The 227,471-nt window shown below is 69.6% G+C and carries 212 protein-coding genes and 3 pseudogenes (2 of these 215 cut by a window edge); 127 read left to right on the top strand and 88 right to left on the bottom strand.

Features of this window, described 5'->3' with window-relative positions:
• Nucleotides 1–741 carry the 3' portion of a succinyl-diaminopimelate desuccinylase gene (dapE, locus tag ACWDUM_RS01610; protein WP_450113043.1) on the top strand. Its footprint begins 345 nt before the window's first position, so the window shows 741 of its 1,086 coding nt (coding positions 346–1,086); the start codon falls outside the window, past its left edge; it ends in the stop codon at nucleotides 739–741.
• Here the strand turns inward: dapE and ACWDUM_RS01605 are convergent.
• The 8 genes from ACWDUM_RS01605 to ACWDUM_RS01570 all read right to left on the bottom strand — a co-directional run bounded on the left by ACWDUM_RS01605 (nucleotide 718) and on the right by ACWDUM_RS01570 (nucleotide 10,633).
• Complete coding sequence (locus tag ACWDUM_RS01605) at nucleotides 718–1,536, bottom strand: sugar phosphate isomerase/epimerase family protein (RefSeq protein ID WP_450132625.1); 819 nt, start codon at nucleotides 1,534–1,536, stop codon at nucleotides 718–720. The genes dapE and ACWDUM_RS01605 overlap by 24 nt on opposite strands.
• Nucleotides 1,533–3,260: an FAD-dependent oxidoreductase gene (locus ACWDUM_RS01600; RefSeq protein WP_450132624.1), complete on the bottom strand. Its 1,728-nt coding sequence runs from the start codon at nucleotides 3,258–3,260 to the stop codon at nucleotides 1,533–1,535. Before ACWDUM_RS01600 ends, ACWDUM_RS01605 begins: the two co-directional genes overlap by 4 nt.
• On the bottom strand, nucleotides 3,257–4,357 hold the full coding sequence (locus ACWDUM_RS01595) for a Gfo/Idh/MocA family protein (protein ID WP_450132623.1): 1,101 nt from the start codon (nucleotides 4,355–4,357) through the stop codon (nucleotides 3,257–3,259). Before ACWDUM_RS01595 ends, ACWDUM_RS01600 begins: the two co-directional genes overlap by 4 nt.
• Nucleotides 4,357–5,175, bottom strand: coding sequence for an aldo/keto reductase (locus ACWDUM_RS01590; protein WP_450132622.1), 819 nt, complete (start codon nucleotides 5,173–5,175; stop codon nucleotides 4,357–4,359). The genes ACWDUM_RS01595 and ACWDUM_RS01590 overlap by 1 nt, the downstream gene beginning before the upstream one ends.
• On the bottom strand, nucleotides 5,172–7,127 hold the full coding sequence (locus tag ACWDUM_RS01585; protein ID WP_450132621.1) for an oxidoreductase: 1,956 nt from the start codon (nucleotides 7,125–7,127) through the stop codon (nucleotides 5,172–5,174). Before ACWDUM_RS01585 ends, ACWDUM_RS01590 begins: the two co-directional genes overlap by 4 nt.
• Nucleotides 7,128–7,307: 180 nt before the next feature.
• Nucleotides 7,308–8,198: a shikimate dehydrogenase gene (locus ACWDUM_RS01580; RefSeq protein ID WP_450132620.1), complete on the bottom strand. Its 891-nt coding sequence runs from the start codon at nucleotides 8,196–8,198 to the stop codon at nucleotides 7,308–7,310.
• The gene (locus ACWDUM_RS01575; protein ID WP_450132619.1) at nucleotides 8,198–9,571 is read right to left on the bottom strand and encodes an MFS transporter; all 1,374 of its coding nucleotides are present in this window, start codon (nucleotides 9,569–9,571) and stop codon (nucleotides 8,198–8,200) included. The genes ACWDUM_RS01580 and ACWDUM_RS01575 overlap by 1 nt, the downstream gene beginning before the upstream one ends.
• 162 nt (nucleotides 9,572–9,733) lie before the next feature.
• Nucleotides 9,734–10,633, bottom strand: coding sequence for a LysR family transcriptional regulator (locus ACWDUM_RS01570; protein WP_450132618.1), 900 nt, complete (start codon nucleotides 10,631–10,633; stop codon nucleotides 9,734–9,736).
• A gap of 144 nt (nucleotides 10,634–10,777) precedes the next feature.
• Here ACWDUM_RS01570 and ACWDUM_RS01565 point away from each other — a divergent pair, with 144 nt between their 5' ends.
• The 9 genes from ACWDUM_RS01565 to ACWDUM_RS01525 all read left to right on the top strand — a co-directional run bounded on the left by ACWDUM_RS01565 (nucleotide 10,778) and on the right by ACWDUM_RS01525 (nucleotide 16,957).
• Nucleotides 10,778–11,473 carry an SDR family NAD(P)-dependent oxidoreductase gene (locus ACWDUM_RS01565; RefSeq protein ID WP_450132617.1) on the top strand — a complete coding sequence of 232 codons (696 nt, stop codon included), beginning with the start codon at nucleotides 10,778–10,780 and terminating at the stop codon, nucleotides 11,471–11,473.
• A 64-nt stretch (nucleotides 11,474–11,537) separates the two neighbouring features.
• Nucleotides 11,538–12,362 (top strand): LOG family protein, encoded by an 825-nt coding sequence (locus ACWDUM_RS01560; protein WP_450113001.1) that lies wholly within the window; start codon nucleotides 11,538–11,540, stop codon nucleotides 12,360–12,362.
• Nucleotides 12,359–12,907: an LOG family protein gene (locus ACWDUM_RS01555; protein ID WP_450113002.1), complete on the top strand. Its 549-nt coding sequence runs from the start codon at nucleotides 12,359–12,361 to the stop codon at nucleotides 12,905–12,907. Before ACWDUM_RS01560 ends, ACWDUM_RS01555 begins: the two co-directional genes overlap by 4 nt.
• Nucleotides 12,908–12,911: 4 nt before the next feature.
• A complete protein-coding gene (gene folP / locus ACWDUM_RS01550) occupies nucleotides 12,912–13,826 on the top strand; it encodes a dihydropteroate synthase (protein WP_450132616.1) in 915 nt (304 codons plus the stop codon).
• Complete coding sequence (locus ACWDUM_RS01545) at nucleotides 13,823–14,773, top strand: glucosyl-3-phosphoglycerate synthase (RefSeq protein WP_450113004.1); 951 nt, start codon at nucleotides 13,823–13,825, stop codon at nucleotides 14,771–14,773. Before folP ends, ACWDUM_RS01545 begins: the two co-directional genes overlap by 4 nt.
• Before the next feature lie 54 nt (nucleotides 14,774–14,827).
• Entirely contained in the window at nucleotides 14,828–15,148 is a 321-nt protein-coding gene (locus ACWDUM_RS01540; protein ID WP_450113005.1) for a DivIVA domain-containing protein, read from the top strand.
• Nucleotides 15,141–15,707 (top strand): DNA-3-methyladenine glycosylase I, encoded by a 567-nt coding sequence (locus tag ACWDUM_RS01535; protein ID WP_450132615.1) that lies wholly within the window; start codon nucleotides 15,141–15,143, stop codon nucleotides 15,705–15,707. The genes ACWDUM_RS01540 and ACWDUM_RS01535 overlap by 8 nt, the downstream gene beginning before the upstream one ends.
• Nucleotides 15,708–15,842: 135 nt before the next feature.
• Nucleotides 15,843–16,010, top strand: a complete 168-nt coding sequence (locus ACWDUM_RS01530; RefSeq protein WP_003931055.1) for a DUF3117 domain-containing protein — start codon at nucleotides 15,843–15,845, stop codon at nucleotides 16,008–16,010.
• A 113-nt stretch (nucleotides 16,011–16,123) separates the two neighbouring features.
• Nucleotides 16,124–16,957, top strand: coding sequence for a putative RNA methyltransferase (locus tag ACWDUM_RS01525; RefSeq protein ID WP_450132614.1), 834 nt, complete (start codon nucleotides 16,124–16,126; stop codon nucleotides 16,955–16,957).
• A gap of 15 nt (nucleotides 16,958–16,972) precedes the next feature.
• On the opposite strand, the gene glgA is transcribed toward ACWDUM_RS01525, so the two are convergent.
• Entirely contained in the window at nucleotides 16,973–18,151 is a 1,179-nt protein-coding gene (gene glgA / locus ACWDUM_RS01520) for a glycogen synthase (RefSeq protein ID WP_450132613.1), read from the bottom strand.
• Nucleotides 18,152–18,282: 131 nt separating this feature from the next.
• On the opposite strand from glgA, the gene glgC reads away from it, so the two are divergent.
• From glgC to ACWDUM_RS01505, 3 genes are all read left to right on the top strand, one after another.
• A complete protein-coding gene (gene glgC / locus ACWDUM_RS01515; RefSeq protein WP_450113008.1) occupies nucleotides 18,283–19,497 on the top strand; it encodes a glucose-1-phosphate adenylyltransferase in 1,215 nt (404 codons plus the stop codon).
• 278 nt (nucleotides 19,498–19,775) lie between these two features.
• The gene (locus ACWDUM_RS01510) at nucleotides 19,776–20,963 is read left to right on the top strand and encodes a hypothetical protein (protein ID WP_450132612.1); all 1,188 of its coding nucleotides are present in this window, start codon (nucleotides 19,776–19,778) and stop codon (nucleotides 20,961–20,963) included.
• 8 nt (nucleotides 20,964–20,971) lie between these two features.
• Nucleotides 20,972–23,803, top strand: a complete 2,832-nt coding sequence (locus ACWDUM_RS01505; protein ID WP_450133307.1) for an FtsW/RodA/SpoVE family cell cycle protein — start codon at nucleotides 20,972–20,974, stop codon at nucleotides 23,801–23,803.
• A gap of 46 nt (nucleotides 23,804–23,849) precedes the next feature.
• Here the strand turns inward: ACWDUM_RS01505 and ACWDUM_RS01500 are convergent, their stop codons facing one another.
• The 5 genes from ACWDUM_RS01500 to ACWDUM_RS01480 form a co-directional block, all read right to left on the bottom strand.
• Entirely contained in the window at nucleotides 23,850–24,833 is a 984-nt protein-coding gene (locus ACWDUM_RS01500) for a rod shape-determining protein (protein ID WP_450113010.1), read from the bottom strand.
• A gap of 143 nt (nucleotides 24,834–24,976) precedes the next feature.
• Nucleotides 24,977–26,620: an ABC transporter permease gene (locus tag ACWDUM_RS01495; protein WP_450132611.1), complete on the bottom strand. Its 1,644-nt coding sequence runs from the start codon at nucleotides 26,618–26,620 to the stop codon at nucleotides 24,977–24,979.
• Nucleotides 26,617–27,534, bottom strand: a complete 918-nt coding sequence (locus ACWDUM_RS01490) for an ATP-binding cassette domain-containing protein (RefSeq protein ID WP_450113012.1) — start codon at nucleotides 27,532–27,534, stop codon at nucleotides 26,617–26,619. The genes ACWDUM_RS01495 and ACWDUM_RS01490 overlap by 4 nt, the downstream gene beginning before the upstream one ends.
• Entirely contained in the window at nucleotides 27,531–28,235 is a 705-nt protein-coding gene (locus tag ACWDUM_RS01485) for a TetR family transcriptional regulator (RefSeq protein WP_450113013.1), read from the bottom strand. The genes ACWDUM_RS01490 and ACWDUM_RS01485 overlap by 4 nt, the downstream gene beginning before the upstream one ends.
• 157 nt (nucleotides 28,236–28,392) lie before the next feature.
• Nucleotides 28,393–29,004 carry an O-methyltransferase gene (locus ACWDUM_RS01480; protein ID WP_450113046.1) on the bottom strand — a complete coding sequence of 204 codons (612 nt, stop codon included), beginning with the start codon at nucleotides 29,002–29,004 and terminating at the stop codon, nucleotides 28,393–28,395.
• Nucleotides 29,005–29,329: 325 nt separating this feature from the next.
• On the opposite strand from ACWDUM_RS01480, the gene sigE reads away from it, so the two are divergent.
• The 14 genes and pseudogenes from sigE to ACWDUM_RS01410 all read left to right on the top strand — a co-directional run bounded on the left by sigE (nucleotide 29,330) and on the right by ACWDUM_RS01410 (nucleotide 42,624).
• On the top strand, nucleotides 29,330–29,971 hold the full coding sequence (gene sigE / locus ACWDUM_RS01475) for an RNA polymerase sigma factor SigE (RefSeq protein ID WP_450132610.1): 642 nt from the start codon (nucleotides 29,330–29,332) through the stop codon (nucleotides 29,969–29,971).
• 17 nt (nucleotides 29,972–29,988) lie between these two features.
• The gene (locus ACWDUM_RS01470; RefSeq protein ID WP_450113047.1) at nucleotides 29,989–30,351 is read left to right on the top strand and encodes an RNA polymerase subunit sigma-70; all 363 of its coding nucleotides are present in this window, start codon (nucleotides 29,989–29,991) and stop codon (nucleotides 30,349–30,351) included.
• Nucleotides 30,352–30,415: 64 nt separating this feature from the next.
• Nucleotides 30,416–31,882 carry a S1C family serine protease gene (locus ACWDUM_RS01465; protein WP_450133306.1) on the top strand — a complete coding sequence of 489 codons (1,467 nt, stop codon included), beginning with the start codon at nucleotides 30,416–30,418 and terminating at the stop codon, nucleotides 31,880–31,882.
• A 93-nt stretch (nucleotides 31,883–31,975) separates the two neighbouring features.
• Nucleotides 31,976–32,365 carry a Sec-independent protein translocase protein TatB gene (gene tatB / locus ACWDUM_RS01460; RefSeq protein WP_450113015.1) on the top strand — a complete coding sequence of 130 codons (390 nt, stop codon included), beginning with the start codon at nucleotides 31,976–31,978 and terminating at the stop codon, nucleotides 32,363–32,365.
• A gap of 43 nt (nucleotides 32,366–32,408) precedes the next feature.
• Nucleotides 32,409–33,122 carry a DsbA family oxidoreductase gene (locus ACWDUM_RS01455; protein ID WP_450132609.1) on the top strand — a complete coding sequence of 238 codons (714 nt, stop codon included), beginning with the start codon at nucleotides 32,409–32,411 and terminating at the stop codon, nucleotides 33,120–33,122.
• 2 nt (nucleotides 33,123–33,124) lie between these two features.
• A complete protein-coding gene (locus ACWDUM_RS01450; protein WP_450132608.1) occupies nucleotides 33,125–34,270 on the top strand; it encodes an XdhC family protein in 1,146 nt (381 codons plus the stop codon).
• Between the two features lie 74 nt (nucleotides 34,271–34,344).
• The gene (locus ACWDUM_RS01445) at nucleotides 34,345–35,211 is read left to right on the top strand and encodes an FAD binding domain-containing protein (protein ID WP_450132607.1); all 867 of its coding nucleotides are present in this window, start codon (nucleotides 34,345–34,347) and stop codon (nucleotides 35,209–35,211) included.
• Nucleotides 35,212–35,251: 40 nt separating this feature from the next.
• The gene (locus ACWDUM_RS01440; protein ID WP_450113019.1) at nucleotides 35,252–35,830 is read left to right on the top strand and encodes a (2Fe-2S)-binding protein; all 579 of its coding nucleotides are present in this window, start codon (nucleotides 35,252–35,254) and stop codon (nucleotides 35,828–35,830) included.
• On the top strand, nucleotides 35,827–38,232 hold the full coding sequence (locus ACWDUM_RS01435) for an aerobic carbon-monoxide dehydrogenase large subunit (RefSeq protein ID WP_450132606.1): 2,406 nt from the start codon (nucleotides 35,827–35,829) through the stop codon (nucleotides 38,230–38,232). Before ACWDUM_RS01440 ends, ACWDUM_RS01435 begins: the two co-directional genes overlap by 4 nt.
• A gap of 49 nt (nucleotides 38,233–38,281) precedes the next feature.
• Nucleotides 38,282–39,157, top strand: a complete 876-nt coding sequence (locus ACWDUM_RS01430) for an XdhC family protein (RefSeq protein WP_450132605.1) — start codon at nucleotides 38,282–38,284, stop codon at nucleotides 39,155–39,157.
• Nucleotides 39,040–39,624: pseudogene (locus ACWDUM_RS01425) on the top strand (nucleotidyltransferase family protein); the annotation flags it as partial. The gene ACWDUM_RS01430 and the pseudogene ACWDUM_RS01425, both read left to right, overlap by 118 nt.
• Nucleotides 39,625–39,714: 90 nt before the next feature.
• A complete protein-coding gene (locus ACWDUM_RS01420; RefSeq protein WP_450133305.1) occupies nucleotides 39,715–40,716 on the top strand; it encodes an AAA family ATPase in 1,002 nt (333 codons plus the stop codon).
• A 36-nt stretch (nucleotides 40,717–40,752) separates the two neighbouring features.
• Entirely contained in the window at nucleotides 40,753–41,415 is a 663-nt protein-coding gene (locus ACWDUM_RS01415) for an SRPBCC family protein (RefSeq protein ID WP_450113022.1), read from the top strand.
• Nucleotides 41,416–41,496: 81 nt separating this feature from the next.
• A complete protein-coding gene (locus tag ACWDUM_RS01410) occupies nucleotides 41,497–42,624 on the top strand; it encodes a vWA domain-containing protein (RefSeq protein ID WP_450132604.1) in 1,128 nt (375 codons plus the stop codon).
• On the opposite strand, the gene ACWDUM_RS01405 is transcribed toward ACWDUM_RS01410, so the two are convergent.
• From ACWDUM_RS01405 to ACWDUM_RS01385, 5 genes are all read right to left on the bottom strand, one after another.
• Complete coding sequence (locus ACWDUM_RS01405; RefSeq protein WP_450113024.1) at nucleotides 42,615–43,751, bottom strand: Mrp/NBP35 family ATP-binding protein; 1,137 nt, start codon at nucleotides 43,749–43,751, stop codon at nucleotides 42,615–42,617. The two genes, ACWDUM_RS01410 and ACWDUM_RS01405, sit on opposite strands and share 10 nt — an antisense overlap.
• Nucleotides 43,752–43,807: 56 nt before the next feature.
• Entirely contained in the window at nucleotides 43,808–44,665 is an 858-nt protein-coding gene (locus tag ACWDUM_RS01400; protein WP_450113025.1) for a lytic transglycosylase domain-containing protein, read from the bottom strand.
• Nucleotides 44,666–44,859: 194 nt separating this feature from the next.
• A complete protein-coding gene (locus tag ACWDUM_RS01395) occupies nucleotides 44,860–45,927 on the bottom strand; it encodes a lytic transglycosylase domain-containing protein (RefSeq protein ID WP_450132603.1) in 1,068 nt (355 codons plus the stop codon).
• A 95-nt stretch (nucleotides 45,928–46,022) separates the two neighbouring features.
• The gene (locus ACWDUM_RS01390) at nucleotides 46,023–46,535 is read right to left on the bottom strand and encodes a DUF1003 domain-containing protein (protein ID WP_450132602.1); all 513 of its coding nucleotides are present in this window, start codon (nucleotides 46,533–46,535) and stop codon (nucleotides 46,023–46,025) included.
• Nucleotides 46,528–47,799 carry a magnesium transporter MgtE N-terminal domain-containing protein gene (locus tag ACWDUM_RS01385; RefSeq protein WP_450113028.1) on the bottom strand — a complete coding sequence of 424 codons (1,272 nt, stop codon included), beginning with the start codon at nucleotides 47,797–47,799 and terminating at the stop codon, nucleotides 46,528–46,530. The genes ACWDUM_RS01390 and ACWDUM_RS01385 overlap by 8 nt, the downstream gene beginning before the upstream one ends.
• 76 nt (nucleotides 47,800–47,875) lie before the next feature.
• Between ACWDUM_RS01385 and ACWDUM_RS01380 the strand changes: the two genes are divergently transcribed.
• The 4 genes from ACWDUM_RS01380 to ACWDUM_RS01365 all read left to right on the top strand — a co-directional run bounded on the left by ACWDUM_RS01380 (nucleotide 47,876) and on the right by ACWDUM_RS01365 (nucleotide 51,426).
• Entirely contained in the window at nucleotides 47,876–48,832 is a 957-nt protein-coding gene (locus ACWDUM_RS01380) for an HpcH/HpaI aldolase/citrate lyase family protein (RefSeq protein ID WP_450133304.1), read from the top strand.
• Between the two features lie 76 nt (nucleotides 48,833–48,908).
• On the top strand, nucleotides 48,909–49,400 hold the full coding sequence (locus tag ACWDUM_RS01375; RefSeq protein ID WP_450113029.1) for a general stress protein: 492 nt from the start codon (nucleotides 48,909–48,911) through the stop codon (nucleotides 49,398–49,400).
• Nucleotides 49,401–49,632: 232 nt separating this feature from the next.
• Nucleotides 49,633–50,739, top strand: a complete 1,107-nt coding sequence (locus ACWDUM_RS01370; RefSeq protein WP_450132601.1) for a winged helix DNA-binding domain-containing protein — start codon at nucleotides 49,633–49,635, stop codon at nucleotides 50,737–50,739.
• A 96-nt stretch (nucleotides 50,740–50,835) separates the two neighbouring features.
• Nucleotides 50,836–51,426 (top strand): suppressor of fused domain protein, encoded by a 591-nt coding sequence (locus ACWDUM_RS01365; RefSeq protein WP_450113031.1) that lies wholly within the window; start codon nucleotides 50,836–50,838, stop codon nucleotides 51,424–51,426.
• Here ACWDUM_RS01365 and ACWDUM_RS01360 read toward each other — a convergent pair.
• Complete coding sequence (locus ACWDUM_RS01360) at nucleotides 51,423–52,484, bottom strand: magnesium and cobalt transport protein CorA (protein ID WP_450133303.1); 1,062 nt, start codon at nucleotides 52,482–52,484, stop codon at nucleotides 51,423–51,425. The genes ACWDUM_RS01365 and ACWDUM_RS01360 overlap by 4 nt on opposite strands.
• Nucleotides 52,485–52,652: 168 nt before the next feature.
• On the opposite strand from ACWDUM_RS01360, the gene ACWDUM_RS01355 reads away from it, so the two are divergent.
• From ACWDUM_RS01355 to ACWDUM_RS01340, 4 genes are all read left to right on the top strand, one after another.
• Complete coding sequence (locus ACWDUM_RS01355) at nucleotides 52,653–53,507, top strand: PHP domain-containing protein (protein WP_450113052.1); 855 nt, start codon at nucleotides 52,653–52,655, stop codon at nucleotides 53,505–53,507.
• A complete protein-coding gene (locus ACWDUM_RS01350) occupies nucleotides 53,504–53,884 on the top strand; it encodes a hypothetical protein (RefSeq protein WP_450113032.1) in 381 nt (126 codons plus the stop codon). The genes ACWDUM_RS01355 and ACWDUM_RS01350 overlap by 4 nt, the downstream gene beginning before the upstream one ends.
• Nucleotides 53,885–54,218: 334 nt before the next feature.
• Entirely contained in the window at nucleotides 54,219–55,409 is a 1,191-nt protein-coding gene (locus tag ACWDUM_RS01345; protein ID WP_450113033.1) for an NAD(P)-dependent malic enzyme, read from the top strand.
• Between the two features lie 92 nt (nucleotides 55,410–55,501).
• Nucleotides 55,502–56,377 (top strand): alpha/beta fold hydrolase, encoded by an 876-nt coding sequence (locus ACWDUM_RS01340; RefSeq protein WP_450132600.1) that lies wholly within the window; start codon nucleotides 55,502–55,504, stop codon nucleotides 56,375–56,377.
• On the opposite strand, the gene ACWDUM_RS01335 is transcribed toward ACWDUM_RS01340, so the two are convergent.
• Genes ACWDUM_RS01335 through ACWDUM_RS01320 form a run of 4 tightly spaced genes read right to left on the bottom strand, consistent with a single transcriptional unit; the run spans nucleotide 56,364 to nucleotide 59,814 of the window.
• Nucleotides 56,364–57,053, bottom strand: coding sequence for an ABC transporter permease (locus ACWDUM_RS01335; protein ID WP_450132599.1), 690 nt, complete (start codon nucleotides 57,051–57,053; stop codon nucleotides 56,364–56,366). The genes ACWDUM_RS01340 and ACWDUM_RS01335 overlap by 14 nt on opposite strands.
• Nucleotides 57,050–57,757: an ABC transporter permease gene (locus tag ACWDUM_RS01330; protein ID WP_450132598.1), complete on the bottom strand. Its 708-nt coding sequence runs from the start codon at nucleotides 57,755–57,757 to the stop codon at nucleotides 57,050–57,052. Before ACWDUM_RS01330 ends, ACWDUM_RS01335 begins: the two co-directional genes overlap by 4 nt.
• Complete coding sequence (locus ACWDUM_RS01325; protein WP_450132597.1) at nucleotides 57,757–58,860, bottom strand: ABC transporter ATP-binding protein; 1,104 nt, start codon at nucleotides 58,858–58,860, stop codon at nucleotides 57,757–57,759. Before ACWDUM_RS01325 ends, ACWDUM_RS01330 begins: the two co-directional genes overlap by 1 nt.
• Before the next feature lie 9 nt (nucleotides 58,861–58,869).
• The gene (locus ACWDUM_RS01320; protein ID WP_450132596.1) at nucleotides 58,870–59,814 is read right to left on the bottom strand and encodes an ABC transporter substrate-binding protein; all 945 of its coding nucleotides are present in this window, start codon (nucleotides 59,812–59,814) and stop codon (nucleotides 58,870–58,872) included.
• 113 nt (nucleotides 59,815–59,927) lie between these two features.
• Between ACWDUM_RS01320 and ACWDUM_RS01315 the strand changes: the two genes are divergently transcribed.
• The 5 genes from ACWDUM_RS01315 to ACWDUM_RS01295 all read left to right on the top strand — a co-directional run bounded on the left by ACWDUM_RS01315 (nucleotide 59,928) and on the right by ACWDUM_RS01295 (nucleotide 65,725).
• Entirely contained in the window at nucleotides 59,928–60,545 is a 618-nt protein-coding gene (locus tag ACWDUM_RS01315; RefSeq protein ID WP_450132595.1) for a glycine betaine ABC transporter substrate-binding protein, read from the top strand.
• A gap of 116 nt (nucleotides 60,546–60,661) precedes the next feature.
• The gene (locus ACWDUM_RS01310) at nucleotides 60,662–61,600 is read left to right on the top strand and encodes a CPBP family intramembrane glutamic endopeptidase (protein ID WP_450132594.1); all 939 of its coding nucleotides are present in this window, start codon (nucleotides 60,662–60,664) and stop codon (nucleotides 61,598–61,600) included.
• A 104-nt stretch (nucleotides 61,601–61,704) separates the two neighbouring features.
• Nucleotides 61,705–62,343 (top strand): hypothetical protein, encoded by a 639-nt coding sequence (locus ACWDUM_RS01305; protein WP_450132593.1) that lies wholly within the window; start codon nucleotides 61,705–61,707, stop codon nucleotides 62,341–62,343.
• Nucleotides 62,340–63,527 carry a PrsW family intramembrane metalloprotease gene (locus tag ACWDUM_RS01300; protein WP_450132592.1) on the top strand — a complete coding sequence of 396 codons (1,188 nt, stop codon included), beginning with the start codon at nucleotides 62,340–62,342 and terminating at the stop codon, nucleotides 63,525–63,527. The genes ACWDUM_RS01305 and ACWDUM_RS01300 overlap by 4 nt, the downstream gene beginning before the upstream one ends.
• A 248-nt stretch (nucleotides 63,528–63,775) precedes the next feature.
• Nucleotides 63,776–65,725, top strand: a complete 1,950-nt coding sequence (locus ACWDUM_RS01295; RefSeq protein ID WP_450132591.1) for a vWA domain-containing protein — start codon at nucleotides 63,776–63,778, stop codon at nucleotides 65,723–65,725.
• 66 nt (nucleotides 65,726–65,791) lie between these two features.
• Here the strand turns inward: ACWDUM_RS01295 and ACWDUM_RS01290 are convergent, their stop codons facing one another.
• Genes ACWDUM_RS01290 through ACWDUM_RS01280 form a run of 3 tightly spaced genes read right to left on the bottom strand, consistent with a single transcriptional unit; the run spans nucleotide 65,792 to nucleotide 69,119 of the window.
• Nucleotides 65,792–66,697 carry an alpha/beta hydrolase gene (locus ACWDUM_RS01290; RefSeq protein WP_450133302.1) on the bottom strand — a complete coding sequence of 302 codons (906 nt, stop codon included), beginning with the start codon at nucleotides 66,695–66,697 and terminating at the stop codon, nucleotides 65,792–65,794.
• Entirely contained in the window at nucleotides 66,694–67,530 is an 837-nt protein-coding gene (locus ACWDUM_RS01285) for an SDR family NAD(P)-dependent oxidoreductase (protein ID WP_450132590.1), read from the bottom strand. Before ACWDUM_RS01285 ends, ACWDUM_RS01290 begins: the two co-directional genes overlap by 4 nt.
• Nucleotides 67,527–69,119, bottom strand: a complete 1,593-nt coding sequence (locus tag ACWDUM_RS01280; protein WP_450132589.1) for a flavin-containing monooxygenase — start codon at nucleotides 69,117–69,119, stop codon at nucleotides 67,527–67,529. Before ACWDUM_RS01280 ends, ACWDUM_RS01285 begins: the two co-directional genes overlap by 4 nt.
• A 72-nt stretch (nucleotides 69,120–69,191) precedes the next feature.
• On the opposite strand from ACWDUM_RS01280, the gene ACWDUM_RS01275 reads away from it, so the two are divergent.
• Entirely contained in the window at nucleotides 69,192–69,800 is a 609-nt protein-coding gene (locus ACWDUM_RS01275) for a TetR/AcrR family transcriptional regulator (RefSeq protein WP_450132588.1), read from the top strand.
• 18 nt (nucleotides 69,801–69,818) lie between these two features.
• Here the strand turns inward: ACWDUM_RS01275 and ACWDUM_RS01270 are convergent, their stop codons facing one another.
• A complete protein-coding gene (locus tag ACWDUM_RS01270; RefSeq protein ID WP_450132587.1) occupies nucleotides 69,819–71,225 on the bottom strand; it encodes a selenium-binding protein SBP56-related protein in 1,407 nt (468 codons plus the stop codon).
• A gap of 218 nt (nucleotides 71,226–71,443) precedes the next feature.
• Between ACWDUM_RS01270 and ACWDUM_RS01265 the strand changes: the two genes are divergently transcribed.
• Nucleotides 71,444–72,583, top strand: coding sequence for an LLM class flavin-dependent oxidoreductase (locus ACWDUM_RS01265; protein WP_450132586.1), 1,140 nt, complete (start codon nucleotides 71,444–71,446; stop codon nucleotides 72,581–72,583).
• Nucleotides 72,584–72,607: 24 nt separating this feature from the next.
• On the opposite strand, the gene ACWDUM_RS01260 is transcribed toward ACWDUM_RS01265, so the two are convergent.
• The 6 genes from ACWDUM_RS01260 to ACWDUM_RS01235 all read right to left on the bottom strand — a co-directional run bounded on the left by ACWDUM_RS01260 (nucleotide 72,608) and on the right by ACWDUM_RS01235 (nucleotide 83,841).
• Nucleotides 72,608–73,309, bottom strand: a complete 702-nt coding sequence (locus ACWDUM_RS01260) for an AAA family ATPase (RefSeq protein ID WP_450133301.1) — start codon at nucleotides 73,307–73,309, stop codon at nucleotides 72,608–72,610.
• Nucleotides 73,310–73,338: 29 nt separating this feature from the next.
• A complete protein-coding gene (locus ACWDUM_RS01255) occupies nucleotides 73,339–77,112 on the bottom strand; it encodes a multifunctional oxoglutarate decarboxylase/oxoglutarate dehydrogenase thiamine pyrophosphate-binding subunit/dihydrolipoyllysine-residue succinyltransferase subunit (RefSeq protein ID WP_450132585.1) in 3,774 nt (1,257 codons plus the stop codon).
• 133 nt (nucleotides 77,113–77,245) lie between these two features.
• Nucleotides 77,246–81,061, bottom strand: a complete 3,816-nt coding sequence (locus tag ACWDUM_RS01250) for an ABC transporter ATP-binding protein (RefSeq protein WP_450132584.1) — start codon at nucleotides 81,059–81,061, stop codon at nucleotides 77,246–77,248.
• A gap of 96 nt (nucleotides 81,062–81,157) precedes the next feature.
• The gene (locus ACWDUM_RS01245; RefSeq protein ID WP_450132583.1) at nucleotides 81,158–81,919 is read right to left on the bottom strand and encodes an ABC transporter permease; all 762 of its coding nucleotides are present in this window, start codon (nucleotides 81,917–81,919) and stop codon (nucleotides 81,158–81,160) included.
• Entirely contained in the window at nucleotides 81,916–82,947 is a 1,032-nt protein-coding gene (locus tag ACWDUM_RS01240; RefSeq protein WP_450132582.1) for an ABC transporter ATP-binding protein, read from the bottom strand. The genes ACWDUM_RS01245 and ACWDUM_RS01240 overlap by 4 nt, the downstream gene beginning before the upstream one ends.
• A gap of 42 nt (nucleotides 82,948–82,989) precedes the next feature.
• The gene (locus ACWDUM_RS01235) at nucleotides 82,990–83,841 is read right to left on the bottom strand and encodes an LLM class F420-dependent oxidoreductase (protein ID WP_450132581.1); all 852 of its coding nucleotides are present in this window, start codon (nucleotides 83,839–83,841) and stop codon (nucleotides 82,990–82,992) included.
• Nucleotides 83,842–83,899: 58 nt separating this feature from the next.
• Between ACWDUM_RS01235 and ACWDUM_RS01230 the strand changes: the two genes are divergently transcribed.
• The 4 genes from ACWDUM_RS01230 to ACWDUM_RS01215 all read left to right on the top strand — a co-directional run bounded on the left by ACWDUM_RS01230 (nucleotide 83,900) and on the right by ACWDUM_RS01215 (nucleotide 89,370).
• On the top strand, nucleotides 83,900–85,045 hold the full coding sequence (locus ACWDUM_RS01230) for a YbfB/YjiJ family MFS transporter (protein WP_450132580.1): 1,146 nt from the start codon (nucleotides 83,900–83,902) through the stop codon (nucleotides 85,043–85,045).
• Between the two features lie 118 nt (nucleotides 85,046–85,163).
• Nucleotides 85,164–86,150 carry an AurF N-oxygenase family protein gene (locus ACWDUM_RS01225; RefSeq protein ID WP_450116261.1) on the top strand — a complete coding sequence of 329 codons (987 nt, stop codon included), beginning with the start codon at nucleotides 85,164–85,166 and terminating at the stop codon, nucleotides 86,148–86,150.
• Between the two features lie 21 nt (nucleotides 86,151–86,171).
• Nucleotides 86,172–87,932 carry an FAD-dependent oxidoreductase gene (locus tag ACWDUM_RS01220; protein WP_450132579.1) on the top strand — a complete coding sequence of 587 codons (1,761 nt, stop codon included), beginning with the start codon at nucleotides 86,172–86,174 and terminating at the stop codon, nucleotides 87,930–87,932.
• Nucleotides 87,933–88,035: 103 nt separating this feature from the next.
• Nucleotides 88,036–89,370 carry a diacylglycerol/lipid kinase family protein gene (locus ACWDUM_RS01215; RefSeq protein ID WP_450132578.1) on the top strand — a complete coding sequence of 445 codons (1,335 nt, stop codon included), beginning with the start codon at nucleotides 88,036–88,038 and terminating at the stop codon, nucleotides 89,368–89,370.
• 7 nt (nucleotides 89,371–89,377) lie between these two features.
• On the opposite strand, the gene ACWDUM_RS01210 is transcribed toward ACWDUM_RS01215, so the two are convergent.
• The 3 genes from ACWDUM_RS01210 to ACWDUM_RS01200 form a co-directional block, all read right to left on the bottom strand.
• Nucleotides 89,378–90,040 carry a DUF305 domain-containing protein gene (locus tag ACWDUM_RS01210; RefSeq protein WP_450132577.1) on the bottom strand — a complete coding sequence of 221 codons (663 nt, stop codon included), beginning with the start codon at nucleotides 90,038–90,040 and terminating at the stop codon, nucleotides 89,378–89,380.
• 65 nt (nucleotides 90,041–90,105) lie between these two features.
• Complete coding sequence (locus ACWDUM_RS01205) at nucleotides 90,106–90,522, bottom strand: DUF6153 family protein (protein ID WP_450132576.1); 417 nt, start codon at nucleotides 90,520–90,522, stop codon at nucleotides 90,106–90,108.
• 7 nt (nucleotides 90,523–90,529) lie between these two features.
• Nucleotides 90,530–91,219: a hypothetical protein gene (locus ACWDUM_RS01200; protein ID WP_450132575.1), complete on the bottom strand. Its 690-nt coding sequence runs from the start codon at nucleotides 91,217–91,219 to the stop codon at nucleotides 90,530–90,532.
• Nucleotides 91,220–91,376: 157 nt separating this feature from the next.
• On the opposite strand from ACWDUM_RS01200, the gene ACWDUM_RS01195 reads away from it, so the two are divergent.
• Nucleotides 91,377–92,222 carry a helix-turn-helix domain-containing protein gene (locus ACWDUM_RS01195; RefSeq protein WP_450132574.1) on the top strand — a complete coding sequence of 282 codons (846 nt, stop codon included), beginning with the start codon at nucleotides 91,377–91,379 and terminating at the stop codon, nucleotides 92,220–92,222.
• Entirely contained in the window at nucleotides 92,219–92,626 is a 408-nt protein-coding gene (locus tag ACWDUM_RS01190; protein WP_450132573.1) for a VOC family protein, read from the top strand. The genes ACWDUM_RS01195 and ACWDUM_RS01190 overlap by 4 nt, the downstream gene beginning before the upstream one ends.
• A 6-nt stretch (nucleotides 92,627–92,632) precedes the next feature.
• On the opposite strand, the gene ACWDUM_RS01185 is transcribed toward ACWDUM_RS01190, so the two are convergent.
• The 7 genes from ACWDUM_RS01185 to ACWDUM_RS01155 form a co-directional block, all read right to left on the bottom strand.
• On the bottom strand, nucleotides 92,633–93,286 hold the full coding sequence (locus ACWDUM_RS01185) for a TetR/AcrR family transcriptional regulator (protein WP_450132572.1): 654 nt from the start codon (nucleotides 93,284–93,286) through the stop codon (nucleotides 92,633–92,635).
• Complete coding sequence (locus ACWDUM_RS01180; RefSeq protein WP_450132571.1) at nucleotides 93,283–94,047, bottom strand: tyrosine-protein phosphatase; 765 nt, start codon at nucleotides 94,045–94,047, stop codon at nucleotides 93,283–93,285. The genes ACWDUM_RS01185 and ACWDUM_RS01180 overlap by 4 nt, the downstream gene beginning before the upstream one ends.
• Nucleotides 94,044–94,901 (bottom strand): phosphonate ABC transporter, permease protein PhnE, encoded by an 858-nt coding sequence (gene phnE / locus ACWDUM_RS01175; protein WP_450132570.1) that lies wholly within the window; start codon nucleotides 94,899–94,901, stop codon nucleotides 94,044–94,046. The genes ACWDUM_RS01180 and phnE overlap by 4 nt, the downstream gene beginning before the upstream one ends.
• The gene (locus tag ACWDUM_RS01170) at nucleotides 94,882–95,697 is read right to left on the bottom strand and encodes a phosphonate ABC transporter ATP-binding protein (RefSeq protein ID WP_450132569.1); all 816 of its coding nucleotides are present in this window, start codon (nucleotides 95,695–95,697) and stop codon (nucleotides 94,882–94,884) included. The genes phnE and ACWDUM_RS01170 overlap by 20 nt, the downstream gene beginning before the upstream one ends.
• Nucleotides 95,694–96,599, bottom strand: coding sequence for a phosphate/phosphite/phosphonate ABC transporter substrate-binding protein (gene phnD, locus ACWDUM_RS01165; protein ID WP_450132568.1), 906 nt, complete (start codon nucleotides 96,597–96,599; stop codon nucleotides 95,694–95,696). The genes ACWDUM_RS01170 and phnD overlap by 4 nt, the downstream gene beginning before the upstream one ends.
• 154 nt (nucleotides 96,600–96,753) lie before the next feature.
• On the bottom strand, nucleotides 96,754–97,779 hold the full coding sequence (locus ACWDUM_RS01160; protein ID WP_450132567.1) for a glutathione S-transferase family protein: 1,026 nt from the start codon (nucleotides 97,777–97,779) through the stop codon (nucleotides 96,754–96,756).
• A gap of 37 nt (nucleotides 97,780–97,816) precedes the next feature.
• Complete coding sequence (locus ACWDUM_RS01155; RefSeq protein WP_450132566.1) at nucleotides 97,817–98,506, bottom strand: GNAT family N-acetyltransferase; 690 nt, start codon at nucleotides 98,504–98,506, stop codon at nucleotides 97,817–97,819.
• A 105-nt stretch (nucleotides 98,507–98,611) separates the two neighbouring features.
• On the opposite strand from ACWDUM_RS01155, the gene ACWDUM_RS01150 reads away from it, so the two are divergent.
• The 6 genes from ACWDUM_RS01150 to ACWDUM_RS01125 are packed head-to-tail and all read left to right on the top strand — an operon-like array spanning nucleotide 98,612 to nucleotide 104,719.
• Complete coding sequence (locus tag ACWDUM_RS01150; protein ID WP_450133300.1) at nucleotides 98,612–99,211, top strand: PadR family transcriptional regulator; 600 nt, start codon at nucleotides 98,612–98,614, stop codon at nucleotides 99,209–99,211.
• The gene (locus ACWDUM_RS01145) at nucleotides 99,151–100,704 is read left to right on the top strand and encodes an MFS transporter (RefSeq protein WP_450116276.1); all 1,554 of its coding nucleotides are present in this window, start codon (nucleotides 99,151–99,153) and stop codon (nucleotides 100,702–100,704) included. The genes ACWDUM_RS01150 and ACWDUM_RS01145 overlap by 61 nt, the downstream gene beginning before the upstream one ends.
• A 4-nt stretch (nucleotides 100,705–100,708) precedes the next feature.
• Nucleotides 100,709–101,506 carry an enoyl-CoA hydratase/isomerase family protein gene (locus ACWDUM_RS01140; protein ID WP_450132565.1) on the top strand — a complete coding sequence of 266 codons (798 nt, stop codon included), beginning with the start codon at nucleotides 100,709–100,711 and terminating at the stop codon, nucleotides 101,504–101,506.
• Nucleotides 101,507–101,561: 55 nt separating this feature from the next.
• Nucleotides 101,562–102,323: a crotonase/enoyl-CoA hydratase family protein gene (locus ACWDUM_RS01135; RefSeq protein WP_450132564.1), complete on the top strand. Its 762-nt coding sequence runs from the start codon at nucleotides 101,562–101,564 to the stop codon at nucleotides 102,321–102,323.
• 3 nt (nucleotides 102,324–102,326) lie between these two features.
• A complete protein-coding gene (locus ACWDUM_RS01130) occupies nucleotides 102,327–103,694 on the top strand; it encodes a DUF1254 domain-containing protein (RefSeq protein WP_450132563.1) in 1,368 nt (455 codons plus the stop codon).
• A gap of 59 nt (nucleotides 103,695–103,753) precedes the next feature.
• Nucleotides 103,754–104,719, top strand: a complete 966-nt coding sequence (locus ACWDUM_RS01125) for an adenosine deaminase (RefSeq protein WP_450132562.1) — start codon at nucleotides 103,754–103,756, stop codon at nucleotides 104,717–104,719.
• Here the strand turns inward: ACWDUM_RS01125 and ACWDUM_RS01120 are convergent.
• Together ACWDUM_RS01120 and ACWDUM_RS01115 are read right to left on the bottom strand one after the other, a co-directional pair.
• Nucleotides 104,709–106,028 (bottom strand): amidase family protein, encoded by a 1,320-nt coding sequence (locus ACWDUM_RS01120; protein WP_450132561.1) that lies wholly within the window; start codon nucleotides 106,026–106,028, stop codon nucleotides 104,709–104,711. The genes ACWDUM_RS01125 and ACWDUM_RS01120 overlap by 11 nt on opposite strands.
• Nucleotides 106,029–106,055: 27 nt before the next feature.
• Nucleotides 106,056–107,369 carry a D-arabinono-1,4-lactone oxidase gene (locus ACWDUM_RS01115; protein WP_450132560.1) on the bottom strand — a complete coding sequence of 438 codons (1,314 nt, stop codon included), beginning with the start codon at nucleotides 107,367–107,369 and terminating at the stop codon, nucleotides 106,056–106,058.
• A gap of 76 nt (nucleotides 107,370–107,445) precedes the next feature.
• On the opposite strand from ACWDUM_RS01115, the gene ACWDUM_RS01110 reads away from it, so the two are divergent.
• Both ACWDUM_RS01110 and ACWDUM_RS01105 read left to right on the top strand, forming a co-directional pair.
• On the top strand, nucleotides 107,446–108,087 hold the full coding sequence (locus ACWDUM_RS01110; RefSeq protein WP_450116283.1) for a TetR/AcrR family transcriptional regulator: 642 nt from the start codon (nucleotides 107,446–107,448) through the stop codon (nucleotides 108,085–108,087).
• An 89-nt stretch (nucleotides 108,088–108,176) separates the two neighbouring features.
• Nucleotides 108,177–109,364 (top strand): amino acid deaminase/aldolase, encoded by a 1,188-nt coding sequence (locus ACWDUM_RS01105; protein WP_450116289.1) that lies wholly within the window; start codon nucleotides 108,177–108,179, stop codon nucleotides 109,362–109,364.
• A gap of 66 nt (nucleotides 109,365–109,430) precedes the next feature.
• On the opposite strand, the gene ACWDUM_RS01100 is transcribed toward ACWDUM_RS01105, so the two are convergent.
• Complete coding sequence (locus ACWDUM_RS01100; RefSeq protein ID WP_450132559.1) at nucleotides 109,431–112,913, bottom strand: TM0106 family RecB-like putative nuclease; 3,483 nt, start codon at nucleotides 112,911–112,913, stop codon at nucleotides 109,431–109,433.
• 101 nt (nucleotides 112,914–113,014) lie between these two features.
• Between ACWDUM_RS01100 and ACWDUM_RS01095 the strand changes: the two genes are divergently transcribed.
• Both ACWDUM_RS01095 and ACWDUM_RS01090 read left to right on the top strand, forming a co-directional pair.
• A complete protein-coding gene (locus tag ACWDUM_RS01095; protein ID WP_450116285.1) occupies nucleotides 113,015–113,635 on the top strand; it encodes an alpha/beta hydrolase in 621 nt (206 codons plus the stop codon).
• A complete protein-coding gene (locus tag ACWDUM_RS01090) occupies nucleotides 113,632–114,381 on the top strand; it encodes a maleylpyruvate isomerase N-terminal domain-containing protein (RefSeq protein ID WP_450116286.1) in 750 nt (249 codons plus the stop codon). Before ACWDUM_RS01095 ends, ACWDUM_RS01090 begins: the two co-directional genes overlap by 4 nt.
• On the opposite strand, the gene ACWDUM_RS01085 is transcribed toward ACWDUM_RS01090, so the two are convergent.
• The 5 genes from ACWDUM_RS01085 to ACWDUM_RS01065 all read right to left on the bottom strand — a co-directional run bounded on the left by ACWDUM_RS01085 (nucleotide 114,378) and on the right by ACWDUM_RS01065 (nucleotide 119,925).
• Nucleotides 114,378–114,854: a hypothetical protein gene (locus ACWDUM_RS01085; RefSeq protein WP_450132558.1), complete on the bottom strand. Its 477-nt coding sequence runs from the start codon at nucleotides 114,852–114,854 to the stop codon at nucleotides 114,378–114,380. The two genes, ACWDUM_RS01090 and ACWDUM_RS01085, sit on opposite strands and share 4 nt — an antisense overlap.
• A 285-nt stretch (nucleotides 114,855–115,139) precedes the next feature.
• Nucleotides 115,140–116,927 (bottom strand): AMP-dependent synthetase/ligase, encoded by a 1,788-nt coding sequence (locus tag ACWDUM_RS01080; protein WP_450117200.1) that lies wholly within the window; start codon nucleotides 116,925–116,927, stop codon nucleotides 115,140–115,142.
• 181 nt (nucleotides 116,928–117,108) lie between these two features.
• Entirely contained in the window at nucleotides 117,109–117,735 is a 627-nt protein-coding gene (locus ACWDUM_RS01075; RefSeq protein WP_450117199.1) for a phosphoribosyltransferase, read from the bottom strand.
• Between the two features lie 36 nt (nucleotides 117,736–117,771).
• Nucleotides 117,772–118,569 (bottom strand): carbon-nitrogen hydrolase family protein, encoded by a 798-nt coding sequence (locus tag ACWDUM_RS01070; protein ID WP_450132557.1) that lies wholly within the window; start codon nucleotides 118,567–118,569, stop codon nucleotides 117,772–117,774.
• A 60-nt stretch (nucleotides 118,570–118,629) separates the two neighbouring features.
• Nucleotides 118,630–119,925 (bottom strand): TrpB-like pyridoxal phosphate-dependent enzyme, encoded by a 1,296-nt coding sequence (locus ACWDUM_RS01065; protein ID WP_450117197.1) that lies wholly within the window; start codon nucleotides 119,923–119,925, stop codon nucleotides 118,630–118,632.
• A gap of 125 nt (nucleotides 119,926–120,050) precedes the next feature.
• On the opposite strand from ACWDUM_RS01065, the gene ACWDUM_RS01060 reads away from it, so the two are divergent.
• A complete protein-coding gene (locus tag ACWDUM_RS01060; RefSeq protein ID WP_450132556.1) occupies nucleotides 120,051–121,835 on the top strand; it encodes a DEAD/DEAH box helicase in 1,785 nt (594 codons plus the stop codon).
• A 23-nt stretch (nucleotides 121,836–121,858) separates the two neighbouring features.
• Here the strand turns inward: ACWDUM_RS01060 and ACWDUM_RS01055 are convergent, their stop codons facing one another.
• Nucleotides 121,859–124,720: an AfsR/SARP family transcriptional regulator gene (locus ACWDUM_RS01055; RefSeq protein ID WP_450132555.1), complete on the bottom strand. Its 2,862-nt coding sequence runs from the start codon at nucleotides 124,718–124,720 to the stop codon at nucleotides 121,859–121,861.
• 148 nt (nucleotides 124,721–124,868) lie between these two features.
• Between ACWDUM_RS01055 and ACWDUM_RS01050 the strand changes: the two genes are divergently transcribed.
• The 4 genes from ACWDUM_RS01050 (at nucleotide 124,869) to ACWDUM_RS01035 (ending at nucleotide 129,313) form a co-directional block, all read left to right on the top strand.
• Nucleotides 124,869–125,024 carry a putative ATP-grasp target RiPP gene (locus ACWDUM_RS01050; protein WP_345344306.1) on the top strand — a complete coding sequence of 52 codons (156 nt, stop codon included), beginning with the start codon at nucleotides 124,869–124,871 and terminating at the stop codon, nucleotides 125,022–125,024.
• 79 nt (nucleotides 125,025–125,103) lie between these two features.
• Entirely contained in the window at nucleotides 125,104–126,123 is a 1,020-nt protein-coding gene (locus ACWDUM_RS01045) for an MvdC/MvdD family ATP grasp protein (RefSeq protein ID WP_450132554.1), read from the top strand.
• Nucleotides 126,120–127,169 (top strand): TIGR04500 family putative peptide maturation system protein, encoded by a 1,050-nt coding sequence (locus ACWDUM_RS01040; protein ID WP_450132553.1) that lies wholly within the window; start codon nucleotides 126,120–126,122, stop codon nucleotides 127,167–127,169. The genes ACWDUM_RS01045 and ACWDUM_RS01040 overlap by 4 nt, the downstream gene beginning before the upstream one ends.
• The gene (locus ACWDUM_RS01035) at nucleotides 127,166–129,313 is read left to right on the top strand and encodes a peptidase domain-containing ABC transporter (protein ID WP_450132552.1); all 2,148 of its coding nucleotides are present in this window, start codon (nucleotides 127,166–127,168) and stop codon (nucleotides 129,311–129,313) included. The genes ACWDUM_RS01040 and ACWDUM_RS01035 overlap by 4 nt, the downstream gene beginning before the upstream one ends.
• Before the next feature lie 114 nt (nucleotides 129,314–129,427).
• On the opposite strand, the gene ACWDUM_RS01030 is transcribed toward ACWDUM_RS01035, so the two are convergent.
• From ACWDUM_RS01030 to ACWDUM_RS00995, 8 genes are all read right to left on the bottom strand, one after another.
• Nucleotides 129,428–129,919 carry a hypothetical protein gene (locus ACWDUM_RS01030; RefSeq protein WP_450117172.1) on the bottom strand — a complete coding sequence of 164 codons (492 nt, stop codon included), beginning with the start codon at nucleotides 129,917–129,919 and terminating at the stop codon, nucleotides 129,428–129,430.
• A 31-nt stretch (nucleotides 129,920–129,950) separates the two neighbouring features.
• Nucleotides 129,951–130,562, bottom strand: a complete 612-nt coding sequence (locus tag ACWDUM_RS01025; RefSeq protein ID WP_450132551.1) for a hypothetical protein — start codon at nucleotides 130,560–130,562, stop codon at nucleotides 129,951–129,953.
• A complete protein-coding gene (locus ACWDUM_RS01020; protein WP_450132550.1) occupies nucleotides 130,559–131,176 on the bottom strand; it encodes a hypothetical protein in 618 nt (205 codons plus the stop codon). The genes ACWDUM_RS01025 and ACWDUM_RS01020 overlap by 4 nt, the downstream gene beginning before the upstream one ends.
• On the bottom strand, nucleotides 131,173–131,928 hold the full coding sequence (locus tag ACWDUM_RS01015) for an ABC transporter ATP-binding protein (RefSeq protein ID WP_450117169.1): 756 nt from the start codon (nucleotides 131,926–131,928) through the stop codon (nucleotides 131,173–131,175). Before ACWDUM_RS01015 ends, ACWDUM_RS01020 begins: the two co-directional genes overlap by 4 nt.
• Nucleotides 131,921–132,997, bottom strand: a complete 1,077-nt coding sequence (locus ACWDUM_RS01010) for a FecCD family ABC transporter permease (RefSeq protein WP_450132549.1) — start codon at nucleotides 132,995–132,997, stop codon at nucleotides 131,921–131,923. The genes ACWDUM_RS01015 and ACWDUM_RS01010 overlap by 8 nt, the downstream gene beginning before the upstream one ends.
• Nucleotides 132,978–134,123 (bottom strand): ABC transporter substrate-binding protein, encoded by a 1,146-nt coding sequence (locus tag ACWDUM_RS01005; protein WP_450132548.1) that lies wholly within the window; start codon nucleotides 134,121–134,123, stop codon nucleotides 132,978–132,980. Before ACWDUM_RS01005 ends, ACWDUM_RS01010 begins: the two co-directional genes overlap by 20 nt.
• Before the next feature lie 103 nt (nucleotides 134,124–134,226).
• Complete coding sequence (locus tag ACWDUM_RS01000; RefSeq protein WP_450132547.1) at nucleotides 134,227–134,979, bottom strand: IclR family transcriptional regulator; 753 nt, start codon at nucleotides 134,977–134,979, stop codon at nucleotides 134,227–134,229.
• Entirely contained in the window at nucleotides 134,976–136,499 is a 1,524-nt protein-coding gene (locus tag ACWDUM_RS00995) for an APC family permease (RefSeq protein WP_450132546.1), read from the bottom strand. The genes ACWDUM_RS01000 and ACWDUM_RS00995 overlap by 4 nt, the downstream gene beginning before the upstream one ends.
• 266 nt (nucleotides 136,500–136,765) lie before the next feature.
• On the opposite strand from ACWDUM_RS00995, the gene ACWDUM_RS00990 reads away from it, so the two are divergent.
• Genes ACWDUM_RS00990 through tatA form a run of 3 tightly spaced genes read left to right on the top strand, consistent with a single transcriptional unit; the run spans nucleotide 136,766 to nucleotide 139,293 of the window.
• Nucleotides 136,766–138,349 carry a flavin monoamine oxidase family protein gene (locus tag ACWDUM_RS00990; protein ID WP_450132545.1) on the top strand — a complete coding sequence of 528 codons (1,584 nt, stop codon included), beginning with the start codon at nucleotides 136,766–136,768 and terminating at the stop codon, nucleotides 138,347–138,349.
• Between the two features lie 30 nt (nucleotides 138,350–138,379).
• The gene (locus tag ACWDUM_RS00985; RefSeq protein WP_450132544.1) at nucleotides 138,380–139,048 is read left to right on the top strand and encodes a Rid family hydrolase; all 669 of its coding nucleotides are present in this window, start codon (nucleotides 138,380–138,382) and stop codon (nucleotides 139,046–139,048) included.
• Nucleotides 139,048–139,293 carry a Sec-independent protein translocase subunit TatA gene (gene tatA / locus ACWDUM_RS00980; RefSeq protein WP_450132543.1) on the top strand — a complete coding sequence of 82 codons (246 nt, stop codon included), beginning with the start codon at nucleotides 139,048–139,050 and terminating at the stop codon, nucleotides 139,291–139,293. Before ACWDUM_RS00985 ends, tatA begins: the two co-directional genes overlap by 1 nt.
• A gap of 23 nt (nucleotides 139,294–139,316) precedes the next feature.
• Here the strand turns inward: tatA and ACWDUM_RS00975 are convergent, their stop codons facing one another.
• The gene (locus ACWDUM_RS00975; protein ID WP_450117161.1) at nucleotides 139,317–139,832 is read right to left on the bottom strand and encodes a hypothetical protein; all 516 of its coding nucleotides are present in this window, start codon (nucleotides 139,830–139,832) and stop codon (nucleotides 139,317–139,319) included.
• Nucleotides 139,833–139,979: 147 nt separating this feature from the next.
• Between ACWDUM_RS00975 and ACWDUM_RS00970 the strand changes: the two genes are divergently transcribed.
• Both ACWDUM_RS00970 and ACWDUM_RS00965 read left to right on the top strand, forming a co-directional pair.
• Nucleotides 139,980–140,453, top strand: coding sequence for an SRPBCC domain-containing protein (locus tag ACWDUM_RS00970; protein WP_450132542.1), 474 nt, complete (start codon nucleotides 139,980–139,982; stop codon nucleotides 140,451–140,453).
• On the top strand, nucleotides 140,450–140,770 hold the full coding sequence (locus ACWDUM_RS00965; RefSeq protein WP_450117159.1) for an ArsR/SmtB family transcription factor: 321 nt from the start codon (nucleotides 140,450–140,452) through the stop codon (nucleotides 140,768–140,770). Before ACWDUM_RS00970 ends, ACWDUM_RS00965 begins: the two co-directional genes overlap by 4 nt.
• A 68-nt stretch (nucleotides 140,771–140,838) precedes the next feature.
• On the opposite strand, the gene ACWDUM_RS00960 is transcribed toward ACWDUM_RS00965, so the two are convergent.
• Entirely contained in the window at nucleotides 140,839–141,606 is a 768-nt protein-coding gene (locus ACWDUM_RS00960; RefSeq protein WP_450132541.1) for a deoxyribonuclease IV, read from the bottom strand.
• 161 nt (nucleotides 141,607–141,767) lie between these two features.
• Between ACWDUM_RS00960 and ACWDUM_RS00955 the strand changes: the two genes are divergently transcribed.
• A complete protein-coding gene (locus ACWDUM_RS00955; protein ID WP_450132540.1) occupies nucleotides 141,768–142,571 on the top strand; it encodes an ABC transporter ATP-binding protein in 804 nt (267 codons plus the stop codon).
• A gap of 26 nt (nucleotides 142,572–142,597) precedes the next feature.
• Nucleotides 142,598–145,108 carry an ABC transporter permease gene (locus ACWDUM_RS00950; RefSeq protein WP_450132539.1) on the top strand — a complete coding sequence of 837 codons (2,511 nt, stop codon included), beginning with the start codon at nucleotides 142,598–142,600 and terminating at the stop codon, nucleotides 145,106–145,108.
• 130 nt (nucleotides 145,109–145,238) lie between these two features.
• Here the strand turns inward: ACWDUM_RS00950 and ACWDUM_RS00945 are convergent, their stop codons facing one another.
• The 6 genes from ACWDUM_RS00945 to ACWDUM_RS00920 form a co-directional block, all read right to left on the bottom strand.
• Nucleotides 145,239–145,988: an SDR family NAD(P)-dependent oxidoreductase gene (locus tag ACWDUM_RS00945; protein WP_450132538.1), complete on the bottom strand. Its 750-nt coding sequence runs from the start codon at nucleotides 145,986–145,988 to the stop codon at nucleotides 145,239–145,241.
• A complete protein-coding gene (locus tag ACWDUM_RS00940; RefSeq protein WP_450132537.1) occupies nucleotides 145,985–146,521 on the bottom strand; it encodes an SRPBCC domain-containing protein in 537 nt (178 codons plus the stop codon). The genes ACWDUM_RS00945 and ACWDUM_RS00940 overlap by 4 nt, the downstream gene beginning before the upstream one ends.
• Nucleotides 146,522–146,612: 91 nt before the next feature.
• The gene (locus tag ACWDUM_RS00935; RefSeq protein WP_450132536.1) at nucleotides 146,613–146,819 is read right to left on the bottom strand and encodes an SDR family oxidoreductase; all 207 of its coding nucleotides are present in this window, start codon (nucleotides 146,817–146,819) and stop codon (nucleotides 146,613–146,615) included.
• A gap of 18 nt (nucleotides 146,820–146,837) precedes the next feature.
• Nucleotides 146,838–147,941 (bottom strand): alkene reductase, encoded by a 1,104-nt coding sequence (locus ACWDUM_RS00930; protein ID WP_450132535.1) that lies wholly within the window; start codon nucleotides 147,939–147,941, stop codon nucleotides 146,838–146,840.
• A 249-nt stretch (nucleotides 147,942–148,190) separates the two neighbouring features.
• Nucleotides 148,191–149,009 carry an SDR family NAD(P)-dependent oxidoreductase gene (locus ACWDUM_RS00925; protein WP_450132534.1) on the bottom strand — a complete coding sequence of 273 codons (819 nt, stop codon included), beginning with the start codon at nucleotides 149,007–149,009 and terminating at the stop codon, nucleotides 148,191–148,193.
• 82 nt (nucleotides 149,010–149,091) lie between these two features.
• Nucleotides 149,092–150,630 carry an MFS transporter gene (locus ACWDUM_RS00920; protein WP_450132533.1) on the bottom strand — a complete coding sequence of 513 codons (1,539 nt, stop codon included), beginning with the start codon at nucleotides 150,628–150,630 and terminating at the stop codon, nucleotides 149,092–149,094.
• Nucleotides 150,631–150,854: 224 nt separating this feature from the next.
• On the opposite strand from ACWDUM_RS00920, the gene ACWDUM_RS00915 reads away from it, so the two are divergent.
• Nucleotides 150,855–151,883 carry a TetR/AcrR family transcriptional regulator gene (locus ACWDUM_RS00915; RefSeq protein WP_450132532.1) on the top strand — a complete coding sequence of 343 codons (1,029 nt, stop codon included), beginning with the start codon at nucleotides 150,855–150,857 and terminating at the stop codon, nucleotides 151,881–151,883.
• 86 nt (nucleotides 151,884–151,969) lie between these two features.
• On the opposite strand, the gene ACWDUM_RS00910 is transcribed toward ACWDUM_RS00915, so the two are convergent.
• Nucleotides 151,970–153,040 carry a Zn-dependent alcohol dehydrogenase gene (locus ACWDUM_RS00910; protein WP_450132531.1) on the bottom strand — a complete coding sequence of 357 codons (1,071 nt, stop codon included), beginning with the start codon at nucleotides 153,038–153,040 and terminating at the stop codon, nucleotides 151,970–151,972.
• 521 nt (nucleotides 153,041–153,561) lie between these two features.
• Here ACWDUM_RS00910 and ACWDUM_RS00905 point away from each other — a divergent pair.
• From ACWDUM_RS00905 to ACWDUM_RS00880, 6 genes are read left to right on the top strand one after another with little or no spacing between them, the layout of a single operon-like run.
• Complete coding sequence (locus ACWDUM_RS00905) at nucleotides 153,562–154,584, top strand: Rieske 2Fe-2S domain-containing protein (RefSeq protein ID WP_450132530.1); 1,023 nt, start codon at nucleotides 153,562–153,564, stop codon at nucleotides 154,582–154,584.
• A complete protein-coding gene (locus ACWDUM_RS00900) occupies nucleotides 154,584–155,741 on the top strand; it encodes an acyl-CoA dehydrogenase family protein (protein ID WP_450132529.1) in 1,158 nt (385 codons plus the stop codon). Before ACWDUM_RS00905 ends, ACWDUM_RS00900 begins: the two co-directional genes overlap by 1 nt.
• 6 nt (nucleotides 155,742–155,747) lie before the next feature.
• A complete protein-coding gene (locus ACWDUM_RS00895; RefSeq protein ID WP_450132528.1) occupies nucleotides 155,748–156,827 on the top strand; it encodes an acyl-CoA dehydrogenase family protein in 1,080 nt (359 codons plus the stop codon).
• Nucleotides 156,828–156,829: 2 nt separating this feature from the next.
• Nucleotides 156,830–157,639 (top strand): enoyl-CoA hydratase, encoded by an 810-nt coding sequence (locus ACWDUM_RS00890; protein ID WP_450132527.1) that lies wholly within the window; start codon nucleotides 156,830–156,832, stop codon nucleotides 157,637–157,639.
• Nucleotides 157,636–159,210 (top strand): class I adenylate-forming enzyme family protein, encoded by a 1,575-nt coding sequence (locus tag ACWDUM_RS00885; RefSeq protein WP_450132526.1) that lies wholly within the window; start codon nucleotides 157,636–157,638, stop codon nucleotides 159,208–159,210. Before ACWDUM_RS00890 ends, ACWDUM_RS00885 begins: the two co-directional genes overlap by 4 nt.
• Before the next feature lie 45 nt (nucleotides 159,211–159,255).
• Nucleotides 159,256–161,169, top strand: a complete 1,914-nt coding sequence (locus tag ACWDUM_RS00880; protein WP_450132525.1) for a flavin-containing monooxygenase — start codon at nucleotides 159,256–159,258, stop codon at nucleotides 161,167–161,169.
• Between the two features lie 158 nt (nucleotides 161,170–161,327).
• On the opposite strand, the pseudogene ACWDUM_RS00875 reads toward ACWDUM_RS00880, so the two are convergent.
• Nucleotides 161,328–161,420 (bottom strand): annotated as a pseudogene (locus ACWDUM_RS00875) (transposase); the annotation flags it as partial.
• Nucleotides 161,421–161,527: 107 nt separating this feature from the next.
• On the opposite strand from ACWDUM_RS00875, the pseudogene ACWDUM_RS00870 reads away from it, so the two are divergent.
• From ACWDUM_RS00870 to ACWDUM_RS00835, 8 genes and pseudogenes are all read left to right on the top strand, one after another.
• Nucleotides 161,528–161,788 (top strand): annotated as a pseudogene (locus tag ACWDUM_RS00870) (RNA-guided endonuclease InsQ/TnpB family protein); the annotation flags it as partial.
• Between the two features lie 214 nt (nucleotides 161,789–162,002).
• Entirely contained in the window at nucleotides 162,003–162,923 is a 921-nt protein-coding gene (locus tag ACWDUM_RS00865) for a TIGR03619 family F420-dependent LLM class oxidoreductase (RefSeq protein WP_450132524.1), read from the top strand.
• Nucleotides 162,924–163,258: 335 nt separating this feature from the next.
• A complete protein-coding gene (locus ACWDUM_RS00860) occupies nucleotides 163,259–164,152 on the top strand; it encodes a cyclase family protein (protein ID WP_450132523.1) in 894 nt (297 codons plus the stop codon).
• 31 nt (nucleotides 164,153–164,183) lie between these two features.
• Nucleotides 164,184–164,651: a VOC family protein gene (locus ACWDUM_RS00855; RefSeq protein WP_450132522.1), complete on the top strand. Its 468-nt coding sequence runs from the start codon at nucleotides 164,184–164,186 to the stop codon at nucleotides 164,649–164,651.
• Between the two features lie 126 nt (nucleotides 164,652–164,777).
• Nucleotides 164,778–166,622, top strand: coding sequence for a flavin-containing monooxygenase (locus ACWDUM_RS00850; protein WP_450132521.1), 1,845 nt, complete (start codon nucleotides 164,778–164,780; stop codon nucleotides 166,620–166,622).
• A gap of 97 nt (nucleotides 166,623–166,719) precedes the next feature.
• Nucleotides 166,720–167,514 (top strand): hypothetical protein, encoded by a 795-nt coding sequence (locus ACWDUM_RS00845; protein WP_450132520.1) that lies wholly within the window; start codon nucleotides 166,720–166,722, stop codon nucleotides 167,512–167,514.
• Between the two features lie 3 nt (nucleotides 167,515–167,517).
• A complete protein-coding gene (locus ACWDUM_RS00840; protein WP_450132519.1) occupies nucleotides 167,518–168,450 on the top strand; it encodes an NAD-dependent epimerase/dehydratase family protein in 933 nt (310 codons plus the stop codon).
• 33 nt (nucleotides 168,451–168,483) lie between these two features.
• The gene (locus tag ACWDUM_RS00835) at nucleotides 168,484–169,374 is read left to right on the top strand and encodes an alpha/beta hydrolase fold domain-containing protein (protein WP_450132518.1); all 891 of its coding nucleotides are present in this window, start codon (nucleotides 168,484–168,486) and stop codon (nucleotides 169,372–169,374) included.
• 105 nt (nucleotides 169,375–169,479) lie between these two features.
• Here ACWDUM_RS00835 and ACWDUM_RS00830 read toward each other — a convergent pair whose 3' ends face one another.
• The 3 genes from ACWDUM_RS00830 to ACWDUM_RS00820 form a co-directional block, all read right to left on the bottom strand.
• On the bottom strand, nucleotides 169,480–170,094 hold the full coding sequence (locus tag ACWDUM_RS00830) for an AMIN-like domain-containing (lipo)protein (RefSeq protein ID WP_450132517.1): 615 nt from the start codon (nucleotides 170,092–170,094) through the stop codon (nucleotides 169,480–169,482).
• Nucleotides 170,095–170,203: 109 nt separating this feature from the next.
• Nucleotides 170,204–171,805 (bottom strand): hypothetical protein, encoded by a 1,602-nt coding sequence (locus tag ACWDUM_RS00825; protein WP_450133299.1) that lies wholly within the window; start codon nucleotides 171,803–171,805, stop codon nucleotides 170,204–170,206.
• 20 nt (nucleotides 171,806–171,825) lie between these two features.
• A complete protein-coding gene (locus tag ACWDUM_RS00820; protein WP_450113393.1) occupies nucleotides 171,826–172,419 on the bottom strand; it encodes a histidine phosphatase family protein in 594 nt (197 codons plus the stop codon).
• 79 nt (nucleotides 172,420–172,498) lie between these two features.
• Here ACWDUM_RS00820 and ACWDUM_RS00815 point away from each other — a divergent pair, with 79 nt between their 5' ends.
• The gene (locus ACWDUM_RS00815; protein ID WP_450132516.1) at nucleotides 172,499–172,783 is read left to right on the top strand and encodes a helix-turn-helix transcriptional regulator; all 285 of its coding nucleotides are present in this window, start codon (nucleotides 172,499–172,501) and stop codon (nucleotides 172,781–172,783) included.
• Nucleotides 172,784–172,801: 18 nt separating this feature from the next.
• On the opposite strand, the gene ACWDUM_RS00810 is transcribed toward ACWDUM_RS00815, so the two are convergent.
• Nucleotides 172,802–173,185, bottom strand: a complete 384-nt coding sequence (locus tag ACWDUM_RS00810; RefSeq protein ID WP_450132515.1) for an excalibur calcium-binding domain-containing protein — start codon at nucleotides 173,183–173,185, stop codon at nucleotides 172,802–172,804.
• A gap of 291 nt (nucleotides 173,186–173,476) precedes the next feature.
• Here ACWDUM_RS00810 and ACWDUM_RS00805 point away from each other — a divergent pair, with 291 nt between their 5' ends.
• Together ACWDUM_RS00805 and ACWDUM_RS00800 are read left to right on the top strand one after the other, a co-directional pair.
• Nucleotides 173,477–175,126 (top strand): NERD domain-containing protein, encoded by a 1,650-nt coding sequence (locus ACWDUM_RS00805; protein ID WP_450113396.1) that lies wholly within the window; start codon nucleotides 173,477–173,479, stop codon nucleotides 175,124–175,126.
• 70 nt (nucleotides 175,127–175,196) lie between these two features.
• The gene (locus tag ACWDUM_RS00800) at nucleotides 175,197–176,348 is read left to right on the top strand and encodes a hypothetical protein (protein WP_450132514.1); all 1,152 of its coding nucleotides are present in this window, start codon (nucleotides 175,197–175,199) and stop codon (nucleotides 176,346–176,348) included.
• Between the two features lie 3 nt (nucleotides 176,349–176,351).
• On the opposite strand, the gene ACWDUM_RS00795 is transcribed toward ACWDUM_RS00800, so the two are convergent.
• Entirely contained in the window at nucleotides 176,352–176,984 is a 633-nt protein-coding gene (locus ACWDUM_RS00795) for a TetR family transcriptional regulator (protein WP_450132513.1), read from the bottom strand.
• Between the two features lie 176 nt (nucleotides 176,985–177,160).
• Here ACWDUM_RS00795 and ACWDUM_RS00790 point away from each other — a divergent pair, with 176 nt between their 5' ends.
• From ACWDUM_RS00790 to ACWDUM_RS00730, 13 genes are all read left to right on the top strand, one after another.
• Nucleotides 177,161–178,339 carry an acyl-CoA dehydrogenase family protein gene (locus tag ACWDUM_RS00790; RefSeq protein ID WP_450132512.1) on the top strand — a complete coding sequence of 393 codons (1,179 nt, stop codon included), beginning with the start codon at nucleotides 177,161–177,163 and terminating at the stop codon, nucleotides 178,337–178,339.
• Nucleotides 178,340–178,348: 9 nt separating this feature from the next.
• Entirely contained in the window at nucleotides 178,349–179,482 is a 1,134-nt protein-coding gene (locus tag ACWDUM_RS00785) for an acyl-CoA dehydrogenase family protein (protein WP_450132511.1), read from the top strand.
• Nucleotides 179,483–179,584: 102 nt separating this feature from the next.
• A complete protein-coding gene (locus ACWDUM_RS00780; protein ID WP_450132510.1) occupies nucleotides 179,585–180,142 on the top strand; it encodes a TetR/AcrR family transcriptional regulator in 558 nt (185 codons plus the stop codon).
• A 107-nt stretch (nucleotides 180,143–180,249) separates the two neighbouring features.
• The gene (locus ACWDUM_RS00775; protein ID WP_450113402.1) at nucleotides 180,250–181,854 is read left to right on the top strand and encodes a GMC oxidoreductase; all 1,605 of its coding nucleotides are present in this window, start codon (nucleotides 180,250–180,252) and stop codon (nucleotides 181,852–181,854) included.
• An 86-nt stretch (nucleotides 181,855–181,940) separates the two neighbouring features.
• Complete coding sequence (locus ACWDUM_RS00770) at nucleotides 181,941–183,572, top strand: LVIVD repeat-containing protein (RefSeq protein ID WP_450132509.1); 1,632 nt, start codon at nucleotides 181,941–181,943, stop codon at nucleotides 183,570–183,572.
• Nucleotides 183,569–184,201, top strand: coding sequence for a DUF305 domain-containing protein (locus ACWDUM_RS00765; RefSeq protein WP_450132508.1), 633 nt, complete (start codon nucleotides 183,569–183,571; stop codon nucleotides 184,199–184,201). The genes ACWDUM_RS00770 and ACWDUM_RS00765 overlap by 4 nt, the downstream gene beginning before the upstream one ends.
• A gap of 126 nt (nucleotides 184,202–184,327) precedes the next feature.
• Entirely contained in the window at nucleotides 184,328–184,528 is a 201-nt protein-coding gene (locus ACWDUM_RS00760; RefSeq protein WP_450113405.1) for a hypothetical protein, read from the top strand.
• 196 nt (nucleotides 184,529–184,724) lie between these two features.
• Complete coding sequence (gene rplM, locus ACWDUM_RS00755) at nucleotides 184,725–185,168, top strand: 50S ribosomal protein L13 (RefSeq protein ID WP_450113406.1); 444 nt, start codon at nucleotides 184,725–184,727, stop codon at nucleotides 185,166–185,168.
• On the top strand, nucleotides 185,165–185,683 hold the full coding sequence (rpsI, locus tag ACWDUM_RS00750) for a 30S ribosomal protein S9 (protein ID WP_450132507.1): 519 nt from the start codon (nucleotides 185,165–185,167) through the stop codon (nucleotides 185,681–185,683). Before rplM ends, rpsI begins: the two co-directional genes overlap by 4 nt.
• Nucleotides 185,684–185,838: 155 nt before the next feature.
• Nucleotides 185,839–187,179, top strand: coding sequence for a phosphoglucosamine mutase (gene glmM / locus ACWDUM_RS00745; RefSeq protein WP_450132506.1), 1,341 nt, complete (start codon nucleotides 185,839–185,841; stop codon nucleotides 187,177–187,179).
• Between the two features lie 157 nt (nucleotides 187,180–187,336).
• Entirely contained in the window at nucleotides 187,337–187,597 is a 261-nt protein-coding gene (locus ACWDUM_RS00740) for a hypothetical protein (RefSeq protein ID WP_450132505.1), read from the top strand.
• Nucleotides 187,594–188,475: a hypothetical protein gene (locus tag ACWDUM_RS00735; protein WP_450132504.1), complete on the top strand. Its 882-nt coding sequence runs from the start codon at nucleotides 187,594–187,596 to the stop codon at nucleotides 188,473–188,475. Before ACWDUM_RS00740 ends, ACWDUM_RS00735 begins: the two co-directional genes overlap by 4 nt.
• Nucleotides 188,472–188,657, top strand: coding sequence for a hypothetical protein (locus tag ACWDUM_RS00730; RefSeq protein ID WP_450113411.1), 186 nt, complete (start codon nucleotides 188,472–188,474; stop codon nucleotides 188,655–188,657). Before ACWDUM_RS00735 ends, ACWDUM_RS00730 begins: the two co-directional genes overlap by 4 nt.
• On the opposite strand, the gene ACWDUM_RS00725 is transcribed toward ACWDUM_RS00730, so the two are convergent.
• Complete coding sequence (locus ACWDUM_RS00725) at nucleotides 188,630–189,460, bottom strand: hypothetical protein (protein WP_450132503.1); 831 nt, start codon at nucleotides 189,458–189,460, stop codon at nucleotides 188,630–188,632. The genes ACWDUM_RS00730 and ACWDUM_RS00725 overlap by 28 nt on opposite strands.
• 91 nt (nucleotides 189,461–189,551) lie before the next feature.
• Here ACWDUM_RS00725 and ACWDUM_RS00720 point away from each other — a divergent pair, with 91 nt between their 5' ends.
• From ACWDUM_RS00720 to glmS, 3 genes are all read left to right on the top strand, one after another.
• Nucleotides 189,552–190,616 carry an alpha/beta fold hydrolase gene (locus tag ACWDUM_RS00720; protein WP_450132502.1) on the top strand — a complete coding sequence of 355 codons (1,065 nt, stop codon included), beginning with the start codon at nucleotides 189,552–189,554 and terminating at the stop codon, nucleotides 190,614–190,616.
• A gap of 95 nt (nucleotides 190,617–190,711) precedes the next feature.
• A complete protein-coding gene (locus ACWDUM_RS00715; RefSeq protein ID WP_450113414.1) occupies nucleotides 190,712–191,869 on the top strand; it encodes a sialidase family protein in 1,158 nt (385 codons plus the stop codon).
• A gap of 33 nt (nucleotides 191,870–191,902) precedes the next feature.
• Nucleotides 191,903–193,765, top strand: coding sequence for a glutamine--fructose-6-phosphate transaminase (isomerizing) (gene glmS / locus ACWDUM_RS00710; RefSeq protein ID WP_450113415.1), 1,863 nt, complete (start codon nucleotides 191,903–191,905; stop codon nucleotides 193,763–193,765).
• 73 nt (nucleotides 193,766–193,838) lie between these two features.
• Here glmS and ACWDUM_RS00705 read toward each other — a convergent pair whose 3' ends face one another.
• Nucleotides 193,839–194,201, bottom strand: a complete 363-nt coding sequence (locus tag ACWDUM_RS00705) for a cupredoxin domain-containing protein (RefSeq protein WP_450113416.1) — start codon at nucleotides 194,199–194,201, stop codon at nucleotides 193,839–193,841.
• 56 nt (nucleotides 194,202–194,257) lie between these two features.
• Nucleotides 194,258–194,644: a cupredoxin domain-containing protein gene (locus tag ACWDUM_RS00700; RefSeq protein ID WP_450132501.1), complete on the bottom strand. Its 387-nt coding sequence runs from the start codon at nucleotides 194,642–194,644 to the stop codon at nucleotides 194,258–194,260.
• Nucleotides 194,645–194,708: 64 nt separating this feature from the next.
• Here ACWDUM_RS00700 and ACWDUM_RS00695 point away from each other — a divergent pair, with 64 nt between their 5' ends.
• The 8 genes from ACWDUM_RS00695 to ACWDUM_RS00660 are packed head-to-tail and all read left to right on the top strand — an operon-like array spanning nucleotide 194,709 to nucleotide 201,766.
• The gene (locus ACWDUM_RS00695) at nucleotides 194,709–196,148 is read left to right on the top strand and encodes an NAD(P)H-hydrate dehydratase (RefSeq protein ID WP_450132500.1); all 1,440 of its coding nucleotides are present in this window, start codon (nucleotides 194,709–194,711) and stop codon (nucleotides 196,146–196,148) included.
• 59 nt (nucleotides 196,149–196,207) lie between these two features.
• Nucleotides 196,208–197,413, top strand: a complete 1,206-nt coding sequence (gene alr, locus ACWDUM_RS00690; protein ID WP_450132499.1) for an alanine racemase — start codon at nucleotides 196,208–196,210, stop codon at nucleotides 197,411–197,413.
• Nucleotides 197,413–198,486 carry an alpha/beta fold hydrolase gene (locus ACWDUM_RS00685; protein WP_450113420.1) on the top strand — a complete coding sequence of 358 codons (1,074 nt, stop codon included), beginning with the start codon at nucleotides 197,413–197,415 and terminating at the stop codon, nucleotides 198,484–198,486. The genes alr and ACWDUM_RS00685 overlap by 1 nt, the downstream gene beginning before the upstream one ends.
• Nucleotides 198,479–198,958: a tRNA (adenosine(37)-N6)-threonylcarbamoyltransferase complex ATPase subunit type 1 TsaE gene (gene tsaE, locus ACWDUM_RS00680; protein ID WP_450113421.1), complete on the top strand. Its 480-nt coding sequence runs from the start codon at nucleotides 198,479–198,481 to the stop codon at nucleotides 198,956–198,958. Before ACWDUM_RS00685 ends, tsaE begins: the two co-directional genes overlap by 8 nt.
• Before the next feature lie 49 nt (nucleotides 198,959–199,007).
• The gene (tsaB, locus tag ACWDUM_RS00675; protein WP_450132498.1) at nucleotides 199,008–199,658 is read left to right on the top strand and encodes a tRNA (adenosine(37)-N6)-threonylcarbamoyltransferase complex dimerization subunit type 1 TsaB; all 651 of its coding nucleotides are present in this window, start codon (nucleotides 199,008–199,010) and stop codon (nucleotides 199,656–199,658) included.
• A complete protein-coding gene (gene rimI, locus ACWDUM_RS00670) occupies nucleotides 199,655–200,143 on the top strand; it encodes a ribosomal protein S18-alanine N-acetyltransferase (protein ID WP_450132497.1) in 489 nt (162 codons plus the stop codon). The genes tsaB and rimI overlap by 4 nt, the downstream gene beginning before the upstream one ends.
• On the top strand, nucleotides 200,140–201,192 hold the full coding sequence (gene tsaD / locus ACWDUM_RS00665; protein ID WP_450113424.1) for a tRNA (adenosine(37)-N6)-threonylcarbamoyltransferase complex transferase subunit TsaD: 1,053 nt from the start codon (nucleotides 200,140–200,142) through the stop codon (nucleotides 201,190–201,192). The genes rimI and tsaD overlap by 4 nt, the downstream gene beginning before the upstream one ends.
• Nucleotides 201,182–201,766, top strand: coding sequence for a potassium channel family protein (locus ACWDUM_RS00660; protein WP_450132496.1), 585 nt, complete (start codon nucleotides 201,182–201,184; stop codon nucleotides 201,764–201,766). The genes tsaD and ACWDUM_RS00660 overlap by 11 nt, the downstream gene beginning before the upstream one ends.
• Nucleotides 201,767–201,926: 160 nt before the next feature.
• Here ACWDUM_RS00660 and ACWDUM_RS00655 read toward each other — a convergent pair whose 3' ends face one another.
• Both ACWDUM_RS00655 and ACWDUM_RS00650 read right to left on the bottom strand, forming a co-directional pair.
• The gene (locus ACWDUM_RS00655) at nucleotides 201,927–202,370 is read right to left on the bottom strand and encodes an RrF2 family transcriptional regulator (protein ID WP_450132495.1); all 444 of its coding nucleotides are present in this window, start codon (nucleotides 202,368–202,370) and stop codon (nucleotides 201,927–201,929) included.
• Between the two features lie 71 nt (nucleotides 202,371–202,441).
• Nucleotides 202,442–204,160 carry a TIGR03767 family metallophosphoesterase gene (locus ACWDUM_RS00650; RefSeq protein ID WP_450132494.1) on the bottom strand — a complete coding sequence of 573 codons (1,719 nt, stop codon included), beginning with the start codon at nucleotides 204,158–204,160 and terminating at the stop codon, nucleotides 202,442–202,444.
• A 242-nt stretch (nucleotides 204,161–204,402) separates the two neighbouring features.
• Between ACWDUM_RS00650 and groES the strand changes: the two genes are divergently transcribed.
• Both groES and groL read left to right on the top strand, forming a co-directional pair.
• The gene (gene groES / locus ACWDUM_RS00645; RefSeq protein WP_007535256.1) at nucleotides 204,403–204,705 is read left to right on the top strand and encodes a co-chaperone GroES; all 303 of its coding nucleotides are present in this window, start codon (nucleotides 204,403–204,405) and stop codon (nucleotides 204,703–204,705) included.
• Between the two features lie 108 nt (nucleotides 204,706–204,813).
• A complete protein-coding gene (gene groL, locus ACWDUM_RS00640) occupies nucleotides 204,814–206,430 on the top strand; it encodes a chaperonin GroEL (RefSeq protein WP_450132493.1) in 1,617 nt (538 codons plus the stop codon).
• Nucleotides 206,431–206,502: 72 nt separating this feature from the next.
• Here groL and ACWDUM_RS00635 read toward each other — a convergent pair whose 3' ends face one another.
• Nucleotides 206,503–206,796, bottom strand: a complete 294-nt coding sequence (locus tag ACWDUM_RS00635) for a WhiB family transcriptional regulator (protein ID WP_450113429.1) — start codon at nucleotides 206,794–206,796, stop codon at nucleotides 206,503–206,505.
• 550 nt (nucleotides 206,797–207,346) lie between these two features.
• On the opposite strand from ACWDUM_RS00635, the gene ACWDUM_RS00630 reads away from it, so the two are divergent.
• From ACWDUM_RS00630 to ACWDUM_RS00620, 3 genes are all read left to right on the top strand, one after another.
• Nucleotides 207,347–208,165: a hypothetical protein gene (locus tag ACWDUM_RS00630; RefSeq protein WP_450132492.1), complete on the top strand. Its 819-nt coding sequence runs from the start codon at nucleotides 207,347–207,349 to the stop codon at nucleotides 208,163–208,165.
• 90 nt (nucleotides 208,166–208,255) lie between these two features.
• Nucleotides 208,256–208,834, top strand: a complete 579-nt coding sequence (locus ACWDUM_RS00625) for a sigma-70 family RNA polymerase sigma factor (protein WP_450113431.1) — start codon at nucleotides 208,256–208,258, stop codon at nucleotides 208,832–208,834.
• Nucleotides 208,827–209,867, top strand: a complete 1,041-nt coding sequence (locus tag ACWDUM_RS00620; RefSeq protein WP_450132491.1) for an anti-sigma-D factor RsdA — start codon at nucleotides 208,827–208,829, stop codon at nucleotides 209,865–209,867. Before ACWDUM_RS00625 ends, ACWDUM_RS00620 begins: the two co-directional genes overlap by 8 nt.
• Before the next feature lie 128 nt (nucleotides 209,868–209,995).
• Here ACWDUM_RS00620 and ACWDUM_RS00615 read toward each other — a convergent pair whose 3' ends face one another.
• Nucleotides 209,996–210,400: a DUF5319 domain-containing protein gene (locus tag ACWDUM_RS00615; RefSeq protein ID WP_450113433.1), complete on the bottom strand. Its 405-nt coding sequence runs from the start codon at nucleotides 210,398–210,400 to the stop codon at nucleotides 209,996–209,998.
• A 254-nt stretch (nucleotides 210,401–210,654) separates the two neighbouring features.
• Here ACWDUM_RS00615 and guaB point away from each other — a divergent pair, with 254 nt between their 5' ends.
• The 6 genes from guaB to ACWDUM_RS00585 all read left to right on the top strand — a co-directional run bounded on the left by guaB (nucleotide 210,655) and on the right by ACWDUM_RS00585 (nucleotide 218,217).
• A complete protein-coding gene (gene guaB, locus ACWDUM_RS00610; protein ID WP_450113434.1) occupies nucleotides 210,655–212,178 on the top strand; it encodes an IMP dehydrogenase in 1,524 nt (507 codons plus the stop codon).
• Between the two features lie 53 nt (nucleotides 212,179–212,231).
• Nucleotides 212,232–213,368, top strand: coding sequence for a GuaB3 family IMP dehydrogenase-related protein (locus ACWDUM_RS00605; protein WP_450132490.1), 1,137 nt, complete (start codon nucleotides 212,232–212,234; stop codon nucleotides 213,366–213,368).
• Nucleotides 213,369–213,545: 177 nt separating this feature from the next.
• The gene (locus tag ACWDUM_RS00600; protein ID WP_450132489.1) at nucleotides 213,546–215,294 is read left to right on the top strand and encodes an FAD-dependent oxidoreductase; all 1,749 of its coding nucleotides are present in this window, start codon (nucleotides 213,546–213,548) and stop codon (nucleotides 215,292–215,294) included.
• Between the two features lie 102 nt (nucleotides 215,295–215,396).
• Nucleotides 215,397–216,983, top strand: coding sequence for a glutamine-hydrolyzing GMP synthase (gene guaA / locus ACWDUM_RS00595; RefSeq protein ID WP_450132488.1), 1,587 nt, complete (start codon nucleotides 215,397–215,399; stop codon nucleotides 216,981–216,983).
• A gap of 225 nt (nucleotides 216,984–217,208) precedes the next feature.
• The gene (locus ACWDUM_RS00590; protein ID WP_450132487.1) at nucleotides 217,209–217,718 is read left to right on the top strand and encodes a sigma factor-like helix-turn-helix DNA-binding protein; all 510 of its coding nucleotides are present in this window, start codon (nucleotides 217,209–217,211) and stop codon (nucleotides 217,716–217,718) included.
• Nucleotides 217,719–217,818: 100 nt separating this feature from the next.
• A complete protein-coding gene (locus ACWDUM_RS00585; RefSeq protein WP_450132486.1) occupies nucleotides 217,819–218,217 on the top strand; it encodes a hypothetical protein in 399 nt (132 codons plus the stop codon).
• 62 nt (nucleotides 218,218–218,279) lie between these two features.
• Here ACWDUM_RS00585 and ACWDUM_RS00580 read toward each other — a convergent pair whose 3' ends face one another.
• Together ACWDUM_RS00580 and ACWDUM_RS00575 are read right to left on the bottom strand one after the other, a co-directional pair.
• On the bottom strand, nucleotides 218,280–218,498 hold the full coding sequence (locus ACWDUM_RS00580) for a hypothetical protein (RefSeq protein ID WP_450132485.1): 219 nt from the start codon (nucleotides 218,496–218,498) through the stop codon (nucleotides 218,280–218,282).
• The gene (locus tag ACWDUM_RS00575) at nucleotides 218,491–219,870 is read right to left on the bottom strand and encodes a PspC domain-containing protein (RefSeq protein WP_450132484.1); all 1,380 of its coding nucleotides are present in this window, start codon (nucleotides 219,868–219,870) and stop codon (nucleotides 218,491–218,493) included. The genes ACWDUM_RS00580 and ACWDUM_RS00575 overlap by 8 nt, the downstream gene beginning before the upstream one ends.
• 130 nt (nucleotides 219,871–220,000) lie before the next feature.
• Between ACWDUM_RS00575 and ACWDUM_RS00570 the strand changes: the two genes are divergently transcribed.
• Both ACWDUM_RS00570 and ACWDUM_RS00565 read left to right on the top strand, forming a co-directional pair.
• Nucleotides 220,001–221,350, top strand: coding sequence for an ATP-binding protein (locus ACWDUM_RS00570; protein WP_450132483.1), 1,350 nt, complete (start codon nucleotides 220,001–220,003; stop codon nucleotides 221,348–221,350).
• A 20-nt stretch (nucleotides 221,351–221,370) separates the two neighbouring features.
• Entirely contained in the window at nucleotides 221,371–222,027 is a 657-nt protein-coding gene (locus ACWDUM_RS00565) for a response regulator (RefSeq protein WP_450113444.1), read from the top strand.
• A gap of 84 nt (nucleotides 222,028–222,111) precedes the next feature.
• On the opposite strand, the gene ACWDUM_RS00560 is transcribed toward ACWDUM_RS00565, so the two are convergent.
• The 3 genes from ACWDUM_RS00560 to ACWDUM_RS00550 all read right to left on the bottom strand — a co-directional run bounded on the left by ACWDUM_RS00560 (nucleotide 222,112) and on the right by ACWDUM_RS00550 (nucleotide 225,448).
• Nucleotides 222,112–222,336, bottom strand: a complete 225-nt coding sequence (locus ACWDUM_RS00560) for a hypothetical protein (RefSeq protein WP_450132482.1) — start codon at nucleotides 222,334–222,336, stop codon at nucleotides 222,112–222,114.
• Nucleotides 222,333–224,054 (bottom strand): aa3-type cytochrome oxidase subunit I, encoded by a 1,722-nt coding sequence (gene ctaD, locus ACWDUM_RS00555; RefSeq protein WP_450133298.1) that lies wholly within the window; start codon nucleotides 224,052–224,054, stop codon nucleotides 222,333–222,335. The genes ACWDUM_RS00560 and ctaD overlap by 4 nt, the downstream gene beginning before the upstream one ends.
• A gap of 224 nt (nucleotides 224,055–224,278) precedes the next feature.
• Complete coding sequence (locus tag ACWDUM_RS00550) at nucleotides 224,279–225,448, bottom strand: serine/threonine-protein kinase (protein ID WP_450132481.1); 1,170 nt, start codon at nucleotides 225,446–225,448, stop codon at nucleotides 224,279–224,281.
• A 244-nt stretch (nucleotides 225,449–225,692) separates the two neighbouring features.
• Here ACWDUM_RS00550 and ACWDUM_RS00545 point away from each other — a divergent pair, with 244 nt between their 5' ends.
• Both ACWDUM_RS00545 and ACWDUM_RS00540 read left to right on the top strand, forming a co-directional pair.
• Complete coding sequence (locus ACWDUM_RS00545) at nucleotides 225,693–226,484, top strand: hypothetical protein (protein ID WP_450113446.1); 792 nt, start codon at nucleotides 225,693–225,695, stop codon at nucleotides 226,482–226,484.
• Nucleotides 226,481–227,471, top strand: the 5' portion of a protein-coding gene (locus tag ACWDUM_RS00540; RefSeq protein WP_450132480.1) for a DNA polymerase Y family protein. The gene runs 602 nt beyond the window's last position; 991 of the gene's 1,593 nt are visible here — the first part of the coding sequence; its start codon is at nucleotides 226,481–226,483; the stop codon falls past the right edge of the window. Before ACWDUM_RS00545 ends, ACWDUM_RS00540 begins: the two co-directional genes overlap by 4 nt.

The following is a 227,471-nucleotide window of genomic DNA, read 5'->3' as shown; positions in this document are numbered from 1 at the left end:
ACCATCGAGGACCTCGCGCACGACCTGACCCTGGTCTTCTACGACTGCGAGGAGATCGCCGCCACGTACAACGGCCTCGGCCGGATCGAACGGGAGCTGCCGGACTGGCTGCAGGCCGACGTGGCGGTGCTCGGTGAGCCGTCCGGCGGCTTCATCGAGGCCGGCTGCCAGGGCACGCTGCGGGTGCGGCTGACCACCTCCGGGGTGCGCGCACATTCGGCCCGATCGTGGCTGGGCGACAACGCGATCCACAAGTTCGCCCCGCTGCTGCAGCGGCTGTCCGACTACCAGCCGCGGTCGGTGGACATCGACGGCTGCGTCTACCGCGAGGGACTGTCCGCTGTCCGCATCGCCGGTGGAGTGGCAGGCAACGTGGTGCCCGATGCCGCCGAGATGGACGTGAACTTCCGCTTCGCGCCCGACCGCAGCGTCGCGCAGGCCGTCGACCACGTGCGAGAGGTGGTCGACGGGCTGGGGCTCGGGTTCGAGGTGACGGACAGTTCGGCGGGGGCGCTGCCGGGACTGTCGGCGCCTGCCGCTGCCGAGCTGATCACCGCGGCGGGGGGCCGGTTCCGGGCCAAGTACGGCTGGACCGACGTGTCCCGCTTCGCGGCGCTCGGCATCCCGGCGGTGAACTACGGCCCCGGCGACCCGAACCTCGCGCACAAGCGGGACGAGCGGGTGCCGGTGAAGCAGATCACCGACGTGACCGCGGTACTACGGGGTTACCTGAGCAACTAGCACCTCGTGGGTCGCGGCGACGAGACGGTCCAACCAGGGGCCGGTGCCCGCCGCGCGGCGCAGCGGCTCGTTCGGCAACTCGATGCTGATCGGCAGATCGGCAGGCAGCGTCGCCCAGATGTCCGCGAGCGCGATGCCACCGGTGCCGGGGACGAGGCGTTCCTCGCGGGCGTGCCGGATCAGTTCCGCGTCGTCGGTGGGCGACGGCACGGAGCCGTCGCACATCTGCGCGTAGTGCAGCCACTCGCGCGGAATGGCTGCCAAATCGTCGAGGGTGGTTGCCGACCGGGCGACGTGCAGCGCGTCGACGAGCACGCTGCGTCCCGGTCCGTCGGCCTGCGAGACGATCTCCACGGCCGCCCTCGCGTTCGGCACCGCCGTCCACGGCATGAACTCGAGGCTCGCGACGATCCCGTACCGCCCGCACAGCTCGGCGAGCAGGGCGTACGAGTCGGTCAGCCGTGCGCGGTCGGGGTCGTCGCCGCCGACCAGGACGGCCTTCGCGCCGAGTCGGGCGCCGGCCTCCAGCAGGGGGACGTGGTGCGCGGGGTCGAAATCCGCACCGATCCGGATGATTTCGAGATCGAACACGTCGACCGGTGAGTCGGCCAGTCGGCGGAGCAGGGCGTCGAGCGCGGTCGGGTCCTCGTGCAGTGGGTACGCCGTGGTGCCGGGTGCGGCCGGCAGCAGCCGGATGCCGATGGTGTCGAAGCCGTGCCGCTCGGCGAGGTCCACCTGCTCGAGTGGTGCCGTGTCGAGGACGGTCAGGGCGGCCAGACCCAGTTTGGCGGTCATTTGTTGTCTCCTGTGGTGGTGGCGAGCGCCCGGCCGGTGAGAAAGCCGAAGGTCATCGCGGGGCCGAGGTTGATGCCGCCGGACGGGTAGTGACCGCCCATCACCGACGACTGGTCGACACCGACCGCGTACAGGCCGCTGATTGGCTGGTCGGCCCGGTCGAGGACGCGGGACCGCGCGTCGGTGACGAGTCCGGCGAAGGTCCCGAAGCTGCCGGGCAGCACCTTGACCGCGTAATACGGTCCCTTCTCCAGCGGCGCGAGCGACGGGTTCGGCCACGGGTTGTCGTAGTCGCCGGACCCCTTCGTGAACGGTGTTGTGCCGCGCTCGAACTCGGGGTCGACGCCAAGGCGGGCGCCCTCATTGAACGCGGTCACGGTCTTCTCCAGTCCGTCCGCGTCGACGCCGATCTTCTCCGCCAGCTCGCGGAGCGACTCTCCGCGGGTGAGATAGCCGGACTGCACGTACGGGAACAGTGGGATCGGGAGCGGCTTGGCGAAGCCGAGCGGGAGATAGCGCATGTACCGGGAGTCGGCGATCAGCCAGGAGCACACCTCCTGGCCCTCCGGCACCCCCTGGATCATCGCGAGCGTGTAGTCGTGGTAGCCGAGAGCCTCGTTGACGAAGCGGCGACCGTCCGCGAGAACACCGATCGCGCCCGGCTTGCCGCGGTCGAGGATGTGCGGAAAGACGCCCTGCTTTCCGTTGCGGTACTTCACGATCGACACTGGACAGTAGGCGACCGGGGAGGCGACGCCGTCGTCGAGGCGCCCACCGACCGACTCGCCGAGGGAGATGCCGTCGCCGGTGGTGGTGGACGGGGTGAGTGTCCAGTGCTCGCGGCCGGTGGGGGTGCGCGGGAACAGCTCACGAACCCGATCGATGTCGTGCGTGAAGCCACCGGTCGCGAGCACCACACCCCGGTGGGCCGAGACGGCGTAGGCGCCGTCCGGGCCGTCGAGCCGGATCCCGGTCACTGCCCCGGAGGCGTCGGTGGTCAATGCTGTGGCTGCGGTGTTCACCCTGATCTCGACACCCGTGTCGAGGGCCGAGCGCAGCAGCCGACCGACCAGGGCGGTGCCGTTGACGAGCTGCTGTCCGCGCCGCTTGGTGGCCAGGTCGATCATGTGCCGGGTCACGCGGACACCGCAGTGCACGAAGGCCTTCGCAGACCGGGTGGAGTGCAGGAACGCCTGCAGGTCCGGTCCGGCCATGATGCCCATGCCGAGGAACGAGGTCTCGTACAACTGGCGGCGCAGCAGCTTCGCCACGTCCGGGCCCAACTTGCGCAGGCTCGCCGGTTTCGGGCCGACCGAGCGGTGACCGGTGCCTGCGCCGGGAGTGTCGCCGTGGATGTCGGCGATCTTCACGCCCGGTGTGAACTGCAGCGCGGTCTTCCTCTCGAAGAACTCCACCATCTCCGGGGCGCCGTCGAGCAGGGCGTCGACCTTCGCGGGGTCGAAGTTGTCGCCGAGTCGGTTCTCCAGGTAGGTGCGGGGCAGGGAGCGGTCCTCGTGGACTCCGTCGGCATGGGCGAACATGTTGCGCGGGGTCCACATCCAGCCACCGGACCACGCGGTCGCGCCGCCGCACACGTCGGCTTTCTCGACCACCAGGACCGAGGCGCCGCCGTGGGCTGCCGCGATCGCGGTGGACAGGCCGCCCGCGCCGGAACCTACGACGACGACGTCGTAGGTGGGGGTGGTGGGTGCGTCGGGGTTCATCGGTTCACTTTCGTTGTGACTGGTATGGATGCCGCCTGAAGGTCCACGACTCGTCCGGTGTGGGAGGACTCGTAGATGCCCGCGACGATCGCGAGGGATGCGCGGGCGTCGCGTCCTGTGACAGCGGGTTCGCGTCCGGCGAGGACGGCGTCGGCGAAGTCCTGCACCTGGAGCGTGTGGAAGTCGGTCAGGCCCGTGTTGACGTCCGCGACGTCGAGGTTCGCGTGGATGTCGGGGGAGTACGGCGAGCCGAGGGCGAGTTCGCCCGGGGCGGTCCAGATCTCGTTGACACCCTCGCGGCCCTCAGGAAACTCGAGGACGCTGGCGATCGCTCCGGAGGCGCCTACGACGGTGACACGGTTGCCGAGGTTGTGGTTCGCGCCGGTGGTGGCGGTGATCGTGGCGGTCGCGCCGGAGGCGAACGCCACGACTGCCGAGGCGCTGTCCTCGGTTTCGATGTGCTCGCTGTGGGTGTGGGTGCGGATGAACCCGCTGACCTGGGTGGCCGCGCCGAGGAACCACTGCAGCATGTCGATCTGGTGCACGGCCTGGGTCATCAGCACGCCGCCGCCGTCGGTGTCCCAGCGACCGCGCCACGCGTCGGCCGAGTAGTACTCCGACGAGCGGTGCAGGATCACCGACACCTCGCCGAGGGTCGGTGTGCCGAGGCTGCCGTCATCGATCGCCGCCTTGATCCGGCGGGCGGCCGGCCAGAATCGGCGCTGGAACAGCACCCCGAACGTGATGCCGGCACGGTCGGCGGCCTCGATCATTCGGTCGGCCGCCGCGACGTCCACCGCGATCGGCTTCTCGCACAGCACATGTACGCGGGCCGCGGCCACGGCAAGCACGACCTCCTCGTGCACCGGATGCGGTGTGCAGACGGTGCAGGCGTCGAGTCCGAGTGCGATCAGGTCGTCGACGGTGCGTACCGCGTTCGCGATTCCGTACTCGGCGGCGAAGGCGCGGGCCCGGTCGAGGTCGAGGTCCGAGCAGCCGACCACGTCGACGCCGGGTACCTGCTCCAGGGCGCGTGCGTGGTTGCCTGCGATCTTGCCGCAGCCGACGATGCCGACCCGAAGTGTGGTGACGCCCATCAGAAGTGCTCCTCCGTCTCGACGTCCCGGACCGCGGACTCTCCGCGGTCCAGTCCGTTCAGCGCGGCCAGGTCGGAGGCGCTGAGAGTGGCGCGATGCGCCGCCAGGTTCTCGGCCTGCCGAGCGGGATTCGCGGACCGGACAACCGGAACCACACCCTGTGCGAGGTGCCAGGCGAGCACCACCTGGGCCGGCGTTGCGCCGATGCGTTCCGCGATGTCGACCACGACGGGGGAACCGAGCACGTCGCCGCGACCGAGTGGACTCCACGACTGGGTGAACACCCCGAGCGCCTCGTTCGCTTTCCGGACCGGGATCCGGGCGAGCGACGGGTCCATCTGGATCTGGTTGACGGCCGGTGCTTCCCCGGTGTCGGCGACCACTCGTTCGAGGTGGTGGCCGAGGAAGTTGGAGACGCCGACGTACCGGACCAGGCCCGCGTCCCGGCACGCCAGCATCGCCTCGAAGGTCGCGGAGTAGCGGTCGATCCGCGGTAGCGGCCAGTGGATCAGGTACAGGTCGAGCCGGTCGAGTTTCAGGTTCTCCAGGCTCCGCTCCAGCGCGCCGCGGACGTCGCCCGACACCTGGTCGTTGCCCCGGATCTTCGTGGTGACGAACAGATCGTCGCGCGGCAGGCCGGACTCGGCGAGCGCGACGCCGACGGCGTCCTCGTTTCCGTAGATCGATGCGGTGTCGATCAGCCGGTAGCCGGCCTCGATGCCGCTGAGCACCGACCGGGTGGCGTCGGCGCCGGTGAGCGGCCAGGTGCCGAGACCGATCGGGGGCAGGGCCTGCCGCATCCCGGACTCGCGGATCATGCGTGGGCTTCCTCTCGGGATGCCGCCGCTGCGGCGGTGATCGCCTTCGCGGCGGCGGCCGCGGTGACGACCGCCGCGTGGATGGAGCCGCCGTCGCCGCTGGCGTCACCGACGGTGTGGACGCCGAGTCGCGGTGCGAGCGAACGCAGGTCGGCGAGCAGGTCCACACGCGGCTCGACGCCCTGTGAGACGAGCAGTTCGCCCGGCGCGGGCACCTCCCGTTCGACGCCGTTGGTGGAGATCACCAGGGTGTCCGCCGTGATCTGCTTGACGATCGACGACAGGTGGGTGGTCAGGTTCTCGCTGGCCGCGAGCCGGGGGAGCAGCACGATCTTGCCGCGGCGGCCGACGTCGTGAGCGATGGTTTCCTGCGGCCCGACCATGACGACCTTCGTGCCGAGTTGCAGCAGGTCGTCGGCGACTGCAGCGGCCTCGCGGTCCGCGCCGAAGAACGTGATCGCCTCCGGCGCAGGGTCACCCGACCGCAGGAACTCGCGGACGTCACGGATCCGGCGGCTGTCGGACCCCGGGGCGTCGAGGGCGGGGCCACGGCCGCCGGTCGCCAGCACGATCGCGTCGAAGTCGCTGTCGGCCAAGGTTGCGGCCTGGACGCGGATTCCGGTGTGCGTGGTCACGCCAAGGTCGGTGAGCTCGTCGAGGTACCAGTCGACGATCCGGCCGTACTCGGGGTACTCGTGCAGTCTCGATGCCAGCGCGAAATCACCACCGAGGCTTGCTCTTTCGTCGTACAGATCGACCCGGTGCCCGACCGCGGAGAGCTCGCGCGCAGTAGCCATCCCGGACGGGCCGCCGCCGACGACCGCGACGCGGACCGGCACCTCGGCCGGGGCGGTCGGCTGCTGCGTCTCGCGTCCGACCCAAGGGTTGACCGAGCACGGGATCTCGCCTCCCGCGAGGCTGTCGATGCAGTAGTTGCAGGCGATGCAGGGGCGGTATCGGCCGCCGTCGATCGCGCGGTTCGGGAAGTCAGGGTCCGCGTGCAGCGTTCGCGCCATGGACACGAAGTCCGCCTGACCCGACGCGATGATCCGGGCCGCGACGTCCGGCGAGCTGATCCGTCCGGCGACGCCGATCGGCAGGTCGAGGTCCCGCTTGTACGGCTCCGAGTAGGGCGCCAGCAGTCCGCGCTCCCATTCACCTGGTTGGATGATCCACTGCCCGGATTCGTAGTTGCCCGCCGAGACGTCGAGGAAGTCGAGCCGGTCGGTGTGGATCGCGTCGATGCGCGCCCGGGTGGTCTCCGGATCGAGGCCCCCCTCGACGGCCTCGAACGCCGAGAACCGCAGTCCCAGAACGATGTCCGGCGCATGTTCTTTCACCGAGGCGATCACCCGGTTCACGAACAGGGTCGGGTCGGCCCACTCGTCCTCACGCTTGTTGTAGGCGGGGGAGAGGAACTGGTGAATCAGGTAGCCGTGGCCGCCGTGCAGCGAGATCACGTCGACGCCCGCCTGCCTGCAGCGGGCCGCGGCCTCGCCGAAGCACTCGATGATGTGCTCGATGTCGTCGGGCTCGAGCTGTTCGGGCATCTCGCCGCCGACGACGTGACACGGGATCGGAGTCGGGGCGACCGGCACGAATCCGCTGACCGCGCCTTGTGCGGTGCGGCCGCCGTGGTTGAGCTCGACGCCGACCAGGGCGCCGTGGGCGTGCACCGCCTGTGCCATCCGTGCGATCCCGGGGATGCGTTCGTCGACGTCGACGCCCATCTGCCGGATACGGCCCTTGCCGTCCGCGCGGACGTAGCTCGCCTCGGTGAAGACGAGGGCCGCGCCACCGGCGGCGCGGCGCGCGAGGTAGTCGATGTACCGGTCCGTCATGGTGCCGTCGAACTCGCAGTAGTTGCGTTCCATCGGCGCCGACACGAAGCGGTTGCGCATCCGCAAACCACCCAGGTCGAGTGGCTCCGCGAAGGGCGGTGTGGAGGTCATCGTCGTCACTCCTGACAATCACGAAATCAAGAAGAGGCTGTGGTCGCGTCACGTCCGTCGACTGGAGCGACGGGGGCCACACGATCCACTTTGCATGGGCTTGGCGACAGAATCAACGCAAGATTATGCGTATTTCAGTCTTGGTTAATGCGTGCGTCGATCCTGCCGCCGGGCCGGCGGTCAGAGGCCGGCCGCCGCCTGCTGGTCGGTGAGCAGGTCCGCCAGGTGGGCGCGCATGCGCGTCCGGTCGGCCGACTGCCCGGTGAGCAGATCGAACGTGTCCGCCGCCTGCGCGACGAGCATCTGCCCGCCGTCGAGGACTGCGCATCCGGCCCGCTCCGCGGCGGCCAGCAGCTCGGTCCTGATCGGCCGGTACACCACATCCGCGACCCACAATCCGGCGTGCAGCGCGGCGGGATCCACCGGGGTGCCCGGGTGGCCGACCATCCCGATCGGGGTCGCGTTGACCAGACCGGTGCACCGGTCGAGGCCCGCAGCGATCTCGCCGAGCGAGACCGTGACCGCGACGGTGCCGGGGAACGAACTCGACACCCGGTTGCAGACGTCCGCCGCGCGAGCAGGATCCACGTCGGCGATCCGTAGTTCCGACACCCCCGCCGTCGCGAGCGCGTAGGCGACGGCCGACCCGGCGCCCCCGGCGCCGACCAGCTGTACCGTGCCCAGGTCCGCGCCCGCCAGTCCCCTGCGAAGTCCCGCGAGGAACCCACTGTGGTCGGTGTTGTGGCCGATCAGCCGGCCTCCGGAGACGACGACCGTGTTCACGGCGCCGAGCAGTCCGGCGTTGTCGGAGAGGTCGTCGAGTGCGCCGATCACCTCCTGCTTGCACGGGTGGGTGACGTTGAACCCCGTCCAGCCCTCTGCGGCGAGCCGGTGCAGGAGCGCGCCCGTCTCCCCGACGGGAACAGCGTGGTCGTCGAGGTCGATCAGCTCGTACCGGTAGTCGGCGAGACCGAGTTCGGACGCCTCCCGTGTGTGCAGGCGCGGCGACAGGGATGTCGCGATACCTGCTCCGACGAGTCCGATCCGGTGGGTGCGGCCGTTGACTGTCATCAGACGTCGCTCCCGACGAGCTCGCGGGAATCGGCGGTCGCGCGCTTCTGTGCCTCGCGTCCCGCCGGCTCGCCGAGCAGTTCGGTGGGGGTGCGGTGCGTCTCGGGGCCGCACATCGCCGCGGCCGCGGCAACGACCGCGAAGCCGAGGCACATCCATGCCACCGGTGTCCAGTTGCTGGTGTCGCCCGCGGAGATCGCCTGCGCGATCGCCGGAGTGAAACCGGCCGCGAGCAGACCGATCATGAGGCTGACCGCCATGCCGGTGTAGCGCACCTTGGCGGGGAACTGCTCCGGGAAGTAGGCGGGGTAGATACCGTTCGGCATCGAATAGAAGAAGCCGATCAGCACGATGCCGGACGCGAACACCAGCGGGACGCTGGCGGTGCCGATGGCGTGGAAGAACACGAACACCATGGCGCCGGAGCCGATGGCGCCGAACACGAACAACGGCTTGCGGCCGATCCGGTCGGCGAGCATGCCGAACAACGGCTGGGACAGGACGGAGACGAAGTTCGCCGTCGCGATCGCCCAGAGCATCGTCTGCCGCTCCATGCCGGCGACGTTGACCGCGTAGGCGAGTGCGAACACGTTGACGATCGTGTTGATCATGGCGAACGTCGAGCTCACGGCGACCCGCAGGACGGTCATCCCGTGCGATCGGAAGATCTCGACGACGGGAATGGCGACGACATCGTCGTTCTCCTTGATGTCCTCGAAGACCTCGGGCTCCTCGAGCTGACGACGTAGCCACAGCGCGACGACGGTGACGACGATGCTGGCCCAGAACGGGACCCGCCAGCCCCACGAATAGAGGTCCTCGTCCGGAAGTGAGGCGACCGGAATGAACACCAGGCTCGAGATCACGATGCCGAACATGATGCCGCTCATGGTGAATGAGGTGAAGAACGCGCGGCGGTCGGCGGGGGCGTGCTCGAGGGTGAGCGAGGACGACCCGGGTGACTCCCCGCCGGCGGACAGGCCCTGGAGCAGCCGCAACAGCACCAGGATGATGGGCGCGGCGATGCCGATAGTCTGGTAGGTCGGCAGGCAGCCGATGACGAACGTCGAGACGCCCATCATCAGAAGGCACGCGAGCAGTGCGTTCTTGCGTCCGAACCGGTCGCCGAGGTGACCCCACATCACCGCGCCGAGCGGGCGGGCGATGTAGGCGACGCCGAGGGTTCCGATCGACAGGAGGGTCGCGGTCGTGCCGTCGCCGGGGAAGAAGATCTTGCCGAACACGAGTGCGGCAGCGGATCCGTAGATGAAGAAGTCGTAGTACTCGAGCGTGCTGCCGAGAAAACCCGAGATCGCGGCGCGACGGGCATTCGGATTCGAGCGTCCGCCGGTGGGCTCGGACGTGCGTGGCATGGGTGGTCCTTTCGTCCCCAGGAAACCGGCGGTGCAGGCGCGAATCGCGCCACGTCACTCGATCGTGATCCGTCTCACAACTGCCGGCAGGGGGAGAGCCTGTCACGCCCTACTATGGCGAGTCCAACACCAAATAAGTCTGAAATAAAGATCGATCACATCTCAATCTTCAACCGGGGTCGGTAGGATCTCCAGCGAGGTCTCGAGAGTCACGCGCAGTGCGTCCGACATGCCCTTCGTGGACCAAGCGATGCCGTGGTTCATGTAGAAGGGTTCCCCGCTCAGTGGCACGAAAACTGTTCCCGGGGGAAGGATTTCGTTGAGCCCGGAGGTCATGAGTGCGATGCCGACCCCGGAGGCCACGAGCATGAGGATCATGAACGGATCGGTGATCTCCTGCACGATGCGCGGGCGGAACCCGGCGTCGAGGCAGGCTCGCATCGCGGTCTCCTGCAGGCTCGATCCGACGGACAGTGGCGTCGTGACGAAGCCTTCGTCGGCCAGGTCGTGCAGCTCGATCTCGGATGCGCCGGCCAGTCGGTGGTCCGCTGGGAGGACAACGCCGAACGGTTCGCGACGGATCAGTCGGGTGTGCACCGCGGCGGACTGTACGGGTAGGCCGACGAAGGCGAGGTCGAGGGCGCCGCTCTCGAGCTGGACGACCGCGTCGCGGGTCATGATCCGGCCCACCAGGGACAGCTCGATGTTCGGGTAGCGCTGCCGCAGGGCGCGGGTCAGTGGTGGCAGTGCTCGGTGGTTGAGGACGCCGGTGAAGCCGATTCGGACGTGCCCGTACACGCCTCCGGTCGATGCCCGAGCGGCCTGTCGTGCGGTGTCCACATTCTCGAGCAGCTGGTAGGCGTGCGGCAGGAACGCGTGACCGGCCGCGGTGAGCGCGACGTTGCGGGTGCTGCGCTCGAACAGTGGGACGTCGAGGTCCTTCTCGAGTTTGCGGATCGTCTGGCTCAGTGGCGACTGGGCCATCTGGAGCCGGGCGGCGGCGCGACCGAAGTGCAGCTCCTCGGCCACCGCGACGAAGGCGTGGACCCAGCGGATCTCCATGGCGGCTTCTCTTTTCGTCGCTCGGTGTGGCTTGACGTGTGTGCGCCAAGCTATATATGCATTAAGTGCACACAGTTAAAGTCCGATTATGTGCAATATCAACATAAATGGTGCGACTTCCGCACACAATGGGCAGGAGCGAACATGGCAGCGACGTATCCCGAGGGTGTGACCGCGCTGGTCACCGGTGGCGCGAGCGGGATCGGGGCGGCCTGCGCGACGCTGCTCGCAGAGGCCGGGGTGCGAGTGATCACCGCGGATGTCGCCGGCGGCGCCGACATCCACCTGGACGTCACCGACCCGGCGGCGGTCGAGCGGGTCCGCGCCGACCTCGGGCGGGTCGACATCCTCGTCAACAGTGCCGGAGTGGTGGGGCCGTCCGCCCCGCTCGTCGAGGTCGACCTCGAGCAGTGGCGGCGCACCTTCGCGATCAACGTCGACGGCACATTCCTGATGTGCCGCACCTTCGTGCCCGGGATGGTGGCCGCCGGCTGGGGTCGGATCGTGAACCTGTCGAGCATCGCCGCCAAGGACGGCAACCCGACCCAGAGTGCGTACTCGGCGTCGAAGGCGGCCGTGATCGCATTGACCAAGTCGCTCGGCAAGGAACTCGCCACCACGGGTGTGCTGGCCAACGTCGTCGCCCCGGCCGCAGTGCAGAGCCCGATGAACGCCGATACCGACCCCGCGATCCTCGCTCGCTCCCAGTCGCTGACTCCGATGGGGCGGATGGGACGCCCGGAGGAGATCGCCGAACTCGTCGGCTGGTTGTGCTCGGACGCCGTCAGCTTCTCCACCGGGGCGGTGTACGACGCCAGCGGAGGACGTGCCGGCTACTGACCCCGAGCACCCGTCTCCACCGGCCCGGGCGAGCGGCCCGTCGGGCAGCGATAGCCTGGGCCGCATGGCACCGGACAAGACCCCAGGACGACCCGCGAAGCGCAGCACCGGAAAGCGGGCCAGCGCATCGGCCCAGCAGCGCGGACCGGTGCAGCTGCGCCGCGACCGCAAGACGGGTCCAAGCACCGCAGATCAGCGACTTCTCGACCGGCGCGGGCCGGTGGACTGGGTGCACACCGATCCGTGGCGGGCGCTGCGCATCCAGAGCGAGTTCGTCGAGGGGTTCGACGCCCTGGCGGAGGTGCCGCGCGCGGTCGCCGTGTTCGGTTCGGCTCGCACCGCCGAGGAGCACACCGACTACGAACTCGGCCGGGCGCTCGGTGCCGCGCTGGCCGAGGCCGGCTACGCGGTGATCACCGGTGGCGGCCCCGGCGTGATGGAGTCCGCCAACCGCGGCGCGTGCGAGGTCGGCGGGTATTCCATCGGCCTCGGTATCGAGCTGCCGTTCGAGCAGTCCCTGAACGACTGGGTGGACCTCGGCATCAACTTCCGCTACTTCTTCGCCCGCAAGACGATGTTCGTCAAGTATTCGCAGGCGTTCATCTGCCTGCCCGGCGGCTTCGGCACCCTCGACGAACTGTTCGAGGCACTCACGCTCGTACAGACCAACAAGATCACCCGGTTCCCGATCGTGCTGATGGGAACCGCCTTCTGGGGTGGGCTCGTCGACTGGATTCGCACCACCCTGGTGGCCGAGGGCAAGATCGCGGCTGCCGACGTCAAGCTCATCCACGTCACCGACAGCGTCGAGGAAGCCGTCCGCATCGTGATGGAGTCCCAGCTCGGGGAGGTCGTGGTCGAACCGCGCGAGGAGGTCGACGAGTGGTGACCGCCCGCCCGATCGCGGTCTGCGTGTACTGCGCGTCCGGTCCCGTCGACGTGTCGTTTCTCGCGCTCGCGTCCCGTCTCGGTGCGGAGATCGGGCGCCGGGGTATGCACCTGGTGTCCGGCGGCGGCAACGTGTCGATGATGGGCGCGGTCGCCGAGTCGGCCCGCAGGCACGGGGCCAAGACGATCGGGGTGATCCCGAAGGCGCTGGTGCACAGGGAGGTTGCCGACGTCGACGCCGACGAGCTGATCGTCACCGACACAATGCGTCAGCGCAAGCAGGTCATGGAGGACCGGGCCGACGCGTTCATCGCGCTGCCCGGCGGGATCGGGACCCTCGAGGAACTGTTCGAGACGTGGACCGCCGGGTACCTCGGCATGCACGACAAACCGATGGTGCTGCTCGATCCGGTCGGGCACTACACCGGGCTGCTGACGTGGCTCGACGGGCTGCGCGCAGGGGGCTTCGTCCAGCAGCGTGCCCTCGACGCCCTGCTGGTGACCGAGGACGTCGATCGGGCGCTCGACGCGTGCATGCCACTATGAAGCCATGACCGACATCACCCGAGCGGAGCCCGCGCAGCGGCGCGATTCGCCGTCGCCCTCGCCGACCCTCTGTGGCCGACCCGTGGCGACCGATCGGGCCCTGGTGATGGCGATCGTCAACCGGACCCCGGACTCGTTCTACGACCGCGGCGCCACCTTCAGCGACGAGGCGGCGATGGCGGCGGTACAGCGTGCCGTCGACGAGGGTGCCGATCTCGTCGACATCGGTGGAGTCAAGGCCGGGCCGGGCGACGAGGTCGACGCCGCGGAGGAGATCCGCCGCGTGGTGCCGTTCGTCGAAGCGATCCGGGGCCGGTACCCGGACCTGATCATCTCGGTGGACACCTGGCGCGCCGAGGTCGCGAGGCTGGCGTGCGCGGCCGGCGCCGACCTGATCAACGACACCTGGGCGGGCGCCGACCCGGACCTGGTGGCGGTGGCCGCGGAGCTCCGGGCGGGCTACGTCTGCTCGCATACCGGCGGTGCGGTGCCGCGGACCCGGCCGCACAGGGTCCACTACGCCGACGTCGTCACCGACGTCCTCGACGAGGTGGTGCCCGCCGCGGAACGAGCCCTTGCGTTGGGGGTGCCGAGGGACTCGATCCTGATCGATCCGACCCACGATTTCGGCAAGAACACCTTCCACGGGCTCGAGTTGTTGCGACGAATGGACGATCTCGTTAAAACCGGGTGGCCAGTCCTGATGGCGCTGAGCAACAAGGACTTTGTCGGGGAGACTTTGGGAGTGGAACTCGCCGAACGGTTGGAGGGCACCTTGGCAGCGACAGCATGGGCCGCCGCGCGGGGCGCGCGGGTCTTCCGAGTGCACGAGGTCGCTTCCACTCGCCGGGTCGTGGACATGATCGCCGCGATCGTCGGCACCAGGGCCCCGGTGCGCACGGTGCGGGGGCTGGCATGAGCGCCCCTGCGCCGGCGGCGCGATCCCGGTCCGACGCGGCCGTGCGGGTGTGGTCGGAGGCGAACAGCTGGGACCACCCCGACTGGACCGTCGCCGAACTGGAAGCGGCGAAGGCCGGGCGCACCGTCTCGGTGGTATTGCCCGCGTTGAACGAGGAGAAGACCGTCGCGGCGGTGGTGGACACGATCCATCCTCTGCTCGGCGGTCTGGTCGACGAGCTGATCGTGCTGGATTCCGGGTCGACCGACGAGACCGCGGACCGCGCCGCGGCCGCCGGCGCCACCGTGGTCAGCCGCGAGCAGGCCGTCCCCGAACTGCCTCCCGTTCCGGGAAAGGGCGAGGTGCTGTGGCGTTCGCTGGCCGCGTCCACCGGTGACGTGATCGCGTTCGTCGACTCCGACCTGATCAATCCCGACCCGGCCTTCGTTCCGAAGCTGCTCGGGCCGCTGCTCACGGTCGACGGCATCCACCTGGTCAAGGGCTACTACCGGCGGCCGCTGCGGGTCGGTGGGACCGAGGACGCGAGCGGCGGCGGCCGGGTCACCGAACTGGTCGCGCGGCCACTGCTGGCGGCGCTCCGGCCCGAGCTGACCTCGGTGCTGCAGCCCCTCGGCGGCGAGTACGCCGGCACCCGGGAACTGCTGTCCGCGGTCCCGTTCGCGCCGGGCTACGGTGTCGAGATCGGGCTGCTGCTCGACACCTACGACCGGCTCGGACTCAGCGCGATCGGCCAGGTCAACCTGGGTGTGCGCAAGCACCGCAACCGGCCGCTGGTCGAGCTCGGCGTGATGAGCAGGCAGATCATCGGGACCATGCTGCGCCGGTGCGGAGTGGAGGACTCCGCGGCCGGTCTGACGCAGTTCCTCGCCGACGGCGACTCGTTCCTGCCGGTGACCACCGACGTCTCCCTCGTCGACCGGCCCCCGATGAACACCCTGCGGCCGTAACGACGCCCGGCCGTCGTGAGCCGTGCTGTCGGTGAGTCGTGACAGTATCGGGGCATGTTCACGGTCCTGCTCTACCTGCTCGTCATGGCCCTGGTCGGTGGGGTGCTGTTCCTGGTGGCGTCCGCTGTGTTCGGCCGCGGTGAGGAGATGGCGCCGCTGCCGCCCGCGACCACCGTCACCGCGCTGCCGGTGCGGGACGTGACCGGAACCGACGTGCAGGACTTGCGGTTCCAGCAGGTGCTGCGCGGATACAAGGCCAGCGAGGTGGACTGGGCGCTGGACCGGCTCGGGGCCGAGATCGACTCGCTGCGTGCCCAACTCGCCGATGCCCGGGCCGCGGCCGCCACCCACGAGGGCGGGACGCGCGGTGAGTGACGATCGGGTCCGGTGTCCGTGGGCGGTCGACGCGCCCGGGTCCACGCTGTACCGCGACTATCACGACCAGGAGTGGGGCACACCGCTGCACGGCCGGGACGCGCTGTTCGAACGGATCTGCCTCGAGGCGTTCCAGTCGGGCCTGTCGTGGATCACCGTTCTGCGCAAGCGGGAGGCGTTCCGCACCGCATTCGCCGGGTTCGACGTCGAAGCGGTCGCGGCGTTCGGACCGTCGGACGTCGAGCGGCTGCTCGGCGACGCAGGCATCGTCCGTAACCGGGCCAAGATCGATGCGGCGATCGGCAACGCCCGGGCGGTGCTCGCGCTGACCGACACCGATCTCGACTCGCTGCTGTGGTCGTTCGCGCCGCCGCCACGCCCGAACCGGGTGACGACGGTGGACGAGGTTCCCGCGGTCACTGCGGAGTCCACCGCGCTGGCCCGCGAGCTGAAACGCCGCGGATTCCGTTTCGTGGGCCCTACCACGGCATATGCTCTGATGCAGGCGACCGGAATGGTGGACGATCACATCGCGGACTGCTGGGTTCCGCGGCGCTGAGGGTGCGGCCTCGGGCGTGCATCGGAGGGCGCGAAACGTGACTCAGCTTTCCGGCATTTGTTGCGATAGGGAAGAATGGATGCGTGCGCCCGGCAAAAGTCCGGGCGACGAGGTACAGATCTGGAGGGAGCAGGAATGGCGGCCATGAAGCCCCGGACCGGGGACGGTCCCCTCGAAGCAACCAAAGAAGGACGGGGCATTGTCATGCGCGTCCCGCTCGAGGGCGGAGGTCGGCTCGTCGTAGAACTGACCCCGGAGGAAGCCGCCGCGCTCGGCGACGAACTCAAGGGCGTCACCAGCTAAATCCCTCGTGCAGTAACCGAAGCACCCGGGCCCCGCGTCGCCACCCGGCGGGCGGGGCCCCGCGCTGGGTGTGGTCGGGAACCGCCGGAGACGTAGGAAGGAGGGCGGCGCGGATGCTGAACGACGCGCTTGCCCTGCTGTGCTGCCCGCACTGCGGCGGCGACCTCGACGAGTCCGACCGGACGTTGCTGTGCGATCGAGGGCACAGCTTCGACATCGCCCGGCAGGGGTACGTGAGCCTGCTGTCGGGGGCCTCGAAGATCACCGGCGACAGCGCCGAGATGATCGCGGCGCGGGCCGAGTTCCTCGACGGCGGCCATTTCGATCGGCTCCGTACCGCGGTCGCGGACGCGACCGTCGCGGCCGGGGTCGACGATCCCGCGGTCCTCGAGGTCGGGGCGGGCACCGGGCACTACCTGGCGACCGTGCTCGACGCGCTGCCCGGCGCGCCGGGTCTCGGGGTGGATGTGTCCAAGGCCGCGGCGCGCAGGCTGGCTCGCAGCCACCCCCGGGTGGCGGCGGTCGTCGCCGACATCTGGACACAACTGCCGGTGCGGGATCACGTGGTCAGCCACGCCCTGTCGATCTTCGCGCCCCGCAACGCCGCCGAGCTGCGGCGGGTCCTGCGCGCGGACGGCGAACTGGTGGTGCTGACCCCGACGGAGCGGCATCTGCGTGAGTTGGTGGACCTGCTGTCGATGGTGCGGGTCGACGAGAACAAGACCGAGCGCCTCGGCGCGGCCATGGCCGGGCACTTCGACCGGGTGTCCCGCGTCGCGGTCGAGTATCCGATGTCGTTGACGCACGCCGCGGCCGAGCAGCTGGTTGCGATGGGCCCCTCGGCGCGACACCTGGCCGAGAGCACCCGGGCGGCGGCGATCGGGGCGCTGCCCGAGCCTCTGACGGTCACGGCGTCGGTGACGGTCAGCCGCTACCGGCCCCTGTAGGTCTGTCGGGCAGTTCTATCGAGCGCGGTAGCCGTCGATTGCCGCCTGGTAGACGTCCAGGGTCTGCCGGGCGATCTCGGTCCAGGAGAACTCGGCGATCGCGCGTTGGCGGCCCGCCCGGCCCATCGCGACGGCACCCTCCCGATCCGCGCACACCTCGTTCACCGCGACGGCCAGTGCCGCTTCGAATGCCTCCGGCTCGTAGGTGTTGTGGTGCACCAGTCGGCCCGTCACCCCGTCGTCGACCACCTCGGGGATGCCGCCGACGTCGGAGGCCACCACGGCGGTCTCGGTGGCCATTGCCTCGAGGTTGACGATTCCCAGCGGCTCGTAAACCGATGGGCACACGAATACCGTTGCGGCGGAGAGGATCTTCCGCAGTTCTGCGGTGGGCAGCATTTCTCGGACCCAGTGCACGTCCCGGCGGACCGACGACAGCTCGGCGACGGCGCGAGCGGTGGACTCGGCGATCTCCGGGGTGTCCGGCGCGCCCGCGCACAGCACCAACTGGATGTCGGGGTCGAACCGGTGCGCCGCCGCTATCAGGTGTCCGACGCCCTTCTGCCGGGTGATCCGGCCGACGAAAACCGCCAGCGGTCGCGCCGGGTCGACCCCGAGCTCACGCAGCACCGGCGATGTCCATGGATCGTCGTCCGGATACCACACGTCGGTGTCGATTCCGTTGCGCACCACGTGCACTCGGCCCGGGTCGACGAACGGGTACGCGTCCAGCAGATCGGCGCGCATCCCGGCGCTGACCGCGATGATCGCGTCCGCGTGCTGCACCGCGTTGTGCTCGGACCACGACGAGACCCGGTAGCCGCTGCCCAGTTGTTCCGCCTTCCACGGCCGCCGGGGTTCGAGCGAGTGCGCGGTGAGCACGTGGGGCACCGCGTGCAGCGCGCCGGCCAGGTGCCCGGCCAGTCCCGTGTACCAGGTGTGCGAGTGCACGACGTCGACGCCGGTCGCGGCCGCCGCCATCCGCAGCTCCGCCGACAGGACCCCCAGCGCGGGATTCGCCGCCGCCAGCGCCGGATCGGGCTGGTGCACCTGTGCGCCCTCGCGGGCGGCGCCCATGCAGTGCACGTCCACCGCGCACAACCGGGCGAGCTGCGCGACGAGCTCGGTGACGTGGACACCTGCTCCGCCGTAGATCTCCGGTGGGTACTCCCTGGTCATCATCGCCACGCGCACCGGCTAAACGTAACCGTCGGGCCGGGATCGGGCCACCGCACGGCGCAGCCCCGGGCATGGTCTCCATCACGGGCCCGGTCTCGGGCGTGGTCTGGCTGGCGAGGGCACACGGTGGCCGATAAGTTGGCAGGGTGAGGAGCCAGCCGCATGTGCTTGGAATCGTGCTCGCCGGCGGCGAGGGGAAGCGTCTCTACCCCCTGACCGCCGACCGGGCCAAGCCCGCCGTCCCGTTCGGTGGTGCCTACCGGCTCATCGACTTCGTGCTCAGCAATCTCGTCAACGCCGGCTATCTCCGGATCTGTGTGCTCACCCAGTACAAGTCGCACTCGCTGGACCGGCACATCTCCCAGACGTGGCGGCTGTCCGGGTTCGCGGGGGAGTACATCACCCCCGTGCCGGCGCAGCAGCGGCTCGGACCGCGCTGGTACACGGGCAGCGCTGACGCGATCCTGCAGTCGCTCAACCTCGTCTACGACGAGGACCCCGAGTACATCGTCGTGTTCGGTGCCGACCACGTGTACCGGATGGATCCGGAGCAGATGGTCCAGCATCACATCGAGTCCGGTGCGGGGGTGACCGTGGCGGGGATCCGGGTGCCGCGCAGCGAGGCGTTCGCGTTCGGCTGCATCGACTCCGACGAGTCGGGCCGGATCACCCAGTTCCTGGAGAAGCCCGCGCACCCACCCGGCACGCCGGACGACCCGAATGTGACGTTCGCGTCGATGGGCAATTACGTGTTCACCACGAAGGTGCTCGTCGACGCGATCCGCGCCGACTCGGAGGACTCGAACTCCGACCACGACATGGGTGGGGACATCATTCCCAAGCTCGTGCGCGAGGGGGCCGCGCACGTCTACGACTTCGCGGACAACGTGGTGCCCGGCGCCACCGACCGCGACCGTGGTTACTGGCGGGATGTCGGGACCATCGACGCCTTCTACGACGCGCACATGGACCTGGTGTCGGTGCACCCGGTGTTCAACCTCTACAACCGGCGCTGGCCGATCCGGGGCGCCGCCGAGAACCTGGCACCGGCGAAGTTCGTCCAGGGCGGGCTGGCGCAGGAGTCGATCGTCGGGTCGGGCTGCATCCTGTCCGCGGCCACGGTCCGCAATTCGGTGCTCAGCTCCAACGTGATGGTCGACGACGGCGCCACGGTGGAGGGCAGCGTGCTGATGCCCGGTGTCCGGATCGGCAAGGGTGCCGTGGTCCGGCGGGCGATTCTCGACAAGAACGTCGTCGTCGGTGAAGGTGAGATCATCGGTGTGGACATCGAGCGGGATCGGCAGCGGTTCGCGGTCAGCAGCGGTGGCGTGGTCACCGTCGGCAAGGGTGTGTGGATCTGATACCGATCCCGCGCCTGGGTCGTCTCGGATGAGTAACGGCCGTTCCGCGTTTGCATCGGTCTTGGTTTAATTGGAATGCTCAGAGGCGTAAAGGGTTTCAGGGGTCAAGGTTCAAGAATGGGTAAGCCCTAGTCGAGGGTCTACGGGCCACGGGTTCCGGTCCGCTCGCACACCCGCGTAGGGGCCGCAGAGTGCCGGGGTGCCCGATGATCGAAGCAGTGCCAGAGCTTTCGTCGAGGAATGAGTTGCCGCGGGCCGGGTCGCCGAGAAACGCGTCGGTGCCGCCGGGACCCGAACCCCCCGAACCGCCCGACGAGCCCGCCGGTGGCGGTGACGTCGACGTTCGCACTCTGCTCGCGGTGGCGCTGTTGACGCCGGCGCAGGCAGCGTTGCTCATCGGCGATGTGACCCGCCAACTCGCTGGGGGGCGCGGACGGATTCTCGGTGATCATTCGGTGACGGTGTCGTGCGAAGGGCAGCTCACCATCGCCGACGCCGACGCCGACGCCGACGGTGCCGGGCCGGAGGCGACCTCGGCGGCGGCGCGGGTGCTGAGGGCGATTGCCGCCGCATGTCACGACGAGGAGTTCGCCCAGCGGGTGGACGAATCGATCGCTGGAGCAACGGAGCTGCCCGACCTGTTACGTCGCGTGTCCGGCGCGGTCGGCCTCGACCCGTCCGCCGCCGTCGACCTCGACCCGTCCAGCACGGATCGGACGCGCCACCAGATCGCCAAACTCGTCGCGGCGGCGCGCGGATCTCTCGGCGAGGGTGGGGCCGACCCGGTCCCGCGCGCGCCGGTGCCGGCCCCGGCGGGCGAGGCGTCCGGGGCGTCCCTCGCACCGGCCGGCTGGCTTCCCCCGGTCGAGAATCCGTGGCATCGCCGGAAGTGGCGGCTCTCGAAGCGGCAGGGCGTCGTCGCGGTCATCGCGATCGGGTTGCTCGCCGTTGCGGTGTGGAAGGCACCCGGAGCGTGGACGCAGATGCGGCTGGGGTGGGACACCCTCCTCTCGTCCGAGAGTGAGCAGGCGCAGGATCAGATCCGGCCGGTTTCTCCGCCGGTACCGGACACCCCGGCGCCGGCGGCGGGATCCGCGGCGGCTCCCGTCGACACCGGCCTTCCGGGCAGCGCGGGTCCGATCACGGGTGTCACCGCCACCTTCGCCAATGGGAATTGCGCTGTGGGACAACAGTGTGTCCTGCGCGTCGACGTCCGCGTCGATCCCCGGGCGAACGTCCCGGCGGTGACCTGGAAGCTGGCCGTGTACGACCGCTGCTCGGGTGCGGTCCACCCCGGCGCCGACGTCACGATGCCCGTGCCGAGTGGCGAGCAGGAGGTGTACGGCATCGGCAGCGTCGCAGTTCCGGCCGACACGGCCGTCGCCATCGCCGCGCTCACCAGCACCCCGGCCGTCGCCGCATCGGATCCGGTGTACGTTCCCGCCGAGAACGCGACCTGCCCGTGAGAGCCTCCGTGCAGGCCGGTAGGCGCGAGTTCGATCCCTGGCTGGTCGCGGCGGCGGTCGTCCTGGTGGTGCTCGGCCTGCTCAACCTGCTGTCGACGGGCATGACGTCCTACGCGCTGCGGCATGCCGCCTTCGCGGTGGTCGGCCTCGGCGCGATGTGGGTGACGTCCCGGATGCGGGTGGACCGGCTTCGCCGATTCGGGTGGATCCTCTACGCCGCCACAGTCCTCCTGCTCGTGGCGGTACCGCTGGTCGGTGTCGCGACCAAGGGCGCGCAGCGGTGGCTGGACCTGGGCGTGTTCACCGTGCAGCCGTCCGAACTGGCCAAACTGGCCCTGATTCTGGTGCCCGCCGCCATCCTCGCCGGGGGCTACACCCTCGGCCGATTCGCCGGTGTCCTCATCACGGCGAGTGTTCCCATCGGCCTCGTCGCCCTCCAACCGGACCTGTCCACCGCCGTCGTGCTCGTCGCGATCGTGATGCTCATGCTGATCCTCGCGCGGGTGCCGTTGCTGCCGCTGGCGCCGCTGTTCGCGCTTGGGGTCGCGTCGATCCCGCTGGCCGTGCTGTTCCTGCGCCCGTACCAGCTGGAGCGGATCCACGTGTTCCTGTCGAACAGCGCCGATCCCCAGGGGTCGGGATGGGCGGCGTGGCAGGCCGACATCGCGATCGGCAGCGGCGGACTGTGGGGACTGTGGCGGCAACCGCAGTATGCGCTCCGGGCCGAGTACCTTCCGGAATCGGAGCACGACCTCGCCTTTGCGAGCCTCGTGTACGGGTGGGGGCTGGTCGCAGGGCTGGCGGTGGTGATCGCCTCGTCGATCATCGTGTGGCGTGCCACGGTCGCCGCGCGGACCGCGCGGACCCGGGAGGCCGCACTCGTCGCCGCGGGCGTCGGCGGGTTGTTCGGTGTGCATGCCGTCGTCTCGATCGCGCAGAGCCTGTCGCTGCTGCCCCACACCGGCATGCCGATTCCACTGTTCAGTTACGGCGGTACGGCAGCGGTCATCGGCTTCGTCGAGATCGGTCTGGTCCTCGCGGTGCGCCGCGACGGCGTCGCACGGCCGCTGTGGGCCTCCCAGCCCCGTCGCAGGCGGCTGCCGCGCGGCGTGTCGGTCGGTGCCGTGACCGTCATCGCGTCGCTCGTCGCGATGACGGGGGTCGCCTGGCACCTGCAGAGCGATCGGGGTGCGGAGTTCCGGCAGATGAGTGACGGGCAGCTGATGCGGTGCATCCGCCTGCCTGCCGAGCGTGGTCAGATCCTCGACCGGAACGGGGTCCCGCTCGCGGTCAACGTCCCGGAGTACACCGTCTCCGTCGTTGCCCGCATGTTCGACGACAACAAGGCCGAGGTACGTGGCGAACTCGCCGCGCTGCTCGGGATCACCCCGGACCAACTCGCGGACACCCTCCGCGCCGCGGGCGGCGAGGTGGAGGCGGTGCTGGCGAGGGTCGGGCCCGAGCGGGCCCAAGCCATCGTGGACGCCCATGTGCCGTGGGTACTGGTCTATCCGACCGGACGCAGGCAGTACCCACAGGCAGCGACCCTGGCAACCGTCCTCGGATACGTCGGGGTCGCCGACGCCGAGGACATGCAGACCTGGCCACAGCTTGCGCTCGGATCACGAGTAGGCAAGGCCGGGCTCGAGAAGCAGTACGACGCACTGCTCCGCGGCATCGACGGCAGCCAGTGCGTGTACGTCGACCCGTCGGGCCAGCCGGTGGCCACCGCCGCTCGGGTGGATCCGGTGCGCGGGCACGACCTGCGCCTGCATCTCGACAGTGCGATGCAGCAGGTCGCAACCGATGCCCTTGCCGCCGCGGTCCGTTCCAGTGGCGGCGACCTCGGCGCGGCGATCGTGATGGACGCCCGCACCGGGGCGGTGCTGACGATGGCGAGCGTGCCCGGATACGACAACAACGTCTACGGTCCACCGGTCGACGCGGCCGCGCTGGCAGCGCAAACCCAGATGCCGGGCCCAGGACGCATGCTCAACCACGCGTTCCAGTCGGTGGCGCCACCCGGCTCGACCTTCAAGATCGTTGTTGCCTCGGCGAACGCCAAGTACGACGTGGTGCCGCCGGACCAGAAGCTCGCGGGCGGCGCCTCGTACACCTATGGTGGCCACACGTTCGCGAACTGGCAGCCGATGGGTCCGAACAGCCTGATCGGGGCGATCCAGTGGTCGGACAACGTGTACTTCTACCAGCTTGGTGAACGACTCGGCCCCGAGCGGATGGCCGCGACCGCCGACGAGTTGGGGGTGGGCCGCCCGTCGGGGCTGGACATGCCGGGTGAGGCCGAAGGTTTCCTGGGCACACCGGAATCGGTCGCCGCCATCGGCGGAACCTGGTATCCGGGGTCGACGCTGCTGATGGGCATCGGTCAGGGCACCGTCACCGCGTCGCCGGTACAGGTGGCGCGCTGGACGGCCGGTATCACCACCGGCGCGACGGTCACCCCCCAGCTCGCGGCGTCGTACGGGGAGGGCGAGGGCTGGCCCATTCCCACCGCGGAGCCGCATCGGCTGTCCTTCGCGGACAAACTTGGACCCGTGCGTGCGGGGATGCGGGCATCGGCCGCCGCCGGTACCGCCGGCCAGCTGGCGAGCCTGCCGGTGCCCGCCGCCGCAAAGACCGGCACGGCGGAGGATCCGTCGGCGCCCGGCGAGGGTCTGAACGCCTGGTTCTCCGCGGTGCTGCCCGCTGACGCGCCGGAGGTCGTCGTGTCGGTCCTGGTGCGTGGTGGCGGATTCGGTTCGGCAACAGCAGGTCCCGTGGTCAAGAAGCTCCTCGAGCTCTACCTCGCGCAGACCCGCGGGACCGCGCCGGGCCGCTGACGAGGAGCTGCAGGATCGAGTCCCGGAGGTCTCGGGTGATGGAGGCTCAGGCGCTGTAGGCGGCGACCACCTCGGGGTGGTCGAGGCAGGCGGTCGCGCCCTCGGCGACGCAGGTGAGCGGGTTCTCTGCCACCTTCACACCGACGCCGAAATGCTCTTCGAGCAGTTGCGGGAGACCGCGCAGCATCGATCCGCCGCCGATGGCCAGGAGCCCCTCCGACATCACGTCCCCGATCGCCTGGGCGGGAAGGTCGTCGAGGCAGGTGGCCAGGGTCTGCACGATCTCGGTGATCGCCGGCCGCAGCGCATCCTCGATCTCCTTGCTGTCGAGGGTGACCAGGCGCGCGTGCCCCGTCACGGGGTCGATGCCCTCGACGACGAGCGCCTGGCCCTCGTCGGGAACGCCGATCTTGGCGTGTTCGGCGGTGAGGTCGCCGACGATGATCTTGTGCTCGGTCCGCAGGTACTGCCGCAGCACGTCGGTCAGGTGATCGCCCGCGAGGCGGCAACTGCGATTCGAGAGGATGCCACCGAAGCAGAACGCGGTGATTTCCGAAGTGCCGCCGCCTATGTCGACGACGAGGTGGGCGCGTGGTTCCATCGGGTTGATCCCGCATCCGAGCGCGCCCGCGACCGGTTCCGGTATCAGGCCGACCTTGCGCAGACCGGACTCGTGCCCGACCTCGAGAAGTGCGCGGCGCTCGAGTGGTGTGGCGCCGGCGGGCACCGCCATCACTCCCTTCGCGCGCGGGCTGTACCGCCGGTGCGGGGCGGCCTGGTTGAGAACGGCGGAGACGAACGTTCGCGCCGATTCGAGGTCCGCGACCACTCCGTCGCGTACGGGGCGCACCGACGAGACCCCGACGGGCGTGCGGCCCAGCAGGTTCCGTGCGTCCGCACCGATCGCGAGGGCGTGATCTAGATCCTTCGCTTTCACCAGCATGAACGATGGCTCGTTCAGGACGACGCCGTCATCGGGTGTGCCGACGACAGTGTTTGCGGTTCCGAGATCGATCCCTAGTCCACGCACGTCAGCCTCCGAAAGGGAGTGGAGTGAGACGCATCACATCGTACGCAGTACCACCGGCATTCGGTCGACTTTGCGGTGAGCGGTCGCAGCCCTTCGGGCCCGTCGAGGGGCGCCTTCGGGCTCACCAAGGGCCGCCTCCGGCCTCACCGCAGGTCGCGACGGCGGAAGGCTGCGAGTCCCACCGCGATCAGCGCGACGTCGATCAGCAACATCCATCCGAGCGGGATGAACGAGAACGCGGTGCCGGGAACCCGCTGTGCGTGTGCGAACGGTTCGAGGTCCAGCAGCCACTGCGGGAACCCGGAGATCGAACCGAGCAGGAACAGTGCCACGAAGCCGACCAGGACTCCCCAGGCGACCGTGGCGTAGCGAGGCGCCAGTCCGAACAGTGCGACGGTCACTCCGGCGAGCATCCAGATCGCCGGAAACTGCATCAGCGCCGCGGCCATGACGCCGGGCAGTTTCCCGGTGACGTCGCCGGCGGCAGCGCCGTAGGTCAGGCCGGCGACCAGGCCCGCCGCCACCATGGCGACCGCAGGCCCGACGACCGCGAGCAGGAGATGACTTGCCACCCAACGGGTGCGACCGACGGCTCCGGCCAGGACGGTCTCGGCGTGCTGGGCCTCCTCCTCGCTGTGGAGGCGCAGTGCCGACGAGATTGCCAGCGCGGCGGCACCGACTGCGAGCATGGTGAAGGCGATCGCGATGAACGAGTCCTCCAGCGCCTGTGTTCCGCCCATCCGGCTGACGATTTCCCGCACGGTCTCGTTGTCGCCGATCTCGTCTCCGATCCCGTGCACGACACTGCCGATCAGCAACGCGTACAGGCAGATTCCGATGGTCCAGGCGACCAGCGAACCGCGCTGGAGCCGCCAGGACAGGCCGAACGGCCCGGCGAGCGCGGGTGCCGCGGTCGGTGGGCCGGTTCGCTCGGCGATCAGGCCGGCGCCGACATCCCGCCGGCGCAGCAACGCGTACGCCGCCACGGTGAGCACGATCGCGGCCGTCAGGTGCAGCAGCAGCACCCACCAGCGGTCGCCCGCGTACGGGCGCACCTGCAGCGACCAGCCCAGTGGTGAGAGCCACGACAGTACGCCGGAGCCGGCGTCGCCGACGGCGCGCAGCGCGAACGCGGCGCCGAGTGCTCCGAATGCGATCCCACGCGCGGTGCGGGCACTGGGACTGAGCTGGGCTGCCACCGCGGCGACCGCCGCGAAGACGATGCCCGACGCGGTGAGCGCGATGCCGAACGCCAGCGAGCCGGACCGCGGGACATCGGTGCCGAACAGTCCGGCGGTGCCGATCAGTCCGGTTGCGATGGATGCGCCGAAGGCGACGATCAACGCGGCCGTCAGTCCCGCGTAGCGGCCGACCACGGTGGAGTCGAGCAGTTCGGCGCGACCCGACTCCTCCTCCATCCGGGTGTGCCGGATCACGGTGAGGATCACCGCGACCGCGATCAGGGTGTGGAAGATGCCTGCCTTCCAGATGCCGACCGCCCCGAGGCTGTCGTTGTAGATCTCGCCGTACATCGCCCGCTGCGCGGGGCTGCCCATGATCGAGGCCGTGAACGCGGCGCGCTGCGCCTTGTCGGGGTAGATGCTCGCGATGGAGCCCACGTACACCGTGGACAGCGGGATCGACAGCAGCAGCACCCACAGCGGCAACACGATCCGGTCGCGGCGCAGGTACAGCCGCAGCAGCCCGAGGGTGCCCGTGAAGTTCGACGTCGCGGTCCGGGGCGGCCCGGCTCCGCGGCGGCCTCCGGTGAGGGTTGCGGTGCTCATGCCCTCACCTTCTCCCCGGTGGGTTCGGGTCCGTCGATCTCGTAGTGGCGCAGGAACAGCTCCTCGAGGGTCGGCGGCTTGCTGACCAGGCTGCGCACGCCGGCGTCGCCGAGTACGCGGATCAGTTCGCCGAGGTGTTCGCTGTCCACCTGGCAGTGCAGGGTGTGGTCCTCGACGGTGACGTCCGCGAGACCCGCGATGCGGCTCAGATCTCCCGGATCGCCCAGCAACTCGGCACTGATCGAGGTCCGGCTGAGGTGTCGCATGTCGGCCAGGGTGCCGCTCTCGACTGTCCTGCCTGCCCGGATGATGGTCACTTTCTGGCACAGCGCCTCGACCTCGGAGAGGATGTGGCTGGACAGGAGAACGGTGACACCGCGGGCGGACGCCTCGGTCACGCACTCGCGGAACACCTGTTCCATCAGCGGGTCCAGGCCCGAGGTCGGCTCGTCGAGGAGCAGCAGCCGCGCGTTCGACGACAGTGCCGACACCAGTGACACCTTCTGCCGGTTGCCCTTCGAATAGGTGCGGGCCTTCTTCCGCGGATCGAGGTCGAACCGGTCGACGAGTTCGGCGCGCCTCTGCTCGTCGATGCCGCCGCGCATCCGGGCGAGCAGGTCGATGGTCTCGCCGCCGGACAGCGACGGCCACAGCGTGACATCCCCTGGGACGTAGGCGATGTCACGGTGCAGCGCGACCGAGTCCGTCCACGGGTCGCGGCCGAGTACCCGGGCGTGTCCGGATGTCGCCTGCAGGATGCCGAGCAGGATGCGAATGGTGGTGGATTTTCCCGAGCCGTTCGGGCCGAGGAACCCGTGGACCTCGCCCTCACCGACCGTGAGGTTCAGGCCGTCGAGTGCGTGGGTGCGCCCGAAGTGCTTGTGCAGGTCGCGGACTTCGATGATTCCGGTCATCGATTCTCCCGGTGGTGTGTGTTGTCGACGGGTGGGTCCTCGGCGCGCTGGTCGACCATCGCGTCCAGGAAGGTGGTGTCGGTGAACAGGCCCTCGGTGTAGAGCTCGAGGGCGGGGAACATGATCTCGTCGGTGAGCTCGCGAATGGCGCGACCCCAGTCGACGGGTCCGTCCTGGTCTTCCCGCATCTGCAGGAAGAGCACGGTGCTGCCCAGCGACTGCATGGCCAGGTAGCGGGCGCGAGCGGCCGGATCCCGGCTCGGTCGGAGGGTGCCTGCGGCCACGCCGTCGGCGAGATACTGCTCGGTGGTGGCGACGATGTGATCGAACATGGACCGTGCCAGCTCCCCGCCGGACTGATAGCTGCGGACGAGATACGCGACCAGGGGCGCGTACTCCTCGACGTCGGCGAGCTGTTGCAGCAGACCGGCCGCGCTCGGCCGGGTCAGCGATTCGGTCTTGGCAGCCCGGATGGCCGCGAGGACGTACTCGTCGCACGCCTCGCGAAGCCCGTTCTTGGAACCGAAGTGGTGGTTGACCAGGCCGGGGGACACGCCGGCGGCCGCCGCGACCTCCCGCACGCCGGTGCGGAAGCCCCGGTCGCCGAACACGACGATCGCCGCGTCCCTGATCCTGGCCCGGGTGGTCAGATCCCGGTCCGGGATGCCGATGGTGGCGAATCCGTCCATGGCTGAACGCATGGTCAATACGCTAAACGCGTGTTCAACCCGGAGGCAAGGGTTGTGCGCGTCAAGGAGTCGTCAAGAGTGCGGAGTCGTCAAAAGCGCGGAGTCGTCAAGAGCGCGCCGCGTCCGTGCCGCGTCCGCGCGGTGTCGGACGTGGCCGGCGAAACCGCGGTCAGCTGCGAGATGCGCAGAGCAGTCCGTCGCCGACGGGAAGCAGCACCTTCGTCAGCCGGTCGTCCTCGGCGATGGCCCGGGCGGCCGCGCGCACGGCGAGCGTCGTGGTGTCCCGTGCGGCAGGGTCGGCGACCCGGCCGCCGAGCAGGGCGTTGTGGAACACGATCACTCCACCGGGACGGAGCAGGCGCACACCCTGCTCGACGTAGTGCGGATGGTCGGCAGGCGCGGTGTCGACGAACACCAGGTCGTACGAGCTGTCCGCGAGCCGCGGCAGCACGTCCAGGCCCCAGCCGTTGATCAGGCGGGTCCGCCCCGGTGCGATCGCCGCGGACCGGAACGCCTCCTTCGCGGCCCGCTGGTGCTCGGGCTCGGGATCGATGGTGGTGAGTACTCCGTCCGGGCGCATTCCGTCGAGCAGCCACAGGCCGCTCACACCGGCGCCGGTGCCGATCTCGACGACGGTCCGGGCGCCGAGCATCTGCGTGAACAGGCTCAGCAGCGCGCCGACCGACGGCGGAACCGGGTCGGCGCCGAGATCCTCGGCCCGCTCACGTGCGGAAACGAGGATGTCGTCCTCGACGACGGAGTCCTCGGTGTGGGCCAGCATCTGGTCGCCGTTGGTGTACACGACCACGAGGTTATCGTTGTCGTGACCCGGGCGTGTCGAGGCGCGCAGTCCCGGTCCCGGTGGGCGCCGTCGTGACCATGACATTCCCCCCGTCGCAGCGCACGGATTCTCAGGCGCCACTCAGGTTGCTCACACGTCGTGCACACCCGGATCGGTGAAGGTGAACCTGTCACGAGATCAGCCGACCGCACCGGAATCGGACCGTCGGGAACAATCCGGACACCCCGGGAGTTGTTCCAGTACGCAGCGCGACGCCCGCGCATCCGCTTCCAGCTGTCCCGAGCAGGAGGTTTCCATCATCTCGATGGTCAACGCCCCGTCCGATCACGACACCGAGGTCGCCGAGTCGGCCGTCGGCGGCCCCGCAGTCAGTGGCACCGCCGCGTTCGACGCCAGCGGAGACCAGTCCACCATGCCGTCCTGGGACGAACTCGTCCGCGAGCACGGCGACCGCGTCTACCGGCTGGCCTACCGGCTGTCCGGCAACGCGCAGGACGCCGAGGACCTCACGCAGGACACCTTCATCCGGGTGTTCCGCTCCCTGTCCAGCTACCAGGCAGGCACGTTCGAGGGTTGGCTGCACCGCATCACCACCAACCTGTTCCTCGACATGGTTCGGCGCCGCAACCGGATCAAGATGGAGGCTCTGCCCGAGGACTACGAGCGGGTGCCGTCGCAGAACCCCAACCCCGAGCAGGTCTACCACGACGCGAGGCTGGATCCCGATCTGCAGGCCGCGTTGGACTCCCTCGCGCCCGAGTTCCGTGCCGCGGTCGTACTGTGTGACGTCGAAGGTCTGTCCTACGAGGAGATCGGTGCGACACTGGGCGTCAAGCTCGGAACCGTGCGCAGCCGCATCCACCGCGGACGCCAGGCGTTGCGGGATCACCTGTCTGTGGCGCAGGCCGCGCGGGACCTCGAAACCGGGAAGACGACAGTCGCGTGAGTGTGCAGGAGGAGCGGATGACGCAGGGCCGCGGTCCTCGCCAGTTCGGTTCGACGGAACATCTGGCCAGCGAGGCGGTTGCCGCGTACGTGGACGGCGAATTGCAGATGAACGCGTACCTGCGGGCCGCGGACCACGTCTCGCAGTGCCTTGAGTGCGCCGCCGCGGTGGATGCCCAGCAGCACGCGCGGATCGCGCTGCGACAGTCCGGTGAGATCAGCATGCCGAGCTCGCTGCTCGGTGCCCTCAGCCGGATCCCCACCTGCCTGCCGGTCGACGATTCCGCGGTGGACGACGGTCCTTCGAGCGGGCGCCGTCGCATGATCTTCTCCTCGAAGACCACCTCCTACTCGTTGACGACGTGGCGCCGGCGCCGCTGACACCGTGGTGCCCGACCCCGATGCCGACGTGGCGTCGGACCCCGGTGCCGCGCCGTCGGTGATACTGGGTCCCGTGACTGACGCCAACGAGGGTGACGCGTCCCCGCCGCGACTGACGCCGCGACCCCTGTACAGGCCGGACATCGATCCGGCGTCGGCTGCCGCGTTCGCGCGCCCCGACGGCGTCACCGACTCGTTCGCCGCCACTCGCACCGCGACCGAACCCGAATTGACGTTGCGCCCGCCCGATCCGGTGCTGGCCGAGGCGTTCGGGCGTCCCGACGGCGAGACCGAGACCATTCAGCGCGGACCCGACGACCTCGACGAGCGCGCACCCGACGCGGACGCGCCCGCCGACCCCTGGCGCGACCCGGACTCCGCGGTGCGGCTCGGCGCGGCGGCCGTCGACACCCCACTGCCCGCGGCACTGCCCCCGGCCGACAAGCTCGGTGTGAGGGAGGTGCTGTTCGGGGACCGGGTCGCGCCGCGTGCGTTGGCCGCGCTCGCCGCGGTGGCCCTGGCGGTCGGCCTCGTCGGCGGGGTGGTCGGTCGGCTGACCGCGGAGAGCGTGAGTTCGCTGACCAGCCAGAAGGTCGAGTTGACGCAGTCCGGGGGCGAGGACCGCGAGGCCGGGCAGGTCGCGAAGGTCGCCGAGGCGGTGTTGCCGTCCGTGGTGTCGATCCAGGTCGCGCTCGGAGAGCAGTCCGGCACCGGGTCCGGCGTCGTCATCGACGGGGCCGGCTACATCGTGACCAACAACCACGTGATCTCGATGGCCGCGACGGACCCCGACAACGCCACCCTGCGAGTGGTGTTCTCCGACGGCACGCGGGTGCCGGCCCGGATCGTCGGCCGCGACATCAAGACCGACCTGGCGGTGCTCAAGGTCGACGTCGGGAACCTCACCGTCGCCCAGCTCGGGAAGTCGGCCGACGTGCAGGTCGGTGACGACGTCGTCGCGGTCGGTTCACCGCTCGGCCTGAGCAAGACCGTCACCAGTGGCATCGTCAGCGCCCTGCATCGTCCGGTCCGGCTGGGTGGTGAGGGCACCGACACCGATGCGGTGATCGACGCCGTCCAGACCGACGCCGCGATCAACCCCGGCAACTCCGGCGGCCCCCTGGTTGACGCCGAGGGCCGCGTCATCGGCATCAACTCGGCGATCCGCAGCGAGAGCGGCGGGTCGGTCGGCCTCGGCTTCGCGATCGGTGTCGACGACGTGACCCGGGTCGCCCAGGAGCTGATCCGGAGCGGCTCGATGCACCACGCCGAGATCGGCGTCAACGCGCGTTCGGTGACCAACGAGCAGACCACCGGGGCCCAGGTCGCCAACGTGCAGGCCGGCAGTCCCGCGGAGCAGGCGGGGATCGTCGAGGGCGACGTCATCGTCCGGGTCGGCGACCGCGACGTCGGCAACGCCGACGAACTCGTGGTCGCCGTGCACGGCACCGAGGCCGGGCAGTCGGTGCCGGTGAAGCTGATCCGGTCGGGCCGCGAGGTCGAGGTCCAGGTCACCCCGGTGTCGGATTGACGGGTGCCGGCCACCCGGGTGCCAGTCTGTGACGTTCCGGTGAATTTGCCACCGGCGGTCCCACGAGTGGGCACCGGCACGTAGTCTGGTCAGGTGTTTGGCAACATCGGCTGGGGCGAGTTCATGATCCTTCTCGTCGCGGCGCTCGTGATCCTGGGACCCGAGCGCCTACCCGGTGCTGTCTCCTGGGTGGCCAAGAGCCTGCGTCAGGTCAAGGACTACGCCGGTGGCGCCACCCAGCAACTCAAGGACGAGCTGGGACCCGAGTTCGAGGACCTGCGCAAACCGCTGTCCGACCTGAACGATCTTCGGGGGATGACGCCGCGCGCGGCGATCACCAAACACCTCCTCGACGGCGACGACTCGATCTTCACAGGGAACTTCGACGACAAGAAGCCGTCGGCGCCCGGCGGCACTTCGCGGCCCGCGCCGGCCCCCCTCTCCGACGGCGAGAAGCCGCCGATCGACCTCGACGCGACCTAGCAGCGCGCTGCCCTGACCGGCGCGGCGGCGTACCGTCCGAAGAGTGACCACCCGCGACGAGGCGGGGCCAGTCTCCGTCGACTTCCACTTCGATCCGATGTGCCCGTTCGCGTACCAGACCTCGGTGTGGATCCGTGAGGTCCGCGACCTGACCGGCCTGACGGTCGACTGGCGCTTCTTCAGCCTCGAGGAGATCAACCGCGCCCCGGGCAAGAAGCATCCGTGGGAGCGGGACTGGTCCTACGGCTGGTCGCTGATGCGGATCGGGGCGACCCTGCGCCGGACGGACATGTCGCTGCTCGACGCCTGGTACGAGCGGATCGGACGTGGCCTGCACGTCCAGGGGGAGAAGCCGCACGAGCCAGGGACCGCGCGTCGGATGCTCGCCGAGATCGGCGTCGATCCCGGTGTCCTCGACGAATCGCTGGCGGATGCCACCACCCACGACGACGTGCGGGCCGATCACCTGAGGGTGGTCGACGCCGGGGGATTCGGGGTGCCGACCCTGTTCTTCCCGGACGGCCAGGCACTGTTCGGCCCGGTGCTCGTCCGGCCGCCCACCGGTGTGGCCGCGGTGCGGCTGTGGGAGTTCGTCACCGGCCTGCTCGAGTTCCCGAACGTCTACGAGATCCAGCGACCGAAGACCGCGGACGACTCACAACTGATCCTCGAGAGCCTCGGTCCGTACCTCGGTGCGCGGGACTGGGTGAGCATCGACCGCGGTCGCGTCGTCGACCTGCCGACGCCCCGGGACTGACCGTGCAGGACGTGCTTTCCGAGCTGCTGGCGGTCTGGCGCGACGGCGGGACCGCCGGTGTCGGCACCGTGGTGCAGACGTTCCGGTCCGCGCCGCGGCCGCCGGGCGCCGCGATGGTCGTCGCGCCCGACGGCACCGTGACGGGGTCGGTGTCGGGTGGCTGTGTGGAGGGCGCCGTGTACGAGTTGGCCCGAGAGGTCGTCGCGAGCGGGACACCGGTGCTCGAACGCTACGGGGTCAGCGACGACGACGCGTTCGCGGTGGGGCTGACCTGCGGCGGGATCATCGACGTCTACGTCGAGCCGGTGTCGGTGGCGACGTTCCCGGAACTCGCCGAGGTGGCGGCGGACATCGACGCGCGCCGTCCGGTCGCCGTCGCCACCGTCGTCGAACACCCGGATCCGGCCCGGCTCGGCAACCGGATGGTCGTGCGCCCGGACGCTCTCTCGGGCAGCGTCGGGTCGGCGCGGGCCGATGCCGCCGTCGCGGACGATGCCCGCGGACTGCTCGCCGCCGGGCGCACCGGCGTGCTCGGCTACGGCCCGGACGGTCAGCGCCGCGGCGAGGGGATGCGCGTGTTCGTGGCATCGCACGCACCGAGTCCCCGGATGCTGGTGTTCGGGGCCATCGACTTCGCCGCGGCCGTGGCGCGGCAGGGCGCCATCCTCGGCTACCGGGTCACGGTGTGCGACGCGCGACCGGTGTTCGCGACCTCGGCCCGGTTCCCGACCGCGGACGAGGTCGTCGTCGACTGGCCGCACCGGTACCTGCGGAAGCTGGCCGAGGTCGGCGAGATCGACCACAACACCGTCATCTGCGTGCTCACCCATGACCCGAAGTTCGACGTGCCGCTGCTGGAGGTCGCCCTGCGGCTGCCCGAAGTGGGGTACGTCGGGGCGATGGGTTCGCAGCGCACCCACCACGACCGGCTCGCACGACTGCGGGAGGCGGGCGTGACCGAGGGCGAACTCGCGCGGCTGTCGAGCCCGATCGGCCTGGACATCGGCGCCCGCACTCCCGAGGAAACCGCGGTCTCCATCGTCGCGGAGATCATCGAGCTGCGCTGGGGTGGGGACGGCCGGCGATTGAGCGACGTGACCGGCCGGATCCACCACGACGACCTGCGCCGAGGCGGCCGGGGCCGCTGATCGGGCCGACTGTTGACACCTCCGGCGGACGGGCAGACGCTGAATGGGGACGGCAGTCGAGCGAGGTGGATCCGATGCAGGTGCCAGGGCCCTTCGAATACGAGCGAGCGTCGAGCGTCGAGGACGCGATCGGTTTACTCGACCGGCACGGTGACCGGGCCCGCCTGGTGGCCGGCGGTCACAGCCTGTTGCCGATGATGAAGCTGCGCCTGGCCGACCCGGAGTGGCTGATCGACATCAACCCGCTCCACGAGGAGCTGGGCCGGATCAGCGTCGACCCGGGCGGCGCGCGGATCGGTGCGATGGTCCGGCACCGGCAGCTGCTCGAGTCCCCCGAGCTCGCGGCGCTGTGGCCGATCTTCCGGGACGCCGAGCGGGTGATCGCCGATCCGGCGGTCCGCAACCGGGGCACCATCGGCGGCTCGCTGTGCCAGGCGGACCCGGCCGAGGACCTCACCACCGTGTGTCTGGTCCTCGACGCGACGTGCGTGCTGCGCGGCCCGGCCGGCGAGCGCACCGTGCCGATGTCGGGGTTCCTCGTCGGACCGTACGAGACCGCCGCCGCACCCAACGAGATCCTCACCGAGATCCGGATCCCGTTCCGCGACCACGGATCCAACGCGTACGCGAAAGTCGAACGGCGGGTGGGAGACTGGGCGATCGTCGGGGCCGGGTCGGCGCTGTGGCTGGACGGTCCGGTGGTGGTCCGGGCCCGCGTCGGCCTGACCGCGGTGAACGCGGACCCGGAAGGATTCGACGAGGTGTACGAGTTCCTGGTCGGCAAACCGTGCACCGAGGAGGTCGCGCTGTACGCCGGAGACCTCGCGTCGCGGCACTGCGAACCGGTCAGCGACCAGCGCGGCACCGCCGAGTACAAGCGGCACCTGGCCAAGGAACTGACCCGGCGCACCCTGCTGACCGCCGCCGGACGGGTGCATTGACACCGACGTCGGCCCTCGACGCACGGAAGGACGAGATGACATGCAGGTGACGATGACCGTCAACGGTGAGGAGGTCACCGCGGATGTCGAACCCCGGCTGCTGCTCGTGCATTTCCTTCGGGACGTGTTGCGGCTGACCGGCACCCACTGGGGCTGCGACACCAGCAACTGCGGGACGTGCGTGGTACTGGTGGACGGCGACCCGGTGAAGTCGTGCACCATGCTCGCCGTGATGGCCGACGGGCACGCCGTGCGCACCGTCGAGGGCCTCGAACGTGACGGAGTCCTGGACCCCGTGCAGCAGGGGTTCATGGAGTGCCACGGACTGCAGTGCGGGTTCTGCACCCCCGGCATGATGATGACGTCGCGGGCGCTGCTCGACCGCACCCCGCACCCGGACGAGCAGGCGATCCGGGAAGCGATCTCCGGGCAGATCTGCCGCTGCACCGGATACACGACCATCGTGCGGTCCGTGCTGTGGGCGGCCGCGCACGAGGAGGGGGCCGAGCGGGCGCCCGAGCCCGAGCAGCACACCGGTCCGACTGCGGCGCAGCCGGACTCGACGCCGCCTCCCGCAGCGGAGCCGCGCACCAGTGAGCACATAGGAAGTGGATCATGACCACCGTCGACCGCCCGGTCCCGGACCAGCCCGATGCGGACCACGTCGACAACGACACCAAGCCGGTCGGCTATGGGCGCATGCTGCGCAAGGAGGATCCGCGGTTCATCCGCGGTCGCGGACACTACGTCGACGACATCGTCCTGCCGGGCATGCTGCACATGGCGATCCTGCGTTCGCCGGTCGCGCATGCGCGCCTGGTCAAGGTGGACACCACTGCGGCGCAGCAGCATCCGAAGGTGAAGGCGGTAATCACCGGAGCCGATCTGGCGGAGCAGGGCCTGGCGTGGATGCCGACCCTGTCGAACGACGTGCAGGCGGTCCTGGCCACCGACAAGGTGCGGTTCCAGGGCCAGGAGGTGGCCTGCGTGGTCGCCGAGGACCGGTACTCGGCGCGGGACGCACTGGCGTTGATCGATGTCGAGTACGACATTCTCGACCCGGTGATCGACGCCCGGCACGCGCTCGACCCGGATGCACCGGTGATCCGCACCGACCTCGAGGGGAAGACCGACAACCACGTCTTCGACTGGGAGGCCGGCGACGCCGACGCCACCGAGGCCGTGTTCGCCCGGGCGGACGTCGTCAGCAGACAGGAGATCGTCTATCCGCGTGTGCATCCCGCGCCGATGGAGACGTGCGGTGCGGTCGCGGACTACGACGCGGTGGAGGGGAAGCTGACGCTCTGGTGCACCTCGCAGGCCCCGCACGCGCACCGCACCCTGTACGCGCTCGTCGCCGGGCTGCCCGAGCACAAGATCCGGGTGGTGTCCCCGGACATCGGCGGCGGCTTCGGCAACAAGGTGCCGATCTACCCCGGGTACGTGTGCGCGATCGTCGCGTCCCTGGTGACCGGGCATCCGATCAAGTGGATGGAGGACCGCAACGAGAACCTGACCAGCACCGGGTTCGCACGGGACTACATCATGGACGGGGAGATCGCCGCCACCCGCGACGGCAAGATCCTCGCGATCCGCACGCGCGTGATCGCCGACCACGGCGCCTTCAACGGCACCGCGGCACCGGTGAAGTACCCGGCCGGGTTCTTCGGCGTGTTCACCGGCAGCTACGACCTCGAGGCCGCCCACTGCTCGATGACCGCGGTGTACACGAACAAGGCGCCGGGTGGGGTCGCGTACGCGTGCTCGTTCCGGATCACCGAGGCGGTGTACCTGGTCGAGCGGCTGGTGGACTGCCTGGCGTACGACCTGAAGATGGATCCCGCCGAGCTGCGGCTGCGAAACCTGCTGCGGCCCGAGCAGTTCCCGTACACGTCCAAGACCGGCTGGGTGTACGACTCCGGCGACTACGAGACCACGATGCGCAAGGCGATGGACATGATCGGCTACGCCGACCTGCGCCGCGAGCAGGCCGAGCGGCGCGAGCGTGGCGAGCTCATGGGCATCGGGATGTCGTTCTTCACCGAGGCCGTCGGCGCGGGGCCGCGCAAGGACATGGACATTCTCGGCCTCGGCATGGCCGACGGGTGCGAGCTGCGGGTGCATCCGACCGGGAAGGCGGTGCTGCGGCTGTCCGTGCAGACGCAGGGGCAGGGCCACGAGACCACGTTCGCGCAGATCGTCGCCGAGGAACTCGGCATCGCGCCCGACGACATCGAGGTGCTGCACGGCGACACCGACAACACCCCCTTCGGCCTGGGCACCTACGGCAGCCGATCGACGCCGGTGTCCGGAGCGGCCGCGGCCCTCGTCGCGCGCAAGGTCCGGGACAAGGCCCGGATCATCGCGTCCGGCATGTTGGAGGTGTCCGTCGCGGACCTGGAGTGGACCAAGGGCAGCTTCCACGTCGTCGGCGACCCGACCGCGGCGGTGACGATCCAGGACATTGCGCTGCGCTCGTACGGTGCGGGCGATCTGCCGGAGGGGATCGAGGGCGGCCTCGAGGCCCAGATCTGTTACAACCCGGAGAATCTCACCTACCCGTACGGCGCCTACTTCTGTGTCGTCGACATCGACCCCGGCACCGCGGAGGTCAAGGTGCGCAGGTTCCTCGCCGTCGACGACTGCGGCACACGGATCAATCCGATGATCATCGAGGGGCAGGTGCACGGCGGTCTCACCGACGGCATCGGAATGGCGTTGATGGAGATCATGTCCTTCGACGAGGACGGCAACTGCCTCGGCGGATCCTTCATGGACTACCTGATCCCGACCGCGCTGGAGGTGCCGCACTTCGAGACCGGGTACACGGTCACACCGTCCCCGCACCATCCGATCGGAGCCAAGGGGATCGGCGAGTCGGCGACCGTCGGTTCACCGCCGGCCGTGGTCAACGCCGTCGTGGACGCGTTGGCGCCGTTCGGGGTTCGGCACGCGGACATGCCGCTGACCCCGTCGCGGGTGTGGGAGGCGATGCAGGGCAGGGCAGCGCCACCGATCTGACGGTCCACGTGATCCGAGCGGCCACCTGATCCGACGAAAGCGGGTGTGGATGGGGACAGACGAGCGCATCGCGGAACTGACTGCGTGCCGGCAACCGTTCGTGCACGCGACGGTGGTGCGCGCGCAGTCCCCGACCTCGGCCCGCCCCGGTGACCACGCCGTCGTGCTCGCGGACGGCACCATCGAGGGATTCGTCGGCGGGCAGTGCACGCGGAACTCGGTGCGCACGACAGCTCTCGACGCGCTGCGGGACGGAAAGGCGGTGCTGCTGCGGGTGCTGCCCGAGGGGGCGCCGACGTTTCCGGAGGGACCCGGAGCCCGGGTGGTGGTCAACCCGTGCCTGTCGGGGGGAGCACTGGAGATCTTCCTTGAACCGAAACTCCCCGCCCCGCAATTGTTCCTGGTGGGGGAGAACCCGACCGTCGATGCCGTGGCAGCGCTGGCGAAGCTGCTGGGCCTCGACGTGGTCCGGGCCGACTTGGGCGGCCCACCGGACGGGATGACCGCGGTCGTGATCGCCACGCTCGGCGGCGACGAGGCCGCCGAGATCCGGGCCGCCCTGGACGCCGGCGTCGGGTACATCGGACTGGTCGCCAGCGCGACACGCGGTGCGGCCGTGCTCGGGGAACTCGAACTCGACCCGGACACCCGCGCCCGGGTGCACACCCCGGCCGGAATGCCGATCGGCGCCCGCGGACCGGCCGAGATCGCACTGTCGATCCTCGCCGAGATCGTCAGGGAGATGCGGCTGGCGGGACTCGGCCGCGCGGCGCCCGTCCCGGTGCCCGAGACGGCCGTCGACCCGGTGTGCGGGATGACGGTGACGATGCGCGCCGAGGCGCCGCACGTCGAGGCCGACAGCGGCACGGTGTGGTTCTGCGGTCCCGGGTGCCGCGACCGATACCTGCGGGAGCGCGCGCGGTGAAGGTCACCGGCATCGTCCTCGCCGCGGGCTCGTCGTCGCGCCTGGGCCGACCCAAGCAACTCCTCGCCTACCGGGGTGGAACCCTCCTCGGTGAGGTGCTGACGGTCGTGCGGGACTGCCGGTTCGACCAGGTGGTGGTGGCCCTCGGAGGCGCCGCCGCCGAAGTGGAAGCCATGGTCGACCTCGACGGCACGGTGGTGGTGCACAACCCCGACTTCGGCTCCGGCTGCGCGTCGTCGATCACCCGCGCACTCGACGCGGTCGACCGGGATTCCGCCGGCGTCGTCCTGCTCCTCGGCGACCAGCCGGGTATCGACCCGGCCGTGGTGCGGGAGCTGATCCGTCGGGGACCCGCCACGGGCGCCGCGGTGTGCCGGTACCGCGACGGCCGTGGGCACCCGATCTTCTTCGGGCGGGAGGTGTTTCCCGACCTGCACGCCATGCACGGTGACAAGGCGGTCTGGCGGCTGCTCGAGTCGGGCCGGATCCCCGTCGTCGAGCTGCCGGTCGACGCGGACGTCCCCCGCGACGTCGACACCTGGGACGACTATCGGGAACTGCAGCGCCGGGACGAACCTGGTGGCGGCTTTCGTGACATCGCCGACGTGGTTGCACGATTCGACGCCCGCGATCACCTGCTCGACGAGGGCACCGCGGCAGCGATATACCTCGCAACCGAGCTCGGCCGGCCGCTGCTGCTCGAAGGTGAACCGGGCGTCGGGAAGACCACCGCGGCGAAGACGCTCGCCGAGGCATTGGGAGCCGAGCTGATCCGGCTGCAGTGCTACGAGGGGCTCGGGGTGGCGGAAGCCCTGTACGACTGGAACTACCAGCGGCAGATGCTCGCGATCCGGCTGGCCCAGGACAGGGCGGCACCGCCGGCCGAGCCGGACAGGACAGCTCCGCCGGCCGAGCCGGACAGGACAGCTCCGCTGTCGGCGCAACATGCGACAGCACCACTGTCGGCGGACGATCTGTTCACCGAGGAGTTCCTGCTCGAGCGGCCGATCCTGCGCTGCGTCCGGCACCGATCCGGTCCGGCGCCGGTGCTGCTGGTCGACGAGATCGACCGCGCCGACGACGAATTCGAGGCTCTGCTGCTGGAGTTCCTCGGCGAGTCGGCGGTGACGGTGCCCGAGTTGGGCACCTTCGCCGCACGGACCCCACCACGGGTGGTGCTCACGTCGAACCGCAGCCGCGACCTGCACGACGCGTTGCGTCGACGCTGCCTGTACCACTGGATCGAGTACCCGCGGCCGGAGCGGGCGGTGGCGATCCTGCGGCGGAAGGTGCCCGCAGCGAACACCGCGCTGGTCGGGTCCGTTGTCGGATTCGTCGGCGAGGTTCGCCGGCTCGACCTCGACAAGCCGCCCGGCGTCGCGGAGGCGATCGACTGGGTGGCGGCCCTCGCCGCCCTCGGGGCCGCCGACCTCGCCGGCTCCGATCTCGCCCGGGCCGACATCGTCGCGAGCATCGGCGCGCTGGCCAAGACGCCGGACGACCGCGCCGCGGTGCTTGCGCTCGTCGACGGCGACGAACGCGGGGGACAGGGTGGATGAGTACAGGGAGATTGAGGAAGGGAAGGGCTGGAAACGATGAAGTTCTCGCACGAGTTCACGGTCGACGCACCGATCGACACCGCCTGGGCGGAGCTCACCGACCTCGAGTCCGTGGCCGTGCTGCTGCCGGGCGCACAGCTCACCGGACGCGACGGCGACGCCTACCTCGGCACCGTCAAGGTGAAGGTCGGCCCCGTCACCGGCGAGTTCGCAGGGCGGGCGGCGTTCCGGGAGAAGAACGACCGAGCGCATCGGGCGGTCATCGAGGCGAGTGGACGCGACGCGCGTGGCGGCAGCAACGCATCGGCGACCATCACGGTGGCGCTCGACGAAACCTCCGACGGAACGACCGCAGCCGTGGTCACCGACATGCGGATAGTCGGCAAGCTCGCACAGTTCGGCAGCGGGGTCATCGGACAGGTGTCGGAGAAGCTGATGGGGCAGTTCGCCGACGCGCTGGCGGCCAAGCTGGCCAAGACCACCGCTCCCATGCTGACCGTGGTGAACGGCGATGCAGAGACATCGGACTCGCCGGTGCCGCAATCGAAACCGCGACCCCAGCCGATGCCGGAGCCGGAACCGATCGACCTGATGAGCCTGGCCGGACCGACCATCCTGCGCCGGCTCCTTCCCGCGGCCGTCGCGTTCGTGTCGGGAGCCGTGGTCGTGCTGCTGATGCGGTGGTTGCGCGGGCGGTGAGCGGTCGTGCCGGGGCGGGGCGTCGATGTCGCGGCATTCGCGGTCGCACTCGGGGTGCGGCTCAGGGACGCAGGTGTCGAGGTGTCTCCACCTGCCGCGGGGGAGTTCGCGCGGGCGCTGGCCGTGCTGCCGCCGAGTTCGTCGGACCGCCTGTACTGGGCTGCACGGCTGACCCTGGTGCACAGGCAGTCCGATCTCGCCGCGTTCGACGAGGTGTTCTCGGAGGTGTTCGGTCGATCGGTAGCGGAGCTGGATCCGAACGCGCGGAGAGCGCACCAGGTCCCGAACCCGCAGGGCACCACCACAACTGCGACGAGTCACCCGCCCGCGCCGGTCCGTCCCGGTAGCGGTGGCGCCGCCGCCGTGGCCACCCTGCGACCGGTGCGGAGTGAACCTGCCCGCGGGATCCCGGACCCGCTGGCCAGTGCTGGAGTCGCCGCAGGGGCACGGCCGTTCGCCGCGTTCGACGCCGATCGCCTGCGTGAACTCCGGGCATGGCTGGACGGGCTCACCGAGGAATGGCCACCGCGCCGCACGCGGCGTTACCGGCCGCACCCCAGCGGTCGGCGGATTGCGTTGCGGGAGACCATCGCCCGGTCCAGGAGAACCGGCTGGGAGGCGATGCGCATCGTGCGCACACGACCGGCGACCCGGCCACGTCGGGTGGTGCTGCTCTGCGATGTCAGCCGGTCCATGCTGCCGTTCGTCGACCAGTGCCTGCACCTGATGCGTGCGACGGCGCTGCGGAGCGGAACGCGGGCGCGTCCGGAGGTGTACGCGTTCTCCTCCGGGCCTACCCGGCTCACCGCAGTGCTGGCTCACCGATCCGCCACCGCCGCGCTGGCACACGCCAACGAGAGGGTTGTCGACCGTCTCGGTGGTACCCGGATCGCGGGCAGTCTGCGCACACTGCTCGCGTCCCGCCACGGCCTCACGCTGCGCGGCGCGGTCGTGGTGATCGTGTCCGACGGCTGGGACAGTGACCCGCCGGAGGACCTGGCCGTGTCGATGGCGCGACTGCACCGCCGGGCGTACCGGGTGATCTGGATCAATCCGCGGGCAGATGCGCCGGGCTTCCGGCCCCTGGTCGGGTCGATGGCCGCCGCGCTGCCCTATGTCGACCGCTTCGTGGCGGCTGCGCCACCTGTGCGCACTTCTGGTGGTCGGAGACACCGGAAAGGCGCACAGGTGCGGAGCGCCTACAGGTGACGCGTGGTGTCGATGCCGAGGGACATGCCGGCGAGCCCGCGGGCACGGACGGAGAGCTTGTCGGCGATCTCCCGCAGTGCGGTGCCGGCCGGGGAGTCCGGGGCGCCGAGCACGATCGGGACACCGGCGTCGCCGCCCTCGCGGACCGCCTGCTCGAGCGGGATCTGACCGAGCAGGGGAACTTTCGCGCCGACGGCGCGGGTGAGCCGGTCGGCGACCATCTGACCGCCGCCGGAACCGAACACGTCCATGCGGGTGCCGTCGGGAAGCTCCATCCACGACATGTTCTCCACCACACCGACGATCCGCTGGCGGGTCTGCAGCGCGATCGACCCGGCCCGCTCGGCGACCTCGGCGGCGGCCTGCTGCGGGGTGGTCACGACGAGGATCTCCGCGCCGGGGATGAGCTGGGCGACGGAGATGGCCACGTCGCCGGTGCCGGGCGGCAGGTCCAGCAGCAGCACGTCCAGGTCACCCCAGAACACGTCGGCGAGGAACTGCTGCAGCGCGCGGTGCAGCATTGGTCCGCGCCACACGACGGGAGTGTTCCCCTGGGTGAACTGGGCGATCGAGATCATCTTCACGTCGTGCGCCTGCGGCGGCATGATCATCCGCTCGACCTGAGTCGGCTTGGCGTCGGTGCCGAGCATACGGGGGATGGAGTGACCGTAGATGTCGGCGTCGAGCACGCCGACCGACAGGCCCTTCGCGGCCATCGCCGCGGCGAGGTTCACGGTGACCGAGGACTTGCCGACTCCACCCTTGCCGGACGCGACGGCGTACACGCGGGTCAGGGAGCCGGGCTGGGCGAACGGGATGACCGGCTCGGCGGAGTCGCCGCGCAGGGACTTGCGCAGTTCGGTGCGCTGCTCGTCGCTCATCACGTCGAGTTCGACGCGAATGGCGCCGATGCCCGCGACGTCGGCGACGGCCTTGGTGACCCGCTCGGTGATCTCGGTGCGCATCGGGCAGCCCGCGGTGGTCAGGTAGATCTCGATGTCGACGTTGCCGTCGTCGGCGAGGGTGACACTCTTGACCATGCCCAGGTCCGTGATGGGCTTGCGGATCTCCGGGTCGATCACCTTGGCCAGGGCGCTGCGAACGTCGGACTCGGTCACTGCTGACATACCCCCATGTTAGGGCGTGTCTCCCGATCCCCTTGCCGCCGCCCCGCGCTGCGGGCTCAGTGGATACGCGGCAGGTCGGCGGCGCTCGGGTTGATACCGGTCGAGTACGCGAGGGACCACGCGGTCACGTTCGCGACGTAGGCCATCGAGTTGTTGTACCGGAGGATCGCCTTGGTGGCCGAGGCGATGTCGCGCATGTCGGTGCCGCCGTCGCACAGGTAGTTCGCGGTGGACGCGGCCGCGTCGTAGAGATTCTGCGGGTCGGCGACGCCGTCGCCGTTGCCGTCGATGCCGTACCGGGCCCAGGTGGTGGGGATGAACTGGGTGGGGCCGACCGCGCGGTCGTAGACGGTGTCACCGTCGAGCGCGCCGCCGTCGGTGTCCATGATCGTGGCCTGGCCGGGCAGGCTGCCGTTGAGGGGCAGGCCGATGATCGGCTCGAGCAGGTTGCCCCTGTCGTCGGCCTTGCCGCCGTTGGCGTGGCTGGACTCGACGCGGCCGACACCGGCGACCTGCATCCAGTTGATGCCGCAGCCCGGGTCGCGTTCGGCCATGATCTTCTCGGCCGACTGGTAGGCGGCGAAGTTGATGGCGGGGATGCCGAGCGGGCCGTCGGGCAGCGGTGCGGGCGCGGGAGCGGGAGCCGGTTCGGTGGCCGGTGCGGCGGCGATGGCGGGAGCCGCGGCTGCGGGTTCCGGGGTGACCTGGGCCGGCGTCTCGGTGGCTGCGGGCGCGGCCGGTGCATCGGGGGACTCGGTGATGGGCGACGCCTCGGCGGCCGTCAGGAAGGGGATGGTGAGGGGGGCTCCGGTGGCCGTCGCCGCGGTGGCCAGTCCGGTCGGGACGAGACCGGACAGGGCGATGACCGAGTTGCGTTTCACCTTCGAGCTGGACGGCTTGCTGTGGCGACCCACCTGGTACCTCCTGCGGCCCCAGGGTGGGGCTTGTAAGTGCTGTGAACCGCAGCCGACGCTACCTGATTCGAGACATGTCCGTTATCTTGCTGTGACAATCTGGACGCTCGACCTGGAGCGAAGGGCCAGCTGAAGGCAGGTTTTCAGGAGATCTCGAAAATATCTCGACCTGGGCGGGTCGAGTGACGAAAGGGTTACTGCGCCGCGCCGGGTGCCGGCGCCGGGCCGGGCGGGCAGAACGCCAGGCACGGCAGCGGGGGCAGCGTCGGCAGCGCGGGCAGACCGGGGATCAGCGGGGCGGCCGGAGCCGGTCCGGGCGCGGCGGCGTCGCGCAGGAGGTTGGTTTCCCGCTCCGGGGCGGCGGGTGTCGGCGCGGCCGGCGTCGGCTCGGCCGGACGGCCGGGCTCGACGGGCATCTCGGGGATCTCGCCGGGGGCGGGTGTCCCGCCCGCGGCGTAGGCCGCGGACCACGCGAGCACATTCGAGGCGTACGCCATCGAATTGTTGTAGCGCAGGACCGCTCTCGTCTCCTGGTCGCGCTCACGCAGGTTCAGGCCGCCGGAACACAGGTAGCGGGCCGCGGCGAGCGACGCGTCGAACACGTTGTTCGGGTCGGCCCTGCCGTCGTCGTTGCCGTCGGCGGCGTACCGGACCCAGGTGCCCGGGATGAACTGCATCGGACCCACCGCGCGGTCGTGGGCGGAATCGCCGTCCAGCGCACCGCGGTCGGTGTCGGTGATGACGTTGTTTCCGGCCAGCGACCCGTCGAGGCGCGGGCCGAGGATCGGGGTGACGGTGGTGCCCGCGGCGTCGGTGCGTCCGCCGCCGGCGTGGCCCGACTCGATCCGGCCGATGCCGGCCAGCAGGTGCCAGGTGACCCCGCAGTCCGGCGTGTCGGCCGCGAGCGTGGCCTCCGCCGAGCGGTAGGCGCCGAGCACCAGTTCCGGGATGCCGAGCGCACCGATCGTGACCGGGATCGGGTTCAGAGACTCGGCGAACGGCGACGACAGGCGCTCGGCGACTGCGGGCGGCAGGTCGAATGCGACCGGCGGGGGCGGTGTGTACGCGTGCGGGGCGCGGGTCAGGCGCGGTGCGGGAGCGAGCACCCCGACCGTGCCGCTCGGCGGCTCGTCGGTGGCCGCCGCCATCGGCACGGCGACTGCGGCGGGGGTCGGCGTCGTGCCGCCCCCGATCGACATCCCGACGGTCACCCCTCCGACCAGTGCGGCCGTGGCGATGCCCGCCAGCCCCCTCACGCGCATTCACTGCCCTCTCGTCCCGTGTCCTCCCGGCCCCCGCCCGGAATGTGACCGAGATTACAGAACGGCCACGCCGCGCGTGGCCGTTCCGTTGTGCGCTACCGGTGCGGGCGCGATTCCTCGCCCTCACGCTCGGCGAGCAGTGTCTTGATCTCCTCGAGTTCCCGGCGGAGGTAGTCACGGGTGGCGACCTCGCCGATCGCCAGGCGCAGCGAGGCCAGTTCCCGGGCCAGGAACTCGGTGTCCGCCTTGGTCTGTTCGGCGCGCGCCCGGTCCTCTTCGAGCGAGACCCGGTCCCGGTTCTCCTGCCGGTTCTGCGCCAGCAGGATCAGCGGGGCGGCGTACGCGGCCTGCGTGGAGAACGCCAGGTTCAGCAGGATGAAGGGATACGGATCCCACTGCAGTCCGACGGCCGCGACGTTCAGGACGATCCACACGATGACGATCACCGTCTGGATCAGCAGGTACTTGCCGGTGCCGAGGAACCGGGCGATCGACTCGCTGACCCGGCCGACGGCCTCGACGTCGATCTGGAATCCGCGCCACCGGCGGCCCGGCGTTTCCAGACGGGCACGGGCACTCTGCGCGGCGGGCTGGCGCTTGTCACTCATCGGCCGTTTCCTCTTCCCGCCAGTCCTCCGGCAGCAGGTGGTCGAGCACGTCGTCGACGGCGACCGCGCCGAGCAGGTGCCCCTCGTCGTCCACGACCGGTCCGCACACCAGGTTGTACCGGGCGAAGTACCGGGTCACCATCGCCAGCGGATCCTCCGGCGAGAGCTGGATCATGTCGGTGTCGAGCAGTCCGCCGACCAGCGACGCCGGCGGCTCCCTCAGCAGTCGCTGCAGGTGGACGCATCCGAGATAGCGTCCGGTCGGCGTGGAGATCGGTGGCCGCACGACGAATGCCATGCTCGCCAGCGCCGGAGTCAGGTCGGGATTGCGGGCCCGCGCCAGCGCCTCGGCGACGGTGGTCGAGGGAGTGAGGATCACCGGCTCCGGGGTCATCAGGCCGCCCGCGGTGTCGGGGGAGTGCTCGAGCAGGCGACGCACCGGCTCGGAGTCCTCCGGGTCCATCAGCTGCAGCAGGGATTCCGCCTCGGTCTCCGGCAGCTCGCCGAGCAGGTCGGCCGCGTCGTCGGGGTCCATCGCCTCGAGCACGTCCGCGGCCCGCTCCACCTCCAGGTGGGTGAGCAGGTCGGTCTGGTCGTCCGTCGGCAGTTCCTGCAGCACGTCGGCGAGCCGCTCGTCGTCGAGCGCGACCGCGACCTCGTGGCGGCGTTTGTCGGGCAGCTCGCGCATCGCGTTCGCGACGTCGGCGGGCCGCATCCCGTCGAACTGGGCCAGCAGCTGGGTGACCCCCTGGCCGGGGAGGGCGAGCTGCGAATGCGTCAGTCCCTGCACGTGCTGCCACTCCACGATGTGGATCGGCGAGCGGCGGGCCAGCCCGGTGCGCGGTTTGCGGACCGCCACCCGGGAGACCACCCAGTCCCGGGTGCGGGTCAGCTCGATGCCGAGGTCGACGACGAGCACCTCCAGGCCGGCGAGCTCCTCCAGTTCGGGGTCGTCGACCCGGACCCGGGTGTCGACGACCTGGGCGAGGGCCAGCACCTCGCCCGGCTTCTGGGTGAACTTGCGCAGGCTGACGCTGCCGGTGAGCGTGACCGACCCCGGCTCGATCGCCGTCACCCGCAGCATGGGAACGAAGATCCGTCGCCGGGTCACCAACTCCACGACCAGTCCCAGCACCCGCGGTCGCTGTCGTCCGATCCGGATGGTGATGACGACGTCGCGGACCCGGCCGATGGATTCGCCGTCGGGGCCGAGGACCACCAGACCCGCGAGCCTGGCTGCGAAGACCTTGCTCACTGCTGCCATGATGGCAAGGCTAATTGGCTCGGTGTCCGGACGTCGGATCGCGGACACCTCCACGGTTCTCGGTGGGAGGTCCACGATGGTGCAGGCGCGACCGCGGCGCTCGGTGCTCGCAGTTCCCGGCAGCAACCGAAAGATGATCGAGAAGGCGAAGGGGCTGCCCGCGGACGAGGTCTTCCTCGACCTCGAGGACGCCGTCGCCCCGATCGCAAAAGCGAAGGCGCGCACCGAGATCGCGGACGCACTCGCGTCCGACGGCTGGGGTTCGCAGATCAAGGTGGTGCGGATCAACGACTGGACCACCGAGTGGACGTACGCCGACGTGGTGGACGTGGTCTCCGCCGCCGGTGCACACCTGGACGCGATCCTGCTGCCGAAGGTGACCGATGCCAGTCACGTTCAGGCACTGGACCTGCTGCTGACCCAGGTCGAGAAGGCCAATGGGCTCGAGGTCGGGAGGATCGGCATCGAGGCGCAGATCGAGAACGCGATCGGCCTGACCAACATCAACTCCATCGCCACCGCCAGCCCGCGGATGCAGACGCTGGTGTTCGGTCCCGCCGACTTCATGGCGAGCATCAACATGCGCACCCTGGTGGTCGGCGAGCAGCCGGAGGGCTACGACACCGGTGACGCCTATCACCACATTCTGATGACGATCCTGATGGCGGCTCGCGCACACGGTCTCGAGGCGATCGACGGACCGTACCTGCAGATCCGGGATGTCGACGCGTTCCGGCGCGCGGCGGCACGGACCGCGGCGCTCGGGTTCGACGGCAAGTGGGTGCTGCACCCGACGCAGATCGACGCGGCGAACGAGGTGTTCAGCCCACGTCAGGCCGACTACGACCAGGCCGAGATGATCCTCGAGGCGTACGACCACCACACCTCGGCGGCCGGCGGCGGACGCGGCGCGGCGATGCTCGGGGACGAGATGATCGACGAGGCGAGCGCGAAGATGGCTCAGGTGATCGCGGCGAAGGGACGCGCCGCGGGGATGTCGCGCACAACGCGGTTCGAGCCCGAAACTCCGTAAACTGGACATCGGGCGCGCCCGTCGGGCGAGGCCCGCACGGCCCATCACAGCCCGGAGGAAAACAGGAGTGCCGACGATGACGAATCCACTCGGACCGCCGAATCAGCCCGGACGCGGTGGTCTTCCGACCCCGCCCAGCGGGTGGCCGATCGGCTCCTACCCCACGTACGCGGAGGCGCAGCGCGCCGTCGACTACCTGTCCGACCAGCAGTTCTCGGTGGAGGACGTCACCATCGTCGGTGTCGACCTGATGCAGGTCGAGCGTGTGCTCGGGCGTCTCACCTGGGCGAAAGTCATTGGTGGCGGAGTCGTTTCGGGTGCCTGGCTCGGTGTGTTCCTGGGGCTGCTGCTCGGCCTGTTCACGGACAACCTGCTCGGACCGCTGATCGCGGGCATCCTCGGCGGCATCGTGTTTGGCGTCATCTCGACGACCATCCCGTACGCCGCCACCCGCGGCACCCGCGACTTCGCGTCGACGATGCAGCTGGTCGCAGGCCGCTACGACGTGCTGTGTGAACCGAAGACGGCCGAGCGGGCCCGCGACATGCTCGCGAAGCTGGCGCTGTAACCGGCGTACGAGGCGCCGCCCGGTCCGTGGGGAAGCGGACCGGGCGGCGCCGCATTTCGCGGTGCGGGCACGCCGAATCCTGTGCTACGGCACCGGAGTTTGCTGATGGCGGGGTGATTCCGGCCGGCGGGCGCCTGCCGTGGGCCGGCGTCGTCCGCCCGGCGTGGAGCCGGCCCGCCTCCGGAACTACTGTGATTTCCGCCCGTTCCGGATCGGCTGTGCAGGGGGATGCATGCGGACGACACTCGACACCCGCGAGCTCGGGCGGGCGACGCTGGCGCGCCAGCACCTGCTGGAGCGGGTCACCGCCTCCACGGAGGCCGTGACCCGGCACCTTTTCGGCCTGCAGGCGCAGTCACCGACCGCGCCGTACTTCGCGCTGTGGTCGCGGGTGGACGGCTTCCGGCCCGACGACCTGGCACGGTTGCTCGAGGATCGGACGGTGGTCCGGATCGCGGTGATGCGCGGGACCGTGCACGCGGTGGCCGCGGCGGACGCGCTCGTGCTGCGGCCCTGGCTGCAGCCGATCATGGACCGCGATCTGCGAACCAACACCCAGCACGCGAAGGCTCTCGTCGGATGCGACACGGGGGCGGTGGCCGCGCACTCCCGCGACCTGCTCGACGCCACCCCGATGACCCTCGCGGCGTTGCGCCCGCACCTGGCGCGGCGGTGGCCGGACCGCGATCCCGCCGCGCTCGCCCACGCGGTACGGGCCCTGCTCCCGCTGGTGCAGGTGCCGCCGCGTGGCCTCTGGGGACGCTCCGGACAGCCAGTGTGCACGACGCTGGAGCACTGGACCGGTGAGCCGCTCGCCGCACCCGACCCCGAACGAATCGTGATGCGCTACCTCGCCGCCTACGGACCGGCATCGGTCGCCGACGCGCAGGCGTGGTCCGGCCTGACCCGGCTCGGTGAGGTGTTCGACCGGCTGCGACCGCGACTGCGGGTGTTCGCGGACGTCGGCGGCGCGGACCTGTTCGACCTGCCGGACGCACCCCGCCCCCACGCGGACGCACCTGCCCCGGTCCGGATCCTCGCTCCCTTCGACAGCGTGCTCCTCTCCCACGCCGATCGGACCCGGATCGTCGATGACGAGCACCGCCGCGTGCTGTTCACCGTCAACGGCATCGTCAAGCCGGCGGTCCTGGTGGACGGCCGGGTCGCCGGGTTCGTCGCACCGGGCATCGGCAAGGGTGCGGCCGTCGTGGATGTCACTCTGCTGCAGGAACTTCCCAGGCGGGTACTGGCCGACGTCGAGGCGGAAGCGCTGAGGCTGCTTCGCTTCGCGCATCCGGGCGCCGAGTCACACGACGTCCGGGTCGCCGCGGCACGGTGACCGCCGACCGCGTGGTCGCCGGCCGCCGGCGTGGTGGCACCGACCGGACTCCGCCGTCCTGATCAGGGGCGAATCGGCCGTCGGGTGTTAGATGGAGTGGTGATCGACGACGTCCTGCCCTCAGTTCGTGCCCACCTGGTCGAGCGGATCGGTGGGCCGCAGCCGTCGGCCGCGTCGGTGACGTTCCTCGGCCTCGAGCCGCTCGAGGTGCTGCGATTCGAGGCCGACGCCGACGACCTGGTCCGGTACGTCACCCTCGGCTGTTCCCGGCACCCCATGGGCGATCCCAGCGACCTCGTCGCGGACCCGGTCCGCGGCCCACGCGCTGAGCTGGTGCTCACACTGCACGGTGGGCTCGGCGCCGCGTCCGGGGTGCACAAGTCGCTCGCAATCCTCGCTGCGGCACCGGCGGTCGAGGGTGTGGTGCTCGCAGCGGACGGCCTCCTCGATCTCGGTGAGCCGCTGTGGGTGGGGGCCCCGTTCAGCGCGATCCTGCTGGGGGACAGCGGTATCGACGATCTCGTGTTGCCCGAGCCCGCCGATCCGGTCCGGTTCCTCGGCGCGGTGCCGATCACCGGTACCGAGGCCGCATGGGTTCGGCTGCGCGGTGCCGCCGCCCTCCGGGAGGCATGGGTGGAGGCAGGCATCGACGTCCGCGACCCCGGACGCGGACCGGTCTCGCTCTAGAGCCAGTTGTTGCGCCGGAACGTCACGAACAGCCCCACACAGATCACCGCGACGAACCCGAGCACCGCGGGATACCCGAAGGTCCATTGCAGTTCGGGCATGTGCTCGAAGTTCATTCCGTAGACGCCCGCGACCATCGTCGGGACCGCCGCGATGGCGACCCAGGCCGAGATCTTGCGCATGTCGGTGTTCTGCTGGACCGCGACCTTCGCCAGCGCCGCCTCGACGAGGGTGCTGAGCACCTCGTCGAACTCCGAAACCCGTTCGGCGACGATCGTGTGGTGGTCGTGGACGTCCCGCAGGTACCGTCGAACCTCCTTCGGGACACCGAGACTCGAGTCCTGCCCGAGCCGCTGCAGTGGGCTGGCGAGCGGGGCGACCGACTTGCGTAGCTCCACGATCTCTCGCTTGAGGAGGTAGATCTGCTCGATCGCGACCCGGCTTCGGGGGCTGAACACGTCCTCCTCCAGCAGATCCACGTCGCGTTCGACGAAGGCGGTCACGGCCAGGTAGCTGTCGACGACGTGGTCTGCGATGGCGTGCAGTACCGTCGTCGGGCCGAGCGCCAGACGCTGCGGGTTCGCGTCCATCTCGGCGCGGACGCCGGAGAGTCCGGAGTGGTCGCCGTGGCGCACGGTGACGACGAAGTCGCGGCCGACGAAGATCATGATCTCGCCGGTCTCGACGATCTCCCGCGCGGTCGAGATCGACTCGTGCTCGACATAGTTCACGGTCCGCAGGACGAGGAACAGCACGTCGTCGTAGACCTCGAGTTTGGGGCGCTGGTGTGCGTGCACCGCGTCCTCGACCATCAGCTCGTGCAGGCCGAAAACCTCTGCCACGGAATTCATCTGGTGCTCGTCCGGGGCGTGCAGGCCCACCCAGGCGAAACCGGTGCCGCGCTCACGCACCTCGGCGAGCGCGGCGGAATGGGTGTACCGGCCGGGTAGCCGGTGCCCGTCCACGTACACCGCGCAGTCCACGATCGCGCGGGCCGCGGGCACCCGCACCGCGCGCGGCGGCGAGCCGGACGACCGCAGCGTCGGGATCGGCGGTATCGACGGCCCCACGGTCACCTCCCGGTCGCTCGAATCGATCCGAGCCAATCCTATGCCGCGGCGGTGCCGCGGCGGCGACGCGACGAGGCGCGGCGGGTCGCCGCCTGGAACACGCGGCGGGTCGCCGCCTGGAACATGCGGCGCTTCGCGGCCTGGAAGAATGGCGGGGTGCGTATCGACCTCCACACCCACTCCAGTTCCTCGGACGGCACCGACAGGCCCGCCGAGGTGGTGCGGGCTGCCGCCGAGGCGGGACTGCGGGTCGTCGCGCTGACCGATCACGACACCACGTCGGGGTGGGCGGAGGCCGTCGATGCCCTGCCGTCCGGTCTGACCCTGGTTCGGGGCATGGAGATGTCCTGCGAGGGTCGCGGCGAGGACGGTATGCCGGTCGCCGTGCACCTGCTCGCGTATCTGTTCGACCCCACGAACGAGGCGTTCGCGCGGGAGCGGGAGCGGCTGCGTGCCGAGCGGACGTCCCGCCTGCGGGGGATGGCGGAGAAGATGGCCGCCGACGGTCTGCCGATCGACCCGGATGCGGTGATGGCGGCCGCGGGCCCGGCCGCCGGTCGCCCGCACCTGGCGCGTGCGCTGGTCGACGCCGGCGTCGTCGGCTCGGTGAACGAGGCGTTCGCGGACTTGCTCAAGACGCGCGGCCGGTACTACGTGCACAAGGCGGACACCCCGTTGCCCGACGCGATTCGGATGGTCGCGCAGGCCGGTGGGGTGAGCGTCCTGGCGCATCCGCGTGCCTCGGCACGCGGCCGGCTGATGGACATGGACCAGATCGGCGAACTCGTCGCCGACGGGCTCGGTGGTGTCGAGGTCGCCCATCACGACCACCAGGCCGCGGACGAGAGGATCCTGCGCGGCATCGCCGCCGATCTGGATCTGATCGTGACCGGGTCGTCCGACTACCACGGGTCCAACAAGTCGGTGGTGCTCGGCGAGTTCGTCACCGCACCCGAGCAGTACGAGCGGCTGATCGCGGCGTCGAACGGCATCGAGGTGGTGGCGGGATGAGCGACGCCTGGGTCGACGAATACGACGACGAGCGGTACGGCAGGCAGGCCGCCGCGGGCCGCGAACCGCGCTGGGAACCTCCGCGTGGACCGCGCAGGCGCAGTGCCCCGGCCCGGGCGCTGCAGGCGCTCAGCGGCGCCGTGACGGCGGGCGTCGTGCTGCTCGCCGCGGTGGTGATCGTGACCGCGTACCTGGGGTCCCGGCGGGGCTTTCCCGGGCCGGGAGCGGTGTCGGTCGCGGCTCACGTCGTCGCGGCCGTGGTGGTGGTGGTTGCGCAGCGGTTCGCCGATCACCGGCGTGGTCCGGTCGCGATCGCCGGGTCCGTGGCCGTGTTTTTGGTCACAATCGGGTTGCTCTGGACCCAGTGGTGGGGGTAGCTCACCGAAACGGCTGCTCACACGTGAGATTTGCCAGTGGTGAGCCCGTGGTGGCACACTTGCTGCACTCCAATGCCGGTGCCACCGCCTGGTAGGGAGTCGAAGTCGGATTCAACCAGCGGCAGATTTCAGTGCCCGGGCTCACCCCGCCCGGTGCCATCGCGGCTCCGAAGTGAGTGCCTCTCCCGTAGACCAATCGGGCCCCGATCGTGCACCCTCGGAGCGTTCAGCTCTTCACCGAAAAACCTGCGGCTGCGTCGAAAAACATCCTTCGCCGCTGCTACTTACCAGTAACCCGCCCCCGAGTGGTGGCGGCATGAGTAGGAGTGTCATCGTGTCTCTCGTGTCTGAACCAACCACCCCGCCCAAGGTTGAGCTGACCGACGAAGAGATCTTCTCCGGCCACATCGGCGGCAAGCTCTCGGTCGAGACGACGGCTCCCCTCGATACCCAGCGTGCGCTGTCGATCGCGTACACCCCCGGCGTCGCGCAGGTGTCCCGCGCGATCCACGCGGACGAGACCCTCGCCGACCGCTACACCTGGACCAGCCGCCTCGTTGTCGTCGTCAGCGACGGCTCCGCGGTGCTCGGTCTCGGCGACATCGGCCCGCGCGCGTCGCTGCCGGTGATGGAGGGCAAGTCGGCGCTGTTCAAGAACTTCGCCGGCCTGAACTCGATCCCCCTGGTGCTCGACACCAAGGACCCGGACGAGATCGTCGAGACCCTGATCCGGCTCCGTCCGAGCTTCGGTGCGGTCAACCTCGAGGACATCTCGGCGCCGCGGTGCTTCGAGATCGAGAAGCGGGTCATCGAGGCCCTCGACTGCCCGGTCATGCACGACGACCAGCACGGCACCGCGATCGTCGCGCTGGCCGCGCTCAAGGGCGCGGTGAAGGTCCAGGACCGCGACATCACCAAGCTGCGCGTGGTGATCTCCGGTGCCGGCGCCGCCGGTGTCGCCTGCGCGAACATCCTGCTCGCCGCGGGCATCACCGACATCACCGTCCTCGACTCGAAGGGCATCGTCTCCTCCGATCGCGGTGACCTGAACGAGATCAAGGCCGACCTGGCCGCCCGCACCAACCCCGCCGGGCGCACCGGTGGCATCGTCGAGGCCCTCGACGGCGCCGACGTGTTCCTGGGCGTCTCCGCGGGCACCGTGCCGGAGGAGATCATCGCGACGATGGCCGACGACGCGATCATCTTCGCGATGTCGAACCCGGACCCGGAGATCCACCCGGACATCGCGCGCAAGCACGCCGCGATCGTCGCGACCGGCCGTTCGGACTTCCCGAACCAGATCAACAACGTGCTCGCGTTCCCCGGCGTGTTCAAGGGCGCCCTGGACGCGGGTGCCCGCCGGATCACCGAGGGCATGAAGCTCGCGGCCGCGGAGGCGATCCTGTCCGTCGTCGCGGACGAGCTCGCGGTCGACAAGATCGTGCCGAGCCCGCTCGACCCGCGCGTGGCTCCGGCGGTCGCCGAGGCCGTCGCCAAGGCCGCCAAGGAAGAGGGCGTCGCCTAGCCCCACGCACCACCCGGCTGAAGGGCACTTTCGTTCGGTTCAACCGAACGAAAGTGCCCTTCAGCCGTTTCGGGGGGTGCATGATCGTCCGCGTGCGTGAGATCACCCTCGACCTCGAAGCGGTTCGGCTGCGCGCCCTGACGTGGGGCCCCGACACCGGGCGGCTGGCGGTGCTGCTGCACGGTTTCCCGGACACGGCCCACACCTGGCGACACCTGGGTCCGGCCCTTGCCGACGAGGGTTGGCGGGTGGTGGCCCCGTTCACCCGTGGTTACGCGCCCTCGGCGGTGCCGGCCGACCGCAGCGGGCACATCGCCGCACTGATGGACGACGTCGTCGCCATCCACACGCAGCTGGACGGCGGGACGGATGCGGTGCTGGTCGGACACGACTGGGGCGCGATCGTCGCGAACGCCCTCGCCGCCCACACCGACAACCCGTTCGCCGCGACCGTCGCGCTCGCGGTGCCGCCGTTCGCGACGCTGCGGACACCCGCAGCGCTCCGTGTGCTGCCGAGGCAGTTGCGCAACAGCTGGTACATCCTGTTCAACCAGCTGCCCTTCCTGCCGGAGCGCTACGCAGAGCCGCTGGTGCGCCGGTTGTGGGCGGACTGGTCACCCGGATACGACGCGAGCGACGACCTGCCCGCGGTGCTGGCGGCGATCGCCGATCCGGCGCACGGCCGCGCGGTGATCGGTTACTACCGAAACATGGCGCGTCCCTTCCCGCGGGTGCCGGCGCGTTACCGGCGCTGGACGGGGGCGGAGATGCGGCTTTCGACGACGCCGACGCTCTACCTGCACGGTGGTCGTGACGGGTGCCTCGATCCGCGGCTGGCCGCGCTGGTGCCGCCGGGCCTGCCGCGGGGGAGTGAATTTCACCTGATCGCCGATGCGGGCCACTTCCTTCAGTTGGAGCGGCCCGCGGAGGTCAACGGCCGCATCCTGAAGTTCCTCAGCTCGAACTGACGACGGTCCGGCGACGCAGGCGTCCGGTGCCCGGCACCGACGCCCACACCGCCAGTGCGAGAACACCGTCCACCACCAGGGCCAGCGCCGCGACGAGGATCGCGCCGACCACCACCCGCGGGTAGTCGCGGAGTGCCAGACCGTCGAAGATGTAGCGTCCCAGTCCGCCCAGGTTCACGTAGGCGGCGACGGTGGCGGTCGCGATGATCTGCAACGTCGCGCTCCGGATGCCGCCGACGATCAGCGGCAAGGCGTTCGGTACCTCGACCTGCCCGAGCACCCTGGTCTCCGTCATACCCATCGCGCGTGCCGCGTCCACGACCACGGGGTCGACGGAGGCGACGCCGGCGTAGGTGCCTGCCAGGATCGCCGGGACACCGAGCAGGACGAGCGCCAGGATCGGGGGGATCAGACCGAGCCCCAGCAGTAGCACCAGGAAGGTGAGCACGCCCAGCGTCGGCAGCGCCCGCAGCGCGTTCACGGCGCCGACGAGAACCGCCTCGCCGCGGCGCAGGTGACCGATCAGCAGCCCCAGCGGGATCGCGATCACCGCCGACACCACCAGCGCGAGCACGCTGTAGGCGAGGTGTTCGGCGAGCCGGGTGGCGATGCCGGTCGGCCCCGACCAGTTCGCCGGGTCCGCGATGTAGGCGAAGGCGTCGGTGAAGATGTTCATGCCGGACCCTCACCCGCTCGCAGGGCCGCCGCAGCTCGACCCAGGCCCCTGCCGGTCCGGCCCAGGGCTCTGCCGGTTCGAGTCCACGGCGTCAGGAACCGCCCGGCCAGGTACAGCGCGGCGTCGCACAGCAGCGCGAGCACCACGATCGCGATGATGCCGGCGACGATCTGGTCCGGGTAGTCCCGCTGGTATCCCCGGGTGAACAGGACGCCGAGCCCGCCGACACCGATCAACGCGCCCACGGACATCAGCGAGATGTTGGTGACGGCGACCACGCGAATGTTCGCGATCAGCACCGGAAGTGCCAACGGCAGGTCGACGGTCAGCGCGCGGCGCAGCGGTGTGTGGCCCGTTGCGACGGCCGCGTCCACGACCGCTACCGGCACCGAGTCCAGTGCCTCGGGAACGGCCCGCACCAGCAGCGCCGTCGAGTAGATGCTCAGTGCGATCACCACGTTCAGTTCGCTGAGCAGATCCAGACCGAGCAGGGGCGGGAGGAGAACGAACAGGGCCAGCGACGGGATGGTGAACGCGAGCGACGCGACGATCGTCGTCGTCCGGCGCAGCCACGGCACCCGGTGCGCGGCGGCGCCGAGTGGTACCGCCACGATCAGGCCGATGAGCAGTGGCACCAGAGCGAGGTACAGGTGCGTCCGGGCCAGGTCGAGGACGACGGAGAAGTTGTCGATCAGCCACCGCATCAGCGCACCGCGTCCCGCGTCGTCCGGCCTCGCTCCTCGTCGCGCCGCTGCCTGGCGAGCACGGCGATCACCTCCGTGGCATCGATGCCGCCGGCCACTGCGCCGGAATCGTCCACGGCCACACCGATACCCGACGGGGACGAGATCGCGGCATCGAGCGCCTGGCGCAGGTCGCCGCCCCGGGGGAACAGGGATCCGCCGGCGCGGACGCCGGCGAGGTCGGGGGAATCGGTCCACCCGATCGGGGTGCCCGAGTCGCTGACCACGAGCACCCACTCGCCGTCCCCGAACCGCAGCCCCGGAACCTGAATCGGGGTCGCGGTCCGGACCTCGCGAATGGGCACCTCCTCCGCGGTGCGAAACGACAGGCCCCGGTAGCCGCGGTCGCGGCCGACGAACGACGCCACGAAATCCGTTGCCGGGGAAGAGAGCACGGTCTGCGGTTCGGCGTACTGCTGGAGATGCCCGTGCGGGCCGAACACCGCGACCCGGTCACCGAGCGTGACGGCCTCGTCGATGTCGTGGGTGACGAACACGATCGTCTTGCGCAGGTCCGCCTGCAGCCTTCGCATCTCGGCCTGAAGCTCCGCCCGCACCACGGGATCGACGGCGCTGAACGGTTCGTCCATCAGCAGGATCGGTGGGTCCGCTGCCAGTGCGCGCGCCACCCCGACCCGCTGCTGCTGGCCCCCGGACAGTTGCGCGGGGTAGCGGGTCGCCAGCGCCGTGTCGAGGCCCACCCGCTCGAGCACCTCCAGCGCGGCGCGGCGGGCCGCCCGCCGGGACTGCCCACGCAGCACCGGCACGGTCGCGACGTTGTCGACGACGGTGCGGTGCGGCAGCAGGCCCGCGCCCTGGATCACGTACCCGATCCCGAGACGCAACTCGACCGGGTCGGTCTCCGCGACCGGGCGGCCGTCGACCGTGACGGTGCCCGACGTCGGGGTCACCATCGCGTTGATCATCCGCATCGACGTGGTCTTGCCGCAGCCCGACGGGCCGACGAACATCGTCAGCAGGTGCGGCTCGATCGCCAGGCTCAGATCCTCGACGGCGACCGTTCCGTCCGGGTACCGCTTGGTGACCGACTCGAAGGTGATCAACGCCGACGCCTACCCGACCGGTTGATCCAGACCCTGCGCGGCCACCCACTGGGAGGCGGCGTCCGCGGGCTCGGTCTTGGAGTCGCCGGACACCTTTTCGTTCAGGGCGACGAGTTCGTCGGTGGTCAGTTTCGCGGACACCGCGTCCAGCACGGCGGTGATCTTGTCGCTCGTACTCTGGGCGTGCAGCAGGGGCACCACGTTCTGGGCGGGGAAGTTGTTCTTCGGGTCGGCCAGGACCACCAGGTCGTTCGCGGCGATCGCCGGGGAGGTGGTGAAGATGTTGGCGGCGGTGACCTTTCCGTCGGTGAGGGCCCGGACGGTGGCCGGGCCGCCGCCGTCGGCGATCGGCACAAAATTGCCGGGAGCGATGTCGAGGCCGTAGTTCTCCCGCAGTCCGGGCAGGCCGACGGCGCGTTCCTGGAATTCGGCGGGCGCCCCGAAGGTCACCTCCGCAGAGTGCGGGGCGAGGTCCGCGATCGAGGTCAGCTGCCAGCGGTCGGCGGTGGCCCGGGTGACGGTGACGGAATCCTTGTTCTCGCCGGGTGCCGGCGTCGCGACCGCCAGGTTCGGGCCCAGCGCGGTGGCCAGGGCGGCGTTCACATCGGCGGCGGAGGTCGCGGTCGCGTCCTTGTCGAGGAACTGCAGCAGGTTTCCGGTGTAGTCGGGGATCACGTCGATCGTCCCGTTCTCGACGGCTGGTACGTACGTCTCCCGGCTGCCGATGCCGAGTTTCGTCGTGACGTCGAAGCCGTTGGCCCGCAGCGCTTCCGCGTAGATGTTCGCGACGGTCTCGGATTCGGGGAAGTCCGCCGAGCCGACCACGACGGTGTCCGGGCCGGAGCCGGATCCTCCGGTGTCGAGGGGATCGGAGTTCGAGCACGCCGAGGCGGTGACCACGGTCAGCGCGGTGGCGACGCCGAGTGCGAGGCGGGAGCGCAGCGAGAACGCCATGACATCCTTCCGGTCGGTTCCGGTGTCAGCACCCGGCCGCTCGCGATGCTGCCGGCGCTCAGTGTAACGATGGAACCCGCATCCGCACGGTGAGCGAAGGAGCGTGGCGCGCGATGAATCCTCGGTTGGGCAGGACGGTCGCTGCGGCCGCACTGACGGCGGCCGCGCTCGCGGGGTGCTCGTCCGGCAGTTCGCTGACCGCCGATCCGGCCCCGGCGCCGGTCACCGTCGGGTCCGGCGAGTCAGCCGAGTCCCGCGTACTCGCGGAGATCTATGCGGGGGTCCTGCGTGGTACCGGATCGCCCGTGCAGACCCGGCTCGGCCTCGCCGAGGGGGAGGATCTGAGTGCACTGGACTCCGGTGCGGTGACGCTGGTGCCGGAGTACACGGGAAGCCTGCTGCTGCGGTTGCAGCCGGGCACCACCGCCATCGCCTCCGACGACGTTTTCGAGGAGCTGAACAGGTCACTGCCGCAGGGCCTCTCGGTGTCCGACTACGGACTCGCGGAAGCGCCGGGTGCGGGCGACGCAGGTGAGGAGGGGAGCGACGAGCCGGCGCTCGACGTGGTGCCGCTGATGCGCACCGGCGTGCTCACCGAGGCACAGGTGAAGGCGCTCAATGTGGTGGCGGGGGAACTCACGTCGGCCGAGTTGGCCGAGATGGGGGAGAGGGTGCGTCGCGGCGAGCGCAGTCCCGGCGAGGTGGCCGGAGATTGGCTCGCCGCACGCTGAGTGATCCTGCGCGGCTCCGGAGTGTGTCGGCGCGCAATCGCCGTACCCGTCCCCTAGCCTGATGCGAATCAGGCATATGAGATGCACGATCTGGCGCCGAGATCGGAGATTCGCGCATGAACGTCCATTCTTCGCCGCTGGTGCAACAGGCGGCCACCGCGCGCCGGCGCCCCAACCTCTTCCTCGTCTGGGTCGTCACTCTGGTCGCGATCATCGGCGGCCAGGGGATCGGAGCCGTGATCGCCGAGGCGGTCACCGGCCACGAAATGGACGGCAGTGTCGCTGCACAGTGGGGCGAGGTGATCACCAACGGGTTGACGCTTGTCCTCCTGGCCCTGTGGGTGGTGTTCTACGAGCGGCGTTCGGTCCTCTCGGTCGGTGTGCGCGACCGACGCGGGGTCGCGCGGTTCGTCACCGGATTCGCGGGTGGGCTGGTGCTGTCCGTCCTCGCGTTGGGGCTGTTGGTGCTGTTCGGTGGCTACGGCGGAAACGCGACGCCGGGGCACACGACCACCGGCTCCGCAGCCGTGTGGATCGTCCTGTCCCTCATTCCGGTGTGGATCGTGCAGTCCTCGACCGAGGAAATCGTCGTGCGTGGCTACCTGTTGCAGTGGCACGGCCTGAGGCTGACGAATGGCTGGGTCGCGGTGATCGCGCCGTCGATCCTGTTCGCCCTGGTGCACCTCGACTTCCACCCCCTCGTCCTGGTCAACATCTTCCTGTTCGGGCTCCTGTTCTCGTTCCTGTCCCTGGCGCAGGGTTCGATCTGGCTCGCTGCCGGAATCCACACCGCGTGGAACATGGCGCAGAGCAACATCTTCGGACTGCCAGGTGATTCCGGCTTCCGCGAGGTCACCCTGTTCAACTTCGGGCCCGACTCCGCAGGATCGGCGATCCTGACCGGAGGAGACTACGGCGTCGAAGGCAGCATCCTGACCACCCTCGTCCTCGCGGTCGCTGTCGTGGCCTCGTACCGCTACCACCGCACAGTCGACGCCACCCGTGCTCCGGCCAACCGTGATGAACATCCCTCGGGAGCCGCGGCGACCCACTGATCGGTGATCGGCCGCGTCGGCAGCGTTCTCGGTCCCGACGTGATCAACTGTGAACAGCAATTTGCGGGACCGCCGGCGGAGCGGTGCGACGAAAGGGTCTGCAGGTGACGGGCACACACGCGGTTGCTCCCGACGGGTGGGTACCCGTCGAGCGCAGATGGTTCGGGCTGGAGAGGGCGACGATTGCGCCTGCACTGGTGGTGGTGGCCTTCGCGGTGCTGTTCGCGGTGGTGGTGCCGGCGGTCAACGGGGCGATGACCCACGGCGAGACCGCGCGCGCGGGTGACCGGATCGCGCTCGACGGCGGGGTCGTGTTCTCGCCCGCAGCCGGGTGGACAATCGTCGACGGCACCGTGATCGGGGACGAGCCCCGGTCCGGTGTCGGCAAGACCGCCGAGGTCGACAACGGTGCGGTTGCCTTGACCATCCGGACCGCGAAATGGGATGGCACCGCAGGTTCGCTGCTCGATCAGGTCCGGCAGACGACGGACGCCCTGACCGGTGAGGCGGGCCCGCACATCGTCGGTGATCCGCTGCCCGTGATCACGACAAGTGGCGAACAGGGAGCGATGTCCCGGTACCGCAGCGCCTCCGCGGACGGTGCGATCGCCGCCTTCGTCATCGACGGCACCGGAGTCGAGGTGGTCGTCACCGGCCCGATCGAGACGACAGGAAACCCGGCATCAGAGGTCGCCGGAATGATCACCAGCGTCTCCGCCGACAACCGAGGAGAACAGCGATGACCGCCCAGCACCGCACCGAGTTCACCGGCTCGGACGACTCGCTGGTTGCGGCCCGCGCCGAAGCGATCCGAAATTCGGGCTGGGGCCGGAGCTTTCGTTTCGTCCAGCCCCGCAACCTGGCGTTCTGGGTGTATGTCGTGCTGGTGACAATCGGCGCTGTCATCTTCACCCGATATGCGGGGGGCCAGGCCCCGGCCTACGGGGAAGCCCTGATCGTGGCGACCGTGCTGTTCACCCTGTATTGCGCACTGTTCTGGTGGTTCACCCAGCGCATCGACCGCTACGCGCACCAGTCGTGGAAACTGATCGTCGTCGCATTCGTCTGGGGGGCGTTCGCCGCGCCGTGGGCGCTGGCGGCGAATGCGAACACTCCCATGCTCGAGATCTGGGGCAAACTGTTCGGCCAGGCCTGGGCAGCGGACTGGGGCGCAGGCCTTACCGCGCCGTTCACCGAGGAGATCTCGAAGGGCATCGGCATGCTGCTGCTCATCGCGCTCGCGCCGCGGTTGGTGCGCACCGCGTTCGACGGCTTCGTCCTCGGCGCGTTCATCGGACTCGGGTTCCAGATCCTCGAGGACATCCAGTACGCATTGAGCTCCAGTGCCGCGCAGTTCGGGGCGAACCCGGTGGGCAACGCGATGTTCACCATCGTCATGCGCATGACGATGGGCGTTGCCGCACACATCCTCTACAGCGCCGTGTTCTGTGCCGGCCTGGTGTACTTCCTCGGGCGCCCGGCCGAGCCGCGGCGGCGCGGTCGAGGTCTCGTGCTGATGGTGACCGCCATGCTGCTCCACGGCGTCTGGGACAACATCGGCGGGATCGCCGGTGGGAGCACAGCGCTGATGTTCCTGCTGTGGATCGGCGTCATCGTTGTCGCGATCGTCGTCGTCACCCGGGTGTTCGCGATGACGGTGCCCCGCGAACGCCAGTTCATGCGCGACGTCCTGGCCCCCGAGGCCGCCAGCGGAGTGGTCACCGACGAAGAGGTCGACACTCTCGCCGGAGACCGCAAGGCGCGCAGGGCATACCGCAAACGCGGACAGAACGACGCCGACCGCCGTCGACGCGACCACGTCCTCGAAGCAGTGCACGACCTCGCCGACCAGCTCGCCGAGGCCGGTGGCCGGGACACCGGCACGGTCGCCTTTGCGCGACAGGAGGTCGCGCGGCTGCGTGGCTGACCCCGCGTCGCTTTCGCCGGAGCGCTCACCGAGGCACCGGAGAAGGTGCTCTACGTGGTGGCGGGGAATCACGTCGGCCGAGATCGGGGAGGGGTGCGTGGTGGCGAGCTCAATCCCGGCCAGGTAACTGGGGATTGGCTCGCCGCGCGGTGAATGCCGCCGCTCGACAAGGGCGATGACAACGCCTGATTCGCGTCTGTATGGTCGGCTCCCGGACGGAGCCGAGCACACGGACGAGGTGGGGGACCATGCCGAGGATTGTTGAGCGACTGACCGGATTGGCCGCAGGTGGGGCCGCAGCCCTGATCGGTCTCGCGATGGCTGTGGCACCCGCCTCGGCGCAGGAGAGCGCGGACTCGGGCCCGACCCATGCCCCGACGATGCTCATCCTCGATGCATCCGGATCCATGCAGCGTCCCGATCCGGCGGGCACGATGATGGACGCAGCGAAGAACGCGGTCCACACCTTCGTCGATGCGGCGCCGGCCGAATCGCAGGTCGGATTGACGGTGTACGGCACCGGAACCGGAAGCGACGATGCCGAGAAGACAGCGGGCTGTCGTGACGTGCAGGTGCTGCACACGCCGAGCACTCTCGACCGGGCCGCGCTGAACGGCGCGGTCGACGGCATCAAGGCGAGTGGCTGGACGCCGATGGGCACCGCGCTGCGCCAGGCCGCAGCCGCCCTCCCGAACTCGGGGCCCCGCTCCGTCGTGCTGGTCTCCGACGGAGAAGACACCTGTGCCCCGCCCGAACCGTGTGAGGTCGCCAGGGAATTGAAGAAGCAGGGCGTCGATCTGGTGATGCACGCGATCGGGTTCGCGGTCGACGACAAGGCCCGTGCCCAGCTCACGTGCATGGCCCAGGCCACCGGTGGCACCTACACCGACGCTGCCGACGGCGCGGCGCTGCAGCGGACCCTGCCCAGGGTGACCGCGGCCGCGCTCCGCAACTACAAGGCCACCGGGACTCCGATCGCGGGAACACCCACCCACGACTCCGCGCCGGTCGCGACGCCCGGCCAGTACCTGGACACCATCGGCCAGAAGGAGTCGCGCTACTACGCCGTCGACATCCCGGACGGTGCGACCGCCTACTTCAGCGGCACCCTTTCCTTTCCGCGTGTGCCCGGCGTCGAGGCCGTCAAGGATCTGAACGTCCTGTACCTGCGGGTCTACGGCAGGGACGGCCGCGACTGCAACGCGATGGAATTCGAGCAGGCGACGAACTCGAGTGACGGCGCGGCTCTGACGGTCGCAGAGGCCTTCGACGGGGCGACGAAGAAGCGCGCGGAGGACGGCAGCAGCGCCGACACGTGCCGCGGTGGCGGACGCTACTACTTCGTGCCGACCTGGGAGAAGGCCTCGCAGGGGATGCCGGACCGGCTGCCGATCGAACTTCTCGTCGGGATCGAGCCCGCCGCAACCGATCCCGGCCCGCCCGCCGTCGCGTCGCCGACCACCTTCGTCGAACCCACCGGTGCGGGCACCCCAGTGGTGGGCGGCGGATCCTTCACCGTCGCCGCGGACCTCGACGGAAGCGGCCGCTACACCGACACCCTCGCGCCGGGCGAGTTCGTGTTCTACCGGGTCGAGTTGGACTGGGGGCAGGGCCTGGCGTATCACGTGCACTACGACGCCAACGGCGCCGGTGGTTCCAAGAACCTCTCCAACGTCCAGACCATCCTGTACGCCCCGACTCGGGAAGAGATCAATCTGGACTTCGCGGGGTACCACGGTGTCGACCAGGTGCTGCCGACGGACGGCCCGGCGGTCACCAGCGTCCCGATCCGCTACGGCAACCGCACATCCGACGACATCGACGCACGCAGTCAAGCCCTGCCGGGGTGGTACTACATCGCGGTCAAGCTGGGTTCGACAGCGCAAGAAGGCGACAGGTTGCCGGTGCAGATCCGACTCGATCTGACCGTGAGCGGCACGCCCGAGAGCGGTCCCTCGTATGCGGCCGCGACGACGGACGGGATCTTCGGCGAGAACGCCGCGACCACGACTGCGGCGGTGACGGATCCCGGTGGCCGTGCCGACGACGGTACGGCGACAGGGGCAGCCGGTGACATGGCGGCAGGCGAATCCGACTCGACCTCGTCGAGCACCGGTGTCCTGATCGGGGTCGCCGCCGCAGTGGTCGTGCTGTGCGGCGCCGGTGGCTGGCTCGCGGTGCGCTCGCGACGCGGATAGCGGGCAGCATCGCTGCGATCGGGTGGTTGTCCCGCGACGGTGACGCGACAACCACCCGGTCGAGGTTCAGGCCGCGGTCGCCATGAGCGCCGTGCGAAGGAACGCGCCCAGTTCGCGGACTGCGTCGTCGGCCTCCCTGAGGATCGAGGCCTGCAGGTGCGCGACGTGCCACAGTGCCGGGTACTCGCGGTACTCCACCGTGACACCCGACGAGCGGAGCTTGTCGACCAACTCGACGACCTGCGGGTAGAGCACCTCGCTGGTGCCGATGTGCACGATCGTCGGCGGCAGGCCGGACAGGTCGCCGAGCAGCGGTGCGAAACCCGGGTCGCTGCGGTCGCCTGCGCCGAGGTACGCGTCCGCGGCCTTGTACGACCACCCGGTGTTGATCACCAGGTCGCGGTCGAACGGGGCGTCGCGGGCGCCCGGGTTGACCCACGGAGCGATCAGGGCCAGTGCCGCCGGCTTCACGCTGTACCGGTCGATCAGTCGGCGGGCGGTGGCCAGGGACAGTCCGCCGCCCGCCGAATCGCCCGCGACGGCAAGCTGATCCGGGGTGAACCCGTACTCGCCAACCAGTTCCAGGTACGCGGCGACCGCGTCCTCGAGGCCCGCCGGATACGGGTGCTCCGGCGCCAGCCGGTAGTCCAGCACGTACACCGCGGCACCGGTCTCGCGGGCCAGGTGAGCGGCCACGGAGCGGTGGGTGTCCAGCGAGCCCAGCGTGAAGCCGCCGCCGTGCAGGTACAGGATCGCGGTGCGCCGTTCCGTGGCGCCGACGGTGACCCGTTCGGCGCGCCGGCCCGCGAGGGTCAGCTTCCGGACGACAGTGTCGCGGGGCAGTCGCTGCAGGACCGAGCCGGCATCGATGATGCGGCGTGCCACCGGCGCCGGAAGTGAGGAGTGCAGGGCCACCCGGTAGAAGGGACCGATGGTGGCGGCGACGAGCGGCCGCGGCAGGTACATCGTCAGTCCGCCTTCGGCTTCGGCACGACGCGCCCGGCGATCTCGGCGACGATCCGCTGGTAGCCGGACCCGACCAGCCGCACCCACCCGTCGAGGAGCTTGGCGTCGGCACCGATCAGCACCCGCGCCTTGCCCTTTCGGACGCCGCTGACGATGGTCGACGCGGCGTCCTCGGGGGAGGTGCGTGCCAGCTTCTTGTCGAAGAACTCCGAGAACGAGGAGAGGTCCTCGCCGGGACCGGCGGTCGCGTTGCGCGCGATCGCGGTCTTGATGCCGCCCGGGTGCACGCACGTCACCTTCACCGGGTGCTTCGCGATGAGCATCTCCTGGCGCAGCGACTCGGTGAAGCCGCGGACCGCGAACTTCGCGGAGTTGTAGGCACTCTGGCCGGGCATCGACAGCAGGCCGAACAGGCTGGACACGTTGATCACGTGACCGTCGCCGGAGGCGATGAGGTGCGGCAGGAACGCCTTGGTGCCGTTGACGACTCCCCAGAAGTCGACGTCCATGATCCGTTCGATGTCCTTGAACTCGGACCGCTCGAAGTCGCCGTGGTAGGCGATGCCGGCATTGTTGTACACCTGGTTGACCTTGCCGAAGTGAGCGGCGACCGCGTCGGCGTACTCGAGCACCGCCTCGCGCTGGGTGACGTCGAGGTGGTCGGACCTGACCTCCGCGCCGAGCGCCTTCGCATCGCGTACGGTCTCGGCGAGACCGACGCTGTTCTGGTCGGACAGCGCGAGTTTGGCACCCTGGCGGGCCAGGTTCAGTGCGAGCGCGCGCCCGATCCCCGATCCGGCGCCGGTGATGACGACGACCTTGCCTGCGAATTCGCTCACTGAACCGCCACCTTCTCGTTGTCGTTCCTGCTGTCGCTGTCGGGAGTGGTGGCCGGGTCGCCCACGGCCGGTGCGGGGAGGTCGGCGACGTTGACGCTGTCGTACGCGTCGAGATCGAATCGCCGGGTGAGGCCCCGGAATTCGAACGTGAAGCCGGGCCACAGGGTGGTGTTGTTGCCGTGCTTGTCGAGGTACCAGCTGGCGCAGCCACCGTTGTTCCAGACGCTGTTGCGGAGCTTGCCCTGCACCTCGCGGTTGTACCGGTCCTGGGCTTCCTGCCGTACCTCGATGGTGCCGATGTCGTTGCGCTCGATCACATTGACGGCGTCGACCACGTAGTTCAGCTGGGACTCGATCATGTACACCATCGACGAGTGGCCGAGACCGGTGTTCGGGCCGACCAGGAAGAACATGTTGGGGTAGTTCGCGATCGACGACCCCTTGTAACCCTGCTGGCCGTGGGTGTCGAAGACCTCGGCGAGCGCACGGCCGTCACGGCCGAAGATGCCGGCGAACATCGGCGAGTCGGTGACGTGGAAGCCGGTCGCCACGACGATCGCGTCGACGTCCCGGCGTCGCCCGGTGCTGTCGACCACGCCGGTGGCGGTGACCTCGGTGATGCCGTCGGTGACCAGGTCGACGTTCGGTTGCGCGAGGGCCGGGTAGTAGTTGTTCGAGATCAGCATCCGCTTGCAGCCGATCCGGAAGTTCGGAGTGACCTTGCGCCGCAACGCCTTGTCCTTGATCTGCCGGCGCAGGTGCCGCTCCGCCGCGAACTGCAGCGGCTTCATGAACACCGGGGCCTTTGCGAGTCCGACGACTTGCGTCTCCCGCATCAGGTAGATGCCGAGGCGGGACAGCTTCTGGAAGCCGGGGACGTACTTGAACGCGAACCGTTCGGCCGCGGTGTACTCGCGGTCGGCGCGCGGCAGGATCCACGGCGCGGTGCGCTGGTACACGTCGAGCTGCGAAACCTTGGCGGCCAGCTGCGGGACGATCTGGATGGCGGACGCCCCGGTGCCGATCACGGCGACCCGCTTGCCGGTCAGGTCGTAGTCGTGGTTCCACTGTGCCGAGTGGAAGATCTCGCCCTCGAAGCCGTCGATGCCCTTGATGTCCGGCAGCGAGGGCTCGCACAGCGCGCCGACGGCGGTGATGACGATCTTCGCGGCGAAGGTGCCCCGGGACGACTCGACGATCCAGCGGGACCGGTCGGCGTTCCAGTGTGCGGACCGCACGTCGCAGTCGAAGACGTGCTTGTCGAGCACGTTGTACTTGCGGGAAACCGTCTCGATGTAGCGCTTGATCTCCGGCTGCGGGGAGAACGAGCGCGTCCAGTCCGGGTTCAGGGCGAACGAGTACGAGTACAGGTGGGACGGCACGTCGCACGCGGCGCCGGGGTAGGTGTTGTCGCGCCAGGTGCCGCCGACGTCGGAGCCTCGTTCGAGGACGAGGAAGTTCTGCTTGCCCTCCTTGGACAGTTTCACGGCGGCGCCGAGGCCGGCGAAGCCGCTGCCGATGATCAGGGTGTCGATCTCGCGCACGGTCGCTCCGGGCTCCGCCGCAGTACCTGTAACTGGAAGACTCATGTAGTGCAGGATATGGGCCTACTGAGTCCCGGTCAATAGCTTGTTGACCCTTGTTCAGTAAGGTGGTGGTCCATGGGGCCGGTCAAACGCACCCGGATGAGTCCGGAGGAGCGACGCGCGCAGCTGCTCGACCTGGGCGCGCAGATGCTCGCCCAGCGCCCCCTCGAACAGGTCTCGGTCGAGGAGATCGCCGACCAGGCCGGGGTGTCCCGCGGCCTGCTGTTCCACTACTTCGCGTCCAAGCGGGACTTCCACCTCGCCATCGTCCGGCACGCGGGCGCGGACATGCTCGCGCACACCGAACCCGATCCGAGCCTCGAGCCGATGGAGATGCTGCGCGTCTCCGTCGCGGCGTACGTCGGCTACGTCTCCGAGAACCGCGACACCTACGTCTCGCTGTTGCGCGGCAGTGCCAGCGGGGATGCGGAGATGCGCGAGGAGTTCGAACGCACCAGGTCGGCGATGGCCGATCGCATCGCCACCCACCTGCCGCGTATCGGCATCGAATCGAACGCACGGATCGCCCTCGCCGTCCGGGGCTGGATCGCGTTCGTCGAGGAGGCCACCATCACCTGGCTGCGCGACCCGCAGATCAGCCGCGATGAACTCATCGACCTGCACGTGCAGGCGTTGCCCGCGGTCACGCTGACCCCGGACGTCGCGGCCGCACTGCTGCGGTAGTCGCCCGAGTGGATGCCGCTACCGGTAGCAGTAGGAATCGGACGACGCATCGCCGCCCTGGAGACGAACCTGGTGGGCCCGCAGGCCCCGGAAGTCTCCGTCGTGAGGGAAGAAGCGGTCGTCGACGGTCATCCCACCGCGAGGATCGGTGTGCATCAACGCCATCCATGCGCCGACACCATCCGGATAGAACTGGTCGTCCCAGGCGCCGTACAGGGAGTTGGTGACGTAGACCCGCTTGCCGTCCCGGCTGATCTCGACCATCTGCGGACCGCCGGACAGCGGTTCGTCCGGAGCCGCCGGATGCGCTGCGCGGCCGACGATCCCGCCGAAACGGACGGACGCGGTCTCCGTCGGGTGGGCGGGGTCGCGCACGTCGAACTGCTTGAGTTCGCCGGTGCCCCAGCATGATACGTAGAGGAAGTTGTCGTCGACCGACAGGTCGATGTCGGTGACCAGCGGGGGCACCGCGCCGAACGGTTTCAGTGCGGGTGGCAGCTGGTCCGGATCGGCAGGCTCGGCCGGGATCGTGATCACCTTGTCCACGGCCCAGTTGCCGTCCTCGCGGTGCCACCGCCAGACCGAGGCCGACAGGTCCGCGGTCGAAATGACGACACCGACGAATCCCCACGTGGCTTCCGGGTCGTGCGACGGGCGCAGTTCGAGCGGCATCTGGTGCTGTGCGCCGAGGTCGACTCGCTGCTGGTGCTCGCCGGTGGCGAGGTTCCAGAAGTGGAGTGCGTGCCCGTACTCGTTTGCCAGCAGCAGTTCGGGTACGAGCCCGTTCTCGAGCATCGACGGTGTGCCCCATTCGCTGCTGATCAGCGTGTTCCGGCCCAGATGCCACCAGGCGTCGTACGCGAAGTACTGCGGGCCCCGGTCGGTTTCCCACTGCCGGAGCACGTCGAACGTGCCGTGATCGAGCAACGCGATCCCGCCAGGGCCGTCCGATCCGTCGGCACCGCCGAGGCACGTCAGGAACACCCCGTCCGGCCCGCAGTGCAGCGTGTGCGGTCGGGAGTAGCCGGCCTTCGCGGCGAGATCGGCTGCGTCCACGACCCTCGTCACGGTGGGGTGACTCGGGTCGGGCTCGGTGTCGAGCACGTACAGCGCGGATGAGCGTATGCCGGGCACGATCAGGTAACGGCGGGCCAGCCCCGCCATGTCGTGACCCTCGTGCTTCAACGCGCTGCTGCACGCGTTCCAACCGAAATGGTGCAACTCGTTGCCCAGCCCGGGCACCTCGGTCCAGCCGATCACCCGGCCGTAGGTGTCCGAACCGGGATCGACGTCGACCACGCTCATTGCGTCGGGTTTGTCGGCCGCGCGGTCGAACGCGGCCACGTAGGCCAGTTTCTCCGGTGGTGCCGCGGCCGCGTCCGCCGCGGTCCGATAGAAGGTCGGGTCGATGGCTGGCTGATTCATCTTCAGCCTCCTTCGTCGAGACGATGAGACCCGCTCATCAGCCTATGAGAACCCGCCGAGGTACGGAACCGTGGCCAGAACACGACGCGGATCGGCCGGCCCTTCGAGTAGTCGACTACGCGCGCCCTGAACGGGGTGGGGGCGCACGATCGAGGCGGAGCACGGCCGACAACGTCGACCCGCGGCGCTGGGGTTCGTGCTTGGAGGAGTGCGACATCATGCGAACCGGACTCGTGGAAATGGGGGTCCACTCGAGGGGCGCTCCCGACTTGCTGCTCCGTTCCAGTCGGCTGCTCGCCACCGCGGCCGGCGCCGATTCACTGTGGATCCACGATCACCTGATGGGTTTCGTGTCTCCGTCGCTGTGGGCGCCTCGCCACATCGCCGCCGCGCGCGTGGCGCAGAGCGGTGACGCCTTCTTCGAGCCGTGGACGGCGCTGGGATACCTTGCCGCGCGCAACCGATTGGCGCGGCTGCGACTCGGGGTGGGCGTCACCGACACCGGTCGGCGCAACCCGGCGGTGACCGCCCAGGCGTCCGCCACCCTGCACCTGCTGACCCGGGGCCGGGCGATTCTCGGGATCGGCCCGGGTGAGCGGGAGGGGAACGAACCATACGGGGTCGAGTGGACGAGGCCTGTCGCCCGCTTCGAGGAGGCCGTTGCGACGATCCGGTTGCTCTGGAACTCGGGTGGACGTCCGGTGAGCCGGGATTCGGCCTTCTTCCCGCTGAAGGACGCGGTGTTCGACGTCCCGCCGCACCGCGGTACCCGGCCGCAGATCTGGATCGCCGCCCACGGCTCTCGAATGCTGCGGGCCGCGGGTAGGTACGCCGATGCGTGGTTCCCGGCCTACCCACAGCGTCCCAAGGACTACGGCGTGAAGCTCACCCAGATCCGGGCCGCCGCATCGGACGCGGGACGCGACCCCGATGCGATCACGGCGGCGGGGTACTTCATGGTCATTCCCGGACGCTCCCGCGCCGAGGTGGACGAGATGGTCGGGTCCGTGGGCGCGAGGGCGCTCTGCCTGTGTGTCTCCGCCGAGGGGTGGGCGCGGCACGGCGCGGAGCACCCGTTGGGTCCAACCTTCACCGGAATCCAGGACCTTCTGCCGCAGACCCTGACCGAGGAGACCGCCCTCGCCTACGCGGACAGGGTGCCGGAATCCCTGTTGCGGGAGAGTTGCTTCGCGGGCACGCCCGCCGAGATTCTCGACCAGGTGGCGGAGTGGCGCGACCACGGGCTGGGCTACCCGGTGCTCATCAACATCGGAGCGATGTGCCATCGCGGACTCCGCGACGGCCTGCTCACCACGTCTCCGTTCCTGAAGGTGATGCGCGGTCTGAAACGCCTGTGACGAGTGCACATGACGGCAGCGGGATCACAGGTGACGCAGGAACCGATCGGGGCCGTCGAGGAATGACCGCCAGTCGCGGACCACGTCGAGTTCGTCCCAGGCCGAGTGGTCGATGCCCTCGTCGGTGAGCTCCCAGATGTCGGCGCCGGGGCAGGCGGCGAGGACGGGGGAGTGCGTCGCCATGATCACCTGCGACCCCTCGGCAACCAGGTCGCCGATCACCCCGAGCAGGGCCAGGCTGGACCGGAACGACAGCGCCGCCTCCGGCTCGTCGAGGATCCACAGGCCCACCCCGACCGGCCGCTCGGCCACGTAGTGCAGGAACGATTGCCCGTGTGACAGCTCGTTGAAGCCCTGGTCGTCGCCGCGGACCCGGTCGGCGTCGGCCCGCGCGAAGAGGGCGTGCATCGATTCGGCGCGCAGGAAGCAGCCGCCGTACGGCCGGGGTCGGGCGCCGACGCAGGTCAGGTGGTGCGGCAGGTCGGTGTCCTCGGAGCTGCCGCCGGCGGACCACATCCGGTCCTGGGCGCCGGTGAACCCCCACTGCCAGGCACCGGCGACGGCCTCGACGAGCGTCGACTTCCCGACGCCGTTCTCGCCGACGATCACGGTCACGGGGTTCGTGAATTCGAGCCCACGACTGCACAATTCGGCAATCGCGGGAACGTCCAGATACCACGAAGCCGGGTCGAATCCATCCCGTGGGGTGAATTCGACCCGGCTCAGTGGCAAGGACACGTCAGGCGGTCAGACGATCAGCGGAACGCCTCGTCGATGATCTCCTGCTGCTCGACCGCGTGCACCTTGCTCGAACCCGAGGACGGGGCCGACATGGCGCGGCGCGAGATCCGCTTGATGCCGGTCAGCAGCTCCGGAAGCAGTTCCGGCAGCGCCAGACCGAACAGCGGCCACGCACCCTGGTTCGCCGGCTCCTCCTGGACCCAGCGGAAGTCGGTCGCGTTCGGGTACTGCTTGAGGGTCTCGCGCAGACGACGGGCCGGCAGCGGGTACAGCTGCTCGATCCGGACGATCGCGACGTCGTCGCGGCCTTCCTTCTGCTTGCGCGCCAACAGTTCCCAGTACAGCTTGCCGCTGACCAGGAGCACCCGGGTGACCTTGTTGCGGTCGCCGCCGCCGGTCTCGTACGTGGGCTCCTCGAACACCGAACGGAACTTGCCGGTGGTGAAGTCCTCGAGCTCGGAGACCGCGGCCTTGTTGCGCAGCATCGACTTCGGGGTGAAGACCACCAGCGGGCGACGGATGCCGTCCAGGTGGTGGCGGCGCAGCAGGTGGAAGTACGAAGCCGGAGTGGACGGCACCGCGACTGTCATCGAGCCCTCTGCACACAGCTGCAGGAAGCGCTCGATACGACCGGAGGTGTGGTCCGGGCCCTGGCCCTCGTGACCGTGCGGCAGCAGGAGCACGACGTCGGACAGCTGACCCCACTTGGCCTCACCGGACGAGATGAACTCGTCGATGATGGTCTGCGCGCCGTTGACGAAGTCGCCGAACTGCGCCTCCCACAGCACCAGGGCATCGGGGTTGCCGACCGAGTAGCCGTACTCGAAGCCCAGGCCCGCGTACTCGGTGAGCGCCGAGTCGTAGACCATGTACTTGCCGCCGTTGTCCGCGTCCGCGGCGATCTGCGCGATCGGGTTGTACTCGTCGCCGGTCTTGCGGTCGATGAGCACCGAGTGGCGCTGCGTGAACGTGCCGCGACGTGAGTCCTGGCCGGCCAGGCGCACCAGGGCGCCCTGCTCGACCAGCGAACCGAACGCGAGCAGTTCCGCGTACGCCCAGTCCACCTTGCCCTCGCGGGACATCTCGTGGCGCTTCTCGATGACCGGCTTGACGCGCGGGTGCACCGTGAAGCCCTCGGGGACGTTCAGGAACGCGTCACCGATGCGGGCGAGGGTTTCCTTGTCGACCGAGGTCTGCAAGCGGGCGGGCGGGGTCTGGTCCAGCTCGACCGACTCCGACGGTTCCGGCTTGAACTTCTCCAGCTCGCGAACCTCGTTGAACACCCGCTCCAGCTGACCCTGGTAGTCACGCAGGGCGTCTTCGGCTTCCTTGAGCGAGATGTCGCCGCGACCGATCAGGGCCTCGGTGTAGCTCTTGCGGACGCTGCGCTTGGTGTCGATCAGGTCGTACATCGCCGGCTGCGTCATCGACGGGTCGTCGCCCTCGTTGTGACCGCGACGGCGGTAGCAGATCATGTCGATGACGACGTCCTTGTTGAACTTCTCGCGGAAGTCCACGGCCAGCTGCGCCACCCAGACGCAGGCCTCGGGGTCGTCGCCGTTCACGTGGAACACCGGCGCCGCGATCATCTTCGCGACGTCCGTGCAGTACTCGGACGAACGCGAGTGCTCCGGGGCGGTGGTGAAGCCGACCTGGTTGTTGACCACGATGTGCACGGTGCCGCCGGTGCGGTAGCCGCGCAGCAGCGACAGGTTCAGGGTCTCCGCGACGACGCCCTGACCGGCGAACGCGGCGTCGCCGTGCAGCATCAGCGGCAGGACGGTGAAGCCCTCCTGGCCCTTGTCGAGGATGTCCTGCTTGGCGCGGACCAGACCCTCGAGGACCGGGTCGACCGCTTCGAGGTGCGACGGGTTCGCGGTGAGGGAGACCTTGATGTCGTTGTCGCCGAACATCTGGATGTACTGACCCTCGGCGCCGAGGTGGTACTTCACGTCGCCGGAGCCGTGCGCGGCCGCCGGGTTCATGTTGCCCTCGAACTCGGTGAAGATCTTCGAGTACGGCTTGCCGACGATGTTCGCGAGCACGTTCAGGCGGCCGCGGTGCGGCATGCCGATGACGACCTCGTCGAGGCCGTGCTCCGCGGACTGGTCGATGACGGCGTCCATCATCGGAATGACGGACTCGGCGCCCTCGAGCGAGAACCGCTTCTGGCCGACGTACTTCGTCTGCAGGAACGTCTCGAACGCCTCGGCGGCGTTGAGCTTGCTCAGGATGTACTTCTGCTGGGCGACCGTCGGCTTGACGTGCTTGGCCTCGACCCGATCCTGCAGCCACTTCGTCTGCTCGGGGTCGAGCATGTGGGTGTACTCGACGCCGATGTGCCGGCAGTACGCGTCACGCAGAATCGACAGCACGTCCCGGAGCTTCATCCGGTCCTTGCCGTGGAAGCCGCCGACGTTGAACTCGCGGTCCAGGTCCCACAGCGTCAGGTCGTGGGTGGTGACGTCGAGGTCGGGGTGGCTGCGGAACTTGTCCTTGACGAACTGCAGCGGATCGGTGTCGGCCATCAGGTGACCGCGGTGCCGGTACGCGGCGATCAGTTCGAGCACCCGGGTGCTCTTGTCGACCGCGCCCTCGGCCACATCCTGACGCCAGCGGACCGGCTCGTACGGAATGTGCAGCGAGTGGAAGATCTCGTCGTAGAACTTGTCGCTGATCAGCAGGTTGTGGATCGTGCGGAGGAAGTCGCCGGACTCGGCGCCCTGGATGATCCGGTGATCGTAGGTCGAGGTCAGGGTCATCAGCTTGCCGACGCCCATCTCGGCGATCTTCTCGGCGCTCGAGCCCTGGAACTCGGCCGGGTACTCCATCGCGCCTGCGCCGATGATCGCGCCCTGGCCCTGCATCAGGCGGGGGACCGAGTGCACGGTGCCGATGCCGCCGGGGTTGGTCAGCGAGATGGTGACGCCGGAGAAGTCCTCAGCGGTGAGCTTGCCGTCCCGGGCGCGCCGGACGATGTCCTCGTACGCCGAGTAGAACTGCACGAAGTTCATCGTCTCGGTGCCCTTGATGGCGGCGACGACGAGGGAACGGCTGCCGTCCTTGCCGGGCAGGTCGATGGCCAGGCCGAGGTTGGTGCTCGCCGGGGTGACGACGTTCGGCTTCCCGTCGATCTCGGCGAAGTGCCGGTTCATGTTCGGGAACGCCTTGACGGCCTGGATGATCGCGTAGCCCAGCAGGTGGGTGAAGGACACCTTGCCGCCGCGGGTGCGGGCGAGGTGGTTGTTGATGACGATCCGGTTGTCGAACATCAGCTTCGCAGGGATGGCGCGAACGCTGGTGGCGGTCGGGATCTCGAGGGAGGCGGACATGTTCCGCGCCACCGCGGCGGCGGCGCCGCGCAGCACCTTCGACTCGGGCGCGCCGGTCGAGGTGGCGGCCGTAGCAGCGGGCTTGGCGGCCGGAGCAGCAGGCTTGGCGGCCGGGGCGGCGGGCTTGGCCGGAGCAGGGGCGGCAGCAGCAGGGGGAGCAGCAGGGGTGCTCGGCGCGGCCGGGGCGGGCGGCGTCGGAGCGGGCGCGGCCGGGGCCGACGCAGTCGTGACGGTGGCGGTGCCGTTGGTGGCGGTGCCGTTGGTGTAAGTGGAGGGGGTGGTCGCGGGAGCGGTCGCGGGGATCTGCCCGTTCGCGCCCGACGCATCCGGCTTGTAGTCGGTGAGGAACTCGTGCCAGCTCGCGTCCACGGATGAGGGATCATCCTGGAAACGCTGGTACATCTCGTCGACAAGCCACTGGTTCTGTCCGAATTGTGACGTAGAACTGCTGCTCACGGCAGGTGTTCGCCTCGTTTCTCTCTTGGTCCCCGATCGGCGCTTGTACACCCGAGGCTAGTCCTCCCGGGTGACACCCGCGCACCGGGCGTGCGTCGAGTGAGCTGGGTCACTTTGTCGGCGACCAGCTCCCTCAATCGAGGACAGTCTCGGCGGCCCGATTATTCCCCACCTGGCTGCGTGTCGCGTCCCACAGGTCCTGGTACGGACCGCCGGCCCATCGCAGTGCCGCGTGTGGGCCGACTTCCACGATCCGCCCGCCGTCGATCACCACCACCAGATCGGCGCGCGCGGCGGTCGCGAGGCGGTGTGCCACGACGATCGACGTCCGGGTGCGGGTCAGCAGACTGCTCGCCTCGAGCACCGTGCGCTCGGTTGCCGGATCGAGGGTCGCGGTCGCCTCGTCGAGCAGCAGGACGTCCGGGTCGACCAGTTCGGCCCGGGCCAGCGCGACGAGTTGACGCTGTCCGGCGGACAGTCCCTGGCCGCGTTCCCCGATCGGGGTGAACATCCCGCCGGGCAGGCCCGCGATGGTGTCGAGTGCCCCCACTGCACGCGCGGCGGCGGTGACCTGCGCGCGGGTGGCGTCGGGGCGGCCGTACGCGATGTTCGTGGCGACGTCCCCGGAGAAGAGGTGCGCCTCCTGCGGCACCACGCCGAGGCGTCCGCGATACTCGTGCAACGGGTATCGGCGCAGGTCGACGCCGTCGACGCGGACCTGGCCCGCGGTCGGATCGTAGAAGCGGGCCAGGAGTTTGACCACGGTGGACTTACCGGCGCCGGTGCGACCGACGAGCGCGACGGTGGATCCCGGCTCGATGCGCAGCCTCACATCCTGCAGGGCGTCGGTGTCAGCACCTCGATACCGGAACGTCACAGTGTCGAAATCGACTGCACCTCCGAGGTGCCCGACGATTGGCGTGGTGTCCGCCGGTGCTGCGGTCTCGATCGAGCTCGGGGTGCGCAGCAGATCGCCGATTCGACGCAGCCCGACCTGCGCCTGCTGGTAGCCGTCGAACACCTGGGACAGCTGCTGGATCGGTCCGAACAGCAGCCCCAGGTACAGCACGAACGCCACGAGCACCCCGGACGTCGTCTGCCCGTCCGCGATCCGCATGGATCCGATCAGCACCACCGCGGCCAGTGCCACGTCGGACAGCAGCGTGATCAGCGGGAAGTACACGGAGATCGCAGTCTGTGACCGCATGCGGGCACGGCGATAGCTGTCCGCGCGTTCGGCGAATCGCTGTGCGGCGAAGTCCTCCCGGCGGTACGCCTGCGCGGCGCGCAATCCGGTGACGTTCTCCTGGAAGTCCGCGTTGACGATCGAGATCCGCTCCCGGGACACCGTGTACGCGGCCGACGACACCTTCCGGAAGATCAGCGTGGCCACCAGCAGCGGCGGGACCGCGGCGAGCGCGACCAGTGCCAGCACCGCGTCCGTGAGCAGCAGCGCCACCGAGATGCCGACCACGGTGAGCACGCTGACGACCGCGGTCGACAGCCCCGTTTGCAGGAACGACGACAGCGCGTCGACGTCGGTTGTCATCCGCGTCATGATGCGGCCGGACAGCTCACGCTCGTAGTAGTCGAGGCCGAGCCGTTGCAGGTGCGCATAGCTGCGGACCCGCAGCCCGTACAGCACCTTTTCTCCGGCTCGTGCGGTGATCACGGTCATCACAGCGACGACCGCCCAGTCCACGGCGACCAGCGCCACACCGGCCGCGGTCGCCCACCACAGCGCGGACGGATCGCCGGGGGTGACGCCGTGGTCGATCGCGAATCGGACGACCGACGGAAGCAGCACGCCGGCCAGCGAGTCCACGGCCAGGCACAGCACCACCGCCGCGAGGATCCAGCGGACCGGGCGCAGCAGCGTCGCCAACCGGAACCCGGGATCGGGTCGTCGCAGGTTCTCGTCGTCGAGCCCGGGCATCTCGGTGGCGGGTGGCAGTGCGGCGACGGCCTCCCGCAGCGCCGGAGTGGCTGCGATGTCGCCCATCGCGCCCGCCATCGGGCCCCCACCGCCCGCCCCGCCGCGGCCGCCGTGCCCGCCGCCCGGCGCACCGCCGGTTGTCGTCGCCCGCGCCGGGACCGCGTCGGAGATCACCGCGTCGAACGCGGAGCCGGGAATCGCCTCGGGCCACAGCTCGTCGTGACCCGGCTCCGGCCGCATGTCCGGAACCGGCGCATCGTCCGGTTCGGCCTCGAGGTCGGGGTCGGCGAGCAGGGTGCGGAAAAGGGCGCAGCGGGCGTCGAGTTCGGCGACCGTTCCGGTGTCGATGACCCGCCCGCCGTCGAGAACCGCGACCCGGTCGGCGAGGGAGAGGGTCGATCGGCGATGCGCCAGGATCAGCGTGGTGCGGTCCCGCCGCTCGCGCAGGGTGTCGAAGATCGCGGCCTCCGTGGCGGCGTCCACCGCGGAGGTCGCGTCGTCGAGGATCAGCAGCCGCGGGTCCACCAGCAGGGCCCGCGCCAGAGCCACTCGCTGCCGCTGCCCGCCGGACAGTGTCAGCCCGCGCTCGCCGACGACCGTGTCGTAGCCGTCGGACAGCGCCTCGATGAACTCGTCGGCCTGCGCCATCGTGGCCGCGGCGCGGATCTCCTCGGCGCTCGCGTCGGGCCGGCCGAGCGCGATGTTCGCGGACACGGTGTCCGAGAACAGGAACGGCTCGTCGAAGACCAGCCCGACCGCCTCGCGCAGCTGGTCCGCCCGCAGGGCGGCGAGGTCGAAGGCGGTGCCGTCGACGGTCAATGCCACGGTGCCCGCGCTCGGTGCGTAGAAGCGGGGCAGCAGCAGGGACAACGCCGTCTTTCCGGAGCCGGCGCGGCCCACGACGGCGAGCGTCTCGCCCGGCGCGATGTCGAGGTCGAGGCCGGCCAGCACCGGGCGGTCCGCATCGAACCCGAAGTCGACGCCGCGCAACCGGACGCCCAGTGGGCCGGCGGGCAGCGGTGTCGGGTGCGGCGGGTCGGCGACCCCGGGCTCGGTGTCGATGACCTCGTATACGCGTTCGACGGCGGCCCGCGTCATCTGGGCCATGATCACGACCGACGACAGCAGCCGGGTCACGTTCGACATGGTCGCGACGTAGGTGGCGAACGCCAGGAAGGTGCCGATGGTGATGGTGCCGTTCAGTGCGAGCGCGCCGCCGAGGGCGATCACGCCGACCAGGCCCAGTTGCGGCAGCGCCGCCATCGTCGGGGTGAACCGGGCGTTGATCCGCGCCGCGCGCAGTCGCTCGGCGTACAGGGTGCGGCCCAGGTCCTCGAGTCGTCCGACGGCGCGGGACTCCTGCCCGAAGCCCTTGACCACACGGACCCCGGTCACCGTCTCCTCGACGTGCTGGGCGAGGTCGGCGGCGCGCTGCTGCGCCGACCAGGTGGCGGCGAACAGGGTGGGCCGGATCCGCCACACCACCACCGACACGGCGGGCACGACGAGCAACGCGACGGCGGTGAGCAGCGGCGAGAGCCAGGCCATCACGACGATCGCCAGCAGGAACTGCAGCAGCGCCCCCGCCGACAGCGGCACCATCGCCAGCAGCCCCTGTACCAGTTGCAGGTCGGTGATGGAGCGGGACACCACCTGGCCGGTGCGGATCTGGTCCTGCCCGACACCGTCGAGTCGCTGCAGCGATCCGAGCAGACCGAGCCGCAGGTCGTGCTGGACGTCGAGTGAGAGCCGGCCCGCCAGCATCCGGCGCCCGAACTGGCAGCCGAAGCGGACCACACCGAGGGCCGCGATCGCGGCGGCGACCGCGACGATCACCTCGGTGGCGCCGGAGGAGGCGTCGTCCACCGCGATCCGGGTCAGCAGCGGGAAGGTGATGTCGATGACCGCCGCGACCAGTGTGACTGCGAGCGCGCCGAGTGTGAGTGCGCGGTGACGCCAGCATTCGGCGGTCAGACGTCGAATCCAGCCGGGGTGAGTCACGGTGGCAGCCATCGCATCTCACCGTAGTACCGGCGCCCGACACGACTGCTGAGCGGTCCGATCGGGCACGACTGCGGAGTGGTTCGGTCAGGCACGGTGGTGCCGCGGTCAGGTGACGTCGCGGCGGCGGGTCGTCCACCAGCCCAGGCCCGCGGCGACGGCGGTCCAGGTGATCAGTGCGATCACCGCGGCGGGCCAGGGCGCGAATCCGTCGACGTCGCCCGCCGGGGAGACGACCGTCGACCACGTGACGGCGCCGGGCAGCCACTGGCCGATCGAGCCGGCGCCGAGCCCCGACAGGATCGCGATGGTGATCAGCTCGCCGACCGGATACCAGGCGACGAGGGTGATCGCCGCGGCCGTGGGGGACGCGAACAGCAGACCGAGCCCGGCGCCGATCAGAGACCATGCCACGGTGGCCACCACTCCGGCCGCGAGCATGCCGAGTATCGCGCTGGTGACCGTGAACCGGTCGCCGCCGAAGACCACCATGCACCCGAGTGCGACGAGTTCGACCGCGACGGCGTAGCCGAGGCCGAACAGCGCGGTGACCGCCAGCTTGGCGGCGAGCACCGGGTCCCGGCCGCGGGTGGTGACGAAGGTCGGGGTCAGGGTCTGGTGCCGGAACTCGGTGCCGGCGTTGACCGCCCCGAAGATCCCGGCGAACAGGACGGCCCACGCGATCGCGACGACGAGTCCCACCGACACCGCGCCGGTGGACAGGTCCGCGTCCACCGAGTCGAGGCCGTCCGCCATGGCCGCGTAGATCGATCCCGCGAACAGGGCGACGACCAGCGGCGCGAGGGCGAGCGCCCACCAGAACCGCAGGGTCAGCACCTTGCGCAGTTCGGCGGTGACCAGCGCGCTCATTGCGGACCTCCCGGGTGGTGGGGCGCGGGTGGATGTGACCCGGGTGGGTACGGGGCAGGCGGGTAGGGGGCAGGCGGGTACGGGGAGGACGGGCCGGGGAGCTGGGCCGTGTACTGCCCGGAGGTCATCGACAGGAACACCTGCTCGAGGTCGACGTGTTCGGTCGAGGCACCGAAGATTCGTACTCCCGCCGATGCGGCGAGTCCGGCGATCGTGGGCTCGGGGACACCGCGGACGGCGAGCCGGCCGTCCGGCATCACCTGGGCATCGGTGAAGCCCTGAGCGCCGAGGGCGAGCGCGAGCGTGGCGGGGTCGGACGCGGCGACGAACACCCGGGCGCTGTGCCCGGCCCGCAACTCGTCCATTCCGCCCTGGTACACCAGCGCGCCGCGGTTGACGATCACCAGCCGGTCCACCGTCTGCTCCAGTTCCCGGAGGATGTGGCTCGAGACCAGCACGGTCCGCCCGGTAGCCGCGAAGGCTCGCAGGAACTCGCGCAACCAGGCGATGCCCTCGGGATCGAGACCGTTGGCGGGTTCATCGAGTACGAGGATCCGCGGATCGCCGAGCAGTGCTGTCGCCAGCGCGAGGCGCTGGCGCATCCCGAGGGAAAAGGTGGCCACCTTCTGCCGGGCGGCGGGTTCGAGGCCGACCGTCGTCAGCGTTTCGCGGGCCCGGGCGTCGGGGACGCCGATCGCGGCCGCGTAGACGAGCAGGTGGGCGAGCGCGGTGCGTCTGGGGTGCACGCTCAGCGAGTCGAGCACCACCCCGACCGTCCGGGCCGGGTGCGGCAACTCGGTGAACGGGATCCCGTTCACCGTGGAGTACCCGGCGGTCGGGGCGACGAGCCCGAGCAGCATCCGCAGGGTGGTGGTTTTCCCGGACCCGTTCGGGCCGACGAAGCCGGTGATTGAACCCGCGGGCACCGCGAAACTCAGGTTCGAGACCGCCTCGACCGCCCCGAAGCGTTTCGTCAGGCCCACCGTTTCGAGGGCCGGGCGCAGCGGCGCCGGACTGCCAGCACTCATGACGTGCACCTTAGGCCACCCGGCGCCGCCGAACGGTGATCGTCAGCCGCGCAACCCCAGCGCCGCGGCGAGTTCGGTCAGCGGGGGCAGCGCGTCGCCGGTGGGCGGCAGCGACTGCACACAGACGTGGTCGGCGCCCGCGGCGAGGTGTTCGCTGACCTTGGCGGCCACCTCGTCGGCGGTGCCGTGTGCGACGAGCGCGTCGATGACGGCGTCGCTACCGTCGTCGGCGAGGTCGTCGTCGGTGAAGCCGAGCCGCTTCAGGTTGCTCACGTAGTTGCGCAGTTTCAAGTACGGATTCGCGACCGGGGGCCGGCCGATCGCGCGGGCGGCGGCCGGGTCGGTGCCGAGCACGAACTTCTGCTCCGGGGCGAGGAGGGCGCCGGCGCCGAGGATCTCGCGGGCCTCGCGGGTGTGCTGCGGGGTGGTCAGGTACGGGTGGGCACCGGCGGCGCGGTCCGCGGCCAGGCGCAACATCTTCGGCCCGAGCGCGGCGAGGAGACGCCGGGACGCGGGCACCTCGGCGGCGTCCAGCTCGTCGAGGTAGTCGACGACCGCCTGATAGGGCTTGCGGTACACCTCCTTCGACGCCTCCCGGTGCCCGACGCCGATGCCGAGCAGGAACCGCCCGGGATGCGTGGCCTCGAGGCGGTGGAAGGACTCTGCGACCTCGGCGGAGGGGGCACTCCAGATGTTGGTGATGCCGGTGGCGACGACGAGGGTGGTTGTGGCGTTCAGGACGTCCTCGGCGATCGCCAGGTCGGCCGGTGGGGATCCGCCGAGCCAGAGGGTTCCGTAGCCGAGGCTCTCGAGTTCTCGGACGAATTCGGGGGTCAGGCCGTAGGCGTGTCGCCAGACGCCGAAGCGTCCCAGGTCGGGTGTGGTTGTGGTCACGTGTCATGCCAACAGTCGCTGTCCGGTGTCAATTCCGGACAGCCGTAGCGTGTGGCCAATGGTCGTAGCGGTTGCCGGTGATCGGTTCGTGGTGGCGCGGTCGTTCCTCGCGTTGTCGGTGGCGATGGGATTGGGGCGGTTCGCGTTTACGCCGATCCTGCCGCTGATGATCGACCAGACGGGGCTGCGGCCGGAGTCGGCGGCGACGCTGGCGACGGCGAACTACCTCGGATACCTGGCCGGAGCGGTGGCGGCGATCGTCGTGCACCGGATCGCGCTGTCGGTGCCGGTGCTGCGGTGCGCGCTGGTGGTGCTGGTGGCGACCATCGCGGGGATGGCCGCGACCGAGTCGGTTGCGGCGTGGATCGTGCTGCGGTTCGTCGCGGGGGCGGCGAGCGCGGCGGTGTTCGTGTACACCACCCGCGTCGCACACCAGCGGGTCCGCGCCGACGGCGACGGCGTCGGCTGGGTGTTCGGTGGTGTCGGCGGTGGAATCGTGGTGTCGGCGCTGGCGGTCCTGGCGCTGGGTGAGGATGCGGACTGGCGGGTCGCGTGGCTGGTGTCGGCGGTGTTGGCCGCGGTGCTCGCCGTCGCGGCGTGGACCCTGCCCGGGGAGTCTCGCGAGGCGGCCCGCGAGGCACCCGCGAAGTTCGCCGCCTCGGGAACGGGCCGGGGATTCGCGTGGTTGACCGCGGCCTACTTCTGCGAGGGACTGGGCTACATCGTGTCCGCGACCTTCCTGGTCGCCGCGGTCGCGGCCACCGGATCGGAGCACTGGCTCGGATCGGCGGTGTGGGTCGCGGTCGGCGTCGCCGTGGTGCCCTCGTGCGTGCTGTGGATGCGGTTGGCCCGTAGGCACTCTGCGGCGTCGATGATGACGGCGGCGCTGGTGATCCAGGCGGCGGCGGTCGCGGTGTCCGCGGCGATCGGGGCGGCGGCGGTACAGATGGTCGCGGCGCTGTGCTTCGGCGGCACCATGATCGCCATCGTGATGCTCGCGCTGGGGGAGGGTGCCCGGCTGGCCGGGCCGCGTGCGGCCGCGATCCTGACGTCGGTGTACGGACTCGGGCAGGTGCTCGGGCCCCTGGCCGTCGCGCCGCTGCTCGACGGCGGGTACGGCCGGGCCCTCGCCGTCGCGGCGGCCGTGCTCGCGGTCGGCGCCCTGTGCATGGTGCCCGTCGTACGCGCGGATCGGTCGGTGTAGTCCCTGGTCGGCGCGGTTTCCGGCAACCCCTGGATTTGAATGAAACTTCCGGTTACAGTTACTCGCGTTGCGGGCTGCCGGCCCACCCACCGCTCGTCACCACACAACGGGAGAAGCGATGACACTGTCGACGACTCGGGACGACCTCGGCCAGGACGACTACGACGACATCCTGCGTCGGCTGTCCGAGGCCTCGGTGCACAAGCACTTCGACCCCTATGTCGACATCGCATGGGACTCCCCGGAGTTCGCGGTGACGCCGAACGATCCGCGCTGGATCCTCAACGAGGAGGACGACCCGCTCGGGGCGCACCCCTGGTACCAGGCGCTGCCGGACGAGCGGAAGATCGAGATCGGCATGTGGCGCCAGGCCAACGTGGCCAAGGTCGGCCTGCAGTTCGAGAACATCCTGATCCGTGGCATGACGCAGTACGTCTTCTCGCTGCCGAACGGCTCCGCCGAATACCGGTACTGCACCCACGAGTGCATCGAAGAGGGCAACCACACCCTGATGTTCCAGGAGATGGTGAACCGGATCGGTGTCGACGCCCCCGGTATGGGCCCGGTCATGCGCGCGATCTCCCCGTTCATCCCGCTCGCCTCCGGGCCGCTGCCCGAACTTTTCTTCGTCGGTGTCCTCGCCGGTGAGGAACCGATCGATCACATCCAGAAGGCGTTCCTGCGGGGCAACGGTGCGCTCCATCCGATCATGAAGGGCGTCATGGCGATTCACGTCGCCGAGGAGGCGCGCCACATCTCCTTCGCGCACCAGTACCTGCGCCGCCGGGTGCCGCAGATGTCGCGGCTGGGCCGGTTCGGTCTCTCGATCGCCATGCCGATCACCATGCGCATCCTCTGCGATGTGATCGTGGTACCGCCGAAGTCGTTCTGGCGCCGGTTCGACATCCCGAAGTCGGTTCGCAAGGAACTGTTCTGGGACACGCCCGCCTCGCGGCAGATGCTGCGCAACTACTTCGGCGACGTCCGGATGCTCGCGCAGGACGCCGGCCTGATGAACCGGATCTCCAAGCTGGTCTGGAAGGCCTGCAAGATCGACGGCGACGTCTCCCGATTCCGCAGCGAACCGGTCCGCCGCGCCGCCTGATCTCTCGAACGGATCGCCGTCATGCCCCACGTCGTCACCCAGTCCTGTTGCAGCGACGCCTCGTGCGTCTACGCCTGCCCGGTCAACTGCATCCACCCCACCCCGGACGAACCGGACTTCCTCACCGCGGAAATGCTGCACGTCGACCCCGCCGCGTGCGTCGACTGCGGAGCCTGTGTGTCGGCGTGCCCGGTCGACGCGATCGTGCCGGAGAAGAAGCTGACCGAGCGACAGCTGCCGTACCTGCAGATCAATGCGGACTACTACAAGGAGCCGCACGAGGACCGGTCGCGGATCGGCGGCAGCGAGACCCGTCCGGCGCTGGCCAAGGTTGTGGCGGCCCCACGGATTCGCGGCGATCGCGGCCCGCTGCGGGTCGCGATCGTGGGGTCGGGGCCCGCGGCGATGTACGCCGCCGACGAGCTGCTCACCCAGCCGGGGATCGCGGTCGACGTCTTCGACCGACTGCCGGTGCCGCACGGCCTCGTTCGCGCCGGTGTCGCGCCCGACCACCAGAAGACCAAGCAGGTGGCCCGGCTGTACGACACCATCGCCGCGCAGCCGGGCTTCGAGTACTTCCTGAACGTGACGATCGGCGAGCATCTCTCGCACGACGAGCTGCTCGCGCACCATCACGCGGTGATCTACGCGGTGGGCGCGTCCACCGATCGCCGCCTCGGCATCCCCGGCGAGGACCTGCCGGGCAGCACGTCGGCGACCGACTTCGTCGCCTGGTACAACGGGCATCCGGACCACGCCGACGACCGGTTCGACCTCTCGCACCGTCGGGCCGTGATCGTCGGCAACGGCAACGTCGCGCTCGACGTGGCCCGCATCCTGACCATCGCCCCGGACGAGCTCGCGGGCACCGACGTCGCGCCGTACGCGCTGGAGGCGTTGCGACACAGCCGGATCGAAGAGGTGGTGGTCGTGGCGCGGCGTGGTTTCGCGCAGTCCGCGTTCACCGTCCCCGAGTTCGCGGGCCTGCTCGACCTGCCCGACGTCGACGTCGTGGTGGACGATCCGGGCCTCGACCCGGTGACCGAAAGCCTGGCCGCCCGGGGTGAACTCGACCACGCGGTGGCGCAGAAGCTGCGGCTGCGGGAGCGGCTGTCGAAGCCCGCGGCGGGCCGCAAGCGCATCACGTTCCGCTACCTGCTCGGCCCGACCGAGATCATCGGCGACGGTCGAGTCTCCGGCGTCGCGCTCACCCGCAACGAATTCGTCGCCGACGACGGTGTGCTGCGCGTCGAGCCGACGGACGACACCGAGGTCGTCGAGGCCGGGCTGGTGCTCACCTCGATCGGCTATCGCGGGGTGCCGATCGCGGGGGTGCCCTTCGACGACGCACGGGGAGTCGTACCCAACGACGGTGGCCGGGTGCTGGCCGCGCCGGGCGGGGCGGTCGTGCCGGGGGTGTACGCGACGGGGTGGATCAAGCGCGGCCCCAGCGGCTTCATCGGCACCAACAAGTCGTGCGCGCAGGAGACGGTCCGGCACCTCGTCGAGGATTTCAACGCAGGCGCCCTGCCCGACCCCGGTGGTCGCGACACCGACCTGCAGGCGCTGGTCCGAGCGCGGCGGCCCGCGGTGATCGACCGGGCCGGCTGGCAGGCGATCGATGCGGAGGAGCGTCGTCGCGGCGCCGAGCGCGGCCGGATCCGCGAGAAGATCAGCGACGAGGCGGAACTGGTCGCGATCGCCCGCACCGCCGCCCGGGCCGAGGAAACCCGAGGAGTTCGCGCGGCGCTGCGGCGCAGGGGAATGCTCGTCACCTCCTGAAATCGTTCTCGCCGCGCCGATTCCCGCCGGATGTTCGGCGCACCGGCCCGTCCGGGCGGACAATGCAGGGATCTCCACCGTCGTTTCGATCGGGGGTCCCACGATGAACGCAGTCACCGGACCGGGCGCGGTGCCCGGCGCAGCCCAGCGTTGGTGGGCGCGGGCAGCTTTCGCCGCGCTGGTGGTGGCGGTGGTACTCCCGATCGTCGTCGCGGGATTCTTCGGGACACTCACGCTGCTGGCGACCGCGGTCGGGGCGCTCGCGGTGATGCTGGCGACGGGGTACTGGTTCCTCACCGGCCGCGGTGCGGCGCGGTGGATCGCGTTGGCCGTCGCGCTGCTCACGCCGATCGCGGTACTGGTGTTGTTCGCCACGCAGCGGATGTTGTGGGTCGTGCTGGTCGTCGTCGCCCTGGCGCTTCTGGCCGGCGCCTGTGCGCGCGCCGCGCTCGAGGACGGGCAGTCTCGCCCGCCCGTCCCGGAAACCCCCGCGCCGCCGCCGCTGCGGCCGTTCCTCGTGATGAACCCGCACTCCGGTGGCGGCACCGTCGTCGAGCACGACCTCGTGCGCCGGGCCGAGGAACTCGGCGCCGAGGTGGCTCTCCTCGACGGTCCGGAGATCGTCGACGTCGCAGATCTCGCGCGGCAGGCGGTGGCGCGGGGCGCGGATCTTCTCGGGGTGGCGGGCGGGGACGGGACCCAGGCCCTCGTCGCCGCCGTCGCCGCCGAACACGACCTGCCGTTCCTGGTGATCAGCGCAGGAACCCGCAATCATTTCGCCCTCGACCTCGGGTTGGACCGCGACGATCCGGTCGCCTGCCTCGGTGCACTCCGGGACGGGGTGGAGCTGCGCATCGACATCGGCCGGATCGGCGACCGGGCGTTCGTCAACAACGCCTCGTTCGGCGTCTACGCGGAAGTGGTGCGCAGCCCCGCGTACCGCGACGACAAGACGGGCACGGTTCTTCGGATGCTGCCGGAGTTGCTCGGTGAGGGCGGAGGGCCGCGGCTGGTGGTGCACGTGGGCAACGCCACCATCGACGGACCCCAGGCGGTGCTGGTCAGCAACGGCACCTACCGCACGAACGACCTGGCCGGACTCGGTCGCCGCACCGGACTGGACGGGGGCGTTCTCGGGGTGGTGACGGTGTCGGTGTCCAGCGCCCGCCAGGCCGTCGGCCTCCTGGGCAGGGTGCACGAGCGGGGAATGACGCAGCACGCGGTCCGTGAGGTTGTGCTCGACGCCGACACCGACGAGATCCCCGTCGGGGTGGACGGGGAATCGCTCACGGTGCGCACACCGGTCCGGTGCACCGTCGCGCCCGGCGCGCTGCGGGTGCGGGTGCCGCGGGACCGGCCGGGGGTGCGACCGCCGAAGAGGACCCTGGACTGGGTCCGCCTGCGGGCGCTGGCGTGGGGTCGCACCCCCGGCCGGTGATCGGCGACTACTGGCCGAGCATCGACTTCATCTGGTCGATCTCGGTCTGCTGACCGGCGATGATCTTCCCGGCCAGGTCCCGGACCTGTTCGCTCTGCCCGTCGGCCCGGATCTGCGCGGACGAGTCGATCGCGCCCTGGTGATGGGCGATCATCATCTCCAGCCACGCCCGGTCGAACTCGGCTCCGGTGGAGTTCTCCAGCCGGCTCATCTGTTCGGCGGTCATCATCCCGCCCATGCCGCCGTGCATCATCCCGTCGGACATCATCCCGCCCGTGGTGCCGGGCATCGAGTCGTCCGTGTCCGTGCCCATCATGGTCGGCACGCCCCACCCGGTGAGCCAGTCGGTCATCTGCTCGATCTCGGGAGCCTGCGCGGCCTCGATCTGCGCGGCCAACGCCAGTAGTTGTGCGTTCTCGGTGCGGCCCTCGGCGAGAGCCGCCATCTCCACTGCCTGCTGGTGGTGCGGAATCATCATCTGCGTCCACATCACGTCGGCCGTGTTGTGGTCGGACGAGCTCTCGCCGGCCATCGGCGCCGAAGACATCATCGAGCCCATCGAGCCCATCGAGTGGCCGTCGGTGTCGTTGTCGTTGGTACAGCCCGCGACGAGGACGGCGGCGGTGGCCAGGGCGGCGACGAAGCCGACGGCGGTGGTACGTGTGTTCATTTCTCTGCCTTGCTCTTTCCTGAGGTGCTGACATGGCCGACTGCGCGCACGGCGCAGTGGCCCTGTCACACCCGGAGGAGGCAGAGGGCAGCGAGTCGCTCGGAGGTCGGTCGGGCGAACGGTGGGCCGCGACCGAACCGGACCGGGACGGCACGTCGTCGGTCCCGGCGGGCACCGGAATCGGTGACCACGCCGAACAACATCAGCACGAGCAGCAGGGCGACGCCGGCGGTCAGGACCGCCAGGCAGGCGGCGAGCATGTGCTGTTTGCCGGAATGGCCCCCGGAGTCGCCGTGGTCGGGCATGTCCGCGGTGGGGCCGGCGGGGACCTGATCGGAGGCGACCGCGACGTGTTCGACGGCGCGTGGTGCCGCCGTGGCGGCTGCCGTCGCCACGTGGTGCATCGCCAGGACGCCCAGGATCACGGAGAGCAGCAGGACCGCGCGGAGCGGTCCGGTGCGCGTCGTGATCGTCCGGGACATGCCCCGACTATACCTCCTGGGGGTAATGCTCCACGGTGATGGCCCACTGGGCCGGCGCCGGTCCGAACGCGTCGCGGGCGTTGGTGACGACTCCCTTGCCGATCGCGCGGTTACCGGCGCTGCCGATGGCCGCGCCGATTCCGGCAGGCACCAGCTTGCCGAGGATCAGGGCGCTGCGCTTGGCCGCGTACTTGGTGACGAACGTGCGCAGCAGCGTCTGGTTCATGCCGGTCATCGTCTGCGCGGGCAGCTTGCCGGACAGCAGCGAGCCCCAGTTCTTGGTGGTCGCGCCGACCGCCTTCTCGACGATCTCCATCCCCGCGCTGCCCAGTGCGACGGACAGGACGAGCGCCTTGCGGCGTTCGTGGTCGGTGACCGGGATGCCGTGCACGGAGGCGACCGCGAGGGTGAACAGGGCGCTCGCCTCGAGGAAGAACGCCGTCTCCGCACCGACCGCCGCGATCGAGCCTGCGGTCCCGATACCGGGCACCGCGGCCGCCGCGCCGACCGCGCCGCCGCTGCCGGTCACCACGGCGAGGAACGTTCGCTCGAGCCGGTCGACGATCTGCTGCGGGGTCTCCCCGGGGTGCGCACGGCGCAGCCGGGACACGTGTGCCTCGACGGCCGGTCCCTGCAGTCGCGCGCCGTTGTCGAGCAGCGACGCAATCGCCTGCTCCACCCGTCCGGTGACGTTCATCGGTCCATCCTCCTGCTCGGACCCGCGCGCTCGGCGGCCGAACACAGTGCCAACGTCCGGCTCGTCGGGATTGTTCCGGACCGGGCGGCTGCGCCGCCTGTGAGTCCTCTCGGTCGCATCGGGGCCGAAAGGACTCACAGGCGATAGCCTCGGAGGGGTGACCGGTGTCTCCCAGGGGATGCGGGCAGCGCCCGCCGCGCCGCTGCGGCCGTACCTCGGGCCGTACGAGGGCTACCGGCTGTCCGGATTCGAGGCCGGCGTCCATCTGGGAACCCCGGCGCCGGAGCTGACGGTGGTCCTGTCCCTGGACGCCCCGGTGACGATCGCCGCCACCTCGCATCCGGCGCAGCCGGCGGGCGCGTGGGATGCGCTGGCGAGCGGGCTGGCCACGACCGCCGTTGCCATCGAACACGACGGGAATCAGCACGGTGTCCAACTGGCGCTGACCCCGGCCGGGTCGCGCGCACTTCTCGGTGTGCCCGCCGCCGCGCTCGGCGCGTGGATCGTCGACCTCGACGACGTGCTCGGTTCGGACGCAACCGAACTCGCCGACCGGATCGCAGCCGAGTCGGAGTGGCCCGCACGGTTCGCGATCCTCGACGACGTGTTGCTGCGCCGATGTGGTGACTCCGGCGTCGACGACAACCTCGCCCGCGCATGGCACCTGCTCACCGGGACGACTGCCCGCCGGGTGGCCGACGTCGCCCGTGACATCGGCTGGAGCAGAAGGCATCTGGTCACCCGGTTCACCGCCGAGTTCGGGATCGGGCCGAAGGACGCGATGCGGGTGGCACGCTTCGACCGATCGAAGCGCCTCCAGCGTCGGTTCCCCGGCCTCTCGCTGGCCGACGTCGCGGCCCGGTGCGGCTTCTACGACCAGGCCCATCTGGCCCGTGAGTGGCGCTCCCTCGCCGGAGTGCCGCCGTCCCGCTGGCGGGCCGAGGAACTGTTCCCACTCGTCCAAGACGAATGCCCCGCCGGCGAGGCACCGTCGAGGGCATGACCACAGAAGCGGACACCACGATGACCACAACGCACGTCTGGCCGACCCTCACCTACGCGAACGCGCGTGCCGCGATCTCCTTCCTGGTCGACGCCTTCGGTTTCGTCGAGAGGGCCGTCTACGGCGAGGGAGACCGCGTCGACCACGCGCAACTGGATTGGCCTGCCGGTGGTGGGATCATGCTCGGCAGCAGCCGTGACGACTCGGTGCTCGCCGACCTGCCCACGGGAGTCGGCTCCGTCTACCTCGTCACCGACCAACCCGACGCACTGCACGACCGCGCCGTCGCCGCCGGCGCCATCGTCGTCAAGGGCCTGACCGACGAGGACTACGGCTCCAGGGGATTCACCTGCCGCGACCCCGAAGGAGTGTTCTGGAGCTTCGGGACGTACGCCGGGGAGTAGCCGCGATCACCCGACCGGATCGGTGAGCATGCCGCGCCACGCGACCTCGAGCGCGGCGCGGCACCGCGCCCGGGTCGCCCCGTCGTCGAGTGCGTCCCCGCGAACGACGAACTGGTAGTAGAACACCCCGGCGAGCAGGTCGAAGCAGGCCTCGGCATCCAGGTCCTCGCGAAGGATCCCGCGGTCGATCCCGGCGCGCAGGGCATCCTCGAGCGGCACGCGGCGGCGCGACACGTGGCTGTGCCAGTAGGCCTTCTGCAACTCCGGGTTCTCCATCGACAGCCGGATCCGGCGCCGGAACCGTTCCTCCGGATATCCGTCCGTGTGCGCGCTGTCGAAGGAGCCGAGAACGGCCTCTCGGAGGTCGCCGTCGGTCGCGATCGGTTCGGGCTGTTCGCGTCCGGTGTCGATCGCGGCGGCGACGAGCGCGGTGATCGACGGCCATCGCCGGTACAGCGCGGCGCGGCTCACCCCGCTGCGTTCGGCGACGCGCGCCACGGTCGGTGTCTCGTTCTCGTCGATGAGTGCCAGTGTGGCGCCGAGGATACGACCGTCGATGTCGCCCTTGCGCGGCCGCCCCGGTCCGCGAGCGGCCGATGTGTGCGGTCCGCGAGCGGCCGGTGCCTGCACGCCGGCCGCCCGCGGTTCGGTGACCGTCATGCGTCGAGCGCGCGCCGACGCAGACGATGGACGGTCTCGTCGCTCAGTCCGGCCGTACGCAGGGGAGCGAGTGCGTCGCCGTGCCGATCACGCAGCCGGGCGAGCATGGTGTGCATTGCGGTGTCCCACAACTCGATCGAGTCCTCGGCGGGTACCGCCGGGGCGGTGTCGAAACCCATTCGCGCCAGCAACACACCCATGACGGGGGCAAGGCGGGTGTTGATCGCCGTCATGTTGACTCCGGTGCGGCGGTAGTCGGAGACGATGGCGTCGTCCTCGGCGCCGAGTGCGAGAAGCAGTGCGGCAGCGAGGACTCCGGTGCGGTCGGCCCCCGCCGCGCAGTGGAATGCCGTGGTGCCGGGGGCCACCGCGATGATCCCGAGGGCGCTCACCAGTTGCGGCGCAGCCGTTTCCAGCATGGTCGCATACATCTCGCCGAACTGTGCCCGCGAGGTCGGGAACGGTTCGTCCGCGGTTCCCGCCGTTCGGATGTCGCGCATCAGCGGCAGGTGGTGGTACGACACCGGATGTCCGGACAGCGGCCCGCGGCCGGTGAGCGCGACCTCGTCGCCCGAACGCAGGTCGATCACGCTCACCAGGCCACGTTCCAGCAGTCCTCGCGCGTCGTCCTCGGTGATGGTCGACAGATCGTCGGCGCGGATCGCGAGACCCGTGCGCAGGACACCGCCTGCGATCGGGATTCCGCCCAGGTCACGGAGATTCACCGGTGCGGTGGGGGTGATGTCGAGTGCGGTTGTCACGTGATTCTCCTTCGGATGAGGGCGCTGCCCTGATCGATCACCGTGACGAGCACGATGATGCAGATGATGATGGCGCTGAGATGTCCGTAGTCGTACATCTTCATCGCGGTGGTGAGTTCGAGTCCGATGCCGCCCGCTCCGACCAGACCGAGGATCGTCGCGCCCCGCACGTTGCCCTCGAACAGCAGCAGTGTGTAGGAGACGAGCATCGGCGCGGCCTGGGGCAGGATGCCGTAGGCGATGACCTGACGCCTGGACGCGCCGACGGCCTGCATGGCGACGACGGGTCCGCGGTCGACGGATTCCATGGCTTCGGCGTAGATCTTTCCGATCGAACCGATCGAGCCGACCGTCATGGCGAGGATGCCCGCGAAAGGTCCCAGTCCCACGGCCGAGACGAACATGAGCGCGAAGACCAGATCCGGGACCGAGCGGATGACGTTCATGACCCAGCGCGCCGGGTAGTACAGCCACGTCGGCGCGATGTTGGACGAGGCCGCGAACGCGACGAGCAGCGACAGCACACCGCCGAGCACGGTGCCGACGATCGCCATCTGGAGCGTCTCGATCAGCAGCTCCACGATGGTGCCGAACTTCGAGAAGTCGGGCGGGAAGAGCCGCGAGAGGAATTCGCCCATGTTGACGGTGCCGTCGGCGAGGCCGGCGAAGTCGAACTCGGCGCCCTGGAACGACCAGAACAGCACGAGCAGGGCGAGCGGGATGCCGACGAGGAACCGCGTCCGCGGAATCGAGAACGCCTGCTCGAGTCGCCGGCGTTCGGCCGGATCCAGTGCCGGTGTGGTGGACGACCCGGTCCGGTCGGTGCGGGTCGGTTCAGGCGAAATCGTCGTCACCACTGTGCTCCTCGTGTCGGTAGAGCGGGAGCAGTTGCTCGGCGTCGAGTTCGGATGTGGGCGCCGAGACGATCAGCCGGCCCTGCCGGAGACCGATGATCCGGTCGCTGTGGGCGAGCGCGAGGGGCAGTACGTGCAGGCTCACGAGGACCGGGATGCGGTACTCGGCGGCGATGCCGCGCAGCAGTTCGAGCACCGAGTCCGCCAGTCTCGGGTCGAGCGAGGCGACGGGTTCGTCCGCGAGGATGACGCGCGGCTGTTGCATGAGGGCGCGGGCGATCGCGACCCGCTGCTGCTGGCCGCCGCTGAGCGACCGGGCCGGGTCCTTTGCCTTGTGGGCGATGCCGACCCGGTCGAGGTAGTGCATCGCGAGTGTGCGGTGCTCGCTGCCGAATCCGCCGACGAGGTTGATCGGGCCGGCGTTGTGCAGCGCCCCGGTGAGGACATTGGTGAGCACGCTGAGCCGGGGGATCAGGTTGAACTGCTGGAAGACCTGGCCGACGTCCGCGCGCAGACGCCGTGGTTCCCGGCGCCGCAGGTCGGTGACATCGTGGCCGGCGACGTGCACCCGGCCCGCCGCGGCGGGCGCGAATCCGCTGAGGCTCTTCATCAGTGTCGACTTGCCCGAGCCGGACGCGCCCAGCAGTGCGACGGTCTCACCGGGACGCAGGTCGAGGTCGACGCCGTCGAGCACGACCTGGTCGCCGTAGGCGACGCGCAGGCCGCGCACCGTGACGACCGGCGAGCCGAGGTTCGGCGCGGGCCGGATCGCCGGGATGGTCGCGGGGGTGGTCACTGCAGGTCCGACAGTTCGACGCCTGCCACCGCAGCGATGTCGACGAAGGACTGGAAGTCGGCGACGTTCGGATCCTGCACGGTCTCGAGCCCGATGAAGCCCTTGCCCAGGGCACCGAGGGCCGCTTTGTTCTGCTCGGAGAACACCTTCGGCAGCGCCTCCTGCAGCAGGGTCCGTGTCGCGTCGTCGAGGGATTGCCGGGCGAGGACCGCCCCCATGATCGGCATCGACGGGCTCTCGCCGACCCCGCGCCACTCGCCGTCGGCGAACGGGAACATCGGCGCGCCGAGTTCGGTCAGCATGATCGCCGTGCACGCCGCGTCGACCTGTCCCTGACGGAGCGCGGCGAAGCTGCCCTCGTGGCCACCGGCGAAGATCGCCTTGTAGTCGCTGCCCTGCTCGAGGCCGGCCGCGTGCAGCATGTATACCGGCATGAAGTAGCCGGAGCTCGAGGCCTGGTCGGCGAAGGCGACGGTCTTGCCCCTCAGGTCGGTGAGGGACCGGACGGGGGAGCCTTCGAGCACGACGCACGTCGACACGGGGTCGTCGCTGCCCTTCCACGCCATCAGCGCGTCGACTTCGCCCGTGTTCACGGCGAGCGCGGAGGGGAATCCGCTCATGATGCCGAAGTCGACGTGGTCGGAGCGGATCGCCTCGACGACGCTCAGATAGTCGGGCACGTCGAGGATGTCGACCGGACGACCGGTCTCCGTCTCGAGCAGGTCGGCGAGGGCCTCGACGGGGTTCGCCTGGGTCGGATCGTCGACGAGCGGGGTGGTGGCGATGGTGATGGTGCCGTCGGACGCCTCGGTGTCCGCAGAGTCCGACGAACAGCCGGTCAGTGCGACAACGAGGGCGCCGGCGCCCAGGATGCCCAGGATGGTCGGGGTGTGGCGACGCATGGTGTCCCTTTCACGCGGTCACGCGGGGTGTTTTCGAGAACGCCCGTATGCAAACCCGTCGAGATGACACGGAATTACGAGACCGCCGTACCGGAAATGGGACACCGGGTGAACACTCGGTGCGTCGCGTGGGAGCGCGAGCGCAGGCCGGGGATCAGGCCGAGTGGCCCTCGGGAACCACCTCGGCCGGCTTCGGTGGCGGCGGTGGAGTGCCGTCGCCGAACGGCCTGCCGCCCAATGCCTCCCGGCCGTGCGGGGTGAGCCAACCCGACAGGTCCGGGCCCTTCGGGACGATCTGCGTCGGATTTATGTCGGTGTGCACGATGTAGTAGTGCTGCTTGATCTGGGTGAAGTCGACGGTGTCGCCGAATCCGGGTGTCTGGAACAGGTCTCGTGCATATGCCCACAGCACGTCCATCTCGTCGAGCTTGTTGCGGTTGCACTTGAAGTGCCCGTGGTACACGGCGTCGAAACGGGCCAGTGTGGTGAACAGTCGCACGTCCGCCTCGGTGATGGTGTCGCCGACCAGGAACCGGCGGGTGGCGAGGCGTTCGCTCAACCAGTCCAGGCGCGCGAACAGCCGGTCGTAGGCGCGGTCGTACGCCTCCTGTGATCCGGCGAAGCCGCACCGGTACACGCCGTTGTTGACGTCCCGGAACACCAGGTCCGCGATCTCGTCGATCTCGTCGCGGAGTGGCTCCGGGTACAGGTCGGGGGCACCGTCGCGGTGGTACGCCGTCCATTCGGTGGACAGGTCGAGGGTGATCTGCGGGTAGTTGTTCGTGACGACCTGTCCGGTCGGGACGTCCACGATCGCGGGGACGGTGATGCCGCGCGGGTACTGCGGGTCGCGGGCGAGGTAGGCGTCCTGCAGGCGGGGGATCTTCAGCACCGGGTCGACGCCGCCGGGGTCGAGGTCGAAGGTCCAGCTGCGCTCGTCGTGGGTGGGTCCGCACATGCCCATCGACAGCACGCCCTCGAGGCCGAGCAGGCGGCGGACGATGATCGCCCGGTTCGCCCACGGGCACGCCCGCGCCACGACCAGCCGGTAGCGGTCCGGCTCGACCGGGTAGCCGTCACGACCGTCTGCGGTGATTCGGGTCTCGATGTACCTGGTGTCGCGGACGAATTCGCGGCCCGCCTCGACGTAGCGGCCGCTCGAGCTGTTCTCTTCGGTCACGGAGCCAACGGTAACGCGGAGTGCCCCGGTGGCGGGTTCATGCGCGCAGCGCGACCTCGGTGACGCTGCCGAGTTCCTCGTAGCCGAGCCGCGCGGCGAGCCTGCGGGACGCGATGTTCCCGGGATGGCTGCTCCACTGCGGGATCATGCCCTCGTCCATCGCGTCGTTGGTGCACAGGCGGCCGACCGTCGCACCGTGTCCGCGGAGTCTGGCGCCGGGAACCGTCAACACCCCGACCCGGGCGACGATGCCCTGCCATTCCGCGTATCCCGCTCCGGAGAGCGGGGTCTCGTCCTCGTCGAGGAGCGTGAACCAGTTGCGGCGGCTTGTCAGGTCTGCCTCCTCGACGTCGTCGGGTGGGCACAGCGACTGCAACCTCAGTACATGGGGCAGTACGTGCGAGATGAGCGGATTCTCGATTTCGATCTCGTCGCTCACCTCGGAGGCGTACGCGAGCAGCCGGGGCCCCACGCAGCGGCCGCCGCGCTCCTTGGTCAACTCCATCAGCGTCGATCGGGTCGAGAGGGCCTCGTCGTCGATGTCGGCGGCACGGTCGAGCAGCCAGTCCGGGCCGACAAGCGCGCTGGCGGTGCCGAGCCGGACGAACCGGACAGTGTCGGTGGCCGGGCCTACTGTGCGGGTGCCGGCGTGGCGGAGGGCGTCGTGCGGCAGGCCGAGTTCCCGCGACCAGGCGAGGGAGACGATGTCGAGTTGGTGCGAGTCCACCCCACGACGCTATCGGGCGCCGGGGGTGCGGGTCTTGTCGCACAATGGTCCACGCCGTATATTCCGTGTGGACTATTCGGGTGGAGGAGGCGACGGCAGTTGAGCGTGACGCCGCTTGCGATCACCGTGCTGGCCCTGCTCAACGAGCGGGACATGCATCCCTACGAGATGTATCAGGTGCTGCTGCAACGACGCGGCGACCGCATCGTGAAACTGCGGCCGGGCTCGCTCTATCACGCGGTGGCGCGGCTGGACCGCGACCGCCTGGTGGCCGCGGTCGGCACCGAACGTGACGGCAATCGGCCCGAACGCACCACCTACGCGATCACCGATGCGGGTCGGGCGGCGATGAAGGATCAGGTCGCCGAGATGCTCGAGAAGTCGGTGCGCGAGTACCCGCGGTTCCCGCTCGCGCTCGCCGAGGCGCACAACCTCGACGCGGACACCGTGGCCCGGCTGCTGACCGGCCGCATCCGGTTGCTCGAACAGGAACTCGATCGGCTCGACGCCGACCGCGCCGTCCTCGTCGGGCGGGCAAAGCCGCGGGCGTTCTGGATCGAGCTCGACTACTTGCACACCGTGACCCGGGCCGAGATCGACTGGCTGCGCCGCACGGTCGACGAACTCGAGACCGGCGACCTTCCATGGGTCACACCCGACATCATCAAGACACAACTCGCGCAACAGGCAGGGGAAAGAACGTGACCGCAACCAACCAGCAGGCCGAGGCCAGGCCGTGGCCGGCGCTGTGGGCGCTGTGTCTGGGCTTCTTCATGATCCTTGTCGACTCCACGATCGTCGCGGTCGCCAATCCGGCGATCATGGACCACCTCGGTGCCGACATCAACAGCGTCGTCTGGGTGACCAGCGCGTACCTGCTCGCCTACGCGGTGCCGTTGCTGATCACCGGTCGCCTCGGGGATCGTTTCGGGCCCAAGCGGCTGTACCTGCTCGGACTCACCCTTTTCACCGCCGCATCGCTGTGGTGCGGTCTGGCCGGCAGCATCGAGATGCTGATCGTGGCGCGCGTCTTCCAGGGCTTCGGTGCGGCCCTGATGACGCCGCAGACGATGGCCGTCATCACCCGGACCTTCCCGCCGGACAAGCGCGGTACCGCGATGGGTCTGTGGGGGGCCACCGCCGGTGTCGCCACGCTGGTCGGTCCGCTGGCCGGCGGTGTGCTGGTCGACGGCCTCGGCTGGCAGTGGATCTTCTTCGTCAACGTGCCGGTCGGCGTCGTCGCCTTCCTCGCCGCGATGCGGTACGTCCCGGATCTCGAGACGCACCAGCACAAGTTCGACATCCCCGGCGTGATCCTCAGTGCCGCGGGCATGTTCTTCCTGGTGTTCGGTCTGCAGGAGGGCAACACCTACAACTGGTCCGCGCGGATCTGGCTGATGATCGCGGCCGGAATCGTGTTGCTCGGGGTGTTCGTCTGGAACCAGTCCCGCACCAAGGGCGAGCCCCTGCTTCCCCTCGAACTGTTCCGGGACCGCAACTACTCGCTCGCCAACATCGCGATCACCTCGATGGGTTTCGCGATCACCGCAATGGTGCTGCCGCTGATGTTCTACGCACAGGGCGTACGCGGACTCTCGCCGACGGGTTCGGCGCTGCTGATGGTGCCGATGGCGGTGCTCGCCGGCGCACTCGCGCCGGGTGTCGGCAAGCTGGTCGACCGTGTGCACCCGCGGTACATCGCCGCGCCCGGCTTCCTGATGCTCGCGATCTCGCTGACCTGGCTGTCCGTGGTGATGAAGCCCGACACCGCGATCTGGGAACTGCTGCTGCCGATCGCGCTCATGGGTGTCGCCAACGCGTTCATCTGGTCGCCGCTCGCCGCGACCGCCACCCGCAACCTGCCGCAGCATCAGGCCGGGGCGGGGTCCGGGGTCTACAACACCACACGGCAGGTCGGCGCGGTGCTCGGCAGTGCGGGCATCGGAGCCCTGATCACCTCCCGTCTCGCCGCCAACGGCGTGCCCTCCGGGGGGACCGCGCACGAGGGCATGGCCACCGCGATGCCGGAGTTCATCAGGGACGGATTCAGCTCGGCGATGAGTCAGTCCGTGCTGCTGCCTGCCGCGGTCCTGCTGGTCGGTTTCGTTGCGTCGCTGTGCTTCTCACGGCCGATGCGAGGAGGTGGACAGCCGGACGTCGTGGCTGCCGCGGAGAGTCGCGAGCCTATGGCAGGCTGACCGCATGACTGATCCCGACAAGCCCACCCGGCTCGAGCGCATCCACACCGAGGGCGGCGCGGAGGTCGCAGTCCTCACCTTCGACGACGGTGGTCTGAACCTGTTCGACCGGGCCATGTTCGACTCGCTCACCGCGGACCTGGACGCGCTCGCCGCCACCCCGCCGCGGGCGGTGCTGCTGCGGGCGGAGGGCAAGGTGAACTCCGGCGGTGTGGACGTGCACGTGTTCGACGGGCTCACCGAGGACGAGGGCGCCGTCCTGTGGCGGACGCTGTTCGCCGAAGTGATCCACCAGATCGAGGCGCTGCCCTGTCCCGTCGTGTACGCCGCCCACGGGCTGACGCTGACCGCGGCGTTCGAGATCGCCCTGGCCTGCGACATCATCGTCGCCGCGCCGAAGGCGAAGTTCGGGCTCGTCGAGACGGTGGTCGGGCTGACCCCGTCGATGGGCGGTCCGCAGCGGCTCGCCGAGCGCGCGGGATCGGGCCGGGCCAGGGAGTTCGTCATGACGGGCGACCTGTACGACGCCGAGACCATGCTCTCCTGGGGTGTGGTCAACGCGGTGCACGACGACGTCGAGGCGGCGGCGCGGGCACTGGCCGCGCGACTGGCGGACGGTCCCACCCGGGCGCATGCGGCGACGAAGAAGATCATCGAGGCATGGCGTTCCGGTGGTGTCGCGCACGCAGATTCGATCACGCCGGAGGTGTCGGGCGCACTGTTCGGCACGGCCGACCTGCAGACCGCGGTGCGCAGCTTCCTGGACGTGGGACCGGGGAAGGCGCATTACGTCGGCCGCTGACGAGCGGATGCTCCGACGTGACCCACGCCACTGTGCGGCGCTTAGAGTGGGTGCCATGTCGAACGAAGTCCTGATCGAACGCAACGGCCGAATCATGGTCGTCACGATCAATCGCCCGGAGGCGCGCAACGCGATCAACGCCGCGGTGAGCAACGCGCTCGCCGCGGCGGTCGAAGAGCTCGACGCCGACGACGATCTCTCGCTCGCGGTCGTCACCGGTGCCGGCGGCAACTTCTGCGCGGGCATGGATCTCAAGGCCTTCGTCGCCGGCGAGAACGTCATCGTTCCGGGCAAGGGGCTCGGCTTCACCGAGGCGCCGCCGCGGAAGCCGATCATCGCCGCCGTGGAGGGCTTCGCGCTCGCGGGCGGCACCGAACTGGTGCTCGCCACCGACCTGGTCGTGGCGTCCCGTGACGCGAAGTTCGGTATCCCGGAGGTCAAGCGCGGCCTGGTCGCCGCCGGTGGCGGGCTGCTGCGGTTGCAGAAACGGATTCCGTACCAGAAGGCGCTGGAGCTGGCACTGACCGGCGACTCGTTCACCGCGGAGGAGGCCAACAACTACGGCTTCGTGAACCGGCTCGTCGAGCCCGGCAAGGCCCTCGAGGGTGCTCTCGAGCTGGCCGAGCGGATCACCGCCAACGGACCGCTGGCGGTCGCGGTGACCAAGGAGGTCGTCGTGAGGTCCGGGGACTGGTCGGACTCGGAGGCGTTCGCCAGGCAGCTCGAGCTGATCGCACCCGTGTTCGTCTCCGAGGACGCGATCGAGGGCTCGAAGGCGTTCGCGGAGAAGCGCGCCCCGGTCTGGAAGGGACGGTAGGGCGTGCAGCGCCGGGCGGCCGGTCGGGTGGCGGCGACGCTGTCCGTGGGGTTGCTCGGCGCCTTGCTCGTCGGGTGCGGGGCCGCGGACCCGGTCGACCAGGAGGCCCACGAGCGTGCCGAGACCGCCGCCGACGGTTTCGTCTACGGGTACGCGCCGGTCGCGCTGGCCCGCACGCGGGCGAACATGACCTGTCTGCTGCCGGTCAACCAGCTCCACAACCAGTCCCGGATGTCCGGCCCCGACTCCCGGACCGTCGTCGCCCCGAACGTCGACACCCTCTACTCGATCGCCTGGCTGGATCTGCGCGCCGGACCGGTGCTGCTGAGCCACCCGGAGATGGGCGAACGGTACTTCGGGTTCCAGTTCCTCGACATCTACAGCAACGTCTTCGCCAATGTCGGGACGCGTGAGATAGGTTCGGCGCCCGGTGCCCACCTGATCGTCCCGCCGGGCTGGTCCGGTACCGCCCCCGATTCGGCGCGCGTGATCGAGTCGCCCACCTGGGACGCCTGGATGATCGGACGCACGCTGGTCGAGTCGGAATCGGACCTGCCCGCGGCTCAGGACTCACAGAAGCGGTACGCGATGCGGGTGGCCGGACCCGCACCCGCCACCGCCCCACCTTCGCTACCTCCGACGGACTGCGGCAACAACCCGGCGCCGCAAGCGATGGCAGGCTCGGGAGCCGCCTTCTTCGACGAACTCGCCGCGATCCTCGCTGCGAATCCGCCGCCCGCCGCGGACGCCCCACTACTGGAGGGTATCTCGACGCTCGGTGTGGAACCCGGATCCACCCCGAGCGCCGGTGACCCGGAGGACGTCGCCGCGCTCGCGACCGGCGTCGTGCTCGGCGGGCAACGCATCGACGCGGCCGTCGCCGTCGGCGCCGACACGAGTGCGGGTGCGTGGAGCACCCTCGCCGACGCGGGCCGTTACGGCACCGACTACCTGCACCGGGCGGTCGTCGCCAGGATCGGCCTCGGCGCCAACGTGCCGGAGGAGTCGATCTACCACGTCACGCGGACGAGCGCCGACGGACAGCCGCTCCGCGGGCACACCGGTCACCGGCTGCACTTCGCCGCCGCCGACCTGCCTCCGGTGGACCCGCGCGGGTTCTGGTCGATCACCCTGTACGGGCCGGACATGTTCCTGGTGCCGAACGACATGGGCCGGTACGCGATCGGTGACCGCACACCCGGTCTGGTCCGCGGCGCCGACGGGTCCCTCGACGTGTGGGTGTCGGCGTCGCCGCCGCCGTCCGGGACCGCGAACTGGCTGCCGGCACCCGACGGCGAGTTCGTGCTGATGCTGCGCACCTACCTCCCCGCGGAGCCGTCGTGGACTCCGCCCCCTGCGCAACCCGAGTAACCCGAGTAACCCGAGACCCTGGCACGGCCCGAGCATCCCGACACGACGGAGGCACCGCGATGACCACCCCGCTGGCCGAACTGCACATGCACATCGAGGGTTCGCTCGAACCCGAACTGATCTTCGAACTGGCGCAGCGCAATCGGGTCGAGTTGCCCTACGCCGATCTCGACGACCTGCGGTCCCGGTACGAGTTCGCCGACCTACAGTCGTTCCTCGACCTCTACTTCGCGAACATGGCGGTACTGAGGACGGCGCAGGACTTCGCCGACCTGGCCCGCGCCTACTTTGCGCGGGCCGCCGCCGCGGGGGTGCGGCACGCGGAGATCTTCTTCAACCCACAGGCGCACACCGGCCGCGGCGTCCCGCTGCGCGACGTGCTCGACGGGCTGGGGGAGGCGATGGCCGGCAGCGAAGCCGAGTTCGGGGTCAGCAGTGGGCTCATCGCGGGAATCCTCAGAGACCGGCCCGTTCCGGAGGCCGACGCCCTGCTCACCGACCTGCTCGCCAGTGGCGCGCCGCTGCTCGGTGTCGGGCTGGATTCCGCGGAGGTCGGGTATCCGCCCTCCCTGTTCACCGACGTGTTCGCACGGGCCCGCGCGGCCGGGTTGCACGTCGTCGCGCACGCGGGGGAGGAGGGGCCGCCCGACTACATCCGGCAGGCGCTCGACCTGCTCGGCGTCGAACGCATCGACCACGGCATCCGCTGCCTGGAGGATCGGGATCTCGTGGACCGTCTTGTCCGCGAACGGGTTCCGCTGACCCTGTGCCCGCTGTCGAATGTGCGGCTGCGAGTGATCGACCGGCTCGCCGACCACCCGATCCGCGCCATGCTCGCGCGCGGCCTGCACGTCACCGTCAACTCCGACGACCCCGCCTACTTCGGCGGCTACGTGGACGACAATCTCACCCGGTTGCACGCCGAGGTGGGCCTGACGGACGAGGAGCGGGAGCAGTTGGCGCGCAACTCGATCGAGGCGTCCTTCGCGACCGCCGAGCGGAAGGCGGAGTTGCTCAACGGATGAGCCCGGACCCCTGCAGCCGGCGGGCCACGTCCAGCAGGTCCCGGTCGCGTCCGGTGGGTGCGACCAGGCACAGGCCGACGGGTGCGGGCGCCGTGGACTTCACGGGCAGGGTGGCGGTCGGCAGGCCCGCCACGGTCGCGATCGCGGTGAGCATCCCGGTCGAGCGCATCGCGTTCCGGTAGGCGTCCGACGCGGTGCCGCCGGTCCGCTCCGGCGCGGTCGTGGCGGTGGTCGGCAGCACCAGGACGCGGTCGGCGAGGTAGGCGGTGACCGCGACCGCGGCCTCGTCGAGGGTCGCGCGGGCGCGGGTGTATGCCGACTCGGTGATCGTCCCGGCGGCGGTGAAGTTGTCCCGCGGCTCACCGCTCAGTGCGGACGGCGCCTCGGTGACGAAGGCCCCGAACTGCTTCCACGCCTCGTAGCCGATCACGGTGGTGACCGCGTCGTACCAGTCCGGCAGTGCGCCGATGTCGAGATCCTGTTCGGTCAGGGCCGGCAGGCCGCCGCCCTTCCAGCCGGCGAGCGCGGTGGTCATCGCCGCGAGCACGTCCGCGGAGGCGATCGCGTTGACGCCGGGCGAGGTGACCGCACGCTCGAGTGGCCGGTCGGCCCCGGCAGGAACGGACGCCGTGACCGCCGCGGCGAGGGTTGCGACGTCGCCGGCCAGCCATCCGACGGTGTCGAGTGTCGGGCTCAGTGGCAGCATCCCGCCGGTCGGGACGACGCCACGGGTCGGCGTGAACGCGAACAATCCCTGCCAGGCCGCCGGAATGCGGACCGATCCACCGGTGTCGGAACCGAGCCCAACCGCGGCGTCACCCGCGGAGACCGCGGTCGCGGCCCCCGAACTCGATCCGCCCGGAAGCTGCTGGTCGGCAGCCGGATTCGGAGGTGTCCCGTAGTGATCGTTGATCCCGGAGTGCCCGTAGCCGAGGTCGTCGGTCTGGGTCAGCCCCGCGAGGGACGCGCCCGCGCCGAGCAGCGACGTCACCGCCGCGGCCGTCGACGACTGCGGCGCCGCCTGTGCGAGCCACCGCGGGTTTCCGGCGCCGATCTGCTGACCGGCGATCGCGAACAGGTCCGAGACCGCCACCGCCCGGCCGTCGAGCCCACCCTGTCCGGTGGGGGTGACCAGCGGTTCGCCGGACACCCGCCAGACGGCGCGGTCCGCCGGTGTGGTGCCTGCGGTCGTCCCGCCGCCGGGCAGTGGCGGAACCTCCGGTTCGGTGGTGCCGCCGCCGCAACCGGCGAGCAGTGCGGCACCGGCGAATGTCCCGGCGGTCAACAGCGAGCGACGACTGAGGGCCATGCCCCGACGCTAACCCAGCGAACCGGGCTAACCGAGGACCTGCTGCAGGTAGGCGTTGTCGAAGATTCGTTCCGGGTCGTACTTGTCGCGAGCCGAGCGGAACTCGTCGAAGTGGGCGTAGGTGGGACGCAGGTCCTCGGCGGTGCGCGAGTGCAGCTTGCCCCAGTGCGGGCGCCCGTCGACGGCCTTCGCGATCGACTCGACCGCGTCGAAGTACTCGCGATGGTCGCGGCGGTGGTACTGGTGCACGGCCACGTACGCGGTGTCCCGGCCCGTGGCGGTGGAGAGCCAGATGTCGTCGGCGGCGGCGAACCGCACCTCGACCGGGAAGGCGACGGTGAAGTCGGAGCCCGTGATCCAGCGGTCGATCTCCCGCAGCGTCTCGGGCAGCGCCTCGGCAGGGACGGCGTACTCCATCTCCCGGAACTTCACGCGACGCGACGAGGCGAACACCTTGTAGCTGCGGTCGACGTACTCGCGGGCGCTCAGGGCCCGGGCGGTCACGTTGTTGATCGTCGGGATGGCCGTGGGGAATCGGGCGGCGACCCTGTTCACCCCTTCGAACAGGGTGTTGGAGAGCAGTTCGTCGTCGATGTAGCCGCGGATCGCGCTGACCGGCTGGGCCGGGGTGTCGAGCGGGAGCCGGGTGTTGTGCTTGGTCAGCACTCGGTCGGTGTGCGGGAACCAGTAGAACTCGAAGTGGTCGGTGCCGTGGACGTGCTCGTCGAGGTTCGCCATCGTCTCGCTGAACCGGGCAGGGGCCTCGACCGCCCGCATCATGTAGGCGTTGGCGCACTCCAGCGTCAGCTTCGCGATGACGCCGACCGCGCCGAGGCCGAGCCGTGCGGCGTGGAAGAGTTCGGCGTTCTCCTCGGCGGAGCAGTCGACGATCGTGCCGTCCGCCAGCACCAGCTGCATGGCGCGGATCTGGGTCGCGATGCCGCCGAATTGGGCGCCGGTGCCGTGGGTGCCGGTGGAGATCGCACCGGCGACGGACTGCGCGTCGATGTCGCCGAGGTTGATCATCGCAAGACCGAGATCCCACAGTCTGGGATTCAGTTCACGAAGTCGCGTGCCGGCGAGAACGGTCACCAGGGCGCCGGACTCCCCGACCGGCACCACGGACTCGACGCCGCGCAGATTGTCGAGGCTGATCATCACACCGTCGGTCACCGCGACCGGGGTGAAGGAATGTCCGGCGCCGACGCATTTGACGTGCAGTCCTTCGGTGGCCGCCCGCGCGATCTCGGAACTCAGCTCGGCCACGGACCGGGGGGTGGCGAACCGCCGGGGGTTGGCACCGGCGCTGTGCGCCCAGTTGTGCCACGTCTGTGAGTGCATTGCACCACTATTACCTGGACATCCGTCCAGGTCAACCTTCGTACGCGAAGTACTTCGGACGTTTTAGGATCGTCAGATGCTGAATCGGCTTCCTGCGGACGAACGACGTGCACAACTCGTGGAATCGGCGATGGGGATCGCGGAACGAGGCGGCGTCAGCTCCGTCACGATCCGCGCCGTCGCCGAGGATGCGGGGGTGTCCCTCGGGGTCGTCCACTACTGCTTCGAGAGCAAGGAGGCGCTCGTCGCGGCGATGGGGGAGGCGCTGGTTCTGCAGCTGAGCCAGGCCCTGCGGTACGCATTCGGGCAGGCGCGCGCGGAGGATGCCCAGACCGGGGTGCGTGGCCTGAAGGAGCTCCTGCACAGCGGCCTGTCCGCGATGTGGCCCATCATCGAGGCCACTCCCGATCGGCAGCTGCTCACCTATGAGATCACCGCCTACGGGCTGCGTCAGCAGGCCGCAGGGGCCGAGCTGGCCGGGGCCATCGCCTCCAATCAGTACGCGACCATGGACGCCGAGGCGATCGAGTTCCTGGAGACCTCCGCCGCGCACACCGGCACGCGCTGGACCGAGCCCGTTCCGGATCTCGCGAGGTTCGCTCTCGCCGTCATCGACGGCATCGTGCTGCGGTGGCTGGTGGACCGCGACGGCGACGCCGTGATCGCCGAGCTCGACGACCTCGTGCAGATGGTGACCCGCAAGGCCGTCGAGGTCTGACGGCCGCGGGCGAACGGGCCGAAACATGGACAGTTGTCCAACTGTGGTGGTTGACTGGATCCGTGACCGCGACCACCGATCGACCCGCCATGGCATCCACCGGAACGCTTGACGCGACCGTCGCCCGCCTCGACGCGGCGACCCGCCCGTTCGATCCGCCGTTCGCCGCGGTGGATGTCACCGCACTCGACGCCAACGCCGCTGACCTGGTGCGCCGCGCATCCGGAACCCCCATCCGGGTCGCGAGCAAGTCCGTGCGTGCCCGCGCCGTGCTGGAGCGGGCGCTGGGCGCGGGCCTGACGGAGAGCGGCGGATTTCGCGGCATCATGTCCTACTCGCTGCGGGAGGCGATCTGGCTGGTCCGGGCCGGGGCCCGCGACGTGCTGATGGGGTACCCGACCGTGGACCGCGCCGCGCTGGCCGAACTCGGCTCCGACCCACTTCTCCGCGACTCGATCACGTTGATGGTCGACAGCGTCGACCATCTCGACGTGATCGCGGCCGCAGGCGCCACGCGGGCCCGGCTGTGCCTGGATGTGGACGCCTCGCTGCGGATCGGGCCCGTCCACCTCGGGGTGCGGCGTTCGCCGCTGCGGACCCCCGACGAGGCCGCGCGCCTGTCCCGTGCCGCCGCCGACCGCGGTTTCGCGGTGGTGGGCGTGATGTTCTACGAGGCACAGATCGCAGGCCTGCCGGACGCCAGCGCCGCCGTGCGGCTGGTGAAGAAGGCGTCCGCCGCGGAACTGGCGACACGCCGCGGTGCGGTCGTGGACGCGATCACCGCGGTCGTGGGCCGGCTCGAGATCGTCAACAGTGGCGGCACCGGTTCGCTCGAGATCAGCTCCGCCGACCCCGCGGTCACCGAGGTCACCGCCGGGTCGGGACTGTTCGTGCCGACCCTGTTCGACAGGTACCGCGCGTTCACGCCGCGTCCGGCGATGTTCTTCGCGCTGGCGGCGGTCCGCAGACCCACCCCGAAGATCGCGACACTCTTCTCCGGCGGCTACATCGCCTCCGGCCCGGCAGGCGCGTCGCGTGTGCCGACGCCGGTGTGGCCGGCCGGGTTGAAGCTGCTGCGCAACGAGGGCGCCGGAGAGGTGCAGACCCCGGTGACCGGGCTCGCGGCCAGTGCGCTGCGGATCGGCGACCGGGTCTGGTTCCGGCACGCGAAGGCCGGCGAGCTGTGCGAGCGCTTCACCGACGTGCACCTCGTCGACGCCGACGGTACCGTCGCCACCGTGCCCACCTACCGCGGCGAAGGACAGTGCTTCGGCTGAGCCCGTTCGGGTGTCGACGCTCGACGGGTGCGGAACTCAGCCCGCGACCCACGCGCGCGCGGTTCGTCACGCATGCGATCGTCCTGCCTCGTCGTCACGGTCGATGTTCGGGTGGCTGCGCAGGAACGCGCCCAGCTCGGTCAGTCCGGCGGGGGTCGTCGGCAGGTAGTCCGTCAGCGCGGGGGAGCGGACGATCACCGCGTGCCACTTGCCGCGGGAGATGGCCACGTTCAACCGGTTCCGGGACAGCAGGAATCCCATGCCGCGGGGCACGTCCGCCGCCGACGAGGCGGTCATCGACACGAACACCACCGCGGCCTCCCGGCCCTGGAACTTGTCGACCGTCCCGACCAGGACCTCGTCCAGACCGGCCTCGGCGAGGTGGGTGCGGATCAGCGACACCTGCGCGTTGTAGGGCGCGACGACGAGAATGTCGGACTGGTCGAGCGGGCGCGGCACCTCTCCTGTTGCCGGGGTCCACGGCGTGCCGATCAGCGCGACGGCCGCGGCGGTGATGGCCGCGGCCTCCTCCTCGGACGACGTCGACCGTCCGACGTGGTTCACGAGCAGCGCGCCGACGCCCGGTGCGACACCCGCCAGGTTCCGGCCGGTGGTCACCGACTCCTTTGCATGCAGCCGTCCGTCGTAGGACAGGTCCGACACCGACGCGCACACCTTCGGATGCATCCGCCAGGTGACGTCGAGGAAGTAGCCGAGTTCCGGCGGCAGTGCACCCGCCCCGTCGGCCAGCCAGCCGAGGGCCGAGGTGTCCACCGGCTCGGGATGGATGCCCTGGCTGACCTGAGGCAGTTGCTGCGGATCGCCGAGCAGCAGCAGGTTGCGCGCCGAGATCCCGACCGCGACGGTGTTCGCCAGTGAGAACTGCCCGGCCTCGTCGACGACCAGCAGGTCCAGGCTGCCCGGTGGCACCCGGTCGGCATGCGCGAAATCCCATGCGGTGCCACCGATCACGCAGCCGTAACCCTCGTGCTCGGCGAGGAAGGCGGGAAAGCCGGACGGGTCGAGCTTGGACCACTGCGGATCCGCGGTCAGACCCGAGCCCGGCTTCTTCGCCACCCGCTCGCCCGGAACGCCGGAGCGCACCACCGCGTCGAGCATGTTCTCGACCACCGAATGCGACTGCGCGACGACACCGATCCGCCAGCCGTGCCGGGTCACCAGCTCCGCGACCACGCCGGCCCCGGTGTGTGTCTTGCCGGTGCCCGGCGGCCCCTGTACCGCCAGGTAGGAGTCGTCGAGGTCGAGGAGCGCGGCCACGATCGCCGGTGCCCGGTGATCCGGGTCGGCGACCGGTAGCGGGGCGCCCGAGCGGGTGCGCGGGGGGATCCGGCGAAGGATGTCCACCGCCGCGGTCCCCGGCAGCGTGGGCAGAGCCGCGGCGGTCGATGCGGCCTGCTCGGCGATCGCGGCCTCGATGCGCTGCGTCGGGACCGGACGCCCCGGCGCGAGCGCCATCGGCACGCTGTCGTGGGGCTCGCTGCCCTGCAGTTCCTCGACGACCACCACATCGCGGCGCTTGCCGTCGAGCCCGGTCTCCGCGTCGATCTCGACCACCGTCACGTCGACGGTGCCGCGCGCCGCCGCGTCGGAGGAGCCGATCCCGGTCGCCGCGTCGTACAGCGCGAACGGCTTGCCGCCGACCCGGGTGGTGGATCCGGATCCCCAGGCGCCGACGAGCCGCACCCGCCGGCGCAGCTTGCGCTGCCGGGGGCTGCTCTTGTGCCAGTCCTCGGTGACGGTCGCCGACTCGGCGACGAACACGTCCGCGTTGTCGGCCCACTCGTCGGTCGGTGCGGTCAACCGGGCGAAGTGCGCCCACCAGAAGGGTTTCCGCTCCCGCCGGTGGTAGCCGACCGCGGCCGCCATCAGCGCAGCCGCCTGCTGGTCGGCGGAGCGCCTGCCTGCCAGCACGTCACCGACGTAGTCGCGCAGTGCGAGTTCGGTCGGGTTCGGTTGCTCGATCTCCGTGGCCACCGTCTGCTGCACGGGGTGCGGATGCACATCGCGATCGGCCGCCAGTCCGAGCAGCCAGTCCCGCAGCCGCAGCGTGGACAGACAGTCGTACTCGTTGTAGTCGGCGATGCCCCGCAGCAGTTCCGCCGCCTCGGCGTCGCGGCCGCCGTCGAGCAGGGCGCAATAGTCCGCGTAGGCGACGACCGACGCCGCGGCGTTGGTGACGTCGCCCTCGCGGGACTGCTCGTCCATGTACAGCGGCTCGAGCTTCTTGATCGAATACGACGGCGCGCCGACCCGGACCGCGCCCCGCACGATCGGGTACAGGTCCACCAGGACGTTCTCGCGCAGCAGCGCGTCCACGCTCTCCTCGCCGACACCGTAGCGCCCGGCGAGCCGCAGCAACGCGGTCTTCTCGTAGGCCGCGTAGTGGTAGACGTGCATGTGCGGGAAGCGTTTCCGGCGCTCCGTCACGTAGTCGAGAAAGTCGAGCAGTGCCTGGCGCTCCTCGGTGCGGTCGTGCGCCCAGAACGGCCGGAAGGTGCCGTCGGACTCCATCACACCGAACAGGTACTCCAGGCCCCAGTCCGACGACCCGCCCTCCGCCCACAGCGGATCGCCCTCGAAGTCGAAGAAGATGTCCCCCGGATCCGGGGTGGGGATCCCGGCGAGGGCCGTGCCGCCGTCGATCACCTCGAACACCGGTGTGCCGCTGTGTTCCTGGCGGACCTGCGCGGCGGCCTGGCCGCGCAGCGACTCGAAGGTGCGTGCGCTCATGCCGTCGACGGGCCGATCGGCCGTGGCGAGAGACTCGACGGTGGTGATCCCGCCGCGAATCAGCTTGTCCCGCTGTGTGGACCGCATGCCGGCGACGAGTATCAGGTCGCGGCTGCGCTCGACCTCGGGAGTGCAGTCCTCGCAGCGTCCACAGCTGCGAACCTCCGCCCAGGATGCCGGCGCACCACTGCGCAGGTGATCGTCGAGCAGTTGCACCAGCGCGTCGCGACGCCGCCGGAACACCGGCATGATGTCGCCGAGCGGATACGTCATGGTGCTGTCGTCGCCGAGGATCAGGCTCGCCGTCGGCGCGGTCGGGACGCCGGCGGCGGCCAGTGCGTCGGCGTACGCCGCCAGTTGCAGCAGCGCGGGCACCCGGGTGTGACGGGAGAGCTTGGTGTCCACGACCCGGTAGCCCTCGTCCCCACGGACCAGGAAGTCGCAGAATCCGAGGAACTGTCCGTCGAAGAAGGTGCCCTGGTAGATCACGTCGGCACCGGCCCGGGCTGCGGCGACCGTCGCCTTGCTCGCGCGCGTCAACTCCTCGAAGTCGATGCGGGTGCGGTCGATGGTGACGACGCCGTCGCCGAACTGCTCGCGGAATCCGCCGAGCCGCCGCTGCTCGTGGGCGTCGCCGAGAGCGGACGTGCGGGTCAGCATCGGGTCGGGCGTCTCGGGTGTAACCGCCTCGGTACGTCCGAGCTTGCGGTCGAGCCGCCGCAGCAGCGTGTACTCGCAGTCCGCGGCCTGCGACAGGTCGCTGGCGCTGTGCACGATCACGTCGTCGAGGAGGAACACGGGTCCGACTATGGCAGAGACCGCCGACACGGCGCCGGGCACGCACCGGGAGGGGCCCGGGCCGCTCTCGTCGGAACGTATGCGGCCGGGATAATCGATCCGTGCCGTTCTTCGCTGGAGTTTCCGGGCAGATCCACTACCGCCACTGGCCGTGCGCCGACCCGGTCGCCGGACTGGTGTTCGCGCACGGGATGGGACAGCACAGCGGCCACTACCATCGCTTCGCCCGGGCGCTCGGTGCGGAGGGAATCGAGATGTGGGCGCTCGATCACGTCGGCCACGGCCTCAGCGAGGGCGAGTTCGGGCAGCCCGGTCCGGTAGCGGATCTCGGTGCGAACCTGCTGGTCCTGGCCGACCTCGCCGCCGGCGAGCGGCCGGGCCTGCCGCTGGCGGTGATGGGGCACTCGTTGGGCGCCGGCGCCACCATCGCGGCCCTCGCGCAAGCGCCGACCCGGTTCGCGGCGGTGGTGCTGTGCGGGCTGCCGCGATCCGCCGCCGCCGACCCCGGCGCGGCCGCGGCGGTGCGGGTGCCGATCCTGGTGGTGCACGGCGTCGACGACAGGCTCGCCCCGATCGACGGCGCCCGGACCTGGACGGCGGGTGTGCCCGGCGCGGACCTGCGCGAGTACGAGGATGCCGGTCACGACCTGCTGCACGAACCGGTGCACCGCCGCGTGACCTCCGACGTCGCGGTGTTCATCCGGGATAGCGTGCGGTCATGACTCCCGACGAACACCTCGACTTGCTGCGGATCGAGGGGCTGCGGCTGGCCTCGATGCCGACCGACGCGCTGGGTGCCCCGGTCCCGACGGTTCCGGGGTGGACACTGGAGCGGGTGATCCGGCACACCGGCCGGGTCCATCGATGGGTGACCGCGACCCTGGCCGCCGGCCCGGACGCCACATTCGAATCCGGCGCCGAACCCGAGTCGCTGCCGCACGGCGCCGACTGTCTGCCCGCCTACCGCGAATCCCTCGACGCGCTGCTCGCGGAGCTGTCCGCGCACGACTTCGACCGCCCCGCACCGACGTTCACCGGCCCCGGCACCGTCCGGTTCTGGGCGCGGCGACAGGCGCACGAGGTCGCGGTGCACAGGGTGGACGCCGCCGACGCGGTGCACGCCGCCGGTGGCCGGGCTCCCGAGGCCGTCGCCGCGCACGGTGCCGCGGACGGTGTCGACGAATGGGCGCGGCTGATGCTTCCGCGTGCCCTTTCCGAGATGCCGGAGGCGTTGCAGGGCAAGACGGTTCACCTGCACGGCACGGACACCCCGGACGCCGAGTGGCTGCTGACGTTCACCCCCGACGGGGTGCGGGTCGAGGCCGGACATGCGAAGGGCGACGTCGCGGTCCGCGGCACCGCGGAGGAACTGCTGCTGACCGTGTGGCGTCGCCGGCCGCTCGCCGCGCTGGAGATGTTCGGCGACGTCGACGTCGCGCACCGGATGGTGGACGCGGCGCGGATCTAGATCTTCCCCCCGCATCCCCAGGCCAGACCGGCGAGTCCCTGCGCCGTGGCCAGGCTCTCGGCGAGCGTCGCGTCGGTGAGAGCGGGGTCGTCGAGGGCGAGGCATCCGAGCACCGTGACGGGTTTGTCGCCGTCGCCTGACACGGAGACGCCGTGACCGAACTCGGGCCCGTCGAGCGACAGCACCCCCAGCGTCGAGGTCCAGGCGTCCGCGCCGAACGCGACGACCGCGCGGACCCAGGGCCGCAGTTCGTCCCATCCGGGGCCGGGGTCGTCGACGACGCGGGCGCCGAACAGCCTCGGGTCTTCGCCGGGGCGGTGGGTGGGCCGGGCGGCGATCCCGGCCAGGTGCAGCGCGCGCAGCAGGCGCGGCTTCGAGGCCACCTTCGGGTTCACCAGCAGCAGCTTGGGAAAGGCGTCCCCGAATCCGGATGGTCGGCCGTCCTGCGGGTCGGGGTGCTCACTCGTCGGCATGGCTGCCATTGTGGCCGACGGCCGCGGTGGCCCACTCGTGGTGGGCCACCGCGGCGCGCAGGTACTTCCGGTGTTCGCGGCGACTAGGTCATGATCACCGCATCGCTGGACCCGAGTGTCATTGCGATGGAGTTGAGGAACGAGGTCACCGGGTCGAACACGAGAATGTCCTGCAGGGGAAGCATCCGATCTCCTTCGTGAACAGCTGAATGGGTTGTTCCTGCCACACGATTCGGCGGGAACAACCCATTCAGCCACATCCGGCGCCCGCTCGGGGCGGAACCGTCAGGAGTAGAGGGCCTCGATCGCGGTGCCGAAGGTGTCGTGGATGACGTTGCGCTTGAGCTTGAGCGTCGGCGTCAGTTCCCCGGTCTCGATGGTGAAGTCCACGTCCAGGATGCGGTACTTCTTGATCTGCTCCGGGTTGGAGACCTTGGTGTTGCCCTGGGCGACCGCAGCGTCGATCTCCGCGACGAGGTCGGCGTGCTTGACCACCTCGGCGATCGGCAGGTCGGCGGCGACCCCGTTGCGCTCTCGCCAGCCCGGCAGTGCCTCCTGGTCGATGGTGATCAGTGCGCCGATGAACGGCTTCGCGTCGCCGACGACCAGGCACTGGCTGATCAGCGGGTGCGCACGCAGCGCGTCCTCGAGGACCGCGGGGGCGACGTTCTTGCCACCTGCGGTGACGATGATCTCCTTCTTGCGGCCGGTGATGGAGACGAAGCCGTCCTCGTCGATGGATCCGAGGTCGCCGGTGTGGAACCAGCCGTCCTTGATCGACTCCGCGGTGGCGGCGTCGTTGTGCCAGTACCCGGAGAACACGACCGGTCCCTTGACGAGGAGTTCGCCGTCGTCGGCGATCTTCGCGGCATGCCCGTTGATCGGCTTGCCGACCGTGCCGACCTTCTGCTCGGTGGTGGTGTTGACGGTGACCGCCGCGCTGGTCTCGGTCAGGCCGTAGCCCTCGTAGACGGGGACGCCGATGCCGCGGAAGAAGTGGCCCAGGCGGGCGCCGAGCGCGGCGCCGCCGGACACTGCGCGGTCGCACTCGCCGCCGAGCGCGGCGCGCAGCTTGCCGTAGACCAGCTTGTCGAACACGGCGTGCTTGATCTTCAGACCCAAGCCGGGTCCGCCGTTCTCGAGCGCCTCGCTGTAGGCGATCGCGGTCTCGGTGGCCTTGGCGAAGATCTTGCCCTTCCCACCGTCCTCCGCCTTCTGCTTGGCCGAGTTGTACACCTTCTCGAACACGCGCGGAACCGAGAGGATGAAGTTCGGCTTGAACACCGCGAACTGGTCGACGAGCGTGGTCAGGTCGGAGGTGTGGCCGACGGTGACCTTGTACTCGAACGCCGCAAAGGAGACGGCGCGGGCGAAGACGTGGGCGAGAGGCAGGAAGAGCAGCGTGCGCTGGCCCTCGTACATCGCGTCCGCCAACGCGAGCTGCACCGCCTGGCATTCGGCGTTGAAATTGCTGTGGGTAAGTTGCACGCCCTTCGGACGGCCGGTGGTGCCGGAGGTGTAGATCAGGGTCGCGGGGGAGGTGGCGTTCACCTGTGCGCGGCGCTCGTGCAACGCCTCGTCGGTGATCGCGGCACCGCGAGCCGTCAGCTCGTCGATGGCCCCGGCCTCGATCTGGAGCATCTCGCGCAACGCGGGCGCCGCCTCGGCGACGTCCTTGACCGTCTCGGCGTGCGTCGCCGTCTCGACGACCAGGACGGCGGTCGCGGAGTCCTCCAGGATCCACTGGGCCTGATCGGCCGACGACGTCTCGTAGATCGCGACGGTGCAACCGCCCGCGGTCCAGATGGCGTAGTCGAGGACGACCCACTCGTACCGGGTGGCGGACAGGATCGCGACCCGGTCGCCGAGTTCGACACCCGACGCCATCAGACCCTTCGCGACGCCGGCGACCTCCGCTGCGAACTCCGCCGCGGTGACGTCCACCCAGCTGCCGCCGACCAGCTTCTTGAAGGGGACGTGCTGCGGACATTCCTTCTCGAACCGGAATACGCTGTCGGCCATCGAGACGTCGTCCGGAATGGAAAACGACTGCGGAACTTCGAACTCTCGCACTGTGGACCCTCCAGGACTACTGACAAGTACGGGTGTGCATTGGATCACATTCCGCGGTGGGATGCACTGGGTTCGTTGTCCGGAATGACCGAATGTGAACCCGGCGAATCAGTTTGTCTGTAACTTCCGGTCCCGCGAACTGTGGGTTTCGGTGCCGCCGGGGGCCGGAATGAGGCGTAGGTCACGTTTTCAGTGCCGTCCTGACCTCGTGGTCCGTGAGCTGGTGGAAGTCGCGGTAGGCGCCGCCGACGCCGCCGAGCCAACGGGGCACCAGGGGGCACACGACCTCGTCGGCAACCACCTGCAGTCGGGCGACCGCTTCCTCCGACGAGACCGGCATCGCGACCACAATTCGCGCCGCGTCCTGCGCACGCGCCACCCGACAGGCCACCGCCGCGGTCGCGCCGGTGGCCATCCCGTCGTCGACGATCACCACCGTTCGGCCGGTCATCGGGATCGGGGGACGGTCCCCGCGCAGCATCCGGACGCGGCGGTCCAGTTCGCGGCGCTCGGCGGACTCGACCGAGGACAGTGCGGTGGGGGACACCCCCGACTGGGCGATGACGTCGTCGTTGAGCACTCGAACGTCGCCCTCGCCGATGGCGCCCATCGCGAGTTCCGGCTGCCACGGCAACCCCAGCTTCCGGACCACGATGACGTCCAGGTCCCCGTGCAGCGCGTTCGCCACTTCCACGGCGACCGGCACACCGCCGCGCGGAAGTCCCAGCACCAGCGGGTTGGAGTCGCGCAGGTGCGAGAGAGAGGCGGCCAGATCGCGGCCGGCCTCGGCGCGGGTGGCGTAGAGCATCTCGACTTCGACGCTACGCCGGGGAGGACCCAGCCCCTAGCGTTCGACGACCCCGAACCTGCGAAGCGTCAGCGCCGGATTCTTCTCCCGGACCTCGGCGATGCGCGCGGTGGTCACCTCGGCGCGTGCGGTCCCGGTCTGCTCGCCCAGCGACGCGAGCACCACGCCCATCGGGTCGACGATCATCGAGTTGCCCGCACCGGTGCGCGCGGACTGGTCGGCGGCGGCGACGTACAGGGTGTTCTCGATCGCCCGCGCCCGCACCAGCGTGGTCCAGTGATCCTCCTTGAGCGGTCCGGGCACCCACTGGGCGGGCAGGGCGAGCACGTCCGCGCCCGCGTCCACGATCCGCCGCGTCACTTCCGGGAACCGCAGGTCGTAGCACGTCTGCATGCCGAAGGTCAGTCCGTCGACGGTGAAGGTGGCGGGCTCGACGGCCTCGCCGGCGCGGAACACGTCCGACTCCCGGTAGCCGAAGGCGTCGTAGAGGTGCAGTTTGCGGTAGACGGCGGCGACGGCACCGTCCGGTGCGGCCGCGACGAGGGTGTTCGAGATGTGGTCGTCGCCGGCGAGGGTCTCGTTCATGCCTGCGACCACGTGGACGCCGAACTCTGCGGCGATCTCCAGCAGGCCGGTGACGAACGGTCCGTCGAGGGGTTCGGCGGACTCGGCGACGCTCGCGTCGAGTCGCGGCGTGGTGTACATGGCGTACTCGGGGGCGACGACCACCTGCGCGCCGCGGGCGGCGGCCTCGCCGACCAGGTTTCGTATCGCCCGGTGGTTCTCGCCCTTGTCGGTGCCCGCGGAGAACTGTGCCACTGCGATCTCGACCATGCGCCCATTGTGCGCATGGCCGAGATCGCTTCGTGGTGTGGGCCCCTGGAGGCGCCCGGTCTAGGACATGTCGCCCACGGTGGAGACGAGGTTGCCCTGCATGAACTCGTGGTAGGCGGGCAGGTCGAGCATGCCGTGCCCGGACAGGCCGATCACCAGCACCTCCGGCTCCGTCAGCTTCTTCGCGTACTCGGCGCAGGCCGCGATCGCGTGGGAGGACTCGGGCGCGGGCACGATGCCCTCGGCCCTGGCGAACTGCACGCCCGCCGCGAACGACTCGGTCTGGTCGACTGCCTGGCCGGTGACGTAACCGAGCTCGACGGTGTGGCTGAGCAGCGGCGCCATGCCGTGGTAGCGCAGGCCGCCGGCGTGGATCGGGTCCGGCACGAAGTCCTGGCCGAGGGTGTGCATCTTCAGCAGCGGCGTCAGGCCGGCGACGTCGCCGTGGTCGTACCGGTACTCGCCCTTGGTGATCGACGGGCACGCCGCCGGCTCCACGGCCATGACCCGGGTCTTCGCCCGGCCGTGCAGCACCTCGCGGATGAACGGGAACGCCAGGCCGGCCAGGTTGGAACCGCCACCGGCGCAACCGAACACGACGTCGGCGTTCTCCTCGCCTGCGGCGCGCAGCTGCTCGACCGCTTCGAGCCCGATGACCGTCTGGTGCAGCACCACGTGGTTGAGGACGCTGCCGAGGGCGTACCGCGCGTTCGGGTCGCCGGCGGCCACCTCCACGGCCTCGGAGACCGCGATGCCCAGGCTGCCGGGGGTGTCGGGGTGCTCGGCGAGGATCTTGCGGCCGGACTCGGTCAGCGTGGACGGGCTGGCGTGCACGGTGCCGCCGTAGGTCTCCATCAGGAATCGGCGGTACGGCTTCGAGTCGTACGACGCGCGGACCTGCCACACCTCGAGGTCGATGCCGAACTTCGCGCACGCGAACGACAGCGCGGAGCCCCACTGGCCGGCGCCGGTCTCGGTGGTGATCTTGGTGACGCCGTCCTGCGCGTTGTAGTACGCCTGCGCGACCGCGGTGTTGGTCTTGTGGCTGCCGACCGGGCTGACGCCCTCGTACTTGACGTAGATGCGGGCCGGGGTGCCCAGTGCCTTCTCGAACTCGCGCGCCCGGATCAGCGGCGCAGGCCTCCACGTCTTGTAGACCTCGCGGATCGGTTCGGGGATCTCGATGTACTGCTCGGTGGACGCTTCCTGCGCGATCAGCCCGGACGCGAACAGCGACTCCAGGTCGGCGGGGGTGACCGGCTCCTTCGTTCCCGGGTGCAGATGCGGTGGCGGCGGCACCGGCAGGTCGGCGGCGATGTTGTACCAGTGGGTGGGGATCGGCGTCGGCTCGGACACGGGCGCTCCTGGTGTCGAAAGGCGGTTTCTGCCCCGCATTGTGCCCGCGTTGGTGATCAGGGTTACGCCGGGTGGGCGACTGCGGGTCGGCGACGGGGTGGGTGAGACGGTAAACTCCTGGTGAAATGAGTGACACCGAGCAGAACCCCGAGCCGGAAAACGACAGCACCACATTTGCCGACCTCGGCATCGACGATCGGGTGCTGCGGGCACTGACCGACGTCGGGTACGAGTCGCCCTCGCCGATCCAGGCCGCGACCATCCCGCCTCTGATGGCCGGCAGCGACGTGGTCGGTCTCGCCCAGACCGGCACCGGCAAGACCGCGGCCTTCGCGGTGCCGATCCTCTCCCGCATCGACCCCGAGCAGAAGCGTCCGCAGGCGCTGGTGCTGGCGCCGACCCGCGAGCTCGCGCTGCAGGTGGCCGAGGCCTTCGGCAAGTACTCCGCGCACATCCCCGGACTGCACGTGCTGCCGATCTACGGCGGCCAGTCCTACGGGGTGCAGCTGTCCGGGCTGCGGCGCGGCGCACAGATCATCGTGGGCACGCCCGGTCGCGTCATCGACCACCTGGAGAAGGGCACCCTCGACCTCTCGCACCTGGACTACCTGGTGCTCGACGAGGCCGACGAGATGCTCAAGATGGGCTTCCAGGAGGACGTCGAGAAGATCCTCTCGGAGACCCCCGAGTACAAGCAGGTCGCGCTGTTCTCGGCGACCATGCCGACGGCGATCCGCAAGATCTCCAAGCAGTACCTGCACGATCCGGTCGAGATCACCGTCAAGGGCAAGACCTCGACGGCCACGAACATCACCCAGCGCTGGGTGCAGGTTGCGCATCAGCGCAAGCTCGACGCGCTCACCCGCATTCTCGAGGTCGAGTCGTTCGAGGCGATGATCATCTTCGTCCGCACCAAGCAGGCCACCGAGGATCTCGCGGAACGCCTTCGGGCACGGGGTTTCTCGGCCGCCGCGATCAACGGCGACATCGTGCAGGCCCAGCGCGAGCGGACCATCGGTCAGCTCAAGTCCGGTGCCCTCGACATCCTTGTCGCGACCGACGTCGCCGCGCGCGGACTGGACGTGGAACGCATCTCACACGTCGTCAACTACGACATCCCGCACGACACCGAGTCGTATGTGCACCGCATCGGCCGCACCGGCCGGGCCGGTCGCTCCGGCGACGCGCTGCTGTTCGTCGCGCCGCGCGAGCGGCACCTGCTCAAGGCGATCGAGCGCGCGACCCGGCAGCCGCTGACCGAGATCCAGTTGCCGACCGTCGAGGACGTCAACGCGCAGCGCGTCTCGAAGTTCGGTGACTCGATCACCGAGTCGTTGAGCTCCGACAACATCGCCCTGTTCCGGCGGCTGATCGAGGACTACGAACGCGAGCACGACGTGCCGCTCGCCGACATCGCCGCCGCTCTCGCCGTGCAGTCCCGCGACGGCGAGGCGTTCCTGATGGCGCCCGAGCCGCCGGCACCGCCGCGCAAGGAGCGCGAACCGCGCGAGCGGCCGCCGCGCCGCTTCGACGAAGGCCCGAAGGTCGGGCGTAACGGGCAGGAGATGGCCACCTACCGGATCGCCGTCGGCAAGCGTCACCGGGTGGTCCCGGGCGCGATCGTCGGCGCCATCGCCAACGAGGGCGGCCTGCGCCGCAGCGACTTCGGGCACATCAGCATCCGCCCGGACCACAGCCTCGTCGAGTTGCCCGCGGACCTGGCGAACGAGACCCTCGAAGCGCTGCGTGCGACCCGGATCTCCGGTGTCCTGATCCAGCTCACCCCCGACCAGGGCCCGCCCGGGCAACGCCCGCAGGAGCGGGGCCGGCGGAGCGACCAGGGCGGTCAGCGCGACGGCAAGTCCGGCAAGGGCAAGTTCGACAAGAAGCCCAAGCGCGACCGGTACTGACGGTCTCGCCGTCGCCTGCACGCCTACACGGGTGCGGGCGAGGCGAGGGCGGACACCTCGGCCCGGCCCAGCGCCGCGCCCTGTCGCGATCCGGACTCGAGTGCCGCCGGGGACAGCCCGGCGCGCACCTCGGCGTCGTACCCGGCGAGGTCGATCGGGTCCATCGCCGCGGGGCGGTAGCCGATCGCCGCACCGTGTCGGTCGACGGCGCCGGTGAGGACCGCCGCCGTGTGGTGGTCCCCACGGCGGAAGGCCGCGTACGCCGACGTCGCCAGTCCGACCAGCCACGAGGTGACGTCCGCGTTGTCGTCACACACCCGGATCATCCGGGTCAGCTTCTCCTCGGCGGGTCCACCCCAACGGCCCTGGGCGAGATCGACTTTCGCGCCGATCCACAGTGAGGACGCCTCGCACCAGCCGTACCCGCACCGCTGCGCCGTGGCGGCCGCCTCCTCCAGGTGTGCCGCCGCGGACTCGAGATCGCCGGCCCGGAAATCCGCCGTCCCCAAACACATCAACGCCTCGGCGGTGGTGAACAGCCGCTCGGCGCGGGTACCGAAGTCGAGCGATGCCCGGGCGTGGGTGCGGGCCTGTTCGATCAGTCCGGATCCCGCCTCGAAGAACGCGAGTGTGGTTTCGGCGTCTGCGCGGCTGACGGGATCGGTGACCTCGGCGGCCAGTTCGGCGAGCAGCCCGAACGCCGTGAACAGTCCCGGAAGGTCGCCGGCGAGGTAGTGGATGACGGTCGCCCCGGCCACCGCCCTGGCCCGTACCGGCAGTGACCCCGACGCCGCGATCCCCGGCGCCACGGCGGGGGACAGCCAGCTGATCGCCTCGGCGACGTGGCCCCCTCGGTACCAGTACCAGTACACGCCCCCCGCGATCCGCAGGTACGTGTCGAGGTCGCCGGTGTTCGCCTCCAGTGCGGCCCGGACATTCGGGATCTCGAGGTCGAGGCGGCGCATCCAGCGCGAGCTGTCCGACCCGCGCAGACCGAGGAACGCGTCCTCGGCGAGATCGCAGATCCACCGGGTGTGGCTGCGCCGCAGCCGTGCGGTCAGGTCCGGCTCGCGCACTCGCGCGGCGTACCCGCGCATCGTCTCAAGCATGCGGTAGCGGCGCGGGTCGCCGCCGACGACGGACACCAGCGACTTGTCCACCAGCGACCCGAGATCGGCGAGCAGTCCCGCTTGGTCGACGACGGCACGCGCGGAGTCGAGGTCGAATCCGCCTTCGAACACCCCGAGGGACTGGAACAGCCGCTGCTCGGATTCGGTGAGTGTCTGGTACGACCATTCGACCGCGGCGAGCATCGTGGTGTGCCGGGCGTTGGTCCGCGGTCCGCCGCGCAGCAGTGCGAACCGGTCGTCGACGTGATCGATCAGTTGTCGGACCGACAGCGTCCGGCACTGCGCAGCGGCGAGTTCGATTGCCAGCGGCATCCCGTCGAGCTCGGAGCACAGCCGGAGCAGCAGTTCGCGTTCCTCGGGATCGGGGTGGAACTCGCCGAGCTGCCCGGCCGCCCGTTCGATGAACAGCTGTACCCCCTCCAGGTCGGACATCGGGGGAACCTCGTAGACGTATTCACCTGCGGCGGAGAGTGCTTCGCGGCTGGTGGCGAGGACCCGCACAGAAGGACAACGGGTCAGGATCGCGGTCACGACCTCGGCGACCGAGTCGACGACCTGCTCGCAGTTGTCGAGAACCAGCAGTAGTTCTCGCCCACGGAGCACGTCGGCGATTCCGTCGACGCCGCCCGAGACGGTCAGCCCCAGTGCGGTTGCCAGGGCGTCGGCGACCTGACCGCCGTCCCTGGCGCCGGCCAACTCCACGAGCCACGGTCCGTCGACGTCGGTGCGGGCACGTGCGGCCTCGAGCGCGAGCCGGGTCTTGCCCATGCCGCCGGCACCGGTGAGGGTGACGAGGCGGTGCGTTCGGAGCAACGCCCCGAGGTCGGTCAGCGGATCGCTCCGACCCACCAACGGTGTCAGTGCGAGGGGAATGTTGCGCGCGAACGGATCCGGTGCGGTGGCGGGCTCCGCTGCGGCCTCGGCCACCTCCGGTGTGGCGGGCGCCGAGTCCGGGACGCTCGGTGTCAACGCGTCGTCGTGTGCGAGGATCGCTGCCTGCAGCGCCAGCAGGCTCGGCCGGGGATCGGTGCCGAGTTCGGCGGCGAGGATTTCGCGGGCCCGGCGCAGCGCGTCGAGGGCGTCGCTCGGTCGGCCGGCCAGATAGTGTGCCCGCGCCGACAACTCCCACGCGCGTTCGCGGAGCGGGTGCAGTCGGGTGAATGCGTCGAGTCGCGCGGCGGCCGTCCCGTGTTCGCCGAGTGCGAGCGCGGCCTCCATTCGATCCTCGACGACGTCGAGGCGCAGGGCGTCGAGGCGACGGGCCTCGACCGCCACCGACTCCGACTCGGTGACGTCCGCGTAGGCGTCGCCACGCCAGTGATCCAGTGCGGCGTCGAGGGTGTCGGCCGCCGCGGCGGCGTCACCGGCGGCGAGGAGTCGGGCACCCGCCTCGGCGAGGACGGTGAACTGCTGCCAGTCGGTGGCGTCGGGTTCGAGGGCGTAGCCGTTGCCGGTCCGGGTCAGCACTCGGGAGCGGGCGCCGGGCCGGTGCGGATCGAGGATCTTGCGTATCCGTGCCACATAGCCCTGCAGGGTCAGTTTCGCGGTGCGGGGCGGAGTGTCACCCCACAGGTCGTCGATCAGCGCGTCGTCGGACACGCTCTCCCCGGCCGCGACGGCCAGACGCGCGAGCAGCGCCCGCGGCACCGGGCCGCCCACCGACACATCCGAATCGCCGACAAGCACCTGGACCGGCCCGAGAACCTGCAGGTAGACGGACGTCGGTGGGGGCGTGGGCGCGGTCGGTCCAGGCATGACCCTCAGCATAAGCGGGCCGGCCTACCAGTGATTTGCCAGCGTGGTGCAAGTCGAGCGCAGCCGGGCGCAGGTCGTCTCCAACCGGGTCCGGGCACCGTTTCCGGTGTCGGACGGTCCGACACGAAAGTGACGAGGAGTCATGAACATGCGCAACACCACCATCACCGAGATCCCCGCGGCCGGCGCCGAGCTGAACGAGGCGCAGCTGGCCTCCGTCGCGGGCGGCATGCGCGACCGCGGGCGCTCCAGCAAGGTGATCGACGTCGTGGACGGCTGGACGGGAACCGACGCCGACTTCTGATCGGTTCGCGGAAGCAGCGGGGCGTCGCCGATCCGGCGACGCCCCGCGCTCGATGACATCACTGCCACAGGAGGGATCCATGACCCCAGCGCATGTGCTGGTGCTGACCCAGCCGGGTGACACCCACGCGGCCGCCGTCGTCCGTCACCTGCACGCCGCCGGTGCGGAGGTGACCGTGTTCGACCCCGCCGAGTTCCCCGCGGCGGCAACGCTGTCGCTGGCGGTGACGTCGACGGGGCGGGTGCGCCGGACGCTCACCCGGGGCCCGGACCGTGTCGATCTCGACGCGGTGGACGCGGTGTGGTTCCGCAGGCCGGGCGATCCCGTGGCACACGGGGAGACAACGGACCCGGCGATCAAGGAGTATGTCGAGCAGGAGTGTGAGGTGTTCGCGGCGGCACTGTGGGACGACCTCGATGCGCTCGCCGTGCCGGGGACCCGTGCCGACATCCGTTCCGCCGGACGCAAACAGACCCAACTGCGCCTCGCCGGCCGGCTCGGCTTCGAGCTTCCGCCGACCCTCGTCACCACCGATCCGGACGCGTTTCTCGACTTCTGGGACGCGCACGAGGGCCGCGTGATCACCAAGCCCCTGCAACGGTCCTGGCTGGTGCGCGGCGACGAGAGCTACGCGCGGATGGCGGAGCCGGCGACCACGACCGACGTTGCCGCCGCCGACGCGGTTCGCCTGTGTCCGATGATTGTTCAGGCATACGTCCCGAAGCGGGTCGAGCTGCGCGTGACGGTGGTCGGAACCGAGGTGTTCGCCGCCGAGATCCACAGTCAGGACGCCAACCACACCCGGCTGGACTGGCGGTGCTACGACCCGTCGACGACCCGGTACGGGGTGCACACCCTGCCCGATGACATCCGCAGACGCTGCGTGCTGCTCGTCGCCGAACTCGGATTGCGTTACGGCGCAATCGACCTGATCCTCACACCCGCCGGACACTACGTGTTCCTCGAGATCAATCCCTCCGGACAGTGGCTGTGGATCGAGGACGCCACCGGACTGCCCATCTGCGCCTCGATTGCGGATCTGCTGCGATCAGGCGCCGACAGCGATCTGCCACGACGACACATCGGAGCCCTGCCGTGACCGCACCGACCCCGTCCCTGCTCGATTCCGCGCTGACCGTGCTCCGCTCTCTCGGCCCGGACGATGCGGACCGGCGCGCGGACCGCGCGCTGGACCCTCTGCGCGCCGAGCACCCGCGGAGCCGGATGCGGCTGCTCCGGCACCGCGAGGCCGTCGACGAGTCCGTCGGCTACGGGCTGCTGATCACCGAGCCCGGGGTGGGCACGACCTCCTTGTCCTGGACCCCGGCCACCGCGGTGCCCTGGTCGCTGCGCGGTGCGCAGCGCACCGCCGAGTCGATGCTGCTGCGGGTCAACGGCGAACCACTCGCGATCGAGGAGGCCATGGCGTACCTGGACGTGATGTGGGAGCGGACGGAGCTGCTGGACCGGTTGATCACGGTGTGCCTGGTGCGGCAGGAACTGGCGGAGAATCCGATCCGGCCGGGCGCGGCGGAGTTGCAGCACGCGATGGACGCGTTCCGGAGGGCGCGCGGTCTGTTGACGGTGCCGGACACCGAGGAGTGGATGCGGGAGCGGGCCCTCGGTCACGAGGCGTTCGAGGAACTGGTCGCCCAGGAGACCGCGATCGCCGAACTCAAGCGGCGCATCCTCGCCGAGCGTGGCCCGGATCCCGCCGTCCTCGACCGCCTCCGGGGGGTCAGGGTGCGGTTCGTGGAGCGCGGCGACGCGGATGCCTTCGTGACCCTGGTGCGCACGCGCGTGGATGCGGACGGCGCGGATGCGGCCGGGGTGTTCGCGGCGGCGGCCGCCGCCTTCGCCGGGGCGGCGACGGTGCGTGGAGCCGAGTTCGTTGAGGTTGCGGCGGCCGATCTGGGCCACGCCGCACCGGGAACCGTCCTCGGGCCGGTCGAATCCGAATCGGGCTGGGAGGTGACGCAGGTGCTCGCGGCGTTCCCGGCGGCTCCGGGGCCGGAGACGGATCGGCTGCTCGCCGACGCCGCGTTCGACGGCTGGATCTCCGAGCGACGGCGGGACGCGCGAATCGAGTGGTTCTGGGGTGCGGCGGACAAGACCCCCACCGCGGGTGTGGCGGCCCCGCGGTGACCGTGCCGGTGGTCACCCAGGACGGGCTCGCGGACTGCGGAGCCGCCTGCCTGGCGATGATCCTCGGTCACTTCGGGCATCGGTGTGGCGCAGCGGAGGTCGCCGACGAGGTGGGTGCCGGCCGGGACGGCCTCACCGCGCTCGCGCTGGTCCAGGCGGCCCGGGGGTACGGGCTCGAGGCACGGGGACTGGGTGTCCCGGCCGAGGGGGTGCTGAGTGGGCAGGTGCGTCTGCCTGCCGTGGCGCACTGGGGTGGAAACCATTTCGTCGTCGTCGAGTCGGTCGGCCCACGTGGGGTGCGCGTGGTCGATCCCGCGGCCGGCCGCCGACGGCTCGCCGGTGCCGACTTCGCTGCGGGCTACTCGGGGGTCGTACTCGAATTCGGCAGGGGAACAGTCGAACAGCGACCTCGACCTCCGCGAGGTCCGGGCCGCGCGCTGGTCGCGGGGATGCTGCGCCGCGGTCGAGGGCTCCTCGTCGGTGTGGTGCTCGCGTCGATCGTCGTGCAGGCCGTCGGGATGGCATTGCCGGTGGCCTCGGGGGTCCTGGTCGACCGGGTGATCCCCGACCGGGACCGGGCGCTGTGGTGGGCGGTGACGGCGGTGGTCGGGGCCGCCGTCGCCGCCCACCTGGTGACGGGCCTCGTGCGCAGTGCACTGCTGGTGCGGCTGCGCACCGACGTGGACCGGGATCTGACCACGGCCGTGGTCGAGCGGCTGATGCGGCTGCCGTTCGGCTACTTCACCAGGCGGGGGACCGGTGACGTGGTTCAGCGCATCGCGTCCGGGGCGGCGCTGCGCGAACTGCTCACCGGTTCGGTGCTGGCCGCGTTGCTGGACGCGCCGCTCGCCGTCGGGTATCTCGTGGTGCTGCTGTGGTGGTCCCCGCCGATGGCGGCCGGACTGGCCGTGTTCGCGCTCGCGCAGGTCGCGTTGTTGGCCGCCACGGCCGGCCGGGTGTCGACGGCGGGTCACCGGGAACTCGCCTCCGCCGCCGCGGCCGAGGGGTTGCTCATCGAGGCGGTCGGTGGGATCGAGTCGGTGAAGGCATCAGGCGCCGAGCGGGCCGTGACCGCGCGGTGGGCCCGACTGTTCGAGACTGCGGTGACCGATGCCGCGGCGAGCGCGGGCCTGCAGGGCCGGCTGGACGCGGCACTGCAGACGATCCGGATCGCCGCCCCTACCGTCCTGGTCGCGGTTGGCGCGGTACAGGTGATGAACGGTGGCCGTTCACTCGGAGAAATGATCGCGCTCAACGGGATCGCGGTCGCGGCCCTCGTGCCGATCGGCTCGCTGGTCGGCACCCTGCAGCGGCTGCAGGTGGCCGGGGCACACCTGCGGCGGCTCGGCGACGTGCTCGGGTCCCGGGAGGAACAGCAGGATGTCCCGGTGACGCCCGCGCCCGCGTTGAGCGGGGCGATCAGCGTGCGGGGGCTCGGATTCCGGTACGACCCACGGTCTTCCTGGGTCGTGCGTGGCCTGGACCTCGACATACCGGCTGGTGCCACGGTCGCGCTGGTCGGGCGCTCCGGGTCCGGGAAGAGCACCGTCGCGCGGCTGCTGCTCGGACTGGTCCCGCCGACCGAGGGCACCATCCGTTTCGACGGGATCGACGCAGCCACACTCGAGGTGCGCTCGCTGCGCTCGCAGTTCGGTGTCGTCACCCAGGACTGTCCGCTGCTGAGCGGCAGCATCGCCGACAACGTCGCCCTGTGCCGGCCGGGGGCGAGCCACGACGAGATCGCGGCCGCCGCGAGGCTCGCCTGCCTCGACACCGAGGTCGAGGCCATGCCGATGGGATACGACACCATGCTGCGGGACGGCGGGGGTCTGTCCGGTGGGCAGCGGCAGCGCCTCGCCATCGCCCGCGCGGTGCTGCCCCGGCCGCGGGTACTGCTGCTGGACGAGGCGACGAGCGCCCTCGATTCGATGACCGAGGCCGCAGTCACGGCGAACCTGGGCGGGCAGCGTCAGACCCGCATCGTGATCGCCCATCGGCTCAGCACGATCCGAGACGCGGATCTGATCGTCGTGCTCGACGGCGGGCGGATCGCGGAACTGGGTCGGCACGAGGACCTGCTCGATGCCGGGGGAGCCTATGCCGACCTCGTCCGCGGCCAGGCGGGGGCCGCGGTCCGGTCCTGATTGCGGAGTCATCCCCTGTAGGTGCTCGATGACGGGCGCGAGGGTACGCAGGTAGGGCTCGTGGACCGTGAAGTGGGTGAATCCGAAGCGGATCCGGGGCGGGTGGCGATCAGGTCACGGGATCACTTCGTAGACCTCGCCGACCGGCCGCGCGAGCAGGCGATCCGTCATCTCCTGCTTGAGCACGGTCAGGTGCGCATCCTCCTCGGCGGTGCGGTCGGGCTTGGCGCCGAGCGCGATGAACTCGTCGGTGACCAGTCCGTCGTCGCGCAACTGCAGGGTGACGGTGCGGTCACCGTGGGTGAACTCCCACACGTACCGCGCCAGCGTGGTGCCACGCTCGGGCTTCGCGAGGTCGGGGTCGACCACGAAGCGATCACCGGTGACGGCGCGCAACGCCATCTCGATCGCGTCGCGGCCCCCCGGACCGGGAAACGCGGTGCGGACGGTCACCTCCCGGCGCTCCACGTCGCCGAGCAGGGAAACGGCGTGCAGCATCGCGCAGTAGGCGTGCGCGACACCACCCGGGAATCCGGTGCCGTGGTACTTCATCAGGTCGGCAAAGGACAGTTCGACGGGGGTTCCCGCCTCGTACACGGTCAGCATCCGAGCTTCTCTCTCATCTTCTCGTCGCACGTCATTTCCTGGTGGCCCAGTGCAGCGACGAGTACAGCAATTGCGTTGCGCCGGGCCTGAACCCGGAGCCGTGGTGGTAGACGGGGTCCATCGTCGTGACGAGCAGCCGGCCGGGCGTGCTCGCTTCGTCGACGTACAGGATCGACCCGTCCCGGTCGCCGTCGACGGTATGCAGGTCCACCAGGCTGACCGCGCCCGCCGGCGGTTCGAGAACCCCGTGGTAGTGCCAGATCACCGAGCGATCCGAGAAGAACTGCCAGGCCGGGTGATCCGGATTCAGCTTGTGCAGCCGATGGTCCTCGCCGGTGCGCCACCACCAGAAGATGGTGGGGCGCGACTGTTCGCATGCTCCGTCGAGCCAGTCGCCGACGTGGTTCTCGCCGAAGACGATCACCGTCGCACCGCGATCGAGGCAGGCCGCGATCGCACCGGACCAGGCAGCGAGCAGATCCGGGCGAAGGCGGTCGGCGACGACGAGTACGTCCACATCCGCAACGGATTCGGGGTGATCGGTGCGGACGTGGACGGGCCGGATCCGGTACGGCGCGAGCGCGGGGTCGGCGAGGGTGGCGAGATGGGAGTGGCTGCCGCCGTGCAGCATCGCGATGGTCACAGGCCCTCCAGCCAGTCCAGGATCTGTGTCCGCAGCGCCGCGGTACCGCGGTGGGCGCCGGCGAACTGCAGCAGGTCGTTGCCTCCGTGCACCAGTACCCGTCCGGCGCCGAGGGGATAGTCGTAGTCGATCGGGGCGGCGGTCCGCCCGATCGTGTGGACCACTCGTGCGTCCTCGGGCAGGCCGAGGTAGCAGCCGCGACCGTAGAAGCCGGCGACCCCGATCCGCTCGAGTTCGTCGAACGGCACCGGGCCGGGTGTTCCCGTGTTGTACAGCAACGACTTCGGATCGATTCCCTCCCACACCGGGTGCGCGCTCACCCGGGTGAGTGTGAGGTCGGCGGGGGAACGGAAGTCCAGCTTGCGCCAGCGCGTGAGCCCGTCGAGGAAGACCCGCTGGACGTGCCCGTTGACGAGAACCCGACCGCCTCCGGTGACGAACGCGGTGAGCAGATCCCGGTGCTCGGCGAGAAACTCCTGGTCCACGTCGCCGGTGAGGTAGACCCCACCGATCTCGTCCGAGAGTGCGTCGGGAAGGTCGTAGACGTCGGCCTCCCGGAAGCCGTCGACGATGTTCCCCTCAGTCGGGGCCATCACCGCCTTGAGTGCCGTCATGCCACTCCCTTCCCGAAGTCCGGAACCGTCAACCGTCTCGTCGCACTGGGTGTGTCGACGTCGGCGGTGACGATGGGGACGCCGTACATCTCGCTGAGCAGATCTCCGGTGAGCAGTTCGCGGGTGGCGCCGACACGTTGATCGTCGCCCGACACCATCAGCATGGACCGTTCCGCGATGTGCAGGGCGTGATCCGGATGGTGGGTGGTCATCACCACGGACATCCCCTCGTCGGCCAGGGTCCGCAGCACCGTCAGGACCCGGGCCTGGTTACGCAGGTCCAGGGCGGACGCGGGCTCGTCGAGGACGATGGTGTCGCACTCGGACACCAGTGCTCGCGCGATGAGGACGAGTTGCCGCTCACCACCGCTGAGGCCGGTGTAGTCCCGGCCCGCCAGGTGCTGCGCGCCGACCCGGACCAGTGCCTGCTCGGCGGCCTGCCGGTCGGCGGCGGTCGGTGCGCTGTAGATCCGCACCTTGCGTGCCCGTCCCATCAGCACGATGTCCAGGACGCTGAACGAGAACACGACCGAGTGACTCTGGGGCACGTAGCCCACCGGGCCGGTGATCACGACCTCGCCGGACACCGGCTCGTGCAGTCCGGCGAGGCACTTGAGCATGGTGGTCTTGCCGCGCGCGTTCGGTCCGAGCACCGCGAGCACCTCGCCGGCCCGGACCGAGACGGACACGTCGCGGAAGATCCACGGCCGTCGCGGCGAGTAGCGGAACGAGATCGAGCGGGCGTCAAGCATCGGAACCCCACAGTCTGGAGCGGTTCTTGATCAGCAGGCCGACGAAGAAGGGTGCGCCGATGATGGCGGTGAGAATGCCGATCGGGATCTCCGCGGTGGTCAGGGTGCGTGCGAGAGTGTCGATCACGGTGAGATAGATGGCGCCGAGCAGGGCGCTGATGGGCAGCACCCGGCGGTTGTCGGTGCCGACCATCATGCGCACCAGGTGCGGCACCACCAGGCCGACCCAGCCCACCACGCCGGCCACCGCGACCGATCCTGCGGTGATCAGGGCGACGCAGCCGAGCAACAGCGCGCGCAGGCGCTGCGGCCTCAACCCCATTGCGGTGGCGTCCTCGTCGCCCATGGACAGGATGTTCAGACGCCACCGCAGTGCGAGGACGACCACGCCGGCGGACACGATGGGCACCGCCGCGATCGCCACCTTCCCGTAGGTCGCGGTCGCGAGCGATCCCATCAGCCAGAAGACGATCGACGGCAGCTCGCTGTACGGGTCGGCGATGTAGGTGACGAACGAGACCATCGCCTGGAACATCGCGCCGACGACGGTGCCGCCGAGGATGATCATCAGCAGGGGTGCGCCGGGCACGGCCCGCGCGATCGCGAGCACCAGGACCAACGCGACGACGCCGCCGACGAACGCCCCGCCCACCAGTGCCGCGCCCCCGAGGCCCGCGAGCAGGACCAGTACACCGCCGAACGACGCCCCGGAGGACACACCGAGCACCTGCGCGCTGGCGAGGGGATTGCGGAACACCGCCTGCATCACCGCGCCGGTGAGGGCGAGACCCGCGCCGATGACGATCGAGAGCAGTACCCGGGGCATTCGGACGTCGAGGACGACCGTGCGCTCCTGGTCGTACCAGGTCTGGTCGATCGGAAAGACCTGCCCGAGAAGCAGTCTGAGGATCTCGTTCGGAGGCACGGTGTACCGGCCGACCGCCAGTGCGCCGATCGCGACCACCAGCAGCACCACGCCGAACGCGAGGACCAGCAGCGTGTTCGAGCCGCGCAGGCGGCGCCGCGGGGGCGCCGCCTGCGCGGTGATGTCAACGGCGGAACTGGTCATAGCTCGCGGCGTCACTGTTCAGGTCGAAGCGCAACACCTTGTCGATCTCGTCCTCGGAGATCTCGTAGGCGAACAGGTCGTCGAAGGCGGCCCGCATGTCCTCGCGCAGTTCACCGGTCCGCGCGCCGGGGTAGAGCACCTGGTGCATCCAGTTCCACATCAGCGGGGACTCGGCGCTCGGCACCTGCCAGCGGTAGCCCCCGAGCGGGGTCTTGTAGACACGCTTGTTCTGGACCGCGCTGACGGTCGCCAGGCGGGGATCGGCGTAGATGTCGGCCGGGGTGCTCTGGTCGAAGCCGCTCAGGAAGATGACCTCGGGATTCCAGGCGAGGATCTGCTCCGGGTTGACCTGGCCCGAGTCGGAGACGAAGCCCTTCGAGACCTGGTCGGCACCCACGAGATCGAACTGGAACCCGTCGTAGCCGGAGTCGGTGGTGGTGCTGAAGGTGTCACCGGTCTTCGACAGGATCATCGCGCGCGGCCGCGCGCCGTCCTGTCCGGCGACCTTCTCCCGCATCTCGCTGATCTCGCTGTGCTGCCAGGCGACGAGTTCCTCGCCGCGTTCGGGCTTGCCCGCGATCTGCGCGAAAAGGGTGATCCAGGACTCGAGGTCCTCCTGGGTGCCGTATTCGAGCCCGACGACGGGGAAGCCCGCGGACTCGATGGGCTTGGTGATGTCGGGGCCGCGGTCGCCCCACTGCACCACGACGTCGGGGTCGAGTTGCAGGAGCGTCTCGACGTTCGGCACGAAGTCGCTGCCCGCGACGACGGCGGAGCTCGTGGAGTTCGGGAACATCGTCGCGAACATTCCGCCCTGGTTCGCCACCAGAGTCGACTGGTTGATGCCGACGATCCGGTCGTAGCTGCGGTCCACCGCCGCGAAGATCGACGGGGCCGGCATCACGGTGAACGCCACCTTGTCGGCGGGCCCGTCGAGCGTGATCGTCTCCCCGCGCTGGTCGACGATCGTCAGCGCCTGGGCGTTGCCGTCCTGCTCGGTGGACTGGGCATCGCGGCTCGAGCAGCCTGCGGTCAGTGCGAGCGCTGCGATCACTCCATCCGCGGCCCATCGCCGAGGCGTGCGCGACCTGCGCTGCTGCCCTGCTGTCGCCGGATTTCGTGTCATCTGCGCTACCGTCCTGCCTGAGAACCGTCCAAAACGGACTTAGGTTAGCTTTGCCTATCTAGCCGGTTCTCGGTGGGGTGCGCGGCGGCGGTCCCGCCGCAGCTCAGCAGGCCGATTGTGCTCCGCGGAGCCGTGAGGCATACGTACGCAGCAGATCCCAGATCTCGCTGTCGCTTTCGTGGAGTCGCCCGGTGCGCCCGATCGCGGTCAGTGCACCGGTGAGCCGACCGTCGGCCGAGCGGACGGGAACCGCGAGCGCGGTCCGGCCGATGCGGCACTCGTCGACCTCGCTCGCGGCGTCGGCCTCGCGGACCCGGCGCAGTTCCGCTTCGACCTCGGCCGGTTCGGTCTTCGTGCAGTCGGTGACCCGGCGCAGCGGACCCGGAGTGATCAGCTCCGGGCGTTGCACCAGCAGCAGTTTGCCGATCGCCGACGCGTGCAGGTGCGTCGTCCAGGTCGACTCACCGGACAGTTCGTGGTCGGGATCGCGGTCGACGAGCCGAACCCGGCCGCCGCGGTAGGAGGCCAGGTAGATGCCGTGCCGAACCTGGTCCCGCAACTCCTCGAGCACCGGGCCCGGGTCGACGTCCGGTTCCGCGGACGTCTCGGCACCGGCCAGTTCGCGGGTGCGCCGGCCGAGGGCGAACCCGGACAGGTCCTCGACCCGTACCAGATAGCCGTCCGCGACCAGGATGTTGAGCAGTCGGTACGCCGTCGCCGGGGGAATTCGGGTCAGTGCCGCCACGTCCCGGGCCGACGCTCCCGAACCGAGCGTCGCGACCGCTTCGAGCAGCGCGAGGGCGCGCTGCACCGCGCGCGGCTCGTGTCCGCCGGGCTCGGTGGCGCGGGCGCTCACCGTCGCACCGCAGTCGGGTGACCGGCCCCGACCAGTGCCATGCTGCCGCGGGCGTTCTCCGCGAACGCCCCGGCCCCTGGGAGCACGTCCGCCGACTCCGGACTGTCGAACACCCCCAGCGCGGCAAGGCTGTTCGGCCGACGGCGCCGCAGGTACCGGTGCCAGGCCGCCGCGAGGACCGGCACCGCGACCGTCGCCGCCAGTGCGCCGAACCGGCCGTCGGCGGCGTGACCGCCCACGATGTATCCCAGCACCGCCACCCCGACCACGGCCGTGACACGGCCTGCCCAGGCGAACGGCGGGGTGAGTTCGCGGATACGGGCGAGGAAGGCGACAGCGGCCACCGCCACCAGGACGTACGCCATCAGGAGCGCGACCCGCAGGCCGACCTTCGCGTCGGTGGGCACACCGCCGAGCGCAGCGAAAACCGGTGCGCCGACGGCGATCGTCGCCACCGCGACCGACAGTGCCGTCCATGGGGTGCGCAGCGCGCGATGTGTGTTGCCGAAAGCCTTCGGTAGCACGCCCTCGACGCCCATCGAGTACAGCAGGCGGGACGCCGCGTTCGACGACGCCATCGCGGACGCCAGCCACGAGCAGCCCATCCCGAGGTGCAGCAGCGCGACGACCAGCGGGCTCGCCCCGGTCGACGTGCCGTGCAGGTACGCGCCGACGAGGGTGTCGGCGTGTCCGCTCCATGCTGCCCAGCCCGCGAACACGAACAGGACCCCGCAGATCGCCGGGGTGGCGAGCACGGTGCGGGTGACGGTCACCATCGGCCGGCGAGCCTCGGGACCGATGAACGTCGCGCTCTCGAAGCCGGCGAGCGCGAACAGGATCGTCAGAACGACCGGGAGCAGCGCGGAGCCGGATGTCGTGGCCGGAATCAGTTCGACCTCGCCGGCCGACCCCGACACCAGCATCAGACCGACGATGAACACCAGCGAGCACACCTCGACCACCAGGATCGCGAGCGCCGCGAACCGTACCCCGCGGACCAGCGTCGTCAGGATCGCCGCCGCGATAACCGCGTACACCGCTGCGACCGCGGGACCGCGGATCTCTATGCCGCACTGGGCGGCAACCGCGACGACGGCCTGCCCGCCGTGATAGAGCGTCAGCGCACCGCTGCCCAGGTACTTCACCGCCATGGCGACACCGGTGGTCAGTGCCGCGCGGGCGCCGAGACCCTGGAACACGAACGAGTAGAGGCCCCCGGACGCGACCATGCGCCGGGTGAACTGTGATGTGCACCAGGCGATCAGCGTGACGAACACGGTGGCGGCCACGATGATCGCGAGACCGGCGAGCGGCGTTCCGTGGGTCAGCAGGGTCACCGGCAGCAACACCATCGACGCGGCCGGCGCCGTCGTCGCGACCGACTGCGCCAGAACCTCGGCGCCGGACAGCTGCCTTCGACCGAGCGCGCGCAGCGGCGAGACCGCGGGACGGTCGGATTCGTCCTGCGCGAACGACCGTGCGATCGCGTCCGCCAGCGCGGGTGTCTCCAGCGCAGTCATGGCACCTCCAGCAGCGGCCGGGGTCGACACCGGCCGCGGCAGACGGTATCCGGGCCGTGTTTCCGCCGCGTTTCCGGTGCGAGTCGGACGCGGTCGAGCCGAATGAGAGAACGCCCTCGCGACCCTCTCACTCGATACTGCGCGAACCGTTGCGCCACCGTAGTCGACGGGAAGCACGGCGATTCCACGATTGCACCCGAACGACGACGCCGCCGAGGCGAGAGTGCGATGGGAGTCATGAAGTGAACGTCACCAGAAGATCTTTCATGCGAGGACTGGGCATGACGGGCGGTGTGGGACTGGCGTACGGCGCCATGTCCACGCTGGGCCTGGCGCCGGCCGCCGCGGCCACCACGACCTCGACCCGGTTCCAGGCGCCCGCGATGGGGGACCTGATCGGCAAGGCTCCCGGCGGGCAGTCCGTCGTCATCCTCGGCGGCGGTCCCGCCGGCCTCTGCGCCGCCTACGAACTCGGCAAGGCCGGCTACAAGGTGACGGTGCTCGAGGCCCGCACCCGCCCCGGTGGCCGCGTGTACTCGGTGCGCGGCGGCACCACCGAGACCGAAATCGGTGGTGAGACACAGACGTGCACCTTCTCGGAGGGACACTTCTACAACCTCGGCGCGACCCGGATCCCGCAGAGCCACATCACCCTCGACTACTGCCGCGAACTCGGGGTGGAGATCCAGGCGTTCGGGAACCAGAACGCCAACACTGTCGTCAACTACGCGAGCGACACCCCGATCTCGGGACAGTCGGTGCAGTATCGGGCGGCCAAGGCCGACACCTTCGGGTACATGTCCGAACTGCTGCACAAGGCGACGTCGATGGGCGCGCTCGACACCGTGCTCACGCCGGATGACAAGGAGGCGTTGTCGTCGTTCCTGAGCGACTTCGGTGACCTGTCCAGCGACGGCCGGTACGTCGGCTCGTCCCGCCGCGGATACTCGTCCGAGCCCGGCGCCGGACTGAACTTCGGTACCGAGACACAGCCATTCGCGATGACGGATGTGATCCGCAGCGGACTGGGCCGCAACTTCAGCTTCGAGTTCGGCTACGACCAGGCCATGATGATGATGACCCCGGTCGGCGGCATGGACCGGATCTACTACGCCTTCCGCGACAGGATCGGTGAGGACAAGATCCACTTCGGAGCCGAGGTCACGGCGATGAAGAACGTCGCCGACGGCGTCACCGTCGCCTACACGCAGGATGGCGCCCAGAAGTCGATCACCGCGGATTACTGCATCTGCACCGTCCCGCCGAACCTGGTGGGCCGCTTCGAGAACAACCTGCCCGGTGAGGTGCTGGCCGCGTTGACCGCGGCCGTGCCGGTCTCGTCCGGCAAGCTGGGCATCGAGTACACCCGGCGCTGGTGGGAGACCGAGGACCGCATCTACGGCGGTGCGTCGAACACCGACAAGGACATCTCGCAGATCATGTTCCCGTACGACCACTACGGCTCCGATCGCGGCGTGGTCGTCGGCTACTACAGCACCGGCAAGCGGCACCTCGGCTTCGAATCCCTCACGCACAAGCAGCGCCTGGAGAAGGCGGTCGCCGAGGGCATGGCCATCCACGGCGACAAGTACGGACGCGACATCGCCTCCTCGTTCTCCGGTAGCTGGCGGCGCATGAAGCACTCCGAGGGCGCGTGGGTGAGCTGGAAGGGGGCCGGCGACTCGCACGGCGGTGCCGCGACCCCCGAGTACGAGTTGCTGCTCAAGCCCGTCGAGCGCATCTACTTCGCGGGTGACCACCTCTCGAACGCGATCGCCTGGCAGCACGGCGCGTTCACCTCGGCCCGCGACGTCGTCACCGCGCTACACCAGCGTGTCGCCGCGGCCTGACCCGAAACAGACTATTCAGCAGGAGGATTCATGAACCGCACCACTCGCGCCGGCGCGCTCGTCGCCGCCCTCGCCGCGACCGCCCTCACCTTGACGGCCTGCTCGTCGGAGGGCGAATCCGCCACGCCGGCGGAGCCGACCCCGGCGGCGAAGCCGGTCCTCGAGCCGGGACAGGCGAATCCCATGATCGCGCAGGGCGTCACGATCAGCTCCGGCGCAACCGTCTACAAGTCCAGCGGTCTCGGGCCGTCCGCTGCGAACAAGGCCGCGCCCGAGGGCAGCCCGGAGTCGTACATCGACTCGCAGTTCAGCGGCGGCGTGCTGCCGCCGGGGGTGACGGTCACCGAGGCGCAGGGCATCAACGTGCTCAAGAAGATTCGCGAGAACCTCGAGGCGCAGGGACTGACGCTCGCCGACGTGACGACGATGCGGGTGTTCCTCGACAACGCACCGGGAACGGACCGCGCCGACTACGCAGGCTGGAACCGGGCCTACCGTCAGTTCTTTGCGAACACGAACCTCGACACCGGGGACACCGAGCTCGTGCCGCTCGGCAGCGCGGAGCCCGCCGCGCCGCTCGAACGCAACGAGGCCCGGCCCAGCCGCTTCGCGCTCGAGGTGGGCAGTCTGCCCGTGGCCGGATGGCTGGTGGAGGTCGAGGTGGACGCGGTGTACCCGACCGACTCGGCGGCCGGCTGATGGGCGCGATGAGCCCGGCGCACTGGGCGATCGTGGCGGTGGTGCTGCTGGTGCTTTTCGGGTCCAAGAAGCTGCCGGAGGCGGCCCGCGGGCTGGGCCGCTCGATGCGGATCCTCAAGACGGAGGTCTCGGAGATGCACGCCGACGAGGCGAGCCCGACGGTGCAGGCCGAGCCGAGGGTGCCGGCCGAGCTCGAACCGACCGTGGTGGCCGAGTCGAAGGCGATGGCCGCACCCCGGGTCTGACGAAGGGCGGAGGGAGCGCCGGCTCAGCGCGAGTTGAGCCGGCGCTCTCCGTGCGCGTCCCGGACGGCGTCGACGAACGCGGACTTGCGCGCGTTGTAGCGGGCGCGGAAGTCGTCGCAGTCGTGGACGCCGTCCATCGTGGACTCGGTGACGAACCGGAAGTAGTCGGTCGCGGCGTCGACGACCGGGGCGGGCGCGAGCAGGCGCAGCTCGTTGACCATGCCGTCGAGGTCGACGATGGATCGGGCGAGGGCGCGCAGCTTCGGGTCGTCGGACTCGAGGGCGAGTTCGAGGTCGGCGTCGGCGAGCACGTCGCCGTCGACGTCGACGATGCTGTTGTGCGCGGTGTCGCCTGCGCCGAGGAACCTGATGTAGACCGCCCGGACCTGCGGGTCGGCGGGCGCGGCCGGGGTGGGAGCGGGGGTGTGCCGTCCGCGGCGCACCGCGAAGACGCCGAGCAGCACACCGACGATCAACGACACCGGTACCGCCCACCACGGCGCGGCCTGGGAGCTGAGGGTATCGAGCAGCGAATTCACTTGCCGACCCTAACAATTGGGGTGTCGAATTCCGGTAGCGACATGTTTGCGCGCACCCATGTGCAACTGGTGGGTTGCGCCACGTGCCGAGAAGTGCAACCATTGGGTTGCAATGTTCGAGTGAACCCTCACGGCAGGAGCCACGACATGACGAACACACAGGCAGCCGTCGTCGACGGCGATCGATACACCGTCAGTCGCACCATCGTCGTCAACGCACCCCGCGCCGCGGTCTGGCGTGCGCTGACCGATCCCGAACACATCGCGAAATGGTTCGGTCAGACCGCGCGGATCGACGCGCTCGAGGTCGGGGCCAAGGGGGGCTTCGGCTGGACCGAGCACGGTGAGTTCCCGTTGGTGATCACCGAGGTTGACGAGCCGGCGCACTTCGCCTATCGCTGGGACATGCAGCCCGGCGAGTTCGACTTCGCCCGCGCCACCGAGGCCCGCTTCACCCTCGTCGAGGACGGCGATGCCACGGTGCTCACCGTCGTGGAGAGCGGCTTCGACCGGATCAGCGACGACGAGGAGGTCCGGCGCGGTCAGCTCGAGGACAACCGGCAGGGCTGGGACGGCGAACTCGACGAGCTCGCCGCCTACCTGGAAGCGGCGTCGGTGTGACGGTCGATCAGTCACCCACGGCGGTGTTCGCGGTGCTCGCCGACGACACCCGCTGGAGCGTCCTCGAACTGCTCGGGCGCTCCGATCTGTCGGCGTCCGCGCTGGCGGATCGGCTGCCGGTGAGCAGGCAGGCCATCGCGAAGCATCTCGCAGCACTCGAGGCGGCCGGGTTGGTCGAGCGGGTCCCGGTCGGGCGTGAGGTCCGCTACCGCGCGCTCGGGTCGGTGCTCAGCGCGGTCGGCCGCCGCCTCGAGGAGATCGGCGCGCAGTGGGACGCCCGCCTGGCGGAGATCAAACGCATCGCCGAGAACCTGTAGGCGCTACGCACATGTGCGCACTTGTGGTGGCTCCAACCACCACAAGTGCGCACAGGCGCCGAACGCGCCTACAGCGCCTCGCGCAGGTACGCGAGGTCGTCGGCGAGACCGTCCGCGGGGGTTTCGAGGATCACCGGCGCCTGCGCGGTGCGCACCACCTCGGCGAGCACCGCCGGGTCGATGGTGCCGTCGGCCAGGTTCGCGTGCCGGTCCCGGGCGGAATTGAACTCGTCGCGGGAGTTGTTCAGATGCACCAGGTCGATGCGACCGGTGATCGCCTTGACCCGTTCGACGACGCCGACCAGGTCCTCGCCGCCGGCCCACGCGTGGCAGGTGTCGAGGCAGAAGCCCGCACCGAACTCGCCGACCTCGTCCCACAGCCGGGCGATGTCGTCGAAGTGCCGGGCCATCGCCGCGTCCCCGCCTGCGGTGTTCTCGATCAGGATCGGCAACGGGAATCCGCCCTTGTCCGCCTCGCGTTCGAACAGCTTGCGCCAGTTGGCGAACCCCTCGGCCTGGTCCTCGCCGTCGCGCACGTGACCGCCGTGCACGACGAGTCCGATCGCGCCGAGATCCGCGGCCGCCTTCGCCTGCTCGGCGACGGCCTTGCGGGACGGGATCCGGATCCGGTTGTTCAGTGACGCCACGTTGATGACGTACGACGAGTGCACGACCACGTCGATCGGGCTCTGCCGGATCTGGTCGGCCCGGGGGTGCTCGGTCAGCTTGTTCCACTTCTGCGGGTCGGTGAGGAACAGCTGCACGACCTCGGCGCCGAGAGCCTCACCGGCTCCGATCGGGTCGTCGTCCTGGCGTACGTGGGCTCCGATGCGCATGAGGCCAGCGTACTGGCCGACGCGCGGCGCGGATCGGGTCCGAGTGCAACCCTGGGGTCGAGATCAGGGTGGTCCCTGATGGCGGCGGGCGCCCTCGACGGTCAGGATGGACGGGTCGGACCGGCCGGTCCGACTTCACCGGATCCGCAGGAAAGGCAGTCATGAGCGCGCACGCCGCACCAGACCCCACATCCGAGACCGTCGCCGCCCGGGCAGTGAACCTGACCAAGACGTACGGTTCGGGGGAGACAGCGGTCACCGCACTCGGTGGTACAACGGCCGACTCCGCGAGCAGGGGCGTCGACGTCGAATTCGCGCGGGGGGAGTTCACCGCGATCATGGGGCCGTCGGGGTCCGGGAAGAGCACCCTGATGCACTGCCTGGCCGGCCTGGACTCGGCCACCTCCGGGTCGGTGCTGATCGGTGACACCGACCTCACCGGGCTGTCCGACAAGGGCATGACGGCGCTGCGCCGCGACCGCATCGGGTTCGTGTTCCAAGCGTTCAACCTGGTGCCGACGCTGACGGCGTTGGAGAACATCACGCTGCCCCTCGACATCGCCGGCCGCAAGGCCGACCAGCAGTGGCTGGACTCGGTCCTCACCCGGCTCGGGCTCACCGATCGTCTCGACCACCGGCCCAGCGAGCTGTCCGGTGGCCAGCAGCAGCGGGTGGCGTGTGCGCGGGCGCTCGCCGGGCAACCGGAGATCATCTTCGGTGACGAGCCGACCGGCAACCTCGACTCGCACTCGTCGGGCGAGGTGCTCTCGATCCTGCGCGCCGCGGTCGACGAGTTCCGGCAGACCGTCGTCATCGTGACCCACGACCCGCGCGCCGCGAGCTACGCGGACCGGGTGGTGTTCCTCGCCGACGGGCAGATCGTCGACGAGCTGCGTGAGCCGACCGCCGACACCGTCCTCGACCGGATGAAGGGCCTCGACGCCCGCGTGAGCGTGCGGGGCTGACCGTGGCGACGCTGAACCGGAATCCGATGCGCAAGTTGTCCCTGCGCAACCTCGCCGCGCACAAGGTGCGCCTGATCCTGACGGTCCTCGCCGTGGTGCTGGGTACCGCGTTCGTGACCGGATCGTTCGTGTTCACCGACACCCTGCAGCGCACCTTCAACGGCCTGTTCGAGGACGCCGCGAAGGGCGTCGACGTCCGGGTCTCCACCCCCGAGCAGGGATCGAGCGGGGTCCCGCTCTCCGACACCGCCACGATCGAGGCGGTCCCCGGCGTACGCACGGTGGTGCCCTCCGTCAACGGCCAGATCGTGCTCCTCGGCGTGGACAAGGCGCCGGTGCAGACCGGCGGCGCGCCCAGTCTCGGGGAGTCGTACCTGCCGCCGGACCGCGCACTCGGTGACCCGCCCGAGTTCATCGCGGGTACCCCACCGGTCGCGCCGGGACAGATCGCGCTGAACGAAGGCGGTGCCGACAAGGCCGGCCTGAAGGTCGGTGACACCACCCAGGTCCTCGTCCCGTCGCACGGGGTGTTGAGCGTGGAGGTGTCGGGAATCTACGAAAGCCCGACGGACACCGGTGGATTCATCGGTGCCCTGTTCGAGGCGGGGCAGGCGACGGAACTGTTCACCGACGGCACCCACGCGAACTACCTCGACGTCGCCGGTGACGGTACCGTCGGGCCGGAGCAGCTGAAGGAGGCGATCGCGACCGCGCTGCCCGACACCAAGGTGCAGACCGGTGCGGAGGTCCGGGACGAGGTCGAGGCGGAGGTCACCTCGGCGCTGAAGTTCGTCAACTACTTCCTGCTCGCGTTCGGTGCGATCGCCCTGCTCGTCGGCACGTTCATCATCTACAACACCTTCTCGATGATCGTCGCGCAGCGTCTGCGGGAACTCGCGTTGCTGCGGGCGATCGGTGCCAGCCGCGGGCAGGTCGGTCGCTCGGTGGTCACCGAGGCGCTCGTGGTCGGGGTGCTCGGCAGCGCGATCGGCATCGCCGCCGGTGTCGCCCTCGCCTACGGGCTGCGGTCGATGCTCAACGCGTTCGACGTCGGATTGCCGTCCGGCCCGCTGCAACTGGCCCCCCGCACGGTCGTCGTCGCGTTGCTCATCGGCGTGCTCGTCACCGTGGTCAGCGCATACGCGCCGGCCCGGCGGGCCGCGAAGACCCCGCCGGTCGCCGCGATGCGGGAGGAGTTCGCCGCCGCAGGCGACACGCTGCGGGTCCGCACCCTGATCGGCTCCGCGTTCGCGGTGCTCGGCGTGGTGCTGCTGGTGATCGGTGCCCGCGGTACCGGTGGTGGTGCCGCCGCGACGGTCGGACTCGGCGCCGCGGCCCTGATTCTCGCGGTGCTACTGGCCGCGCCGGCCCTGTCGCGGCCGGTGGTCGGGGCGCTCGGGACGGTGTTCGCCCGCCCGTTCGGCGCGGTCGGTCGGCTGGCCCGCACCAACGCCGTCCGCAACCCGCGGCGCACCGCAGCGACGGCGTTCGCGCTGACACTCGGGCTGATGCTGGTGACGGTGATCGGGGTGTTCGGGTCGTCCGCGAAGGCCAGTGTCGACGAACTCGTGGACACCGGCATCCAGGCCGACTACATCCTCACCGGGCCGCAGCAGATCGGCGTTCCGGTCGGGGCGGCCGCGGCCGCGGCGAAGGTGCCCGGGGTCGCGACGGCGGTGTCGCTGCACGGGGTGTCGGTCAAGATCGACGACGAGCAGACGATGGGCACCGGCGTCGGCGGCCAGCTCGACGGGGTGCTCGACTACCAGCTCGTCGAGGGCAGTGCCGCACTGGACGGCAACGTGGTACTCGCGTCGGAGTCCTTCGCGGCCGAGAAGGGGTGGAAGCTCGGCACCCCGATCGTCATGACCAACAAGGACGGCGACACGGTGACCGCCGAGCTGACCGGCATCTACGCCGAGAACCAACTGCTCGGCGACTGGGCCACCACGCAACAGGTCTACGAACAGGTCACGCCTGCGGTGATGCGCGCGGACTGGGCGGTGCTGATCAAGGCGCAACCCGGGGCCGACCTGACCGCGATGCGCGGCGAGATCGAGAAGGCCACCGACCCCTTCCTGGTGGTGCAGGTCAAGGACCGCGACCAGTTCAAGGGGGAGCAGGGCCAGCAGATCGACACCCTGCTGGCGGTCCTGTACGGGCTGCTGGCATTGGCGGTGGTGATCGCGATCCTCGGCATCGTCAACACGCTCGCGCTGTCGGTGGTCGAACGGCGCCGAGAGATCGGCATGCTGCGCGCCGTCGGCATGCAGCGCCCGCAGGTGCGCCGCACCATCTACATCGAGTCGGTGCTGATCGCGGTGTTCGGCGCCGCGGTCGGGGTGCTGCTCGGTCTCGTGTTCGGGTGGGGATTCGTCCGCACCCTCGCCGACGAGGGCCTCGGCACCGTCGCGGTGCCGTGGGGTCAGGTGATCGCGATGCTCGTCGGGTCCGGGATCGTCGGCGTCCTCGCCGCCCTGTGGCCGGCGAGCCGCGCCGCCCGCACCAAGCCGCTGGAGGCGATCGCGGGGGTGTAGGAACCGGTGAATCAGGCTGTGCCGGTGGGTGTCACACCCACCGGCACAGTCGATTTCTCTGGAAAGCCGGCGACGTGTGTCGCGTCGACATGTGTGACTTCCAGGCCGGGCCGATCGCTCCTGGCGCGGTTCAGATTCCTACCGCGCGCCTGCCTGCGGTCGCCCCTCCGTCCACGACCAGGTCGTGACCGGTGACGTAGTTGGCCTCGTCCGAGGCGAGGAACAGGACCCCTTCCGCCATCTGGGACGGATTCGCGGCGTATCCGATGGGTTGGAGCTTGTCCAGAATCTCGACGACTCCCTCCACGTCCGGCACCATTCCGGTGAGCATTGTCCCCGGCGAGATGGTGTTCACCCGCACGCCTTGGGATGCCAGCTCGATTGCGCATGCCTTCGACAGCGCGACCACCGCTGCCTTCGTGCCGCAGTAGACAGCCATTCCTTCCGACGGGGAACAACCGCCGTTCGACGCCGTGTTGACGATGACGCCGGACCCTTGTTCCGCCATCACCCGCGCCGCCGCCCTCGTGCCGTAGAAGACCCCTCCGAAGTTGACGGCCACCATTCGGTTGTACTCGTCGTCCGTCGTCTCGAGGACGGGCGTGGTGGCGATGACGCCGGCGTTGTTGCACATCACGTCGAGCCGCCCGAACCGGGCCACAGTGCCTGCAACCAGCGCATCGACCTCCACCGGGTTGCCGACATCGGTGCGGACGAATTCGGCACCGGTCGCGCTCGCCACCGCCTCCCCCGCCACCTGGTTGACGTCCGCGATGACGACACGGGCACCTTCGGCGATCATCAATTCGGCTGTCGCGCGGCCAAGTCCGGACGATGCGCCGGTAACGATGACGACCTTGTCCTGCATGCGGTTAGTCACTTGTCCACCCTTCCGAGTTGTCTTGCCGAACTGCCGATTTCGACGACCGCATCGCGATGGAGGTTCTCGCATCGTTCTTTCAGCGCCACGGCGGTGTCGTCGAATGCACGTTTCACCCACTCGCCGCTGTCGGCCATGATCTGGTGCGCGACCTCACCGAGGAATGCGTCCGTGGAGTAGTAGCGACAACGATTCTCGTCGATGCGCTCGATGACCTGATCGCGTCGGGCGGCATCCCGGCAGTCGGCTGTCGGTAGCAGCTCCCACGACAGCAGACGCTCCGGCACGACGGCGCAGACGTACTCGGTGTACGGGAAGATCCCGTCGCCACCCGTGTAGTCCGTCAGCGTCATCTCGACGGGTGCACCGATTTCCAGCTTTGATCTCACCGCGACGCAGAATGGGTTCCAGAGCGGATAGCTGTCGAAGTCCGTGAGAACCCGCCACACCACGCTCGCGGGCGCCTCGATCTCGACCTCGACGGATCGAACCAGCGTGGCCGGGTCATAACTCGGGATTGGCAATTCAGGCATTCAACCTCCAATAGTGAGAGATATTGACCATCGTGTTCGCCGCGTGTGCGGTCGCCCGTTGCAGCCAGGGATGCAACGGAGCCCACGGCGGTCAGCGGATGAGCGTCCCCATGTCGACCGGGATCTGCGCCCCGGTGATGTGACGAGCTTCCTCGGACGCCAACCACGCGACCGTCGCCGCGATGTCCTCGGGTTCGCTTTCGGAGTCAGGCAGGGCATTCATGAAGATCGGGCCCAGGGTTGCACCATGTTCGGCGATCATCTGCTGCATTTCGACGGGCTGCATATCGGTACTCACCCCGGCGGGGTGGACGGGTCACACGGTCGCCGGGGCGAACCTCGGGTAGTCGAGGTAGCCCTCTGCCCCACCGCCGTAATACGAGTTCGGATCGGGCTCTGTCAGGGGCCACCCGTTCTGCATGCGCTCGACAAGGTCGGGGTTGGCGATGAACGGCTGCCCGAACGCGGCCAGGTCGATCACGTTCTTCTCCATCAAGTCCTCTGCCAGTTCTCGGGTCATACCGCCCGCGAGGACGATCGTTCCCCGGTACTCCGCTCGGAACTCGGTGAAAATATCGACCCCGACGGCGCGACCGCCGGCCGGAAGTTGATCGATGAGGTGCACGTAGGCGAGGTTCCGGCGGGACAATTCGGACGCCAGATACAGATAGGTATCAACGGTTTCGGAGTAGGCAGGCATGTCGAACAGCTCACTGAACGGCGAAAGCCGGACCCCGACGCGGGTGGACCCGATCGCCTCACTCACCCGATCGACCGTCTCGAGGAGGAACCGGGCACGATGTGGAACGGACCCACCGTAGCGATCGGTTCTCGTGTTGCTCGAGGGGTTGAGGAACTGCTCGAACAGGTAGCCGTTGGCGCCGTGCAATTCGACGCCGTCGAAGCCGGAGGCGTTCGCGTTGGTTGCGCCGCATGCGAAGTCACGAATCACCCTGTCCACTTCCTCTGTGGACAACGGCCGGGGGGTGCTCACATCGACGAAGCCGATGGTGTCGTCGTCGACGAACGCGAAGGTCTTGCACTCGCGGGCCGGTACTGCACCGGCACTGACAGGCCGCTGCCGATCAGGCTGGAGCGAGGTGTGCGAGAGTCGGCCGACATGCCAGAGCTGGGCAAAGATACGGCCCCCCTCGTTGTGGACGGCATCGGTCACCATTCGCCAGCCGGCAACCTGTTCCCCGGACCAGATTCCCGGAACGAACGCATATCCTTGGCCTTCGGGGGAGATCGGTGTGCCTTCGGTGACGATCAATCCTGCGGTCGCGCGCTGGCGGTAATACTCCGCCGTATCTGCGCCCGCGATGGTGTCGTTGCTGCGGGCCCGCGTCATGGGGGCCATCACCACGCGGTTCCTGAGAGCGATGTCACCGAGTCGGTAATCGTCAAACAACCGAGTCATCTGATGTTCGGCGCGGATACGCCCTCGTTCACGAGGGAGATGCAGCGCCGTCCTCCTTCCGAGAGTGTCGTGGTGTCGGGAAAACCTTGTCGGTGGGCCCGGTTACCAAGCCGGGCATGGGGATCGAGATGGTGCGATACAAATGCCGGTTGCGCCGGGTCTGCCTCCTCGGCAGACGGGTGACTCGGCAAGGGACGCCTGTCTCGCCCTCATGGGTGACGGCGAGTGGACAAACGGTGGCCGGCGGACTCAGAAGCCCGACATGTCGTACGGGTACTTGTTGGTCGCCCCGCCGTCGACGACCATCACCTGTCCGGTGATCGTCCGGGCGAGGTCGCTCACCAGGAACACCAGGGCGCTCGCGACGTCGGCAGGCATTGTCACCCGCTGAAGCGGTATCTGGGTGCGGGTGTTCTCGAGCGCATCGGCGTCGAGGATCGCTGAGATCCGGGGTGTGAGGACGAATCCAGGAGCGACCGCGTTGACGCGAATGCCGAACGGTCCCAGCTCAATTGACGCAGAGCGGACCAGCGATCCGAGTGCGGCCTTGTACACGCCGTAGGCGGCGTGCACCGGAGAGCTGCCGATTCCGGAGACCGACGAGACGAAGGTGATGGAGCCGTCGCCACGGTCACGCAGCCGGGCGCCGAAATGCCGGATCGCGAGGACCGCGTGGCGCAAGACGATGCCCTCCTCCCATCGCCAGTCGTCGTCGGTGATGCCGAGCAGGGGGCCGTATCGCGCCATACCAATGACGTCGACGACGCCGTCGATCTCGCCCGCACGCTCGGCCAGCGCAGCCATGTCGGCGTCGTCGGTGGCGTCGACCTGCTCGGCTGTGGCAGCCGCGCCGATCTCTGCGCACACGTCGGTGGCACGGTCCCGGTCGATGTCGACGACGACCACTGTGGCACCGAGCTGAGCGAGTGCATGAGAGACCTGCCGCCCCATTCCCTGTCCGCCGCCGAGCACGAGGTATCGGCGTCGCGACAGGTCGAATCGACTGCGGTACTCGACGAGCCGGTCACTTTCGGCGCGGTCGACAGACGGCGCATGGTCCTGAGTCATGTGAACTCCGATCGAGAGACTGTGTGGCCCTGATGTTTGCGGCCCAGAAGCGTAAGGACCACGGGGTCGAGAACAGTGCGTGTCACACCGGCTTCGACGACAGTGAGGGCTCGTCGGCCGAATCCGCCTCGACCGGCTCGATGTCACCTGTCATGAGCGTTGCTTCGGGCGCAGCGTTACTGTTGCTGTTCGGCATGGTGACAATCACCAGGATGCCCAACAGTGCTGCGGCGCCGACGACGACGGAAGCTGCGTAGGGGTTCCCTGTCACCGCGGTGAGCTTTCCTGCGAGGTAGGGCCCGAGCCCGCCGCCGATCGCCGAACCGAGACCGAATCCGATTGCAGCGCCGGTGTAGCGAACCGCGGCCGGGAAGGCCGACGTGAGTGTCGCGTACACAGGGACAGCGGAGGCTCCGGCCAGTCCGACGAGGAGCATGTGACCGAGCGTGGTGACGATCGGATTCCCGCCGGTCGCCTTGATGACGTACATGATCGGGAACATCGTCACCAGAATGATGCCCAACCCCAGGATCATGGTGTTCCTTCGGCCGCTCCTGTCGATCATGAATCCGGCGGCGAATCCGATGGCGATGGCGAAGGTCGATCCGGCGGTGGCCAGCCAGGCGGTGGCGCCAGGGGTCATACCGACCTCGCGCTGAAGGAACAGTGGCATGTACGCCGGAATCACGTAGCCGATCGCGAGAACCGATGCGCTGATTGCGATCACACGCAGCAGTGTCACGGGGTAACCCTTGACGACCGAACGCAGCGGGGCGGACTGGACCTTGTGCTTGCCCGCGAGTTCCGTGAATTCAGGTGATTCCTCCAGCCGGGTACGCAGGTACAGCACGTACAGCATCAGCGGCAGCGACATGAGGAGAGGAACGCGCCAACCCCAGCTGGCCATCACGTCCTCCGAAGACAGGGATGTGGTGACGGCGACGACCAGCGGAGCAACTGCGGCACCGAATGCGAATCCCACCGGGGTCATCGCGCTCAGGAAGCCGTAGTTCTTGGCGGATGCGTGTTCGGTGACGAACGTGGCCGAACCCATCTGCTCCCCGCCGGCGAAGAATCCCTGCATCAGGCGCGTGAGAACGAGCAGCACGGGGGCAAGGATTCCGACGGCGGAGTGCGTCGGCAACAGCCCCATCAGGATGGTGGCGCCACCCATGCCGGAGATGGTGAGGATCAGCGCGAATCGACGACCGTAGCGGTCACCGATTCGACCGAAGACGATGCCTCCGATCGGGCGCGCAAGGAATCCGGTGCCGAGGACCGCGAGCGAGCTCAGCATTCCAGCCGTAGGGTTGTCGCTGGGAAAGAACTTTGGAGCCAGGTAGGCGATCAGGAAAGTGAAAACCATGAAGTCGTAGGCTTCGACGGCGGTTCCGAAGAAGCCTGCCAGTGACGCCCTGCGAACCAGGCCGGGTGACGGCGCAATCTCGGGTGAGCTCATATTGATCCTGTTCGGTGTCGTTCGATGTGATGACCGAGTGGAAATTCGATGCTGACGTCGAGCGCGGGGCTCCCATTCGTGGCCGCACCGGCGATGTTCGCGACAGCTCTGCAGAAGCTGCTCTACGACAATGCCTTTCACGTACTCGACCGGCAGGGGCATGCCACGGAGGTCCCCTGTGGTCGAGGGGAGCGACCTGCGGTCGTGTTCGCGGATCGCCCCAGCGGCGAGTGGTGACTGCCGTCACAGTAGCCAGTGGCTACGATTGCGTCAACAAGTGAGGCGGGGTCGCCTCGTCACCACAGGCGCAACGGGTGCGAATCGAAGCAGTATCGGCCGCTCTCCGTCGATTTCGGCGCCGGTGATCGTGATAGGGTTCGCGCGATATGGAAGCCCTCCGCGACCGCACCGAACGCCCCGACGAAGTCTGGACCACGCCGCAGGCGGCCGAGTTCCTCGATATCAGCCGGCAGGCGATCAACAAGCGCGTCCAGAACAGGAAGATGCTCGGCTATCCAGGCCACGGCGCTACGCTGTTCCCTGTATGGCAGTTCGATCTGGAGAAGCGCAGGGTCCGTCCGGAGATCCCCGAGTTCCTTGCGGCGTTCGCCGAGGATGTCCAACCGCACGCCATCGCCCGGTGGTCGATCGCGAGAATCGACGAGTTCGATCGGACGCCTGCTGACCTGTTGCTCAGTCCGGACTCGAAGGTGGATGCGCTTCGGTTGGCCGACAACTTCGTAGCCGGACCGATCGAAGAGGGTCTCATATCGGATGCCGAGTCCGATTCGAATCGCGCGGGCAACGAGATCGCTGAGTGGAAACCGTCTCGAGAGGGGGAGACCGGCGCGCAACACGCCATCCTTCTCGCAGCAGCGGATCTCTTCTCGCGCAAGGGGCCGGCGAAAGTGTCGCTACGAGAGATCGCCGCCGCGGCGGGTGTGTCGTACGGCCTGATCTATCGGTTCTATCGAACCAAAGAGAACCTGTTGGCGGCGGTGATGGAGTTGCTCGTCACCTATGGCGGCGAGCGTCTGTCCAGTGAGGAAGACGCGTACGCCGCGATCGAGAACTCGTTCGGCGCTGATGTCGACGCGGGTCAGTTCGGCCGGATGCTGATGTGGGCGGTCTCCGAAGGAACCCGACCGGATCGCCTTCTCGGTGGAGTCCGGTCCCGGGGCTATCGATCGCAGATCGACGCCTTGTGGGAGAACCCGGTCGAGCCGCAGGTGCGGGCCGAGTTCGATTCGAACGTGCTTGCGTCCCTGGTCGCCCTCGTCGGCTCGGTGTGGGATCTGTACGAGCCGTATCTCACGGTGCTCGCGGACAATTCGGATCGCAGTCGCGAAGACGTCCGGCAGGAAGTCGCCGACATGCTCAAGGTCCTCGTCTACGCCACCCGGCCGAACGGGTAGCCGGCCCGGCAATCGGAGAAGCCGAAACGCGCGGAAGGCCCCGTGGGCACTTCACGCGCGTTCACCGGCGAGATCTGGAGCCGACGTCAGGCCGGCATCAGCAGGACTCCGCGGTCGAGCCTTCCGGCCCGGGCGTCGTCGATCAGCGATTCGAAGTCCTCCAACTCGTATGTCTTGGTGACCAATTCGTCGAGGAGGAGCCGACCGGACCGGTACAGATCGAGGTACTTGGGGATGTCTGCGCCCGGTCGCGACGATCCGTAGCGGCAGCCCAGCACCGAGCGATCCATGTAGAAGGTGGTGGCCGGGACCGACAGCTTGGCCTCCGGACCGGCGACACCGAGCATGATCAACTGCCCGCCCCAGTCGAGCATTTCCATCGCCTGGCTGGTGATCGCCTCGCCGCCGACGCAGTCGAATACGTGACGGGCCCCGCCGTCGGTGAGCTCACGGACAGAGGCGACGGTGTCGCCCGCGGTCGCATCGATGAAGTGGGTGGCGCCGAAGAGGCTCGTCTTCGACTGCTTGTCGGGGTTCGTGTCAATGGCGACAATTGTCGCCGCGCCCGCGACTCGAGCGGCCTGAATGACGTTGAGGCCGATGCCGCCCGCGCCGATGACGACCACCGAGTCGCCGGGGTTGACGCGGGCCCGGTTCAGCACCGCTCCGGCGCCGGTCAGCACTGCGCAACCGATCAGGCACGCCGTCGACAGCGGGATGTCCTTCGGGATCGGCACCGCCTGCCCGGCCTGGACGACGATTCGCTCGCTGAAGGTCGAGAGCGTCGCGAAGTTGTGGATCGGGGTGCCGTCGAGCTCGAACGGGGTTGCCGTTTTCCCGAACGACTCGCGGCACATCGTGGGATGACCCGAGGTGCACGAGGCGCACTGGCCGCACGTCGCCAGCGTCGACAGCACCACGTGGTCGCCGACGGACGGCATGGTGACGCCCGGCCCGACGGCCTCGACGACGCCCGCACCCTCGTGCCCGAGGATCACCGGGGACGGGAACGGGATCTTTCCGTTGACCACGCTCAGGTCGCTCTGGCACAGGCCGCTCGCGACGATGCGGACCTGGACCTCGCCGGGGCCCGGGTCGCGGACGGTGACGCCGTCAACCAGCCTGTTGGTGGTGCCGTCGAAGACAATTGCTTTCAATCTTTGGCCTCGCTGTTCTATGAGAACCCACCCGCACACTGCGCGCGAGCGCGGCGAGTTGCGGTGGGAAACAAACGGTGATGAGGAAAAACCTGACCCCACTGTGGATTCCGTCTCAACGCTGGTGATGCTAGGGGCGGACACTTCCACCGTCAAGCTCCCCGGAGACAGGTTGGCGCTGCACGCCGTGCACGTCGCCGCAGCGGGGCGGGCGTCCCGCAAGAGTGGCGACGGCTCCCCCCGAAAGCCTCGTGACCTCCGGTGATGATCACATCAACGCACCATTGTTGACGCTTGCGTAGCCAATGGCTACAGTGATGCCAGTCACGGTGCGCAGGTGCGGTGATCTGTGGACACGATCGCGGGTCGCTCGACGTGCTCCGGCGGACCGCTGCGTCGGTGCATGCTCACCGGCTTGCGATCTGTGAAAGCCCTTGTCGTAGAGCAGATTCTGTGCAGTTGACGAAAGTGCCTCTGTTGCAACAGTTCAGGAGGATGAAGTGGCACCCATGGCGTTATCGATGAACCCCACGGGGTGGTTCCAGATCGGTTGGTCAACCGACCTCGAAGCCGGCGCCGTCAAACCGCTGCGGTACTTCGGTCATGACCTGGTCGCCTACCGCACCGAAGTCGGCCGCCTGGTGGTTCTGAACGCATACTGCGAGCACCTCGGTGCCCACTTGGGGCATGGCGGCTCGGTATCCGGCGACGACATCCGGTGCCCGTTCCACGGCTGGGAATGGAGCCCGGAAGGCCGCAACACCTGCATCCCGTACCAGAAGGCCACGAACCGTGTCCGCAGGATCGGTACCTGGGCCGTCGCCGAGCGTGACGGAATCATGTACATCTGGCACGACGTCGACGGCGGCGACCCGCTGTACGACGTGCCCAGCATCTTCGACCTCTTTCCGGGTTCCGGTTCGGCGAGCGACTATCACGAGATGGGGGAGGCCGGCCGCTTCGAGACCGCCGAGCTGCCGATTCATCCGCAGTACGCCGCGGAGAACGGTGTCGACTTCGCGCACTTCAAGTACGTCCACCGCGCCGACGAGCTCCCGACGGTCGTGGGCCGCGAGTTCGGTGAGCACGACTTCAAAACCGAACTGGCACTGAACTTCAAGCGTCGCGGCGCGGACGGTGAGTTTGAGATTGTCGAAGGCCGCACCCATGCCTCGCTCCTGGGCCTGGGACTGGGCTTCTCGTACGCCTACGGTGTCGGCGGCATCTGCGCGCTGACAGCGGTGACCCCCGTCGACGACGAGCGCTCGGTCCTGCGGTTCTCCGCGTGGGCGAGCAAGGAAGACGGCGAGGACGACGCCCGAGTGGCCAAGCGGCAGCGCAGTGCAGTCGGACAGCTCAAGGCCGACATCGCAATCTGGGAGCACCAGCGCTACACCGAGCCGCCAGGCCTGGCGACCGCCGAAGCCGCAGGTTTCCGCGATATCCGCAAGTGGGCTCGTCGTTTCTACCCCGAGGGTCACCTCGGTCACGGCGCCGCCGAGCAGACCGCAGCGACCGACGAACAACAGGCGGAAGACACGTAATGAGACTGGAACTGGCACAAGAGCACGAGGCCTGGCGGGCCGAGATCCGGGAGTTTCTCGACGCCGAGCTGCCGAAGGAGCATGCCTTCAACCCCGAATTCGACGACGCCCCGGATCGGTGGGCGATCGCCGTCGAGTTCAGCACGAAGATCGCGGCCAAGGGATGGATCGGACTGACCTGGCCGAAGGAGTACGGCGGCAAGGGACTACCCCCGATCGCGAACCAGATCCTCCTGGAGGAGCTGTACGCGGCCGACGCGCCGATGATCAATTCGGTCGGAATCTTCCTCGCCGCGGGCACCATCCTGGTGGGCGGCACCGAAGAGCAGAAGAAGCGCCTGCTTCCGGACATCGCGGACATGCGAACTCTCTGGGCCGAAGGCCTCACCGAACCGGAGGCCGGCTCCGACCTCGGCTCCCTGCGGACGAAGGCCGTCAGGGACGGTGACGAGTGGGTCATCACCGGAGAAAAGGCGTTCACGTCCTGGGGGCCGATGTCAGACGTGCTGTACGTGGCCGCTCGCACTGCGACCGACACCAGCTCGCGCGATGCGATCAGCATCTTCGTGGTCGATCTGCGCAGTCCCGGAGTCACCCTCCACCCGATGCGCAACTACGGCGGCGGCGTCCAGTCCAGCACCCACCTCGATCACGTTCGAGTGCCGGACACCTCGCTCATCGGTGAAGAGGGCATGGGCTGGCAGTACATCATGCGTGCCTTCTACGCGTCGGGCACCGTCGAGCCGATCTACGCGATGCAAGAGGCCCGGCTGCGCGATCTGATCGCGTACTGCAAGACGATTCCGGGCAAGCTCGACGATCCGCACGTGCAGGCCGGCCTGGCCGAACTGGCCGAGATCGTCCAGACGCAGCGTCTGCTCGCCTACGAGATCATCGGCGACAACGCGGGCGGTCGGCAGACCCCGTGGGGTGGCGGCGTCCAGCAGGTCGCAGCCAAGGAATACGAGCCCCTGTTCGCTCAGATCTACGACCGCGTGCTCGGCCCGACCAGTCAGCTGCGGTCGGGGTCGTCATACGCCCCCCTCAATGGAAAGCCCGAGGCGTGGTACCGGCAGTCGTTTGCCAACCACGCCGGAGGAACGTCCCAACTCAAGCGGATGGTGCTCGCGACGCGGGGCCTCGGCCTGCCGCGATAGGAGCAGATGATGGAATTGGCATGGGGCGAGGACTTCGCCGCCCTCGCAGAGGTGAGCAAGTCGGTGTTCGCGCGCTACTCGCCGCTGGACGACCGGTCGAACGATGTTCCCGTCGCGGATCAGATTGCGCAGTTCGCCGAGCTCGGCTGGCTGCAGCTCGGCGATCCGAGCGGCGCCGACGACGACAGCCCGTCGCTCGGGACGATCGCAGGCATCTTCGTCGAAATGGGCCGTTCGCTAGCCGGCACGCCGCTGCTCGACCTGACGATTGCCCGGGACGCCGCGCTGGTGATCGGCACGGAGCAGTCGGCCGGGGTCGCCGAACGCATCGGCAACGGCAGGTCCGTGGTGATCCCGGTGTTCCCGTCCGCCGACTGGGGCTCGGCGGTGTCCTACGAGAACGGCACACTGAACGGAGTCGCGCTGGCCGTGGGCTACGCGGACCACGCCGACAGCTTCCTCGTTCACGCCGGCGGCGGTGAAAGCGTTGTGGTCGGGATCGATTCGAGTTCTGCCATCGGACTGGAAGCGATGCCGAACATGGGCGGGCACCCGATCTTCGCGGTGACCTTCGACGGCGTGCCGGTGTCCGACGCAGCCGTGCTGGCCCGCGGCGGCGACGCCGACCGCGCCGTCCACGTCGCCGAGCAACGCGGCGCGGTGCTGCGCGCCGCACAGGTCTACGGCGCCGGTCTGCGCCTGCTCGACATCACCGTGCGGTACGCGCAGGAGCGGAACCAGTTCGGTGGCCCGATCGGCCGATTCCAGGCGGTGCAGTACCTGTGCACCGACATCGCGATCGCCGCGCAACTGACATCGGCACATGCTCGATCGGCCGCGGGAGCCATCGACGCCGGTATCGATCCGCAGCCCCACATCGGTCTGATGCGCAAGCAGGCGGCGAAGGCCGCGCTGCAGATCGTCCACTCGGCACACGAGGTCCACGCGGGTATCGGGTACATGGTCGAGTCCAACGTGCACCTGTTCACCGACGCCGCCAAGCGCTGGCAGTACGACTTCGGCTCGGCGGCACGCAACGACGCAGAGATCGTGTCGGCCCTCGACCGGATCTACACGGGAGCGTGATTATGAGCTACATCGACTACGCGGTCGACGGCGCCGTCGCGGTGATCACCCTCAACCGCCCGGACCAGCGCAACGCCCAGGACGAGTCGCTGCTGCGCGATCTTGACGCCCGCTGGCAGCAGGCTGCCGCAGACGGCGCGGTCAAGGTGATCGTCGTGCGCGCCAACGGCGACCACTTCTCGGCGGGCCACGACCTGAAGACCCCGGCGCCGGGCTACTTCCGGGAGGGCAAGACCACCCTGGAGAGCGCCTACGGCTGGGAGACCGAGCACTACCTCGGCTTCTCCCGCAAATGGCGCGACGTGCCGAAGCCGTCGATCGCGGCGGTCCAGGGCGCCTGCGTCGCCGGTGCACTCAACGTGATCTGGCCGTGCGATCTGATCGTCGCTGCCGAAAATGCCTTCTTCAGCGACCCGGTCGTGAAGTTCGGCGTCGGCGGCGTCGAGTACCACGCGCACACGTGGGAGCTCGGTGCCCGACGCGCCAAGGAGATGCTGTTCACGGCTCGAAAGTTCACTGCGGCCGAGGCATTCGACGCGGGCATGGTGAACCGGGTGGTTCCGCTCGACGAGCTCGACGCGCGGACGATGGAACTGGCACACGAGATCTCGGAGATGGATGCCTGGGGACTGGCGACCGCCAAGCGCGCCGTCAACCAGACCCTCGACGTCATGGGCCAGCAGGCCGCACTGCAGTCGGCATTCGACATCCACTGGCACGGGCACGCGAACGCGCTGCTCCGCACCGGTTATCCGCTCTTGACACCGGAACCGCTTCCGTCGGCGGCAAATACAACGGAGGAGAACTCGTGAACCCGGACATCGCGCCAAACGACGCGACCTCCCTGTGGGATCTGCTGTCGCTGCGCGCCGAGGCCACCGGCGACGCCGTCGCAGTCATCGACGAGTTCGATCGGCGCCTGACCTTCGGCGAGGTCGTCTCCGCTGCCGAGCGCGTCGCGGCGGGGCTGCTGGCGCGCGGCATCGAGCCCGGTTGCACGGTGAGCTGGCAGTTGCCCACCCGCATCGACACCATGGTTCTGAGCCTGGCGCTGTCGCGTCTCGGCGTGACGCAGAACCCCATCATCCCGCTGTACCGGGCGCGCGAGGTCAAGGCCATGATCGAGCAGTGCTCATCGGACTGGCTGATCACCCTGCCCGAGTTCCGCGGTTTCGACCACGAGGCGATGGCCGACGATCTGCGTGCGGCGAGCGGTGACCGGCTCAAGCTGCTGATCGTCTCCGACGCGCTGCCCGACGGTGACCCGGCCACGCTCCCAGCCGCGCCGCTCGGCCGCGACGAGGTGCGCTGGATCTACACCACCTCCGGCACCACCTCGGCTCCCAAGGGTGTCTGCCACGCCGACGGCACGCTCATCGCCGGCGGCGTCGCGCTCGCAGATGCGATCGGCGCGGGCGCCGACGACGTCGGAACCATCCTGTTCCCGTACGCCCACATCGGTGGTCCCGACCTGCTGATCGCATCGCTGACGAGCGGCATGTCGCTGGTGGTCATGGAGGTTTACGAGCCGGTCGCCGCGGTCGAGCTGATGCGCCGGACGGGTGCGACGATCACCGGAGGATCGACCCCGCACTACGCTCTTCTGCTCGAGGAGCAGCGGAAGAATCCAGGCACCCCGGTGGTTCCGACCCTGCGCATGGTGACCGGCGGCGGAGCGCCGATGCCGGAGAAGCTCTTCCGGGATGTGCTCGCAGAGATCGGCATTCCGGTTCTCCACGCCTACGGCATGACCGAGTGCCCGATGATCACCTCGGCGCGGATGAGCGACAGCGTCGAACAGCTGGCCACCACCTCGGGACGCCCCGTTCTGGGTTGCGAGGTGCAGATCCGCTCCGAGGAGGACGTCGTCCTGTCGTCCGGCGAGGTGGGCCGGGTGTGGCTGCGCGGCCCGATGCTGTTCAAGCATTACCGCGCCGAGGGCGAGATCGTCCGCCCCTTCGACGCCGACGGCTGGATGTTCACCGGTGACACCGGAAAGCTCGAGGCCGACGGGCATCTGGTGCTGGTCGGCCGGGAGAAGGACCTGATCATCCGCAAGGGCGAGTCGATCAGTCCCACCGAGATCGAAGAGGTACTGGCGAAGCACTCCGCGGTCGCCGACGTCGCCGTCATCGGCCTGCCCGACGACCGGTCGGGCGAGCGAATCTGTGCGGTGCTCCAGCTGCGCGACGGCGCGGCCGAAGTCACCGTCGAGGAGATCCGGGACTACTGCCGCGATGCCGGTATCTCGCCGGCGAAGTTCCCCGAAGAGGTCGTGGTCGTCTCGGAGATGCCGAAGACGCCGACGATGAAGATCCGCAAGCAGAACCTTCGGCAGTCCGTCATCGACCAGCGGGTCGGATCCAGCGCAGCCGCTGAGTGACACGCGCCCCGTTTCCGCCGTCAGATTCGAGAATTGGAAGTTCCCATGCCAGGACGTAGCTATGTAGAGCGCGCCGTCGAGTGCGCCGATGTGAACGCGTTGCGGATGGCGCTGTACCAGGCGACCCGTGATGCGGAGATCGCTGCGATCACCCCCGAACGTGTCTTCGGCCCGGGTGCGGACACCGTCGTGTTCGCCGACGACGACGTCGCGCGCATTCGGACGAAGGCCGTGGAGTATCTGCTCACCGAACCCGACGAGGCCGCGCTGCCGATTCCGTCGCGTGAGGAGATCGTCGAACTCCTCGAGATGGCCGAAGCCCGCGCGCTCGGCCCCGACGACCTGATCATGCGCCACCACATACCGGCCTTCGCGGACATGCCCTTTCGGGCGCGGTGGACCGGCGAGAAGGTGGTCCCCGAGGGCTACCACGTCGCGATCGTCGGTGCAGGCTTCGCCGGTGTCGCCATGGGTGTCCAGCTGGCCCAGCTCGGCATCCCGTTCACCGTCTACGAGCGACGTGACGAGGTCGGTGGGGTGTGGAGTGTCAACACCTACCCCGATGTCCGCGTCGACACGCTGAGCTTCACCTACGAGTACGGATTCGAGAAGAAGTATCCGTGGACCGAGTACTTCGCCCGGCAGTCCGATGTCCGTGAGTACATCGATCACGTGGCGCGCAAGTACGGTGTCTACGAGCACATTCGGTTCGGCTCCGACGTTCAGGCGGCCCGCTTCGACGAGACCACGCAGCGCTGGACGCTGACCGTGCGCGGCGAGGACTCCGCCGGCGACGACTCCGTGACCGAGGTGCAGGCGAATGTCGTGGTCGCCGCCAGCGGTGTGTTCGCGACTCCGCGAGATCTGCCCGTGGAGGGCGTCCCCGGATTCACCGGGCAGATCGTGCACACCACCGCGTGGAGCGAGGATGTCGAGTACGCGGGGAAGAAGGTCGCCATCATCGGCAACGGATCGACCGGAGTCCAGCTCCTGTCGAAGGTGGCCGAGAAGGCGGAGTCGGTGGCGGTGTACCAGCGGACGCCGCAATGGATCTCGCCGCGCGTCAACTACGGCATGCCCATCGCCGACGAGCTCCAGTGGCTGATTCAGAAGATGCCTTTCTACTGGAACTGGATCAAGTACGTCGCCGGACTGAGCACGATCGATCTGCGGAACGTGATCACGCCGGACGAAGAGTGGATCGCGAGCGGCGGCGACGTCAGCAAGCGCAACGACATGCTGCGCGAGATCCTGGTCGGGTACATCTCGAGCCAGGTCGACGAACGGCAGGATCTCATCGATCAGCTCGTTCCGGACTACCCGCCGATGACTCGTCGTCCGGTGGTCGACAACAACTGGTATGCCTCGTTGACCAGGAACAACGTCGAGCTCGTCACGACCCCGATCGAGCGGATGACCGAGACCGCGATCGTCACCGCCGACGGCGAAGCCCGCGATGTGGACCTGGTCATCGCCGCGGTCGGCTTCCAGACGGAGAAGTACATCTGGCCGACGCAGTACTACGGCATCGGCGGTGTGACCCTGGAAGACGTCTGGAGTGCCCAGGGGGCGCAGGCACATCTCGGCATGACCGTTCCGGGGTTCCCGAACATGTTCATGCTGTACGGCCCCAATTCGCAGCCGGTGGCGAGTGGATCCGGACTGCCCACGTGGTTCGAGATCTGGACCCACTACATCGCCGCGGGCATCGTCGGCATGCTCGAGAACGGTCGTACGTCGATGGTCATCCGCCAGGCCGCATTCGACGACTACAACGACCGGCTGCACGAAGAGGCCAAGAAGCTCATCTACCTGTTGCCGAGCTCCGCGAAGGAGAAGAACTACTACGTCAACGAGTTCGGTCGGCTGCAGATGAACGCACCGTGGACCGGTGAGAAGTTCTACGAACTGTGTGCGAGCCCCGACGAGTCGCACTTCGAGTTCACGGACGCGCCGTAACACGTCCTCTCCGATGCGCGGAGTGAGCCGAAACCGCCTGTGCCTTGCTGGATCTGTGATCGGCATCAATGGTCCAGCGGTTCGGCTCGCGCCGCTCACGCCGTGACCGAGATCTGCCGGCGCAAGCCCGGTCGTTCACGGCCGGGATTGCCGATTCCTCAATCGGGTCTGCGTTGCTGTTCGATGTACTGCCGGATGATCGACTGGGGTGCCCCGCCGCACGACGCGGCGAAGTACGACGGGGACCACAGGTGGTCTCATGGGGTACGGATTCGGTACTGCTGCCGCAGCCGCCGCGGCGAGACGCCCTTGAGTCGCGCACAAGGTATCCACGGCGGTCATCCGCGAGAACCAAGCGGTGTTCGTCGAGGACTTGTGCGTGTCCGGTCTGGCGCGGACGCGGCTGGCGAAGTTGGTGCACGATGCCGGCTGGGGCATGTTCGCCCGGATGGTGGAGGAGAAAGCGGCCCGGTACGGTCGGCATTTCTCGAAGGTGGACCGGTTCTTCCCGTCGTCGCAGACCTGCTCGGTGTGCGGGCGGGTCGACGGGAAGAAGCCGCTGTCGGTCCGAGAGTGGACGCGCCTGTGCGGCGCCGTCCACGACCGCGACCTCAATGCTGCACGCAACATCCTCGCCGCCGGACGGGCGGAGAGGCGAAACGCCTGCGGAGAGACGGTAAGTCTTTCCGTCTGGTGGGGAGCTCGACTCGTTGAAACAGGAACCCACCGGAGCGGCGCGCTGTGTCGCAGAGGAATCCCGGTCGTTTACGACCGGGAGGACGTCAAAGGGGTGCAGGCCCGCCCTCCGAGTCGACGGACGAAGGATCATCGACGTGAAGTTCACTCTGGAGTACCCCGGCGACGTCGCCCACGCGGACACCCGATTCCTGGAGGGTGCCACGCTCGCTCGCATCAGTCGCGAGGCGCAGGATCACGGCTTCGAAGCGCTGTGTCTGGCAGACCATCCGGCACCGTCCGCGAAGTGGTTCGCGGCCGGTGGGCACGACAGCCTCGAACCGGCGGTCGCGCTGGCATACGCGGCGGCGGCCACCACGTCGTTGACCCTGATGACCAATCTGTACGTGCTGCCGTTCCGCAACCCGTATCTCGCAGCCAAAGCGTTGACCACGCTGGACCTCCTCTCGGGCGGCCGCCTCGTCGTCGGCGTCGGGGCGGGATACCTGCGGTCGGAGTTCGCCGCGTTGGGCGTGAACTTCGACGACCGCGCCATGCTGTTCGACGAGGGAATCGACGCCTTGCGCCGTATCTGGCTCTCGCCCGCGGCACCGGTGGCCGGCGAGGGGTTCGGCGGAACGGGCGAGATGCGGCTGCACGCTCCTGCGCAGCAGCCGCATCCGCCGCTGTGGATCGGCGGCAACAGTCGGGCGGCGATCCGGCGGGTGGTGGCCTCGGGGCAGGGGTGGTGCCCGGTCATCGGGTCCAAGCAGATGACATCGTCCATTCGGACGACGTCGATCGAGGATCTCGACGATCTGCGTCGTGCCGTGCGGCGGCTACGGACCGAGCTGCTCCGCGTCGAACGCGACCCGGCACAGATCTCGATTCAGGTGGAGGCGCCGCCGGTTGACGTTGCCGATTCCCGCTCAGTGAGACGGTTCGCCGAGCACGCCGATGAGCTCGGCGAGATCGGTGTCACACATCTGTGCGTGCATGCCGACGCCCGGTCGGTGGATGCGGCTTCGGAGTACATCGTCGGATTCGGGGAACTGATCATCGTCTCCCAATCGGGTTGATTCCGAAGACGATTGCGCCGACCGTCCGGCGTGCCGCTGTGGTCCTCGACGGGGATCGCCGATCGCTGATGAGAATGATTGGGAAACAACGATTCACAGATGTCCGACCCCGGTCGGTCGGGGCGCACGAACACTGGATTCCGTGCGTTTCGGCCGTGACGTGCCGTGTTGTTGACGCACCCGTAGCCGATGGCTACAGTGAGTCCAGTCACAAAGCGGATGGGTAGTGTCCTCCCTTACGAAGTGTTCGTCAGCACTGGGTGATTCGACACTTTCGGAGCCGCTGGGCAGCCACCCCGAACCTCGCTGGCGAGGGCATGATCTTTGAGGAGTCGATGTTGAGCACGGGTAAGTCGAACTGGGGTCGCTGGGGCGAGTCGGATGAACTGGGTGCGCTCAATCTCCTCACCCCGGAGCGGGTGCTCGCCGCCGTCCGCCTGCCGAAGACCGGCAAGGCCTACAGCCTCAGCATCCCGATCCAGCGCTCGGGCGTGCCGAACCTCGAGTACCGCGGCATTCCGCAACGGCTGACCCTGACCAACCACGAGGACGAGGCGATGGCCCGCGCCAACGGCGGCGCTCCCGGTGTCGGCGCCAATGAGGATCAGCTGATCATGCCGTCGCACACCTCGACGCACATGGACGCGCTGTGCCACGTGTACGCCGACAACAAGATCTACAACGGGTACCCAGCCGACCAGGTCACGCCGTACTCGGGCGCGGCCAAGTGCAGCATCGACAAGGTTGGTGGCATCGCCGGCCGAGGCGTCCTCATCGACGTCGCCGCCTCGAAGGGCGTCGACCTGCTGGACCCGGGCTACGTCATCAGCGCGGCCGATCTGCAGAAGGCGCTGGACGATCAGGGTGTCGCGCTCGAGCCGGGTGACCTCGTGCTCATCCGCACGGGATGGCTCGAGGACTACCTGGCCAACCAGGGCGAGATGATGCCGCAGCCCGGTATCGGCCTCGAAGCTGCGGCCTTCCTCGCCGAGAAGGACGTCGCGCTGATCGGCTCGGACAACGCGGCCGTCGAGTCGATCCCGTTCGACCAGAACGTGTACCTCGGCGGACACATCATCCTGCTCGTCGAGAACGGCATCTACCTGGTCGAGAACATGAACTTGGCAGAGCTGGCGGCAGACAGGTGCTACGAGTTCCTGCTGACCATTGGCGCACTGAAGATCACCGGCGGCACAGCGAGTCCCGTCACTCCTGTGGCAATCGGTTGATCCCACCCACCTCACACGACAAGGACGCCGGATGAACGAGAACGCCGAAGCGGGCACGCACGAGTACCGCACCTCCCATGTCGGGCTGTGTGTCTCCGATCTCGCGAATAGCCTTCGTTTCTATTGCGAGGGACTGGGTTTCGTCAAGATCATGGAATACGACGTTGACGAGCAGATCCCCGAGGTCGATTCGCCGTGCAGCCTCACCTCGACCTTCCTGGAAAAGGACGGTCTGCGCATCGAGCTGCTCACCTACCGGCAGCCCGGTGTGATCGGCACCCCGCCCACCCGGCGCAACCATCTGGGAATGACCCACCTGTCGTTCTTCGCCGAAGACGTCGACGGTGCGGCAAATGCGCTGTGCGAGTACGGCGGAGTGCTGGTGCCGGACACCCGTGCGGGTGCGGACGACCCGACTGCTCCGCAGTTCGTGTTCGTGGCCGATCCCGACGGCAACCGTGTCGAGCTCATGCACATCCCCGCCGGCACCCCGTGGTGACCTGACCCGACCCCGACAGCGGTCGATTCAGGCCGCCACTCGATACCTCGTTGAACGCATCACGGTGACGGATCCGCTCCGCGACCGGAACACACGTGCTGACGCAGTAACAAGCAAAGGACAGTGATGACCGCCCCAGAAATGACTGCACGCGATCCGCACCTCTGGGTACCGCAGCGCAAGGTGGAAGACCTGGAATGGTTCCGCGAGAAGTACGCGGCCGAGCGCGACAAGCGTCTGCCGAACACCGGTGCCGACACCTTTCAGGCGATCGATTTCGAAGGCAAGTTCGCAGCGTTCGACACCGATCCGCATGCGAGCGGTCCTCGCGCCACACCGCCGGTGACCGCCGATCTCGACGTGCTCGTCATCGGCGCCGGATTCATGGGCATCAGTGCGGGCGTCGAGCTGAAGAAGGCCGGTGTCACCAACTTCAAGATCCTCGACGTTGCCGGCGACTTCGGTGGCACCTGGTACTGGAACCGGTATCCGGGTGTGCGTTGTGACGTCGAGTCGTACGTCTACCTGCCGTTCCTGGAGGAGACCGGCTACATCCCGACGGAGCGTTACACCCGCGGCAGTGAGATCTTCGCGTACTGCCAGTCGTTGGGTGAGCGGTTCGGCCTGTACGACCACGCCCTGTTCCAGACGCGGGTCACCGACATGGAGTGGGACGAGGACGCCGCACGGTGGACGGTTCGGACCGACGGAGGCGACCTGCTCCGGGCACGTTTCGTCTCGACGCAGAGCGGTCTCTTCAGTCGGCCCCAGTTGCCCGGCATTCCGGGGGTCGACAAGTTCGCCGGCCACAGCTTCCACACGAGCCGCTGGGACTACGAGTACACGGGCGGCGACAGCACCGGGAATCTGACCGAGCTGCACGACAAACGCGTGGCCATCATCGGAACCGGTGCCACGGGTGTTCAGGCGATTCCGCAACTCGCCGAGTACGCGAAATCGCTGGTCGTCTTCCAGCGCACGCCCAGTCAGATCGCGCCCCGCGAGAACGCGCCGACCGACGTCGAATGGTTCGAGTCCCTGCCCGAAGGTTGGCACCGTGAGCGCCGCGCGGCGTTCGACAAGTGTGCGATGGACCGCGCCACCGCCGACTGCGACGTCGACGACGGCTGGATCAAGTTCGCGAAGTACCAGCTCGGTGCGATCTACGAAGTCGGCGGTGCGGAGCCGACCCTCGAGCAGTTCATGGACGCGATGGAGCGTTCGGACTACGAGTGGAACGAGATGCTGCGAGACCGCGTCGACGCCATCGTGACCGACCCGGCCAAGGCCGAGAAATTGAAGACCTACTACCGCACCATGTGCAAGCGGCCGGGCTTCAGCGACGACTTCCTGCCCACCTTCAACAAGGAGTCCGTCGACATCGTCGACACCTCCTCCACGCCGATAGACCGGATCACCGAGAAGGGCATCGTCGTCGGCGACCGCGAGTACGAAGTCGACCTCATCGTCTATGCGACCGGTTTCCAGCAGGGACGCACCTGGACCGACAAGGCCGGCTACGACGTGGCGGGTCGAGGCGGCAACCGACTGTCGAAGAAGTTCGCCGACGGTGTCAGCACCTATCACGGCTTCCTCAGCAAGGACTTCCCGAATCTGTTCTTCCTGGGCTTCACCCAGTCGACGCAGGTCTCGAACATCGCGAACCTCATCGACCACCAGGCCAGGCACATGGTCTACATGATCGCGAAGTGCATGACCGAGGACATCCGGACCATCGAACCGACCCCCGAGGCGGAAGCCGGATGGAACCAGACCATTCTCGAGCACGCGGAGATGCGCCGGGACTGGTTCACGACGTGCACCCCGGGCCACTACAACAACGAGGGCCGCGTCGACGACAAGCGCAGCACCCTGGTCGGCGGTCTGTACGGACCGGGGTACGAGTACTTCGACCTGCTCCGCACGTGGCGCGAAGACGACAAGTTCGACGGCATCGCCGCGACTCGCTGAGTCACCGGCCGTCGTCGGGAATGAATTTCCGCGGATTGGCGGGCAGCCGATGCCATCGGCTGCCCGCGAGTCCGTGCTCGAAACAAAGGAGATAGAGATGGCGTTGACCCCCGTCAAGCTCGGCTATTCGCTGTTCACCCTCGTGGATCCGATGCGCGGTCACGAGGTCGCATACAACCGCTGGTACGAGCGCGACCACCGCTACTCGGGCTGCATGGTCGGTCCGGGCTGGTTCACCGGCAGCCGCTGGGTCGCCACGAAGGATCTGAAGGAGCTGCGCTTCCCGGAGACCGGACCGGTCGCGACCAAGACCGAGGAAGGTTCGTACCTGGCGACGTACTGGGTGCACGAGCCCGACGCCGAAGTCGCCGACGCCTGGGCGCAGAAGCAGGTCGGCGAACTCTACGCCGCCGGCCGCGGCTTCGCCGAGCGTGAGCACGTGCACACCGGCCAGTACCTGCCGGACTCGACCGTCTCGGCGCAGGAGGACGGCGTCCCCCTCGAACTCGCACACGATCACCACTACGGCGGCCTTGTCACCGTGATGATCGAACCGGCAGAGGGCGTCGACCGCGCCGCCGCCGTCGAAACAATCGACAACGGCCCGGCCAAGACCCTGGTCGGCAAGGGTGCCGTCGATCTGATCAGCAGCTGGCGAATGAAGCCCTGGCCCGCCGATCACAACGTGCCGATGAAGATGGGCAACGACGGCGGGACCCCCGAGCGCATCCTCCAGATGCTGTTCCTCGAAGACGAGCCGACCGCGAGCTGGCAGCACATCGTCGACTACGCCGCGGATATCGAGAAGTCGGGTGCGGGCAAGGTCACCTTCGCTTCGCCGTTCATCCCGACCGTGGTCGGCACGGACAAGTACACCGACGAACTGTGGTGACACGTGCTGACCGGTGAGAAGATCCTGGTGACCGGCGTCGCCGGTCAGATCGCCTTCCCGATCGCCCGCACGCTGGCGGCCGACAACGAGGTGTGGGGACTGGCGCGGTTCAGTCGTCCGGACGATCGGCAGCGGGTGAGCGACGCCGGAATCACCCCGGTCGCCTGCGATCTGGCGGATGGCGACTTCACCGACCTCCCAGCCGACTTCACGTACGTCGTGCACCTGGCGGCGAGTCTCGCCCCGGGGTGGGACTACGACGCGGCGATCCGCGCCAACGCGGAGGGGACCGGACTGCTCCTGCAGCACTGCCGATCTGCCAAGGGTGCGCTCGTGATGTCGACCCATTCGGTCTATCGGCCGCAGGACGACCCGATGTACGTGTTCACCGAACAGTCGCCGCTCGGGGAGTGCAACAGCACCCACACCCCGACTTACTCGGTGTCGAAGATCAGCCAGGAGGCCACCGCACGGCTCGCCGCGCGTGCCTTCGGAATCCCGGTCACGATCGCCCGGATGAACGCCTCGTACGGTCCGGGCGGCGGACTGCCCGCGATGCACATCGACGCCCTCGCCGAAGGCCGGTCGATCACCACCCGCTGGGACCCGTGCATGTACAGCCCGATCTACGAGGACGACATCACCATGCAGGTCGGTGCGTTGCTCGACGCAGCATCCACACCGGCCGCCATCGTCAACTGGGGCGGCGACGAAGCGGTGTCCGTCCAGGAGTGGGCGACATACGCCGGCGAGCTGATGGGCGTCGAGGCGACCGTCGACGCGGTCCCGATCGAGGGGACGCTGCGCGGATCGATCGCGGACACGACCCGGCGCGCGTCCATCACCGGACCGTGCACGGTGGACTGGCGCGAGGGCATCCGCCGGACCGTGGCAGCCCGTCATCCGGACAAGCTCGTCGAGATCGCGCACTCGTGAGCATCTACTCGTAGAACACATTTGGGAGACGACATGCCGACGACACTGCACGAGTCGCTGCCCGCCGAGCGGGCCGGTGCACCGGCGGGCCCGGAGCTGCTGGAACGCCGTGCGAAGTTCGCCGCGACCGAGATCGACCCCGCACTGGGGGTCACGGCGGGCGATGCGGACTTTGCGGGCGTACCGTGCCGGACCATCCGTGCCGGAGACCGGGCCACGGTCCTCTACCTCCACGGGGGCGGATACCGGATGGGCAGTCCGGAGGCGTACCACGCTTATGCCGCGGCGCTGGCGGGGGGCGCCGCGGCGACCGTCGTCGTACCGCGGTATCGGCTCGCGCCGGAGAACCCGTTCCCGGCCGGACTGCGCGATGCCCTCACGGTCTACGAGGAGCTCGCGTCCGCGACGGACGGGCCGATCGTCGTCGCCGGCGATTCGGCGGGCGCCGGTCTCGCCGCCGCGGTTGTCGTCGCCGTGGACACCAGCGACGTTCGCACTCCCGACGGGCTGATGCTGCTGTCACCGTGGCTCGATCTGCACTGCTCGTCGCCGTTCTACGAGACTGCGACCGACGCCTTCTTCCCGTTGGCGACCGCGGAGTCGGCGCGCGACGACTATCTGCAGGGCGCCGCCGCGGGCGACCCGTTGGTCTCGCCGTTGCTGGCCGACCACACCGGCTTCCCGCCCACCTTGATCCAGGTCGGCGGCAACGAGGCACTGGTCGGCGACGCCCTCGGCCTGACCCGGGCGCTCGCGACCGCGAACGTCACCTGCACGCTGGAAGTGGTTGCGGATCAAGGACACACGTGGCCGCTGATCTACCCCGATCACGGCGTCTCCATCGCTTCCATCGAGTCGTGCGTCCGGTTCGTCCGGTCGATCGAAGCCGACAAGGCTGTCGGCCACGGCGATGGATCATCGTGAGGGTCTGCTGACCGCAACACTGTTGACGCTGACCACCGACCATCGGTCGCCGCAGGATGGCACCGATGGCCGGCGCCGGGGGTTCACACATTGCCGCCATCGCGGTCAGTACATCACGTCCACGACCACTCGCACCGGGTCGGACAGCAGCGACACCTTCACCGGCCGCGGCGGCGTCGACAGGCCGATGAACGACTGCGTGACGCCCTCGAACACCGTCGCGATGCGTACCTGCGTGACCGCGCCGGCCCCGTCCTGCGGATTCGGGCCCGAGTACTCCTCCACCCCGGTGTCGAACGGGTAGCCGGTGCCGGTCAGCGACACCTCCAGGATCGACCTCCCGGGGATCTCGATCGCGGCACCGCTCCCGTCCTGGACCGCCTGGTCGACGTACCGGACCGCCCAGCCCGGGGTGCCCGTTCCGCCGAATTCGTAAACCACACGATCGAATCCGTCGTGGGAGGCGATCCGCAGATCGGTGACGGACAGCGACGCCATGGCCGAGGGGTCGGCGTGGGAATCGGCAATCGCGGGTGCGGTTCCCGGATCGGAGGACGGCTCACCGGTGGCCGGTGCGCCGGTCGCGGTGGCAGGAGCCGATGCGCCCGCCGAGGCGGCCGTCGGCGCCGGATCACCGTCGCTGGTCGTGCCGCAGCCCGTCAGGGTCAGCAGCGCCGCCGCCGTGAGTGCGATTCCCGGGTGAATTGTCCGAAGATGCATGGCTCAAGGGTAGGGTGGTCGCCTCCAGTGATGCCCGCCCGTGTCGCGTTCGGCACCGTTACGACCGCGTCGCTTCGGACCCGTTACGACCACGTCGCGATCGGACGCGTCAGCGGATGACCATGTCACGGTCGGTCGCGCTGAGGGTGATGGGGGCGATCTTCTTGCCGCGCATCCAGTCTCGGACGAACGCATCGCGTGCGGGGGTCGCGGCGCTGCCCTCGGGGATCGCGATCGCACCGACCAGGTGTCGCGGATCGTTGTCGAGACCCGGACCCCGCGGCGTCATCCGCAGGCCGTCCGCGGTGTGCATCAGCACCGGGATCCGCGATCCGTCCGGGGCGACGACCGTCGCGTCCCGCGTGGTGGCCGCCGGGTCGAACGCGGTGACTTCGAGGCGATATCCGGACGGTGCCGCGTGACTGCCGAGCGCTTCAAGTGCTCGCGGATCGACCACCGTGTAGGGGAAGCCGATGTCGATTAGGACCTGCGCGTCGATCAGTGCGTCACGGGACGGCAGATCCGCGGTGAAGTTCCAGGGGGCCGGTGGGGCGAGGGTGCGGTCGGAACGGTCCTCCGCCGGATTCTGCACCGGGATACCGAGCCTGCCGGCTCCGGTCGGGGTGAACTCCCATGCGGGGGAGTCGAGGTCCTTGTGCCAGAACCCCGCCTCGCGGCCACGGCTGCCCTCCACCCGCAGCTCCCGCCGACCGGGACCGGGTCCGGTGGAATGCACGCTGATCGCGGAGGTGATCTCGCCGGGGATCTTCGGTTGGTGCACCCAGTCCGGGGCGGGCAGTTGGATCGCGGCGGTGCTGCGGTCCAGCGTCTCGACGACCAGGTTCGGTGCCGTCGGTTTGCCCGACTGGTCGTCCCAGCTGTACCGGAAGAAGATCGAATCAGAGCCCGAGGAGTCGAAATCGAAGGTGCGGGTGTACATGTCGCCGTAGGAGTTCATCACGAAGGTCGTCGATCCGGCCGCGGAGAGTGACGACGCGCGGAACCGTCCGCCGAGCGGTGACCCGATCTCGTAGCTGTCGTCGTTCGGCAGCCACGGATCCGCGTAGGTGATGCGGCTGCCGTCCCCGGTCAGGGCAGGCACCATCGTCATCTTGCCCAGTCCGACGTAGTGGATTCGGCCCGCGATGTCGGTGTACGTCTGGTTGTCCCATGGTGACGACACGCTGAGCGCCCACCCGTTCGGGCGGTCGTCCGGGAGTTGGCGTCCCGAGGCGAGCCAGAGCGGTGCACCCCACGCCGACGTCCAGTTCCATGCGACCGGGTCCTGGGACACGTTGTCCATCGTGTAGATCCACCCGGACTCGTCGACCGCGATCAACTCGTCGTCGTCCACGGAGATCCCGACGAGGCGGTCTCGGAGGCACTCCGGCATCGGTGCGAACCGCCACGGCTCCGCGGTCGCACGCGGCCGGGCAAGCAGGGCGTGACCGACGAGGGCGAACTCCCAGAACCTGTTGAACTGGGTTGTCGCCGTTCGCAGTTCGACGTTTTCCGGTGCGTCGGTGCCGGGGTACGTCGGGAGGGCGGTGAGCCCGAGCCGGCCACCTCCGGACGGCACGCCGGGCGGCAGCTGGGCGGTGCCGAACGGGACGCAGCCCGCCGGTGCCGCCGACGGCGCCGCCGCCGCGGGCGGGGCGAAGGCCACCACCGTGGCGAACGCCGCCGCCGCGGCCAGTCGAACGTGGTGCATCGTCATCGGTGCCTCCCTGGTCAGGGCTCGATCGGCGCGCGGTCCATCGTGATGCGCCCGCGGACAGCGACACCGTTGATGCTGAGCACCGACCAACGGTGGCCGTCGTGATGCAGCGTCGCGATGCCCGCGTTCGGGATCCGTGGAACGGGTGGGCCGTGCAGGGCGCCGATCACCGAGCGGATCAGCCCACCGTGGCTGACAGCCACGACCGAGCTCCCCGAATGTCGCTCCGCGAGTTCACCGAGGACGGCCAGACCCCGGCGCCGGACCTCCTCGCGCGGCTCGAGGCCCGGGTACATCCCGTCCGGCCAGCGGTCCCACGCCTCGTAGTCGGTCACGCCCTCCGCCCCACCGAAGTGGCGTTCGGCCAGGCCCGGATGGGTCGCCGAGCGGGTCAGCCCGAGCCGGGTGCCGATGATGTCCGCGGTCTCGCTGGCCCGGGAGAGCGGGGAACTGACCAGCACGTCCCACGGTCCGTCCGCCAGGCGAGTAGCCGCGCGCTCGGCCTGGAAACGACCGGTGTCGTTGAGCGGGACGTCGGAGGAACCCTGCAGACGTCGCTGCGCGTTCCAGTCCGTCTCGCCGTGCCGGACCAATGCCAGGTAAGTCATGGTTGCCGCAGGCTAGCACCGCTGGACAGTGCTCGGGGGTAGGCGCACACTGCACACATCCAGGCGAGGAGATGGTGTGGTGCCCGAGACTGACACCCCGACGACGTTGGCGCGGGCTCGGCCGCGGCGCAGCGGCCGGGCACCGGCCGGTCAGATCGCGGACGGCTTCGTCGCGCGGCGGCTGCAGCTGGGGCTCACCCAGAGCAGGCTCGCCGAACAGGCCGGGGTCTCCCGGTCCAGTGTGCAAGCCATCGAATCCGGCCGCGCCACCGTGCAACTGGACGTGCTCGAGGCCGTCGCGGACGTGCTCGGCTGCGACATGGTCCTTGCTGCGCGGGCCGGGCGCCGCGTCCCGGAGGAGTGACCGGCGCCCGGCCGGGGGTCAGTTCTCGCAGCCGATGCCGTCGTTGTCGCGATCGAGGTGCGGTGCGTAGCCCGCCTGGCCGCGGTAGACCGGAGCGGCACCGGCATTCCGGGCCTCGGTGCAGTTCCGGTAGTACACCTGACTCGGTGCGGGCTGCGGCACGGCGGCCGGCGGTGCGGGCTGCGCGGGCGGAGTCGGGGTAGCGGGCGGTGCCGGGGTGGCGGGCGGTGCCGGGACCGGAGGCAGGAGCGGTGCCACCGAGTCCGCAGACGCGCTCGGGATCAGTGCCACGATCTCCGGCGGCAGGAAGTCGGAGAGGGTGGACGCGGCGGCTGTCGAGGTCCCGCCCACCGCAATTGTCGTGGCGGCAACGAGGCCGATGGTCAGTCTGCGAAGAGTCATGTTTCCCCAGAAATGGTCGAAGGTGCGCTCGAACGATACCGGCGGGGAGGTTTGCCGCACAGTTGCGGGTGGGCGCGATCGGCGCGCCCGAGTTTGTCGGCTCAAGCGTTCACGACCTGATCGGGGACAAGTTCGGGAACGCCGAAAGGCATTGTCATTCAGTTGGATGACAAAAACCGCGCCGGCACGGTGGGCGGTCGCGGACCGGGCCGACGAGGAGTCGGACAACCGCGAAGTCGCCGCCGTTGCCGCGGGTGCGCCGCCTCGCCGGCCCGTGACAAGCTCACCGTCATGGTGACACGCATTCCGGAGAATCCCCGTCTGGTCAACGCCGCCGAGCGGACGGTGTGGGATGCGTTGAGCAGTCAGCTCGGCGACGCGGACCTGATGGTCGCCAACCAGCGGGTCACCGATCACCAGAAGGACCACGAGATCGACATCGTCGTCGCGGTGGCGGGTCAGGGGATCGTCACCGTCGAGATCAAGGGCGGGATGATCTGGCACGACGGCACCGACTGGTATCAGGATCGGCGCACCGGCCCGACCGTGATCAACCCCGTCCGGCAGGCCCGCGACGGGTGCTACGCGTTGCGTCACTACGTCGAGACGGATCCCCGGTGGACGCAGGGCAGGCTGCGCTGGGACCACCTGGTGGTCTTCCCGAACGCCACCATCGACGCCGGCTTCGCACTGCCGGACTGCCCGCGGTGGAAGGTGATCGACCGCACCGAGCTCGACCAGATCGCCGGACGCATCTGGAAGGTGCTGGTCGGGCAGGAGCTCGACCGCCCCGGGCTGTCGGACGAAGGCGTCGAGCAGCTCGCCACCGCGCTGGCCGGACGCGGGCTGCCGCAGCGGGACGTCGTCGCCCGCGCGGTCGCCAACGAGGACGCGGCGGACGCGCTGTCGGCGCAGCAGGCCGTGATCCTCGACGCCACCCGCCTGCTCACCCGGGTGGAGGTACGCGGTGGAGCCGGCAGCGGCAAGACGTTCCTCGCCGTGGAGCAGGCCCGCCGTCTCGCGAAGCGCGGACAGCGGGTCGCACTGCTCTGCTACTCCCACGGGCTCGCGTCCTACCTGCGTCGCGTGACCGCGAACTGGAACAGGAAGGAGAAGCCGGCCTACGTCGGCGAATTCCATTCGCTCGGCCGCCGGTGGGCCGGGGACGCCGATCCGGACGGGCCGACGTCGGTCCCGGTGCGTCAGGACTACTGGGAGTACGAACTGCCGCGCCAGATGACCGAATTGGCCGCTGCGTTGCCGCAGGGGGAACGGTTCGACGCGGTCGTGATCGACGAGGCACAGGACTTCGCCGACGCATGGTGGGAGCCGGTCCTCGCGGCACTCGTCGACGAGGAGACAAGCGGCATCTACGTGTTCAGCGACGAGGGCCAGCGGGTGTTCGACCGGCAGGGCGTGCCGCCCGTGCCTCTCGTTCCGCTGGTTCTCGACCAGAACCTCCGCAACACCCGCCAGATCGCCGAGGCATTCGGCCCGCTCGTGGGGCAGCGGATGCGGCTGCGGGGCGGTGAAGGGCCGCAGGTCCGCTTCGTGGCGTGCGGGACCGCCGACGCGGTGTCGGTCGCCGACGACCAGGTCGACCAGTTGATCGATGCCGGGTGGCGGCCCGAGGACGTGGCGTTGCTGGTGACCGGCAGCCGGCACCCGGAGCAGGTCGAGCGTCAGCAGGAGGGCAACCGTGCCTACTGGGACAGCTTCTGGGACACCGAGCAGGTGTTCTACGGGCACGTGCTCGGGTTCAAGGGACTCGAGCGCCGCGCCGTGGTGCTCGCGTTCAACGAGAAGGAGGCGGCACAGCGGTCGCGGGAACGGCTGTACGTCGGACTGTCCCGCGCCCGCGACCAGCTCGTGGTGTGCGGCGACCCGGACCTGATCCGCGAGGTCGGAGGCGAGGAACTGGCCCGGCGGCTCGGCCTCTGACCGGGGCGCCGACGAGGACGTCGAAGTTCTGGGACAGTGGAGTCGGCGAGTATCGATTCTGGGAGGGCCGATGGACGCGGCGCAGCGGCGGGAACGAATCACCGCACAGGTGCGGCGGTGGTGCGAGGAGGCGCGCGTCGACGGCTTCCGGCAGGACCTGTCCGCGGACGCGGCGGTACTGATCGCCGCCGGCCACCTGGACGAGCCGACCCGGGAGGCCCTCGCGAACCGGCGCCGTATCGGGCGCCCACTGCCCGACATCGGCGGGTTCGGCGCGCTGCGTACCCTCGCCGACGACTACAGCCGGCTCGACCGCAAGGCGCGCGGCATGCGACCCGGCGCGATGCAGGCGTTGACCTCGTACCGGGCGGGCGAGCTGGAGCGGCGGCTGCTCACCGCCCGCGCGAAGTTCACGCACTCACCCGCGCACTACGCGAACGGGGTTCGCACCATTCGCAGGGACCGGAGGGACGGCGTCCACCTGGAACCGGCGCAGCGGCAGGCGCTGTTCGACGCGCTGGCCTGCACCCCGACCCCCATCTCCGAGCATCGCACGGATCAGGCCACCGCGGCCGCGGCCGCCCTCGCGGCCGAGCGGCTGGCGGGCCTGGCCGACCGGACGCCCTGGGCGGCGGCGGGCCGGCGCGCCGCGGAGATGCTGGGCGGGGTGGCCGGTCCGCCCGACCGCTTCACCGACCGGTTCGACGCGCTGCTGTTCTTGGCCGGAGCCCTCTACGACCGGATCGACGGCTCCGCCGCCTGGCACTCCGAGTACTTCGCGGTCCAGCGTGTGCAGCTGGACCTCGCCGACGAGCTGACGCAGATCGCGGTCGACGCCGTCGCATTGCGGGGGATCGGCGGGGAACTCGACGATGCGTTGCGCGTCGCGCACGGGGACGCCGCCCGCGACCAGATCCGGTCCCGGCAGCGGTCACTCGAACCGGTGTGGGATCAACTGGTCGAGCGGGTCGCGGCGCTCGCCCGGATCGGCGACCTGCTCGGGGATGCCGAGGGGCAGTTGCGGTCGATGGCCGCGGTGCAGCGCACGATGAGCCTGGACTCGCGGATCGACGACCTCGTCGCTCGGGCCGGAAACCGCGAACTGTCCACGGAGAACACCCATCACGTCGGGGACCAGATCGGCGGCGTGGACGAGCTGATGCTGAGCTATCAGGCGCTGCTGCACGGCGACATCCTCGCGCTGCAGGCCCGTACGCGCTGAGACTCAGGCCGCGACCAGACGCAACGCGAGCTCCGCGTACAGGTCGGCGACGGTGTCGGGGTCGGTGAACCCGCCGCCGGGGAACCAGCGGCACACGTCCACGCACAGCGAGTTGATCGCGAGGTTGACGCCCTGGACGTCGGGCACGACGAAGGAGCCGTCGTCGGCGCCGGCACGAATGATCCGCTCGATGATCCGGCTGATCTCGCGGCGCAGGCCGAGGATCTCGTGGTAGTGCTCGGGGGAGAGCGCGGTCAGCTCGTACTGCACCACTCTGCCGCGGGTGTGGTGGGTGGCCTGCCAGCTCGTGAACGCCCGGACCACTGAGGTGAGCCGCTTGGCCGGAGCCTCCCCGGTGGGGTCCGCCTCGGTGAGCAGCTCGACGCACAGCAGGTGGCCCTCGTAGCTGATCGCGAAGAGCAGGTCTTCCTTGGACTTGTAGTGCGGGTACATCGCCGCGGGGGACAGCCCGAGTCGCGCGGCGATGTCCCGGGTGGTGGTGCCGCCGTAGCCGTTCTCGGCGAACGCCTCGGCCGCCGCAACGCGGATCCGCGCCGCGGCTTTCGACGAGCTCACCACGGTGTTGGGTGTCGTGAGACGTATCGCGTTCGCGTCCTTCTCGTCCGTCTCGCTCATCGCCACCTCCTTCGCGCCTGTCGGCCTTGACAACGGCCGTTCACCGGGTAAGTATAAGCATGCGCTTAGATAATGAGCGAGCGCTTAGTTCTGGCGCTCACCGGCAGGCGGAATGTGGCCACCGCCCCTGTTCGGCGAACAGGGGCCGGCCCTCGATCTGACACAGAAAGCACGCCATGAATCTGAAACTGACCGACGAGGAACTGCAGTTCCGCGACGAACTGCGGACGTTCTTCACCACGCAGATCCCCGCCGAGATCCGCGAGCGGGCCGCCGGTGGTGGCGGTGAAGTCACCCGTGAGGATTTCGTCGCCACCCAGAAGATCCTGAACGCCAACGGTCTCGCCGTCCCGCACTGGCCCGCCGAGTGGGGTGGCCGGAACTGGACCCCGGTGCAGATGCACATCTACCGCGACGAGATGCAGCTCGCGTCCGTGCCGGACCCGCTCGCGTTCAACGCCGACATGGTCGGCCCCGTGATCGCCGCCTTCGGCTCGCAGGAGCAGAAGGAGAAGTTCCTCCCCGGCACCGCGAACCTCGACATCTGGTGGTGCCAGGGCTTTTCCGAGCCGGAGGCCGGCTCCGACCTCGCGTCGCTGAAGACCCGCGCCGTCCGCGACGGGGACAGCTGGATCGTCAACGGTCAGAAGACCTGGACCACGCTCGGTCAGCACGCCGACTGGATCTTCTGCCTGGTGCGCACCGATCCGGACGCGCCGAAGCGGCAGCAGGGCATCTCCTTCCTGCTCATCGACATGAAGACCCCGGGCATCACCGTCCGCCCGATCAAGCTGATCGACGGCGGCTACGAGGTGAACGAGGTCTGGTTCGAGGACGTGCGCGTCCCCGCCGAGAACCTCGTCGGCGAGGAGAACGCCGGCTGGTCCTACGCGAAGTTCCTGCTCGGCAACGAGCGCACCGGCGTCACCCGCACCGGTGCCAGCAAGGCGCGACTGGCCAAGGCCAAGAAGTACGCCGCCGAGACCAGGGTCGGTGACGGCTCGCTGCTCGACGACCCGCTGTTCGCCGCCCGGTTCGCCGAGCTCGAGAACGAGCTCGTCGCGCTGGAGCTGACCCAGCTGCGCGTGGTCGCGGCCTCCGCCGACGGCAAGCCGAACCCGGCGTCGTCGCTGCTGAAGTTGCGTGGCTCCGAGCTGCAGCAGGCCGCCACGGAGATCCTGATGGACGTGGCGGGTCCCGACTCGTTGGCGTTCGAGGCCGGCGACGACATCGCCTCCCCGGCCTGGGCGCAGCGCAGCGCCCCGGTCTTCCTGAACTACCGCAAGGTGTCCATCTACAGCGGATCGAGCGAGGTTCAGCGCAACATCATCTCCTCCTCGATTCTCGGATTGTGAGTAGCAGCCATGGATTTCGAACTCAATGACGAGCAGGTCATGCTGCGGGACACCACCCGTGAACTGCTGAGCCGCAGCTACGACGCGGAGAAGCGCAACGCCGTCACAGCCGAGGGCAAGGGCTGGAGCGACGACGTGTGGGGCAAGCTCGCCGAGATCGGCCTGCTCGGTCTGCCGTTCTCCGAGGAGGACGGCGGCATGGGGGCCGGACCGGTCGAGACGATGGCCGTGATGAACGAGATCGGCCGGGCCCTTGCGCCGGAGCCGTTCCTCGACGGAGTCGTCACCCCGGGCGGACTGGTTGCCGAGGTCGGGTCCGCCGATCAGCGCGCCAAGATCCTGCCTGCGCTCGCCGAGGGCACCGCGCTGCTGGCCTTTGCGCACGCCGAGCCCGGCAGCCGCTGGCCGCACGAGGTCGTCTCGACCGCGGCCACCAAGGCCGGTGACGGCTGGACCCTGACCGGCACCAAGAACCCCGTGCTGCACGGCGACTGCGCCGACACGCTCGTCGTCAGCGCCGTCCTCCCCGACGGCGGTGTCGGGCTGTTCCTGGTCGCCGCAGGCGCGGCCGGTGTCACCCGCAAGCCGTACGCGACGCATGACGACCTGCGTGCCGCGCAGATCGAGCTCGCCGACGCTCCCGCCGAACAGCTCGGCGAGGGCGGCGACGCGTCCGCAGCCATCACGGCCGCGCAGGTGCGCACCCAGGCCGCACTGTGCGCCGAAGCGGTCGGTGCGATGGAGGAGACCCTCCGTCTCACCACCGAATACCTCAAGCAGCGCAAGCAGTTCGGGGTCCCGCTGGCGAGGTTCCAGGCGCTGACCCAGCGGGCCGCCGACATGTACGTCGAGCTCGAGCTGGCCTCCAGCATGAGCCTGTACGCCACCATGAACCTCGCGGACGGCATCGTCGACCCGATCGTCGCCTCGCGTGCCAAGCTGCAGATCAGCCGCGCCGCCCGGCACATCGGCCTCGAGGCGATCCAGATGCACGGCGGCATCGGCATGACCGCCGAGTACCCGGTCGGCCACTACGTCTCGCGTCTGACCGCGATCGGCCACACCCTGGGCAGCGCCGACGACCACCTCCGGGTGCTCGCCGGTGTGGTTGCCGACCACACGATGGTCGAACTCGCCAAGTAGGACCGTATTTCCCCCTCGCACGGCGGCCCCGTCGACCACCCGGTCGGCGGGGCCTCGGTGTTCTTGCCCCGAGATCGCGGTGCGGCCCGCGATAATGGTGCGATGCGGTCGAGAGACAAGATCCTGGACGCCACACTGGCGACGATCGGCACCGAAGGCTTCGGGGGCGTTTCCATCGCGTCCGTGGCCTCCGCCGCCGGCGTGACCCGGCAGACCATCTACACCATCTTCGGTTCCCGCGAGAACCTGGTGTCGCAGGCGATGGCCGGGCACCTGACGGAGGTCGCGCGGGAGATCCAGTCCGGCCTGACCTCCTCTCGAAACCCCTGCGAGTACGTCGTCGAGCTGATCGTCGCCTCCCGGCGTGCGGTGCGGGCGGATCCCGTCCTGATCACCCTGCTGCGGTCGGAGGCCAGCAACCCGCTGTTCGACTCGGGGGCGATGAGTCGGGCGAAGGAGGTCGGGCGCGGGCTGATCGCGCCGCTCGCCGAGCTGTTCCCGGAGGCCACGTCGCAACTCGACGACATCGTGGAGATCGGCGTGCACCTCGGACTGCCGGTGGTGTGTTTCGACGACGACGAACTACGGACCGACGACGAATTGCGCGCCTTCCTGACCCGGTGGATCGAACCCGGACTGAAATCTTCCGCAACTCCTTGACACTTTCCCGTGCAGGTGTCTAGTTTTAGCCGTCCCGGTGGGCCGGCGTGACATGGAACACGCAATCCTCGGGGGCCATTCGTCGTTCGCAGTCTGGGGGTAGCTCTGTGTCCGGGATCAACCGTCGGTCCTTCTTCACCGCCGCAGCCGCAGCGGGATTCGCCTTGACCGGAGCGTCCGCCGCGCAGGCCGCGACCACCGCGACGGGCATCGGCGCGCAGGTTCGACGGGTGCCGCTCACCCAGGAGGAACACCGGGTGGTGGTGGTCGGCTCCGGATTCGGCGGCGGCGTGGCCGCGCTCCGGCTCGCCGAGGCGGGCGTGCCGGTTCTGGTGCTGGAACGCGGGATTCGCTGGCCGACGGGTCCGAACGCCAAGACGTTCCCGAGTCCGACCGCCCCCGACAAGCGGTTGCTGTGGTACCGCTCCGCGCCTCAGCTGTTCGGCAGGCCGGTCGCATTCGACCCGTACGTCGGCCTGGTCGAGGCGGTCGTCGGCGAGAACATGACCGCACTGTGCCCGGCGGGTGTGGGAGGCGGATCCCTGGTCTACCAGGGGATGTCGCTGCAGCCCGCCGAGGCCGTCTTCAACTCGTGCCTCCCGAACGAGCTCGACTGGCAGCTGATGAACCGGGTGCACTACCCGCGTGTCGCCAAGATGCTCCAACTCGCGACCGCTCCCGACGAACTCGTCAACACGGATGCGTACCGCGCACCCCGGGTGTTCGCCGAGCGCGTCAGGCGCGCCGGTCTGCCCCTGTCGAAGATCCCGATGCCCATCGACTGGAACTACGCGCTCGCCGAACTGCGCGGCGAGATGGCCCCGTCCTACTCGGACGGCTCCGGCGCCATGGGAGTCAACAATGGCGGCAAGCACTCCGTCGACGTCACCTACATCGCGGCGGCCGAGGCCACAGGCAACGTCAAGGTCGAGACCCAGCACGAGGTCACCGGTATCGAGCGCGCAGGGGGCGGTCGATGGCGGGTCCTCGTCAACCGGATCGACACCGACGGAACGGTTCTCGAGAACAAGGTCCTCACCACCGACGCGCTGATCATGGCGGCGGGCAGCGTGAACACCACCAAGCTGCTGGTCCGGGCCCAGGCGACCGGGCAGATCCCGGACCTGCCCGACGGACTCGGCGGAGGTTGGGGGACCAACGCCGACCGGATCTACGTGTGGACCAACCCGTTCGAGGAATTCGGGGCCACCCAGGGCGGACCGGTCGTGTACGGCAGCCTCAACTGGGACGACCCGACCCGCGCGCACACCGTCATCCAGGCGTCGATCCCGTCGATCTCGCTGGACATGCACAGCACGATGATGGTCGGCTTCGGTGTCAGCGAAGGACGCGGCAGGTTCGCGTACGACTCCGCGCGGGACGAGGCGACGCTGCACTGGCCGTTCGAGGGGGACTCGGTCATCCAGAACAGCGCCATCGGCCCGACCGCGCACAAGATCGCCGGTCCGGACAGCGTGCTCACCGACACCAACGCGATCGTCAACTCGACCTGGCACTCGCTCGGCGGTGCGAGCATGGGGACCGTCTGCGACCTCGACGGCCGCGTCCACGGCCAGCGCGGGCTGTACGTTCTCGACGGCGCACTCATCCCGGGTACGACCGCCGCCTGCAACCCGTCCATGACGATCGCCGCGGTCGCCGAGCGTGCCATGGACAACCTGGTCGCCAACGACGTCGGCACCGTCTTCTGACCGGAGTTCGTTCGTACAACCACGCCCACCGTGCCGGGCAGATCACCGTGCGGTCCGGGCGCGGACGTCCAAATGGAGGGGGAGCCATGTCGGGAACAACGGGACGCAGCGGCGGAGCCGCACGGGTTCGCCGCGGCGGAGCCGCACGGGTTCGCAGCGGCGGAGCCGTGCGTCGGCGCAGATCCCTGGTCGTCGCAGTGGCGGCGGCGCTGCTGTTGCCGGTGGGTCACGTGGCCGCCGCCCCGGTGGCGGACACGTCGGGGGTGGTCCTGGAGGACCACGACGTCGTACGGGTCGCGGCCGGCCGGGCCGACTGCGGTCCGGGATCGCGGCCGGAGCCCGGACTCCAGGGGGACGTCCCGGCCGCGGATCGTGCCGGTGGGCGCAGCGTGGAAGGCTACGACTGCAACATCTCCCGGGTCGGCGGCTACGCCGGGCAGGGCAGCGGGATCGTCTCCGCCGCCTACGACCACTGCGCCTACATGGGCTCGATCTTTCCGAGTGCACTTCTCGGGCCGTCCCCGGGCGTGCAGGTCGTCGACGTCTCTGACCCGGCGAACCCGGTGCCGACCGTCGCGCTGACGGAACCCGCCATGGTGGCGGGCACCTGGGAGAGCCTCAAGGTGCACGCGGGCCGGAAGCTGTTGGTGGGCACCGGAGTCCCGGCGCTGTTCGGTGCCGGACTGCTGTCGGTGTACGACATCTCCGACTGCGGGCATCCGCGGCTGCTCAATCCCGGGCCCGGCACGAGCCTGCAGATGCCGCTGCCGATCACCGCGCACGAGGGTGGATTCTCCCCGGACGGCCGCACCTACTGGACGTCCGGAACCGAGGGTGTGCTCAGCGCGGTCGACCTCGCCGACCCCACCAACCCGAAGGTGATCTGGCAGGGTTGGATCGGGTTGTCCGGGCACGGGTTCGGTGTCAGTCCCGACGGCAACCGGTTGTACCTGTCGAACAACTTCGGTGGCCTCACCGTCCTGGACACCAGCGCGGTGCAGCGGCGTGACGCCAACCCGCAGGTGCCGCAGCTGTCGAAGATGTCGTGGACCGACGGCTGGGCCACCCAGCACAGCATTCCCGTCACCTACGACGACCACCCCTACCTGTTCACCGCGAACGAGAGCGGTTCCGGCGGAGTCAAGATCATCGATGTCGCCGACGACGCGAACCCGAAGGTCGTGAACGCGGTCAAGCTGGAGATCAACCTGCCGGAGAACGTCGACAGCCAGATCGCGTCCGGCATGGGTGGGTCACTGTTCGCCTACGAATCGCACTACTGCGCCGCGGACCGGCCGGACAATCCGACCGCCCTCGCGTGCGGCTGGTTCTCGTCCGGCATCCGGGTGTTCGACGTACGGGATCCGTTCGACGTCCGTGAGATCGGCTACTACAACCCGCCGGCCATGACCGGGCGCACCCTCGATCTCCCGAATTCGAGCCACGCGATCGCCTCGCTCCTCGGGGTGCCGGCGCTCAGCCTGCCCGCCGTGATCGAGTCCGTCGCGGGCGGACAGTTCGACCCGGCGCAGGCCTCGGGGCCGCGCTCCGGCATGGTCCTGGGCGGCGACCTGTCCACCGACTGGTGCTCCTCCCCGCCGGAATGGCGTGGGAACGAGCTGTGGGTCTCCTGCAGTGACAACGGCTTCATGACCCTGCGGCTCGACGACCGCGTCTACACGGCGCCCGCCGACCAACGGTCCACCGTCGGCTCATGACCCGACTCGTCCGCGCGCTCGCCCTCACCTCGCTGGCACTGCTGTTGCTGGTGGTGGGGGCGGCGCTGCGGCCGCTCGTGGTGCCGGAGTCTCCTGAGCAGGGCGCCCTGCTCAGCGACGTCGAGATCGGGTTCGTACAGGACATGGCCGCCCACCACCAGCAGGCACTCGCGATGGTGAACCGCCTCGCCCCCGACGTCGATCCCGCCGTCGCGGCGCTGGCCCGGCAGATCGGCGACACCCAGCGCATCGAGCTCGGCACCCTGCACGGCTGGCTCACGCTCGCCGAGGCCGCGCCGACGAACACGGCGCCGATGGCCTGGATGGCCGGTGCCTCGGAGCATCACCACGCGACGCCCGCCGTCGCATCCGGGCCGATGCCCGGCATGGCGTCCATGGCCGAACTCGACGCCCTGTCCACCGCCCGGGGTCGCGACGCCGAGATCCTGTTCCTGCAGCTGATGCAGCGTCATCACGTCGGCGGGGCGACGATGGCGCGGGCCGCGGACGGGTTGCTGACCGGTGGACCGGTCGCGCAGACCGCCCGCGACATGATGCAGTCGCAGAGTCAGGAGGCGGGACTGATGGGCGTCATGCTGGCCCAGCGCGGTGCCCAGCCACTGTCCTGATCGTCGGCGACTCGTGTGGTTCGGTTGCGCGCGCCTCCCACACCTCGGTCGCTGACGGCAGTAGTCTCCGGAGCTGTCCCTGCGCGCGTGCGTGCGACACCAAAATGTTCGGGTAGGTGTTCTCCGATGGCCGCAATTCCTTCCCCCACGAAGAAGATCGTCGGGACCCTTGTGTTCCTGGCCGGACTGATCGGCGCAGCCGTCGGCATCTGGTCCCTCGACGTCGTCGCGGCGGTCGTCTGGCTGGTGGTGGCCACCCTGTCCGGCTTCTATCTGCTGAAATTGCGGGCCGAGGCACGCGGTCGCCTCGACCAGACCTCCTCCTGAGGTCCACCCCACTTTGACCCGCCCCTGACCTGGGCGGTAAGGTCTTCTGTCGGCGTACGGTACGACGCGCATCCAATCCACTTCACGGTGGCCGGCTGTGCTCGTAGCGCGGGTTCCCGGGTCTCCACTGGCCGCCGGGAACGCATCCGGACCGTACCCGCTGGCCAGCAGTTATACGACATGACGAGGAAGTTCTGTGTCTACCTACGCTCCGAAGGCAGGTGACGTGACCCGCCAGTGGTACGTCATCGACGCCACCGACGTGGTGCTCGGCCGCCTTGCCGTCCAGGCAGCGAACCTGCTGCGCGGCAAGCACAAGCCCACCTACGCTCCGAACGTTGACGGCGGCGACTTCGTCGTCATCATCAACGCCGACAAGGTTGCCATCTCCGGCAACAAGCGCACGGACAAGTTCCTGCACCACCACTCCGGTCACCCGGGTGGCCTCAAGTCCCGCTCCGTGGGCGAGGTGCTGGAGAAGAACCCCGATCGCCTCGTGGAGAAGGCCGTCACCGGCATGATCCCGAAGAACAAGCTCGGCCGCGCCATCGCCGGCAAGCTGAAGGTCTACGCAGGCCCGAACCATCCCCACGCCGCGCAGCAGCCGGTTCCGTTCGAGATCAAGCAGGTGGCACAGTGACCGAGCAGAACGAGACCCCCGAGGTCGAGACCGCCGAGGTCGTCGTCGAGGAGTTCGCCGCCGAGCCCGAGGTCGTCGAGGAGTACGTGGCGGAGGAGTCCGTCGCTCCCGCCGCGCCGATCTACATCGACCGCCCGATCCAGACCGTGGGTCGCCGCAAGGAGGCCGTCGTCCGCGTTCGGCTCACCCCCGGCTCCGGTGAGTTCAAGCTCAACGGCCGCACCCTCGAGGACTACTTCCCGAACAAGGTGCACCAGCAGCTGATCAAGGCCCCGCTGGTCACCGTCGAGCGGACCGAGTCCTTCGACATCACCGCCATCCTCAACGGTGGCGGCCCGTCCGGTCAGGCCGGCGCCCTGCGCCTCGCGATCTCCCGCGCCCTGATCGAGGTCACCCCCGAGGATCGCCCCGCCCTCAAGAGCGCCGGCTTCCTCACCCGTGACGCCCGCGCCGTCGAGCGCAAGAAGTACGGCCTGAAGAAGGCCCGCAAGGCTTCGCAGTACTCGAAGCGCTGATGCGCCACCGGCCCTGCCTTTCGTGGTGGGTGCCGGGACCTGTTCACCCGAGAGCAGGCGTCCACGCAACACCGGACGCCTGCTCTTGGCGTAGAAGTGCAACAGCAGGAAATCAACCACGCGGGAAACAGCAAGAACGGCAAGGGGTCTGATTCATGGGTCGAATGTTCGGTACGGACGGTGTGCGAGGTCTGGCGAACGCCGACCTCGACGCGGAGCTGGCGCTGCGGATTGCCGGGGCGGCCGCCTCGGTGCTGGCGCTGTCCGAGCGGGCCGCGCCCCGACCGACCGCGGTCGTCGGCCGCGACCCCCGGGCCAGCGGTGAGATGCTTGCCGCTGCGGTCACTGCCGGCCTGTGCGCGGCCGGTGTCGACGTGATCGACGTCGGGGTCCTGCCCACCCCTGCCGTCGCGCACCTGACCGGCGCCTACGACGCCGCGGTCGGCGTCATGATCTCCGCATCGCACAACCCCATGCCCGACAACGGCATCAAGATCTTCGCGGCCGGTGGCCACAAGCTCGACGACGAGTCCGAGGACCGCATCGAGTCGGCTCTCACCGACCGGGACCTGATTCCGCGGCCCACCGGCGCGGCGATCGGACGGGTCACCACGGCCACCGACGCCGGCTCGCGTTACCTCACGCACCTGGAGGCGGCGGTCGCGCATCCGCTGACCGGGCTGACCGTCGTCGTGGACTGCGCCAACGGCGCCGCATCCGTCGTCGGCCCCGCCGCCTACCGGGCCGCGGGCGCGACCGTCGTCGAGATCCACAGCGCCCCGGACGGCTACAACATCAACGACGGCTGCGGGTCGACGCACCTCGAGGACCTGCAGGCCGCGGTGGTCGAGCACGGCGCCGACCTCGGCATCGCCCACGACGGCGACGCCGACCGCTGCCTCGCCGTCGACGCGACCGGTTCGGTCATCGACGGTGACGTCATCATGTCGATCCTCGCCGTCGCCATGCGCGATTCCGGCGAACTCGCCGACAACACCCTCGTCGCGACCGTGATGAGCAATCTCGGCCTGCACATCGCCATGCGCGAGGCGGGCATCGAGGTCCGCACCACCGCCGTCGGTGACCGCTACGTCCTCGAAGAACTGCGCGCCGGGAGCTTCAGCCTCGGTGGCGAACAGTCCGGGCACGTCGTGCTGCCCGGCTTCGGCACGACCGGGGACGGCGTGCTGACCGGCCTGCGGCTGATGAGCAGGATGGCGCAGACCCGGTCGACCCTCGCGGAGCTGGCCACCGTCATGCGGACCCTGCCGCAGGTGCTGGTCAACGTGAAGGTCACCGACAAGGCCGCGGTCGCCGTCGCACCCTCGGTACTCGACGCCGTCGCCGAGGCCGAGCGCCGACTGGGAGACACCGGCAGGGTGCTGCTTCGCCCGTCCGGGACCGAGCAGCTGGTGCGGGTCATGGTCGAGGCCACCGAGATCGAGGTCGCCCGCGCGCTGGCCGACGGTCTCGCCGACCGGGTCGCCTCGGTCTAGAACTCGACCGGTCGTCGCCCGCTCGCGCCTCCCGCGTCCGCCGATTGTTCCGGTTCACCCGGAACCGAGGCGGGGTCCGCTGCGTCTGACACCGTGACGGTGTAGTCGGCGGGCGCGCAGCGAAGCGGAGCCGCCCCATACGACAGCGGGGGTTCAGGTGGGTGACGGTCAACTGGAGTTCGACGAGACGACGGTCCGCGCGGTGGCCGCGGCGCTGATGGATTCGGTAGCGGAACTCATGCGCCTCGCCGAGCGCGTGGAGGCGACGGTGACGCACGACCACGGGCGACTGGCCTGCGTGGTGCGCGAGTGGGCACAGAGAACCGGGACCGATGCGGCCCGGTTGTCCCTCACCGCGGATCGCTACGCAGAGCAGGACGGGGCCGCGGCCTCGAGCGTGCGGCGGTCGGGGTCGTGAGCCGCGGCGACGGCCTGGGTCGGTACCGGGTGCACCGCGCGGTCGACCCGGGACCCCTGCACGCCGACGCCGAGGTCTTCCGCTCCACCGCCGCCGTCATGCGGGCGCACCTGCTCGCCCAGGAACAGGCGGTGGCACGGTTGGCCGCGGGCTGGGCGGGGGAGGCGGCCGATGCGGCGCTCGCCGCACTGGGGCGTCGACTCGACCGGGCCCGCGCGGACTGTGCGGCGGTCGCGGCTGCGGCGGAGACACTCGACGGTGCCGCAGACCTGATCCGCGACGCGCTGGCGGCACAGGCGGACTTCGTGGTGCGGCTCGGGTCCGCTGCCGGGGACGGACCCGACGCCGGGCCGGACCCGGGCGGGGTCGACAGCGCGGTCGCGCCGTGCGTGCGGGCCCGCAGCAGCGCGCTGACGGACCTGTTCGCGGTGATTCACCTCGTCGTCGACGGGGCGCGAACCGTGGTCGAGGAAGCGCTCGACGCGGTCGGCGGAGAGGTGGAGCCGGCGGCGGACGAATGGCCCGAGACCCCGGCCTCGGGGCCGCGGGAGGTCGCCGTGCCGCATGAGTGTGCGGCGCCGCTGGAGGCCGCCGCCCCGCAGGAGGCCGCCGCGCCTCGGGAAAGTGACGTGCCGAAGGAAGAGCCCGGGGTGCAACAGGATTCGGTGCTCAGGGGACTGGTCGATCCTCCGGCCCCGCCCGCTCGCGCAGACGTGGCCGATCCTCCGATACCCCCTCCGGTCGACGTTCCCGGCGCGCTCGGATTCGGGTCGGGCGCGGTGCCGCAGCGCGATCGTCCGCGGGTCGCTGTGCCGCCCGCGGATCTCCCCGGCGACTCCGCAACCGGTGCGGAACTGGCCGCTGCGGGACAGCTGTGAATCTCGAGGACTTGCGGGCAGTGCTGGCCGCGGCGCTCGACCGAGCCGAGCGCGCGAGCGCGGAGGCCGAACGCCTTGCGGGGGAGGCGGTGCCCACCCGTCCGGCCGAGTCCGTGCCCACGGGTGAAGTGGACCCGGGTGACGGTGGGGCCGGTTACCCGCGCAGCAGCTGGCTCGTGTGATGCGGCTCCTCGACCTCGGAAACCAGCGTGGTGTGCGGGATCTCGACGCCGGGGGTCGCGAACGGTGCGTACTCCGTCTCGCCGGTCAGGTGGTAGAGCAGGTAGCCCGTGAGCAGGGCCCGGGTGGTGCGCTGGGTACTCCGTTTCGAGCCGCCGAGGCCCAGGGCTCCGAGCAGGGCCCGGCCCTCTGGAAGCCCGTTGCCGGAAGCCTTGTCGACTCCGCGCAGGATCGCCTGTCCACCCCAGGCCGCGGCGAGGGAGCGGGCGTTGCAGTTCAACGAATCCAGGTCTTCGGCGGCCGCCAGGATCAGCGCGGGTCCGGACTGCCGGGCCGCGTACTTCTCCGCCGGGGGCGTCGTCGGTGCCGGAAACACCGCGGCCACAGCGGGGGCGCCGTGGTCGGCGGCAGCGATCACGGCGGCACCGGCGCCCATCGCGTGCCCCGCGAACGCCACCCGGTCTCGCGCCACGCTGATCTTGCCCGGACCGAGCCGGACACCCGTGCAGATGTCGGCGGCACTGCGCAGGTCCGCGGCGAGCGTGAGGTGCGATGCGACCGGAGAGCGCTGGGTGTCCGGGGCGGCCGCGACGATTCCCCACGACGCCAGGTGGGTCAGGGTCTCCCGGTAGCGGTCGGCGCCGGTCATCCAACCGTGCCCGAACACGACCGCGGGCAGTCCGAAGCCCTCGGCGGGGGTGTACACCACGCCGGGCAGGCCCGCCAAGGCGAGGTCACCGCGCAGCACCGGATGGGGTCCACGCTTGGATAGACGGGAGGCCAGGGTCTTCGGAGTCGGCGCCACGTGCACGACCGTATCCGATTGCCGGGCCGTGGTGTTCGAAGGCCGGGTCGTCCCCGGCCGGAAACGGCGGCAGAGAGAGGAAACGATCAGGGTGTTTGGCATTCCGGTTCCGGTACCGCGGGACCTGACGCAGGCAGTGGTGAACGTCCGGGACCGGATCGACTCCGGCGGACTGGCGGATCTGCGTCCGACCGAGTCCGAGATCGTCGACGCGAACGCGGAACGGACCATCCGCCGCTTCCGGTCCACCGAGCGCGAGGCCACCGGCGCGCCGGTCCTGCTCGTCACCCCGCTGGCCGCCACGTCGATCGCCTTCGACCTGCGACGCGGCTGCAGTCTCGTCGAATACCTGAAGGAGACCGGCCGGGACGTGTACGTCGTCGACTACGGGCCGGTGAACTTCGCGGACCGTTCCCGTGGATTCGAGCACTGGGTCGACGGCGTTGTGCCGGACGCCGTCCGGGTGGTCAGCGAGGATGCCGGCGGATCCGACGTGCACCTGGCCGGCTGGTCGCTCGGTGGGATCTTCGCGGTGTACGCCGCAGCGGCACATCCCGGTCTGCCGCTGCGATCGCTGACACCGATCGCGAGCCCGTTCGACCTGCGTCGGGTGCCGCTGTTCGCGACGCTGCGTCCATTGGACCGGTTGTTCGGGCCGTTCACCGTCGCCCCCCTGTACCGCCTCGTCGGCACGATCCCGGCGCCGTTGACCAGTCTCGGCTTCAAGGCGGCGAGCGTGGACAAGTACCTCACGCGGCCGTGGACGGTGCTGGCGAACCTGGACGATCGCGACCACCTCGAGCAGATCGAGGCCGTCGACCGGTTCATGAGCAGCATGTACGCCTACCCGGGCCGGACCTTCGGCCAGCTGTATCACGTCGTCATGCGGTCCAACGAGTTCGCCACCGGGCACATGCAGATCGGTGGCAGGCAGGTGAACCTGGACGCGATCGACGTGCCGGTGATGGTCGTCGCGGGCAGCGGTGACGGGCTGGCACCGAAGCACGCCGTCCGGCACCTGACCGACCTGCTCGGCGGTGCGCCCGCCGTGCGCTACGGCGTGTATCCGGGAGGTCACCTCGGGGTGCTCACCGGGCGCAGCGCCCGCGACACGATGTGGCCGGCATTCGCCCGCTTCCTGACCGACTGCGACTGACGATCCACGCCGGCGGGGACCAGTTTCGCGGAACCCCCGCAATCGAGGGGCCGCCTCTGTTTGACTGACGCCTCCTCACGGTAAGGACGGTGCGCATGCGGCGAACGGCCCGCGTCTTGACTTTGGTGTTCCTGCTCCTGCTGACTGTCGGCACCCTGCCGACCGGTGCTGTCGCCGCCCCGCCCGGACCCGCCGAGCCGGAGCCCGCGGTCCTCGGCGTCGGACAGTATCCGCGCCTGGTGCGGCTCGACTCCGGGGCGATCGTCGCCTCGCTGACGACACGGGACGCACAGGGCGACTTCACGCAGATCATGGAGAGCACCGACGAGGGCGTGAGCTTCCATCCGATCGGTGCGGTGCGTGATCCCGAAGCGATCGGCGGCCAGTGCTGCGCCACCATCTTCGAGATGCCGCAGCAGGTGGGCTTCCTGCCTGCGGGCACCCTGCTGTGGGCGGGCACCGTCGGCTATCTGGCAGGCACCGACCGGAAGGTCGGTATCAAGGTCTGGTCCAGCGCGGACGGCGGCCGCAACTGGAGTCCGCTCGGCGTCGCGGCGAGGTCCTCGGGAGACGGCGGCGTCTGGGAACCGGAGTTCACCGTCGACGCGGGCCTGCTGTGGCTGTACTACGCCGACGAGACCGAGCGCCCGCGCCACTCGCAGGTGCTGAGCCGGGTGGCCACCCTCGACGGCGTGAACTGGTGGGGCAGGCACGTGGTGCAGGCCAACGACGAACAGAGCCTGCGTCCGGGCATGGCGACAATCGCGCGCCTGCCGGACGGGCGTCTGGCGTCCACCCACGAGATGTGTGAGCAGGGCGGCGACCGCTGCACGCCGTACCTGAAGTTCTCCGACACCGGGATCTGGTGGGGCAACGGCACCTTCGACCCGGGCGTCCAGGTGGTCGCCGACGACGGCAGCATGCTCAAGCACTCGCCGTTCCTCACGGCGTTGGCGGGCGGACCGAACGGCACCCGACTGGTGCTCGGCGGGCAGGCCCTGATCGACCGGGACGGCAAACGGGACGGACGCAGCGGCCGGGTGCTGCTCGTCAACGACAACTTCGGGATCGGCCCGTGGTTCGAGATCGCGGCGCCGGTCCCCGTCCAGGATCCGAAAGCCGACACGTGCGCCAACTACAGTTCGCCGTTGCTGCCGGTCGACGGCGGAGCGAACCTGCTGCAAATCGCGGTCACGCTGAAGGACGGCGTGTGCACTGCGCGATTCGGCAAGGGTCCCGCGGGTCCGAACTGATCTGGGTTCCGGTGCCCAGTAGGCTTGGGAGCCATGTGCGGAATCGTGGGATATGTCGGCCACCGCCAGGCCCTGGACGTCGTGGTGGAGGCGCTGCGGCGGATGGAGTACCGCGGCTATGACTCCGCCGGGATCGCGGTCCTGGACGGCGCGGGCGGCCTCGCGGTCGAACGCAAGGCTGGGAAGCTGGCCAACCTGACGGCGGAGCTGGCCGAGGTCGGCGCGGAACGCTTCGCCGGCACCACCGGCATCGGCCACACCCGGTGGGCCACCCACGGTCGCCCCACCGACCGCAACGCCCACCCGCACCGCGATGCGAGCGGCAAGCTCGCCGTCGTGCACAACGGCATCATCGAGAACTTCGCCCCGCTGCGCCACGAGCTCGAGGCGGCCGGGGTGGAACTGCTCAGCGACACCGACTCCGAGGTCGCGGTGCACCTCGTCGCGCAGGCGTACGCCGAGGGCGACACGGCCGGCGATTTCGTGGCAAGCACGCACAAGGTGCTCCGTCGCCTCGAGGGTGCGTTCACGCTGGTGTTCACGCACGCCGACCACGCGGACACCATCGTCGCCGCTCGCCGCTCCACCCCGCTCGTGGTCGGTGTCGGCGACGGCGAGATGTTCGTCGGTTCCGATGTCGCCGCGTTCATCGAGCACACCCGCGACGCGATCGAGCTCGGCCAGGACCAGGTCGTGGTGATCACCGCGGACGGCTACGAGATCACCGACTTCGCCGGCAACGAGTCGACCGGGCATCCGTTCCGGATCGACTGGGACCTCGAGGCCGCCGAGAAGGGTGGCCACGACTACTTCATGCTCAAGGAGATCGACGAGCAGCCCTCTGCGGTCGCCGACACCCTGCTCGGTCATTTCGAGGACGGCAAGATCGTGCTCGACGAGCAGCGGCTGTCCGACCAGGAGCTGCGCGACGTGGACAAGGTCTTCGTCGTCGCCTGCGGCAGCGCCTACCACTCCGGCCTGCTCGCCAAGTACGCGATCGAGCACTGGACCCGGCTGCCCGTCGAGGTGGAACTCGCCAGCGAGTTCCGCTACCGGGATCCGGTCCTGGACCGGTCCACGCTGGTCGTCGCGATCTCGCAGTCCGGCGAGACCGCCGACACGCTCGAGGCGGTCAAGCACGCCAAGGACCAGAAGGCCCGTGTGCTTGCGATCTGCAACACCAACGGCGCCCAGATTCCTCGCGAGGCCGACGCCGTCCTCTACACCCGGGCCGGTCCGGAGATCGCCGTCGCGTCGACGAAGGCGTTCCTCGCCCAGGTGACCGCCAACTACCTGGTCGGGCTGGCCCTCGCGCAGGCGCGCGGCACCAAGTACCCGGACGAGGTGGCGCGCGAGTACGCCGAACTCGAGGCGATGCCTGCCCTGGTGAGTCGGGTGCTCGAGACGGTCGAGCCGGTGCGGGCACTGGCACGCGAGTTCGCCGATGCGTCGACGGTGCTGTTCCTCGGCAGGCACGTCGGATACCCGGTGGCGCTCGAGGGTGCGCTCAAGCTCAAGGAGCTCGCGTACATGCACGCGGAGGGCTTCGCCGCCGGTGAGCTCAAGCACGGGCCGATCGCGCTGATCGAGGAGGGCCTGCCGGTCATCGTCGTGATGCCGTCCCCGAAGGGGCGGGCGGTGCTGCACTCGAAGCTGGTCTCGAACATCCAGGAGATCAAGGCTCGTGGTGCCCGCACGATCGTGATCGCGGAGGAGGGCGACGAGATGGTGCGCGCGCATGCCGACCATCTCATCGAGATCCCCGCGGCACCGACGCTGCTGCAGCCGCTGCTGTCCACCGTGCCGCTGCAGGTGTTCGCGGCCGAGATCGCTCGCGCCCGCGGCTACGACGTCGACAAGCCCCGCAACCTGGCCAAGTCCGTCACGGTCGAGTGACACTCGGCTCCGCCGCCCGTGAGTGCTCTTCGCCCCGACCGGGGCGAAGAGCACTCACGGGCGCGTCAGCGCCCTAGCCGACGACGATCGTGCCGCCCATGCTGGTGTGCACGTTGCATCGGTACGGGTAGGTGCCGGGCTGGCTGAACGTGTGGGTGTAATAGCCGCCGGTCATGGTGCCGCTGTCGAAGTAGTCGTGCGTGGTGCCCCGCTGGGTGGCGGTGACACTGTGCGCGCTGCTGGCGTCGCTGAAATCCCACGTCACGGTGTCGCCCACGTGGATCCGGAGAGTCGACGGCCGGTAGGCCATCTGGGTGACCTGAACGGTGTACTCGGTCCCGGTTTGCGCCGAGGCCTCGAGCACGGTGACCGGTGTGGCGAAGGAGATCAGGGCGGCTGCCGCGGCACACGACATGGCGACCCGAATCGTGTTCATGTTATGAGGGTAGTCCCGGATCCAATCGGGCGAAACCGGCAATTCGACCGAGTGGTCTAGTCGGTGACGACGACGGTTCCGGTCATGTTCGGGTGCAGTGTGCACTCGTAGGCGTAGGTGCCCGGCGTGTCGAACTGCTTGGTGTAGGTGCCGGTGGCCAGGATCGGGCTCTTGAGTTCCGTGGCGGCGGCGCCGGTGCCGGTGACGTTGTGCGGGATCGCGTTGTCGTCGAACTGCCAGGTGACCGACTGTCCGACCCTGATGGTGACCGTGGCCGGGGTGAACGCCATCCCCGCGACCCGCACCACCGTGGTGTCGGCGGGCAACGTCGCCTCCGCGGACGGCGTCGGCACCGTCGACGGAGTGTCGGTGGAGTCGCCGCAGCCGGCCAGCGTCCCGAGGAGCAGCAGTGCGGTGGCGGTTGAGGTCGCGAGTGCACGCATGGACCGAGCGTAGACCTCTCGATACGGTCGTCTCGTCGTATCGATCGATCGGGAGGAATGTCCGGTGCGCCGGTTCCACACGACCTCGCAAGTCCGTGCCGCCGAGGCGCCACTGCTGGCGGCACTGCCGGAGGGCACGTTGATGCGCCGGGCCGCACACGGCCTGGCCGTCGTGGCCGCAGCCGAATTGCACTCGCGCACAGGTGGTGTCGCGGGAAGGTCGGTGACGCTGCTGGTCGGGTCCGGGGACAACGGCGGCGACGCGCTGTGGGCGGGCGCAATGCTCCGACGGCGCGGGGTGGCCGTGCGGGCGGTCCTCCTCGATTCCGCCCGCGCGCACGGTCCGGGACTCGCCGCGCTGCGCGCGGCCGGGGGCCGGGTGGACGAGGAGGTGGGGGATCCCGACCTGGTCCTCGACGGCATCGTCGGGATCTCGGGCCGAGGGCCGCTGCGACCGGCGGCGGCCGCGCTGGTGGCAGGCATCACCGCGCCGATCGTCGCGGTCGACCTGCCGAGCGGCGTGGACCCCGACACGGGTGCCACCGCGGGGCCCGCCGTGACCGCTGCGGTGACCGTGGCCTTCGGTGCGCTGAAACCGGTGCACGTGCTCGCCGGCGCGCGGTGCGGGCGGGTCGAACTCGTCGACATCGGGCTGGACCTGCCGCCCGCGGCGATCGCCGCGCTCACCCCGGACGAGGTGGGGGCGCGGTGGCCGCTGCCCGGCGCGGTGGACGACAAGTACAGCCAGGGCGTCGTGGGTGTGGTCGCCGGGAGCGACCGCTATCCGGGCGCCGCGGTGCTGTGCTGCGGCGGCGCGGTCGCCGCAACGTCCGGCATGGTCCGGTACGTGGGAACTGCCGCCCCGCAGGTTCTTTCGCGCTGGCCGGAGGTCGTGGCCGCCGAGACGTTCGCGGACGCCGGCCGGGTGCAGGCATGGGTGGTCGGGCCGGGGATCGGTACCGGGGACGCCGCCCGCGAACTTCTGCGCGCCGCGCTGGCGTCGGATCTGCCGGTCCTCGTCGACGCCGACGGGCTGACCGTGCTCGCCGCCGAGCCGGCGCTGGTCGCCGGGCGCACCGCACCCACCATGCTGACGCCGCACGCCGGTGAGTTCGCCCGACTGGCCGGCATCGATCCGGCCGACGACCGGGTCGGCCACGTCCGGGCCCTGGCGGCCCGGTGGGGGGTGACTGTACTGCTGAAGGGACGCTCGACGGTGATCGCCGACCCCGAGGGCCAGGTCCTGGTCAACGAGGCGGGCGGTTCCGCGGCCGCGACCGCCGGCTCCGGGGACGTCCTCTCGGGGGTGATCGGGGCGCTGATGTCGACGGGGCTGGATGCCTCGACCGCCGCCGCGATGGGCGCGCGGGCCCACTCCCTGGCCGCGGCCCTGGCTGCGGGCGAAGGATCGGAGGTGCTCGCACCGATCTCGGCCGGTGCCCTGTCGGAGCAGGTCAGGTCCGCGATCCGCATCCTTCGCGCGCAGCGTGTGGTCAATCCGTGATCTCGACAGTGAGCGAGGTCATTGGGCATAACGGCAGGTGGTGGCAGGATTGACGCATCATGACCATCACCGCGCACAGTGACCGTACGGAGTCCGTCCCACCGAAGGAATCCGGTTTGTCCGAAACGTCACCGCAAGCGGAGGCGCTGATCGACCTCGACGCGATCGCCCACAACGTTCGGCTGCTGCGCGAGCACGCCGGTGACGCCGCGTTGATGGCGGTGGTCAAGGCCGACGCCTACAACCACGGAGCCGTCCCGGTGGCGCGGACCGCGCTCGCTGCCGGTGCCTCCGAACTCGGCGTCACCACCGTCGGCGAGGCACTCACCCTGCGTGCGGCAGGAATCACGGCGCCCGTGCTGTCGTGGCTGCACACCGCCGACACCGATTTCCGTGCCGCCATCGCCGCCGACGTCGAACTCGCCGTCTCCTCACCCCGGCACCTGGACGCGGTGGTCGCCGCCGCTCGCACGGTCGGAACCACGGCGGGAGTGACGCTGAAGGTCGACACCGGGTTGAACCGCAACGGTGTGTCCGCGACGGAACTCGACGAGCTGCTCGACGGACTGGCCCGCGCGCAGTCCGAGGGCGCCGTGCGGCTCGGGGGCGTGTTCTCCCACCTCGCGCACGCCGACCAGCCGCACCATCCCGTCATCGACGCGCAGGCGCAGGTGCTGCGCGACGCCGTGGACCGGGCCGCCCGGCTCGGGATGCGGGTCGATCGTGTGCACCTGTCCAACTCGGCGGCCGCGCTGACCCGACCGGATCTGCGGTTCGACATGGTTCGCCCCGGCATCGCGCTGTACGGGCTGTCCCCGGTGCCGGAACTCGGCGGGTTCGGACTGCGGCCCGCGATGGAGCTGCGCGCCCGGGTCGCGCTGGTCAAGAAGGTCGCGGCCGGTGGCGGGGTGTCGTACGGGCACACCTGGATCGCCCCGCACGACACCACTGTGGCGCTGCTGCCCGTCGGGTACGCCGACGGTGTTCCGCGCGCGCTCGGTGGCCGGTTCCAGGTGCAGATCGGGTCGCGCCGCTACCCGCAGATCGGTCGGGTGTGCATGGACCAGGTCGTCGTCGATCTCGGGACCGACCCCGGCCCGGTCGCGGAGGGCGACACCGCGGTCCTGTTCGGTACCGGCGAGAGCGGCGAGCCCGTCGCACAGGACTGGGCCGACGCCCTCGACACCATCCACTACGAGGTGGTCACCGGGGTGCGCGGACGCGTCGTGCGCAGCTACACCGGTGGCGAGCAGGTTTGGCGGTGATGCCGTTCGGACGCCGCGGTGCGATCGGCGGGGCCGGAGTCGCGACCGCGGTCGGGGCGCTGGCCGGCGTGCGGGCCGTGCACCACAGAACCGAGCCGAGCCGACGCAGGCGGGACCGGCACGCGGACGAGGACTTCGGCCTGCTCGAGAGCGACCGTGGCAGCATGGTCGTCGCCGACGACGGCGTGACCCTGGCGACCCGCGAGGTCGGGCCTGCCGACGCGCCGCTGACGGTGGTGTTCGTGCACGGCTACTGCCTGCGGATGGATTCGTGGCACTTCCAGCGTCGGCAGCTGCGCCGACGCTGGGGGAACGCGGTACGGATGGTGTTCTACGACCAGCGCGGGCACGGACGCTCCGGCACCCCGAGCCCCGAGTCCTGTTCGGTCGGGCAGTTGGGCCGTGACCTGCACGCCGTCCTCCGGACCGTCGCGCCGAACGGCCCGGTTGTCCTGGTCGGGCATTCGATGGGCGGGATGACGATCCTGTCGCTGGCACGCCAGGTTCCGGAACTGTTCGGCACCCACGTGATCGGCGTTGGGCTGCTCTCGACCGCTGCCGCCGGACTGAACCAGACCGGGTTGAGCCGCAACCTGCAGAACCCGGTGATCGACGCGTTCCGGCTCGCGGTGCGCACCGCACCGGGTGTCGTCCAGCTGGGCCGCGGCGCGGCCCGCGCGATCATCTCGCCGATCCTGCGGGCGGCCTCCTTCGGCACCGAGGTGAGCCCGTCGCTGCAGCGATTCTCCGAGAGCATGCTCAACGAGACGTCCGTGACGACAATCGTCAACTTCCTCAAATCACTGGAACTGCACGACGAATCGGCCGCGTTGCCGGTACTCGGGGACCTGCCCGCGCTGGTCCTGTGCGGAGATGCGGACATGGTGATTCCGTTCGTGCAGTCGCAGGCGCTGGCCGACGCACTGCCGAACTCCGAACTGGTGCGGGTGGTTTCGGCCGGGCACCTGGTGCAGCTGGAGTTCCCGATCCGGGTCACCGACTCGATCGACCGCTTGGTGACGCGGGCCGTCGCCGACCAGGACCTCGAATGGAAGGAAAGCGTCGGTGGCTGAATCCGGGCACACCCTCATCCACCTCCCGACGGTGGAGGACACCGAGGCGTTCGGCCGGCGGCTGGCGGTCGAACTCGGCGCCGGAGACCTGGTGGTGCTCGACGGTCCGCTGGGCGCCGGGAAGACGGCGCTGGCGCGGGGAATCGCCGCTGGGCTCGGGGTGCAGGGCAGGGTCAGTTCCCCGACGTTCATCATCGCCCGTGAGCACCGGCCCGGGGTGCGCCCCGGTGGTGGAGACCCGGTCGCGATGGTGCACGTCGACGCCTACCGGCTCGGCCTGGGGGCGCAGCGCTCCGCCACCTTCGACGAACTCGACGCCCTCGACCTGGACACCGATCTGGCGGGTGCGGTCGTCGTGGTCGAGTGGGGCGAGGGGATCGTCGAGCATCTCGCGGACCGGCACCTGCTGGTGCGGCTGCGCCGCGAACCGGAGTCCGATGTCCGCACGGCACAGTGGGGCTGGGTCTCGTGAACACCGCCGCCGTCATTACCGCACTGACGTGCGAGTACCCTCGATAGCCGTGCTCGTTCTCGCTGTCGATACCGCCACCCCGGCCGTGACCGCGGGGGTGGTCCGCCTCGACGGCGCTTCCCCGCGCACCCTGGCCCACCGCATCACCGTCAATGCCCGCGCCCACGCGGAGGTGCTGACCCCGCACATCCTCGAGTGCCTGACCGAGTCCGGTCATGTCCCGGCCGACCTCGACGCCGTCGTCGTCGGTGTCGGGCCCGGCCCGTTCACCGGCCTACGAGTCGGCATGGCGACCGCCGCCGCCTTCGGCGATGCGCTGGGCGTCCCGGTGCACGGGGTGTGCAGCCTCGATGCCGTCGCGGCCGATGCGGTCGCCGCGGACCGGCGAGATCTCTTGGTGGTCACCGACGCCCGGCGTCGTGAGGTGTACTGGGCGCGCTACTCCGAGGGCCGGCGAGTCGAAGGCCCCGCAGTGAACAAGCCCGCCGACGTCGAGCCGCAGCCGTCGGTGGTGGTGGCGGGGTCGGCCGTGCACGCGGACCTGTTCGACCTGCCGGTGGTGGACGTGCAGACGCCCTCGCCCGCCGGACTGGTCGCCGTGGCGGCGCCCGCGATCCTCGGCGGTGTGAACCCGGAACCGCTTGTGCCGCTGTATCTTCGGCGCCCCGATGCGGTCGAGATGGCGGATCGCAAGAAATGAGCTACGCGCTCACCGAGATGCGGCCTGCCGACGCGGAGCGCTGCGCCGAACTCGAAACCCTGCTCTTCGCCGGGGACGGTCCGTGGAGTGCTGCCGCGTTCCGGTCCGAACTCGCGCACCCGCACAACCACTACTTCGTGGTGCGGGACGAGGCCGGTGCAGTCGTCGGCTACGCGGGAATCGCGTTGCTGGGCACCGTGACCGACTCGGAGTTCGAGGTCCACACGATCGGTGTGGATCCGGCGCACCGCCGCCGCGGGCTCGGCTCACTGCTCCTGGACGAACTCCTGCGTCTCGCCGACGGGTTCGGCGGTCCGGTCTTCCTCGAGGTGCGCACCGACAACGACGCGGCGATCACCCTCTACCGGCGGGAAGGGTTCGAGATCGTGGGAACCCGCCGAAACTACTATCAGCCCAGCGGGGCCGACGCATACACGATGCGCCGGCCGGGGCGGTCGACACAGTCGGAGGAGCCGCAGTCGTGATCGTGATGGGTATCGAGAGCTCCTGTGACGAAACAGGAGTCGGCATCGTCCGCTGGCGCGAGGACGGCACCTGCGAGCTGCTCGCCGACGAGGTCGCGTCGAGTGTGGATCAGCACGCCCGCTACGGCGGCGTGGTCCCGGAAGTCGCCTCGCGGGCGCACCTCGAGGCGATCGTCCCGACGATGCGACGCGCACTGGCGCAGGCCGGGATCGCCAAGCCCGACGCGCTGGCCGTCACCATCGGCCCCGGGCTGGCCGGGGCCCTGCTCGTCGGCGCCGCCGCGGCGAAGGCCTACGCGGCCGCGTGGGACGTGCCGTTCTACGCGCTCAACCATCTGGGTGGGCACGTCGCCGTCGACACCCTCGAGCACGGGCCGATGCCGCCGTGCGTGGCGCTGCTGGTCTCCGGTGGTCACACCCACCTGCTGCACGTGCGTGACCTCGCTCGGCCGATCGAGGAACTTGGCACCACCGTCGACGACGCGGCAGGGGAGGCGTTCGACAAGGTCGCCCGTCTGCTCGGTCTCGGCTTCCCGGGCGGGCCCGCTCTCGATGCCGCCGCGCAGGACGGAGACCCCAAGGCGATCGCGTTCCCCCGTGGCATGACAGGTCCGCGCGACGCCCGGCACGACTTCTCGTTCTCCGGACTCAAGACGGCGGTGGCCCGCTACGTCGAGTCCAAGGAACGGGCCGGCGAGCCCGTTCCGATCCCGGACGTGGCGGCGTCGTTCCAGGAGGCCGTCGCCGACGTGCTGACCATGAAGGCGGTGCGAGCGGCCACGGACGTCGGGGTCGACACCCTCGTCCTCGGCGGCGGCGCGACCGCCAACTCGAGGATCCGTTCCCTGGCGCAGGAGCGGTGCGCCGCGGCCGGTTTGACGCTTCGCATCCCGAAACCACGGCTGTGCACGGACAATGGCGTGATGATCGCCGCATTGGGTGCCCACGTCATCGCCGGGGGAGCGACCCCCTCGCCGCTGACCGTCGCCACCGACCCGGGCCTGTCCGTCACCGTCAGCCAGTCGTCGGACCGGGGCGATGTCCACTGACGGGGACCGAGAGGACCCCGCCTGGGGCCGCGACGTCCCGGCGCCGGACGGGCTTGCGTCCCTGCCCAAGGCGACGCGGCGCACGCTGATCCGGCGCGCGGTCCTGCGGCCGGTGATCAGCGCGGTGCTGTTGGTCGTCGTGTACTTCCTGGTGCCACTGAACGACCTGTCGACCATGTCGGCGCTGGGCGGCCTGCTGCTGTGCCTGCTTGTGGTTCTCGGGGTGTTCGTCTGGCAGATCCGGCGAATCGTCACCGCGCGGTATCCGGGTTTGCAGTCGCTCGAGGCGCTCGCCATCTCGGTGCCGACCTACCTGCTCGTCTACGCGACGGCCTATCACCTGATGTCGCAGTCGGCGGTCGACAGCTTCAACGAAGCGCTGTCGAGGATCGACGCGCTGTACTTCACCCTCGTCTGCTTCTCCACCGTCGGCTTCGGGGACATCGTCGCGGAGACCGAGACCGCGCGGGCCGTGGTGTCGGTGCAGATCGTCGGGAACCTGGTGCTGCTCGCGGCCGGGGTGCGGGTGATCACCGCCGCGGTGCGGGCCGGCCGGCGGCGTCGTGACGGTTAGGGCATGTCTCCCAATCCCCGTTTCGGCGCCCCCGGCGCCCAATCGACGCCCTGCTGCGTTGTCGTCGGCGCCGATACAACCCCGGTATCGGCTTCTCCTCCGCCTTGCCGGACGACGATTGTTTCGCCGGGTGCATCCGGGAGGGATTGGAAGACATGCCCTATCTGGCCGGTCGTGTGGACAGGTTGAGTAGGACCCGGGCGTCGGGCTCGCGAACGAGGTCGTCGATCGTGATGGTGTCCAGTGCGTCGTAGAACGCGTCCTGCGCCCGGCGCAGGGCGTTGCGCAGCTTGCAACCGTGCCGCAGCGGGCACGGGGTGGTGCCGTCGCAGGTGACGACCTCGTCGTCACCCTCGAGTTGACGGGTCAGCCAGCCGACGGAGGTTCCGCGGGCGCGTTCGGTGATGGAGAGCCCGCCGCCCCGACCGCGGCGGGCTTCGACCATGCCGAGTTCCTTGAGCCGCAACACAACCTTGGTGGTGTGGGTGTAGGGAATCGACATCTCGTCCGCCACCTGACTCGTGGTCAGTCCACCGCCGCCGGGGGCGACGGCCAGGCGCATCATCACGCGCAGCCCGAGATCCGTGAACTTGGTCAGCTGCACGTCAGGGACGCTACGTCACTTGCATTTCACGTGCAACATACGGTGGAAGCATACTGGCCATCCGGTATTCGTCACGCGCGAGGTGAGGGCAGGAGCAGCTCCGTGTTGTGGTCGCCCGCGCTGCCGAGCGCGGCGGCATCCGCGTGGATGTCGTTGAACGAGAGCTCCCGGTACAGCGATGCCAGGCCGGCGGGGGAGAAGTCGCCGTGGCGAGCCTCGTACGGGCTGTCGGCCTCGATCAGCGTGGTCAGCAGCGATATCGTGCCGTCCGCGTTGTCGGCCACCTCGATGATCCGCGCGTGCTGCGGGAAGTCGATGTGCGAGGCGGTGTTGATCTCCCAGAATCCCTGCACCGGTGTCGCACCCGGCCGCGCGGTGATGCGGTTCTCGTGCGTGTGGCCGTTGACCCAGGCGAGCACGTTCGGGAATCGGTGCAGCAGATCCACCAGTTCGGCGCCGCTGTGCCTGCGCTCACCCGGGTTCTCCGGATCGGGCAGCAGATTTCCCATCGAATCGCTGGTGTGGTGGCTGAACACCAGGAACCAGGTGTCGTCGCGGGACTGTGTGACCGGACGGCCGTCGGCGTCGTGGTAGCGGCTGCTGCCGTCCTGCAGGGTTCGTTCGATCCACCGGAACTGGGCTTCGCCCAGCGAGCCGTCGGTGAAGCCCGCCCGGTTGGTCGAGTCCAGGCTGATGCCGACCACGCCGGGGGCGATCTCGAACGAGTAGTAGCCGATACCGGTCTCGCCGGCGTCCGGGGCGAAGCCGTGTCCGACCGGGCCGGGTCCGGTGTTCGCCGGGTCGAGGTGGGCGGCGATGTACTCCCGCGGGGTGAACGGGGCGCGGGACGGATCCGGGGTGACGTGCCGTGGCGGGGTCGTGATCGCGGCCAGTGCCGCCGGTACCCCGGCGGGGTCGAACTTCGTGGCGATGTCGACGGCGCGGGCCTGCTCCGGTGAACCGGGGACCTCGAACTTGAGGGAGCCGGTGTACATCGCGTCGAGGGGGCCGATGCCGCTCGGCAGGGTGCCCTGCACCGAGTCGTCGTGGTTGCCGAACACGCTGTACCAGGGCGTCTTCAGGCCAGGACTGGTGACCGGGGCGAGTGCCGCGCCGAGCAGTCCGGGGATCTGCGGGAAGCCGGCCTGCTTGTACATGTCGCGGAGGGGGGACTCCGGGTTCCAGTACAGCTCCGCACCCGAATTCTGCACACCCTCGTAGCGGTCCTTCGCGCCGGTGTTGGGAACGAAGGTGCCGCCGTTGAGAGCGGTGAGGAACCAGCCGAGCTCGGCGTGTTCCTTGTTGTCGGTGTTGTCGCCGGTGCTCACCACCGCGTCGAAGCCGCGGCGGGTGTGCGGACCCTTGCCCAGCGCGTTGACCCGCGAGACCAGCGAGACCAGGCCCTGGGTCGTCAGCGTCTCCTGCGGCCGGAACGCCGACCCGTTGAACGGGTGCACGTATTCGAACCGCAGCGGGGACTGGGCATCGACGATGTGGACATCGGTCAGCTGCACCAGTGAGGCCAGCGCGGTGCGGCGGTCCTCCCGGCCGGACCTCGGCTCGGCGAGCTCGCCGCGCACGATCATCGGCCAGCCCGGGCCCGCGGTCAGCGAGCGGTAGCCGGTCGTGCCGAGGGGGGTGGCGACCGTCTCGAGGGTGGTGCCGGGCAGGGTGTCGGCCGCGGCGTACCAGGTGCCCCAGGGGGCTCGTCCGAACGCTCCCACCCCCAGTGCGCCCGCTGCGCCCAGTCCGGCCAATCCGAGAAATCCACGTCTGTTCAGGTTTGCCACGGTGCCGACTGTAGGACACCGGTCGTTCACCTCCTCCGATTTCGCCCGCGGCGAATCGGGTGACGCGAGCAGTCCGATGTCTTGAGCGCTGGCACTCGCATGTATAGAGTGCTAGGTGGCATCGACCTGGTTCCGGCACCCGCGACGACGGGACCAGGTGGGGCGCCGTATTCGTGCAGTACAACCGACTTGCCCGGGGAGCAGCCCTGGGCGCCGAAAACCCCGAAAGTGGAGGGCTCATCGTGGCGAGCGTGAACATCAAGCCGCTCGAGGACAAGATCCTCGTCCAGGCCAACGAGGCCGAAACGACCACGGCTTCTGGCCTGGTCATCCCCGACACGGCGAAGGAAAAGCCCCAGGAGGGCACCGTTGTCGCCGTCGGCCCCGGCCGCTGGGACGAAGACGGCGAGAAGCGCATCCCGCTCGACGTCCAGGAGGGCGACACCGTCATCTACAGCAAGTACGGCGGAACCGAGATCAAGTACGCCGGCCAGGAGTACCTGATCCTGTCGGCACGCGACGTGCTGGCTGTCATCTCCAAGTAAGCCACGTGCCTCCGCCCCGGCGTCCCGTCCACGGACCCGGGGCGGACCGCGTTACGGAACAGTTTCCACCGGTACGGCTCGCCGACCTTCCCAGGAGTAACAGCACTTATGTCCAAGCAGATCGAATTCAACGAGACCGCGCGGCGCGCGCTCGAGCGCGGCGTCGACCAGCTCGCGGACGCGGTCAAGGTGACCCTCGGCCCCCGCGGTCGGCACGTCGTGCTGGCCAAGGCGTTCGGCGGTCCGACCGTCACCAACGACGGTGTCTCCATCGCCCGCGAGATCGAGCTCGAGGATCCCTTCGAGAACCTCGGCGCGCAGCTGGTCAAGTCCGTCGCGACGAAGACCAACGACGTCGCCGGTGACGGCACCACCACCGCCACCGTGCTCGCGCAGGCCCTCGTCAAGGCCGGCCTCAAGAACGTCGCCGCCGGTGCGAACCCGATCTCCCTCGGCGCCGGCATCGCCAAGGCCGCCGACGCCGTTTCCGAGGCTCTGCTCGCCGCGGCCACCCCGGTCGAGGGCAAGGAGGCCATCGCGCAGGTCGCCACCGTCTCCTCCCGCGACGAGGAGATCGGCGGACTGGTCGGCGAGGCCATGACCCGCGTCGGCACCGACGGTGTCGTCACGGTCGAGGAGTCCTCCACCCTGCAGACCGAGCTCGTGGTCACCGAGGGAGTCCAGTTCGACAAGGGCTTCCTGTCGCCGTACTTCATCACCGACATCGACGCGCAGCAGGCCGTGCTCGAGGACGCGCTGGTGCTGCTCTACCGCGACAAGATCAGCTCCCTGCCGGACTTCCTGCCGCTGCTCGAGAAGATCGCCGAGTCCGGCAAGCCGGTCCTGATCATCGCCGAGGACATCGAGGGCGAGGCCCTCTCCACCCTCGTGGTGAACTCGATCCGCAAGACCATCAAGGCCGTCGCCGTCAAGGCGCCGTACTTCGGTGACCGCCGCAAGGCGTTCCTCGACGACCTCGCGGTCGTCACCGCGGGCACCGTCATCAACACCGATGTCGGCCTGTCGCTGAAGGAGGCGGGCCTCGATCTGCTCGGCTCGGCGCGTCGTGTCGTCGTCACCAAGGACGAGACCACCATCGTCGAGGGCGCAGGCACCCAGGCTGACATCGACACCCGGGTCGGGCAGCTCCGCCGCGAGATCGAGAACACCGACTCCGACTGGGACCGCGAGAAGCTCGAGGAGCGCCTCGCGAAGCTCGCCGGCGGCGTCGCGGTCATCAAGGTCGGCGCGGCCACCGAGACCGACCTCAAGGAGCGCAAGTTCCGCGTCGAGGATGCCGTCAACGCCGCCAAGGCCGCGGTCGAGGAGGGCATCGTCCCCGGCGGTGGTTCCGCGATCGTGCAGGCCGGTCAGGTCCTCGTGGACCTCGCGGCGTCGCTCTCCGGCGACGAGGCCACCGGTGTCGAGGTCGTCCGCACCGCGATCGAGGCACCGCTGTTCTGGATCGCCACCAACGCCGGCCTCGACGGGGCCGTCGTGGTCAGCAAGGTGGCGGAGGCGCCCAAGGGCCACGGCTTCAACGCCGCGACCCTGACCTACGGTGACCTGCTCGCCGACGGTGTCGTCGATCCGGTCAAGGTGACCCGGTCCGCGGTCGTCAACGCGGCGTCCGTCGCGCGGATGGTGCTCACCACCGAGTCGGCTGTCGTCGAGAAGCCGGCCGAGGTCGAGGACGCCGGCCACGGCCACGGGCACAGCCACTAGGTCTCACCTGACGCGAAGAGCCCCGGACGGGAGTGCCCGTCCGGGGCTCTTTCGTGTGTCGGTGGCGCCGGATCAGGAGGCGATCCGCTGCCGGTAGCGCCGGGTGTGTGCCTCGCGCTCGGCCTCGGACATCCCGCCCCAGATGCCGTAGGGCTCGCACACACTCAGTGCGTGGTTCCGGCACTGGGCGAGCACCGGGCACTGTCGGCACATCTCCTTCGCCCGCATTTCGCGCTGTGCTCGGGCGCGACCACGCTCGCCGTCGGGGTGGAAGAACATCGCGGAGTCGACGCCGCGGCAGAGTCCGTGCATCTGCCAGTCCCAGATGTCGGCATTCGGGCCGGGGAGGTGATTTGGTTGTGGCATTCCATCTCCTGACGTCGGCGGCTCGGGCACACAGCGCTCGTTTCGCGTTTCCTGCACCGCGGTGAAGGTCGTTCACTCGCGCACACGATCAATTTCAACGGTAACGTTATAGTCGGCCCGGAAATCGAGTCAACAGTTTCAATACGTGGTGATTTACATACCCCTTGCGGCGAGAATTAACGATCCGTTCATCGACATCGACACAATTTCGTGATTGTTTGTCCGGGTGTCGAGCGAATGTCCTGGTCAGTGTCCATCGACGTCATCGGGACGGGCTGTACGCGCTATTTACGCCGGTCGCGGCGGGTCCGGGCGGGATCGTGCAGGTGATGGCGTTCCGGTGGATCGCCCGTGCAGGGGGCCGGTGTGGGCGCGGTCGTTATCGGCAAAGCCTGCCGGCGAAAGAGTTCAATACTTTTGCAAGTCGAAATCTTAATGTGATCGAAACTCTCGACAAACTCGTCGGTAACGTTTCGTGACGGGCCCGGTCCGGACCCCAACCGCGGGCTGCGGCTCACCCGCCCGTCGGGCGCGCCCTACGCTTGCGCCCGTGCCAGTGACGACAGCCGAGTCCCTCACCGACCACGCGTTCGGTCCGACGCCGGGCCACCCAGCGCTTCCCGAGGCGCGCTCGGCGCACGACCGCTGGTTGCGGGCCGTGGCACTGGGCGGGCAGGGGCGCTACGCGGGTGCCCGCGCCGAACTCGCGGCGCTGCGGCGCGAACGTCCGGGTGCCGTGCTCGCGTCCCTGGCCGCGAGCACCGAGGCGTCCCTGCTGCGTCAGCTCGGGTGGCATCGGATCGCGTCCGGATCCGACGGCCGGGCTCTCGTCCTGGCGGGCGACGATCGCTCCGCGGCGGCCATCGAGGCCCGCTGTGATGCGCTGACGGGCCTGGCCGCCGATGCGCTCGGCTGCGGCCGGTTGGCGCTCGGGTTCCGGTTGCTCGATCGGTGCGCAGAGCTGATCGACGGTGCCGGGCTCCCGGGCGGGGAGTCGCGGCTGTGGCGGCAGCGGATCCGGCTGCACTGGGTGACGGCCGAGATGTCCCTCGCGGCGGGGGATTCCGCGCGTGGTCGCCGGCACGCCGGAACGGCGGTGGAACTGGCCGGCGCCTCGCCGTCGGTGCGGCACCAGGTCAAGTCCGAACTCCTGCTCGCCGCCGCGATCAGCGCCGGGGCAGATCCGGCCGCGGCAGCGGACCCCGCGCGCCGGGTGCTGGCGCGCTGCGAGGAACACGGGCTGGTCCCGCTGCAGTGGGCGGCCTCGATGCTGCTCGGGGGAGTGGCCCCAGGCCCGGAGGCCGACGAGATCCGGCGGCGCTGCGAATCACGAATCGTCAGCGCAGGCGGGCGATTCAGGGAATCGTGAGGGTCGGTCGCTATCCTTCAAACGTCCCACCGATCGGTGGGGCCGTCCGGTCACACGGGCGCCACTGTAACGCCAGGACAAAGACTGTCGATGAGTAGTACGAGCGAGGAGTTGGACTCAGCAGTCGCTGCCGCAGCGCAGGGCGATCGAGTTGCCTTGGCTCGGGTTCTGGAAGTTGTCCGACCCATGGTCGTGCGGTACTGCCGATCACGGGTCGGAGCCGCGGAACGGGGGCACCTGTCCGCGGACGACGTGGCGCAGGAGGTGTGCCTGGCTGTGATGACCGCTCTGCCGCGGTATCGGGATCAGGGTCGCCCGTTCATGGCGTTCGTGTACGGGATCGCCGCACACAAGGTGGCGGACGCGCACCGAAACGCCGGCCGCAACCGCGCAGAGTCGATGGCCGAGGTGCCGGACGTCGTCTCCTCGGACGAGGGTCCGGAGAAGCTCGCCCTGGACTCCGAAACAAGCAGGCAGGTCAATGCGCTGCTCGGCACGCTGTCCGAGAAGCACCGAGAGATCGTCATCCTCCGACTGGTAGTGGGTCTGTCCGCGGAGGAGACGGCAGCGGCCGTCGGAAGTACGGCCGGAGCAGTACGGGTCGCCCAGCACCGGGCGCTCGCGAAGTTGAAGACCGAAGTAGCGAAAGCAGGTGAGATGTATGGCTAGGGGGAGCAAGCGCGGTCACGACAAGTGGTCGCGGCGTCATGATGCGTCCGATGCCGATCTCACCCTGCCCCAGGGCGATCCGTTGGCTGATGAGGTGCGCGGCGACGAGCCCTTCGACCTGGCCGCCGTGCAGCGCGACGACGCCCTGCTCGACGCGCTCGCCGGTGGCGGCGAGGTCGCGACCAGCACCGAGGAGGAGTACCGCCTCGCGTCGCTCCTCGCCGGCTGGCGGGCCGAGATCGTCGGCCCCGATCTGCCTGCCGGTCCGACTCTCGACGAGGCCGCCGCCGCGGTCGACCGCGAACTGAGTCGTCGGCAGTCCCCACAGCGCGGCGGACTGCGCCTGCTGCGCCCGGTCGCGGGCGCAGCGGCTGCAATCGCCGTCGTGATGGCCGGTGCGACCGTGTTCTCCTACAACGCTCAGCCCGGTGACCCGCTGTGGCGGGTCAAGGAAGTCGTGTTCACCGAGCGGGCCAACTCGACGGTCGCGAGCATCGACACCGCGAACACCCTCGAAGAGGCGGAACGGATGATCAAGTCCGGCGACGCCCAGGGTGCGATGACGGTGCTGCAGTCCGCGAGCAAGCGGGTCGGTGACGTCAACGACTCCGCGAAGCGCGACGAGCTCAACGCCTGGCACGACCGCCTGATGACCGACGTGACCAATGCCACGACCCCGGCTCCGACCACGACGACAACAGGTGGCCAGAGCGGCCAGATCCCGACGACCGTGCTGCCGGCGCCGCCTCTGACGACGCTGCCGGGCAGCGAGACGACGAGTCAGCCGTCGGTTCCGCCGGAGATCCTGATCGCGCCGATCGTGCCACCCACGCAGGTGCCGGTGACCACTCCGCCGCCGGTGGAGGTGACGACGCCGAATCCACCTGTCACGACCGTCCCGTCGCCGACACCGGAGATTCCGACCCCGGTCGAGACCGGCTCGGCGACGACCACACGGCTCTTCCCGACGTCGAAGCCGCTGACCGAGACGCGTCAGCTCCTGGTCCCGGACACCTCGCCCAGCGGCGGGTAGTGGCCGCGCCGGCGGAAGCCTCGAACGGCGCCGAGCCCGAACAATCACTGTGCTCGAACAAAACACCGTGCTGGAAAAACGAAACGGCCCGACAAGTGCAACTTGTCGGGCCGTTGTCGTTGGTCGGGTCAGGCGTCGAAGCTGTCGCCGTGCAGAGCCTCGTTCATGGACGCGTCCGCGTAGCCGCGGCAGTAGTCCCAGGTCACGTACGCCTCGGGAACCGGGTCGTAAGCCGGCTCGTGAGGGCGGACCGTGCCGTCGACGAGCAGCTGGAGCAGGTTCGCGCGCAGCATGTCCCAGTCGTGGTAGTGGTCCTGCTGGCAGTCGTCACAGCAGACGACGAGACCGCGGATCCCGCGGTGCGCGAGCAGCGCCTCGTAGACGGCGAGATCGGCGAGGTCCTCTTCCACGGCGAGCCGCTCGTGGGGGTCGAGGGGCTGTCCCGGCTCGATCGCATCCAATGCGGCGGAGGGGTCGGAGGGGTCACCGGCGAACGGATCCGGCGGCAGACCGGGGGGCAGTTGATCACGCACAGGTCCACGGTACGCAGCGCGAGGCCGTCTGCGCCACCCGTCACAGTCACCAGGTTCGCTCGCCCATACGCGCAGCCGATACCATGGTGAGCGGTCTGAGGGAATACATCGCCGGGGATCGAGCATTGTTTCAGTCCTAGCAATTGCGACGCATCGGTACTCGCCAGGGCGCGCGTAGTGGGTTTTCCACCCGGCGCGACTGCGCCCGAACGGTCCAGCGCAACCGACGTTCGAAGGAAAGGTTCGAAAGCCGCATGACAAATTCCGGAGGGCACGTGCGCACCGGCGGAGATCGCCCCGACAAGGTGGCGATGCTCGGACTCACCTTCGACGACGTACTGCTGCTGCCGGCGGCATCGGACGTCATCCCGAGCCAGGTGGACACCTCCAGCCAGTTGACCCGCGAGATCCGGCTGAACGTGCCGCTGGTCAGTTCGGCGATGGACACCGTGACCGAGGCGCGGATGGCGATCGCCATGGCCCGCGCCGGCGGTATGGGCGTGTTGCACCGCAACCTGTCGACCGAGGCGCAGGCGGCACAGGTGGAGACGGTGAAGCGTTCCGAGGCAGGGATGGTCACCGACCCGGTCACCTGCAAGCCCACCGACACTCTCGCCGACGTCGACGCCATGTGCGCACGCTTCCGGATCTCCGGCCTGCCGGTCACCGACGAGCAGGGCCAGCTGGTCGGCATCATCACCAACCGGGACATGCGGTTCGAGGTGGACCAGAACCGGCCCGTGTCCGAGGTGATGACCAAGGCGCCGCTGATCACCGCGCAGGAGGGCGTCACCGCGGAGGCCGCGCTCGGCCTGCTGCGCCGCCACAAGATCGAGAAGCTCCCGATCGTCGACGGTCAGGGCAAGCTCACCGGCCTCATCACGGTCAAGGACTTCGTCAAGACCGAGCAGCACCCCAACGCCACCAAGGACCGCGACGGCCGGTTGCTGGTCGGTGCGGCCGTCGGTGTCGGTGACGACGCGTGGGCCCGTGCGATGGCACTGACCGATGCCGGGGTCGACGTGCTGGTCGTCGACAGCGCACACGGCCACTCCAACGGTGTTCTCGGCATGATCGCCAAGATCAAGGCCGAGGTCGGCGATCGGGTACAGATCATCGGCGGCAACGTCGCCACCCGGGGCGGCGCGCAGGCTCTCGTCGAGGCCGGCGTCGACGCCGTCAAGGTCGGGGTCGGACCCGGCTCGATCTGCACCACTCGTGTTATCGCCGGCGTCGGCGCCCCGCAGATCACCGCGATCCTCGAGGCCGTCGCGGCCTGCAAGCCTCTCGGCGTGCCGGTCATCGCGGACGGTGGTCTGCAGTTCTCCGGCGACATCGCCAAGGCCCTCGCGGCAGGCGCCTCCACGGCGATGCTCGGCTCCCTGCTCGCCGGTACCGCCGAGTCGCCCGGAGAGATGGTTCTCGTCGGCGGCAAGCAGTTCAAGAGCTACCGAGGCATGGGTTCCCTCGGCGCGATGCAGAGTCGCGGACAGGGCAAGTCCTACTCGAAGGACCGCTACTTCCAGGACGACGTGCTGTCCGAGGACAAGCTGGTGCCGGAGGGCATCGAGGGCCGCGTTCCGTTCCGCGGGCCGCTCGGCTCGGTCATCCACCAGCTCACCGGTGGCCTGCGGGCCGCGATGGGCTACACCGGCTCGGCGTCCATCGAACACCTGCAGGAAGCGCAGTTCGTGCAGATCACCGCGGCCGGGCTCAAGGAGAGCCACCCGCACGACATCACGATGACGGTCGAGGCCCCGAACTATGCAGCCCGGTAAGACTGCCGCCCGCTAGCCACACACCCAACTACACATCGAAGAAAGGGGCGCGCGTGCGCGACCTCGTTGAGATCGGTATGGGCCGAACCGCCCGTCGCACCTACGAGTTGGACGACATCGACATCGTCCCCTCCCGCCGGACCCGGTCGTCGAAGGAGGTGTCGACGACCTGGCAGCTCGACGCCTACCGGTTCGACATCCCGGTGCTCGCGCATCCGACGGACGCGTTGGTCTCGCCGTCGTTCGCGATCGAGCTCGGCAAGCGTGGCGGACTCGGCGTGATCAACGGTGAGGGACTGTGGGGCCGGCACGCCGATGTCGACGCCAAGATCGCCGAGCTGGTGCACCTGGCCGAGTCGGACGCCGACCCGGATGCGCCGATCAAGAAGCTGCAGGAGCTGCACGCGGCGCCGATTCAGTCGAACCTGCTGGCCGCCGCGGTCGCGCAGGTGCGGGAGTCCGGCGTGACCACGGCGGTTCGGGTGAGCCCGCAGAACGCCCGCGCGCTGACCCCGGAGCTGATCAAGGCGGGCATCGACCTGCTGGTCATCCACGGCACGATCATCTCCGCCGAGCACGTCGCCAACGGGGCCGAGCCGCTGAACCTGAAGACGTTCATCTCGGAGCTGGACGTTCCGGTCGTCGCGGGCGGCGTGAGCGATCACCGCACCGCGCTGCACCTGATGCGCACCGGTGCCGCGGGCGTCATCGTCGGCTACGGCTCCACCGAGGGCGCCACCACCACCGGTGAGGTCCTCGGCATCGGGGTGCCGATGGCCACCGCGATCGCCGACGCCGCGGCGGCTCGCCGCGACTACCTCGACGAGACCGGCGGACGCTACGTGCACGTCATCGCCGACGGCGACATCGCCACCTCCGGCGACCTGGCGAAGGCGATCGCCTGCGGCGCCGACGCCGCGGTGCTCGGTGCGCCGCTGGCGGCGTCCGCGGAGGCGCCGGGCGGTGGCTGGTACTGGCCGTCCGCGGCCGCACATCCGTCGATGCCGCGCGGTGCGCTGCTGCCTGTGGCCTTCGGTGACCGGCCGAGCCTCGACCAGGTGCTGACCGGCCCGTCCGACGACCCGTACGGTTCGCTGAACCTGGTCGGTGGCCTGCGTCGCTCGATGGCGAAGTCCGGCTACTCCGACCTCAAGGAGTTCCAGAAGGTGGGCCTCACCGTCCGCGCCTGACTCCTTCACGACAACGCCCGATCCGGTTCCCCGGGTCGGGCGTTGTCGTGTCCGGGCCGGTCCGCCGCGGGTTTGTGCTACCTGCCGTTACGCTTAGGTCACCCTTGTGTGATCGGTCACAGATCTCGGGTGCATACTGGCGAGTAACCAACCCAGATCCACGGTGGAGGTCTCTTGATGGGAAAGCGTGCGACGGATTTCGACGTCCTGATCGTCGGCTCCGGCTTCGGCGGCAGCGTCACGGCGCTGCGACTGGTCGAGAAGGGGTACAAGGTCGGAATCCTGGAGGCCGGCCGACGGTATGCGGATTCCGATTTCGCCAAGACCAGCTGGGACCTCAGGCGCTTCCTGTGGGCACCGGCCCTCGGCTGCTACGGCATCCAGCGGGTGCACCTGCTGCGCGACGTGATGATCCTGGCCGGGGCCGGGGTCGGCGGTGGCTCGCTCAACTACGCCAACACCCTGTACAAGCCGCCGTCGTCGTTCTTCCAGGATCCGCAGTGGCGGGGCATCACCGACTGGGACGCCGAACTGACCCCGCACTACGAGCAGGCCCGCAAGATGCTCGGCGTCGTGCAGAACCCGCACATGACACCCGCCGACGAGGTGATCAAGTCCGTCGCCGACGACATGGGCGTCGGGGACACCTTCATCCAGACCCCGGTCGGGGTGTTCTTCGGCGAGCCCGGCAAGACCGTCGCCGACCCGTTCTTCGGCGGTGCCGGGCCGGACCGGACCGGCTGCATCGAGTGCGGCGAGTGCATGACCGGCTGCCGGCACGGAGCCAAGAACACCCTCGTCAAGAACTACCTCGGGCTCGCGGAGAAGGCCGGCGCGACGGTGATCCCGATGACCACGGTCACCGGACTGTTCGAGGCGTCGGACGGTACCTGGGACGTGCAGACCCGCCGCACCGGCGCGAAGGTGCGCAAGGGGCACCGGACCTACACCGCAGCCAACGTCGTCCTCGCCGCCGGCACCTGGGGCACCCAGCATCTGCTGCACGAGATGAAGGACCGCGGCGCGCTGCCGAAGCTCTCGCCCACCCTCGGTGAGCTGACCCGAACCAATTCCGAGGCGCTGCTCGGCGCCGCGAAACTGAAGGTCGACCCGGACATGGATCTGACCAAGGGTGTCGCGATCACCTCGTCGTTCCATCCCGCGTCCGACACCCACATCGAGCCGGTCCGCTACGGCAAGGGCTCCAACGCGATGGGTCTGCTGCAGACCCTGATGACCGACGGCGGCGGCAGCACGCCGCGATTCGTCAAGCTGCTCAAGACGATTGCCGCCAACCCGGGGCAGATGCTGAGGATGCTCAGCGTCAAGAACTGGAGCGAGCGGACCATCATCGCGCTCGTCATGCAGAACCTCGACAACTCGATCACCACCTACACCAAGCCGGGCCTGTTCGGTCGCCGCAAGGTCACCAGCAAGCAGGGGCACGGCGAGCCGAACCCCACCTGGATTCCCGTGGGCAACGACGCGACCCGGCGGATCGCGGAGAAGATCGGCGGCGTGGCGGGTGGCACCTGGGGCGAGGTGTTCAACATCCCGCTGACCGCGCATTTCCTCGGCGGCTGCGCGATCGGCGAGGACGCCGGGCACGGCGTCATCGACCCCTACCATCGCGTGTACGGCTATCCGACGCTCAGCGTCGTGGACGGGGCTGCGGTGTCGGCGAACCTCGGCGTGAACCCGTCGTTGACGATCAGCGCCCAGGCCGAGCGGGCGGCGTCGCTGTGGCCGAACAAGGGGGAGCAGGACACGCGGCCCGCGCAGGGGGCGGCGTACCGGCGGCTCGCGCCGGTGGCGCCGAACGCTCCGGTGGTTCCGGCGGGTGCGCCGGCCGCCCTTGTCCTGCCCATCGTGGAGATCCGGTCGGGGAAGGAGAAGTCGACGCCCTCGGACTCGGACGTGGCCTGATCACGCTGCCGGGCGTCGTCACTCCGGCGGTGCCGGGCGTCGTCACTCCGGCGGTGCCGGGCGTCGTCACAGGTGGGTGGGGTCACACACTAGACTGGGGGCGTGGCAGACACCCAGCATTCCGGCCCCAGCCAGCAGAATCCGGTCCTCGTCGTCGATTTCGGTGCGCAGTACGCGCAGCTGATCGCCCGTCGGGTCCGTGAGGCCAGCGTCTACTCGGAGGTCGTGCCGCACACGGCGACCGTCGAGGAGATCGTGGCCCGCAAGCCGGCGGCGGTGATTCTGTCGGGTGGTCCCGCCAGTGTCTACGCCGAGGGCGCGCCGCAGCTCGACCCGCGGCTGTTCGATCACGACATCCCGGTGTTCGGCATCTGCTACGGCTTCCAGGCGATGGCGGGTGCACTCGGTGGCACCGTCACCCACACCGGGACCCGGGAGTACGGCCGCACTCAGCTCAGTGTCGACGGTGGCGTCCTGCACGAGGGCCTGCCGGTCACTCAGCCGGTGTGGATGAGCCACGGCGATGCCGTCACCGACGCCCCGGAGGGCTTCGAGGTGACGGCCACCAGCGCCGGTGCCCCGGTTGCCGCGTTCGAGGACCGGGCGCGGCGCCTGGCCGGCGTCCAGTACCACCCCGAGGTGCTGCACTCGCCGCACGGCCAGCAGGTGCTCACCCGCTTCCTGCGGGAGATCGCCGGCATCGCTCCGACGTGGACCGCGGCCAACATCGCAGACGTCCTGATCGAGCAGGTCCGCGAGCAGGTCGGTGACGGCAAGGCGATCTGCGGCCTGTCCGGCGGCGTGGACTCCGCGGTCGCGGCTGCTCTGGTGCAGCGCGCGATCGGTGACCGCCTCACCTGCGTTTTCGTCGACCACGGTCTGCTGCGGGCGGGCGAGCGCGAGCAGGTTCAGCAGGATTTCGTCGCGTCGACCGGGGCGAAGCTGATCACCGTCGATGCGGTCGACACCTTCCTCGGCGAACTGGACGGCGTCTCCGATCCGGAGGCCAAGCGCAAGATCATCGGCCGCGAGTTCATCCGCAGCTTCGAGGGCGCGGTCACCGAGGTGCTCGGCGAGTCCGCGGCCCACGGTGAGGCCGTCGAGTTCCTCGTCCAGGGCACCCTGTACCCGGACGTCGTCGAGTCCGGCGGCGGGACCGGCACCGCGAACATCAAGAGCCACCACAACGTCGGCGGACTGCCCGAGGACCTGCAGTTCTCCCTCGTGGAGCCGCTGCGGCTGCTGTTCAAGGACGAGGTCCGCGCGGTCGGGCGGGCGCTGGGCCTGCCCGAGGAAATCGTTGCGCGCCAGCCGTTCCCGGGGCCGGGTCTGGCGATTCGCATCGTCGGCGAGGTGACCCGTGAGCGGCTGACCCTGCTGCGGCAGGCGGACGCGATCGCTCGCGAGGAGCTCACCGCTGCCGGTCTCGACGGCCAGATCTGGCAGTGCCCGGTGGTGCTGCTCGCCGACGTCCGCAGCGTTGGTGTCCAGGGCGACGGCCGCACCTACGGTCATCCGATCGTGCTGCGTCCGGTCTCCAGCGAGGATGCGATGACCGCGGACTGGACCCGACTGCCGTACGACGTGCTCGAGCGGATCTCCACCCGCATCACGAACGAGGTGCCGGACGTCAACCGCGTCGTGCTCGACGTCACGAGCAAGCCGCCGGGAACCATCGAGTGGGAGTGACCTGACAGGTGAGGGCCCCGTGTTCGATCTTCGAACGCGGGGCTCTTCGCGTTTTCGGGAGTTGTGACGCGTCCGCAGGGGGGGCGGTGACGGTCGGCATCTCCTCGTGTCCGGGATTTCTGGCAGCGCACTGTGTGCAGAGCAAGTTTTCTCCCAGCGGTCCCCAAGGTTCGAGGTGTCCAATGGGCGCCGGGCGGAGGAGGTCTCGGGGCGAAAGGAGAAACGATGGTTCACTCGGCGCGACAGGTCGACTACGGTGCGCTCGACCGCGGTGCCGGGAGGGTGCGCAGTCGGGCCGCCGAGGGTGACCTGGGTGCGCTGAGGGAGTTGGACGCCGCCACCCGCTCGTTCGCCACGCGGCTGTGCCGGGCGGAACTCGGTGCCGGCCTGGGCATGCGGGTAGCGGATCGGATTGCGGCCGAATCGGTTCCCGTCGCGATCGCGGCGATGCTGGCCGATCCCGGCGCCTCGCCACTGCGGGTTGCCTACACCGAGACGGTGCTCGGGATCGAGTCGGCGCGGCCGGCGGCCGGGCTCGCTGTCCTCCCCGATCGGCTTCAGGGCCTTACCCGGCACGAACGGGACGTGCTTGTGCTGAGGATTCCGGTCGGCCTCACCGTGGAGCAGACCGCCGAGGCGTTGGCCTGCACTGTCCACCGGATCCGGCTCGACCAGCACTCGGCGCTCGGCGCCCTGCGTCGCCTCGTTCCGAGCGATTCATCGATTCACAGCTGATTGTCAGGGTCGTCGGTCCTTCGGCGGAGTTGACTTGACGGTGGAGGGAGAGTTTGCGGCTCCCCGCCGCGCCTCCCTCGCGTACGAGGAAGGATCGACGATGACTATCGCAACGAGGAAGCGTGCGGGGACGCTTCTGGTCAAGAGTGCCCTCATGGGCATCGCTGTCGTGATGCCCGTGGTCGCCCTGGCGGGACCCGCCGCGGCTGCGTCCGGGCCCGCGCAGGTGGTCCCACAGGTCCAGGTGGACCGGCATCACCGCGACGGCGGTGACGGATGGAACCAGTGGAACCGTCCGCGCTGCGGCGACGACTGGAACCGCTGCGGGCCGCGCTGCGGCGGCGGCGACTGGAACTGGAACGCGAACCGCTGTGGCGGGCCGGAAGGGGGCTGGCAGCAGGGGCCGCAGTTCAACCAGTTCGGCCAGTTCAACCAGTTCAACCAGTTCAACCAGTTCGGCGGCCTGCTCGGGCCGTTCGGGGGGCTGTTCGGCAGCTGAACCCAACACGACGCACCGGTCATCGTCTGCGGTGACCGGTGCGTCGTGTTCGGGGTTCCAAGCTACTTTCGTCGGCCCGGTGAGACGACCAGGACGACGCCGACGACGACGGCGGCGAGGACGAGCAGCCACTTGAACTGCCAGTCGCCGAGGGCGCCCAGGTGGTCCGGACCGATGAATGCCCACACGCTGACGAGGAGGGCGGCCAGCCCCGACAGGAGCAGGACTGCGGACGGTCGCCGGGTGCCGACCTTCTCGGTGGATTCGCTGTTCTCAGCCACGGCGGACCTCCATGTCTCCCATTCGGCCGTTCATGTTGAGGGTAAGGACGGGGCCGCCGGTGCCGTCGGCGCCGCCGTTGAGCCCTTCGGGCAGGCACTTGATGTCACCGACCGCCATCGAGCAGTGGTTGACGACGTCCATGTTCTCCGGGACCAGCACCGTGAAGGTCGCGAAGCCGGAGTTGATGTCGACGGTCTTGTCCCCGGTGAGGGTGACGCCGCGGAGGTCGAGCGTGAAATCGCCCAACTGGCCGGAGTATTCGGGTGCGATCTCCGCCGCGGAGACCGGTGTCCAGGTGCGGGTGCCGACGTTCTGGCTGTTCCAGTCGACCGGGCCGACCAGTGACGCGAGGATCACGAACCCGATCAGCGGGCCCGTCACCACGAGCAGGCCGTAGCCGCGGCGCAGGAACGCACCGACGACGAGCCCGACCCCGATCACGGCCAGGCCGACGGCCCCGATCCGGCCGGGGGACATCCATTCCCAGTCGGTGGCGGTGCCGATCGCCCAGGCGGCGACCGACGCGAGGATTGCCAGTCCGAGCACCACCGAGGTCAGCCGGGACCTCGGCCTGGGCGGTGTCGTGATCACCGGAGCCGTGACGGGTGCGGGCTCGGGCAGATCCCAGGCGAACGGCGCGACCCCGAGTGGATCCCAGGCGGGCGGGGTGGGGGTGTCGGAGGCGGTCGGAGTGAACACGTCTGTGTTCGTGGGTGATTCACCTGTTCGGGCCGGTTCGCTGCTCTTCGGCGACGTGCCCTCGGCCGTTGCGCTCGGCGGCTGGGTGTCGGCGTCGGGCGCGGACGGTTCGTAGGTCTTCGGCAGGGTGGTGAAGACTCCGGGTGCTGTGTAGGAGGGGCCCGCAGCGGGCGGGTACGCACCGGGGAAGGCCGTGGCGGGCGGGGTGATGCCGTACCAGGGATCGGTGCCGCCCGGAGCGGCCGGCGGGTGCGGCCTGCGCTGGAACAGGAGCCACAGCCCGCCAAGCATCAACGCCATGCTGACCAGACCGGATCCGCCCATTCCGATACCGATCGGTCCGAGCGTGGACATCGCGATCAGCAGCGCGACGACGAGGACGATCGTCTTGGTGCCGGACTCCGAACTCTGTCCCCGTCCGAGCAGTGACTCGGCTGCCGAGGACGGGTCGCCTGCGCGCGGCAGTACCAGCCAGCAGGCCAGGTAGAGGACGATGCCGGCCCCACCGAACAGGGTCGAGACGACGAACGCCACCCGCACCAGTACGGGGTCGACGTCGTAGCGGTGGCCGATCCCGGCCGCGACGCCGGCGATCGGTCCCTGCCGGGGCAGCCGCACGGGCCGGGTTCGCCACAACTGGTTCAGCTGCTCGGAGAAGCTCGGTGTGCTCATGTCGTCCATCGTGGCGGGCACGGACCCCCGGCACATCAGGGACGAACCCTGATCTTTGACCCCGCGCGGGCCGACGGATCAGGGTCAACCCTGATGCGCCCGCCCGCGTGGGCGTGCCACCATCGATGGTGTGCAGCCGATTCCGCATGCCCACATCCCGGGCGAGGTGACCTGGCCCCGACTCGAACGTCGCGTCGGGGGTCGGGTGATCGGTGGTGTCGCGGGCGGCGTCGCCGATCATCTGGGCATCGACGTGTTCAAGGTGAGAGTGGCGTTCGTCCTGCTCGGTGCGCTCGCCGGTTCCGGCATCGTCGCGTACGGCCTGCTGTGGATCTTCACCCCGCCCGGCAGTGACACCGAGCGGCCGAGCCCCGCGGAACGCCGTCGTGCTCTCGGGTTGGCGGTGCTCGGCCTCGCGCTTTCGGGTGGGCTGGCGATCCTCGTCAGCGGTACCGCGGCGGAGGTGCTGGTCCCGGTCGTCGTCGTCGCCATCGGCGCGGCCCTGGTGTGGCGTGAGTACGACTCCGACGGCCCGCGATCGGCATTCGGGTTGCCGCAGAGCCCGACGGTGCTCACCTGGGCCCGGGTGCTCGGCGGTATATCGCTGATCGTGCTCGGCCTCGGTGTGGTGATCCTCGCTCGGGTGGACCTGGCGTCGCTGCGCTCATCGGTGCTCGCCGTGGTCGTCACCCTGGTCGGCATCGGGCTGCTGAGCGTGCCGCTGTGGCTGCGGTTGTGGCGTGACCTCGGGCAGGAGCGGTCGGCGCGGATCCGCAACGAGGAACGCGAGGAGATCGCCTCGCATCTGCACGACTCGGTCCTGCAGACCCTCGCGCTGATCCAGAAGCAGGCCGACCGCCCGCAGGAGGTGCTTCGGCTGGCGCGCGGTCAGGAACGCGAGTTGCGCAAGTGGCTGTTCGGGGAGGGCGAGGCGGCCCACGCGAGCCTCGCGGAGGCGCTGCGCACCATCGCCGGGGAGGTCGAGGACCAGCACGGTATCGCGGTGCAGACGGTCACGGTCGGCGATGTGCGATTGGACGTCCCGGAGGAGGAGTCGGGTCTGCCGAAGGAGGCGGTCACCGCGATCCTCGGCGCCACAAGGGAGGCGCTGGTCAACGCGGCCAAGCATTCCGGTGAGTCGACGGTCGACCTGTTCGCGGAGTCCGACGCCACGCAGGTGAACGTGTTCGTGCGAGATCGGGGTGTCGGATTCGACGCGGCGGCGGTTCCTGCGGACCGTCAGGGGCTGGCGAAATCGATCCGGGCGCGGGTCGAGCGCCGCGGCGGCGAGGTCGTGGTGGACTCCGCGGTGGGACGCGGCACCGAGATCCGGATCGGGATGCCCCTGGGAGCACCGGAATCCGGAGACGGGGCCGGAACCTCGGCGAAGGCACAGGGCAGCGACCAGTCGTCGCAGACGGGTGGGGACCCCCTAGAGTCGGTGGTGCCCGAGACCCCGATGAAGGAGCAGCGCAGGTGACGTCGTCCGGAGGACACGAGGTGGTTTCGCCAGGTCCCGGTTTTCGTGTCTTTCTCGTCGACGATCACGCGGTCTTCCGGTCCGGGGTGCGTGCGGAACTCGCGTCGGAGCCCGACATCGAGGTGGTCGGTGAGGCCGGGGGAGTCGCCGAGGCGATCGCCGGGATCAACGCGTCCGCGCCCGATGTGGTGCTGCTGGACGTGCACATGCCGGACGGCGGCGGGGTGGCGGTGCTCCGCGGTATCGACCCCGGCCCGGTGTGCCTGGCGCTGAGCGTCTCCGATGCCGCGGAGGACGTCATCGCGGTGATCCGATCGGGTGCCCGCGGCTACGTGACCAAGACCATTTCCGGCCGCGAACTCGCCGACGGGGTGCGCCGGGTGGCGGGCGGGGACGCGGTGTTCAGTCCACGCCTGGCCGGATTCGTCCTCGACTCCTTCACCGGACGGTCCTCGGCACCCGAACCACCACTGGACCCGGAACTGGATTCGCTGACCCCGCGCGAACTCGAGGTGCTGCGGCTGCTGGCTCGCGGCTACACGTATCGCGAGATCGCCGAGTCCCTGGTGATCTCGGTCAAGACCGTCGAGACACACGCCTCGAACGTGTTGCGAAAGACGCAGCAGTCCAACAGGAATGCCCTGACCCGTTGGGCGCACCGGCGTCGGATCGAGTAGCCGCGTCCGGGATCGAGTTCCGGTGCTTGCGGATTCGACGACGCCGCCGGCCCGCGGAGGATGCGGGCCGGCGGCGTCGTCGGTTCAGGGGCAGGTGCGGTGCACGTCGAGTCCGCCGGCGCGAGCCCTGCGCACCACCCACACCAGTGCGGTCGCGACGAGGACGAGAGCGGCGGGGGCCGGGACCAGCAGCGGCGAGGCCAGCGTCCCCACCAGGACGAGCATCGGTACCAGCAGTGTGCCGGGGTGGGGCCGGAAGGTCGGGGTGACCTGCCGGTCCAGCCAGGCCGGCGCCGGGCCCGCCCTCACGGCCCGACCTGCGCGGGTGCCACGGTGTGGCCGCGGCCGACGTGGGCCTCGGCGCGCATCCGGTCGACCATGTGCGGGTAGTGCAGCTCGAACGCCGGTCGCTCGGAGCGGATCCGGGGCAGTTCGGTGAAGTTGTGCCGCGGCGGCGGGCAGGAGGTGGCCCATTCGAGCGAGTTGCCGAAGCCCCACGGGTCGTCGACCGTGACGACCTCGCCGTAGCGGTAGCTCTTGAAGACGTTCCAGATGAACGGCAGCGTCGAGGCCCCGAGGATGAACGCACCGATCGTCGAGATCATGTTCAGCGAGGTGAAGCTGTCCGACGGCAGGTAGTCCGCGTAGCGACGCGGCATGCCCTCGTTGCCCAGCCAGTGCTGCACCAGGAAGGTGGAGTGGAAGCCGAGGAACGTGAGCCAGAAGTGCCACTTCGCCAGGCGCTCGTCCATCATCCGTCCGGTCATCTTCGGGAACCAGAAGTAGATGCCGGCGTAGGTGGCGAACACGATGGTGCCGAAGAGCACGTAGTGGAAGTGGGCGACCACGAAATACGAGTCGGTCAAATGGAAGTCGAGCGGCGGGCTGGCGAGCAGGACACCGGAGAGGCCGCCGAAGAGGAACGTCACCAGGAAGCCGACCGAGAACAACATCGGTGATTCGAATGTCAGCTGACCGCGCCACATGGTGCCGATCCAGTTGAAGAACTTCACGCCGGTCGGGACCGCGATCAGGAACGTCATGAACGAGAAGAACGGCAGCAGGATGGCGCCGGTGGCGTACATGTGGTGCGCCCACACCGCGATGGACAGGGCGGCGATGCCGAGGGTGGCGTACACTAGGCCGCTGTAGCCGAAGATCGGCTTGCGTGAGAAGACCGGGAAGATCTCCGACACGATGCCGAAGAACGGCAGTGCCAGCACGTACACCTCGGGATGGCCGAAGAACCAGAACAGGTGCTGCCACAGGATGACTCCGCCGTTGGCGGGGTCGAACAGGTGCGCACCGAAGTGGCGGTCGACGAACACGCCGAGCAACGCCGCGGCGAGCAGCGGGAAGATCATCAGCGCAAGCAGGCTGGCGACGAGGGTGTTCCAGGTGAAGATCGGCATCCGGAACATGGTCATGCCGGGGGCGCGCAGGCACACGATCGTCGAGATCAGGTTGACCGAGCCCAGGATCGTGCCGAGGCCGCCGAGTGTCAGGCCGATGATCCACAGGTCGGCACCGGCGCCGGGCGAGTGGACGGCGTCGGTGAGTGGAACGTATGCGGTCCAGCCGAAGTCGGCGGCGCCGCCGGGGGTGACGAAGCCGGCGGAGGCGATCAGTCCGCCGAACAGGTACATCCAGTAGCTCGCCGCGTTCAGGCGGGGGAAGCAGACGTCGGGGGCGCCGATCTGCAGTGGCATCAGGTAGTTGGCGAAGCCGAAGAAGATCGGTGTCGCGTACAGCAGCAGCATCACCGTGCCGTGCATGGTGAACAGCTGGTTGTACTGCTCGTTCGACAGGAACTGCATGCCCGGCACCGCGAGTTCGGTGCGGATCAGCAGGGCCATCAGGCCGCCGATGAGGAAGAACGCGAACGACGTGACGATGTACATGATGCCGAGCGTCTTGTGGTCGGTCGTGGTGAGGATCTTGACGATCGCCGAGCCCTTCGGCGCCCGCCCGGGTGCCGGGCGGACGGCCTCGATCGATGCTGGGGGTCGGGGTGCGAGATCAACCACGGCGCACGCTCGCGGCGCCGTGGTTTCCTCGGATCTCGGATTGTCTGTGCTCACGCATGGATCGGATGATTGTCCTGCCCTGCCGCGCGGTGCCAGAGTCGAAGGTCCCTAGGCGGACTGGGAGGAGGATCACAGTCTCGATCCGGGGTGACGGCTCGCCGGATCATTTGGGGGAGGGTAGGTTTCGTCCGGCTGTGTGACGGGTGGACCTACGGTCGGGCAGGTCAGACCACGAGGGCGACGATCAGCACCACGATCAGCAGGGCTGCCACCGCGAGGGCGACGATCAGCGGCACCGGCAGGCCGGGTCCGGACTTCGTCGACTCGAATGCCGGCGGCTGGGGGAGCCCCGGACTCGGGCGGTGCACGGACTGCAGGGGTACCGCTTGCGGGGCGGCGGGTAGGCCGCTGGCGGTGCTCGTGGGTAGTCGGCGCGCGGACCGGGCCGGGCCGCTCGATGCGCCCCGGCGGGCCCAGAACGGGACCGTCCCGTCCGCCTCGCGGAGCGGGGCGTCGAGGACGTATGCGATGTTGACGCCGGCTCCGGCGGCACTGCGCGCCAGCAGATCCCGCGCCTCGGCCATGGTGGGACGCCGGGTCGGGTCGGGTTCGAGCATGCGCAGCAGGACGTCGGTGATCTCACCGCTACGGACCGGGCGCATGATCTGTGCCTTGGCCACTCGGTGCAACAGGGCGAGGGTGTCGTCGTCGATGCCGAACGGCGGTTGCCCCTCGGTAGCGGTGTACAGGGTGGCGCCGAGCGAGAACACATCGGACGCCTCGGTCGGGTCGGCGCCGCGTGCGACCTCGGGCGCGAAATAGGCCGGGGTGCCGGTGATCACGGAACTCTGCCCGGGCTGGGTCTCGCCTTTCGCGCGCGAGATGCCGAAGTCGCTGATCTTGACGGTGCCTGCGTCGGGTCCGCGGTCCGCGATCAGGATGTTGCCCGGTTTGACGTCACGGTGCACGATGCCGGCGGCATGCGCGGCGACGAGGGCGTCGGCCACCTGTGCACCGATCTGGGCGACCTGCAACGGGGGAAGGGTCTCGGTGACGTTCAGCGCCTGCGCCAGGCTGCGAGAGGGCATGTGCTCCATCACCAGCCACGGATCGTCGCCTTCGAGCGTGACGTCGTACATCGCGATGGCGTGCGGGTGGGACAGGCGGGCGGCGAGGCGGCCCTCGCGCATCGCGCGGGCCCTCACGTCCGCGGCGGCCTCGGCGGTGAGGCCGGGCGGAAAGCTGATCTGCTTGATGGCGATCTCGCGGTCGAGGAGGGTGTCGTGGGCGAGCCAGACCGATCCCATTCCGCCGCCGCCGAGTTTCGAGCGCAGGCGGTGGCGACCGGCCACCAGATGGTCCGGTCCGACGATTCTCTGCCCCTGCTCCGCCACACCCGCGAGGGTAGACGACGCCCCCGCGGTGTCGACGTCCGGCGCCGTGAACTGCGGTTTCTCCACGCCTTGACGGAGTCGGCGGGACGGGCTTTACTGAAAGTGTTCGAATGTGTGTTCGATGTCTGATTATTCGATGTCCGGTGTTCGATGTTCGGTGGTTCCGTGTCTTCCCCCACGGCGGTGCCCACGATCTCGTTCTGTGTTGTGTGGACGTTTGTGTTGTGTGTGGACGGAGTGTGCGGTGGGTGGTCTCGCTGTCGACCTGGCCGGGTTGTCCCGGCAGGAGCGGCTCGAGCAGTTGCGGCGGCAGATCGCCGCGGTGCCGGCGCGGGGCGAGTCGGTCGCGACCCGGCCGGATCGGTCGGCTCCCGGGCGTGAGGCTCCCGGGGCGGCCGCCGAGCGTCCGGTCCTGCCCGTGCCCGAGGCCCTGGCCGACCTGCTTCCGCAGGGAGGGCTTCCCCGGGGGGCGGTGGTCACCGTCTCCGGCGCCGGGTCGCTTCTGGTGGGCCTGCTCGCCTCGGTGACCGCCTCCGGGGGGCACGCGGCGGTGATCGGGCATCCTCGGCTCGGTCTGCTCGCGGCGGCCGAGATGGGCGCCGAACTCGGCCGGCTGGCGGTGATCCCGGACCCGGGGCCCGATCCGGTGGAAGTCGCGGCGGTGCTGCTGGACGGACTGGACCTGGTGGTGCTGGGTCTCGGCGGGCTCGCGGTGCCGCCGTCACGGGCCCGGGCGGTGGTTGCCCGGGCCCGGAGCAAGGGCGCGACGCTGGTGGTGACCGGTGGCGGCTGGAGCGGGGCGGAGGTCCGGCTCGACGCCACCGTCCGCGGCTACGACGGGCTGGGAGGTCACGACGAATCGGGGTGTGGGCGTGGCCGGTTGCGGGGTCTGCGACTTGCGGTCGGCGCCGAGGGGCGGGCCTTCCAGCGGCGGACCGCCAGCGTGGACCTGTGTCCGCGTCGGGGTCGGGTGGAGTGGGTCGCCGAAGTCGCCCCACCGCAGCGGCTGCCGAGTGTCGAGGGCGGTGTGGCATGAGCGCGGGAACCGGATCGCGGGTGTTGGCGCTGTGGTGCGCGGACTGGCCTGCGGTCGCCGCCGCCGCGACCACGGATCTGTCGCCGGCCGAGCCGGTGGCGGTGGTCTCCGGCAACCGGGTGGTCGCGTGCTCGGCGACCGCCCGTGCCGAGGGGGTCGGGCCGGGCCTGCGGAGGCGGGACGCGCAGGCCCGGTGTCCGCGACTGCACGTGCTGCCCGCGGACGAGGGCCGCGACGCCCGGGTGTTCGAGCCGGTGGCCGCGGCGGTCGATGCGGCGGCACCCGGGGTGGAGGTGCTGCGACCCGGGTTGCTTGTGCTCGCCGCGCGCGGGCTCGCCCGGTACTTCGGCTCGGAGGAGGCCGCCGCGGAACGGCTGGTCGACGAGGTCGCGGCGGTCGGGGTCGAGTGCCAGGTCGGGATCGCGGACGAACTGTCCACCGCCGTCGTCGCGGCACGGCGGTCGGCGCTGGTTCCCCCGGGGAGCGGTGCCCGGTTCCTGGCTCCGCTCCCGGTCGCGGAACTCGCCGCCGAGCCGGCGCTGGCGGGGCGGGACCGGATCGATCTGGTCGATCTGCTGCACCGGCTCGGGCTGCGTACCGTCGGGGATTTTGCCGCTCTGACCCCGGTCGCGGTGGCCTCCCGGTTCGGCACGGACGCGGTGGCGGCCCATCGCAGCGCGCGCGGCGAGCCGGAGCGCCCGCCGTCGGCGCGACCGTTGCCGCCCGATCTCGAGGTGGAGTTGCGGTGCGATCCGCCGGTGGACCGGGTGGACGCGGCCGCTTTCGCGGGCCGTGCGTTGGCCGAGCGTCTGCACGCGCGACTGTCGGCCGCGTCGGTGGCCTGCACGCGGCTGGCGGTGCACGCGAGCACCGGTCACGGTCAACACCTTTCGCGCATCTGGCGGTGTGCGGAGCCGTTGACGCCGGAGGGCACCGCGGACCGGGTGCGCTGGCAGCTGGACGGCTGGTTGACCGGGCGGAGCGAGT

The organism is Rhodococcus sp. NPDC003322, assembly GCF_053589555.1.
Note: the sequence above shows the minus strand (reverse complement) of the source record. Positions and strands in the feature narration are given on the sequence as shown.

Bases quoted from the DNA above. Each gene is read 5' to 3' on its own strand.
- ACWDUM_RS01605 (WP_450132625.1), bottom strand. From the start codon at position 1,536: ATGACCGCCAAACTGGGTCTGGCCGCCCTGACCGTCCTCGACACGGCA.
- ACWDUM_RS01600 (WP_450132624.1), bottom strand. From the start codon at position 3,260: ATGAACCCCGACGCACCCACCACCCCCACCTACGACGTCGTCGTCGTA.
- ACWDUM_RS01595 (WP_450132623.1), bottom strand. From the start codon at position 4,357: ATGGGCGTCACCACACTTCGGGTCGGCATCGTCGGCTGCGGCAAGATC.
- ACWDUM_RS01590 (WP_450132622.1), bottom strand. From the start codon at position 5,175: ATGATCCGCGAGTCCGGGATGCGGCAGGCCCTGCCCCCGATCGGTCTC.
- ACWDUM_RS01585 (WP_450132621.1), bottom strand. From the start codon at position 7,127: ATGACCTCCACACCGCCCTTCGCGGAGCCACTCGACCTGGGTGGTTTG.
- ACWDUM_RS01580 (WP_450132620.1), bottom strand. From the start codon at position 8,198: ATGACAGTCAACGGCCGCACCCACCGGATCGGACTCGTCGGAGCAGGT.
- ACWDUM_RS01575 (WP_450132619.1), bottom strand. From the start codon at position 9,571: ATGCCACGCACGTCCGAGCCCACCGGCGGACGCTCGAATCCGAATGCC.
- ACWDUM_RS01570 (WP_450132618.1), bottom strand. From the start codon at position 10,633: ATGGAGATCCGCTGGGTCCACGCCTTCGTCGCGGTGGCCGAGGAGCTG.
- ACWDUM_RS01565 (WP_450132617.1), top strand. From the start codon at position 10,778: ATGGCAGCGACGTATCCCGAGGGTGTGACCGCGCTGGTCACCGGTGGC.
- ACWDUM_RS01560 (WP_450113001.1), top strand. From the start codon at position 11,538: ATGGCACCGGACAAGACCCCAGGACGACCCGCGAAGCGCAGCACCGGA.
- folP (WP_450132616.1), top strand. From the start codon at position 12,912: ATGACCGACATCACCCGAGCGGAGCCCGCGCAGCGGCGCGATTCGCCG.
- ACWDUM_RS01545 (WP_450113004.1), top strand. From the start codon at position 13,823: ATGAGCGCCCCTGCGCCGGCGGCGCGATCCCGGTCCGACGCGGCCGTG.
- ACWDUM_RS01540 (WP_450113005.1), top strand. From the start codon at position 14,828: ATGTTCACGGTCCTGCTCTACCTGCTCGTCATGGCCCTGGTCGGTGGG.
- ACWDUM_RS01530 (WP_003931055.1), top strand. From the start codon at position 15,843: ATGGCGGCCATGAAGCCCCGGACCGGGGACGGTCCCCTCGAAGCAACC.
- ACWDUM_RS01525 (WP_450132614.1), top strand. From the start codon at position 16,124: ATGCTGAACGACGCGCTTGCCCTGCTGTGCTGCCCGCACTGCGGCGGC.
- ACWDUM_RS01495 (WP_450132611.1), bottom strand. From the start codon at position 26,620: ATGAGCACCGCAACCCTCACCGGAGGCCGCCGCGGAGCCGGGCCGCCC.
- ACWDUM_RS01490 (WP_450113012.1), bottom strand. From the start codon at position 27,534: ATGACCGGAATCATCGAAGTCCGCGACCTGCACAAGCACTTCGGGCGC.
- ACWDUM_RS01485 (WP_450113013.1), bottom strand. From the start codon at position 28,235: ATGCGTTCAGCCATGGACGGATTCGCCACCATCGGCATCCCGGACCGG.
- ACWDUM_RS01480 (WP_450113046.1), bottom strand. From the start codon at position 29,004: ATGCTGGCCCACACCGAGGACTCCGTCGTCGAGGACGACATCCTCGTT.
- sigE (WP_450132610.1), top strand. From the start codon at position 29,330: ATGGTCAACGCCCCGTCCGATCACGACACCGAGGTCGCCGAGTCGGCC.
- ACWDUM_RS01470 (WP_450113047.1), top strand. From the start codon at position 29,989: ATGACGCAGGGCCGCGGTCCTCGCCAGTTCGGTTCGACGGAACATCTG.
- ACWDUM_RS01445 (WP_450132607.1), top strand. From the start codon at position 34,345: ATGCAGGTGCCAGGGCCCTTCGAATACGAGCGAGCGTCGAGCGTCGAG.
- ACWDUM_RS01440 (WP_450113019.1), top strand. From the start codon at position 35,252: ATGCAGGTGACGATGACCGTCAACGGTGAGGAGGTCACCGCGGATGTC.
- ACWDUM_RS01435 (WP_450132606.1), top strand. From the start codon at position 35,827: ATGACCACCGTCGACCGCCCGGTCCCGGACCAGCCCGATGCGGACCAC.
- ACWDUM_RS01430 (WP_450132605.1), top strand. From the start codon at position 38,282: ATGGGGACAGACGAGCGCATCGCGGAACTGACTGCGTGCCGGCAACCG.
- ACWDUM_RS01415 (WP_450113022.1), top strand. From the start codon at position 40,753: ATGAAGTTCTCGCACGAGTTCACGGTCGACGCACCGATCGACACCGCC.
- ACWDUM_RS01405 (WP_450113024.1), bottom strand. From the start codon at position 43,751: ATGTCAGCAGTGACCGAGTCCGACGTTCGCAGCGCCCTGGCCAAGGTG.
- ACWDUM_RS01395 (WP_450132603.1), bottom strand. From the start codon at position 45,927: ATGCGCGTGAGGGGGCTGGCGGGCATCGCCACGGCCGCACTGGTCGGA.
- ACWDUM_RS01390 (WP_450132602.1), bottom strand. From the start codon at position 46,535: ATGAGTGACAAGCGCCAGCCCGCCGCGCAGAGTGCCCGTGCCCGTCTG.
- ACWDUM_RS01385 (WP_450113028.1), bottom strand. From the start codon at position 47,799: ATGGCAGCAGTGAGCAAGGTCTTCGCAGCCAGGCTCGCGGGTCTGGTG.
- ACWDUM_RS01380 (WP_450133304.1), top strand. From the start codon at position 47,876: ATGGTGCAGGCGCGACCGCGGCGCTCGGTGCTCGCAGTTCCCGGCAGC.
- ACWDUM_RS01375 (WP_450113029.1), top strand. From the start codon at position 48,909: ATGACGAATCCACTCGGACCGCCGAATCAGCCCGGACGCGGTGGTCTT.
- ACWDUM_RS01370 (WP_450132601.1), top strand. From the start codon at position 49,633: ATGCGGACGACACTCGACACCCGCGAGCTCGGGCGGGCGACGCTGGCG.
- ACWDUM_RS01350 (WP_450113032.1), top strand. From the start codon at position 53,504: ATGAGCGACGCCTGGGTCGACGAATACGACGACGAGCGGTACGGCAGG.
- ACWDUM_RS01335 (WP_450132599.1), bottom strand. From the start codon at position 57,053: ATGAACATCTTCACCGACGCCTTCGCCTACATCGCGGACCCGGCGAAC.
- ACWDUM_RS01330 (WP_450132598.1), bottom strand. From the start codon at position 57,757: ATGCGGTGGCTGATCGACAACTTCTCCGTCGTCCTCGACCTGGCCCGG.
- ACWDUM_RS01320 (WP_450132596.1), bottom strand. From the start codon at position 59,814: ATGGCGTTCTCGCTGCGCTCCCGCCTCGCACTCGGCGTCGCCACCGCG.
- ACWDUM_RS01315 (WP_450132595.1), top strand. From the start codon at position 59,928: ATGAATCCTCGGTTGGGCAGGACGGTCGCTGCGGCCGCACTGACGGCG.
- ACWDUM_RS01310 (WP_450132594.1), top strand. From the start codon at position 60,662: ATGAACGTCCATTCTTCGCCGCTGGTGCAACAGGCGGCCACCGCGCGC.
- ACWDUM_RS01300 (WP_450132592.1), top strand. From the start codon at position 62,340: ATGACCGCCCAGCACCGCACCGAGTTCACCGGCTCGGACGACTCGCTG.
- ACWDUM_RS01295 (WP_450132591.1), top strand. From the start codon at position 63,776: ATGCCGAGGATTGTTGAGCGACTGACCGGATTGGCCGCAGGTGGGGCC.
- ACWDUM_RS01280 (WP_450132589.1), bottom strand. From the start codon at position 69,119: ATGAGTCTTCCAGTTACAGGTACTGCGGCGGAGCCCGGAGCGACCGTG.
- ACWDUM_RS01275 (WP_450132588.1), top strand. From the start codon at position 69,192: ATGGGGCCGGTCAAACGCACCCGGATGAGTCCGGAGGAGCGACGCGCG.
- ACWDUM_RS01270 (WP_450132587.1), bottom strand. From the start codon at position 71,225: ATGAATCAGCCAGCCATCGACCCGACCTTCTATCGGACCGCGGCGGAC.
- ACWDUM_RS01265 (WP_450132586.1), top strand. From the start codon at position 71,444: ATGCGAACCGGACTCGTGGAAATGGGGGTCCACTCGAGGGGCGCTCCC.
- ACWDUM_RS01250 (WP_450132584.1), bottom strand. From the start codon at position 81,061: ATGGCTGCCACCGTGACTCACCCCGGCTGGATTCGACGTCTGACCGCC.
- ACWDUM_RS01245 (WP_450132583.1), bottom strand. From the start codon at position 81,919: ATGAGCGCGCTGGTCACCGCCGAACTGCGCAAGGTGCTGACCCTGCGG.
- ACWDUM_RS01240 (WP_450132582.1), bottom strand. From the start codon at position 82,947: ATGAGTGCTGGCAGTCCGGCGCCGCTGCGCCCGGCCCTCGAAACGGTG.
- ACWDUM_RS01230 (WP_450132580.1), top strand. From the start codon at position 83,900: ATGGTCGTAGCGGTTGCCGGTGATCGGTTCGTGGTGGCGCGGTCGTTC.
- ACWDUM_RS01225 (WP_450116261.1), top strand. From the start codon at position 85,164: ATGACACTGTCGACGACTCGGGACGACCTCGGCCAGGACGACTACGAC.
- ACWDUM_RS01220 (WP_450132579.1), top strand. From the start codon at position 86,172: ATGCCCCACGTCGTCACCCAGTCCTGTTGCAGCGACGCCTCGTGCGTC.
- ACWDUM_RS01215 (WP_450132578.1), top strand. From the start codon at position 88,036: ATGAACGCAGTCACCGGACCGGGCGCGGTGCCCGGCGCAGCCCAGCGT.
- ACWDUM_RS01210 (WP_450132577.1), bottom strand. From the start codon at position 90,040: ATGAACACACGTACCACCGCCGTCGGCTTCGTCGCCGCCCTGGCCACC.
- ACWDUM_RS01205 (WP_450132576.1), bottom strand. From the start codon at position 90,522: ATGTCCCGGACGATCACGACGCGCACCGGACCGCTCCGCGCGGTCCTG.
- ACWDUM_RS01200 (WP_450132575.1), bottom strand. From the start codon at position 91,219: ATGAACGTCACCGGACGGGTGGAGCAGGCGATTGCGTCGCTGCTCGAC.
- ACWDUM_RS01190 (WP_450132573.1), top strand. From the start codon at position 92,219: ATGACCACAGAAGCGGACACCACGATGACCACAACGCACGTCTGGCCG.
- ACWDUM_RS01185 (WP_450132572.1), bottom strand. From the start codon at position 93,286: ATGACGGTCACCGAACCGCGGGCGGCCGGCGTGCAGGCACCGGCCGCT.
- phnD (WP_450132568.1), bottom strand. From the start codon at position 96,599: ATGCGTCGCCACACCCCGACCATCCTGGGCATCCTGGGCGCCGGCGCC.
- ACWDUM_RS01145 (WP_450116276.1), top strand. From the start codon at position 99,151: ATGGGTCACACCCGACATCATCAAGACACAACTCGCGCAACAGGCAGG.
- ACWDUM_RS01140 (WP_450132565.1), top strand. From the start codon at position 100,709: ATGACTGATCCCGACAAGCCCACCCGGCTCGAGCGCATCCACACCGAG.
- ACWDUM_RS01135 (WP_450132564.1), top strand. From the start codon at position 101,562: ATGTCGAACGAAGTCCTGATCGAACGCAACGGCCGAATCATGGTCGTC.
- ACWDUM_RS01125 (WP_450132562.1), top strand. From the start codon at position 103,754: ATGACCACCCCGCTGGCCGAACTGCACATGCACATCGAGGGTTCGCTC.
- ACWDUM_RS01120 (WP_450132561.1), bottom strand. From the start codon at position 106,028: ATGGCCCTCAGTCGTCGCTCGCTGTTGACCGCCGGGACATTCGCCGGT.
- ACWDUM_RS01115 (WP_450132560.1), bottom strand. From the start codon at position 107,369: ATGCACTCACAGACGTGGCACAACTGGGCGCACAGCGCCGGTGCCAAC.
- ACWDUM_RS01110 (WP_450116283.1), top strand. From the start codon at position 107,446: ATGCTGAATCGGCTTCCTGCGGACGAACGACGTGCACAACTCGTGGAA.
- ACWDUM_RS01105 (WP_450116289.1), top strand. From the start codon at position 108,177: ATGGCATCCACCGGAACGCTTGACGCGACCGTCGCCCGCCTCGACGCG.
- ACWDUM_RS01090 (WP_450116286.1), top strand. From the start codon at position 113,632: ATGACTCCCGACGAACACCTCGACTTGCTGCGGATCGAGGGGCTGCGG.
- ACWDUM_RS01085 (WP_450132558.1), bottom strand. From the start codon at position 114,854: ATGCCGACGAGTGAGCACCCCGACCCGCAGGACGGCCGACCATCCGGA.
- ACWDUM_RS01075 (WP_450117199.1), bottom strand. From the start codon at position 117,735: ATGCTCTACGCCACCCGCGCCGAGGCCGGCCGCGATCTGGCCGCCTCT.
- ACWDUM_RS01070 (WP_450132557.1), bottom strand. From the start codon at position 118,569: ATGGTCGAGATCGCAGTGGCACAGTTCTCCGCGGGCACCGACAAGGGC.
- ACWDUM_RS01060 (WP_450132556.1), top strand. From the start codon at position 120,051: ATGAGTGACACCGAGCAGAACCCCGAGCCGGAAAACGACAGCACCACA.
- ACWDUM_RS01055 (WP_450132555.1), bottom strand. From the start codon at position 124,720: ATGCCTGGACCGACCGCGCCCACGCCCCCACCGACGTCCGTCTACCTG.
- ACWDUM_RS01050 (WP_345344306.1), top strand. From the start codon at position 124,869: ATGCGCAACACCACCATCACCGAGATCCCCGCGGCCGGCGCCGAGCTG.
- ACWDUM_RS01045 (WP_450132554.1), top strand. From the start codon at position 125,104: ATGACCCCAGCGCATGTGCTGGTGCTGACCCAGCCGGGTGACACCCAC.
- ACWDUM_RS01030 (WP_450117172.1), bottom strand. From the start codon at position 129,919: ATGCTGACCGTGTACGAGGCGGGAACCCCCGTCGAACTGTCCTTTGCC.
- ACWDUM_RS01020 (WP_450132550.1), bottom strand. From the start codon at position 131,176: ATGACGGCACTCAAGGCGGTGATGGCCCCGACTGAGGGGAACATCGTC.
- ACWDUM_RS01015 (WP_450117169.1), bottom strand. From the start codon at position 131,928: ATGCTTGACGCCCGCTCGATCTCGTTCCGCTACTCGCCGCGACGGCCG.
- ACWDUM_RS01010 (WP_450132549.1), bottom strand. From the start codon at position 132,997: ATGACCAGTTCCGCCGTTGACATCACCGCGCAGGCGGCGCCCCCGCGG.
- ACWDUM_RS01005 (WP_450132548.1), bottom strand. From the start codon at position 134,123: ATGACACGAAATCCGGCGACAGCAGGGCAGCAGCGCAGGTCGCGCACG.
- ACWDUM_RS00995 (WP_450132546.1), bottom strand. From the start codon at position 136,499: ATGACTGCGCTGGAGACACCCGCGCTGGCGGACGCGATCGCACGGTCG.
- ACWDUM_RS00990 (WP_450132545.1), top strand. From the start codon at position 136,766: ATGCGAGGACTGGGCATGACGGGCGGTGTGGGACTGGCGTACGGCGCC.
- ACWDUM_RS00985 (WP_450132544.1), top strand. From the start codon at position 138,380: ATGAACCGCACCACTCGCGCCGGCGCGCTCGTCGCCGCCCTCGCCGCG.
- tatA (WP_450132543.1), top strand. From the start codon at position 139,048: ATGGGCGCGATGAGCCCGGCGCACTGGGCGATCGTGGCGGTGGTGCTG.
- ACWDUM_RS00970 (WP_450132542.1), top strand. From the start codon at position 139,980: ATGACGAACACACAGGCAGCCGTCGTCGACGGCGATCGATACACCGTC.
- ACWDUM_RS00960 (WP_450132541.1), bottom strand. From the start codon at position 141,606: ATGCGCATCGGAGCCCACGTACGCCAGGACGACGACCCGATCGGAGCC.
- ACWDUM_RS00955 (WP_450132540.1), top strand. From the start codon at position 141,768: ATGAGCGCGCACGCCGCACCAGACCCCACATCCGAGACCGTCGCCGCC.
- ACWDUM_RS00950 (WP_450132539.1), top strand. From the start codon at position 142,598: ATGCGCAAGTTGTCCCTGCGCAACCTCGCCGCGCACAAGGTGCGCCTG.
- ACWDUM_RS00940 (WP_450132537.1), bottom strand. From the start codon at position 146,521: ATGCCTGAATTGCCAATCCCGAGTTATGACCCGGCCACGCTGGTTCGA.
- ACWDUM_RS00930 (WP_450132535.1), bottom strand. From the start codon at position 147,941: ATGACTCGGTTGTTTGACGATTACCGACTCGGTGACATCGCTCTCAGG.
- ACWDUM_RS00925 (WP_450132534.1), bottom strand. From the start codon at position 149,009: ATGACTCAGGACCATGCGCCGTCTGTCGACCGCGCCGAAAGTGACCGG.
- ACWDUM_RS00920 (WP_450132533.1), bottom strand. From the start codon at position 150,630: ATGCCCCTGCCGGTCGAGTACGTGAAAGGCATTGTCGTAGAGCAGCTT.
- ACWDUM_RS00915 (WP_450132532.1), top strand. From the start codon at position 150,855: ATGGAAGCCCTCCGCGACCGCACCGAACGCCCCGACGAAGTCTGGACC.
- ACWDUM_RS00905 (WP_450132530.1), top strand. From the start codon at position 153,562: ATGAACCCCACGGGGTGGTTCCAGATCGGTTGGTCAACCGACCTCGAA.
- ACWDUM_RS00900 (WP_450132529.1), top strand. From the start codon at position 154,584: ATGAGACTGGAACTGGCACAAGAGCACGAGGCCTGGCGGGCCGAGATC.
- ACWDUM_RS00895 (WP_450132528.1), top strand. From the start codon at position 155,748: ATGATGGAATTGGCATGGGGCGAGGACTTCGCCGCCCTCGCAGAGGTG.
- ACWDUM_RS00890 (WP_450132527.1), top strand. From the start codon at position 156,830: ATGAGCTACATCGACTACGCGGTCGACGGCGCCGTCGCGGTGATCACC.
- ACWDUM_RS00880 (WP_450132525.1), top strand. From the start codon at position 159,256: ATGCCAGGACGTAGCTATGTAGAGCGCGCCGTCGAGTGCGCCGATGTG.
- ACWDUM_RS00860 (WP_450132523.1), top strand. From the start codon at position 163,259: ATGTTGAGCACGGGTAAGTCGAACTGGGGTCGCTGGGGCGAGTCGGAT.
- ACWDUM_RS00855 (WP_450132522.1), top strand. From the start codon at position 164,184: ATGAACGAGAACGCCGAAGCGGGCACGCACGAGTACCGCACCTCCCAT.
- ACWDUM_RS00850 (WP_450132521.1), top strand. From the start codon at position 164,778: ATGACCGCCCCAGAAATGACTGCACGCGATCCGCACCTCTGGGTACCG.
- ACWDUM_RS00845 (WP_450132520.1), top strand. From the start codon at position 166,720: ATGGCGTTGACCCCCGTCAAGCTCGGCTATTCGCTGTTCACCCTCGTG.
- ACWDUM_RS00835 (WP_450132518.1), top strand. From the start codon at position 168,484: ATGCCGACGACACTGCACGAGTCGCTGCCCGCCGAGCGGGCCGGTGCA.
- ACWDUM_RS00830 (WP_450132517.1), bottom strand. From the start codon at position 170,094: ATGCATCTTCGGACAATTCACCCGGGAATCGCACTCACGGCGGCGGCG.
- ACWDUM_RS00825 (WP_450133299.1), bottom strand. From the start codon at position 171,805: ATGCACCACGTTCGACTGGCCGCGGCGGCGGCGTTCGCCACGGTGGTG.
- ACWDUM_RS00820 (WP_450113393.1), bottom strand. From the start codon at position 172,419: ATGACTTACCTGGCATTGGTCCGGCACGGCGAGACGGACTGGAACGCG.
- ACWDUM_RS00810 (WP_450132515.1), bottom strand. From the start codon at position 173,185: ATGACTCTTCGCAGACTGACCATCGGCCTCGTTGCCGCCACGACAATT.
- ACWDUM_RS00805 (WP_450113396.1), top strand. From the start codon at position 173,477: ATGGTGACACGCATTCCGGAGAATCCCCGTCTGGTCAACGCCGCCGAG.
- ACWDUM_RS00800 (WP_450132514.1), top strand. From the start codon at position 175,197: ATGGACGCGGCGCAGCGGCGGGAACGAATCACCGCACAGGTGCGGCGG.
- ACWDUM_RS00795 (WP_450132513.1), bottom strand. From the start codon at position 176,984: ATGAGCGAGACGGACGAGAAGGACGCGAACGCGATACGTCTCACGACA.
- ACWDUM_RS00790 (WP_450132512.1), top strand. From the start codon at position 177,161: ATGAATCTGAAACTGACCGACGAGGAACTGCAGTTCCGCGACGAACTG.
- ACWDUM_RS00785 (WP_450132511.1), top strand. From the start codon at position 178,349: ATGGATTTCGAACTCAATGACGAGCAGGTCATGCTGCGGGACACCACC.
- ACWDUM_RS00780 (WP_450132510.1), top strand. From the start codon at position 179,585: ATGCGGTCGAGAGACAAGATCCTGGACGCCACACTGGCGACGATCGGC.
- ACWDUM_RS00770 (WP_450132509.1), top strand. From the start codon at position 181,941: ATGTCGGGAACAACGGGACGCAGCGGCGGAGCCGCACGGGTTCGCCGC.
- ACWDUM_RS00765 (WP_450132508.1), top strand. From the start codon at position 183,569: ATGACCCGACTCGTCCGCGCGCTCGCCCTCACCTCGCTGGCACTGCTG.
- ACWDUM_RS00760 (WP_450113405.1), top strand. From the start codon at position 184,328: ATGGCCGCAATTCCTTCCCCCACGAAGAAGATCGTCGGGACCCTTGTG.
- glmM (WP_450132506.1), top strand. From the start codon at position 185,839: ATGGGTCGAATGTTCGGTACGGACGGTGTGCGAGGTCTGGCGAACGCC.
- ACWDUM_RS00715 (WP_450113414.1), top strand. From the start codon at position 190,712: ATGCGGCGAACGGCCCGCGTCTTGACTTTGGTGTTCCTGCTCCTGCTG.
- glmS (WP_450113415.1), top strand. From the start codon at position 191,903: ATGTGCGGAATCGTGGGATATGTCGGCCACCGCCAGGCCCTGGACGTC.
- ACWDUM_RS00705 (WP_450113416.1), bottom strand. From the start codon at position 194,201: ATGAACACGATTCGGGTCGCCATGTCGTGTGCCGCGGCAGCCGCCCTG.
- ACWDUM_RS00700 (WP_450132501.1), bottom strand. From the start codon at position 194,644: ATGCGTGCACTCGCGACCTCAACCGCCACCGCACTGCTGCTCCTCGGG.
- alr (WP_450132499.1), top strand. From the start codon at position 196,208: ATGACCATCACCGCGCACAGTGACCGTACGGAGTCCGTCCCACCGAAG.
- ACWDUM_RS00685 (WP_450113420.1), top strand. From the start codon at position 197,413: ATGCCGTTCGGACGCCGCGGTGCGATCGGCGGGGCCGGAGTCGCGACC.
- rimI (WP_450132497.1), top strand. From the start codon at position 199,655: ATGAGCTACGCGCTCACCGAGATGCGGCCTGCCGACGCGGAGCGCTGC.
- ACWDUM_RS00660 (WP_450132496.1), top strand. From the start codon at position 201,182: ATGTCCACTGACGGGGACCGAGAGGACCCCGCCTGGGGCCGCGACGTC.
- groL (WP_450132493.1), top strand. From the start codon at position 204,814: ATGTCCAAGCAGATCGAATTCAACGAGACCGCGCGGCGCGCGCTCGAG.
- ACWDUM_RS00635 (WP_450113429.1), bottom strand. From the start codon at position 206,796: ATGCCACAACCAAATCACCTCCCCGGCCCGAATGCCGACATCTGGGAC.
- ACWDUM_RS00625 (WP_450113431.1), top strand. From the start codon at position 208,256: ATGAGTAGTACGAGCGAGGAGTTGGACTCAGCAGTCGCTGCCGCAGCG.
- ACWDUM_RS00620 (WP_450132491.1), top strand. From the start codon at position 208,827: ATGGCTAGGGGGAGCAAGCGCGGTCACGACAAGTGGTCGCGGCGTCAT.
- guaB (WP_450113434.1), top strand. From the start codon at position 210,655: ATGACAAATTCCGGAGGGCACGTGCGCACCGGCGGAGATCGCCCCGAC.
- ACWDUM_RS00600 (WP_450132489.1), top strand. From the start codon at position 213,546: ATGGGAAAGCGTGCGACGGATTTCGACGTCCTGATCGTCGGCTCCGGC.
- ACWDUM_RS00590 (WP_450132487.1), top strand. From the start codon at position 217,209: ATGGTTCACTCGGCGCGACAGGTCGACTACGGTGCGCTCGACCGCGGT.
- ACWDUM_RS00585 (WP_450132486.1), top strand. From the start codon at position 217,819: ATGACTATCGCAACGAGGAAGCGTGCGGGGACGCTTCTGGTCAAGAGT.
- ACWDUM_RS00575 (WP_450132484.1), bottom strand. From the start codon at position 219,870: ATGAGCACACCGAGCTTCTCCGAGCAGCTGAACCAGTTGTGGCGAACC.